Below are 230,686 nucleotides of genomic sequence, written 5' to 3'. Positions count from 1 at the left end.
CGCGTACAGCTACTGCGAGGCCGTCACCGGACAGCAGGCCGGCAACTTCAGCTATGGGATCAGGCTGCTGCCCACCGCCAAGCGGCGGGCCATGTCGGCGCTCTACGCCTTCTCCCGGCGGGTCGACGACATCGGGGACGGACCGCTGGACGACGAGTCCAAGCGGCTCCGGCTGGAGGAGACGCGCGCCGTGCTGGGCCGGATAAGGGGCGGCGACGTCGAGGAGGACGACACCGACCCGGTGGCCGTCGCCCTGGCGCACGCCGCGCGGCGCTTTCCCATTCCGCTCGGCGCGCTCGACGAACTGATCGACGGCGTTCAGATGGACGTTCGCGGCGAGACCTACGAGACCTGGGACGACCTGGCGGTGTACTGCCGCTGTGTCGCGGGGTCGATCGGACGGCTCTCGCTGGGCGTGTTCGGCACTGTGCCCGGCGCACGGGATACCGAGCGCGCCTCCGAGTACGCCAATACGCTGGGGCTGGCGCTCCAGCTCACCAACATCCTGCGTGACGTCCGGGAGGACGCGGCCAACGGCCGTACCTACCTCCCTTCCGACGACCTCGCCAAGTTCGGCTGTTCGGCCGGGTTCGGCTCCGCCGTGCCGCCGGAGGGCGCCGACTTCACCGGCCTGGTGGCCTTCGAGGTCCGGCGCGCCCGTGCGCTGTTCGCCGAGGGCATGCGGCTGCTGCCGATGCTCGACCGGCGCAGCGGCGCCTGCGTCGCCGCGATGTCCGGCATCTACCGCCGGCTGCTCGACCGCATCGCCGAGACCCCGCAGGCCGTGCTGCGCGGCCGGGTCTCGCTGCCCGGACGGGAGAAGGCCCTGGTGGCCGTCCGCGGGCTGTCCGGTTACGACGCGCGCAGCGTCCACCGGCAGACCGCCAGGGGGCGCGCTTGATGAGCCCCGCGACCCCGCCCGCGGGCGCAACCTCCGAGGGCGCGGACGCGTCCCTGACAGCAGCCAGAAGGGTGGGAGCATGACGGAGACCGACGCACCCGCCGTACCCGCCGGCCGGTCGGGACGCCCCGACGGGTCGGCCGCCGTGGTGGTCGGCGGCGGGCTCGCCGGCGTCACCGCGGCGCTCGAACTCGCGGACGCCGGACTCCGGGTCACGCTGCTGGAGGGCCGCCCCCGGCTGGGCGGCCTCGCCTTCTCGTTCCGGCGCGGGGAGCTGACCGTCGACAACGGGCAGCACGTCTTCCTGCGCTGCTGCACCGCCTACCGCTGGTTCCTCGACCGGATCGACGCCGGCCACCTCGCCACCGTGCAGGACCGCCTCGACGTCCCCGTCCTGGACGTCGGCCACCGCTCCGGGCGCCCGCGGCTGGGCCGGCTGCGCCGGTCCGCGCTGCCGGTCCCGCTGCACCTGGCCGCCAGCCTGGCCACGTACCCGCACCTGTCGCTCGCCGAGCGGATGAGCGTCGGGCGCGCCGCGCTGGCGCTGCGCGGGCTCGACCCCGCCGACCCGGCGCTGGACGACGTCGACTTCGCCACCTGGCTGCACCGCCACGGGCAGTCGGCCCGTACCGTCGAGGCGCTCTGGGACCTGGTGGGCGTCGCCACCCTGAACGCCACCGCCGACCAGGCGTCGATGGGGCTGGCCGCCAAGGTCTTCAAGACCGGGCTGCTCTCCGAGCCCGGCGCCGCCGACATCGGCTGGGCGGGCGTCCCGCTAGGCGAGCTGCACGACACCCGGGCCCGCGCCGCGCTGGACAAGGCCGGGGTGCGGGTCGCGCTGCGCACCCGCGTCACCGGTCTCACCCGGGCCGACGGCGGCGGCTGGCGGGTGGAGGCCGAGAGCGGTCCCGGCACCGGTGAGCGGCTGGACGCCGACGCGGTGGTGCTCGCCGTCCCGCAGCGCGAGACGCACGCGCTGCTGCCGGACGGCGCGCTGCCCGACGCCGGGCGGCTGCTGGAGATCGGCACCGCGCCGATCCTCAACCTGCATGTGATTTATGATCGCAAAGTCCTGCGGCAGCCGTTCTTCACGGCGCTCGGGTCTCCCGTGCAGTGGGTCTTCGACCGGACGCACTCCTCGGGGCTGGCCGCCCGCACCGCGACCGGGCAGTACCTGGCGGTCTCCCAGTCGGCCGCGCAGGACGACATCGACCGGCCGGTCGCCGAGCTGCGGGCGCGCTTCCTGCCCGAGCTGGAGCGGCTGCTGCCGGCCGCCCGCGGCGCCGGCGTGCGGGACTTCTTCGTGACCCGGGAGCGGACAGCGACGTTCGCCCCCACACCGGGCGTCGGCCGGCTGCGGCCGGGCGCCCGGACCGACGCGCCCGGCCTGTTCCTGGCCGGTGCGTGGACCGCAACCGGCTGGCCCGCGACCATGGAGGGCGCCGTGCGCAGTGGTCTCAGCGCCGCGGACGCGGCCCTCTCCGGGCTCGGCCGGACCTATCGCAGCCCCGTGCGGGAGGCGGTATGACCCAGCGAGTCCCCCAGGCGCCCGCCCCCCGAACGGGGCGCGCGTGAGCACGATCACCAGAGGAGAGACCGTGACTTCGGCGATCCCAGCCTGCGATACCGGCGACGTCAGCGCCCTGTTGGAGCGCGGACGGACGCTCGCCACGCCGGTGTTGCGTGCCGCCGTCAACCGGCTCGCGGCACCGATGGACACCGTGGCCGCCTACCACTTCGGCTGGATCGACGTCGACGGGCGGCCGACGGACGGCGACAGCGGCAAGGCCGTCCGCCCCGCCCTGGCCCTGCTCTCGGCCGAGGCCGCCGGCGCCGCCCCGGAGACGGGCGTGCCGGGGGCGGTGGCCGTGGAGCTCGTGCACAACTTCTCGCTGCTGCACGACGACCTGATGGACGGCGACGAGCAGCGCCGGCACCGCGACACCGTCTGGAAGGTGCACGGCCCGGCGCAGGCGATCCTCGTCGGCGACGCTCTTTTCGCGCTCGCGAACGAGGTGCTGCTGGAGCTGGGCACGGCCGAGGCCGGCCGGGCCACCCGCCGGCTGACCACCGCGACCCGCAAGCTCATCGACGGCCAGGCCCAGGACATCTCCTACGAGCACCGCGAGCGGGTCACCGTGGCGGAGTGCCTGGAGATGGAGGGCAACAAGACCGGCGCCCTGCTGGCCTGCGCCGCCTCCATCGGCGCGGTGCTCGGCGGCGCCGACGACCGTACGGCCGACGTCCTGGAGGCGTACGGCTACCACATGGGCCTCGCCTTCCAGGCGGTCGACGACCTGCTCGGCATCTGGGGCGACCCGGAGGCCACCGGCAAGCAGACCTGGAGCGATCTGCGGCAGCGCAAGAAGTCGCTGCCGGTCGTGGCCGCCCTGGCGGCGGGCGGGCCGGCCTCCGAGCGGCTCGCGACCATCCTGGCCGAGGACGCCAAGCTGACGGATGCCCAGCTCGCCGACTTCGACGAGGAAGAATTCGCCAGCCGCGCGGCGTTGATCGAGGAGGCGGGCGGCCGGGAGTGGACCTCGCAGGAGGCCCGCCGGCAGCACGCGACGGCGATCGAGGCGCTGGACGGAGTTGACATCCCGTCAGAGATCCGGGCCCGTCTCGTCGCGCTGTCGGACTTCGTTGTAGTACGAAAGAGATGATGAGTATTCACCCGAACTAGCCATCGCGGTCGCCGGCCGGTGCGCTGCTCGCGTCGGCCGACGGAAACCCCAGGTACGGCAGTACGGCAGAGAAGCAACTCACTGCATTAGGGGAAACCATGACAGCGACGACCGACGGCGCCGGGGCACTCCTGCCCCGTGCGGCCGAGGCCGGTCACAGTGTCACCGCTGTGACAGAAGTGAAGGAGGAGGCGGCCGGCGGAGCACCGGCCGCCGTCCGCGCCGCCGCCGAGCGGGCCACCGCGCGGGCGACCGAGTACCTCCTGTCCCACCAGAACGAGCAGGGATGGTGGAAGGGCGACCTGGAGACCAACGTCACCATGGACGCCGAGGACCTGCTGCTCCGCGAGTTCCTGGGGACCAGGGACGACCGCACCACCCGCGCCGCGGCCCGCTGGATCCGCTCCCAGCAGCGGCCGGACGGCACCTGGGCCACCTTCCACGGCGGGCCGGGGGAGCTGTCCGCCACCGTCGAGGCGTACGTCGCCCTCCGGCTCGCCGGGGACGCCCCGGACGAGCCGCACATGGCCGCCGCCTCCGCCTGGGTCCGCGAGCGCGGCGGCATCGCCGCCACCCGGGTCTTCACCCGGATCTGGCTGGCCCTCTTCGGCTGGTGGAAGTGGGAGGACCTCCCGGAGATGCCTCCGGAGATCATGTTCCTCCCCAAGTGGATGCCGCTGAACATCTACGACTTCGCCTGCTGGGCCCGGCAGACCATCGTTCCGCTCACCGTCGTCGGCGCCCACCGGCCCGTACGGCCCGCGCCGTTCGCCCTCGACGAGCTGCACACCGACCCCCGCCGCCCCAACCCGCCGCGCCCGCCCGCGCCGGCCGCCAGCTGGGACGGTTTCTTCCAGCGCCTGGACAAGGCGCTGCACGCCTACCGCAGGGTCGCCGTCCGCCCCCTGCGCCGCGCGGCGCTCAACGCCGCCGCCCGCTGGATCGTCGAACGCCAGGAGAACGACGGCTGCTGGGGCGGCATCCAGCCCCCGGCCGTCTACTCCGTCATCGCCCTGCACCTCCTCGGCTACGACCTGGACCACCCGGTGCTGCGCGCGGGCCTGGAGTCGCTGGACCGCTTCGCCGTCTGGCACGAGGACGCCGACGGCGAGCCGGTCCGGATGATCGAGGCGTGCCAGTCCCCGGTCTGGGACACCTGCCTGGCCACCATCGCGCTCGCCGACGCGGGGCTCGCCCCCGACCATCCGGCGCTGGTCAAGGCCGCCGACTGGATGCTCGACGAACAGGTCCTGCGGCCCGGGGACTGGTCCGTGCGGCGCCCCCGACTGGAGCCCGGCGCCTGGGCCTTCGAGTTCCACAACGACAACTACCCGGACGTCGACGACACCGCCGAGGTGGTGCTCGCGCTGCTGCGCGTCCGGCACCCGGACCCGGCGCGCGTCCAGGAGGCCGTCCGGCGGGCGATGCGGTGGACCGTGGGCATGCGGTCGAGGAACGGCGCGTGGGCCGCGTTCGACGTCGACAACACCAGCCCCTTCCCCAACCGGCTCCCGTTCTGCGACTTCGGCGAGGTCATCGACCCGCCCTCCGCGGACGTGACCGCCCACGTGGTGGAGGCGCTGGCCGTCCTCGGCAAACAGCACGACCCCCGGGCCCGCGGGGGCATCGAGTGGCTGCTCGCCGAACAGGAGGAGTGCGGCGCCTGGTTCGGCCGCTGGGGCGTCAACTACGTCTACGGGACGGGGGCGGTGGTCCCCGCCCTCGTCGCCGCCGGTCTCCCCGGCTCCCACCCCGCCCTCCGGCGGGCCGTCGCCTGGCTGGAGAGCGTCCAGAACGCCGACGGCGGCTGGGGCGAGGACCTCCGCTCCTACCGGGACGCCGACTGGATGGGCCGCGGGGAGTCCACCGCCTCCCAGACGGCCTGGGCCCTGCTGGCCCTGCTGGCGGCGGGGGAGCGGGACAGCCCCGCCGTCGAACGCGGGGTGGCCTGGCTGGCCGGCACCCAGCGCCCGGACGGCTCCTGGGACGAGCCCTACTTCACCGGCACCGGCTTCCCCTGGGACTTCTCCATCAACTACCACCTGTACCGGCAGGTGTTCCCGCTCACGGCCCTCGGCCGCTACCTGCACGGCGAACCCTTCGCTGCCCGGGAGGTCTGATGGATCCCGGCACGGAACCCCCCGCGGCGCCCCTGCTGGTCGCCTGCGCCCTGGGCATCGAGCGCCTCGCCCTGCGCGGCGGCCGGCACGGCGCGGCGGGCTCCGCCACCATCCTGCGCACGGGCATGGGCCCGCAGGCGGCGGACCGTGCCGTGACCGCGGCGCTCGGCGGCGACGGCAGGTACGCCGCGCTCGCCGACGCCGCCGTGATCGCCACCGGCTTCTGCGCCGGCCTCGCCCCCGGGATGCACCCCGGAGACCTGGTCGTCGCCGACGAGACCCGGGACGCCGAAGGGCGCACCGAGTGCGCCGGTGTGGAGCTCCTCGCCAAGGAGCTCGCCCGGGTGGTACCCAGGCGGACCATCCACACCGGCCCACTGGTAGGTTCCGACCATGTGGTGCGCGGGGCGGAACGATCCGCCCTGCACGCCTCGGGGGCGCTCGCGGTGGACATGGAGTCCGCCGCCACGCTCAGAAGCGCCGTCCGGGCCGGTCCGCGCCCGGTTGCGGCCGTCCGAGTGGTCGTGGACGCTCCCGAACACGAGCTTGTCCGCATCGGGACCCTGCGCGGTGGAATATCGGCATTCCGCGTGCTGCGCACCGTCCTTCCGGCCTTTTTTGCATGGCACCGTTCTTTGCTGCTCCCCAGGAGGTGAGCCAGATGGCAATGCCGCTTCGTCAGTCCATCCGCGTCGGTACCTATCTCGCTGAACAGAAGCTGCGCAGGCGGGAGAAGTTCCCGTTGATCGTGGAACTGGAACCGCTCTTCGCGTGCAATCTCAAGTGCGAGGGGTGCGGCAAGATCCAGCACCCGGCGGGGATCCTGAAGCAGCGCATGCCGGTGGCGCAGGCGGTCGGCGCGGTGCTGGAGTCCGGCGCGCCGATGGTCTCCATCGCCGGTGGCGAACCCCTGATGCACCCTCAGATCGACGAGATCGTCCGGCAGTTGGTGGCCAAGAGGAAATACGTCTTCCTCTGCACCAACGCGATGCTGCTGCGCAAGAAGCTCGACAAGTTCACGCCCTCGCCGTACTTCGCGTTCGCGGTGCACATCGACGGGCTGCGCGAGCGGCACGACGAGTCCGTGGCGAAGGAGGGCGTCTTCGACGAGGCGGTGGCGGCCATGAAGGAGGCCAAGCGGCGCGGCTTCCGGGTCACCACCAACTCGACCTTCTTCAACACCGACACCCCCCAGACCATCGTCGAGGTGCTCAACTACCTCAACGACGACCTGAAGGTGGACGAGATGATGATCTCGCCCGCCTACGCCTACGAGAAGGCCCCGGACCAGGACCACTTCCTGGGCGTCGAGCAGACCCGGGAGCTGTTCTCCAAGGCGTTCTCCGGCGGCAACCGGAAGCGGTGGCGGCTCAACCACAGCCCCCTCTTCCTCGACTTCCTGGAGGGTAAGGCCGACTTCCCCTGCACCGCCTGGGCCATCCCCAACTACTCGCTCTTCGGCTGGCAGCGCCCCTGCTACCTGATGAGCGACGGGTACGTGCCCACCTACCGGCAGCTGGTGGAGGAGACCGACTGGGACAAGTACGGCCGCGGCAAGGACCCGCGGTGCGCCAACTGCATGGCGCACTGCGGCTACGAGCCCACCGCCGTACTGGCGACCATGAGCTCGCTCAAGGAGTCGCTGCGCGCCGTCCGCGAGACCGTCTCGGGCAACCGGGACTGACGCCGTGACCACGGTGTCGCTGGGAACGCCGTCCGTCCCCGCCCGGATCGCCGTCCGCCGGCCCAGCCGGCGGATCCGGGTGGGGTCGGTGGCGGTGGGCGGGGACGCCCCGGTGTCGGTGCAGTCGATGACGACGACGCGGACGTCGGACATCGGTGCGACGCTCCAGCAGATCGCGGAGCTGACGGCGTCGGGCTGCCAGATCGTGCGGGTGGCGTGCCCGACGCAGGACGACGCGGACGCGTTGAAGGTGATCGCGGCGAAGTCGCAGATCCCGGTGATCGCGGACATCCACTTCCAGCCGAAGTACGTGTTCGCGGCGATCGACGCGGGCTGTGCGGCGGTGCGGGTGAACCCGGGCAACATCAAGCAGTTCGACGACAAGGTCAAGGAGATCGCGAAGGCGGCCTCCGAGGCCGGCACCCCGATCCGCATCGGGGTGAACGCGGGGTCGCTCGACCGCCGTCTGCTCCAGAAGTACGGCAAGGCCACGCCCGAGGCGCTGGTGGAGTCGGCGCTGTGGGAGGCGTCGCTGTTCGAGGAGCACGGCTTCCGGGACATCAAGATCTCCGTCAAGCACAACGACCCCGTCGTCATGGTCAACGCCTACCGGCAGCTCGCCGCCCAGTGCGACTACCCGCTGCACCTGGGTGTGACGGAGGCGGGTCCGGCGTTCCAGGGCACGATCAAGTCGGCGGTGGCGTTCGGTGCGCTGCTGGCGGAGGGCATCGGCGACACCATCCGTGTCTCGCTGTCGGCGCCGCCGGCGGAGGAGGTCAAGGTCGGCATCCAGATTCTGGAGTCGCTCAACCTGCGCCAGCGCCGGCTGGAGATCGTCTCGTGTCCGTCGTGCGGGCGGGCGCAGGTGGACGTCTACAAGCTGGCGGACGAGGTGACCGCGGGTCTGGAGGGCATGGAGGTGCCGCTGCGCGTGGCGGTGATGGGCTGTGTGGTCAACGGTCCGGGTGAGGCGCGCGAGGCGGACCTGGGTGTGGCGTCCGGCAACGGCAAGGGGCAGATCTTCGTGAAGGGCGAGGTCATCAAGACCGTCCCCGAGTCGAAGATCGTCGAGACCCTCATCGACGAAGCCACGAAGCTGGCCGGTGACATGGCGGCGGCGGGTACGCCCTCCGGGCCGCCCGCCGTCACCGTGGCCGGCTAGCGAGGACCGACACGGGACCCGGCGCGAGGGGCCGGGGACGACCCGGGGAGCCGGCGGGGCCGGAGGGCGTCCGGAGAGATCCGGACGGCACGGAAGGCCCGGTCGGGGACCCGGAACAGACGAGGCCGACTGAGCTAAGGAGGGGGCCGGCGTGTCGTTGCTGGAGAACATCCGCGGTCCGCGGGACCTGAAAGCACTGGGCACGGAGGACTTGGACGAACTGGCGGAAGAGATCCGCCACTTCCTGGTGCACGCCGTCGCCAGGACCGGCGGCCACCTCGGCCCCAACCTCGGCGTGGTGGAGCTCACCATCGCGCTGCACCGCTCCTTCGACTCGCCCTCCGACCGCGTCCTCTGGGACACCGGGCACCAGTCGTACGTTCACAAGCTGCTGACGGGCCGTCAGGACTTCTCCAAGCTCCGCAGCAAGGGCGGTCTCTCCGGCTACCCCTCCCGCGAGGAGTCCGAGCACGACGTCATCGAGAACAGCCACGCCTCCACCGTCCTGAGCTGGGCCGACGGCCTCGCCAAGGCCAACCAGGTGCTCGGCCGCTGGAACCGGCACGTCGTCGCCGTCATCGGCGACGGCGCCCTCACCGGCGGCATGGCCTGGGAGGCGCTCAACAACATCGCCGCCGCCGGGGACCGGCCGCTGATCATCGTCGTCAACGACAACGAGCGGTCCTACGCCCCCACCATCGGCGGCCTCGCCGACCACCTGGCCACCCTGCGCACCACCGACGCCTACGAGCGGTTCCTCGCCCGCGGCAAGGAGACGATCCAGGGCCTGCCGCTGATCGGCAAGCCCCTCTACGAGTCGCTGCACGGCGCCAAGAAGGGCTTCAAGGACGCCTTCGCCCCGCAGGGCATGTTCGAGGACCTCGGCCTGAAGTACCTCGGGCCGATAGACGGGCACGACATCGCCGCCGTCGAGTCCGCGCTGCGCCGCGCCAAGCGCTTCCACGGGCCCGTCCTGGTGCATGTGCGCACGGAGAAAGGTCGGGGCTACCGGCCCGCCCTGGAGGACGAGGCCGACCGCTTCCACACCGTCGGCGTGATGAACTCGCTCACCGGCGCGCCGCTCACCCCCGCCGCCGGCACCTCGTGGACCTCGGTCTTCGGCGACGAGATGGTCCGCATCGGCGCCGAACGGCCGGACGTGGTGGCCCTCACCGCCGCGATGCTCCATCCCGTCGGGCTGACGAAGTTCGCCGAGCGCTTCCCGGAGCGGGTCTGGGACGTGGGCATCGCCGAGCAGCACGCCGCGACGTCCGCGGCCGGGCTGGCGACGGGCGGCCTGCACCCGGTCTTCGCCGTCTACGCCACCTTCCTCAACCGGGCCTTCGACCAGGTGCTGATGGACGTCGCCCTGCACAAGTGCGGCGTCACCTTCGTCCTCGACCGGGCCGGCGTCACCGGCACCGACGGTCCGTCGCACAACGGCATGTGGGACATGTCCGTCCTCCAGGTCGTCCCCGGCCTGCGGATCGCCGCCCCGCGCGACGCCACCCGGCTGCGCGACGAGCTCCGCGAGGCCGTCGACGTCTCCGACGCGCCCACCGTCGTCCGGTTCCCCAAGGCCACCGTCGGGGCGGACATCCCGGCGGTGGACCGCGTCGGCGGCATGGACGTCCTGTACCGCTCGGACCTCTCAGCGGAGACGTCCGCGGGGATGTGTGCGGAGACGTCCGCGGAGACGTTCGTCGAGACGTCCGCCGACGTGCTGCTCGTCTCCGTCGGGACCATGGCCGAGGTCGCGCTGGAGGCCGCCGACCTGCTGGCCGCGCGCGGCACCGGCTGCACCGTCGTCGACCCCCGCTGGGTCAAGCCGGTCGACCCCGGACTGCCCGCCCTCGCCGCCGGACACCGGATGGTGGCCGTCGTCGAGGACAACAGCCGCACCGGCGGCGTCGGCTGGGCCGTCGCCCAGGCGCTGCGCGACGCGGACGTCGACCTGCCCGTCGAGACCATCGGCATCCCGGAGCAGTTCCTCGCCCACGCGAAACGCTCCGAGGTGCTGGCCGACCTGGGCCTCACCCCCGCCGAGATCGCCGGCCGGATCAGCGCGGTCCTGGCCCGCAAGGAGAACGCATGACCGTCGGACCCACCGAGGACACCACCACGACCAAGGGCTTCGACCTCGCCCGGCTGCTCGCCGAGCGCGGCGGGGAACGGTACGAGCTGCACGCCCGGCACCTCAACCACCAACTGCCCCGGATGCTGCACACCATCGGCTTCGACAAGGTCTACGAGCGGGCCGAGGGCGCCTACTTCTGGGACGCCGACGGCGACGACTACCTCGACATGCTCGCCGGCTTCGGCGTGATGGGCCTCGGCCGCCACCACCCCGTCGTCCGCAAGGCCCTGCACGACGTACTCGACGCGTCGCTCGCCGACCTCACCCGCTTCGACTGCCCGCCGCTGCCCGGCCTGCTCGCCGAGAAGCTGCTCGCGTACGCGCCGCACCTGGACCGGGTGTTCTTCGGCAACAGCGGTACGGAGGCGGTCGAGACGGCGTTGAAGTTCGCCCGGTACGCCACCGGCAAGCCGCGCGTCCTCTACTGCGCCCACGCCTTCCACGGGCTGACCACCGGGTCGCTGTCGGTCAACGGCGAGAGCGGCTTCCGCGACGGCTTCGCCCCGCTGCTCCCGGACACCGCGATCGAACTGGGCGACCTGGACGCGCTGGAACGGGAACTGCGGCGCGGCGACGTCGCCGCGTTCGTCGTCGAACCCATCCAGGGCAAGGGCGTCCACCTGCCTCCGTCCGGCTTCCTCCGCGCCGCGCAGGAACTGCTGCACCGGCACAAGGCCCTGCTCATCGCCGACGAGGTGCAGACGGGCCTGGGCCGCACCGGGAAGTTCTTCGCCTACCAGCACGAACAGGGCGTCGAGCCCGACCTGGTATGCGTGGCCAAGTCGCTGTCCGGCGGCTACGTCCCCGTCGGCGCCACCCTGGGCAAGGACTGGATCTTCAAGAAGGTCTACTCCTCCATGGACCGCGTCCTCGTCCACTCCGCCAGCTTCGGCTCCAACGCCCAGGCGATGGCGGCCGGACTCGCCGTGCTGTCGGTGATGGAGGACGAGCGCGTCGTCGAGAACGCCCGGGTCACCGGTGATCTGCTGCGGTCGCGGCTGTCCGCACTCGTCGACAAGTACGAGCTGCTGCACGACGTCCGCGGCCGGGGCCTGATGATCGGCATCGAGTTCGGGCGACCCAAGTCGCTGGCGCTGCGCGGACGGTGGACCATGCTGCAGGCCGCCCGGAAGGGGCTGTTCGCACAGATGGTGGTGGTGCCGCTGCTCCAGAAGCACCGGATCCTGACGCAGGTGTCGGGGGACCACCTGGAGGTCATCAAGCTGATCCCGCCGCTCGTCATCGGGGAGCGAGAGGTCGACCGCTTCGTCGCGGCGTTCACTGCCGTGATGGACGAGGCGCATGGGGGCGGGTCGTTGATGTGGGACTTCGGGCGGACGCTCGTGAAGCAGGCTGTGGTGAATCGGTGAGGGTGCCCCGGTCCCTCCCCTTCGCCGCTTCCTGGGGCTGCGCCCCAGACCCCCTTTTCGCGGCTTCGCCGCTCGTCCTCAAACTCCCCCCCTGGGGGAGTTTGAGGACAACCGCGCGGAGCGCGGTTTCGGGGGTGCGGGGGCTTGCCCCCGGCCGTCAGGCCGTCAGCAAGCGCTCCCGCAGCCGCTCCCGGTCCTCCGCCGAGAACCCGAGTCCCTCGCTCAAGTATCCCTCCACCGAGCCCCACTTCTCGTCGATCGTCGCGAACGCCTCCGCCAAGTACTCCGCCCGCGCCGCGAACAACGGCGAGAGCAGTTCCAGCACCTCCGCCGGCAGAGCGGTCTCCCGCCGCACCGGGAACCGCCGGTGCGGCGCGTCGGACAGCAGGTAGTCCGCCTCGATGGCGTCCCGCGGGACGCCGAGGGCGAGCAGGGTGACCGCGACGGCCAGCCCCGCGCGGTCCTTGCCGGCGGCGCAGTGCAGGAGGGCGGGCACGTCGCCGTCGGCGAGTGTGCGGAGGACGCGGGTGTGTTCGGGGGCGCGGTGGGTGATGATCGAGCGGTAGGAGGCGGTCATGCGGGCGGCGGCGCGGCCGTCGGAGAGGACGGTGCGCAGTTGCTCCGGGGTGCCCTGGTGGATCATCCGCCAGAACTCGTCGCCGTCCGCCTGGTCGCTCATGGGGATGTTGACGTACCGGACGCCGGGCAGCGGCACGTCCGGGCCCTGGCTCGCGATGTCGGCGGCGTTGCGGAAGTCGAAGACGGTGTGCAGGCCCAGCGAGCCGAGGAACGCCGTGTCCGCCTCGGTGGCCCGGGCGAGGTGGCCGCTGCGGAAGAGGACGCCGGGCCGTACGCGCCGTCCGTCGGCGGCCGGGAGGCCGCCCAGGTCGCGGAAGTTGCGGACCCCCGCGAGCAGGGGTTCGGTCGTGGGGACCTGCGGCGTCTGGGTCACGGGCGCTCCTCGGGTCGTCGGCGGCGCCGAGGGGCACACGGCGCCGCTCCGACCTTACGTCTGCCTTATTCCGGATGAGGTGACTCAATCGGGGTGGGATACATCACGGCACGTCAACCCCTGGTTACGGTGGCGTAGGTCACTCGCGAGCAGGAATGATGTGCTGACGTGGCAGACGATTCGAATTCAATGAGCAAGAGCGCGATCGGGTCGTACGCAGCCGTCGGGGACAGCTTCACCGAGGGCGTCGGCGATCCGGGGCCCGGCGACTCGTTCATCGGCTGGGCCGACCGACTGGCCGTACTCCTGGCCGACGAGCGGGAGGAGCACACCTTCCGGTACGCCAACCTGGCGGTGCGCGGCAGGCTGCTCGACCAGATCGTCGAGGAGCAGGTGCCGCGGGCGAAGGAGCTCGCGCCCGATCTGGTGACGTTCTGCGCGGGGGGCAATGACATCCTGCGGCCGGGTTCCGACCCGGACGACGTGGCGGAGCGGTACGAGGCGGCGGTGGCCGACCTCCGGGCCTCGGTCGGCACGGTGCTGGTCTGCACCGGCTTCGACACCCGGGACGTACCGCTGCTGAAGCACCTGCGGGGCAAGATCGCCACGTACACGGCGCACGTCCGCGCCATCGCCGACCGGCACGACTGCCCGGTGCTCGACCTCTGGTCGCTGCGCTCGGTGCAGGACCGGCGGGCCTGGAGCGAGGACCGGCTGCACCTCTCGCCGGACGGGCACACCCGGGTGGCGCTGCGCGCCGCGCAGGTGCTGGGTCTGGCGGTGCCCGCCGACCCGGACCAGCCGTGGCCGGCGGAGGACCAGCGGACGCCGGCCGAGGTGCGGCGGGACAACATCCACTGGGCGCGCGAGCACCTGGTGCCGTGGATCGGGCGGCGGCTGCGCGGCGAGTCGTCCGGTGACCATGTGGAGCCGAAGCGGCCGGATCTGCTGCCGCTGTAGCGGTGCGCCGGGCGTACGGCGCACGGATCGGGCCCCGGTCCTTTCCCCTGGGGGAAGGACCGGGGCCCGATCCGTCGGATGCGGTCCTCCGGCGGGTCTTCAAGGGTGGGCGGGTGTCCCGCCTACGGACAGAGCCGCCGGTGCGGCAGGTCGGCCCAGACGATCCGGCCCCGCCCCGCGTCGTCCGGCCGTACGCCCCACGCCTGGGACAGGGCGCCGACGAGCAGCAGTCCCCGCCCGCTCTCCTCGTCCGTCCCGCTGAAACGCGCCCGTGGTTCGGTGGGGGCGCAGCCGTGGTCCGCCACCTCTATGCGCACCAGCGCCTCGTTCACCCGCAGATGGCAGCTGACCTTGTCGCTGTCCGTGTGCCGCACCGCGTTGGTGAAGAGTTCCGACACCACCAACCGGGCGTCGTCGCAAGCGGTTTCGTCGATGCCCCATTCCCGCAGCCGGGTGAGGACTCGTCTTCGCGCCTCCGCCACCGAGGCGTTGAGGGCCGGGAAATTGAACCCGTAGGCGTAGGCGGCCTGCGGGCGCCCGCCGAAGCAGCCGCCGCGGCGCCCCAGCAAAGGTGCGTCTTGGGAGGGGACCACTCCGCAACTATGTGCGATGTGAGTCAGATGTGGCAAGCTTCAGTCTGTAAATTGCAGAATCGAAAGCACAGCCTGTCGGCTTTGCGAACTGCGTGGCACACTGCTGGGCATCAGGACGGCAGTTGGCGCGGCAGGAGGAGGGGACAGTGGGGGACGCGCGGCCGGCAGGGGCTCCGACCGTGCTGCGTGTCGTACTCGGCAAGCGGCTGCACGATCTGCGGGAACAGGCGGGGCTCTCCTTCCAGGAGGCGGGCCGGGCGCTCGACGTCACGCACGCCACCATCCGCCGGATGGAGAAGGCCGAGGTCGGCCTGAAGGTCCCGTACGTGGAGAAGCTGCTGCGGATCTACGGCGTCGAGGACCCCGCCGAGGTCGAGGGCTTCCTCGCCCTCACCCGGGAGGCCAACCGGCCCGGCTGGTGGCACCGCTTCCGGGACGTGCTCCCCGAGTGGTTCAGCGCGTTCGTCAGCCTGGAGGGGGAGGCCAACCTCATCCGCGCCTACGAACCGCACTACGTCCCCGGGCTGTTGCAGACGGAGGCGTACGCCCGCGCGGTGCTCCGCGCCGGGCAGCCGCACGCGCCGGACGCCGAGATCGAGCGGGCCGTCACCGTCCGCCGCGAACGGCAGAACCTGCTCGTCCGTGAGAAGGCGCCCCTGCTCTGGGTGGTGATGGACGAGACGGTGCTGCGCCGCCCCATCGGCGGCCCCGAGGTGATGCGGGCCCAGGTGGACCGGCTCATCGAGGCCACCGCCCTGCCGAACGTACGGCTCCAGGTCATCCCGTACGCCGCCGGGCCGCACCCGGCGATGTACGGGCCGTTCCACATCTTCCGGTTCCCCATCGAGGAGCTCCCGGACATCGCGTACGCCGAAAACCTCATCGGCGCCTCCTATTTCGACCAGCGCGAGGACGTCTCGGCCTTCCTGGAGGCACTGGACCGGATGTGCGCGCAGGCCGCGCCGGCACACACCACCAAGGCATTCCTGGGTGGCATTCGTAAGGAGATCTGAACCATGGATCGCATATACAACGGCATGCCCGCCACCGACCTCGGCACCGAGGGCTGGCGCAAGCCGTGGAGCGGCGGCAACGGGGGGAGCTGCGTCGAGGTCATGCGCCTGAGGGACGGCCGGGTCGCCCTGCGCCAGTCCACGGACCCGGAGGGGCCCGCGCTGATCTACACGCACAGCGAGATGGAGACGTTCATCAGGGGGGCCAAGGCCGGCGAGGCGGACTTCCTGCTCGCCGGCGCGGCGGAGGGGACGCGGACGTGAGCGGGGGAGCGGGGGACGTGAGCGGGAGAGCGGCGGCGGGCCGGCGGCCGGGCGGCGCGCGGCGCTCCGGCGTCCTGCGGCGCTTCGGCGCCTTCCGGAGCGCGCCGCGCCGCTGACGACGGCAGAGGCGTCCCGCTCCGCCGGTGCCGCGCACCGGACGAGACGAGGGGTCCGCACGGCGGGGCCCCGGCGTCGTCCCGGTGCCGTGGCGCCCGTACGGTGAACCGCGGGCCACGGGGGTGCCGGCGGTGGACCGGCGGGTACGGCGGAGTGGGGCTCGAACAGGGGAACAGGGGGAAGCGGTACGGCCGTCGGCCGGTCCGGGGGAGGGGAACCCGCCGGACGGGCCACGGGGGCCGGACCGTCGCACGACCGCAACGACCGGAATCGGCCGGGGGGGTTGCGATCCGCACAGTTCGGAAGGGGCAGGGAGTGACGGAGCAGGGCACGGGCGGCGGGGGATTCGCGGCCGAGGAGATCGACACCAGCCGGCCGCACCCGGCCCGGATGTACGACTACTACCTGGGCGGCTGGGACAACTACGAGGTCGACCGCGCCGCGGCGGAACGTTTCATCGAGGTCATACCCGACATACGCCCCGGCGCCCGGGCCAACCGCGACTTCCTGCTGCGCGCGGTGCGCAAGGTCGTCCGGAGCGGGGTGCGCCAGATCATCGACATCGGCACCGGCATCCCCACCTCCCCCAACACCCACGAGGTGGCGCAGGAGGCCGACCCCGACGTCCGCGTCGTCTACGTCGACAACGACCCGATCGTGGCGACGCACGCCGGCGCCAAGCTGACCAACAACGGCAACGCGAGCTTCCTGCTCGCCGACGTCCGGGAGCCGGAGCGGATCCTCGCCCACCCCGATCTGCGCCGCATGATCGACTTCGATCAGCCGGTGGCCCTGCTGCTCGTCGCCCTCCTGCACTTCATCCCGGACGAGGAGGACCCGGCCGGGATCGTCGCCGCCCTGGCCGAGGCGCTGCCCGAGGGCAGCTGTCTCGTCCTCAGCCACGGCACCACCGACTTCCACAGCGAGGCCGCCCGGGCCGCCGCGGACGCCTACAAGAACGCCACGGCCTCGGTGACGCTGCGGACGTACGCGGACGTCGTCCCGTTCTTCGACGGCTTCGAGCTGATGGACCCCGGCGTCGTCCAGGTGCCGCTCTGGCACCCGGACGGCGAGCCGCCGACCCCGGCGGAGCTGGCCAAGGTCGGGTTCTACGGCGGGGTGGGCATCAAGGGCGGCCGGTGACACGGTTCCCGGCGGGACGTCCCGGCGATCCTTCCGCCGGGATGTCACAGCTGTCCTTGAAGCCCTGACTGGCCAGTCCCAGCGCGGCGTTGGTGCGGGAGCGGAGGTTCTCGACCGAGATCGTCTGGGTCAGTTCGACGAGCTGTGCGTCGTCCAGGTGCGTCCGCAACCGCTCCACCAAGGCGTCGTCCACCGTGGGCGGAGTCGCCGTCATGGCCTCCGCGTACTCCATCACGTCGCGCTCCAGCGGCGTGTAGACGTCGCTGTCGCGCCAGCGCGGGACGTCGCGCAGCTTCTCGTGCGCCATGCCGTGCTGCCGGTTCTCCCAGTAGCCGAAGTCCATGCACCACGAGCAGCCGATGGACGCCGCCGAGGCCATCACGGCCAGCGCCTTGAGGCCGGGGTCGAGCCGCTTCCAGCGGCCCACGGCCAGCTCGAAGACGGAGGTGGCCAGCAGTACGCCGCGGTGGTGGCCCATGGCCAGCAGCGGGTCGAGCACCTTGCCGTAGGCGCGGCGGCAGTACCGGGCGGCGAGGCGGGTCAGCGGGGTGGCGGGCGGGTTCAGGGGGACGCGGGCCATGGCGGTGCGCTTCCTCTCGGGTCGCTCGGACCGGCGGCGGGGTGTCTGCTCCGGCTGCCGGTCAGTGTTTTCCGGGTTTTCCGGTCGCTTGCGGGAGGGGGACGGGCGAGGTGGCGCGGATGTGACAGGTTTCGGGAAGAGGTTTCCCGGGCCTCCGCGCACCAATCGCGCGGGGGCGCGAGCGCCGGGCCCCACGGGCTCGCGCGCTGGCTCCCCCCCGCACGCCGGCTCCCCGGCTCGTGCGCCCGGTCGCGCGGGGTCGCGGCGCACCGGCCGTGCGGGGTTGGCCGCGCACCGGCCCTGCGGGATCAAGCGCACCGGCGCCGCCGGTCCCGCGCACCGGCCCCGCGCCCGCCGTCCGACCGGGTGCGCCTAGCCTGGACCCATGCGCGACGAGCTGTTCCCCCGCCCGCCCGTCGAGGTGGCGCCGGAAGCCGTGCACGTCCCCGGCTGGCTGGACGAGGCCGCGCAGCAGCGGCTCCTCCGGGCCTGCCGGGAGTGGGCGAGGCCGCCTGCGGGCCTGCGGACCGTCCGGATGCCGAACGGCGGCGAGATGTCCGTCCGCACGGTGTGCCTGGGCTGGCACTGGTACCCGTACGGGTACGCCCGGACGGTCGTCGACGGCGACGGCGCGCCCGTCAAGTCGTTCCCCCACTGGCTCGGCGCGCTGGCCCGGGACGCCGTGGCGCGCGCGTACGGGACGCCCGCCGGCCCCGAGCCGTACGACATCGCGCTGGTCAACTTCTACGACGCCGGGGCGAGGATGGGCCTGCACCGCGACGGCGACGAGAAGTCCGCCGCCCCCGTCGTCTCGCTCAGCCTCGGTGACTCCTGCGTCTTCCGGTTCGGCAACACGGAGACCAGGACGCGCCCCTGGACGGACGTCGAGCTGCGCAGTGGCGACTTGTTCGTCTTCGGCGGCCCGTCCCGGTTCGCGTACCACGGGGTGCCCCGGACGTACCCGGGCACGGCTCCGGCGGGGCTCGGGCTGACCGGGCGGCTGAACATCACGCTGAGGGTCAGCGGGTTCTGAGGCGGGGACCGACGGGTTGCCAGGCGTTTGCATTAGTCCGCGTCTGCAACTATTGTCGGAGCAGCTAAGCGGCGCATGCAATGAGTGCGCGCCGTGACCCCGGCCCCGCCGCGCACTCCACCGCCACGGCCCCGACGCGTCTCCCCGCGCCGGGGCCGTCGCGAAACGCCGTCGCGAAACGCAGACACCGATCGAAAAGGCACCACCATGTCCCTCAAGGAAATCCTTCCCGGCCGGCTCGGCTTCGGCACCGCCCCCCTCGGCAACATGTTCCGCGCGATCCCCGAGGAGGACGCCCTCGCCACCGTGGAGGCCGCCTGGGACCAGGGCATCCGCTTCTACGACACCGCCCCCTTCTACGGCGCCGGACTGGCCGAGGAGCGCCTGGGCACGGTGCTGTCCGGCAAGCCCCGCGACTCCTACGTGCTGTCCACGAAGGTCGGCCGGGTCATCCTCGACGAGCACGAGACCGCCGCCCCCGACTTCGGCGAGAAGGGTGGCCTCTTCGAGCACGGCAACCCCAACAAGGTGCTCCACGAGTGGACCGCCGAGGCCACCGAGCGCTCGATCGAGGGCAGCCTCAAGCGTCTGGGCGTCGACCGCCTCGACATCGTCTGGGTGCACGACATCGCCCAGGACTTCCACGGCGACGCGTGGGTCGGGAAGTTCGAAGAGGCCCGCACCGGGGCCTTCCGCGTCCTGGACCGGCTCCGCGACGAGGGCGTCATCAAGGCGTGGGGCCTGGGCGTCAACCGCACCGAGCCCATCGAGCTGACCCTGGCCCTGGACGAGCCCCGGCCCGACGGCTTCCTGCTCGCCGGCCGCTACACCCTGCTCGACCACGCGCACGCGCTGGGCCGCCTCCTCCCCATGGCCCAGGAGCGGAACGTCGACATGGTCGTCGGCGGTCCGTACAGCTCCGGCGTCCTCGCCGGCGGCACCCACTTCGAGTACCAGCAGGCCCCGCCGGAGATCGTCGAGCGCGTCGGCAGGCTCAAGGCCCTCACCGAGCGGCACGGCGTGAGCATCAAGGCCGCCGCCCTGCAGTTCTCCCTCGCCCACCCGGCGGCCGCCGCCGTCATCCCCGGCGCCACCCGGCCCAGCCGCATCGCCGAGGACACGGCCGCGCTGAACGAGGACATCCCGGCCGCGTTCTGGGCGGAACTGCGCGAGAGCGGGCTGGTCGCCGCGGCCGCCCCGCTTCCGGCCTGAGGTCCGGGTCGGTTCGACCTCGGGACCGGGACCGGCTTCCGGGTCGGCCTGGCCTGCGGACCCGGACCGACCCCCGGGCCCGGCCCGGGTTCCGGGTCGGCCTGGCCTCCGGAGCCGGCCTGACTTCCGGGTCGGCCCGCCTCTCCGGACCCGGCCCGACCTCCGCTCCCGGCTCGAACCCCGGGCCCGGCCCGACCCCCGGCCCCGGCGCTTCCCCGGCGGGAAAACGATCAACGATGGCGCGGGCGGGCAGGACCGTCCGATAATGAGACGGACCGTTCCCCACGCCTGGAGGTGCCGTGACCGGCTTCCGCGTCCCCAGAAACCCCCTCGACGCGCTCCGCCCGGCCGCCTTCGGCGCCGACCCGTCGGGGGAGCGGATGGCCCGCATCCTGCGCTCGCCGCACTTCGCGGGCGGCGTCTTCGTCAACCCCCCGGGCCCCGAGCGGACCCCGAGCACCCGCTCGATGCTGGGCTATCTGCCCACCTACTTCCGCAAAGAGGAGCGGGTCCGCCGCGCGCCCGCCCACCCCATCCCCGTGCACCCGACCACCGTCGCCGACCTGGCGGAACCCGCCGAGTCGGGGCTGCGGCTCACCTGGATGGGCCACTCCGCCGTGCTGACCGAGATCGACGGCCACCGGGTGCTGATCGACCCCGTCTGGTCCGAACGCTGCTCGCCGTTCGCCTTCGCGGGCCCCCGCCGGCTGCACCCGGTGCCGATACCGCTCGCCGAGACCGGCCGGGTGGACGCCGTGGTCATCTCCCACGACCACTACGACCACCTGGACATGCCCACCGTCCGCGCGCTGGCCCGGACCGGCACGGAGTTCGTCGTACCGCTCGGGGTCGGCGCGCACCTGGAGCACTGGGGTATCCCGGCGGGGCAGATCACCGAACTCGACTGGCACGAGACGACGTTCGTCGGCGAGCTCACCCTCACCGCCACCCCCGCCCGCCACTTCTGCGGACGGGCGCTGCGCAACACCCAGCACACCCTCTGGGCCTCCTGGGTCATCGCCGGCCCCCGGCACCGCGTGTTCCACAGCGGTGACACCGGCTACTTCCCCGGCTTCGCCGGCATCGGCGAGCGCTACGGCCCGTTCGACGCCACCATGATCCAGATCGGCGCGTACAGCGAGTTCTGGCCGGACATCCACATGGAACCGGAGGAGGGCCTGCGCGCCCACCTCGACCTCCAGGGGTCCGCCCCCGCCGAGCGCGGCGTCCTCCTCCCCATCCACTGGGGCACCTTCAACCTCGCCCCGCACCCCTGGGACGAGCCCGCCGAACGTACGGTCACCGCCGCCCGCCGCGCCGGCGTCCGCTACGCCGTCCCCCGCCCCGGCCAGCCGTTCGAACCGGCGGCGGGACTGCGGCCGGACCCCTGGTGGCAGGCCGTCGCGGCGGAAGCCCCCCAGGTACGCGGCGCCGGCCGGGCCCCGGCCCCGGCGGCGCGCCTGGACCTCGCGGCCGAACGCTGAGGCGGGGCTCCCCGGTTGAGCAGTTTCAACCTGCACCTGCGGCGGGTCCACGACGAGCGCCTCCCGGCCCGGATCCGCCGCTCCGACCTGCGCTCCTGTCTGGTGCACTTCGCGCCGTACGGTTTCCACGCCACGTACCACCACCTCACCCTGAGCGCGCGGATCCCGGGGAACGTCGAACACGACCCCGCGGCCCTGATCCGCGCCGCCGAGGAACTGCACGCCGCCCGGCGCCTCTGGGTCGCCCACGTCCGGGCCCGCGCGGCGGACCGGCTGGCGGAGAAGGCGCGGGGACGACGCCACGACCCCACCGGCGCCGCCTGGCGCGCCGCGCACGGCTGGCGCACCTGGCGGCGGGGCTGGAACAACATCGCCTACTGCCCCGACCGGACCGTCCACCCGACCGAACCCCTGCCGGTCGTGATCGAGCGCGTCATCCACTGGACCCCGCCGGCGGACGGGACGAGCCCGCCCACGTGCCGGGCCTGCGGGGAGGCGGGCGACGGTTACGGGCCTTCGCCCGGCGGCGGTTCACCGCCCGCGGCGTGCGGGCGGTGTGGCGTAAGCGGCCTCTGAGGGACGGAACCGGCCGGGAAACCCGGGTACTACGGTGAATCCATGCCGAACGGACCCGCTCCCCGCCGAACCGTCCGCACCCACCTCACCACCCCCGACGGCCGGCGCCTCTCCTACCTCGACTTCGCGCCCGTGGGGGGTCGGCCCCTGCTCGCGCTGCACGGACACCTGGGTGAGGGCGCCGAGTTCGCGGAACTCGCCGCCGTGCTCGGTGCCGACGGATGGCGGGTGATCGCGCCCGACCAGCGGGGGCACGGCGACTCGGACCGGGCGCGCCGGTACGACCGCGACGGCTACCTCGACGACCTCCGCCTTCTGCTGGCCCACCTGGGCCTCGACCGTCATCCGCTGCCCGTCCTCGGGCACTCCCTGGGCGCCGTCAACGGCTATCACCTGGCCGCGAGCCGGCCCGGGGCGGTCAGCGCACTGGTGAACATCGACGGGCCCGCGGCCCTGCCCGTCGTCACGCCCGTCCCGCTGTCCTTCCTGCTGGAGCTGCCGTACCACGCCCCGACGCGTGAGGAACTCCTCGCTTCCTGCGGCACGTTGGCGCCGCTGCTGGAGAACGGACTGCGGCCGTACGGTGACGGCTGGCGGCTCGGATGCCATCCGGAGGACATGGTCGACTCGGACGCCCGGGTGCTGGGGGACCACTGGAGTCGGTGGTTGGGCTCCGACTGCCCCGCGCTGCTCCTGCACGGAACGGCGAGCGCGGTGCTGCCCACCGTCCAGGCCCGGGAGATGGCCGCCCGGCGCCCGCGCACCACCCTCGTCGAACTGGACGCGGACCACTGGGTACACCTGCGCAGACCGGAGGAGTCGGCGACCGCGGTCCGTCGGTTCCTCCGGGCGCTTCAGGGGGCCGGGTCCGGGTGAAGCGACGCTCGCCCCTCCCAGCCCCTGTCGAGGGCCGGAGGGCGTGCCGGGTGCGCGGTCGACGGAACCGGTCGTGCCGGCGGGGACGCGTTCCGCTCACGCCAGGCCGCCGAGGGTGTAGCGGTCGAAGGCGTCGTACAGGTCCTCCCCGTCCGTGACCGCGGCGTCGATCGAGGGCGCGGCGGCCGTGGCGAGGAGGGTGGTGAGGCGGGCGAGGGCGGGGAAGCGGGCTTCGGCGTCGGGGTGGACGGCGCGGGCGCCGGCGAGGAGGGGGGCCGACGCGGCGTCGTCGGTGGTGAGACCACCGGTGAGGCCACCAGTGAGGTAGACGGTGTACGGCTGCGCGGTGATCCCGGCGAGGGCGCCGCCGCCGGCGAGACTGCGCAGGCAGTCGGCCAGGGGAGAGGCGGAGCGGGCCGGGTCGCGGTCGTGCTCGGTGTGGTCGACCGCGTGGTGCGGCACCGCACGGACCCGGGCGACGACCTCGCGTCGTACGGACGGGGCCAGCCCGATCCAGTCCGCGCCCGGGGCGAGGCCGGTGAGCGCGTCGGCCGCGCGCCGCTCGGCTTCCTCCAGCCGTCCGGTGTCCACGGCGAGCGTGGTGAGGGCGAAGGCCGGGGCGGGGCGGCTGGTCCGGTCGGATCGGCCGGTCTGGTTGGATCGGTCGGTCCGGTCGGTCCGGTCGGTGACCGCGAGGAAGAGGGTGTGCCCGGTCATGTCGTTCGCCTCGCCGGTGGTCGGTGGAGGCCGGTAGGCACGGTGGCACGTACCGTACCGGCCGTGGTCGTGCCTACTTCTTGATGCAGATCTTGCCCTGGCTGTGGTTCTCCAGGGAGGCGCTGTGCGTCTTCCCTTCGGCCTTGATCGTGAAGGTGGCCTTTGCCGAGTAGGAGTGACATTCCCCCTTCGGCGGAGGCCAGTTGGCCACGACCCGTGCCTTGAACTTGTTCTTGCCCGAGCCGCTGTCGTGCGCGACCTGGGTGCCTTCCTTGTAGAGGGTGACGGATATCGAGTACTCCGGCATCTTCTGTTTGCAGCCCTTGAGGTCCGCGTGGACGTTGATGACGTCCGGGTTGGTGTGGGACTCGTGCGGTGAGTCGAGCGCGGCCTCGCACTTGTCCCACACGGTGGCCGCCGACTGCGCGGCCGGCGCGGCCGGAGCCGCGGCGTGGGCCTGGAAGGGGACGAGCAGGCAGGCGGCGGCGAGCGCGCCGGTGAGGATGTGCCGTCTCATGATGCACCTCCGGAAATCGGGAATACCCGGCGAACCTATGGCCCGTCCGTCCCCAACGACACCGCATATCAGGCCAATTGCCGCTACCTCGGCCGCTACCTCGGCCGTCGCCTCGGCCGTCGCCTCGGCCGTCGCCCCGGCCGTCGCGCCGGGCGTTCGAACCGCCGCGCGGCGTGGGCCGGCGCTCAGTGCCCCGGGTCGCAGCACGAGTCGCGCCGCAGCAGCCGTCCCACCTCCAGCCAGTCGCCGTGCGTCGAGCTGCCGTGCCGGGCCGCCGGGGCCGCGTCGCCGGCGTAGGCGTCGAGGAGCTTCCGCTGCTCGAAGGGGAGGCCGCCGCGGAGCACGGACTCCGTCCGTACCAGCGAGTCGAAGTCGGTGAACGGGTCGCCGTCGACGATCGTCATGTCGGCGAGCTTGCCGGACTCCAGGGTGCCGAGGTCGCGTTCCGCGCCGAACACCCGGGCCGGGATCGCCGTCGCCGTGCGCAGCGTCTCGGCGGGGGAGAGGCCGTGGCGGTGCAGGGCGCGCAGGCCCATGTGCAGGGAGAGGCCCACGGGGACCAGCGGGGCGTCGGTGCCGAGGGCGACGAGGCCGCCGCCGGCGAGGACGCGCCGGTAGACGTCCACCTCGGTGCGGAGCGTGGCCAGTTGGTCGCCGGTCGGCCGTTCGGCGGCGGTCTTGCGGACGAGGTCCACGTCCCACGGCGGCATCAGCCGCGTCACCCGCGGGTCCTCGGCGAGGCCCGGCTGGTCGCCGATGAGCGGGGTCGAGGTGAAAATGGTCGCGATCATGTGGAAGTCCGTCCGGGTGTAGATCTCCCGCACGTCCTCGTAGGCCCGGCCGCTCGCCGACGTGGCGTGCCCGAACTCCAGTCGCTGCGTGGCCTGCAGATGGGTCGTCAGGTCCTGGCCGAGCTGGACGCCCGGGGTGCAGAGGTGCGAACCGGTGCGCACCCCCAGCACGTCGTGGGCGTGCCGGGCCGCCTCCTCGATCACCCAGCCGGGCGCGCGGACGTACGTCTTCACGAAGTCCCAGTCGAGGGCCGCGGCCCGGGACAGTGACCGGCGCAGGCCCTCGCGGGTGCGGTGCGCCCGGCCCATGCTGTACGCGACCCGGCTGCCGTCCAGCAGCTCGCCGCAGGTCAGCAGGCGCGGCCCGGCGAGGTCGCCGGCGTTCACGGCCTCGCGGATCCGGGCCTGCTCGTACGAGGCGCCGCCGAGCGAGACGGCTGTGGTGATCCCGTACGCGAACTGGAGGGCGGTCTGCCGGCCGCCGTAGGTGATCTGCCAGGGGTGGGTGTGCGCGTCCCACAGGCCGGGGAGCACCGTGCGCCGGGACGCGTCCACCCGGCGCCGCGCGGCGCGTCCCGCCCGGTGCGGCTCGACGGAGTGCACCCGGCCGTCGCGGACGAGGACGTCGACGTCCTCCCGGACGGTGTTCCCGGTGCCGTCCCAGAACCGGCCGGCGTGGACGACCGTGTCGACGGGGGTCGGGCGGCGGTAGTCGAGCCGGATGGGGACGGTCCGCGCTTCTTTCGTGCCGACGTCGAGCAGCCGCAGCTTCCCGGCCGACAGGTAGAGGATCCGGCGGGAGTCCGCCGACCAGGACGGATGGTCGGCCGCCTCGTCGGTGAGCCGGCGGGGCGCGCCCGCCGGGGTGCCGTCGGGCTTCACCGGCAGCAGCCACAGCGCGGACTCGCTGATCACGGCCATGTGGCGGCCGTCCGGCGACCACACCGGGCCGGAGTCGTAGCGGTCGGCGATCGAGGCGTGCGGGGCCAGGGCGTGCAGCCGCGATGTGCCGTCGGACGTGTCGATGACGCGGATGAGGTTGTAGCCCTCGCGGAAGCGCTGGTTCAGCCGGTTGCGGTCGCAGTACGCGACGTACCGGCCGTCGGGCGACCAGCTCGGCCGGCCCGGCAGCCCGCCGCCGCCCATCGGCGCGGCCAGCACCCGGTCGGTGCCGGCGGCGAGGTCGCGGACCAGGAGGTTGCCGGAGAGGTCGAGGCAGGCCAGCCGCTTGCCGTCGGGGGAGAGCGCCGGGCTCACCCGGCCGCCGCCGGCCAGCTCGGCGTCCTCGCCGGAGTCGAGGTCGTGCCGGCGGACGGCGAGCAGCCCGGAGCGGTCGTCGGCGTAGACCAGCGACTTGCCGTCGGCCGTCCAGGACGGGCCGAGGAGGTAGCGGGTGGCGTCGGCGCGGACCACGCGCCGGGGCGCCGCGCCGCCGTCGACGTCGGCGACCCAGAGCGCGTTCAACGCGGCGAACGCGACCCGGCGGCCGTCCGGGGACAGCGCGGGCAGGTGCACCGCCCGTACCCGGCCCACGCCGCCGACCTCGACGTCGTACCGCTTGACGCGGTAGCGCGGCCGGTCGACCGGCAGCTTCGCGGCGAACGGGACGGTGGCGACGGTCGACGCTCCCGGCTCCTTCCCCCCGCCGGAGGGCGTGACGCGGACGACCCGGAACTGCCCCTCGACGGTCAGCAGCAGCTCGTCGCGCGAGATCCACCGCGGCGGCACCGGCTCCACGTCGCCGTCGACGGCCACGGCCGCGCCGTCGACGACCAGGGCGCAGGACGCGGTGGGGGCGGCGGTCGTCCGCAGATACGCCAGCCGCCCGCCCGGGCTCACGGCGGGCGTCATGACCTGCGCCTTCGCCGTCTCGGTGTGCTCGACGCGGACCGGGCCGCGGCCGTCGGCGGGCACCGACGCCACCGTCCGGGACACCAGCGCGTCCTTCGTCGCCTGGCCGCGGACGAACAGCAGCCGCTTGCCGTCCGGCGACCAGACCGGGTCGAAGTCCTCCCACGCGCCGTCCTGGAGCGGCCCGTCCTGGTCCTTGAGCCCGGTCACCCGGGTCAGCGCGCCGGTCCGGACGTCCACCGTCCAGATCCGGTACGGGCTGCCGGCCACCGGATCGCCCTGGCGCTCGGAGGCGAACGCGATCCGGGTGCCGTCGGGGGACCAGGACGGGCCCCGGTCGTCCCAGGGTCCGTCGGTGAGCTGCCGCAGCCCCGTCCCGTCGGGGCGGAGGGTCCAGATGTGGAAACCGCCGCCCCGGTACGCGCAGACGGCGAGCAGCCGGCCGTCCGGTGAGTGCACGGGCCGTGTCGGCTCCAGGTCGGGCGGCGTGATCGCCACCGCGTCCCCGCCCTTGCGGGGCAGCGACCACAGGACGTTCTGCACCTCGGCCACGACGCGGTCACCGAAGAGCGACGCCGAGCCGTTGGTGGTGGCGGTGAAGGACAGCACGGGCGCCCCGGAGCCCGCCGCTCCGGCTGTGGCGGCCGGTGCCGCCTCCGCCGGCGTCGGAACCACCCCGACCGCCCCGGCCATCCCGGCCACCGCCGCGGTGCCCGCGGTGGCCTGGAGGAATCTGCGCCGGGAGAGGGGAGAGAGGCGAGTGCCCGAGGGGCCCTGGACGTCCAACTGTCCTCCTGGGGTACGGGAGTTGCGCGGGGCGCGAGAGGAAGATCTCGATCGGATCATCGTTCACGGTGCGGGGGCCGGGGTCAACACCCCAGAGGTTGAGCACCGACCCTGCGGCTCACCGCGGGCCGATCACAGCCCCTCCACCTTGAACGCGTCCTGCTCGATGAGCAGCTTGTCGAGCCGCGCCTTGTCGACCCGGTTGGTGATCTCGTCCACCTCCTGCCGGTCCCGCACGCACTTGGCCAGCGTGAACGCCGACGACACCACGAAGACCAGCCCCAGCCCCAGGAACCCCCGCTCCCAGGCCCCGACCGGCAGCCGCACGATCCCGACCGCCAGCGCCACCAGTGACAGTCCGAACGAGAGGGCGGCCTGGACGTAGAACGCGGTGGTCGTCGGCCGCTGTATCGATGGAGTACTCATGCCCTGAAGCGTCGCGGACCCGGCCCGCGGCCCACATGAGTACCGCTACTCATCTCCCCCGCCCCGCCCGGGCCCCGCTACCCATGCCCGCCCTGCCCACCCCATGCCGCTGCCCCGGCCCCCGCCCGCCCATCCGTGCGCGACCACCCCACGGCGTGCGGTATTGTTCTCTTGCGCGGTCGGCAAGGGCACCAGCCCGAGCCGGACGAGCACCGGGACGTGGCGCAGCTTGGTAGCGCACTTGACTGGGGGTCAAGGGGTCGTGGGTTCAAATCCCGCCGTCCCGACGGTAGGAAAGAAGCCTCTGATCAGCGGGAAACCGCAGGTCAGAGGCTCTTTTCGTGTGGGTCAACGGACGAGTCGCAGGTGCCGCACAGGTGCGGGCTCTGGGACCAGTTTGGGACCAGGAGCCTCTTGGCGGCCTTCGGTGAGGTAGCGGCTGAGGGCGGCGCCGGCCAGGTGGATCGACCGGCGGTCGGGGTGCAGGTACCGCTGGGTGGTGGTGATCGAGCCGTGCCCGGCGATCACGGGGAGCACGTGCACGGGGATGCCGGCGTCCGCCATCCACGTCAGTCCGGTGTGCCGGAGGTCGTGGCGGCGTAGGTGCTCGTATCCGAGGCGGACGACCACTTCGTCCCAGTGGGTGGCGTCGCGCAGGATGGCGGTGGTGATCCGGCCGCCGCGGGGCCCGGTGAACAGCCGGGCCATGGGGTCGTGCCCCACTGCGTCCAGGCGTGCGCCGACCATTGGGCGGATCTCGGGGATGATAGGTACCGACCGGCGTCGTTTGCCCTTGGTGCCCTTGTCGATGAGGCCGCCGGGGCCCGGCGTGGTCTGGCGGCAGCATTCCCACGTCCACGTGCGCCGGTCGATGTCCTTGGCCCGGACGCCGGAGACCTCACCGATGCGTGCGGCGGTGCAGGCGGCGAAGCGGACGACGTCGCCCCAGCCGAGGTACTGGTCCGCTGAGCGTTCGACGAGGGCGTTGGCCAGATCGTCCAGGGCGTCCCAGTCGCGGAGGGCGAGGGAGCGGGGGTCGTCGAGTTCGTCCTCGACCTGCTGGTACGTCCTCTGCCAGCCGGTGATCTTGGCGGGATTGACGTCGATGATGCCGTCGCGGACGGCCTGCTCCATGACCCGGTTCAGCGGAGCGATGGAGTTCTTCACGGTGGAGCGGCCTTGACCGTCGGCGATCCAGCCGTACACGGTACGGTCGACAACTCCGTTGGTGATGACCGGACTTCGAGGTCGCTGCTTCGCCTTCAGTATTGGCCCGGAATGGCCCTGCAACTTCGCGGGCAAGGTCACGCAGGATACGCGCATCTTCGGCCACCGTAGCGAGGCTTGCGCGGATCAGCTCTGGGGGGCCGTGTGTGTAGAGATGTGCGACCTCGGCGCGCAGTGCGGCGGGGGTGGCGTCAATCATGCGTGCGGTCAGGGTGCCCGCTGCGCTTGTGGCGATAGCTGTGATTTCGGAGGTGATGCCTTCCCTGTGCTGCTCGATTTCTCCGAAATCGGGCATCTTGGGAATGGTTTGCGCTAGTTCTTTAAGTTCGGAGAGGGTGCTGAGTAGTTCAGCTGCCTGACGAATGGCTAGCACGGTGTCTGCAGACTGGTGTCGTACGTCGTCGCGGTCGTCTCCGGTGAGTTTGACTTGCCCGTCCGCTTCATCCTGGCCAAGCCCATACTCCAGACTTCCGGCGAGGTTTGGACTGTGCGCCGCGATGAGGTCGAGGTGAGCCCGGATATCAGGCCAAGAGGCGACCTTTGTATAGGGGCCGTATAGGGGCTCGTTGGCCACTTCTTCTGTGAGTCCTATCCCTGGTTGATGGTGAGGTCGCCTTCTACCTTGCCGATGACTGTTGCCCGGTCGTATCCGTTCTGCGTGATCGATGCGACTTCAGATGGATAGGTGGCAAGGCCCTGGATTTCTCCTCGTGCTTGCGGGTAGCGCTCGGCGTAACTGGTGAGGATCAGCCTTAGCACATTAGTCAGTTCAGCTTCGGCCAGAGGGATGTCTTGCTCTCCGGTCATACGAGACACCAGCTGAACTGTCGCAACGTCGTAGGCGTCCAGAGCTGCGGCTTGGTCCTCATCGGAGGCGCGGTTGAGGGCTCTGCGAAGTCGGTCGCGAGCGCTCTGTACACCGTCGCTGAAACGAGAGACGCCGTAGCTGATGCCAGTGGCAGCAAGGTTGGCAGCCGCTCCACTCACGACGGGATGGCTGTAGACGTCCACCGTCGCGCTCCACCGGCCGGGCAGGTGCGCGGCGATGCCCTCGGCGACATCACCCATGAAGGTCCGGCCGCTGGCCTTCACCACGCTCTGGTGGCGGTCGGCGGTCCGCACTAGCTCGGCCATCGGGGCCTGAGCAGCCTGCGGGTCCTCGATGGGCAGGGTGTACGTGTCATCCTGGCGCCGCTGGAAGCCGGTGGCCTCCAGCGCGGTCTGCGCCCAGGGGTATTTCTCGCCGACAGCGACGGCGACGATGCCGGCGGCGCTCCGGCTGAAAGAAAGGGTGATCTGCGCGGGGGCGTCCGTGGAAGTCATCGGGCTCTCGATCGTGCGGAGTGGGTGGCGAGCCCTACGCCGTGGTGACAGGCGTAGGTAGCGCGACTTCATGAGCAATGGCTCCTGCGGAAACACCGAATTCCGCGCCTGATGAGCAGCGGTGTGCTCGGTGATCACGAGCAGAATTGCCTGTCAGGCTCTGGGCTGTAGTCACTGCCGGTAGTGGGCCCTGGTGTCGGGGGCCGCGAGACGGGTGCGTTGCTCATGTTCTCCGCGGGAAGCTCGGGGGCGGGGTGAGGTCCTATGATCGTGCGCCGGCGGCGCGGCGCGGTGCGGCCGGAGCGGGACTCCGGCCTCTTTCAAGGAGTAGCGGACGATGCCGGGGCTGCATCCGGCGAGGTCGGTGATGTCCTTCTGCTGCATTCCCCCCCGTGTTCGTAGAGGTGGCGCAGGCGATCAGGTGCGAGATCACCCTTCTGAGGAGTGGGGTGCCCTGGCCCCCAGGGTTTGGGCGGTGCGAAGTGAGTGAGGTTCTATGGTCTGGCTGATCACCGGTTTCGCTAACCGGGGTTCACCGGCTAGGTAGGAACGCGACTGGCGTGCTCGCGGGACACGGATGAGGAGCAAGCGCGGAATCCGGCTCGCACGCCGTGTTCGCAAGCGGATTCCGGCCTTTCGGCCTGGTCCGGCTGTGCCGCGCGGTATCGTCTGATGCCTGGTGGTACGCGTTGTCCGCCGCCGACGAATGAATCCGGCCAGCGGCATACACGGGTTCGAATGCGCGATCTTGTCCGATGAGATGCCTGACCTGAAGGATGGCGAACCCCATCAGCCAGGGAAGGGCTTGTGACGCCTCATGCCCGAAGCCACTGTCGACCTGCCGCTCAGCTTCTCCGTTCCCGAGATGTTCCGGGACATCGACTTCACGGTGACGGCCGAAACCAACACCGACCGGCTCATCGCCGACCTCACCGGCCTGGACCCGCGGCCGACGGACGACGAGATCGCCCATGCGATCGTCTCCCAGCAGGCGATGTACGAGATGCTCGCCGCCGCGGGGGCCGTCTACGCGGGCATCCTGCTGTCCGGGCCGACCGAGGACGAGCCTGAGAAGCCCCTCAGCTCGATGCTGCTGTCGGTCACCGCCCGGCCCAGCGAACTGTCCAACGAGGACACCGTGCACCGCCTCGCCCGCTCCATGGGCGCGATCTACCCGGACGCCGAGGTGGGCGTGGTCGTGCTGCCGACCGGGCCCGCCGTGCTGCTCACCGAGGAGAGCGAGGTGCCCCGGCCGGTGAACCTGCTCAACGCGGGTGGCGGTCCGACCGTCGTGCGCCAGCTCCACGTCTTCGTCCCCATCCCGGGACGCCTGGCCATGGCGGACTTCGCCATCGCCACGGAGAACACCGCCGAGTGGGACGACTGCGTCGAGATCATCGGCCAGGTCTGCAAGACGATCGCCTTCGTCTGACCCCCAGCCCCTGGACACGAGAGGACCGTTGGCCATGAAAACGCTGTACACCGTCATCGAAGGCAACGGACGGTTTCCGATGCGCGAGCTGGGTTACGCCCCCGGCGAGCACGATCTGATCGTGGCGGCGGTGCACTCCGAACTCAACATGTACACCAAGGGTGAGGGAGACGCGCTGAGCATCTGGGGCTGGGATCCCAAGGCCCTGCGCGACGAGGACCGCTACCGCATCGAGCAGCTCATCCGGATGTACCTCTACCAGGAGAACCGGATCCTCGGAGCCCTGAGGCGGCTGGACGAACGGCTCTACGCGCTCAAGACCTCCTCCGCCGAGGCCGGGGAGCGCGTCCAGGAGTACACCGACTCGCTGGCCAAGGCGTCCCAGGAGCGGATCGAGCCGCTGGTGCAGCGAGCCAGCCCTCGACAACGCGGCCAGTACCGCCGCAGGATGGTGCCACCCGGCAGTGTGATCGACTTCTACGACCCCGAGGTCGCCCGGCCCTTGCGAAGCCACTCCCTGGGCAAGGCCGGCCAAAGCTTCACCTGCGAGATCTGGCGCTTCCTCGACAAGGGGTACGGACCCGACCGCATCCCCGACGACGAACTGCGCGAACTCGTCGACACCGTGCTCGCCGTCGAGGCCGAGTACCAGCTGCAAAGCCTCCTGCTCGACCGGGAGTTCACCCGCATCATCACGACGCGCGGCAGGGAGTTCGAGTACCTGAAGGCCGTCGCCGCGGAAAAGGCCGCCGCGGAGGCGGGTGGCGGCGACTTCTGGGGAATCCTGGGCGACGTCCTCGGCGTGGTCTCCGCCGTGACCGGCGTCCTCGCGCTGATTCCCGTGCTGACCCCGATCTGCGGGCCGATCGCCGTGGTCACCGCAGTCGGCGCGCTCAGCGCGCACACCGTGGGCGCGGTCATCGAGGGCGACTGGGACGCCGGGACCTTCGCCGAGCTGGTCACCGACGTGGTCGGGGCCGTTCCCGCGTTCGGCGCGGTCGCCAAGGGGCTGCGTACCGGTGCGGTCAGTATGCGGTCCGTCGGCAAGGTGGGGGTGGCCGTCCGGTCCGGCGGCCGGGCCTTTCTGGCGGCCACCGGTGGCGCCGCGGCCGCCGAGGCCGGGGCCATCTCCCGTTATCTGGGCGCCAAGGGGGCCCGCATCGTCGGTGCGACCGCGAAACAGGGAGTGGTGGCGGGCAAGGTGATCGAGGGATCGGTGGCGATGGCCACCCAGATCCCCACCGCCGTCGCCCTGTCGACCGGCGAGGAGACGGGGGTCGCCGACAAGGTCGCGACCGGCACCGATCTCACCGTCGGCACCCTCGACCAGGTCGGTGAGTGGAAAGTCGTCGGCGACATCTCCAAACGGGCCGGAAAAGTGTCGCTCGCCACTTTCAGCAAGGTCTTCGCCTGAGCCCGCGCACTCCCCCCCTGGCCCCCCTGCCCCCTGTGCTCCCCACCCGGTCAACGCCGCGTCAACCCAGCCCTGACCAGGCCGCCGCCCACCCCGTGGCCCCGTGGCACATCCGACCAAGGATGATTCCCCATGCCAGTGAAGGCGTCCACAGCCTCCCGGCAAGTGCAGTTCCCGATCGTCGAATCGTTCGCCCAGGGCACCGTGACCAACCCGCACTGGCAGCTCCAGGGCACCGCGCGGCTGACCGGCGGCAGCCTGGAACTCACTCCCAACGAAAGCTCCAAGGCCGGGACGGCCTTCCTCAATCAGCCGTTCTCCTCAGCGCTCGGCGTCACCATCGACTTCGACTACTCCTGCGAGGGCGGCCCCGAGCTCGGCGACGGCTTCAGCGTCTACCTGATCGACGGCGAGCACACGACCGGCCCCGGCGGCCGGGGCGGAGCGCTCGGCTACTCCTTCACCAAGTCCGGGCCGGACACGATCGTCACCCCGGGCGTCACGGCCGGATACGTGGGCATCGGTTTCGACAACTTCGGCAACTTCGCCACACCGTTCTCCGGGACGGGCGGCCCCGGAAATCTCCCCCGCACCGTCGGGGTACGCGGCTCCGGCAGCGAGAGGGAAGGGTTCCGCTGGCTCACCGGCGTCCAGGCACCCGGCGGGTTCCACGCGTCATGGGAAGCCGGCGCCCACATCCAGGTGTCCGTCATCGACGGCCGGCTGACCGTACGGCACGCCGACCGGGCCGACCCGAACGGTACCCTGTTGATCGACGACTTCGACCTCGCGCAGACCCCCGGGCAGACCCGGATGCCGGAGACGTTCAAGCTGGGCTTCGCGGCCGGCACGGGCAGCGCCACCGCGGCCCACCGGATCAGGAACCTCACGGTGGCCCTGCCCGTGAACATGCCGCTGGAGATGGGCGGCCCGCAGACGGCCAAGTCGGGAGAACGGGTCTCCTACAGCATCAGCGTGCAGAACCTCGGCCCCAACGACGCCCCCGACGCCGTCGTGGAGGGCGCCATCCCGGCAGAGCTGACCGATCCGGAGCTGACCTGCCAAGCCGAGAACGGAGCCGTCTGCGGTACCGGTTCGGTCCTGGACGGCCTGCGCCAGCCGGTCGACCTGCCCAAGGGCAGCAAGGCGATGATCAGCCTGACCGGCACCATCGACCCCCGGTTCGAGGGCCGCCTCACCCCCACCAGCCTGATCAAGTCGCCGTCACGCGCCAATACCGCCGAGCAGCAGTCCGACTCGGCCGCCACCGACGTCGAACTGCCACGGGTCAGCATCACCCCCGCGATCGTCGGGCAGTGGCACCAGGGATGGCCCGAGGACGCGACGGGATGGGTGATCAGCTACGACATCACCCTGACCGCCAACGAACAACGGGTGGTGAGGTGGGAGATCTCCTTCGACGCACCGGCGCGAACCCGTATCAATCCCCAACAGACCCAATGGTACGAGGTGATCAAGGACGGCACAGAGGGATCCGTCGTCATCGCCACGCCGGACGACACCCGCACCATCGAACCCGGCACATCTCTCACCGTGGCCATGCAGCTGCTCTATCCCTCCCAACAAGACGCCGGTGACGGCACGCTGCGCAACCTCCACGCCACCGAGGTGACCCGGCCATAGATCCCACCGACAAAACGACCTTGCCCCGCGAGCGGGAAGGGTGCCAAGCAGACTGCTGCCTCGTAAGAGCCTGCTTTCGATGCAAAGTTTGATAAGCCGTTGTTGCAGTGGCTGTTGGCGAGGCCGGGTGTCCTGGGAGGTCACCCGTTCGGCTGATCTTCGGCTTGTGCGGGATCTGGATGGTGTCGTCTGGGTAGGTCGGCAGCGGAGGCGCTCGTGCTTTATGGGGAGGGGGTCATGAGGAGGCAGGCCTGGCCCTGCTATTAGGGCCGCGCCCTCAGCGCTTCCCGGGTGCCGGGCCTGTCGCGCAGACCGGCGTGACGCTGTATTCCTGGTTCAACTAGCTTCCACCTGCGTGAACGGCGTATCCGTGCGGTCATTCCGCCGCCAGCGGACCAGGTCCGGAACGGCCTTCGTCGTGGCGCGTTAGACGGACGGCCGCCCGGCTCGACCCCGAGCGGCACAAGGAGCGGGACACTGTCGAACGATGTATCTGTCGCCTGGAGCAGTGGCGCGGCTGGCCAGGTGCACGGACAGACTCGCCACTGCTTACCAGGCCGCACTCCACCTTGCGGCCATCCTGATCTGGTTCCGCAACTGACCACTCGGGGCACTTACTCCTTGCCGAGCGTCTGCTCCCTGTGGTCTGCCACCTCATCTACAGTCGAGGCAGCGGTCTGAGGTGGGGCGTGCCTCAAGACGGCGAAGGCCGATCTCGGCCCCGCATTTGTCGCACCAGCCGTACGCGTGGTTCTCGATCTTGTGCAGAGCCTGGTCGATCTTCTCGATGACCTTTCGTTCCCGGTCGCGGCTGCGCAGCTCCAGGCCCAACTCTTCTTCGATGGTGGCTCGGTCGACCGGGCCGGGGAAGTCGGCCTTCACGCGATCGGCGGACCGGTCCGGGCTGGTCATCAGCTCCTGCTTCCAGGCTTCGAGCAGCTTCGTGAAGTGCTGGCGCATGGGCTCACCCATGTACTCCTCGCCCGCAGTCCCGGCGTAGGGCTCAACTCCATACATATTGACCGAAGTCGACATGTTCCTCCTAAATAAAAGGGTCACGAAGCGCGACCACCTGCTTGTTGCCGCCCCATCAGCAGTCGGGCATCCTGGTCAAGGGGACGCGCGCTAGCTGGGGGCCTACCCGGCCGTACTGTGAGGCGGCGCATCGGTCAGGCCCTGGCAGCCGCCGACGCGATGCATCCCGGCGTCTGGTTACGCCTCTGTGAACTCCACTTGGTACTCGGTCACCAACAGGCCCAAGTCGAGTTGCACCCGCAGCTTCACGGCAGACTCGATCAGCGTGCTGTCAGTGGTACGGAAATATTCGGCGTCCTCGGAGTCCGAGCGCACCGTGGTGAGCCCCGTACCGTGGGTGTCCCATAGCTCTTCGGTCCAGGACTCCACGACGACTCCCTGTGCCCCCTCGGGTATCACCACGGTTTTCGTTATTGCGAGCGCAGCCTTCAGTGCGACGCGCTGTCCCTCTTCCATGCAGGTCTCCTTCCCGCAGTGACCCCGGCGGGGTCTGCCTGGGGCAATTATTGATCATGAACGGCGTCGCGACAGCGTCTTTACGGCCACCGCCGCCCTGTGGTCGACGGCGGTCTTGGGCTCGGCTGCCCGAATCCTGCTCAGAGCTCGGGCCGTAGGGTGTTCGCGCCCGGGAGTCCGACACATGGCTCCGGCCCGCACCTGCGGTTCAGTGAAGGGACCGGCCACTGCCGGCTGAACGTTCGTCATCCGCCATCCGTGGGCTGTGCGCGTGGTGCGGCGTGGGGCAGTGGGCGCGGGCGTGGCCGGGAGAGGGTGCCGGATCGCTCCGGCGGCTGACGGGAGGGAGACGTGCCAAGGCGTCCTGGCCAGGTGTTCTGACCCTTACCTGGTCATCGCGTCTCCTAGGGGCCTTGGAGCGATGGGGGCCGGGATCGGGTGGCGTAGGGTGACCGGGTCTGTCGTTGTGTAGGGGTTCTTGGGGTGGGGAGTGGACGAGCGCAGTGGCGTGCCGTTGTGCGCGCCGACGATCGAGGATGATGAGATCGCCGCGGTGGCGGCCGTCTTGCGGTCGGGTTGGCTGGCCGCGGGGCCGAAGGCGGCGGAGTTCGAGGCGGCCTTCGGGCGGTGGGCGGGGGCGCCGCACGCTGTCGCCGTCGACTCGGCTACGGCCGGTCTGCACCTGGTGCTGGCCGCGCTGGGAACCGGCGCTGGTGACGAGGTCATCGTTCCGTCGCTGACCTGGCCCGCTACGGTCAATGTGGTCGAGCTGCTGGGCGCCCGTGCGGTGTTCGCCGACGTCCTGCCGGGCACGTTGTTGCTGGATCCCGCCGATGTGGCGCGCAAGATCACCAGCCGTACCAGAGCGGTCGTTCCTGTGCACTATGCCGGGGCTCCGGTCGACCTGGCCGCGTTACGTGGCGTGGTGGCCGGGCGTGGAATAACCCTCGTCCACGATGCGGCGCACGCGCTGGGCACGTGGTATGGCGACGAGCTCATCGGCGGCGGTCCTGAGCCCGTTGTCTTCAGCTTTCACCCTGCCAAGAACATCACCACCGCCGAAGGCGGAATGGTGACGGTGGCCGACGGCGAGTTGGCCGAGCGCATACGCCTGCTGCGGTTCCACGGGATCACCAGGGATTCCTGGTCGCGGCACCGTGGCGGTGGCCAGGTGTCGTACGAGGTGCTGGAGCCGGGCTGGAAGTACACCATGTCCGACCTTCATGCCGCGCTCGGCCTGGTGCAGCTGCCCAAACTCGCTCGGTTCAACGCCCGCAGGAGCGAGCTGGCCGGCCGGTACCGCGAGCTGCTGTCCGGCCTGGAGGAGATCCGGCTGCCGGACGTCCCGCCGTATCCCCACACCCATGCCTGGCACCTGTACGTGATACGGCTGGTCCCTGAGCTGCTGACCGTGGACCGGGACACCTTCGTCGCCGAACTCAAGGAGCTCGGGGTGGCGGCCGGAGTGCACTACACGCCGGTCCATCTGCACCACTACTACCGCAGCCGCCGCGAAAACGATCCGGCCGCCGGATGCCTCCCCGTCACCGAGGACGCGGCGGAGGCCATCGTCTCCCTGCCCTTGTTCGCGGGCATGAGCGACGAGCAGCAGGACCGGGTCGCCGCGGCCGTGCGGGCCGTGGCCGGCCGCCATCGCGCATCCGCCGTCACCGGTACGGTGCGATGAGCGTCGTGGTCTTCGCCTATCAGGAGGTGGGCTGCCGGACCCTGGAAGTGCTGGCGGAACTCGGCGTACCGGTCGGCTGCGTCTATACCCACCGCGACGACGGGCGGGAGAACGTCTGGTTCCGGTCGGTCGCCGACGTGGCGTCCTCCCTCGGCATCCCCGTCCGCACCGCCGATCCGCGCACCGAAACTGAACGGCGGCACATCCGGGGGCTGCGGCCGCGGATGCTGCTGAGTGCGTACTGGCGCCGCCTGCTGCCCGACCCGGTGCTTGCCCTGGCCCCGGTCGCGGTCAATGTGCACGGCAGCCTGCTGCCGCGCTACCGCGGCCGGGCACCGGTGAACTGGCAGATCCTGCACGGCGAACGCGAAGGCGGCGTCAGCCTCCATCACATGACGGGCGAGGCGGACGCCGGCGACCTCGTCGACCAGGAGCCCTTCCCCATCGGCCCGGACGACACCCCGCTGGACGTCTACCGCAAGCTCGTTCCCGCCTCGGCCACGCTCGTGCGCCGCAGTGTCCCGGCCCTGCTCGACGGCCGTGCGCCGCGCTGGCCCCAGCTCGCCTCGAAGGCCACCTCCTTCGGAGCCCGGCGTCCCGCCGACGGGCTCATCGACTTCCGGTACGCGGCCGAGGACATCCGCAACCTGATCCGCGCCGTCACCGACCCCTACCCGGGCGCCTACTGCTACGCGGGATCCCGCAAACTCACCATCTGGCGGGCCACCCTCGCCCCGGCCGCTCCGGCGGGCCGAGGAACATACCGGGCGGGGAAGATCGAGACCAGCACCGCAGGGGTCCTCGTGACGTGCGGCGACGGACGCCGCCTGCTCCTGACCGACGTCGAGAGCGACGGACGGCGGGGGAACCCCCGCGACTTCCCCGACCTCCTGCACCACGGCGCGATTCTCACCCAGTCCGAGGGACATTCGTGAACATACTCATCCTCGGTGCGGGCGGCTTCATCGGCCACCACCTGACCCGCGCCATCCTGACACGCACCGACTGGCACGTCCGCGCGCTGGACCTTCGCACCGAACGCCTCGCCGGCATCGCACACCACCCTCGTCTCACTCTCCGAACCGGAGACGTCTTCGCCCATACGGACTGGATCGAGCGGCAGCTGCACTGGGCGGACGTATGCCTGCCCCTGGTGGCCACCGCCACGCCCGCCTCGTACGTCAGGGATCCGCTGGGCACGTTCGACCTCGACTTCACCCACAACCTCGACGCCGTCCGCCGGTGCGCGGCCACGGGCACCCGTGTCGTCTTCCCCTCCAGCTCGGAGGTCTACGGGATGTGCGAGGACGAGGAGTTCGACGAGTACACCAGCCGACTGGTGTACGGGCCGGCGGACAAATCCCGCTGGATCTACGCGGCGTCCAAGCAACTCCTCGACCGGGTCATCCACGCCCTGGCCCAACAGCAGGGCCTGCAGTACACCCTGTTCCGCCCGTTCAACTGGACCGGCCCCGGCCTCGACGACCCGCACAGCACCACGCCGGGGTCCTCCCGCGTACTGCCCCAGATGCTGGGCCATCTCATCCGGCGCGAACCTGTCGTCCTTGTCGACGGAGGAGCCCAGCGGCGCTGCTTCACCCACATCGACGACGGCATCGACGCACTGATGCGCATATTGGAGAACCCCGGTGGTGTGGCCGACGGGCAGATCTTCAACCTGGGAAACCCCGCCAACGAACACACCATCCGCGAAGCGGCGCAGGGCCTGATCCGCCACATCGGCGAAGTCCCCGGCTACGAGGACATACCCACCACCGCCCGCATCGTGGAACAGGACGGCCGCGACTACTACGGGGCGGGCTACCAGGACGTCCACCGCCGCGTGCCCGCCATCCACCGCGCCACCGAGCTCCTGGGCTGGACCCCGCGCGTCGGATTCGACCAGCTGCTGAAGACGACGGTCCAGCACTACCTGAACGCCGAGCATGGCTCATCCACCCCACCGGAAACACCCCCGGCCGCCATCTGCGCCTAAGGGGGCTAGGTTCTGTCCTTTCGGGTCATCTGCGGGCCCAGATGAGGATGGCTGCGAGGTGGAGTGCGGCTTGGCAGGCGATGGCGAGGTTGTCGGCGCGCATGGCCAGGCCGCGCCAGTGTTTGCGGCGGTTGACGCACCGCTCAAGGAGCAAGCCGCACTGCACACGTAGATGAGTTTGGGGTGGGGAATGCTCCGGTTGTAGGGGTTGATGGCCTGTTGGCCGTGGCCGCTGCTGTCCGGCGGCCGCGTGAGCGGCAGGCCGGTCGTGTGGAGGGTGGTGAGCCGCAGTGGACGGACCGCGTGCCGCTGAGGTCCCCATATCCCGGGGTGGGGGACCGTTCCGGAGCTGAACCGTCAACAGGTGGTGCGGCTGCTGGCGTTGCTGGCGGCACGGATCGTGACCGCTCCCGGCCTGTCGGACGGGGGTGATCGCGGTGAGTGCGACGGCTGCTCCGTGGGACCGGGTTGAGGGCAAGGTCCAGTCCTGGCATCGCGAACGTCTCGCGGTCGTCTATGTCCGTCAGTCGACTCCGCAGCAGGTCATCGATCACACGGAGTCGACCCGGCTGCAATACGGGCTCACCCAGCGGGCTGTCGGTCTGGGCTGGGCCCCGTCGCGGGTCCTGGTGATCGACGAGGACCTCGGGCACTCGGCGTCCGGGCTCGTGGACCGGCCGGGTTTCCAGCGGCTGGTCTCCGAAGTCGGCCTGGACCACGTCGGGTTGGTCCTCGGGGTCGAGATGTCCCGTCTCGCCCGCAGCGGACGTGAATGGCACCAGCTGCTGGAGCTGTGCGCGCTGGCCGGGGCCCTGCTGGCCGACCCGGACGGGGTCTATGACCCGGCTGAGCACAACGACCGGCTGCTGCTCGGGCTGAAGGGGACGATCAGCGAGGCGGAACTGCACCTGATCAAGCAGCGGATGTGGAACGGGCGGATCGGCAAGGCCCGGCGCGGGGAGCTGGCCGTGCCTCTGCCGGTGGGGTATCTGCGGCTCGCGGACGGCCAGGTCGTCAAGGATCCGGACGAGCAGGTGCAGACCGTGGTCCGTCTGGTCTTCGACCTGTTCGACGAACTCGCCACGATCAACGCGGTGCTGCACTTCCTGGTCGGCCACGACATCCAGATCGGCATCCGGGCCCGCGAAGGACCGGAGAAAGGGCTGCTGGTCTGGCGCCGGCCCAGCCGGATCATGATCCAGAACTTGCTCCGCCACCCGGCCTATGCCGGGATCTACGTCTATGGCCGCACCCGCACCGACCCCCGCCGCCGCATCCCCGGACGTCCGTTCACCGGCCGCGTCCGCAAACCGCGCGAGGACTGGTTCGTCTACTTGCCCGGGATGCCGCCTGCCTATACCGGTATGGACCGGCACCGGCGCAACCTGGCCCGGATCGAGGCGAACCGGGCCCGTTCACTGGGCATGGGCGCCCTGCGGGACGGCCCCGCACTGCTGGTCGGGCTGATCCGCTGCGGCCGGTGCGGCATCCGGATGGCTGTGCACTACCAGCGCGGGAGGGACGGAAAACTGTGGCCGCGCTACGAGTGCGGCCGCATCAAGGCCGACTACGGTGGCGAGTTGTGCCAGGACCTGGCCGGGGCCTGCGTGGACCGCTATGTCACCGCTCTGCTGCTGGCGGCGATGGCGCCGGCCGCCCTGGAGGTCTCGCTCACGGCGGCCGGCCAGGCCGAACGCCAACGGGCCCAAGGGGACCGGGTCTGGCACCAGCGTCTGGAACGCGCGGACTACCCGGTCGACCGGGCCAGGCGCCAGTACCAGCTGGCCGAGCCCGAAAACCGCTTGGTCGTCCGCGAACTCGAACGCAACTGGGAACAGGCACTGGCCGAACGGCAGCGACTCGGCGAGGAATACGACCGGTTCACCGCCGAACGGCCCCGCATCCTCACAGCCGCCGAGCGGGAACAGATCCGGGCCCTGGCCGGTGACCTTTCCACCGTCTGGCAGGCCCCCACCACGACCGACGCGGACCGCAAACAGCTCATGCGGCAACTAATCGAGGAAGTCCGGGTGACCGTCATCGGCGACAGCGAACGCGTCACCGTCCAGATCACCTGGGCCGGCGGACATGGCACCCACGGCGAAGTCGCACGGCCGGTCGCCCGCCCCGGCCAGCTCAGCTACTTTCCCCGCCTGTCCGACCGGGCCCGCGCACTTGCCGAAGCCGGACATACAGCCCCCGTCATCGCGCAGATCCTCAACTCGGAAGGGCTCCGCCCGCCCAAACGCTGCGAGGTCTTCAGTGCCCAGGGCGTCCGTGAACTGCTGCGGCAAATCGGCTGCGGCGGCGGGCAACACCTTCGACGCCGACCATCACCACAACTCGGCCCGCATGAGTGGTGGTTGACTGACCTTGCCTGCCACACCCACATCCCCCGCATCACCCTCTACGGGTGGATCAAGCGCGGCTGGATGGCCGGCGCGGCCGGTTCGGCGCCATCGGCGGCGAGTACCTGCTGGAGGCGTTGACCCGCTGTCCCTTCGGGCCGGCGGGCGGGCTCAGGGGGAGATCGCGTATCCCGCTGCCGGCTGGCCGAACATCTGGGCGATGTGCCAAACGGCGTGGTCCGTCCCGTGGAAGAACACGTCCAGGCGTCCGTGTCCGTCTGCCTCGACGACGGGTTCGCCGCCGATGTTCTGCGCGATCTGCTCCCAGGCGCTCCAGTCGGTGCCGTTGACGATGGTCTGTTCGTTGCCCCACAGGTGGCCGCCGCCCCAGTGGAAGGTGGCCAGCCGGGCATCGGCGGCCCGGGCGACGGCCGGGTTCCCGGTCAGGATGCCGCCGAGGCTGCTCAGTGTGGCCCATCCGTTGTAGTCGTCTGTCTGCGGCAGATGCCACAGGGCGTTGTCGGTGCCCCGGAAGAACACCTCCAGGCGCCCGTCGGCGTTGGTGCCGACGACAGGGTCGCCGCCGACGTTCTGCACGATGTTCCGAGGGCTTTCCCAGGCGTTGTTGTTGGCGTCCCGCTGGCGGACGACCCACAGGTGACCGTCGGTGCCGCGGAAGAACACCTGCAGACGGCCGCGGGCGTCGGTCGCCACTGCCGGGTCGCCCGACAGGGTGCCGCCCAGGGCGGCAGGGCCGGTCCAGTTGCCGTAGCCGGACTTGGTGGTCTCCCACACATGCCACAGGGCGTTGTCGGTGCCCCGGAAGAATGCCGCCGGGCGGCCGTCGGCGTGCAGCCCGGGGACCGGGTTACCGCCGATATTGTTGGCCAGCACCTTCCCTGCGCCGTAGCCGCCGTTGATGACCGTTTGCCAGGGATGTGCGAGGTTGCCCTGCCCGTCTTTGAAGAACACTCCGATGCGCCGCGCGGCCGTGCGCAGGGCGGAGGGATCGCCGGCCAGGGTGGCGGCGCCCAGGTTTTCCCACTCGGACCAGCCGCCCCAGGTCTGCTGATGGCAGTGCGACAGCGCGTTGTCCGCGCGGCCGCGGGCGAACACCTCCAGCCGGCCGTCCGAAGAGGGCGCCACCGCCGGATCACCCGTCAGCTGCCCGCCGAGCGAGGACACCGGACCCCAGGACATACCCGGCGTCGAAGGAACCGTCATGTTCTTCCCCTCCTGTTTTCACCCCCGGAACTCTGACCAGGGGAGCCACACCTTGGGCTTGCTCGACTGCCTTTCGTGACCGCCGGGCAGGCGTGCCCCGCACCTTGATGACGGCACGTCAAAACGCGTCGACGGTCCCGGCGTCGGCCAACGGAACCCCTGCAGGGACCTTCTCACCGCCCCAGCGAGCCCCTGGTGACGGGCCGGCAGGAATCACAGGCCCGCAGGACGATTCGGGGCAATCGCCGGAGCGCTCGTCGGTCCCCCGGCCTCGCTCGGGCGCTGCGGTGCGGCAGGTACGACACCGAGGGGCCGCTTGGTCATCAGCCGTACTGTGGCCCTTCAGGCGGTAGGCGGTGCGGTCGCCGGCCAGCGAGCCGCAGGGCCGCGCGTCATGCACCGACAGGCTGGTTCGGCGCCGTCCGGGTGCGACGGTGGTGTTGCGTGCGCGGTCAGGGGTGTCGAGCCGGACGGCCTGGTAGCCCTCGCCGCCGATGGCCGCCCGCCGTGCTGCGGCGGTGGAGGGCCGTGGAGGATCATCGGGTCCTGAAGCGGCGGAAGAGGTTGCGGGCCACGTACACGCCCGGCCCGCCGAAGCCGACGATGTCGACGCGTCCGTCACCGGTGATGTCGGCGACGAAGCGGGGGTGGCGGCCGACCCGCCAGGCGCCTGCCTCGTCGTTGTGGCCGAAGCCGCGGCACACCAACTGCGCCTGCTTGAACCGGCCGTCGCCGCAGTTGTGCGACACCCAGACCCCTTCGTCGCCGAAGCCGACGATGTCCGGGTTGCCGTCGCCGGTGACGTCGGCGAGGAACCGGAGGTGCTTTTTGCTCGTCCACTCCTGGTCGAGCCCGAAGTCGTTCAGGACGAGCTCGGAGGGCTCGAACGTGCCGTCGCCGCGCCCACGTGCGACGACGACGCCCTGCGGGCCGAACCCGACGAGGTCCACAGCTCCGCCGTCGGCGGTCCGGACCAGGGACCGGGGGTGCTCCTCGACCGAGCTCCACCCCTGGTCGACCCCGAAGTCGTCGAGGACCCACAGGGGGTCGGCGAATTCTCCCTCCTCGTCCTGGAATGAGATCCAGACGCCGTCGTCGTGGAAGCCCACGATGTCGGCGCGGCCGTCACCGGTCGTGTCGGCAAGGAAGCGGGGATGCTTGTCGGCTACCCACCCACCCGCCTTCTCGTCGTGGCCGAATGCCCGGAGGGCCGGTTTGTCGGCGAGAGGTGCGAACTTCCCTTCCTCGTCCTGGAGTGAGATCCAGACGCCGTCGTCGTGGAAGCCCACGATGTCGGCGCGGCCGTCACCGGTGGTGTCGGTGACGAAGCGGGGATGCTTGTCGGCAACCCATCCGCCGGCCGGCTGCCCGTGGCCGAACGCCTTGACGACCGGCTCGCCGCTCGCGGGCGCGAATTTCTTGTTCTCGTCCTGCAGGAACACGCGGACACCGTCCGCGGCGAGCACGACGACGTCGGGCCTGCCGTCACCCGTCGTGTCCGCGAGGGTCCACAGGTCCTTGGGGCTCGGGGAGGGGACGGGTGGGTGCAGGACGCGCTCGTCGTCCTTGAAAGTGCCGTCACCTTCGCTGGCGGCCGTCACAGCTCCCTTCGCGGGTTTGAGCCCGACGAGGTCCGCCCGGCCTGTTCCGGTGGTGTCGGCGAGGAGCCGGTCACCGAGCCCGGCCCACCAGCACGGTTGTCCGCTGGGAGCCCGGGTGGCTCCGACGCTCTGCCATGCGCCGGCGTCCTGGTCGCTTCCGAACCGCTTGAGGATCAGGAGCATGTCACTGAAGGAGGGTGTCGCGTCGGGTGCCGGCCGCAGCGCGGCCGAGCGTGCCAGTCGCCAGGACTGGCGGCTGTTCCAGTGGCTCAGTGGTGCCCAGTGCAGGACGGGGTCGCTGGTGCGCTCGGGGGCGGCCGTCACGAACCGCCAGTGCTGGCTCGTCGCGCTGTCGTCGTGCTCGCGCAGGACGACCCGGGGGTCGTCCACTGTGGGGTCGGCGAGGTCGAGGACGGCGCCGTCGGTGGCGTCTTCGATGAAGTAGAGGCCGGCTTCGCCGTCGACGGGGACGAGGTGCCACTGCTGGGCCTTCTTGCCGGCGGTGGCGTCCCACTGGCGGACGCCGCGGTCCGCGGTGGCGGGATTGTCGAGGACCTTGCCGCTGACCGCGTTGCTGATCACATAAGCCTGCTCGTCTTGTGCCGGCCCGCCTTGCGTGGCCTGTACGGGGGTGAGCTGCCACTGTTCCGGGCTCGGGCCATCGTCGGGGAAGTCGCGCACGACCAGTGCCCCGTCCGTTCCCGGCGTGGCCCTGGCGCCGAGGATCTTCCCCGTGGCCGCGTTGACGATCTGGAGTTTCAGTCCTTGCGTGGGCACGGGCATCGTGGTGCCTCTTCCAGGCGGTAGGGGCGTGGGCTCGGGACAGGCGTGACGGGGAGACGGCCGCGGCTCATGTGAAGACGTGGTGGTAGGGGACGTTCCACTCGTTGGGCAGCCGCGGGTAGAAGGTGTTGATGACCGTCCCGGTGAAGTCCCCGCCCCAGTTGTAGGTCACGCGCACCTCGCTGTCGGCCGCCACCGCGTGGTCCTTGAAGCCGAGGATGGCGTCGGGGTGGGTGATCGGCACGAAGGTGATCCCGCCCCACGGCGTCAGCGTGACCACCCACAGCTGGGTGTCCTCGAGCGCGCCGTTCTTCCCGCGCCACAGGTCACCGACCTGGTCGGGCAGGCCCACCTGGACGGCGTCGGCCGTGCCCTCGGGGGCCTTCTGGTGGACGGTGATGCGCCGGCGCTGCGGCTTGGGCGCGCCGTCGTCGCCGCGCCCCGCGTCGGCCTGGCCGACGGCGGCGGGCTTGGGTGTCACCTGGCCCGCGGCGCTCTCGATGAAGTACAGCGGGCGCTGTCCGAAGAAGCCGGCGGGAGTGATGTACCACAGGTGGCCCTGCGCCTCCTTGACCGGGTCGAGCTTGGTGGACAGCTGGACCCCCTTGTTGTGGACGCTGTCCGTCAGATCGACGGGCCGCAGGAAGCCGCCGTTGAAGGCGTGGACGAGCATGACCGGCCGGTTCTCGACCAGCGCGGCCACGATCGCGTTGTCGTAGCTGTTCACCGCCACCGGGCCGCCGACCACGAGGTTCGACATCGTCGTGCGTTCTTGGGTGTACATCGCGGGACCTCACCTGTTCTTGAAGTGGAGAACAATAGGCCGGCCGCAGTGCGGCGATTTGCCGCCCACCATCAGCGACCGGTTTAACCGCCCCGGATTGAAATAATCCCGGTATTCATGACGGCCGAATCAAACATCCCCGCCGCCACATGAATCACGGCCGCAACAATCGCGGGAAAGATTTCCTGAAGGCGCCGATCGGGCGGCCGACAGCGCTTTAACTTACCGCGATTCTCAGCTGGTTGGTAATGGCCGGTGAACGTCTTTCACTCGATTGGGTGTGATGTGTGAGGGCTTCTTCCCGGTAAATGATGCAGCTGATAGCTTCGAATTTCGGAAAGCGCGCAGATGTGTGTTCGTTTCTATCGAGCGCGTTTCAGAGAGAATCAGCCGAGGACGGGTAATGCCTTCCACTGCGTACAACCTGGAACGGTTCAAGCGCCATCCGCTGACGAAAAAGAACCTGCGGGAACTCGGCATCGATCTGCCGTCCCTCCTGAAACACCCCAGCCTGGTCTACACCGACAACAACGGCGTGCAGCACAAGCCCATCGGCATCTCCATCAACAAGTCGAGCTCCGGCAGTTTCGCCGACTCCGCGTTCGATCTGGGCTGGCTCGCCTACATGAATCTCGGGGAACCGCTGATCGAGGAGCGGGGCGACATCACTCCGCCCCCGCCGGACACCTTCTCCTCGCGCGCCTACGTCAACCGCAGCGACACGCACGAGATGACCTTCACCGAATCGGTCGAATTCACCGTGTCGAACGGGGTGACGTGGTCGCTCCACGGGGACGCCAAACTCACCTTCGGCGGCACCATCGGCGCACAGCTGCAATTGCAGCTGCAGAACCAGCTCAAGATGGACCTCCAGGCCCAGTTCGGGACGCAGCTGCGGAACGACATGGCGAACAAGAACGCCAACACGGTGACCAACAAGAACAGCAAGGACAGCGTCGGGGTCGACAACGCCAACGCCACCGAAACGGCCACGACGAACTCAACGGGCAACTCCGCGTCCAACTCCGTGACGAACTCTGTGGCGTTCACGACCCAGGGCAGCGCCACTGGCAGTGCTTCGCTCAACGCGCAACTGGCACTTGGCCTCGCGGCCACCGTAGGCGGCTCCCTGACAACGAGCTGGACCTCGAAATCCCAGATTTCCGGCAAGGTCCCGAAGGACTCCCGTGTGGAGACCATCGCCACGCAGCGGCGTGCCCACAGGCATTACGAGTACGAGATCCCGGTGACCTTCGCCGGGTTCCTCGCGGTGAGATACGCCGTGCCGGTTCCGGTCCTTGCTCCCCCGCAGTCCGGGACCCTCCCCGGCCTCGCCCAGGTAGTCGCCCGGGACATCGCCGACATCGACCTGGCCGGCGGCGGATACCGCGTGAAGGGGCGGATGGAAGTCGTCTCCGCCCTGGACGTCCACCACACGATGTTCGAAGCCGAGAGCCTGACCTTCAGCCCACGAGCCCTGTACAAGGGGCCTTGACCGGGCGGCAGCACCGCCACGACGACAACCAGGGGTGATGACCATGGTGTTCGGCAACATTTTCGGTTTCGCGCAGAGCAGCGCGGGGCTCTTCTCCGTCAAGACCGGCGCAGCCGAGTCACAGCCGGGCGCGGACGTCGACTTCGAGGACGCCCAGGAGGACACATACGACGACAAGAACACGAGCCTGTTCGTGCAATCGATCCACGGTGCATCCTCCCGGGCGAAAGTCGTACGGGAGCAGTCACCCGAAGCGCGGGTCATCATGGGCATCCTCGGCTCGTTCATCCAGACCACCAAGGACTCGGCCCGTACGCAGTCCCAGCACGCCCACGCCGACTCGGTCTCCGGCACAGCGTCCGCCGGCATGTCCAAGGCGAGTGAGACGGTGAAGAGGGAAAAAGGCCTGCAAAAGAACGAGGACCTCCAGGACAAGCCGGACAAGGAGGCATACGCCAAGGCCCCCAAGGCTCCGGAGCCACCCACGGCCGCACCGCCCCCCAAGGCGCCCCCGGCGGCCGCCGAGCCTCCGCAAAAACTGGGGGAGACCCAGACGACCAAGACGACCGAGACCACCAAGACGATTGAGACGACCGAGACGACCGAGACGACCACCGAGGAACCGTCCGGCTCCCAGTAGCGTTCAAGCCACGAGGAGGCAGGGGTATGACCGCCCCTGCCTCCTCGTGCGTCATACCGGGAGCAGCTGCCACTGACGGTCCTGGGGAGCACCCGCCGCCTCGTACTGCTTGATCACCGTACGGGCGTTGGTGTCGACGCCCAGGAGCAGACCACTGTTGCGGTTCGCGATCTCGTACACCCGCGGAGTGCCGGTCGCCGGGCCCACCGGGATCAGCCGCCAGTGCTGGTGGTGCGCGTCAGCGCCCTCGTAGGAGCGCTGCGCCACCACCGCCCCCTTGGTCTCCTGCGCTCCCACGACCTCCAGGACCTTGCCGCTGCGCACGTTCTCGATCCGGTACAGGACCTCGCCGTCGTCCTGTCCCGCCGCGATGAGCCGCCACCGCTGGTGACCCCGCGGCACGGTGAGGGTCTGGTGGACCTCGGCCCCGTCGCTGGTGGACTCACGCACGACCGACATCCGCAGCCTGCTGCGGACGTTGGCCCAGGAGACCACCGTGCCCGAATCGGGCAGCCCGGCCAGCTTCGCCGACGTGACCTTTCGGACCCGGTTGTTGGCGTAGTCGGCGATGTAGAGGGTGTCCACGCAGTCCACGGCGAGCCCGTGCGGGGAGCTCAGCTTGGCCGAAGCGGCCGGCTCGCCGTCACCACCGAAGGTCGGGGCGCCCGTGCCGGCCACCGTGCTGATCGTTCCGTCGGCCGCGACCTTGCGAACCCGGTGGTTGTTGGTGTCGGCGATGTAGAGGGTGTCGGTGCTGTCCACCACCACTGCCATGGGCGAGAACAACGGTGCCGAGGCGGCCTGGACGCCGTCGCCGCCGAAGGTCCCGGCACCTGTGCCGGCGACCGTTTTGATCTTCCCGTCGGCCTTCGTGACCTTCCGGACCCGCTGGTTGCCCAACTCGGCGATGTAGAGGTTGCCCGCACTGTCCACCGCGACCGCGCTGGGGTTCTTCAGCTGGGCGGCGGTGGCGAGGGTGCCGTCAGGGGACAGGCCCGCGACCGTCCCGACAACCGTGTTGATCTTCCCGTCGGCCGTGACCTTCCTGATCCGGTGGTTGCCGTAGTCGGCGATGTAGACGTTGTCCGCGCCATCCACCGCCACACCGAACGGAGCGTTCAGATGGGCGGCGGTGGCCAAGACACCCTCACCGCCGTAGGTCGCGGTACCCGTCCCGGCGAACGTACGGATCTTCCCGTCGGCCATGGTGACTTTCCGGATCCGGCTGTTGCCGGACTCGGCGATGTAGAGATCACCCGCGCTGTCCACCGCAATCCCGCGCGGGGTATGCAGCGGGGCTGAGACGGCGGAGACACCCTCTGCCCCACGTCCCGGGCTTCCCGTCCCCGCGACCGTGCTGATCTTCCCGTCAGTCGTGACCTTCCTGATCCTGTGGCCGCCGTATTCGGCGACGTAGAGGGTCCCGTCGCGGTCCACCGCGACTCCGTACGGACCGTGCAACAGAGCCGAAACGGCCGGCTCCTTGTCCCCTTTGGGCCCTCCCGCCGTACCGGTTCCCGCGACCGTGGTGATCAGGCGAGCAGAGTGCTCGCCATTTCCGGCTCCCGTGCTTGCAGTGCTCATCATCGTCCCCTCACTGTTCACCCGACCGCCGACCTGATGGTGACGCCGAGAGGTGGGCAAGCAGAACGAAAAGCCGGGCGCCGGATCACACCGCTGTCTGGAAACGGAGCGTTTGCGCATCTACGGCTCTGGGGCGCCTCCTGCGCAAGGCCGACCACTCGTCGGCATACGACCGAAAGGTCAGCCACCCCCACGAGGGAATAGTAGGCGTGACGTTGACGAAGGGGACGGCGTTTGTCGCTGTCGCGTCGCGGCATGCGGCGGTGACAGCCGCCCCGCATCGTCGAAAGGCGATCATCCTGCCAAGGGCGCGACGACACGCCCGATCCGAGCGTCTCTCCCGCCACGGGATTGCCGGCTGCGTGGGTGTCGTCGCAGGCGGCTCAGAGGCGAGGTCGCGGTGCCAGCTACCGCCTTGCCGGCCGACCAGGGTGACCGCGCGGATGCCCCGATTCCGATCGCGGTCGAGACCTCTCGCGGGCTTCTCGTCGCCTGTCTGCGGGTTTCCGGCAGGCCGGTCCACGCGATCAACCCGCTGGCGGTCGCCCGCTACCGCGAAGCAGTGACAAGGGTCCGAAAGACCCGAGGTTGAGAAGTCTGCCTCACCCCAGGGAGCGCGGTACGGAGTGGAGCGGGTTGTTGTCGGTCTCGTAGGCACGGGCGAGCCTGGGGGGTGCGTCCATCAGGGGCTCACCTGGCCGTCCTGGTCCGGGTTGAGGCCGAGCCTGCCGTAGAGGAGCTGGGCGACGTCGGTGAGGGTGCTGTTGGCGTTGCGCAGCAGCTCCATGGGCGGGATTTCGATGCCGTAGCGGTTGTGCACCTTGACCAGCAGTTCGGCGCCCATGAGGGAGTCGAGGCCGTAGCTGTCGACGCGTGCGTGCGGGTCGATGTCGCCCGCGTCCATCTGCAGGACTTCGGCCAGAAGTCCCGCGAGATGGCCGGCCAGGTAGGCCAGGGCGTCCTTCCTGGACATCTGGCCGAGGGTACGCACCAGCTCCTCCCTGCTGAATCCGTCGCCGTCGGCGGACTCCGGCACCAAGTGGGAGAAGCGCGGGGTGCCTGCCGTGGGGAAGAGCGTGCGTGCCCGGTGCCAGTCGGCGCTGGTCACCGAGGCGACGACCGCGTCCGTGGTCAGGAGGGCCTCGGCGGCGGCGAACGCCTCGGCCGGAGGAACCGCTTCGAAGCCCATGCCCGCCATCATCGTCGCCAGCTGGTTCCGGGCTACGAATCCCACATCGGCGATCGGCCCCCAGGCGATGGCCAGAGCCGGTTCGCCGGCGCGGCGCCGCTGCCGGGCGAGGGCTTCGAGGTAGAGATTGCCGGCCACGTAAGGGGCTTGTTTGACATTGCCGAGCGTGGTGACGAACGAGGAGTACAGCAGGAACAGATCGCACTCGCGGTCGCGGGTCAGGCGGTCCAGCACCGTGGCTCCGGCGATCTTCGGCAGCAGTACGGCGCTCATCCGCTCGGTGCCGAGCTTGAGGAAGTCCTCGTCGTCCAGGTGCATGGCGCAGTGCACGACCCCGCGAAGGGGGTGCCCGCCGGCGTCGATGCGGGCGACGAGCTCCGTCATCCCCGCCAGGTCCGTGGCGTCGGCCGCGTAGGCGGTGGCCGTCACGCCGCGCTGCCGTAGCCCGGCGAGGACCTCGTCCGCCTCCGGGGCTTGCGGGCCGCGACGGCTGACCAGGGCCAGATGCCTGGCACCGCGGCCGGCCAGCCACGCGGCGGTCGCCGCCCCGAAGCCGCCCGTCCCGCCGACGACGAGATACGTGCCCTCCGGATCCAGCCGCGGGGCGCGGCGCAGCGGCTCCACCAACGGGGGCTCGTCCAAGGTGTCGAAGGCGACCACGATCTTTCCGATGTGCCGGGAATGCTGGAGGAGCTGGAAGGCGTCGGCGACGCGTGCCGCGGGAAAGACACTGTGCGGCAGTGGACGGAAGCCTCCCTTCGCGGCAGCCTCGGAGACCTCCGAGAGGAGGGCGACGGCGCTGCGGGAATCGGCGAGCACCTTGGTCAAGTCCATGCCGAAGAAGGCGATGTTGTTCAGGAACGGGCGCAGCAGCAGGGGCTTGTTCTCGAAGAGGTCGCGCTTGCCCAGTTCGACGAAGCGGCCGCCCGGGCGGACCAGTTCCAGGCTCCGGGCCATGCCCTCGCCGGCAAGGGAATTGAGGACGACGTCGACGCCTTGGCCGCCGGTGATCTCCTTCACCTTTTCGGCGAAGTCGAGGCCGCGTGAGTCCAGGGCGTGTTCGACGCCGAGGCCGCGCAGCAGACCGCGTTTGACACCGCTGCCCGCGGTGGCGATGACGTGTGCGCCGTGCGCCGCCGCGTACCGGGTCGCCGCCAGGCCCACGCCGCCCGCTCCACCGTGTACGAGGACCGTCTCCCCCGGTCGCAGGCGGGCCAGGGTGCCGAGGGCGTACTGCACCGTGGCGCAGGCGACGGGCAGGGTCGCCGCCTCCTGGTAGGTCATGGGGAAACCGCCCGGGATGCGCCAGATGGCCCGGGCTTCGGCCAGGGTGTGCGAGGAGAGGAAGCCGGACGCGAAGCCGGCGACGCGGTCGCCGGGCTTGAAGTCGGTGACTCCCGCGCCGCAGGAGACCACGACGCCGGCTCCTTCCACTCCGTAGCCGTGTGTGGAGCTCGTGCCCTCGAACACCTCCTCCGGCAGCAGCCCGACCACCTGCATCATGTCGCGGTAGTTCAAAGCGGCGGCCTTGACCTGGATCAGCACGTGCCCGGGGCCGGGCCGGGGAAGCCCGGTCTCCTGCCAGGAGAGCCGGTAGGACAGGCCGGGGTTGGTGACCTTCAAGGTGAAGGCGCGATCCTGCCCGGCTGTCGCGGTCAGGGGTGCGGCCACGGGACGGACCTGCTCACGGGGGACGAACCGGCCGCCGCGCGCCAGGACGATCTCGTCCTCCGCGCCGGGGTCGAGGAGCTCGCGGACGAGCCTGCGGGCGTCGTCGCCCGGATCGTCGTCGGCGGCGGTCAGGGCGATCCTCCGGCTGTGCAGCTCGGGATGCTCGTTCGCCAGGCAGCGGGCCGCGCCCCACCAGGCCGCGGCGACGGGCGGGGCCTCGTCCGGCTCCGTGCCCACGGGCAGAGCGGCGTTGGGGCCGCACACGAGCCAGATCTCCGGGCGGACGGTGTCCGGCAGTTCCCGGCAGGCGGCGGCCAGGGTGCGCAGGGTTTCCAGCTGACGAGCCGTGTGCCCCGCGATGCCGCCCGGTTCGCGCTCGTCCGCCGGCCCGAGGAGGAGAGTGACGGCGAGTGTGCCCGCCTGGGGAGCGGCACTGGCGAGCAGGCCGGTCCAGGCCTGTTCGGTGGCACCGGCCACCACCGGGCCGACGGCCGTACCCCCCGCCCGCGCTATGGCCTCGACCACGGCGCCCGCCAGTGGTGTGACCGCGTCGGCTGTGGCAGCGACCAGGTGGTGGGTGCCGGCCCGGGGGGCGGGCAGGGCTGCCGTGGGTGCGGTGCCCGGCTGTCCGGCGGGGGTGGCGGCGACGATGACGGAGCTGCCCTCGCGCGCCGGAGCCCGGTCGTCTCCGGTCTGGACGACCTCCGCGAATCCGCAGTCCGCGAGAAGGCCGGGCCACGCGTCCCGGGACAACAGCGGTGAGCCGGGCCGCACATCGGTGTCGACGCGTGTGTGATAGCTGTCCAGCGTGCCGAAGATCGGCAGAGGCAGGTCCTCGGTGTGCGGCTCGATGGCGAGGAGATGGCCACCGGGCGCCAGCAGTGCGGAGAGCCCGCGCAGGGCATCCGGCAGGTGCTTCGCGGCGTGCAGCGCGTGGGCCGCGACCACCAGGTCGAAGGAGTGCGCGCCGTAGCCCTGCTCTCCGGCGGCCACGTCCAGGTCGAACGTGCGGTACTCGACGAAGTCGTACGCGCCGAAGCGGGCTTGGGCCCGGGGCAGGAAGTACGCGGAGACGTCGGTGAAGTGGTAGCGGGTACGGTCCGCCGGAAGCAGGGGCAACAGGGCGGCGGCCGTGCCTCCGGTGCCCGCGCCGACCTCCAGGATCCGCAGGGGACGGTCCGCCGGCCAGCGCCGCACGATCTCCCGGACCAGCGTCTGGACGATGCGGTTGTGGAAGCGGCAGAACGGCGCGATGTCGTAGAACAGCTCCAGAACCTTGCTGGTGGAGTCCTCGACCAGCAGATCCAGCGGATCTTCGGCACCGCGCAGGATGCCCTCGAGGCGCTGGGCCTGGTGGGCGAAGAGCGCCAGCTCCACGCAGTGGCCGGGGCTGCTGTCGACGATCTCCCACCCGCCGGCCCCGGGCGTGGCGTGGGCACCGGTCAGGCGGAGCCGGCCGTCCGGACGCCGCTCGGCGAGCCCGGTCCTCACCAGTTCCGGTGCCACCCATCGTTCGAGGCGGCGGTACTTTTCCTCGTCGAAGCCCGCCGCGGCGAGGTCTTCCGGGGTGAAGGGGGCCGCGGGGTCGGGCAGCGCACGGGCGACCGTGGCGGCGAAGGCGCGCAGGAAGTGCTGGACGGCGAGCGGAAGGAACTGATCCCAGCGCAGCGCGCGTCCGTCGGCACGCAACCGTGCGATGTGCCCGGCGCAGGCGGTGACGAGCTCGTGCGGTGCGGGCAGCGGGGAAGGGCGGGCCGGTTCCTCCGGGTGCGGTGCGGCACGCAGGACGGTGTGGGTGACCTGCGGCGAGCGGCTGCGGTCGGAGGCGACACGGCGCAGGCGGCAGCCTTCGAGCTGAACCGTGACGGTGCCGTCGGGGTCGGTGACGAGGATGTCCCAGCACACCTCTTCGTGGGTGCGGGACCGTTCGTGGACCATGAAACAGCCCGTCGCCGACGGGGTGGCCCAGACGCGGACGGCCCGGATGCTGCGGGGCAGGTACGCCAGGCCCGCGTCGAGCCGGCCGAGGAGCAGCGCGACGCCGGTCTGCAACGCCCCGTCCAGAAGGGCCGGGTGAACGGTGTAAGGGGCTCCGGGAGCGTCGTGCGCGTAGCGTGCGAAGGCCACGCCCGGCCCTGTGCGCAGCTCGTCGAGGACCTGGAAGGCGGATCCGTAGCACAGGTCCACGCCGGCGCACGAGGCGTAGAAGGCATCCGGCTCGATGCGGTCGGAGCACCGGGCGCGCCAGGTGCCCGGGTCCGTGGCCGCCGGGCGCCGGGTCAGCAGGGTGCGGACCCGGGCACGGCAGTGCGTGCCGGCCGTGTGCGGTTCACCGCTGGAGACGAGGACCGTGCCGTCGTCGGGGGTGAGCACGGTCTGGAGACGCGTGCCGGAGGCGTCTTCCCAGGGCACGACCAGGCCCCGGGCGATGTCGAGGTATTCGACCTCGACATCGGTGCCCAGCACCAGCTTCCCGGCCGCCAGGCACATTTCGACGAACGCGGTGGCCGGCACCAGGACCGTTCCGCCCACGCGGTGGCCGGTCAGCCAGGGCATGACGGCCGGTTCGACGGCACCGGCCCAGGTCGGGACGGGGGCTTCGGCCCGTGCCCCGAGCAGCGGATGCTCCCGCTTGGCGCCTCTCGTCCACTGCTCCTTGCCTCCGCCCCAGTGGCGCTCGCGCTGCCAGGGGTAGGCGGGCAGCGCGACAGCGCGGCCGGGCCGCGGGAAGTACCGGTCCCAGTCGGTGCGCGCGCCCGCCGCGACCAGGGCGGCGCGGGCGGTGGCGAGGGCGCGCGGCCCGTCGGCCCCGCGGCGCAGTGTCGGCACCACCGCCACGGTGGTCCGGGGGCGTGCCTCGGCGATGCGGCGCAGATAGGCGCGCAGCACCGGGTGCGGGCCGGTCTCCAGGAAGACGTCGGCTCCGTCTTCGAGCATCTGCTCCACGGCGTCCTTGAAGCGCACCGGCCGGCGCACGTTGCTCCACCAGTACTCCGCGTCCAGATCCTGTCCGTTGGTCTGCGCGCCGGTCACCGTGGAGTAGAAGGGCACGGTCGCCGCGGCGGGTCCGAGCCCCGCGAGGCCCTCCTTCAAGGGCTCCCGCAACGGGTCCATGGCCCGGCTGTGGAAGGCGTAGTCGAGGCCCAGATCGCGGAAGAAGACCTCGCGCTCCCGCAGGGCGGCGCCGAAGTCGGCCAGCGCGTCGGCGGCGCCGACGACGGTGACGTCCTTGGGGCCGTTGACCCCGGCGATCTCCAGCCCCCGGCCGAAGGACCGCAGGTCGTCGGCCGCCCGCTCGGCGTCGAGGCCGACCGCGGCCATCCGCCCGCTGCCGGCGGCCCTCGCCTGCGTCCGGCCGCGTACGGCGGCCAGGCGGGCGGCCTGGCCGAGGGAGAGGGCCCCGGAGGCGTAGGCCGCGGCCACCTCGCCCGCGCTGTGACCCACCACCATGGCGGGGCGCACGCCTTGGGCGCGCAGCACGGCCATGATGCCGAGCTGCACGGCGAACAGCAGGGGCTGGGCCACCTCCGTCGCCTCCAGCCGCCACTGTCCGGCCGGAGCCGCCAGCCGCTCGGCGACGGACCATCCCAGGTGCGGGGCCAGTTCGGCGTCGGCTTCCGCGATCGTCTCGCGGAAGACCGGGTCGGTTGCGAGGAGATCGGCCGCCATGCCCGCCCACTGGGAGCCGTTTCCGGCGAAGACGAAGGCGGTCCGGCCGGCAGCGACCGCCGTGCCCGGCGGCCGGGAGTCGTCTTCGGCGAGGCCGGCGAGGAGCCGCGCCGCTTGCGCCGGCGTATGGGCGAAGACGGCGGCTCGGTACTCGTGCAGGGCGCGGCGGAGGCAGGAGGTGTACGCCAGGTCGTAGAAGTCCTCCGGGGCGGTCGTGGCCAGGTGGCCGGCCATCCGGGAGACGGCTTCCCCCAGTGCCTTCGGGGTGCGGGCGGAGACCATGACGGGCAGGCCCTCGGGAGGCACCGGGCTCGCGGGGAGGCCGGGGGCGGGTGGATCGGGCGGGGCGGCCGCCACGATGACGTGGGCGTTGGCACCGCCGAAGCCGAAGGAGTTGATGCCGACGACGGGCCGGTCGGTGGCGGGCAGCGGGCGGCTCTCGTCGGCGAGCCGGAGGCCGAGACCGGTGAAGTCGATGCCCGGGTGGGGATTGCCGGCGTACGGGGAGGCCGGCACCATGCCGTGCTTGAGCACCAGCAGGGCCTTGCACAGCCCGGCCATGCCGGAGGCGGGCTCGAGATGGCCCAGGTTGGCCTTCACCGAGCCGATCGGCAGTTCCCCGCTGATCCGGCGGATGCCCAGGGCACGCCCGATCGACTGGGCCTCGGCCGGGTCGCCCACGGGCGTGCCCGTGCCGTGGGCCTCGACGTAGACGAGCTCGTCGGGGCGGACTCCGAACTCCGCGTACACCCGCCGCAGCAGGGCCTCCTGGGCCTCGGGGTCGGGCAGGGAGAGTCCCATCGTCCTGCCGTCGCAGTTGCTGCCGCTGCCCAGGATCACACCGAGTACCCGGTCCCCGTCGGCCAGGGCGTCGTCGAGCGGTTTGAGGAGCACCATGCCGCCGCCCTCGGCCCGGACGAAGCCGTCGGCATCGGCGGAGAACGACGCGCATGCCCCGCGCCGCGACAGCATCGCCGCCTGCGAGAAGCCGACGTAGATGTACGGACTGATCAGGATGTTCGCCCCGCCGCACAGGGCGGTACGGCTCGTACCGTCCCACAGGGTGCGGCAGGCCCGGTCCAGGGCGACCAGCGAGGAGGAACACGCCGTGTCCACCGCCATGCTCGGGCCGCGTAGATCGAACGTGTGGGAGAGCCGGTTGGCGGCGATCGAGGAGGCGACCCCGGCGATCGTGTAGGGGCCGATCATCCGTGGTTCCAGCATCTGCAGGAACCCGTAGGAGCTGTCCGAGATGCCGATGTAGACCGCGGTGTCGCTGCCGGCCAGGGAAGCCGGAGGAATCGAGGCGTCGTCGAACGCCTCCGCCGCCAGCTCCAGCAGGAGGCGGTGCTGTGGGTCCATGTGCGCGGCTTCCTTGGGCGAGACGCCGAAGTAGCCCGCGTCGAAGTCCGTGATGTTGTCGAGGAACCCTCCGGCCGCGGTGTAGCTCTTTCCCGGCCGTGGCATGGCCGGGTCCACGAACAGGTCGACGTCGAAACGGTCTTCCGGAACCTTGCCGACCAGGTCGCGTCCCTGCCGCAGCGCCGTCCACAGATCATCGAGACCGTTGACGCCGCCGGGCAAGCGGCATGAAGCCCCCACGATGGCGATGGGCCGTGGAACCTCGGCCCCAGGCTTGGGCATGGGCACGGCCTTTCCGGTCGGAGTGATGACAACTCGGCATTCGCCTGGTCGTGTTCACGTTTGCCCGCTGTCGCCGAAGAGCATGTTTTGGGCGGCATGGTTCACCCGGAACGGTGGTGGTTCGCCCTCAAACCCCCCTCTTTGCCCTAGAGTTGACCGCCGATGCCGCCGTTTCAAGGAGGCCTGCCACGTGTCCGTACTGCTGACCGGTGCGACCGGGTTCCTCGGCTGCCGCCTCCTGCGCGAGCTCCTGGCCGACTCACCGGAAGAGACGTTCACCGTGCTGGGGCGCGGCACGGCGCGACAACTCCGCGAGCGCACCGAATCCGCGATGACATGGCTCGACGGCCCCCCACTGGCGCCCGGGGCGCTGGAGCGGGTGCGCTATCTCGGCGCCGACATCACCGACCCGGGTCTCGGTCTGTCCCCCGAGGACCGTGCCCGTGTCGTCGACGGCCTGACCACCGTGTGGCACGGCGCGGCCCGGCTGGCCATCGAAGGCGACCCCGCCCCGCTCTACAAAGCCAATGTTCTCGGCACCCGCCACATCCTTCGGCTCGCCGAAGAGGCGCCCGGGGCCCATATGGTCCACATCAGCACCGCTTTCGTGGCCGGCCGGCGAAGCCAGGGCCACATCATGGAAGAGGACTTGTCGGAGAGCGACGACTTCGTGACCCTCTACGAGGAGACCAAGCACACCGCCGAACGTCTCGTGCGCGCCTGGGCCCTGCCGGACCGGCGGCGCACGACAACCGTTCTGCGGCCGGGTCTGCTGGTCACCGACCGGCGCGTACCCGAAGGGCTGCCCGGTCAGCCGCTCGACATCCTGTCCCGGCTCTTCGACGACCTCCTGCGCCACGAGGCGGGACGCGTCAAGGCCGCCGACCGGCTCCTCGCCCGTGCCCACCGTCGCGGCGACGAGATCCACGTGCGCCTCACCGGTGACCCCGAGGCATCCCTCAACCTGCTCCAGGCGGACTACGCCGCCCGCGCCATGGTCCGGGCGGTCCGCTCCCGGACCGGCGAACCCGGCCTGCGCACCCTGCACGTGACCCACCCGGTCAACACGGAGTTCGGCGTGGCGTTCGCGGCCTTCGAGTCCCGGTATCCAGGCCTGGTCCTGTCCCTGGAGAAGTCGGTGCCCGACCCGACGCGCTACGAGGCGAGCCTCCACCAGCACGGCAGCCGGATGCTCAGGTTCGCCATGCACCGCCGCACGTACGACCGCACCCACCTGCTCCAGGCCGTAGGTGATCTGCCGGACCCCCAGCCCATCGACCAGGCGTACCTCTCGCGGGCCTTCGGCTACGCCGGGGAATCGCTTTCCGCATAGGAGGGCCTCGCCCACGGTCATGGCGAGTGGCGCTGTCGGGTGACCGGGGCGATCAGGAAGCGGTGCTCGGTCAGGAACGCGTCCATGCGGTCGTGGACCTCGGGGGCGCGCGACCGTGGCGCCAGCCGGCGTCGTTTGCCCTTGATGCCCTTGTCGACGAGGCCGCCGGGGCCCGGGGTGGTCTGACGGCAGCAGTTCCACATCCATGTGCGGCGGTCGATGTCCTGGGCGCGGACGCCGGAGGCCTCTCCGATGCGGGCGGCGGTGCAGGCGGTGAAGCGGACGACGTCGCCCCAGCCCAGGTGCTGGTCGTGGGAGCGTGCGACGAGGGCATGGGCCAGGTCGTCCAGGGCGTCCCCGTCGCGCAGGGCGAGGGAGCACGGGTCGTCGAGCTCGTCCTCGACCTGCTGGTACGTCCGCTGCCAGCCGGTGATCTTGGCTGGGTTGACGTCGATGATGCCGTCGCGGACTGCCCCACGATCCGGTTCAAGTGGGGCGATGGAGTTCTTGACCATGGAGCGGCCGTGGCCGTCGGCGATCCAGTTGTAGACGGTGCGGTCGACAACTCCGTTGATGACGACGGGTATTTCGAGGTGCCGATGGCGGGGACGACGCGCAGCCGCCAGCCCGCGCGGTACGGGTCCATGGTTGTGGGCTCCAGGCCGCGCATGGCCAGGCCCCATTCCAACTCCCCGTATTCCGACAGCGACATGGTCGCCACCGCGGGGCTGACGCCGCGCTGGGCGATGCGCTCCATCCGGTCGATCCACGCTTGCGCCTCGTCGGCGGTGGACAGCATCCGCGAGCGGGACCGGCGCTCGTTCGACTCGGGGTCGAACCAGCGGACTCGTGCCCGGTGCGGATTGGGGAAGCCCTCCCGGTATTCGATGGCACATCTCCTCGCCCGCGGCTGGAATCACGAGATCAAGACCGACGGCAGACAGTTCTTCTGCGCTACGCCCCCTGCCCAGGTCATGGCCCGCCGCGCGCGGACGACACTGACACTCGCGGGCCTCGAAGTGGAGGCCGGCCACCTGGTCGTGGCCGTGCTCGGGGCCGCGAACCGCGACTCCGGCCGCTTCACCGACCCGGACCGCTTCGACGTCACCCGGGACGAAGGCCCTCGCCTCTCCTTCGCTAGCGGCGCTCATTCCTGCCTCGGCTCCCACCTGGCACGCCTGCGGGCGGAGTCGTCTTCGGCCTGCTTCCGGCCGTCTGGGGACGGGTCGGACCCGCCGGGTCCGCGGTACTGCGACCGGAAGCACGATGCGCAGGCTGCGGAGCCTGCCGGTCCGGGTACGCGCGGCCTGAACCAGAGGCCCGCCTCGCTTCCGCCCTCGAATTGCCCGGCGGCGCACGTCCTCGCCGGTTCCGCCCGTCACCACCGTGCTCCCGCCCGGCCAACCGCACCCGGTACGGTGCCGACCGCTCCTAATATGGCTTCGAGTTGGGGGAGCGTGTCTTGGGGAGGGACCGCGGATGAAGGTGCTCAGGCCGACGCAACCGACGAGCGAACAGCTCACGGTGATCAATAACCACAAGCCGGGGGTGTTCGTCGTGCGGGGCGCCGCCGGCAGCGGAAAGACCACCACGGCCCTGTACCGTCTGAAGTTCACGGCCGGCTTCTGGCAACGCCGCCGCCGTGACGGCTTCATCAGCGGTCCCGTCCGCGTCCTGGTCCTCACCTACAACCGCACGCTGCGCGGCTACATCGAGGAACTCACCCAGGAGCAGCTCAAGGGCAACGACATCGAGCTGACGGTCTCCACCTTCGCGAAATGGGCCGCTGACCGCGTGACCTACGAGCGCATTCTCCAGGAGCGCGAGCGGAGCCGGAAGCTGGCGGCGCTGGCGGCTCCCCTGCCGCTGCCGACCGACTTCGTACGCTCCGAAGTGGACTATGTACTGGGCCGCTTCACGCCGGAACACCTCACCGAGTACATCGGGTGTGAACGGCAAGGGCGCGGCCGCTCTCCGCGGATGCCGGCCCCGTTGCGCCGCCGGCTTTCGGAGGAGGTGATAGATCCCTTCCAGAAATGGAAGAAGCAGCAGCAGGTGTGGGACTGGTCCGACCTGGCGAACGCCATGGCGGCCAAGCGTACCGACGATCCGTACCACGTGGTGGTGGTCGACGAGGCACAGGACTTCTCGGCCAACCAGGTCCGGGCGGTCCTCAACCACCTCACCGACGAGTACACGTTGACCTTCGTCCTCGACGCCGCGCAGCGCATCTACCCTCAGCGCTTCACCTGGAGCGAGGTCGGGCTGAGCGTGGGCCCGCACAACAGCAAGCTGCTGTCCAAGAACTTCCGCAACACCCGGCAGATCGCGGCCTTCGCCGCACCGCTGCTCCGGGACGTGGAGAAGACCGACGACTCCGCGGTTCCGGACCTCACCTCCTGCAAGGAGGAAGGCGCCAAGCCCGTTCTGGTTCAAGGTACGTTCACCCGGCAGATGGACCACGTGGTGCGGTTCCTCGACGGCCTCGGTCCCGACAACGACGAGTCCGTCGTCATCCTCCACGCCAAGGGATGGTTCGCCGAGGTCAAGAACCGCCTGGACGCGGCCGGACTGGCCTACGTCGAACTCACCCGGAACGCCGAGTGGCCGGCGGGGCCGGTGAACGTAGCGCTCTCGACGATGCACTCCGTCAAAGGGCTGGAGTTCGACCACGTGATCATCGTCGGCCTCAACAGCGAGGTCATGCCGCACGCCACCGAGCCGGGCGACAGCGAGCGGGACGCCCACCTGCGCCTTTTGGCCATGTCCGCCGGACGTGCGCGTAAGACGCTGACCATCACCTACAAGCCTTCCGAGGCCAGTGACCTCATCGCCTGCATGGACCCGGACACGTACGAGGTGAAATCCATATGACGGCCACCGAGCCCAGCCCGCCCATACCGGAGGGCGACAGACCCGTCCAAGGGATAGGCGCCCTCATCCAGGACCGGAACATCACCGAGGTAGTGCACTTCACCACCAATCGCGGTCTGCTCGGCATTCTCGTGCAGGGGTGGTGCAAGGCCCGGGCGCTCTTGGCACGAGACCAGTATCTGGAGAGCATCTATCACCAGAACACCAAGATCCGGAGAGAAGCTCCGCAGTACTGGTCCTACGTCAACCTGAGCATCAGTGAGCCCAACCACCGTTTCCTGCGCATCAGTAGCGAAGACTGGTGGGCAGGCGAAGACCTGTTCTGGGCGGTTCTGGGCTTCGACCCAGTGATCATGACGCATCCGAGGGTCCTGTTCGCCCCGGGCAACATGGGGTACGCCGGAATCACCCCCGTCGAGGGCCTGCGCGGAGCCGCGGCCCTCTTCGCCGACCGCGTCCCCGAAGGCTACGGCAAGACGCTGCGGCGCGGGGGCCGAGCGTGCCACCTCCCGACGAACCCCCAGGCCGAAGTGCTCTACCCGCAGGCCGTCTCCACTCGGTACCTGCGGCGCATCCACGTCCTCACCGACGAGGACGCGGCGAAGGCCGAGGCCATTGTCAGTGTGAGCGAACATGATGGAGTCGACATCATCGTCGACCCAGTCATGTTCGGCAGGTAAGGACTACGGTGAACGCCATGCAATGGGAGGCAGTACGCGCCTCGGCACAGTGGGCCGCGTACGGAGACGCGCTCGGCTTCATCACCGAACTGACCGACGCCGCCGGCGTACACCGGCGCGTCGGACAGGACGAAGTGACCACCACCGTGCCCTGGAAGAGACGCATCGGGGGACGTTACGGGCGCGACATACCTCTTCCCGCGGGCGCGTACTCCGATGACACTCAGCTGCGCCTGGCCACCTCGCGCGCCATCCGCGGAGACGGTGAGTTCGACGCCGAAGCCTTTGCGAAGGTCGAGGTCGTCGCCTGGCAGGCCTACGCCCTGGGAGCCGGCCGCGGGACCAAAGCCGCGGCCACAGGCCTGATGAGGGTCGAAGCCAAGTGGTCGCAGAACATGTTCGCCACCAAAACCGCCCGCTACATCGACCTCGGCGGCAATGGGGCCGCCATGCGCGTCCAGCCCCATGTCTGGTCCGCGCGCGACCTCACCGACCGGGACGGCATCACTCGCGACGTCGTACGCAACGCGGTGAGCACCCATGGTCACCCCCGGGGCATCCTGGGGGCGGTCCTGCACGCCGTTCTGCTGGCCCACGTCCTGGAGACCAACGAACTCCCCGGTCCCAAGCAGTGGCGCCACGCGATCGACTGGCTGGAGCAGGTGCCGGACGTCATCGCGAAGGACGAAGAACTCGCCTACCTCTGGCTCCCCGCATGGAGCGCCGCAGCAGGCGTCGAATTCCGCTCAGCCGCGATCAACGTCGCCGATGAATGCCGCACAGCGCTCGATGCCTTCCACCCCACTTCCCCACTGACCGCGGAGACCTATGCGGCCCTGGTGGAGCGGTGGGGCGGCTTCAGGGACGCCACGCGCGGATCGGGTACGGTCACCGCCCTGCTGGCCGCGGTCCTCGCACATGCCAGTGCCGACTCACCCGGAGCCGGCCTGCTCCTCGCCGCCAATACTCTTGGCTCCGATACCGACACCATCGCCACTATGGCCGGCGCGCTCCTGGGCGCCGTCACGGCGTGCCCGCCGCCCGGTCCTGTGCAAGACGCCGCGTTCATCGACTCCGAGGCGCGCCGCATGTGGGACATTTCCCAAGGCCGTGAAGCCGCCACCTTCGCCTATCCGGACCTACTGCGCTGGAGCCCTCCCAAGGCCACACTCGACCTCGTAGGCCACACGCCCATGGGGCCGGCGCTGGCCGGCCTGGGGCCCCTCGCCCCCACGGACGCGCCGGCATCGGTCAACCAGGCCACCACCTACGTGTGGGGCACCTTGTCGTTCGGCCAGAGCGTCCTGGTGCGGGCCAGGACGGATCTCAGGGCGCTGGACGAGAGCCTGCTCCCGAGAGACGCGAGAGCACCGCGGAGCCGGCCTGCCAGGGAAGTCCCGAAAGAACAGCAGCTCCTCTTCGAAACCCCACCCCAGCCTTCCGCACCGGCCCGACAACGGCCTGCACTCCCCCCAACCGCACCCGGTGCCGCGAGCGAGCGTGCCCACAGACACGCACTCCCACCCCTTGAGGAGATCGTCCAAGAGCTGGCAAGGAACGGATTCGCTCCGGAACAAGTGGGCCGGGCCATGCTCCAGCAGATCCGAGGCGGCCGGTACAGCGTGGAACGGGCCGCCGCGTTCGCCGGGCTCCTCGCCCACGCTTACCACCAGGGCGATCAGTAGCAGTCCGGCCCAGCGAGCCGGTCGTGTGTCGGCCGGGTCGTCATTCCAGGCCGAATCGCCGCGCCGCAGCCGGTGATTCATCCTGTTCCCGTACGTCGAGCGCACCTCAGCCGTCGCTGTGCTCCTGGTCGACGGCTTCGGCTACTCGCTCAGGGACCGCCCGCCTGACGACGTTCTGGCAGTCGGGAGCATTCCGACTAGGCAGGGCAAGGGAGCGCTTGCTCGGCTCGGCGGGCGTCCGAGGCGGTCCGGAACCACTACAGCCTCCTGCACCGGAACTCTGAGCGCGCGGGCATCCTCGACCCCTCCCGCGAGCACGGCATGCGGTTGCTCCGGCGGCGGGCCGGGCACGTCACGAGAGGGCGGAAGGCCGAACGTTTCCTCGCCGTCGCCGGCCGCCGCCGCTCACGGCCTGAGCCGGTTCAGCCGCACGTCGAAACAGACCAGCCCCATGGACTCCGCCACGGCCGCCGCGTAGGCCGACGCCTCCTCGGCCATGCTCCACCGCATCGCGAAGTAGACCAGCGGACCACCGGCCTCGTCGATCAACGGGCCGGCCTACCAGGGCGAGGTGTCCTCCTCGTCCTCGGTGATGTCGCACCACCGGTCGAGCAGCGCGGCGACGTAGGCCGCTATCCGGTCGGACGGCGGCGTCTCCGCCCCGCCGTCGAGGTAACGGTCGTACAGTTCGCCGAACACCCGGCCGGCGGTCTCGTCGTCCACCGGCCTCTCGCCTTCCCAGACGGCCAGGTCGTAGGTCATGCCCGGAGGCTCTCACACCGCGCCGGCACCCACCTCGCCGGCCGCCGGGCCGGTGCGCGCCGCCTGTGTCGCGCAGGGCAGTATGGGAGGCATGACCGAGATCCACACCCCCCGCCTGCTCCTGCGCCGCTGGAACGACGACGACCTGGCCCCCTTGGCGGACATCAACGCCGACCCGTACGTCATGCGCTGGATCGGTGACGGGTCGGTCCTCGACGCGGACGGTACGGCGGAGACCGTCGAGCGGTGGGAGGAGGAGTGGGACGAGGAGGGCTTCGGGGTCTTCGCCGTGGAGCTGCTCGGCTCGGGGGAGCTGGCCGGCGCCGTCGGTCTGTCCCTCCCGGACTTCCTGCCCGACGTGCTGCCCGCCGTACAGATCACCTGGCGGCTCGGCCGGTCCTTCTGGGGCCAGGGCTACGCCTCCGAAGCCGCCCAGGCCACCCTGGAGTTCGCGCTCCAGGACCGCGGTCTCGACCGGGTCGTCGGCATCGTGCGCCCGGGCGACGAGGCCTCGAAGAACGTGCTGCGCAAACTCGGCATGGAGCCCGAGCGCGCGACGACGCACCCCGAGTACGGCTTCCCCCTGCACATCCACTCCATCGACCTCACCGAGTATCAGGCCTGAGCGCGGAGGGGGACCGGCTGGTGGCCCGGACGGTCCGGTCGTGTCCGGCCCGGGTCCGGGTACACCGGGAAGCGGAGGTAGGTGGTGACGTCGCCGCGGCGGCGGCCCGTCCGGTGGCTGACCAGTTCCTGGAGTCCGGTGAACGACTCCAGAGCCCCTGGCGCCAGGGCGTCGACGAGGGCACGGTACGGGCCGCTGGGCACGCCCTCGTCGCGCAGGACCGCCTCGACCCGGCGGACCGCCTCCCGTTCGTCCTCGCGGAGGCCCGGCATCCGCAGGTAGGTGGTCGCCTCGGCCGCCCGCTCCGCGCCGCCCCGGAACGCCAGGCACGTCAGCGCCGCCTCACCCGCGTCCTTCCGGTCCGGACCGGCGAGCGCGCGGTACACCTTCGCCGCGTGGAGCGGATCGTGGGCCCGTGCCGTCGAGGCGAAGGCGTTGACCGTATCCAGGTCCGCCGCGTGATGGCGGTAGTAGACCTTGGCTCGGGCCGTGGGGCGCGCCGGACAGGTCGAGGGCGAAGAACTCCAGCTCCCTGCCGCCGGAGCCGGAAACGGAACCGGAGCCGTGCGTCCGTACCGTGTTCCGCCAGGCGGCGTCCATGCCCAGCCGCTCCATGACCTGCCCGGTCACGGCCTCGCGCCGCCGGTGGTCCCACCGGTAGAGCCCGAAGTACGCCTTGACGAGCCGGAAGAAGCCGCCGTAGGCCGCGTCCACGTGGAACCAGAGGTCTTCGCGGGCGGCCAGAGCGCCGGCGCCCGTCAGCGGGTCGATGGCGCCGGTGTCCGTCGTCCCCGCCGTCGCGACCAGCAGGAACGGCCGCAGTCCCGCGGCGCGGTCGGCACGTATCAGCTCCGCGGCCGCGTCGAGGTCCATCCGCAGGTCACCGTCGACGGGTATCACACGGACGTTGCGCCGCGGGATGCCGGCGACGCGGGCGGCCTTCGCGACGGAGTAGTGCGCCTGCTCGCCGACGTAGAGGGTGCCCCGCCCGATGCCCTCGCCCAGCCGGTCGTGACGGGCCGTCACCAGGGCGGAGAGGTTGGCCATCGACCCGCCGGTGGTGAGGACCCCCGAACCGCCGGGCGGAAGCCCGCACACGTCCCGCGCCATCCACCGCGGGACGCCCTCCTCCAGGGCGGTCAGCGCGGGGGAGGCGGCGCGCCTACGTCAGTGACTGACCCGCGGCTCCTCCCCGCCCGGCCGACCCTGGACTTACCAGGACGCCCGACTATATGGTCGGGCCAACAAGCCTGTGGTGCAGGGAAATCGGTGTGCGCCGGCACGATCCCGCCCCTGCGGCCGGGAGCGCGCCTTCGCCGGCGAGGGGCCGTCCGCGCGAGTGCGGCCGTCGAACAGGGGGAACGTCACTGACGGAACGGCGGCGCACGTCGGGAAGGCGGAAGGCGCGTGGCGATCCGGGAGTCAGGATGCCGGCCGCGCGGTCCGCTCGCCGCCGCCCTGGCCCGCCGGCCCGTCCACGACGCCCTCCCCGGCCGCGTCACGCCGCCCGCCCAGGGCGAGTTGGCGGCCCACCGGAAGCGGATCGACCCATGCTACGCGGCCGGCACGGTCGAGGAGATCCTCGACCGGCTCCGGGCGTGCGGGCACCCCGCCGCCGAGGACGCCGCCGAGGCGGTCCTCGCCACGTCACCCACCGCCGCCAAGGTCACCCTCGCCCCCCAGCCCCACGCCCCCGCGCTCGGCCCGCCGGAGCGCATGCCGGAACGGGAGTACCGCGTCCCCTGCGCCGCCCTCGCCACACCGGACCTGGTGGAGGGCGCCCGCGCCCAGGTTGCCGACAGGGGCCGGAACCCGCGCCGGCCGCCCGCCACGCTCGCCGACGTCTCCGCCGAGGACGTCGAGCGCTACTTCGCCCCGCTCGGTGACCGGGAGCCCACCCTGGCCCCCGGCGACGGTCCACTACAGGAGGTGCCCTGGTGACTGCGACCCCAGAGAACGAGAAGACGCCGATGACCGGCAAGGCCATCGGCTTCGTCGGCCTGGGCAACATGGGCGGCCCGATGGCCGCCAACCTCGTCACGGCCGGACACCGGGTCACCGGTTTCGACCTGCTGCCCGAGGCCGTCGAGGCCGCCGCCAAGACCGGTGTCCGGCCCGCCGCGTCGGCCGCGGAGGCCGTCGCCGACGCGGAGCTCGTCTTCACGATGCTGCCGACGGGCCGGCACGTCCTCGGCCTCTACACGGACGGGGGCCTGCTGGCCGCCGCCCGGCCCGGCACGCTGTTCGTCGACAGCTCGACGATCGACGTCGCCGACGCCCGGGCCGCCCACGACGCGGCGCGCGCGGCCGGCCACCGGGCGCTGGACGCCCCCGTCTCCGGCGGGGTGTTCGGCGCCGAGGCCGCCACCCTGACCTTCATGGCCGGCGGCGAGGCGGCGGAGTTCGCGGAGGCCGAGCCGGTGCTGGCCGCGATGGGCCGCAAGATCGTGCACTGCGGGCCCGCGGGCTCCGGGCAGGCCGCCAAGATCTGCAACAACATGATCCTCGGCATCTCGATGATCGCCATCAGCGAGGCGTTCGTCCTCGGCGAGAGCCTCGGCCTCTCTCAACAGGCCCTGTACGACGTGGCGTCCACGTCCTCCGGGCAGTGCTGGGCCCTGACCGTCAACTGTCCGGTGCCGGGGCCGGTCCCGGCCAGCCCGGCCAACCGCGACTACCGCCCCGGCTTCTCCGCCCCACTGATGGCCAAGGACCTCCGCCTCGCCGCCGACGCCATCCGGGCGGGCGGCGTGGACGCGGACCTCGGGCTGCGCGCGGCCGAGCTGTACACCGCGTTCGCCGAGGGCAGGGGGGCCGAGGAGGACTTCTCCGGGATCTTCCGCGTGATACGGGACAATTCGGGGCAGGCCCCGGACGGGGGGCAGGCATGACGGGGGCCGACGGCACGCCGCCCTGCGAGACCACCCTCGCCGAGGGCGGCGTCCGCTTCGAACGCCGCCTGTTCCACGTGGTGTTCGCGACCGAGGACCGGAAGGAGGGCATGACGGCGTCCGTGGAGAAGCGGCCGCCGTGCTTCGCGCATCGCTGACCCGCCGGTACGGGGCGTTGACCGCCGGCACGGGTCCGCCGGGCCGCATGAGGGTGCGGCCCGGCGGACCCGTCCCCACCCGGGCGGAAGGGTGCGCACGCCGTCGGACCCGTCGTACCCTGCGCGCCCGTCCGTCCACCCCAAGTCCCCGGCGCCCTCCGCCCGTTGCGGCCCCCGCCGCGTCAGGCCCCCGGCAGCTGCCCGCGGACGGTCCGGGCCGCCGTCACCAGGTTCTCCAGCGACGCCCGGGTCTCCGGCCAGCCGCGGGTCTTCAGCCCGCAGTCCGGGTTCACCCACAGCCGCTCCGCCGGGATCGCCTTCAGCCCGGCGCGCAGCAGCTCCGCCGCCTCCTCCGCGCTCGGCACGCGCGGCGAGTGGATGTCGTACACCCCCGGCCCGGCCTCGCGCGGGTAGCCGTGCGCGGCCAGTTCGCGCGCGACCTGCATATGCGAGCGGGCCGCCTCCAGGCTGATGACGTCGGCGTCGAGGTCGTCGATGGCCTGCACGACGTCCCCGAACTCGGCGTAGCACATGTGCGTGTGGATCTGGGTGTCCGGCCGGACCCCGCCGGTGGTGAGCTGGAACGCCTCGGTGGCCCACGCCAGGTACGCCGGGCGGTCCGCCGCCCGCAGCGGGAGCGTCTCGCGCAGCGCCGGCTCGTCGACCTGGACGACGGAAGTACCCGCCGCCTCCAGGTCGTTCACCTCGTCGCGCAGGGCGAGGGCGACCTGCCGGGCGGTGTCGGCGAGCGGCTGGTCGTCGCGGACGAACGACCAGGCGAGCATGGTGACCGGCCCGGTCAGCATGCCCTTGACGGGACGGCCGGTGAGCGACTGGGCGTACGTCGTCCAGCGCACCGTCATCGGCTCCGGCCGGGAGATGTCACCGGCGAGGACCGGCGGGCGGACGTAGCGGGTGCCGTACGACTGCACCCACCCGTGCTGCGTGGCGAGGTAGCCCGTGAGCTGCTCGGCGAAGTACTGGACCATGTCGTTGCGTTCGGGCTCGCCGTGCACCAGGACGTCCAGGCCGGTCTTCTCCTGGAAGGTGATCACCTCCTGGATCTCGGCCCTGATGCGCTCCTCGTAGCCGGCCGTGTCGATCCGGCCCGCGCGCAGGTCGGCGCGGGCGGCGCGGAGTTCGCCGGTCTGCGGGAAGGAGCCGATGGTCGTGGTCGGCAGCAGCGGCAGGCCGAGGCGGGCGCGCTGGGCGCCGGCACGTTCGGCGTACGGCAGGGAGCGGCGGGCGTCGGCGGCCGTGACGGCGGCGGCCCGGGCCCGGACAGCCGGGTCGTGGGTGATCGGGGAGGCGGCGCGGGAGGCGAGGTCGGCCCGGTTGGCCGCCAGTTCGGCGGCGATGGTGTCGGTGCCCTGGGCGAGGCCCTTGGCGAGCGTGACGATCTCGCGCGTCTTCTGCCGCGCGAAGGCCAGCCAGCGCAGGATCTGCGGCGCGATGTCGCGCTCCATGGCCGCGTCGAGGGGGACGTGCAGCAGGGACGAGGACGCGGCGACGTCGACCCGGTCCGCCAGGCCGAGTAGCGTGCCCAGGGTGGCGAGGGATTTCTCCAGGTCGTTCACCCAGATGTTGCGGCCGTTGACGACGCCGGCGACCAGGCGTTTGCCGGGCAGGCCGCCGACGGCGGCGAGGTCGTCGAGGTTGGCGGCGGCGGCCTCGGTGAAGTCCAGGGCGAGCCCGTCCACCGGCGCCTTGGCGAGGACGGGCAGGGCCTCGCCGAGCCGGTCGAAGTACGAGGCGACCAGCAGCTTCGGGCGGTCGGGCAGCGCGCCGAGATCGCGGTAGGCGCGCTCGGCGGCGTTCAGTTCGGCCGGGGTGCGGTCCTGCACCAGAGCGGGCTCGTCGAGCTGCACCCACTCGGCGCCGGCCGCCCGCAGGTCGGCCAGCACCTCCGCGTACACCGGCAGCAGGCGGTCCAGGAGGGTGAGCGGGACGAAGTCCGGGTCCACGCCCGGCGCGGGCTTGGCGAGCAGGAGGTATGTGACGGGCCCGACGAGGACCGGCCGGGCGGCGGCCAGCCCCAGGGCGAGGGCCTCCTTCAACTCCGCGACCTGCCGGGCGGAGTCGGCACGGAACACCGTGTCCGGACCCAGCTCCGGCACCAGGTAGTGGTAGTTGGTGTCGAACCACTTGGTCATCTCCAGCGGCGCCACGTCCTGCGTACCGCGCGCCATCGCGAAGTACCCGGCCAGGGCGTCCTCCTCGACGGCGGCCCGGTGCCGGGCGGGGATCGCGCCGACCATGACGGTGGTGTCGAGGACGTGGTCGTAGTACGAGAAGTCGCCGGTGGGCACCTCGTGGAGGCCGGCCGCGGCCAGCTGCTCCCAGGTGTCCCGGCGCAGGCCGGCGGCGGTGGCGCGCAGGGCGTCGGCCGTCACCCGGCCCTTCCAGTAGCCCTCGATCGCCTTCTTGAGTTCACGGTTCCGGCCCTGGCGGGGGTAGCCGTACACGGTGGCCCGTGCTGCCGCGGCTGCGGACTTGCTGGTCACGGAGATCTCCTTCGCGAGATGGATCCCTGAGATCCCGGAACGGGACGAGAGCGCGAAGGGTGACGGACCGGGCGGGCCGGGCGCGCGCGGCATGGCGCGGTCGTCCGCCTGGTATGTACGCCGACCCGCCCTCGAGGTCACCGGGATGTCCGCGCACGAGTGGTTCGCGCGCGGGCAGGTGGCAGGTCTTCGGACTCGCGGGCGCGCCTCGTGGCGTACGGAACCCGTCGGACTCCGTACGAGACACCTACTGGCCGTCGCTTCCCGGGCCCCGTGCGTCGGGCCCAGTGCGTATGACGGCGGTCGTTCCCGCTCACCGCTGCGGGGCAGTCCCGGATTCCCACCGGGTTCCCTCTTGCGACGCTCCCGTCTGGCGGGCGGGGCGAACCAGCTGCGCTCGTCAGCCTAGAGGGTGCGGGGCCCGGGACGGAAGGGAGTTCGTGATGCGGAAGGTGAGGTGGGACACGTGGGACGGGCGTGCGGCGGGAGAGACAGCGGACGCGTGGCGGGCGTGCGGTGGGAGGGGCGGTGGCCGTCCGACTCGTGCGGACCGGGTGCGGCCGGGACCATGGAAGGGTGGACGGCGACCTGGTCCTGGAGGCGGCGCCGACGGCCCGGACGGCCGTCGCGTGGCTGCCGCCGCGCGCCCACTGGCCGGCGATCCAGGAGATCCGCCGGAGGTACGACCCGCAGGTGCGGCGGTGGCCACCGCACGTCAACCTGCTGTTCGGCTTCGTACCCGAGGAGGACTTCCCGCGGGCCCTGCCGCTGCTCTCCGCCGCGGCGGCCGAATGCCCGGCCTTCCCGGTCCGGCCGGCGGGCGTGCGGTACTTCCGGCACCGGCGGTACGCGACGGTGTGGCTCGACCCGGCGGCGGGCGGCGCCCTGGCCCCCTGGGCGCGCCTGCACGACGAGCTGGCGTCCCGCTTCCCGCTGTGCCGCGGGCGCGGCGAGCGCTTCGTCCCGCACCTCTCCCTCGGGCGCACCACGGAGCCGCGTGCCCTGGCCGCCGAGCTGGCCGCCCGGCTGGGCCCGATGCCGGGGGAGGTCGAGGAGATCGTGGTGCTCTCGCGGCGCGGGGAGGAGCCCATGCGGACGCGGGCCGTGGTCACGCTGGGGGCGGGGGAGGTGCGGTGGGCGGGGGACCGAGGGGTTCGGCGCCGGTGAGGAAACGGAGTGGGGCGCGGCGCGTCGTGAGGCCGTCGTCGCCGCGTCGTGTGCCGGCGGACGGTTCGGCCGCCGTGGTGGCGGCCGTGCGACCGGTCCGGCAAGCCGTCCCCGGTGTCGGGGTGCCCGTCGGGCCGGCCGTCAGGGAAAGCAGCGTCGCGGGGGACAGGCTGGGCCTTCACCCGTCCTGGGAGCGGCAGTTACGAAAGATGGTTGCACATGGAACAACACTGTCGCGGCGCGCGAGGTTGCCCTAGATTTCTTACGTATGGCGTAACTGATGTGCGTCTTGGGAGAGTTGATGGGGAGGATTCCTTGAACGGAAAGTTACGGAGGACGGCCGGACTCACCGCGGTCGCGGCGACCCTGCTCGCCGGCGTGGCGCTGGCCGCCCCGGCGTCGGCCGCCACCGCCGCGCCGGCCCGGGGAGCGGTGACGGAGGGCTCGTCCACCTACTACGTCTACGTCACCGGGGTCGCCGGCTCGCTGGACGGCGCCCGCGCGAACGCGAACAGCAAGCTCCCGAAGAACTGCTACCCCTGGGGCATCGTGGCCAGTGGCACCACCCCCGACAGCAACATCTGGGTGACCGTCCAGGGCAACTGCTCCGGGGAGCAATGACGGAGACAGCACCCGCGCAAGCAAGGACCGAGGGGCGCCGACCCAACCGGCGCCCCTCGGGGCTCTTCGGGCTCTCCGGGGCTCTAAGGGAGGGACCTTAGCGCCCCGAAGGCCGTCCGTCCGGTGTTTCCGCCGTTCGCCCGTACCTCGCCGTTCGAGGGTGGCTCCCTCGGTGTGCTCCCGGCACCCGTCCCGGCCGGGCGCGCCAGTCGCGGCGCGCTCTGGAGGGCGCCCTCGCCTCGTTCACCGTCGGCCGGACCGTCGGTGCACCCCGCCGACCCGGTTCGGACCGGGGCCGAACTCCCGCTTCCCGCTCATGCGCGGACCGCCTGACAAAGGCCGGCCGGCCGGCTCCCGCACATCGCCTACCAGGCAGAGCTCCTTCTGTGGCTCCTTGAGCGGTTTCTCCAGCGTGGCACGGACTCAAGCACGCGCCGACTGCGCCGAGTTGGCTCGCGTCACCTGTTTGACCGGTGACGCACCCTGTGTCATAGTCGTCCGCACGCCCGCAGCGGGCGCAGGCACTTCGCGACGCACGGAGGGCTCGGCATGATCGATCGGCGTACGTTCGGCAAGGTGCTCGGCCTCGGGGCCGGCGGTGCGGTCACCGTCGCGCTGCCGGGGGTGTCGGGGGCATCGGAGGCGGCGCAGGCCGCCACGGAGCGGCGGGCCGGCCCTCGCCGGCAGGGCGCCTTTCCCACGCTCAAGAAGGTCAGAGCCGGTCTGCTGGAGGTCGGTTACGCGGAGCTGGGGCCGGCGCACGGGCCGCCGGTCGTCTGTCTGCACGGCTGGCCGTACGACATCCACAGCTTCGTCGACGTCGCGCCCCTCCTCGCGGCCGAGGGGTACCGGGTGGTCGTCCCCTACCTCCGCGGCCACGGCACGACGCGCTTCCTCTCCGGCCGGACCTTCCGCAACGGGCAGCAGTCCGCCCTCGCCCTCGACACCGTCGCCCTGCTGGACGCGCTCGGGCTGGAGAAGGCGGTGCTGGCCGGATTCGACTGGGGGGCCAGGACCGCCGGCATCGTCGCGGCGCTGTGGCCCGAGCGCTGCAAGGCCCTGGTCTCCGTGGGCGGTTACCTCGTCGTCAACCTGGAGGCGAACCAGCGGCCGCTGGCGCCCGCGACCGAGCGCGCCTGGTGGTACCAGTACTACTTCGCCACCGAGCGTGGCCGGGCCGCGATGGAGCAGCGGGACAAGCGCCACGATCTCACCCGGCTGGTCTGGGACACCGTCTCCCCGACCTGGGACTTCGACGACGCCACCTTCGAGCGCACGGCTGCCGCCTTCGAGAACCCGGACTACGCCGCCATCGTGATCCACAACTACCGCTGGCGGCTGAGCCTCGCCGAGGGGGAGCGGCGCTACGAGCCGTACGAGAAGCGGCTCGCGGGCCGGCCGTTCATCGCCGTGCCGACGGTGACGCTCGACGCCGAGCGCGACCCGTTCACGGCGCCCGGCGACGGCTCCTCGTACCGGGACCGGTTCACGGGCCCGTACGACCACCGGGCGTTGAAGGGCATCGGTCACAACCTGCCCCAGGAGGCGCCCGAAGCGTTCGCCCGGGCCGTCGTCGACGCCGACCGGCTCTGACCGTTCGTCAACTCCGTCAGGAGGAGGAATGAAGATGGCCATGCGGGACAGCTACTCCGCGGTGCGGCAGGCGCGTTTCGGCGCGCTGCCCGAGCGGATCGCCTACGAGGACATGACCGAGGAGAAGGCGGCCGCGCCGGCCGCGCCGCCGGAGTACGGCGGCGGTGACCCCGGGGTGCGGACCCATCTCGGCTGCCTGGCCTGGGATCTGGGGCTCTAGGGCGGCCTCCGCGCCGGGCCTGGTAGGGTACGCGGCGTCAGTGACCTTTCGCAGAGGAGACGGACATGGTGGGTGACGACGACATCTCCGGGTGATACCCGGATCTGATCGGCCACCGGCAGGCGCGCTTCGGGCGGTACCGCCGTCGTGGTCATCTCGTCGTCCCCTCTTTCCCTGTTCAGGTGCGGTGCGCTCTCCGCGCGGCGGCTTTTGCCGCGGCGGAGGGCCCTGCCCTCTGTTCCTCATGAGGTCACCTCCATGTCCGACATCACCGTCATCTGCTCCCGCCTCTCCTTCTCCTGGCCCGACGACACCCCTGTCTTCGACGACCTCTCCTTCACCGTCGGCGCGGGCCGCACCGGGCTGGTGGCGCCCAACGGCTCCGGCAAGAGCACCCTGCTGAAACTGATCGCCGGTGAACTCCGCCCGTCCGCCGGGTCGGTGACCATCCACGGCACGGTCGGCTACCTCCCGCAGACGCTGCCCCTGACCGGCGAACCCACGGTCGCCGAGGTGCTGGGCGTCGACGCGGTGATCCGCGCCATCGACGCCGTCGAGTCCGGCGACGTGAGCGAGGAGCACTTCACGACCATCGGCGACGACTGGGACGTCGAGGAGCGCACCCGTGCCCAGCTCGACCGGCTCGGGCTGGGCCGGCTCGCCCTCGACCGGACCCTGGGCACGCTCAGCGGGGGCCAGATCGTCAGCCTCGGCCTGGCGGCACAGCTCCTCAAGCGCCCGGACGTGCTGCTGCTGGACGAACCGACCAACAACCTGGACGCCGACGCCCGTCACAGGCTCTACGACGTCCTCTCGGAGTGGAATGGCAGCCTCCTGCTCGTCAGCCACGACCGGGCCCTGCTGGACCGCATGGAGCGGATCGCCGAGCTGGACCGGGGCGAACTGCGGCTGCACGGCGGGAACTTCACCGCGTATGAGCAGGCCGTCCGCGCCGAGCAGGAGGTCGCGGAGAAGAACATCCGCAACGCCGAGCAGGAGCTGAAGCGGGAGAAGCGCGAGATGCGGCAGGCCCGGGAGCGGGCCGAGCGGCGGGCGAGCAACGCCGCCCGCAACCTCAAGAACGCCGGTCTGCCGCGCATCTTCGCCGGGAACATGAAGCGCGGCGCCCAGGAGTCCGCAGGCCGGGCCGGCCAGACGCACGCCACCCGCGTCCACGAGGCGCAGGCCCGGCTCGACGAGGCGGGCCGCGCCCTGCGGGACGAGCAGCGGCTGGTCCTGGAGCTGCCCGACACCGACGTCCCCGCCGGCCGCACGCTCATCCTGGGCGAGCGGCTGCGGGTGCGCCACGGCGGGCGCGAGCTGTTCGCCGGAGACGGCGTCGACCTCACCGTCCGCGGCCCCGAGCGCATCGCGCTCACCGGGCCCAACGGCGCCGGAAAGACCACGCTGCTGCGGCTGCTCTCCGGCGAACTGGCCCCGGACGGCGGGACCGTCCGGCGCGCCGACGGGCGCATCGCCTCCCTCTCGCAGCGCCTGGACCTCCTCGACCCCGACCGCACCGTCGCGGAGAACTTCGCGGCGGCCGCCCCGCGCCGGCCCGAGGCGGAGCGGATGAACCTGCTCGCGCGGTTCCTGTTCCGCGGCCCCCGGGCCCAGCTGCCCGTACGCGTCCTCTCCGGCGGCGAGCGGCTGCGCGCCACGCTCGCCTGCGTCCTGTGCGCCGAACCCGCCCCGCAGCTCCTGCTGTTGGACGAGCCGACGAACAACCTCGACCTCGTCGGCGTCGGGCAGCTGGAGAGCGCCCTGGCCTGTTACCGCGGCGCGTTCGTGGTGGTCAGCCACGACGAGCGGTTCCTCCGACGGATCGGCGTCGACCGGTGGCTGCGGGTCGCCGACGGCGAGCTGACGGAGACGGGGGCGCCGGACGCCTGAGCCGGGCGCGCACACCGGTCCGGCCGTCCTTGCGGGGTACGGGTGTCACCCGCCAGGATGGTGACGTGAACCTGGACCACGTCTTCGTGTGCGGCAACCCGGCCCTGGACTTCGCGGCCACGCTCCGGGCGCGCCGCACGGCGCGGTTCGAGATGTTCGCGACGCCGGACCGCCTGGACGCGTGGTACGTGGAGTCCGGGCTCGTCGACGCCGTCTCGCCCGCCCGGCGGGCCGACGTCGAACGGGCGACGGCCGTCCGGGAGGCCGTCTACCGGCTGATCACCGACCGGCGCCTCGGCGCGGGCTGCGCGGACTTCGACGACGAGGCGCTGGCCGCCGTCAACGACGCGGCGGCGAAGGCGCCCGCCGCGCCCCGGCTGACCCACTCCGGCCGCTGGACGGCGGCGACGCAGCGCGAGGCGCTGGCGGCCGTCGCCCGGCACGCCGTGGAACTGCTGAGCGGCGAAGACGTGCCCCTGCTCAAGGAGTGCGGCAACCCCGAGTGCACCCGCGTCTACATCGACCGCTCGCGCGGCCGGCGCCGGCAGTGGTGCGGCATGGAGTCCTGCGGCAACAAGATCAAGGCCGCCGCCTACCGGGCGCGCAGGAAGACCGCGGCCGTTCCGGCGGGGTGACCGTTCCGGATGGCCGGGCCTCCTCGGCGGAGGCCCCGGGCGCGCCCGCCCGCAGGCCGTCCGTGACGAGGTCGAAGAGGCGCCGGACGCGTTCGCCGGCGTCGGCGCGGCCGCCGATGTGCCAGAGGCCGGCGATGGCGAGGAGGAAATCGTCGGGGGTCACGCCCGGGCGGATGGTGCCGGCCTTCTCGTTGGCCTCCAGGAGGAGTTCGACGGCCTCCATGACCGGGGCGTGGCCCCAGCGGGCCGGGGTGGCGGGGGCGCGGGTGGCCTCGCGCATCGCGTCGGCCAGGCCCGCCTTCGCCGTCGCGTACCGGGCCAGCCGGTCCAGCCACTCGCGCAGGGCCCGGTCGGGCGGCCGGGTCGCGAGCAGGTGGCGGGCGGCGTCGTGGACCTGCTGCACCTCGAAGCGGTAGACCTCCAGGATGAGCGCCTCCCGGTCGGGGAAGTTGCGGTAGAGCGTGCCCTGGCCGACGCCCGCCTTCCTCGCGATCGTGCTGAGCGCGACGGCGGGGGAGTGCGTCAACTCGGCCAGCGCCACGGCCAGGATGCGCTCGCGGTTGCGCCGGGCGTCCGAGCGGCGGGGCGGGGGCTCGCCGTCCTGCTGTGGCACCGTCGTCCGCACGCGCGTCCTCGCCCTCTCGTCCGTGCCCGGTCTTCCGCGGGCCCTTGCCCGTCCGACGGCCGTCGGCTAGGTTCGGATAACCGGACAGCTGTCCGCTACGCATCGGCCGGACAACTGTCCACGTACAGCACACTTTAGTGGCCGTGACGGCCGTCGGAACGGCCGACGGCCCCTCGGGACGGCCGCTCCCGCGATCCGCCGGCGCCGACCGCCGGGCCGGCACCGCCGTGTGGCGACCTTCGCCCGAGCCACCGCCCGAACCACCGCGCACCACCACCGTGTCCCATCCGCCGTGCCAACCGCCGTGTCGAAAAGGGCCCCCATGACCGCATCGACGTCCAGCGTCATCACCCTGCACGTCAACGGAGAACCCCACACCCTCACCGTCGACCACCGCACCACCCTGCTCGACGCCCTGCGCGAGCGCCTCGCCCTGACCGGCACCAAGAAGGGCTGCGACCAGGGCCAGTGCGGCGCCTGCACCGTGCTGCTCGACGGGCGCCGCGCCGTGGCCTGCCTCCAGCTCGCCGTCGCCGCCGAAGGCCGTGCGATCACCACGATCGAGGGCGTCGCCGACGGCGAGCGGCTGCACCCCGTCCAGCAGGCGTTCCTCGAACTCGACGGCTACCAGTGCGGATACTGCACCCCCGGGCAGATCTGCTCGGCCCTCGCCGTCCTCGACGAGCACGCGGCCGGCTGGCCCAGCGCCGCCACCGCCGACGTCCGCCCCGAGGCCGGCCCGCCCGCCCTCACCGACGCCGAGATCCGGGAGCGGATGAGCGGCAACCTGTGCCGCTGCGGCGCGTACCCGACGATCGTGCGCGCCGTCGCCCGGGCCGCGGAGGAACGCGACGAGCGAACCGGGGCGGTGGTCGCATGAGGGAGTTCCGCTACCACCGCGCCGCCGACACGGCCGACGCGCTCGCCCTCCTCGCCGCCGACCCCGAGGCCCGGCCGCTCGGCGGCGGCACCAACCTCGTCGATCTGATGAAGACCGGCGTCGAGCGGCCCGCGCTCCTCGTCGACCTGCGCGACCTCCCCCTCGACCGGATCGAGACCACCGCCGACGGGGGCCTGCGCGTGGGCGCGACGGTCACCAACAGCGACCTGGCCGCCCACCCCGAAGTACGCGGCCGCTACCCGGCGTTGACGCAGGCCGTCCTCGCCGGCGCCTCCGGGCAGCTGCGCAACATGGCGACCGTCGGCGGGAACCTGCTCCAGCGCACCCGCTGCGGCTACTTCACCGGTGGGGCCGCGGGCGCCGCGGCGTGCAACAAGCGTACGCCGGGCAGCGGTTGCGCCGCCCTCACCGGCGACCACCGCAACCACGCCGTCCTCGGCGCGTCCACGCACTGCGTCGCCGTCCACCCGTCCGACATGGCCGTCGCCCTCGCCGCCTTCGACGCGGTCGTCACCTACGAGACCGCGGACGGGCCCGGCGAGCTGCCCCTCGCGGCGTTCTACCGGCCGGTGGGCAGCACCCCGCACGAGGAGACCGCGCTGCCGCCCGGCGCGCTGGTCACCGGCGTCGTCCTGCCACCCGCGCCGCCCGGCCCCTCCCGCTACCGCAAGGTGCGCGACCGCGCGTCGTACGCCTTCGCGATCGGCTCGCTCGCCGCCGCCCTCGACGTCCGCGACGGCGTCGTCCACGAGGCGCGGCTCGCCTTCGGCGCGGTCGCCTCCCACCCCTGGCGCGCCCGCCGGGCGGAACAGGCTCTGACCGGGGCCCCGGCCAACGCCGCCACGTTCGCCGCGGCGGCCGACGCCGAACTCGCCACCGCCCGGTCCCTCCCACACAACGGCCACAAACTCCCGCTGCTGCGGCACCTGACCGTCCGCACCCTGACCGAACTCGCCGAGGAGGCGGCCACCCCATGACCACGGCAACGAACGCGGCCCGCACCTGCACGGCGACGGATGCCGCCGGGTCCCCCGCGGTGACGCACACCGGTGCGCTGTCTGCGGCACCGGGCACGGCCCGGACCGACACGGCGACGGACGCCGTCGCGCCCGGTACGGCGGCGGACGCCGCCGGGTCCCGCGCCGCGCCGCACGCGCCGCACGGCGGCACGGCGGTGAGCGCCGCCGTGCCCTCCCCGGCGACGGAGGCCGGGTCCCGTACGGTGCCGGCCGTCACCGCGACCCGTACGGCCACGGCCGCCACCGCGACCCGTACACCGGCGGCCGCCACCCCGTCCCGCACGGCGACCACCCCCGCCACCTCCCGTCCGGCCCCCGCCGTAGGCGCGTCACACCTCCGCGTCGAAGGGCGCGACAAGGTCACCGGCGCCGCGCGCTACGCCGCCGACCACCCCGCCGACGGGCTCGCCCACGGCTGGATCGTGCTCTCCACCGTGGCGCGCGGCCGGATCCGGTCCGTCGGCGATGCCGCCGCCCTCGCCCTGCCCGGCGTCCTCGCCGTCCTGCACCACGGCAACGCGCCGCGCCTCAAAGAGGACTTCGTCGGCACGTTCGGGCCCGACGCCACCACCCGGATCCTCCAGCACGACCGGGTGCCGCACATGGGCTGGCCCGTCGCCTGCGTCGTCGCCGAGACGCCCGAGCAGGCCAGGGAGGCCGCGGAGGCGCTCGTCGTCGCGTACGACACCGAGCCGCACGACGTGCGCCTCCGCCCCGACCACCCCGGCAGCTACCCGCCCGAGACCACGGCCATGGGACCGGGCAGCACCGACAAGGGCGACGTGGAGGCCGAACTGGCCGCCTCCGACACCGTGCTGGACACCTGGTACACCACCCCCGAGGAACACCACAACCCCATGGAGCCGCACGCGGCCATGGCGCGGTGGGACGACGGGCGGCTGGAGGTCGTCGACTCCACCCAGGGCGCGTACGCGACCGCACGGGACCTCGCGCAACTCCTCGGCCTCGAACCGGAGGTGGTGCGGCTGCGGTCCGAGCACGTGGGCGGCGGGTTCGGCAGCAAGGCGCAGGCCCGCCCGCACGTCGTCCTCGCGGCCATGGCGGCCACCGTCCTCGGCCGGCCGGTCCGGATCGCGCTCACCCGGCAGCAGATGTTCTCGCTGATCGGCCACCGCAGCGCCACCGTCCAGCGCGTCCGGCTGGGCGCCGGCCCGGACGGCCGGCTGCGCGCCCTGGAACACACGGCGTACAGCGCGACGTCCACGGTCCGCGAGTTCGTCGAGCCGAGCGCCGCCTACGGGCGGTCGATGTACGACGCGAGCGGCCACCGCACCGTCCACCGGGTGCTGCCCCTGGACATCCCCACGCCCACCTACATGCGGGCGCCCGGCGAGGCCCCCGGCTCGTTCGCGCTGGAGTGCGCGCTCGACGAACTGGCCGAGCGCTGCGGCCTGGACCCGATCGTGCTGCGCGCCCGCAACGAGCCCGCCGCCGGTCCCGTCTCCGGACTGCCCTTCGCCGGGCGCCGGCTGACCGACTGCTTCACCGAGGGCGCCCGCCGGTTCGGCTGGGCCGGGCGCGACCCGCGGCCGGGCGTCCGCCGCGACGGCCGCTGGCTCGTCGGCACCGGCACGGCCGCGTCGTCCTTCTTCACCGGCGCCTTCCCGGCGACCGCCACCGCGACCGCGCACCCCGACGGCACCTTTACCGTCCGCATCGCCGCCGCCGACATCGGCACCGGGGCCCGCACCGCCCTCACCCAACTCGCCGCCGACGCCCTGGAGGTCGGCCCGGACCGGGTGCGCGTCCTCATCGCCGACAGCGACTTCGGCGACGCGTGGGTCGCCGGCGGCTCCATGGGCACCCGCTCCTGGGGCTGGGCCGTCCGCCTCGCGGCGCACGACCTGCGCGAACGCCTCACGCCCGGCGCCGACATCCCGCCCGGCGGCCTCACCGTCCGGGCCAGCACGGAGGAGGCGGTACGGACCCTCGCCGCGTACGAACGGCACGCGTACGGCGCCCAGTTCGCCGAGGTCGCCGTCGACCCGGGCAGCGGCGAGATCCGCGTCCGCCGGATGCTCGGCGTCTTCGCCGCCGGCCGCATCGTCAACCCGCTGACCGCCCGCAACCAGCTCACCGGCGGCATGGTCTGGGGCCTGTCCATGGCCCTGCACGAGGAGGCCGTCCGCGACACCGCCACCGGCGGCCTCGTCAACGCCGACCTCGCCGGCTACCACGTCGCGGCCCACGCGGACGTCCCCGCCATCGAGGTGGACTGGCTGGACGACCCGGACCCCGACGACCCGGTCGGCATCAAGGGCATCGGCGAGATCGGCACGGTCGGCTCCGCGGCCGCCGTCGCCAACGCCGTCTGGCACGCGACCGGCGTCCGCCACCGCGACCTGCCGATCCGCCCCGACCGCGTCCTGACCGGCGCCGCCGCGCCCGTGGCCGCCGCGCCCGAGGAGGAGGACCGTGCTGGACATCGCTGACGACCTGGCCGCCTGGGCCGCCGAGGGCCGCGGCTTCGCCGTCGCCACCGTCGTCTCCGTCACCGGCAGCGCCCCGCGCGGCCCCGGCGCCGCCCTGGCCGTCGACGACGGCGGCCGGGCCGTCGGCTCCGTCTCCGGCGGGTGCGTCGAGGCGGCGGTGTACGAGCTGTGCGAGCGGGCGCTCCGGGACGGGACGGTGTGCCTGGAACGGTTCGGGTACAGCGACGACGACGCCTTCGCCGTCGGCCTGACCTGCGGCGGGACGCTGGAGGTCCTGGTCGTCCCCTACCCGGCGGCCGCCCCCGGGCGCGCCGTCCTCGCCCGCGCCCTGACGGCCGCCGCCCGCGGCGAGCCGGTGGCCCTGGCCCGCGTCGCCCGGGGCCCGGCCGGCCTCCGGTCCGGTGCCCTGCTCGTCCGCCCCGACGGCACGTACGAGGGCGGCCTCGGCGGCGCGCCGGAGCTCGACCGCGCGGCCGCGGCCCAGGCCCACGCCCTGCTCGGCGCGGGCCGCACCGGCACGGTCGAACTGTCCGCCGACGGCACGCTCTGCCCCGGCGGTGAGGTGACGCTCCTCGTCGAGTCCGGCCTCGAACCGCCGCGCATGATCGTCTTCGGCGCGGTCGACTTCACGGCCGCGCTGGTCCGCGTCGGCAAGTTCCTCGGCTACCACGTCACCGTCTGCGACGCCCGCCCGGTCTTCGCCACGGCGGCCCGCTTCCCCGAGGCGGACGAGGTCGTGGTCGACTGGCCGCACCGCTACCTCCGCCGCACGCCCACCGACGCCCGCACGGCCCTGTGCGTCCTCACCCACGACGCCAAGTTCGACGTCCCGCTCCTCCGGGTCGCCCTCCGGCTCCCGGCCGCCTTCGTCGGCGCGATGGGCTCGGTCCGCACCCACGCCGACCGGGTCCGCCGCCTCCGCGAAGCGGGCGTCTCGGACGCCGAGTTGTCCCGTCTCCGCGCCCCCATCGGCCTCGACCTGGGCGGCCGTACGCCCGAGGAGACGGCCCTGTCCATCGCCGCCGAGATCATCGCGGCCCGGCACGGCGCCACGGGCCTCCCGCTGACGGGGAGGTCCACGGCGATCCACGGGGCGGGGGCGATCCACGGGGCGGGGGTGATCCACGGGGCGGGGATGTGAGGGCCGGGCGGCGCGGCCGGCGGTAGCGTACGGCCGGGCCGAGACTTCGAGTGATGAGGAGGGCGCGTGCGATTCGCGCTGGAGGAACTGTTCGCCGAGGTACCCGCGGAACAGGTCGAGGAGGCCCGTGAGTTCTACCGGACGCGGGGGGCCGGGTGCGGCCCCGCCTCGTGGGAGGAGCTCCGGGAGGTCCGGGCGAAGCGGCCCGCCCCGCGCGCCGCCGAACCGCCCGCCGTCGAGGAGACGGCCGAGGCCGCCGGGGTGCGCGTCCCCGTCCGGATCCTCCTGCCGTCCGGCGGTCCGCCGCGCGGCGTCTACCTGGACATCCACGGCGGCGGCTTCTACATGGACTCGGCGGCGCACGGCGACGTGCGCAACCGCGAGCTCGCGGACGCCCTGGGCGTCGCCGTCGTCAGCGTCGACTACCGGCTGGCCCCCGAACACCCCTGGCCGGCGGCGCCCGACGACTGCGAGGCGGCGGCGCTCTGGCTCGTCGAGGAGGCCGGCGCCCGCTTCGGCACGTCCCGGCTGGCGATCGGCGGGAGCTCCTCCGGCGCGACCCTCGCCCTGGCCACCCTGCTCCGGCTGCGGGACCGGGGCGCCGCCGGCCGGTTCACCGGCGCCGCGCTCCGGTTCGGCACCTACGACTTGAGCGCGCGGACCCCGGCCGGCCGCCGCATCGCGGACGAGTACTTCCTCCGGGCGTACGCCGGACACGTCGCGGACCGCACCGTCCCCGACCTCTCGCCCCTGTACGGCGACCTCGGCGGGCTGCCCCCGACGCTGCTGGTCGTCGGCGCCGAGGACGTGCTGCTGGAGGACAACCTGGCACTGGCGGGCCGGCTGTCGGCGGCCGGCAACGACGTCGACCTCCGGGTCTACCCGGAGGCACCCCACGGATTCACGGGCCACCCCACGGCCCTGGCCGGGACGGCGCTCGACCACATCGCGTCCTGGCTGCGCGCCCGGATCACCCGGCCGTAGGGGCTCGCGGCCGGCGCCGGGCCCCTGTCCCTGCGCGTCGCGGTCGGCGTCCGGCCCTGCCCGTTGCGGCCGACGTCCGGCGTCTGGCCCCGCGCGTCGCGGCCGGCGTCCGTCTCTGCGCGTCGCGGTCGGCCCGGCCTCGCCCGGTCGACGTCCGTCTCCGCGCGTCACGCCCGGCGCCCGGCCCCGCGCACGCGCCCGGCGCCCGGCGTCCGTCCCCGCGCGTCGCGGTCGGCCCGGCACCGCCCGGTCGACGTCCGGCCCCGCGCGTCGCGGCCAGCGCCCGGCCCCGCGCGCCGCGCCTGGCGTCCGGCCCTGCCCGTCGCGGCCGGCGCCCGTCTGGCCCCGCGCGTCGCGTCCGGCGCCCGGCGTTCGTCCCCGCGCGTCGCGGTCGGCTTGGCCCCGCCCGGTCGGCGTCCGGCCCCGCGCGTCGCGACCGACGTCCGGCCCTTCCCGTCGCGCCCGGCGCCCGTCCCCGGGAGCCGCGGGCCCCGACGGCGTGCCCCGCCCCGGCGGCGGGCCCCGGCGCCCTCAGCGGTCCTGGCGCGGCTGCGTGAAGCGCAGCATGTTGCCCGCCGGGTCGCGGAAGGCGCAGTCGCGGACGCCGTAGGGCTGGTCGATGGGCTCCTGGAGGACCTCGGCGCCGGTGGCGCGGATGCGTTCGAAGGTGGCGTCGCAGTCGTCGGTGGAGAAGATCACGCCGCGCAGCATGCCCTTGGCCATGAGTTCCGCCATGGCCTGGCGGTCGGCGGGGGAGGCGTTGGGGTTGGCGGCCGGCGGTTCGAGGACGATCTCCACGTCCGGCTGCGCGGGCGACCCGACGGTCACCCAGCGCATCCCCTCGAAGGCGACGTCGTTGCGCACCTCCAGTCCGAGGGCGTCGCGGTAGAAGGCGAGGGCCTTGTCGTGGTCGTCGACGGCGATGAAGCACTGGGAAAGCTTGATGTCCATGCCCTCGACGCTACGAGGCCGCGGCCGATCGCGCTTCTCCGATCCTGACCGGTTCCCTGACCGGTTCCCTGACCGGTTCCCTGATCGGTTCCCTGACCGGTTCGCCGTGCCGGAGCGGCCGGGTGAGGATCTTGGCGACGCACGCCGGTATCGCGGCGCCCGCCTCGTGGGCCCGCGCCCGGTACGCGCTCGGGCTCTCGCCGACCAGCTCGGTGAAGCGGGAGCTGAACGACCCGAGCGAGGTGCAGCCGACCGCGAAGCAGACCTCCGTCACGCTCAGGTCGCCCCGCCGCAGCAGCGCCTTGGCCCGCTCGACGCGGCGGGTCATCAGGTAGCTGTACGGCGTCTCGCCGAAGGCGGCGCGGAAGCTGCGGGAGAAGTGGCCGGGCGACATGAGGGCGACGGCCGCCAGGGCCGGGACGTCCAGGGGCCGCGCGTAGTCGCGGTCGATCGTGTCGCGTGCGCGGCGCAGCCTCGCCAGGTCTTCCAGGGTCACGCCGTCCAGGATGGCACGAGGGTCGGACACCGCCCGCCCGCCCGCCGGCCGGACGCCCGCCCGCCGAACCCGCGTCTCATTACCCTTGTGGTGCCTGTGGCCGAAGTGATGTGAGAGGTGACCCCAAGCCGGGCGGCGGGGAGTATTGTCGGGCCCGCGGCCGGGAGCACCGGGATGCGCCGCGGGCCCCCGACGGCCCGGGTACGAGTCCGCTCCCGCCTTCGCCCCGCCCCGCCGGTGCCGCCCCGGCCGGAGGCCCCCGCCCGTACCGCACGTCCGTACACCCCTGTCCACCCAGCCGGCCACCGCGTCCCGCCCCGCCCGCGGGTACGGCCGCGAGCCCTGTGCTCCGCACGCCCCGGACCGGGGCGCGCCCGCCGGGCCCGCCGCCGTTCCGCCGGGCGGCCCCGGACGCGGACGGCCCCGCCCCACGGATGGAGAAACGATGAGCAAGGCCACGAGCACGACCCCGCCCCCGCCCGCGTCCTCCCCGCACGGCGCCGACGTCCACGATCTGATCCGGGTGCACGGCGCGCGCGAGAACAACCTCAAGGACGTCGCCGTCGAGCTCCCCAAGCGCCGGCTGACCGTGTTCACCGGCGTCTCCGGCTCGGGCAAGAGCTCGCTGGTGTTCGACACGATCGCCGCCGAGTCGCAGCGGCTGATCAACGAGACCTACAGCGCCTTCGTCCAGGGCTTCATGCCGGCCCTGGCCCGGCCCGAGGTGGACGTCCTGGAGGGGCTGACCACCGCGATCATCGTCGACCAGCAGCCGATGGGCGCCGACCCGCGCTCCACGGTGGGCACCGCCACCGACGTCCACGCGATGCTGCGGATCCTGTTCAGCCGGCTCGGGCGGCCGCACGTCGGCCCGCCCGGCGCGTTCTCCTTCAACACCCCGTCCGTCCGGGCGAGCGGCGCGATCACCGTCGACCGCGGCACGAAGAAGGCCGAGAAGGTCACCTTCTCCCGCTCCGGCGGCATGTGCGCGCGCTGCGAGGGCCGGGGGAACGTCACCGACCTGGACCTCGCCCAGCTCCTCGACGACACCAAGTCCCTCGCGGAGGGGGCGCTCACCGTCCCCGGCTACAAGGCGGGCGGCTGGAACCACCGCCTCTACACCGAGTCCGGGCTCTACGACCCGGACAAGCCGGTCCGCGAGTTCACCGAGAAGGAACGGTACGACCTCCTGCACCGCGAACCGACCAGGATGAAGATCGCGGGCATCAACATGACCTACGAGGGGCTCCTCCCGCGCATCCGGAAGTCGATGCTGGCCAAGGACCGGGAGGCCATGCAGCCGCACATCCGGGAGTTCGTGGACCGGGCCGTCACCTTCACCACCTGCCCTGACTGCGACGGCACCCGGCTCAACGAGGCGGCCCGGTCTTCGAAGATCCGGGGCATCGGCATCGCCGACGCTGGCGCCATGCAGGTCAGTGACCTCGCCGACTGGGTACGCGGCCTCGACGAGCCGTCGGTGGCGCCGCTGCTCGGCAAACTCGCCCACACCCTCGACTCGTTCGTGGAGATCGGCCTCGGCTACCTCTCGCTCGACCGGCCGGCCGGCACGCTGTCCGGCGGCGAGGCGCAGCGCGTCAAGATGGTCCGCCACCTCGGCTCGTCGCTCACCGACGTCACCTACGTCTTCGACGAGCCGACCATCGGGCTGCACCCGCACGACATCGCGCGGATGAACGGCCTGCTGCTGCGGCTGCGGGACAAGGGCAACACGGTGCTGGTGGTGGAGCACAAGCCGGAGGTGATCGCGATCGCCGACCACGTCGTCGACCTCGGCCCCGGCGCCGGCGCGGAGGGCGGCACGATCTGCTTCGAGGGGACGGTGGCGGGGCTGCGCGCCGCCGGCACCCTCACCGGCCGGCACCTCGACGACCGGGTCGGCCTCAAGAAGACCGTGCGCGAGCCCATCGGCAGCCTGCCGATCCGCGGGGCGACGGCGCACAACCTGCGCGGCGTCGACGTCGACATCCCGCTCGGGGTGCTCGTCGCCGTCACCGGTGTCGCGGGGTCGGGCAAGAGCTCGCTGGTGCACGGCTCGATCCCGGCGGGCGCGGGCGTCGTCTCCGTCGACCAGGCTCCGATCCGCGGCTCCCGGCGGAGCAACCCGGCGACGTACACCGGGCTGCTCGACCCGGTCCGCAAGGCGTTCGCCAAGGCCAACGGCGTCAAACCGGCGCTGTTCAGCGCCAATTCGGAGGGCGCCTGCCCGGCCTGCGGCGGCGCCGGCGTCGTCTTCACCGACCTGGCGATGATGGCCGGTACCGCCGCCACCTGCGAGGACTGCGAGGGCAAGCGGTTCGACGCGTCGGTGCTCGAATACCGCCTCGGCGGCCGGGACATCAGCGAGGTGCTGGCCATGCCGGTGTCCGAGGCCGAGGAGTTCTTCGCCGCGGGCGAGGCCCGCACGCCGGCCGCCCACCGGATACTGCGCCGCCTCGCCGACGTCGGCCTCGGCTACCTCACCCTCGGCCAGCCGCTCACCACCCTCTCCGGCGGCGAGCGGCAGCGGCTGAAACTCGCCACGCACCTGGCGGAGAAGGGCGGCGGCCCGTCCGTGTACGTCCTCGACGAGCCGACCGCCGGCCTCCACCTCGCCGACGTCGAGCAACTGCTCGCCCTGCTGGACCGGCTCGTCGACTCCGGCGCGTCCGTCATCGTCGTCGAACACCACCAGGCCGTCATGGCCCACGCCGACTGGATCATCGACCTGGGCCCCGGCGCGGGCCACGACGGCGGCCGGATCGTCTTCGAGGGCACTCCGGCCGACCTCGTCGCCGCCCGTTCGACGGTGACGGGGGAGCACTTGGCGGAGTACGTGGGGTCCTGAGGGGCGTCCCTCAGGACAGGGGCCGTCCCTCAGGACAGCGCGACCAGCTCCCGGTACTCCTCGCTCCACAGGTCCTCGTCCGCGTCCGGCAGCAGCAGGACGCGGTCGGGGCGGAGGGCGTCGATGGCGCCCTCGTCGTGGGTCACCATGACGACCGCGCCGGGGTAGGAGCCGACGGCGGACAGGACCTCGGCGCGGGAGGCGGGGTCGAGGTTGTTGGTGGGCTCGTCCAGCAGCAGCACGTTGGCGCCGGAGTGGACCAGCCCGGCCAGCGCCAGGCGCGTCTTCTCGCCGCCGGACAGCACGCCGACGGGCTTGTCCGCATCGTCCCCGGTGAACAGGAACGCCCCGAGCACGCCCCGCCGTTCGCCGTCCGTCAGGTGCGGCGCGGCGGTCGCGAGGTGCCGGACGACCGTGTGGGCGGGGTCGAGGGTGTCGTGCTCCTGGGCGAAGTAGCCCAGCCGCAGCCCGTGCCCGTGCACGACCCGGCCCGCGTCCGGGGCCACCTCGCCGGCCAGGACGCGCAACAGCGTCGTTTTGCCCGCGCCGTTGAGCCCGAGGACCACCAGGCGGCTGCCCCGGTCCACGGCGAGGTCCACCCCGTCGAGGACGGGACGGCCGCCGTAGGACTTGGTCAGGCTGATCGCGCCGAGCGGCACCCGGCCGCACGGCTCCGGTTCGGGCAGCCGGATCCGGGCGGTCTTCTCCGTCCGCCGGGCCGGCTCCAGCTCGGCGAGCATGCGGTCGGCCCGCCGGCTCATGCTCCGGGCCATGACGGCGGTGGCCGACCGGGCCTTCATCCGGTCCGCCTGCGCGTGCAGGGCGGCGGCCTTCCGCTCGGCGTTCGCCCGCTCCCGGGCGCGGCGCCGCTCGTCGGCCTCCCGCTGGGCCAGGTACGTCGTCCAGCCGGTGTTGTGGACGTCGATCGTCGCCCGGCCGGGGTCCAGGTGGAACACGCGGTTGACGACGGCGGTCAGCAGACCGGTGTCGTGGCTGATCACCACGAGGCCGCCCCGGTGGCTCCGGAGGAACTCGCGCAGCCAAACGACCGAGTCGGCGTCGAGGTGGTTGGTCGGCTCGTCGAGCAGCAGGGTGCCGTCGTGGCCGGCGAACAGGATGCGGGCCAGCTCGACGCGGCGCCGCTGCCCGCCCGACAGGGTGCCGACCGGCCGGTGCAGCACCTCGTCGGGCAGGCCGAGCCCGGCCGCCACCCGGGCGGCCTCCGCCTCGGCCGCGTACCCGCCGCCGGCCTGGAAGGCCGCCTCGGCACGGGCGTACGCCCGCATCGCCCGCTCCAGCGCGGCGGGCCCGGGGGCCGCGGTCATGGCGGCCTCGGCCTCCCGCAGCGCGCGCAGGGCACGGTCGAGGCCGCGCGCGGACAGGATCCGGTCGGTCACGGTCAAGTCGGGATCGGCGGCCCGGGAGTCCTGGGCGAGGAACCCGACCGGGCCGGTGGTGGTCACGCTCCCGGCGGCGGGGCGTGCCCGGCCCGCCAGGGCGGTCAGCAGGGTGGTCTTCCCCGCGCCGTTGCGGCCGACCAGGCCGACGCGGTCGCCGGGGGAGACGGTGAAGGAGATGCCGGACAGCAACAGCCGCGCACCCGCGCGCAGCTCGACACCGCGGACGGTCATCATGAGGTAACGCTCCGAATAAGCTCAAGGACACACTTCTGGCGTGGAAGCGGGTCCTCGGCTAGGAAATTCGGGGCGTAGACATACGGTCACGGTAACGGACGGTCCGTGGGGGGCGCATCTCCTTTTCCCGGCGCCTCCGTTTCAGGGGACGGGCGTACGCCGATGGGGCCGGGTGACGTACGCAGTGCCCCCCTCACCTGCCACTTCCTGTCCGTTACCGCCCCGCCGGGCCCGGGCCGGCAGGAGCCGGGCGGCGGTGCGGCAGGGCGCGGACGGCGAGGCCGGAGGCGGTCCCGGCGGCCACGGCGGCGGCCGCCCACAACGCGGGCCACGCCGGCAGCCGCAGGGCGTGGTCGACGGACCAGCGGCCCGGGCCGGCCACGGCGACGGCCAGGGCGAGGACGACGAGGACGAGGGGGTACTCGTAACCGTCGTCCTGCACCCACAGGCTCGGCGAAGTTCTCGAAGTCGGCGGCGGACCAGGTGAGGTTCTCACCGGCGCCGTTGAGGCGGAGCCACTCGTCGCCGTCGCCCGGCCGCACCGTCTCCACCCAGCGGCGGAGGTCGGCGAGCTCCTGCCCGGCGGTCTGCGGGAAGAGGTGGTAGGCGATGCGGAGGGAGAGTTCGCCGGAGCGGGCCAGGTCGGTGACGGTGGCGTAGTCGTCCGGGAAGTTCTGGAAGCCGCCCGCCGCGTCGATGGCGGACGTCAGCCCGAACCGGTTCAGCTCCCGGAGGAAGTGCCGGGTGGAGACGCGCCGTCCGGCCTCGTCGAGGGTGGGCGCGGCGGCCAGCGTCGAGTAGAGGATCAGGGCGCTGGGCGCGTCGAGCATGACGAAGTCGTGGATCGTGCCCAGGAAACGTACGGCGGTCACCGGAACCCCCGCGGCCCGCAGCTTCTCCGCGTACGCCTCGCCCTCGTCCCGCAGCACGTCCGCCTCGGCGGTGACGACGAGCGCCGGCGGCAGACCGGCGAGCTGCCCGGTGGTGGCGCGCAGCGGCGAGGCGGTGATCCGCGCCCGCTGCTCCGGGTCGGTGGTGTACTGGTCCCAGAACCATCGCATGCCGTCGCGGCGCAGGAAGCAGCCCTCGGCGAACCGGTGGTACGAGCCGGTGTCGAACGAGGCGTCGGTGACGGGATAGAAGAGCACCTGGTAGCGGAGCGGCACCCCGCCGCGTTCCTTGGCCATCAGGGTCAGGGCGGCGCTCATGTTGCCGCCGACGGAGTCCCCCGCGACCGCGAGCCGTTCCGCGTCGAGCCCCCTGCCCGCACCCTCCTCGACGATCCAGCGGGCCACCGTCCAGTTCTGCTCGACGGCGACGGGATAGCGGTGCTCGGGCGACAGCGCGTACTCGGGGAAGACGACGGCGGCGCCCGCGCCGACGGCCAGCTCCCGCACGAGCCGGTCATGGGTCCGGGCGTTCCCGAACACCCAGCCCGCGCCGTGCAGATAGAGCACCACCGGCAGCGTCCCGGAGACACCGGCGGGCCGGACGATCCGCACCCTGACCTCGCCCGTCGGCCCACCGGGGACCGTGACCCACTCCTCGTCCACGGCGGGCGGCTCGACGGGCGGGGGCCCGGACTGCGCCTCGTCGACGGCACGACGGCCTTCGGCGGGCGGCAGTTGGTAGAGGAACGGCGGGCGCGCGGTGGCGGCGGCGAACGCGGCGGCGGCGGGTTCGAGCGTGGGCGGGTGCGGGGGACGGGCGGTCATGGGCGGGTCCTTCGGGGCGCTGGGGACGGACGGACCCGTGGGACGGTAGGCGGGGGACGCGTCGCAGAGGCGACGTCGCGTGCACGTTCACTTGCCCGTCGGCGCACGGGAGCTCACCCGGCCCGTCCGGCGGTGACAGGGCGGGACGGGGGTGACAGGGCGGGACGGGGGTGACCTCCTGGTATCGCTACCGGCGGTGGCCCGCCTCGGAGTCACGGACGAAGAGCCACCAGCACGTCGACGACGTACGTCTCCTCGACCACCTCGTCGGGAAAGTCCGCGCGCAGCACGGCCCGTTCGTCCGCGAAGAACGCCCGCCGGCGGCCCTCGTCCAGGACGAGGAACGCCGACCGGCTGCCGATGTTGGCCAGGTGGACGTCGAGAGGCACCGTGCGACTCCAGCGCAGGAGACGCCGTGCGACCCGCAACCCGGTCAACCCGGCCAACCGGACGGCGTCCGCGTCACCGGGCCGGACAGGATGAGCCGGCTGCTCCGTCCCGCGCGTGGCACGCGCGATGCGCTCCCGCTGCGCACGGATCCACGGCACGTCGAAGGCCGTGGTGTTCCACCAGACCGCCAGCGCACCGCCCGGACGCAGGACGCGCAGCGCCTCGGGGACGGACCGGCCCGGATCGGTCCACTGCCAGGACTGCGCGTACGTGACGAGGTCGAGGGAGGAGCCGGCCAGCGGCAGCGCGTTGCCGTCACCCCGCACGACCGGCACCCGGGGCAGCGCCTCCCGGCACCGGCGGGCCATGGCCGCCCCGGGCTCGACGGCCACCACCTCGGCGCCCCGCGCGCACAGCAGCGCGGTGGCGATGCCCGTACCCGCGCCGACGTCGGCGACGCGGGCGCCGGCGAGGCGGCGTCCGGAGAGTACCTCGACGGCGTCCAGGAGCGGGGGCGGATACGCAGGCCGGGAGGACGCGTACTGGGCGGCGGCCGTGTCGAACGACCGGGCGCGGGGATCGGCGGTCATTCCCTCATCATCCGCTCTGGCGCCGCCCTCCGCTCAATGCGCTCAATGCGTTCCTTTTTTTTTGGGGGGGGGGCGAGTCGTGCGCGATGACACTCCTGCCCCGACGCGGAAGCCTTCTGGCGCGCTCGCCGGGCGGAGAACGGCAGTTGATGCGTCGGGTGTGACCGAACGGAAGTCCGCCAGTGGGCGGGTTTTCCCTCCCCGGCGGCCCAGGGTCCTGGTGATCGGCGGCGTTGCCGTCACACTCGCCCGAGGTGACAACGGTGGCCTTCTTGGTCCGTCGATGTCACCGGAAAGCTCGGCGACAAGTGGGCTGGGGGGACAGGAGCGGTCCGTGGTCTTGGGCCGCGACCGCGCGGGGCCGGGTTCCGGCGCCGCACTCGGGTGGTGAGAGCCAGGCCGGTGGAGAGTGCGGAGGCCGGGGCGGCCGATTGGTCACCGCCACCGGTAACTGCTGGGACCGAAGGTCCGTGGCGTACCCAACCAGTCCGTGAGAGGTGCGCCGGGTGCGTCGATCCGCATTCCGCTCGCCCTGCGTGGGTCACCCGCCGTGATCTCCCGCGCCAGGCGCTCGGCCTGGAGCGCCGGGTCCTCGTCGGTGACCGGCCGCACGGCCCCGAAGCGGCCCGCGGAGCGCCATGCGCCGTCGGGCTGCGGGACGTAATTCCGGAAGGCCAGGCGTATTTCGTCGAGGACTCCAGGGGTCGCCCAGACTTCGTCGACCTCGCACGTCCATTCGTCGAGCCAATCCGGGCGGGCGCGGAGAAGGCCCTCGAGTTCCCGGGCGACGGCCGCGGAGGGCCACTCCCAGCTCCGTTCCCCCGTGGCCCGCGCCACTTCGGCGTCGTACTGCCCGGCGTCGAAACGGAACGCGTACGATCTCGGGGCATCGCCGTCAGGCTCCACGCACGCCCAGACCACCGTGCCGCCCTCGCGCCGTATCTCGACATCGAGGGCCGAGCGGCAGCAGCACCACGCCGCCATCTCCACTGTGTGCGGGGTTACCCCCACGGAAAAGGGCCCGCCGGGGAGCAGCCACCTGAGCGCGTCACCGCAGACCGCACCGTAGTACTCGTGCTCGATAAAGTCGGCACCGTCGACCAGGGGACGGACTTCGGGACTGCTGTGCCGGTCCCGCGGGTCCGATGGAATCACGCGAATACCGAAGACCTGCAGGTCTGTTCTCATTCGTCCAGCTTGGGCCTCGGCCTGACCGGCTGTCACGCTGTTTTCAGCGGAGCGGTCACGCACGGGTGGGCTCTCTGCCCGACGGCCCCGCGAACAGGACGGTGTGCGTGCGTGTGGGGTGAGGCGGGCAGGCCGAGGCCCCCCGAACCGCTCGGGACCGTAGCGGGCTTGCCGGTGCCACTCGTTCCGGCCGGGCCGGGTCGGGCCGACCGGGAAGCCGGCGCTGTCGTCATGGTCCCGGTCGCCGCGCGTTCGGGTTCAGGCGGGTGAAGGCCCGCCCGCGGGCTGCTTCGGTCTTCCTTACGGACCCGGGTGCCGGCGATGCCGGACGCGTTCCGGAGCGCGTTGGGGACGGTTAGCCTGACCACGTGAGCGAGACTGAACCGCCGCTACTGGCGGACGTCTACCCCGGGCTGGTGTCGTTCCTCGATGCGGCGCTGGCCTCTGAGGGAGAGCCCGACCTGGCCGAGGCCGCGCTGGGGTTGCGTTTCCACGGGTGGTGCCGGTGCGGCCCGGCCTGCACCTACCTTCGAACGGCTCCGGCTGACCGTGCCGACAGCACCTGGCTTCACTTCGACGACGAAGCGCCCCGCGTGTGGCTGCAATTCGACCGGGACCGCACCTCGTTCGCCGGGATGGAGATCTGCGGGTTCGACCTGGGACCGGCCTCGGCGCTCGACCCCGACCGGCCCTCAGGCGTGGACTGATCCGCGCGACGTCCCGTTCCGGCCGGGAAATCAAGTTGCCTGCAAGCGGTGGAGGTGATGCCAAGGTGTCAGGGACCGCACTTGAGGTGACCGACCTTGAGGAGAAGAGGGCCTGCGTGAAGGGAACGGCGCCTTCGGACGACTTCCATGCCTTCCGCCTCGATCTCCGTGAGGCCGTGCTCACTGCCGTCGTGGGCACCGAACTCGTCGTCCGGCTCTGGCGTCCCGGTCTGCCGGTGAAGACCTTCCGCCGCACGTGACCGTGTTCCGGTCGACCGTCACGATCGCCCGGACGAGTTTCAGGAGCTGTCCGACAGCTCGTCCGCCGCTACGGCGCCCCGGGGCCGAACCACATGCTGTTGGGTCGGTCGCTTCCCCAGGTGATTCCCGTGTACTTCGGTACGACTTCCTTGGCGCCCGTGCAGCGGGCGAGTCGGCCCTTGCCGGTGTACAGCGTGACCTGAGTGCCCGTCTGGTTGTCGACGCCGACCGCTGTTTTGGCGAGGTCGATGCATACACCGTTCGGCGGGTTGGCGATCACGTTGTGCGTCCCGTCCATGGCGTCGTAGTCGAACCTGCCGCCGGCGGCTTGGACGTCGCCAGGTGCGGCGGCTGCCAGCGCGAAGGCGGCACAGACGGTGAGGAGGATCCGGGGCGCCTTCCGGCATGACTTCATGAAACGAGCACCCGTCACAGAGCGGATTGTTGGGGGAACGGCATCCGCAAACCCTCCGATCCGGTTCATGCCGGCGCCGCGGCTCCAGGCCTCAGCGCCCGGAAGCAGTCCGGCCGGCCCTGGCCTTCACGGAACCCACTGGATACGTCCTAGTCGTCGAATTCGAAGCCCGAAGTCCGCGCACGGGCAATGATGTCGCGGACCGCCTCGGGCCTCGTGATGACGGATTCGACGGCCGTCTTGAGCCGCGCGAGGTCGCTCGGGCTCCCGATCGCGCAGAACATGCCGGCCTCGCTGTCGAATTCGAGGCGCTCGGCGATGTCCGGGCAGGCGAACCGCACGAGACCTTCCCAGAAGTACCCGTTCGGCTCGTGCCCGGCGGCAGCTACTGCGGCGTCGGCGACCAGGCCGCCGGCGTCCAGCGTCAGCGAGTGCTCGCCGTCGAGGTCGTGCAGGGTGATGGTCACGGCACGATCCTTTCACGCCCGGTGCGCGGGCCGTTCGATGCCTGGAACCGCCCTATCCGGCTCTCCCGCCGCCGCTGGTCTCGGTGAGCCCTTCCGGCCACGGCACCGGATGTCCGCCGGCCGCCGGGAACCGGTGGAGCGTGCGCGGCAGGCCGGGCGGCCGGTGCTTGTTCGGCACAGGAGTTCGCCGTCCGGGCGGCCCTGTGTCGGTCCCTCCGGAAGGAGGCTCCGGTCCACGTCGAGCAACCGCCGACCGCCTCCTTCGTCTTCGACGAGTTGGGCCGGTCGGATTCCGGGCCACTGTGGCCCAGGGGCGGGCCGGCCCGGGCGCCGGGCGGGCCTTCAACGCCGGGCGTGGCGGATCCTCAGCCGTCCGAAGCCCATGGTCCCGGAGACGCGTATCGTCGGTCCGCCGGGACGGACATGTCGCGGGGCCCGGTAGCGCAGGTCCTTCCAGCCGGTGTGGAGGCCCTCGACGTCGACCACCGCGTCACGAGGCACGGTGATGTGGGCTCCGCCGGTTCTGATCTGCAGCTCGATGTCGACGACCGGGTGCTCGACGATCGCCCGCGACAGGTCCAGGCGCACCCGTCCGTAGCCGGACGCGACCTTGAGGACCCGAGACACCCGCCATGCGCCTCGCCGCCGGATCCACCCGCCGGCGGCGGCGATCGTCGACGTGGTGCCCACAGGCTCCTCCGGGAGCGAGGCGAGAGCCGACGTGAGCTGGCTGCGCGTCGTGGCGGTGAGCGCCTGTTGGAGGCGTGCGTCCAACTGCGCGTCCGATAGAGCCCCTTGAGCGTACGAGTCCTGCAAGCGCCGCACGTCCGTATCGCGGTATCCGCCGCCGATCGGCGACGGCGAGTCTTCCGGTGAGGAGGTCACCGGTCGTGCCCTACTGCCGTGCAGGCGACGCGAACGCGTCCGTCACGACTCCCTGCGACACCGTCCGAAGAGGACAGTCAACTGACCTAATACCTCGTCGCCTGCGCTGCCGACACTGGCCGTGACCGCCCGGTGTCCCCGCGAACGAGGAGTCCTTTGTGCACACCGACGCCGACGAGAGAACCGCCCCGGCCGGTGCCGACCGGCTCGCCGCGTGGCGGGATGCGACCGCGCATGCCCTGGCCGCCGCCGTACAGGTACGGGCGCGCCACGAGAACGACTTCGCCGGCACCCTCGACGTACGGCACCTCGGCTATGTGCGGGTGCTGTCGCCGGCGGCGGAGCCCGTCCGGCTGAGCCGCACGCCCCGGCTCGTCGCCCGTGACCGCGCCGACGGGATCCTCGTCGCCCTCCAGGAGGACGGAACCGCCGCCCTGACACAGGACGGCCGCAGCGCTTCCCTGCTCCCGGGCGACCTGGCCGTGATCGACCTGCGGCGCCCGTTCTCCCTGGAGCAGCGGCACCGCTTCCGGCAGCGGCTGTTCCGGCTGCCCGGACACGTCCTGAACGTACCGTCGGCGAGGCTCGCGTCGGTGACCGGACGGGCCCTGCCGACGGACGGGGGAGCGGCGGCACCGTCGGCCGCCTTCCTGGCCCGCCTCGCCGACCGCGCGGCACGCATCGCCCCGCCCGTCGGCGACGTCCTGGCCGGGGTGGTCGCGGACTTGGTGGTGGGGCTGGTGGACGCGTACGCCGAGGAGCCCGCCGACCGCCCGGGCACGGCCCGGGACCACCTGCTGCCCGCCGTGTACCGCTACATCGACCGGCACTTGCCCGACCCCGACCTCACCCCCGAAACCGTCGCCCGCGCCCACCGCATCTCCGTCCGCTACCTCCACCGCCTCTTCGAGGACGAGGAATCCACCGTCGGCGGCCACATCCGCCGCCGCCGCGTCGAGGAATCCGGCAAGGACCTCACCCGGCCCGCACCGGGACGGGACCGCCCGACGATCGCCACCGTCGCCCTCCGCTGGGGCTTCCCCAGCCCGGCCCACTTCAGCCGCGCTTTCCGGGCGGCGTATGGAGTGTCGCCGCGTGAGTGGCGGGGGGTGGGGTCGGGCTTCGCCATGCTGCGCCCGTGAAGGGCGACTCGAAGACTTCGGTGGGCTGGTGCGTTCACAACCGACCAGGCCGCGTGTGCGGGACGCCTCTCTGGCGCGCGACCGGGTGTAGCCGCTGGGAGGAATGCCCCGCATGTGCGGGGACGACCCCACCTTCGGCCAGTGGGCCGCCGACACCCGTGGACCACCCCCGCGCGTGCGGGGACGACGATCCGGACGCGTCGCGGTACACGAAGATCAGGGGACCACCCCCGCGCGTGCGGGGACGACACTTCGTGACCTGCGGCTTTTCTCGGGTTGGGGCCCGTTTTCCTCCACTTGCGGATCTGCGATCGGGAGCCTCCGGGTGAGCAGAGTGCACAGCGCAATGTACAGACCAAGTCCTCCGGACTGTGCTGGTGTTCGGCTCGGGGCCGAGCCTGTAGGTCAGCTTATGCGTAGGCAGGCAGCCTGGGTTGAGTAACTGGGTCGGATCGCCGATTGGTTCGGCAAAGGACGCCGCTCGGGAGGCGTGCGGTTGGGCGCCGCCTCGGACGGTGGGTGGCGCGGTTGCCGTGCGTTGGCGGCGCTGGGCAGCAGACCGCTTCACCGCCGCCACGCTGCGCCATGCCAGTGCGCGTCCCCGACGGCGTAGCCCCCTCACGCTCCAGGCGGCTCGACAGTCGGCGGGACGTGCAAGTCCCGCCATGCCGTCGGGGAGACGTCGTAAGCCGAGCGGAACGTGCGGCTGAAGTGGGCGGCGTTGGGGAAGCCCCAGCGTTTGGCTATTGAGGCGACGGCGGGGTGGGGGCGGCCGGAATGGGGGGGCGGCCAGTTCTCGGCGGGATTCGTGCAGTCGGCGTTGCCGGATCCAGCGGCTGACCGTGATGCCGTCGGTGGCGAACAGCTTGTGCAGGAGGCGGGTGGAGATGTGGTGGTGAGCCGCTATGCCGCCGGGGGACAGGTCATCGTCGCTGAGTCGTTCGTTCACGTAGGTGCGGAGCTGTGAGGTGAGTGCCTGGTGGTCCGTTGGGGTGTCGGGCAGGTCGCCCGGCGTTTCCGTTTCTGTTTCCGTTTCCGTCGCCAGGGCGCCCAGCAGGCCGGTGACCGTGCCGGCCAAGTGCCCCCTGGCGCGGGGTGGGAGGTCCCGTGCGGTGGCGGTCACGTCCGCCAGTAACGGGCCGAGCAGGGACGCGATCGCGCCGCGCCCGTGAGGGTGGACGCCGCAGAGGCGGTTGACGGTGGCCGGGGCCGCGCCCAGCAGGCGGCGGGGTACGCCGACGAGGTGCAGGACGAAGTCGTCCGCCTCCTGGAAGGCGAACGGCGTCGCGGCGTCCAGGACGACGACGTCCTGCGGGCCGCACGCGAGTAACTCGCCGTTCCGGACGAACGACGCGACGCCGCGCCCGTGGACGGCTACGACGAGGTGGTCTGCGGCGTCGGGGGATGAGGCGACCATCGGCGCCGGTTCCACGGTGGTCGCCGGGCCGGTGACCGTGGCCACGCGCAGCAGGTTTAGGGGGTGGGCTGCGACCTGGAGGGCCGCCCGGGGCAGGGCCTCGCGCCGCGACGGATGTCCCGGGTCGGCAGCCGGGCGAACTGACGCGGGCGTGCTGGGCGCGCCGGGCGCATTGGGCGCGCCCAGCGCACTGGGTGCGCCAGGCGCGTCGAAGCCGCCGGAAGCGGCAGGCGCACCCGCAAGCTGCGGGCCGGTGTTCGCGGAACCGGCCAGGACGGCGTGCCGCTTCCTGCGTGCGGAACCGGCCGCCGCAGTACGCGGGGTCACGGAGGCCATGGTGGCGGGGCTCATCGTTCTCCTGGAGAGGTGCGGATTCGTAAGGCGGGGTACCCGGACCACCCTCCAACCCCCGCGCCCACCCCACGTAGGTCGTTTGACTGCCCGCCGACGCCTACATGATCTTGACCGCACCCCAGGCGGTATCCTGAGCCGCACGCCGGACCACGGCGTGTCACGACACGTCGAAGTGGTGGTGAGGTCCCGGGGCGCCCACTCTCCGAGGGTGCGCGGCGCTGGTGCGGCGGCATCCGCGAGCGACGCCCGGGGAACAGGAGGCGGCCGTGACGTCCACAGCCGGTACCGGGGCCCTCGTGGGGCGGCACCGGGAGAAGGCGCTGCTGGGCCGTGCGCTGGACGACGCGCGGACCGGCACCGGCGGTTCGGCGGTCCTGTTGCGCGGCGAGCCCGGGATCGGCAAGACGGCCCTGCTGGAGTGGACGGAGGCGCGGGCCCGCGCCGTCGGGTTCACCGTGCTGCGCGCGGTGGGTGCCGAGGCCGAGGCGGAACTCGCCTTCGGCGCCCTGCACCAGGCGCTCTGGCCCCTGCTGGAGCGCTCCCGGGCGCTGCCGGCCCGCCAGCGCGAGGCGCTGGAGTGTGCGCTGGGACTCCGCGACGGAATGCCGCCGAACGGTTTCACCGTCGGCGCCTCCGCGCTGTCCCTGCTCGCCGAGGCAGCCCGCGAACGCCCCCAACTGCTGCTGATCGACGACCTGCACTGGGCCGACTCGTCCAGCGCCACGGTCTTCGCCTTTCTGCACCGCCGGCTCACGGAGCTGCCGCTCGTCATCGTCAGCGCCAGCCGTCCCGACCGGGCCGCCACCGAGGGCTGGCCGGCGCACCCGGTGGACATCGGGGCGCTGCCGCCCGCCGACGCGGGCGCCCTGCTGCGGCAGCGGCACCCCGAACTCGCCGGCACCACCGCCGACCGCGTGCTGGAGGAGGCCGCCGGCAACCCGCTGGCCCTCGTCGAACTCCCCCGCCACCTGCACGAGGACCAGCTCAAGGGCATCGTCCCACTGCCTGACGGGCTGCCCCTCGGGCAGCGGCTGGAGCGGCTGTTCGCCGGCCGGCTCCGCGCCCTGAGCGCCCCGGCGGCCCGCACCCTCCTGCTGGCCGCCCTCAGCGGCACCGCGGCCGGTGACACCGGCGCCGCCTGGGCACACGCGGCGGCCGCGGCCACAGCCACTGACGTCACCACAGCCACTGACGTCACCACACCCACCGACCTCACCGCAGCTACCGGCATCATCACTGCGGCCGCCGACGACATCGCGTCCGCCGCGACAACCGCGTCCGCCGCAACCACCACACCCCCAGGCCCCGCCGAAACGACCGCCCCCGCCGCCGAAGCCGTGCTCGACGAGATCGAAGCCGGCGGGCTCGCCCGGCTGGACGCCTCCGGGCGGCTCCTGTTCCGGCACCCGCTTGTCCGCGCCGCCGTGCTCTCCACCGCCCGCCGCTCCGAACTCCGCGCCGCACATCGGCAGTTGGCGGCCGGTCTGGACGCCGACGACCCCCGTCGGCTCGTCCACGAGGCGTCCGCCGCCATCGTCCCCGACGCGGACCTCGCCGCCCGACTCCAGGAAGCGGGCGGCCGGATCGCCCGCCGCGGCGGCGCCGCCGAAGGCGCCCTGCTGCTCGACCGCGCCGCGGCCCTCAGCACCGACCCCGCCGCCCGCGCCCGTCGGCTGACCTGGGCGGCGGTCATGGCCGCCCACGGCGGGCGGCTCCGCTACACGGCGCGGCTGGTGGAGGAGCTGCGCCGGGGCCCCGTACCGCCGGACGCGGCACCGCTGTTCGCGTACGCGACGGTGTACGTCGACCAGGGGCACCGCGTCGACTTCGCGTCCTCGTTCACCCTCCTCCCCGAGGCCCTGGACGCGCTCACCGCGCCCGGCGCCGAGTCCTTCGGCGGCCTCGCCGAGCAGGTCTGCTTCAAACTCCTCCTCGCCGCCACCTACACCGACGACGACCGCGCGTGGCGGGCCCTGGAGCGCCACCTCGACGACATGTCCCCGCTGGCCCGGCTGTGCCACCGCGCCTGGTCCGACCCGCCGCGCACCGCGCAGGGCGTCTCCGAGGAACTCAAGGCCCTCGTCGCGGGGATGAACGAGGAGCAGGAGGCGGGCGGCGCCTGGCTGCTGCTGTGGACGGCGTCGGCGGTGGACCTCGCCGACGACGACCTGTGGCGGCGCTTCACGGGCCAGCACGCCTACGCCACCCAGGGTTCCATCGCCAAGGCCCGCTCGTACCAGGACTTCCTGCGCGGGCGCTGGGACGCGGCCGGCGACTGCCTCCGGGAGGCCGAGGTCGCCGACGAACTCGGTTACCACTGCAACGCGCTGCTCTTCCGCCTCGCCTACGCCCACTTCGCCGCCGGCCGCGGCGACGAGGACGAACTGCGCATGGTGGACGGCCTGATCAGACCGGTGGCCGTCCGCGCCCGCATGCGGTACGCCACCGACCGGCTGACCCACCTGACCGCCCTCGCCGCCCTGGCGCACGGCCGGCACGAGGACGCCTACTGCGCACTGGTCTCGCTGACCCCGCCGGGCGTCCTGCCGCGCGGCCTGCCCTGGTTCCACCTGCCGTTCCTCGACTTCGTCGACGCCGCCGTGCACACCGGGCGGCGCGCGGAGGCCCGGGCGCACGTGGCCGCGGGACGGGCGGCGCGGATGGCGGAGATCTCCGCCCACCACGCCTTCCTCCTCGCCGCCGCCACCGCCCTCGCCGCGCCCGACGACGAGGCCGACGCCGCCTACCGGTCCGCCTACGAGGTGCCCGGCGCCGGCCAGTGGGTCTTCGAACTCGCCCGGCTGCGGCTGGCCCACGGCTCCTGGCTGCGCCGCCACCGCCGCGCCGAGGCGCACGACGTCCTGCGTGAGGCCCACCGGGCGTTCCAGGGGCTGCGCGCCCGGCCCTGGGAGGAGCGGTGCGCGCGCGAACTCCGCGCGGCCGGCCACGCCGTCGTCGGCCCGGCCGCCGACGGGCACACCCTGCTCACCGGGCAGGAACTGCGCATCGCCGAACTCGCCGCGACGGGCCTGACCAACAAGGAGATAGGCCAGCGGCTCCGGCTCTCCCCGCGCACGGTGGCGGCCCACCTGTACAAGATCTTCCCGAAGCTCGGCATCACCACCCGCGCGGCTCTCGCGCAGGCGTTGCGGCGCGACTGACGGTTTAGGGTGCGGGCGCCCGCGGCGGCGCGACTGAGGTGTCGCGGCGGGGGCGTCGCGGCCGGGGCGGGCGTCACGGCCGCTCAGGACCGCCTGCCCGCTCGTCCGCCTGCCCGCCGGTTCACCCACCCGCTCACTCACCCGCTCCTCGGCAGGCCCCTCGCCCCCGCCCTGTCGCGCGGACGGCCAGGGTGATTCGTCAAGACGAACGTGAGGGCGATCGTGGGCGGACCGTCAGGGCCGGCCGCCAAGACAAGACTAGAGCCCGCCGACCGGCCCGACTTGCCCGGCAGTGCACCCGCCCTTGCCTCGAAGCGCACGGAGCGACCGCGCACGACGGAGCGACCGCGCACGGCAGGGCGCGCGCCTTGCGCACGCGCCCTGCGCTGCGGCCGCGCTGCGCACCTCGCAAAGAGCGCCCGGCAACGAACGCCCGGCAACGAGCGACTCGCGCGAACGCGGCGCGACGAACACGGCCCGGCGAACGCCGCGCAACGCGCTCTTCGTCTTCGCAGCGCGCGCCCCCGCAATGTGCGGTGCCGCGACATCGGGAGGCCGTTTCCCCGCCGAACGGGGTAAGCGCCAGCCGACGGACGGCGCGCCGGCCCGGTCGAAGACGCTCGAGCCTCGGGCGGTGCCAGGCGCGGCAAGTACGGCAACACGGAGGACGGGTGATCGTCGATGAGTTTCCTGGACCGGATTCCCCGGCAGGGCCGGGCCCGCGCTGACGAGCGGGAACACGCCGACGAGCGAGGACGCGGCCTGGCACCCGGCCCGGTGCCGCACCGGGCGGAGGAACCGGTGAGCGCCCTCGTCTCCCGGGCGTCCGACCAACTCGCCGAGCTGGTACGGGCGGAGATGCGGCTGGCGCGGGCGGAGATGCTCGAGAAAGCACGGGGTTTCGGACGAGGGGGCGGACTCCTCGGCGGTGCCGGGCTGGTGGCGTACGTGGCGTTCATGGGGCTGGCGGCGGCCGCCGTCGCCGCCCTGTCCCTCGTCCTGCCGGTATGGGCGGCGGCGCTGATCGTCACGGGCGTACTGGCCGTGTGCGCGGGCGTGTTGGCCGCCGCGGGGCGCAAGCGGATCCGCGAGGCTGCGCCGCCGGTTCCCGGGCAGGCGATCGATGGCGTCAGGAAGGACACCGCGATGATCAAGGAGAGGAGCACTCGATGAGCGCGAGTTCCGAGGACGGACGGACCGCCCCCTCGACCGACGACCTGCGGGCCCGGGCCGAGGACGCCCGCGAGGAATTGGGCGGCACGGTGGACGCCCTCGCACGGAAGGCCGACGTGAAGGCGCAGGCGAAGCGGAAGGCGACCGCCGTCAAGGACGCGGCCGGGCAGGCCACGGAACAGGTGCACCAGGTGCTGGGCAAGGGCTCGGACGCCGTCCGGCAGGTACGGGACCGGGTACCGGAACCCGTCCGCGCCCAGGCGGCCACCGCCCGCGCCCAACTGGCGCACCGGACCACGACGGCCGTCGCGGCGGTACGCGAGCGGACGCCGGCCCCCGTCCTGATGACGGTCCGGCAGGTGACCGGGCTGCTCCGCCGGGGACGGGGACCCCTGCTGGCGGCGGGGGCCGTCGTCCTCGTGGCGGGGGCGGCGCGACGCGCGAGGAGGACCCGTTGAAGGCGGTGAGGATCGCCTACAAGCCGGTCGGGCTCGTACTCGGCCTGGCCGGCGGCATGCTCGCCGGAGCGGCGTTCCGCCGGACCTGGAAGCTGCTCGGGCACGACGACGACGCACCCGACGCGACCGACGAGGACCGCACCTGGCGCGAGATCCTGCTCGCCGCCGCCGTGCAGGGCGCGGTCTTCGCCGTCGTCAAGGCGGCCGTCGACCGCGGCGGCGCCACCGCGACGCGCCGACTGACGGGGACGTGGCCGGGCTGACCGGCGTGTCTCGGGATCTGCGTCGTGCGTCGCGGCCCGGGGTCCGTGACCTGTGATCCGGGATCTGCGTCCGGGCCTGCGTTCCGCGTCGCGACCCGGGGTCCATGTCGCGCGTCCCGATCCGGGCTCCGCGACCCGTGACCCGGGACCCGCGCCCCGCGCCCCGCGCCCCGCGAGACCGGAGGCCGTCGCCTCTACCGCTTCCGCTGTCTTACGGGTCCGCACAGCAGGGGCCTCCCCGGCCCCGCGCCGACGGCCGGGCGCGGGGCCGGTCCGCGCGCGGGCCGGTTTCCCGCGCAGGGCGTCCGCGTGAGGCCGCGGCGAGCAGGGCCACCCCGTACTTCGGCCCGCCAGCGACCCGCTCCATCGGGCAGCCGGGCATCGGACGGCCGGGCGGCCGGCCCGCTGGGCACTCCGGCTCGCTTCCCCCCTCCGCCTCAGGAGAGCTTGCCGCCGTAATCCGGCAGCTTGACGGCCTTCTCATAGAAGCCGCCCTCGAAGTCGGTGGAGCGGTTGCCGATGTTGGCGGTGATGCGGTAGCCGTCCTCCGTGAGCTCCTCGCGGCAGCGCTCCTTGCCCTCGGCCTTGCTCTCGCCGTGCTCGCGGGTGCAGACCGCGTCCACCGGGTAGCCGGCGGCCCTGAGCTCCTTGCGGGCGGACGAGGACGAGGTGCGGGCGGTGACGAAGAGGACGGCGATCTTGTGCTCGTGCGCCCACTCGGCCACGCGGAGGACGGGCTCGTTGGCGTGGCCCGGGTGGTAGTAGGTCTCCAGCGCGGTGTTGTCGATGTCCAGCACGACGGCCGGTTTCCCGCCGTGGCCGGCGACCCGGTCCCGGAGCCAGGGGATCACCGGGTCGACGGCCTTGCGCACGTCGGCCTGCCAGGTCCGGTAGTCGGGTACGTCCGCGTCGGAGCCGGTCGGCGCGGCGGTGGCGGCGCCCGGCGCCGCGAACGGCAGCGCGAGCGCGGCCAGCGTGGCGAGGGCGGCGGTACGGAACCTCAGGGCGGGCTTGGCGGACGTGGTGGGGGGCATCGATCCTGTTCCTTCCGGTGACCAGTGTGACCATCGGACAGATCAGCAGCATCGTGGGGCGCTCAGGCGAAGGAACGGTGTCGTCGAGGTGAAGACTCCTGACGCACCCAAGGAAGCGCTCACTCAAGCGCCTACGGAAACACCCTTGCCAAAGAGCCCACCCGCGCCACGGCCCCCACGCGCGCCCACCAAGGCCGCCGCCCCGACGTGAACAGGCGCACCACCGGGTATCAGCCGGATATGACCGGTACGAAGAGTTCCGCCGCAGCCGTGGTCCCCGCCCGGGACGGCCGCCGGGCCCGTACCCTCCCACGGCAGGCGTCGGCACCGGCCGGCCCCGCCCACCCCGGCGTACGCGACTGGACGCGCCGGGCCCCGTCCCGCCTGCACCACAGCCGCCCCACGGAACCCGGCTACGTCCGCGTCCGGCACGGCCGCGGCTTCCGCTACCGCGACGCGGAGGGCGCGCCGCTGCGCGACCCCGACACGCTCGCCCGGATCAGGGCGCTCGTCATCCCGCCCGCCTGGCGCGACGTGTGGATCTGCGCCCGGCCGGACGGTCACCTCCAGGCCGTCGGCACCGACGCCGCGGGCCGCCGCCAGTACCTGTACCACCCGGCGTTCCGCGCCGAGCAGGAGCGGGCCAAGCACGACCACGTCCTGGACGTCGCCGAAGTCCTGCCCGCGCTGCGGGAGGCCGTCGAGGCGCACCTCACCGACCGCGGTCTCACCCGGCGCCGCGTCCTGGCCACCGCCGTCCGCCTGCTCGACCTCGGGTTCTTCCGCGTCGGCAGCGACCGCTACACCGAACTGCACAACAGCTACGGCCTCACCACCCTGCTGCGCGAACACGCCCGCCGCAGGCGCGGCGCGGTCGTCTTCACCTACACCGGCAAACACGGCAGGGAGACCGTCCTGCCCGTCAGCGACCCCGCCGCCTGCCGCACCCTGACCGCGCTGCTCCGCCGCAGCGGCGGGGGCGACCGGCTGCTCGCCTACTGGGAACGGCGCGCCTGGCACGACGTGAGCGGCGACGACGTCAACGCCTACCTCAAGGAACAGGCCGGACTCGACATCACCGCCAAGGACTTCCGCACCTGGCACGCCACCGTGATGGCCGCCGTCGCGCTGGCCGTCTCCCAGGGTGCCGCCGCCCGCAGCGAGACCGCCCGGCGCCGCGCCGTCGCCCGCGCGGCCGCAGAGGTCGCCGGCTACCTCGGCAACACCCCGGCCGTGTGCCGCGCCTCGTACATCAACCCGCGGGTGATCGAACTGTACGAGGAGGGCGTCACCATCGCCCCCGCCCTGCCGCGCCTCGGGGACGGCGTGGACCCGGGCGTCCCGGCCACCCACGGGCCCGCCGAACGCGCCGTCCTGCGCATGCTCCGCACGGGCCGGCCGTCTGAGGGCGGGTGAGCGCCACCGGAGCGGGCGTTCGCGGGCGGTGCGGGTGGTGTGAGCGGTGGGGAGACGCCGCTGGAGTCTCTTACCGCGCCTCCTGGGCTGCCCGGGTGGCGTCGGGCCGTCCGTGGCGTCGACGTGCGTACCGGGCGGCACATGGGTTACTCGGGCTACTTGGGTTACTCGGGCCACTGCGACCACTCGGGTTACTCGCCAGGCGAACAAGGTCGCTCGGGAGGCGTCGGAGCCGGTGCAGCGGGCAGGCGCGTGATCGTCACCGGGCCGCCGCCGGCGTCCGCTCACGGCGACGACGCCCGACGGCCCGGTCACGGCCCCGAGAACACCCGGAACGGAGGACGTCATGCAGGCAGACCACGGTCCCCGCGAGCAGGGTCCGCACGGTGAGGGGAAGGGAAGCCGGGAACGGCGGGACGACGGCGCCGCGCCCCGCGCGCGGCCGGCGCCGATCGGCAAGGGCGACACACCGAACGTGGCCGGCAGCGACGTGCAGCAGCCCGAGATCGCCGAGGGGCCCGTCGAGGGACTGCAGCCCGGCGAGGAGGTGCGGCGCGGTCCCTGGCACCCGCCCGTCGAGGTCGATCCGCCGCCCGGCTACGGCCGCCCGCGCGGGGAGCGGTCCCGCGACCGGTCCGGGCCGGGGCCTGGGACCGGGCGGCGCGAGCGGCAGGAGCGAGAGAACACCACCGAAGGCGAGGAGAACCCGTGACCAGCCCCCATGACCCCGGTGCCGCCCCCGAGGACGAGGGCATCCCCGACCTCCAGGACGGCACGCCGGAACAGCAGCGGTCCAGCGACCCCCAGCGGATGCCGGTCCCGGGGGACACGCCCACCGCCGTCACCCGGGACCGGCCCACCGCCGAGGAACTGCGGGAAGGCCGGCCCCTGGACGAGCGGCTGGACGAGGAGGAGCCCGAGGCGGACCCCGCCCGGCTCGCCGAACCCGGCCGGCCCGCCCGGGACGACCCCGAGCCCGACGAACCCGCCCCCGGCGCGGAGGCCGGCGACGAGGAGCCCGCCGGGCTGCTCTACGACGAGCCCGACCCCGACCGTCCGCGGAACCAGGACGTGTACGCGCAGGAAGGCACGACGGACGGGCTCTCCGCGGAGGAGGAGGCCGTGCGGATCCGGGACGACGAAGCTCTGTGACGGCCCCTGTCCCAGGGGCCCGGTGACGGAGGGTTCGTGGGTGGCGGCCGAGGCTTGCGTCGCCCCTGTGCCTCTGCGCTTCCGTGTCCCCGTGCCCCTGTGGCTCTGTGCCCCTGACCCACGGGGGCCGGGCAGCCGTCCGGCCCCCGGGTGAACCCCCGTACGTCCCGCTTGCCGGGCCGCGCGTCGGGTACCCGGACCCGGTACTCCAGCAGTGGAGCCGTGCCCGCTGGATCCGCCCCGACCCGGTGAAGGCGAAGGTGTGAGGCCGTGGACACGTCGGATACCCCGGGAAACCCGGACTCGGGCACTCCGGGAAACCCGGACTCGGGCACCCCGGATACCTCGGACCCGGGCCCCTCGGCCCCACCGGCCAACCCGAGCGGCCCCCGCGCACCGACCGCATCGCCGACCCCTGGGGCGCCCGTACCCCCTACTGGCCGAGCGGTCCCTGGCCCGCCCGGCGGGACACCTACCTGCGGGCCGGAGTGGCGCCGCCCCGCCTGGTCTGCGTCGACCCGCGGACGACGCCCGTCGCCCGCCGGGCCGCCGTCCACCTCGCGCCGCGCCCCGGGGCGAACCTCGCCCTCCTCAACGCCCTGCTGCACGAGATCATCCGCACGGACCGGGTCGACCACGCGTACGTCCGCGCCCACACCGTCGGGTACGAGGAACTGACGGCGCGCGTCAGTGAGTGCACGCCGGCGTGGGCGGCGCGCGTCTGCGACGTGCCGGCCGCCGCCGTCGAGGAGGCGGCCGAGACCATCGGCGGCGCCGAGCGGTTGCTGTCCACCGTCCTCCAGGGCGTGTACCAGTCCCACCAGGCCACCGCCGCCGTCGGCAACTCGCTGCACTGGGAGATGCTCGCCCAGGCGGCCCAGGCGGCCCAGGCGGCCCAGGCGGCCCAGGCGGCCCGGGCCGGCCGCGACGACCGGCTCCTCGACGCCGCGTCGGCCTGCCATCCGGAGACGCTCCGGCAGGTCCGCTGGACCAACACCATGGTCAAGATCCTCTCCCCGCAGATCCTCACCAGCTTCTGAGGTCGGTCCCCGTCCTCGCGTCCCCGGGGCCGGATCCGGCGGAACGCCTCCGCTGCCATGTGACCGGCGTCTCAGCGATCAGCGCCGTACGTGATGACGTGGGGTCATTCGGATGTCGCATGTGAGATGCGGTTGTTCCGCTTGCGGGAGCGGGGCCCACTGTATGTAAATGCCATTCATCGGCGCATCGCTCCACCGGATTCGCCCCCCCCGACGGAAAAGCCGCCTGGCGGACGGCAGTTCGTCGCGCTGTCCGCCGGTGCGGGGGAGCGCGTACGGCGGCGGCGTCTCTCTCCCCCCGGACCGGCCGGCCACCCACGCAAAGGACTTGGAACGCCTCGCATGAGCGTCACACGCACAACGCAACCCGCCACCCCCCGAACCCGCGACGGCCGCGGCGCGTTCATCCCGCTGCTGGCCCTGGGCACGTTCGCGCTCGGCGTGGACGCGTACGTGATGGCCGGGCTGCTGCCCCTGGTGTCGGACGGCCTGGACATCTCCGCGTCCTCGGCCGGACAGATGGTCACGGTGTTCACGCTCTGCTACGCGCTGGGCGGCCCGGTCTTCGCCACCCTCCTCGCCGCGCGGCCGGCGAAGACCGTACTCGGCGTGGCACTGGTGGTCTTCACCGTCGGCAACGCGCTGACAGCCGTCGCCCCGACCCTGGCCGTCCTGCTGGTCGCCCGGGCGGTGGCCGGCGTCGGCGCGGGCGTGTACTCGCCCATCGCCGCCGCCACGGCGGCGGGCCTCACCGCTCCCGAACGGCGTGGCCGCGCACTGGCCACCGTGATGGGCGGACTGAGCATCGGCACCGTCGTCGGCGTCCCCGCCGGGATGCTTCTCGCGTCGCACCTGGGCTGGCGCGGCACCCTCTGGCTGATCACCGGGCTGGGCGCGGTCGCCCTGGTCGGCATCATCCGGCTACCGGACGTCGAGGTGAGCGCTCCGCCGCCGCTGGGTGAGCGGGTGCGCGCCCTCGCCGGCGGCCGGGTCGTCGGTATCGTCACCGTCTCGCTGCTCGGCGGCATCTCCAGCCTCGGCCTGTACACCTACCTCGCCGAGTTCCTGGAGGACGCCGCCCACACCGACCGGACGGTCTGGGCCATGTGGGCCTGGGGCGCGGGCGGCATCATCGGCAGTCTCCTGATCGGACCCGTCGTCGACCGGACCCGCCGGCCCTTCGCCGCGGTCACCTGCGTCCTGGCCCTCATCGTGGCCGCCCAGTTCGCCCTGCCCGCCGCCGCCCACACGGCCGCGGCCCTGACGGTCGTCCCGCTCGTGATCTGGGGTGCGGCCGGGTGGGCCGTCCAGGTGCCCCAGCAGCACCAGCTCATCGCGGCCCAGCCCCGGCAGGCCACGGTCGCCGTCTCGCTCAACAGCTCCGCCGTCTACCTCGGCAGCGGCATCGGCTCCGCGCTCGGCGGCCTCGCCCTGGGGCTCGGCACCTCCCCGGGCACTCTGCCGTACGGCACGGGAGCCGTCACCCTGCTCGCCCTCGTCCTGCACCTGACCGTGGTGCGTGGCGCCGTCCGACGCGGAGGTCCGTCATCGACACCGTCCTGAGCAGGGAAAACATCGAGAACCCGGCGCGACGGCCGGCGGCCGGGCCACCTAGCATGACCCCCATGGACATCGGCCTCCGGCAGCTGCGGTACTTCCTCATCCTGGCCGAGGAACAGCACTTCACCTGGGCCGCCGACCGTCTCGGCATCTCCCAGCCCACCCTCAGCCGGCACATCCGGCGCCTGGAGGACGAGCTCGGCCGGACGCTGCTGGACCGCAGCACCCGCCATCCCCGCCTCACCGCCGAGGGGCACCGCCTGCGGGACGATCTCCAACTCCTCCTGCCCCAGCTCGAAACGGCGCTCCGGCCCGCCGAGCCGCAACCGACACTGCGCCTCGGCTACGCCTGGGGCTTCCCCCTCGAACGGGGGCGCCGGGCACAGGCCACGCTGGAGGAGCGGCACCTCGTCCTCGTTCGGACCGTACGCCGGGACGACCGCACCGCCGGACTGCGCGACGGCTCCGTCGACGCGGCGCTGCTCTGGGGGACCGTCCGCGATCCGCGGCTGGTCACCACCGAGATCCTGCGCGAACCGCACGTCGCGGTGATCTCCCGGAACTCCACCCTGGCCGTGCGCGATCGGGTCACCTGGCGGGACCTCGGGCGGCGCTGTCTCGTCGTCAACACCGTCAGCGGCACCCACACCCCACGGGACTGGCCGGCCGACGCCACCCCCGAGATCGGCGCCGAGACCTCCAACATCGAGGAGTACCTGCACGCCGTCGCCGCCCGGCGCGGGGTCGGCGTGCTCCCGGCGTCGGTGGCCGCCCAGCACCAGGATCCGGACGTCCTGTACCTGCCGCTCACGGGTGCCCCGGAGGCCGTCCTCACCTACGCCTACCCCCGCGCCGACCCGCACCCCTACGCCGAGACCTTCGGCCGCGTCCTGCGGCAGGGCCGGGCCGACGAACGGGCCCCCTTCACCAAGAACACGCGAGCCGCCTCCGGCAAGGACACGCGAGCCGCCGTTACCAAGGGCCCGCGAGCCGCCTTCACCGAGAACGCGCGAGCCGCCGTCACCAGGAACACGCAGGCCGGTGGCCGCGGCACGAAGGCGGGAAGCCGCCGGGGGTGAGCCCCGGCCGCGGCCCCCGGGGGACGGTCACTGCCGCCCCCGACCCGGGGTGGGGACGGCAGCCGTCGGGCCCCCGGCCCGAAGCGGGCGACGGCCACTGCCGGGCCCCCAACCCGGGCCGGGCGACGGCCACCACCAGCCGCCCGGCCCGAAGCGAGCGACGGTCACCGCCGCCCCCCGGCCCGGGCTGCTGGTGGCGGCCGTCCCCGTCGGCCAAGCTGGAGACCCGGCCGGAACCACGGAAAGGTCTGCCTTGTACCTCGCCAACCCCGACCGCTACGCCACCATGCCCTACCGCCGCGCGGGCCGCAGCGGACTGAAGCTCCCCGCCGTCTCCCTCGGCCTGTGGCACAACTTCGGCACCGACCGCGACCTCGACACCCAGCGCGCCCTCGTCACCCACGCCTTCGACCACGGCGTCACCCACTTCGACCTGGCCGACAACTACGGCCCGCCGCCCGGCGCGGCCGAGACCGCGTTCGGGCGGGTGCTCGACGGCGGGCTGCGCGCACACCGCGACGAAATGATCGTCTCCACCAAGGCCGGCTACTTGATGTGGCCCGGCCCGTACGGCGAGTGGGGATCCCGCAAGCACCTCCTGGCCTCCCTCGACCGGAGCCTGCGCCGCATGGGCCTGGAGTACGTGGACGTCTTCTACTCCCACCGCCCCGACCCCGGCACCCCGCTGGAGGAGACGATGGGCGCCCTGGACACGGCCGTCCGGCAGGGCAAGGCGCTCTACGCCGGCGTCTCCAACTACCCGCCGGAGCAGACCCGCGAGGCCGCCCGCATCCTCCGCGACCTCGGCACGCCCCTCCTCCTCCACCAGCCCCGCTACTCCCTCCTCGACCGCGCCCCCGAGGACGAACTGCTGGACACGCTGGACGAGCTCGGGGTCGGCCCGATCGTCTACTCGCCCCTCGCCCAGGGGCTGCTGACCGACCGCTACCTCGACGGCATCCCGCCCGGTTCCCGGGCGGCCGGCGCCAGCCCGTTCCTCACCTCAGCCGACGTCACGCCCGAACTCGTCGTCCGGCTACGGGCGTTGAACGACGTCGCGGTCAAGCGCGGCCAGACGCTGGCCCAGCTGGCGCTGGCGTGGGTGCTGCGGTCCACGGTGACCTCCGTGATCGTCGGCGCCAGCAGCACGGCGCAGCTCGACGACAGCCTGGCCGCGACCCGGAACTCCACCTTCACGGACGAGGAACTGGCTCTGATCGACGCCGCGTTGGAACCCGTCTCCTAGTGGGGGCCGGACGTCTAGTGGCGGCGGCACCGGCGCCGGGGGCGCTCGACCACGAGCCCCCGGCGCCGCACCCCGCCCGCTCACCGCATCGCGCCGCTGCCCTCCTCCGCGTCGTCGGGCATCCGCCGCCCCGGCACCCGTACGTCCTGGTACTGGGCGCGCTGCAGCTCGTACAGCTCACGGAAGACCCCGGCGGCCGACGGGCGCAGCAGGTCCTCGAAGGTGCCGGACTCGACCAGCTCGCCCTTGTCGAGGACGTGGATGAGGTCGGCGTGCCGGACGGAGGCGAGGCGGTGGGTGATCAGGACGACCGTCTGCCCGCCGTCCGCCAGTTTGCGGATCCGCTCGAAGACCTCCAGCTCGGCGCGGGCGTCGAGGGCGGAGGTCGGCTCGTCGACGATCAGGATGTCCGCGTCACGGTAGCGGGCGCGGGCGATGCCGAGCCGCTGCCACTGGCCGCCGGAGATCTGGTGGCCGCCCCGGTATCCCTTCGACAGCAGGGTGTCCCAGCCGTGTGGCAGCTCCGCCACCACCGTGTCGGCGCCCGTGTACGCGGCGGCCTCCTCCACCGCCGCCTGGTCCACCGGCCGGTCCGGGCGGCCGACGGCGACGTTCATGCGGCAGGTGAACGGCCAGCGGTGGAAGTCCTGTCCGACCATGCCGATCCGCGACCAGAGCCGGTCGCGGTCGAGGGTGCGGGCGTCGACGCCGTCCCACCGGACGGTGCCCGCGTCCGGGTGGTACAGGCCGGCCAGCAGCTTCGAGACGGTCGTCTTGCCCGAGCCGTTCTCCCCGACCAGGGCGACGATCCGGCCGGCCGGGATGTCGAGGGTGACGTCCTTGAGGGCCGGCCGTTTCCGCTCGGCCGATTTCTCCCGATCTCCTTGCCCGTCCTCGTCCTCCGGGTAGTGGAAGGTGACGTTCTCGAAGCGGATCAGCGACACCTTGTCCGGCACGGGCTCGCCGCCGGCCGGGATCGTGTACTTCCGCGCCTCCGTGAAGAGCCGCTCCAGGTCCCCGACGTAGGCCGACTCCTCGTACAGGTTGTTGACCTGGAGGACGAGGGCGGTCAGGCTCTGCCCGCCGCCGCGGATGGCCAGGACGGCCGTGCCCGCGATGGACAGCGACATCACCCCCGTCGCCAGCAGCCCGCCGAGCGACGCGTACGTCAGCGCGGCGGCCAGCCCGGTCAGGGCGGAGGCGAACAGCCGGACCCGGGCCCGGTCCGTCGCCAGCCGGGACTGCTCGGCCTCGGACGTCTCCGCCATCGCGCGGAAGTGGTGCAGCAGGAACGGGCCGACGTCGTGGACGCGGATCTCCGCGGCCGGACCCGTGCGCATCAGCGTCTGCGTCAGCAGCCGGCCCGCCCGGGCGTGCTGCATCCAGCGCAGGTAACTGGCGTACCGGGCGCGGGCGCTGCGCAGCGACGCCCAGGAGCGGGGGACGGTCATCAGGATCAGCAGCGGCAGCAGCACCGGGTGGAGGACGGTGAGGACGCCGGCGGCGGCCGCGAAGCTCACCAGCGAACCGATCACTCCCGTGCACACCTTGACCATGCGGCGGGCGGAACCCGCCCCGTACTGGGCGGAATCCATCAGCCGGTTGAAGCGGGCGTCCTCGATCGCCGCCAGCTCCACCCGCGCGACCCGCGCCAGGTACATCTCGGTGGCGACCCGCTCCACCTTGGGCTCCAGCCGGCCGGTCCCGGCCGTGGACGCGGCGTCGGCCAGCGCGCCGACGACACCGGTGACCGCCACGCCGATCATGGCGGGGACCGCGGACTGCACCCGGTGGCTGATCGTCCCCTCGGCCAGGACGGTGGCCAGGACGCTGTTGACGGCGATCAGCCCCACGGCCTGCCCGATGCCCCGGACCAGCTCGCCCAGGCCCACCGTCCACAGCGCGCGGCGGTCGGCGCGCAGCGCCAGGCGCGCGGTGAACGCCACCATGCGGGGCAGTTGCAGCGCCATCGCCCACAGCGACATCTCGAAGTAGGCGTTGTGGTGGTCGGCCCAGCGGGCGTCGTACAGCAGCGGCCCGCCGAAGAGCAGCCGCTCGGACGTGGACCCGTCGCCGGCCTCCGTCCCCTTTCGCGTGCTCTTCATGCCTCGTCTCCCGTCGTCATGCTCCAGCCATAGAGGGACAGCAACGCCCCGGCGTTGAACTCGGCGAGCAGCGCCGCCGTATGGGGCGCGTGGTCCGCGGGCGGCCGGGCCGGATCGGCCCACACTGACGCCGGCCGCAGCCGCCCGGCCCACCGCTGGGCGGTGAACACCACGGCGAGCCGGCCCTGGCCGTCGCTGGAGCGGCGGTGCACCAGGTGGCAGAACTCCAGGTCACCCGGTTCGACGCCGACGCCGGTCTGCCGCCGGACCGCGCACAGGGCGCGCGCGGTCACCGGTTCGCCGTGCCGCAGCACGCCGGTGGGCGGTGCGAGCGGGCCGTCCTGACGGACCAGGAGCACGCGCCCGTCCTCCCGCTGCAGCAGTACGGTCACGTCGACCGGACAGCTGTCCGTCCCGCTGATGCCGGCTTCCTCACGCCGCCGGCAGGCCGGCGGACTCTTCACAGGTCGGGATTCGAACGGCAAGGGCGCCTCCGTGGTGAGCGAGTGACGTTCGTTGCGGTGATGCACCGCGCCTCCTCATTGACGAGCCGGATCGGACGGGTGCTCGGAAAAACGACCCCCGATCGTGGACGTCACGGGCTCCCAAGTGCCGCTGGTCGAGCGGGAATTCGACCCGACGTCAACGGGCCAGCAATGACGGGCCGCGCGGCCCGCCGCCCGGTGTGCGATTCACCCGAGCGTGTCCCGTCACCCGATCCGGGCCTTGCGTTGCGGACGAAAACGCCGCCGCCGACGCGCTCGGGAACGTTCCCCCGCCGCCGCGCCCCGCCCGCCGCGGGGTGCGGCGCGGACACGGCTTTGCAACCGGCGGGGTGAACGCCTCCACTGAAGGGCGGCCGCACGGAGGGCCCCGCGCGGAGGGAGGCTGCACGGCGCGGGCCGGCCCGGCGGGGATTCCCGAGAAGCGCCCGCCCTTTTCGGGGCTGTTGCTTCGGTGGTGAGGCGGTGCTCGCGGGAAGTGACGCTCCGACTGCCCGCCCGGTGGCTTGATGCGGACGATGTCGTCGGCGCTCAGGGAGCCGCAAGCGGAGGGATGGACCGTGGACCGTGAACCCACCGGGCGGGTACGGCCCGTACGTCGCCGGTGCCGCCTCAGGCGACACGTGGCCTGTCAAGGACGCGCGTGAGCGTACGGCATGTGGGTGCCCGCTGCCTGATGCGGGGCTACGTCGCCACCGCCGCCGGCAGCCGGACCGGCGGGGGCAGGGGCGGGCCGGCCGGGTCGGCGCGCATGCCCTGGATCAGCAGGGCGGCGAAGCGCCGTGAGGCGGTCACCGCGGCGGCCGGTGAGGTGGTCCGGATGCCGCCGTTGGCCATGAGCACCATGATCAGGTCGTCCAGGACGAAGTCCGGGCGCAGCTCGCCCACCGCCTTGGCCCGGCGGGCGAGTCCGGCGACCTTGACCAGCGCCTGCTCCCGGTCCGCGGCGAAGTCGATCGCGCGGGGGAAGACGGAGACGAACGCCGCGGTGAAGCCCCGGTCCCGGGCCCGCATCTCACACACCGCCTCGATCACCCGGCAGAAGCCGCGCCAGGGGTCGGGATCGGCCAGTCCCTCGTCGACGACGGCTGTGCAGGCCGTCATCTGCTCGCGGAACGCCTCGGTGACCAGCGCCTCCTTGGCCGGAAAGTGCCGGTAGAGGGTCGCGGGTCCGACCTCGGCGCGCCGCGCGATCTCGCGCATCGCCACCCCCAGCCCCTCCTCGGCGAAGACCGTGCGCGCCACGGCGAGGATGCGCTCCCGGTTGTCCCGGGCGTCGGAGCGCAGGGAGTGAGGCAAAGGGCTCGTCACCGCTCTCACTTTAGCCAAACGGACGGGGTGTTCCGTTAGCGTCCGGCGCCATGAGAGCACTGACCTTCTCCGAGTACGGCCCCGCAAGCGTCCTGGAAGTCGCCGACGTACCGGAACCCCACGCGGGACCGGGCCACATCCGGATACGTGTACGGGCGTCGGGCGTCACGCCCTCCGACTGCCGGCTCCGTTCGGGCCGGTTCCGTGACATCGCGCCGCTGCGCCTGCCCCACGTGCTCGGCATGGACGCCGCGGGTGTGGTCGACGAGGCCGGCGCAGGGGTGACCGGGATCCGGCCGGGCGACGAGGTCTTCGGCATCGTCGATATCGCGCAACTCGGCGGTGCGCACGCCGAGTACGCCGTCCTGGCGGCCTGGGCGCCGAAGCCGGACGCGCTGAGCTGGGAGCAGGCCGGCGGCGCGGCCGGGAACGTCGAGACCGCCACGCGGGCTCTCGACCGGCTGAAGGCCGGCACCGGTACGACCTTGCTGGTCGAGGGCGCGGCCGGCGGGGTCGGCACGGTCGCCGTCCAGCTCGCGGCGGCCCGCGGGGCGGCCGTCATCGGTACGGCCGGCGCGCACAACCACGCGTTCGTCGCGGGGCTGGGGGCGACGCCGACCACCTACGGCCCCGGGCTGGGCGAGCGGGTCACCGCCCTGGCGCCGGACGGAGTCGACGCCGTCCTGGACTGCGCCGGATCCGGCTCGCTGCCCGACCTGGTGGACCTCGCCGGAAGCCCGGACCGGGTGGTGACCATCGCCGACATGAACGCCGCCGCGTACGGGGTCCACCACACCCGCTCGGCGGGCCCGGGAGCGGACCCGCAGGCGGTCGAAGGACTGGCCGTGGCCGCCGCTCTCGCCGGTCAGGGCCGCTTCACCGTGCCGGTCGCGGCCGCCTTCCCCCTCGAGAACGCGGCCGAGGCCCACCGGTTGAGCGAGACCGGCCACGTCCGGGGAAAGATCGTGCTCACCCTCTAGCGCCGCGGCACCCGAGGTCCGTGAGCCGTGCGCACCGTGCCCGACGCCCGTCGGTGCTCCATCGGCCACGGCCCGGCAGCCGGCCGGGCGAGCGCCTGCGGCGAAGGGGAGGAGGGAGCCGGGGGAGGGGCCGGCGCGCCGGGGATGTCCGTCGGGAAGAATCGCTTCCGCAGGCATCAGACATCAGGCATCAGGCATCGGGCCGACCCAGCGGCGGCCGGTCCGACGAGGACGACATAAGGAGCGCATATGTCCGCCCCCTCTTCCCCCTCCTTCCACGACGTGAAGATCGACGCCCTCGCCGGCGGCCCCGCCGACCTCGCCCAGTACCGGGGCAAGGCCGTCCTCGTCGTCAACGTCGCTTCCCGGTGCGGGCTGACCCCGCAGTACGCCGCGCTGGAGAAGCTCCAGCAGCGGTACGCCGACCGCGGTTTCACCGTGCTGGGCGTCCCCTGCAACCAGTTCATGGGCCAGGAGCCCGGCAGCGCGGACGAGATCGCCACCTTCTGCTCGGCCACCTACGGTGTGACGTTCCCGCTGACGGAGAAGACCGACGTCAACGGCGAGCACCGGCACCCGCTGTACGCCGGACTCGTGGACACGCCCGACGCCGAGGGGCACACGGGCGATATCCGCTGGAACTTCGAGAAGTTCGTCATCGCTCCCGACGGCACGGTCGCGGCCCGGTTCAGCCCGCGCACCGAGCCCGACGCCCCCGAGGTGACGGCCGCCATCGAGGCGGTGCTGCCGGCCTGACGAGGGTCTCCGTAGTGCCGGGTGGCGGCGCCGAGGCGAGGCCGCGTGATCGCGGCGGCGCGGCGCGCGGCGCGTGCCCTCGCTCGGGGTCGGTCGGTGAAGCCCTCCGGATCCTCCGCGTCCAGGGCGGATCCGGCGGGCCCGGGATGCTCACGGGCGCGCCGTAGGGCAGGGAGACCGGGCAGCGGTGGTCGTCTCCTCGCCGTACGCGGCCGGGTGCCGCCGGGAGGACGTGCCCGGACCGCGGCCCGGCTTCGGGGCCGGCTCGGACGTCAACGGCCGGGCGGGCGACGGCGATTCCTCCGACAAGGCGCCGAGACGCAGGCCGGAGTTCTCGTTGCGGATGTCCGGGCTCGCCGCATGGGCGGAAGAGGAGAACGCCACCCAGAGGACGGCGAGCATGATTCCGCAAATGATTGCGGTGGTGCGCCTTGGGCCCATGATCCCTATCTGAATCCGTGTGCAGCGACAGAAAGCGGTCGATGCGTGATGCGTCGCGTCGTATGCGTCACCGTCACTGCGACCGCCACCGTCACCGCCACCGCCTTCGAGGCGCCATGGTGATGTCGGCGGAAAACACCGCATCCACACCCCGATCGCCCTCGTGAGGTGCCCCCGGGTGCGCCGGGCCTCAACGTAGCGCGGCCGTTCGCCGCGACCGGTGCCTCGCTGCACAGTGACGACGGTGCTCCGGTGTCGCGGTGCACAGCGGACCGCGTCACCGCTGCTGTGGCGGCCGTCCCGGGGCACGGATTCTTCGAGGCCGGAATCGGTCGCGACCCGCCGCCCAGCGCCCGGGCGCCGCGCACGTTCGTCGCGAATCCGTCACCGAGCGTCACTCCGGAGTGTGAGGAACCAGCCACCGCCACCCCTTGAGTCCCCGAACACGCGTGGGGTTAGCATATGAGCGCCGCCTAGCTCGAAAGATACGCCTGTGACTGTCAATGACGACACGTTCGCCAACTGGAAGTACCGCGAGGAGATCGCGGAGTCGATGATCCCGATCATCGGGAAGCTGCACCGGGAGCGGGACGTCACCGTCCTGGTCCACAGCCGCTCCCTGGTGAACAAGTCGGTGGTCAGCATCCTCAAGACCCACCGCTTCGCCCGGCAGATCGCGGGGGAGGAGCTCGCGGTCACCGAGACGATGCCGTTCCTGCGGGCGCTCACCACGCTCGACCTCGGGCCGTCGCAGATCGACATCGGCATGCTCGCCGCGACCTACCAGGCCGACGACCGCGGGCTGTCGGTGGAGGAGTTCACCGCCGAGGCCGTCGCCGGGGCGCTGGGCGAGAACAAGATCGAGCGCCGTGAGCCGCGCGACGTCGTGCTCTACGGCTTCGGCCGCATCGGCCGCCTCCTCGCCCGGCTGCTGATCGAGAAGGCCGGCTCGGGCAACGGCCTGCGGCTGCGCGCCATCGTGGTCCGCAAGGGCGCGGGCCAGGACATCGTGAAGCGCGCCTCGCTGCTGCGCCGCGACTCCATCCACGGGCAGTTCCAGGGCACGATCACGGTCGACGAGGCGAACAGCCGGATCATCGCCAACGGCACCGAGATCCAGGTGATCTACTCCGACGACCCGACGACCGTGGACTACACGGCGTACGGGATCAAGGACGCCATCCTCATCGACAACACCGGCAAGTGGCGCGACCGCGAGGGGCTGTCGAAGCACCTCCAGCCGGGCATCGCCAAGGTCGTGCTGACCGCGCCGGGCAAGGGCGACGTCCCCAACGTCGTCCACGGCGTCAACCACGACATGATCAAGCCGGACGAGCAGATCATCTCCTGCGCGTCCTGCACCACCAACGCGATCGTCCCGCCGCTGAAGGCGATGGCGGACGAGTACGGCGTCCTGAACGGTCACGTGGAGACCGTCCACTCGTTCACCAACGACCAGAACCTGCTGGACAACTACCACAACTCCGACCGCCGTGGCCGCTCCGCGCCGCTGAACATGGTCATCACCGAGACCGGCGCCGCCTCCGCCGTCGCCAAGGCGCTGCCCGACCTCAAGGCGCGGATCACCGGCAGCTCCATCCGCGTCCCGGTGCCGGACGTCTCGATCGCCATCCTCAACCTGCGGCTGGCCCGTGAGACGACCCGCGAGGACGTCCTCGACTACCTCCGCAACGTCTCGCTGACCTCGCCGCTCAAGCGGCAGATCGACTTCATCAGCGCGCCCGACGCCGTCTCCAGCGACTTCATCGGCTCGCGCCACGCGTCGATCGTCGACGCCGGCGCCACCAAGGTCGAGGGCGACAACGCGATCCTCTACCTCTGGTACGACAACGAGTTCGGCTACTCCTGCCAGGTCGTCCGCGTCGTCCAGTACGTGTCCGGGGTGGAGTACCCGACGTACCCGGCGCCGCTGGCCTGACGCCCCAGGCTCCAGCTACGCCCCCGGAGGCCGCTCCCGCAACGCCGCTCACCACGGCGGGGGAGCGGCCTTTCCGCATCTCACCCATGACATGTGACCTGTAACACCGTAATGTGAAATGGTACACGGCTCGATTCCCAGCCGCTCGACATCCCAGGAGGAAAGACCGTGTCCGGATCCGCCGACGTCCCCATCCGCACGATGAGCCACGACCTGCCGGTGTCCGACGAACTGGCGGCCTTCATGGGGGCGGGCTGGACGCCGGCGCCGCCGCCCGCCGGCCCCCGGTCGCCCCTCGCGGACGCCACCGCCGCGCGCCGGGCGCGGCTCTCCGCCCGCTTCCCCGGCGATCGGCTGATCGTGCCCGCCGGCACGTCGAAGGTCCGCTCCAACGACTGCGACTTCCGCTTCCGCCCGCACAGCGCCTACGCCTGGCTGACCGGCCTGACGGGCGAGGACCAGGCCGGGCACGTCCTCGTCCTGGAGCCCGACGGTCCGCACCGGCACCAGGCGGTGCTGTACGTCCGGCCGCGCCCGCCCCGCTCCGCCGGCTCGTCGGCGTTCTACCGCGACCGCCGCCACGGCGAGTTCTGGGTCGGCCGGTCGCCGGACCCCGCGGAGACCGAGCGCGCTACGGGCATACGCTGCGCACCCCTGGAGCCCGACGCCCCCCTCCCGCCCGGCCGCGACGCCACCACCGATGGCGAACTCGCGTCCGCCCTGAGCGAGTTGCGGCTCGTCAAGGACGCCTGGGAGGTCGGGCAGCTGCAACAGGCCGTCGACCACACCACCGCCGGCTTCGAGGACGTCGTCCGCGCCCTCCCGCGCGCCCTGGCGCACCAGCGCGGCGAACGCTGGATCGAGGGCGTCTTCGGGCTGCGCGCCCGCGCCGAGGGCAACGGCACCGGCTACGAGACCATCGCCGCGTCCGGCGCGCACGCCTGCGTCCTGCACTGGACCCGCAACGACGGCCGGCTGGACCCGCGCGACCTGCTCCTCCTCGACGCCGGCGTGGAGACGGACACCCTCTACACCGCCGACATCACCCGCACCCTCCCCCTCTCCGGCCGCTTCTCGCCCGTCCAGCGGCAGGTCTACGAACTCGTCCTCGCCGCCCAGGAAGCGGGCATGGCCGCCCTCAAACCCGGCGCGAGCTTCCGTGACTTCCACCGCGCCGGCATGCGCGTCATCGCCGAGGGCCTCACCGAGTGGGGCGTCCTCCGCACCCCCGACGGCGACCTCCACCGCCGCTACACCCTCTGCAGCAGCGGCCACATGCTGGGCCTGGACGTCCACGACTGCGCCCAGGCGCGCGCCGACGCCTACCTCGACGGCGTCCTGGAGGAGGGCCAGGTCCTCACCGTCGAACCCGGCCTCTACCTCCAGCCCGACGACGAGACCCTGCCGCCCGCCCTGCGCGGCATCGGCGTGCGCATCGAGGACGACCTCGTCATCACCGCGGACGGCGCCCGGCTGATGTCGGGGGCACTGCCGCGGACGTCGGACGCGATCGAGGCGTGGATGGGTGAACTGGCCGCCGAGGCCGGGTAGTCACGGGAGAGACCGGCCCCCGCCTCCCGCCGGACCCGCGGCGCGGGAGCCGGAAGGGGCGGGGTCGAGCCGGCGCGTCGTGCGGGTCTCGGCTTGTCTTCTGACTCCATCGCCTTCCGTGGCCGGTATCTGGCCGAGGGCAGCATGGGCCAGTGCTGAGTCGAGGTTTTCCGCAACGCGGAGCCGGCTCCCGCTGATTTTTTCCTTCGGTTGCAACGTGTGGCGCCGTAGTAAATGCTTGATGTGAACACGGCCGAGATTGACCGACCACCGTAAGCTGCCTGCCCGGCATGCTTGGGTCGACGCACACCGTCACCATCGCTCGTCTCGCTATAGGCGTTGGCAGGTGATTCCCATGTCTGAAGAGTACCCGGAACCTTGGACCGGGCCTTGCCGCAGTATCGTGGAAACCGGCGCCTTTGACACATCTCCCGCCATGGAGCCCGGGCATTTCGGATTTGGTGTCCTCTACCATAACTACGCACTCATGTGCCGAATCAACGCAGAGCGCGCAACGGCCGGGGTGCCGGTGATCGCAGACTACAACCCGGCTCTACAGAGCGCTGCGGCCGACCATGTCCGTGCAGCCCGGGACCTGAAGTGGTGGGCGGCAGGGAGTGATCCCCACACGAACCCTGTCACGCATTCGACTCCAGCGAGTAGAGCCCAGAGTGCGGGATACGGTGCCGGCGCGGTGAATTGGCAGGTTCGCGAGGTGACCTATAACGGCTGGGGAGGGGATGGCACTCCAAGGGCGGCCGTCCACTGGTGGGTTCATGTGAGTACGGCAGGGCATCGGGAGATAGTTCTGGGTCCTCAGTTCACTGAGTTCGGATGCTGCTCCCTGGGAGGCAACGCCGATCCGGCCGGAAATGGGCAGCCGAATGCCGGAACCTTTGTGTGCCTCTTCGGCTTCCGCCAGTAGTAGGGCCGCCTCGCCATATGGCTGCGGCGCCCGAAGGGCGGTCCTTGGACTCGGCAGACATTCCGCATGTTCAGTCCACAGGGCCCCGGCCCGGATAGACCCGTTCCAGCGCCTCCCAGCCGCTGTCCCGTTCCCGGACGGCCTCCTCCGCGCGGCCGCCGCCGCGGAGGCCGAAGAGGCGCTTGGCGAACAGGAGGTAGGCCACCACGGCGAGGTTGATGACCAGGGTGCAGACCTTCAACGGGCTGACGCGCTCGTGGAGTTCGTAGACCTCGGGGACGAGGAGCACGCTCGTCGCGATGAAGGTCAGGTACTCGGCCCACCGTTTGGCGCGCCAGAGGCCGATCGCCTCCACGCCCTCCAGGACCGCGTACGCGGCGATGACCAGGCCGATCACCCACAGGGTGCGGTCGTGCGCGGCGAACGCCTTGTCGAGGTCGCCGATCAGGCCGTGGCCGCGGACGCCGCTGGGGCCGCCGACGCCGTTCTGGAGGTCGTCGACGACGCGGTAGAAGGGGCCGCGGAGGCGGGTGCGCTCGTGTGCGAAGACGAACACGGCGACGGCCATGACGGCGAGGACCACGAAGTGCACCAGGCGGTCGACCGCGATCAGCCGGAGAACGTAGCGGTCACGCAACGGGCGTCCGCGCAGCGGAAGTTCGATGGCTTCGCGGTGCACGGGGGTCTCGCGTCCGGGGCGGTCCGGCGGCGGGAGCGGGAGCCACGCGTCGCAGCGCAGGCAGCGGTGCCAGCGGTGGCCGTCGGGCGTCTCGCGCACCAGGAGCGCGTCCTCCGGGCGGACGCGCGCCGCGTCCGTGCCGACGAGGCGGTGGCCGTGCAGCGCGCACTCCAGCAGCTCGTAGCCGATCCGGCGGCGGCGCGGCCGTACGCCCGGGGCGGGCTGGAGGGGCGGGGTCGGGGTCGGGGTGTCCGTCACTACTGTCCCCCTTCGGTTCGGTCCGCGCAGATTATGCCGCTCCGGAGCGCGCGGCATGCCTCGTCGCGGCCGTTCTTGAACGACCCTTGGCAGGCGGTGTGCAATGTGAAATATTACTGCGTATGCCTCCCCGTCCCCGTTCCCGTCCCGGGTCCCGAGACTCCTCGGACGTCGTCGTGGTCGGCGCGGGCGCGGTCGGTGCCGCCTGCGCCTTCTACGCCGCCCGCGCCGGCCTGTCCGTCACCGTGATCGACAGCGGACCCGTCGCGGGCGGCACGACCGGCGCCGGCGAGGGCAACCTCCTCGTCTCCGACAAGGAACCGGGCCCCGAGCTCGAACTGGCCCTGCTGTCCACGTCGTTGTGGCGGGAGCTCGCCGACGAGCTCCCCACGGGCGTCGAGTACGAGGTCAAGGGCGGTCTGGTCGTCGCCTCCCGGCCCGCCGGGGCCGCCGCGCTGCGGGCGTTCGCCGCCCGGCAGGCCGCGGCGGGCGTGACCGCCGTCGACGTACCGGCGGACGCACTGCGCGGACTCGAACCCCACCTCGCCCCGGGCCTCGCCGGCGGCGTCCACTACCCGCAGGACGCGCAGGTCCAGCCCGCCCTCGCCGCCGCCCACCTGCTGCGCGCCTCGGGCGCCCGGGTGCGGACCGGCGAACCGGTCACCGCCGTCCTCACCGGCCCGGGCGGCGAAGTGCGCGGCGTCCGGACGCCCGCCGGTACGGTCCACGCGCCGTACGTGGTCAACGCCGCCGGCACCTGGGGCGGGGAGGTGGCCCGGCTGGCCGGGGCGCACCTGCCCGTCCTGCCGCGCCGCGGCTTCGTCCTCGTCACCGAACCGCTGCCGCGCGTCGTCCGGCACAAGGTGTACGCGGCGGACTACGTCACCGACGTCGCCAGCGGCTCGGCCGCGCTCCAGACCTCGGCGGTGGTCGAAGGCACCCCGGCGGGCCCGGTGCTCATCGGCGCCAGCCGGGAGCGGGTCGGCTTCGACCGCACCCTGTCCACGGAGGCGCTGCGCCGCCTCGCGGCCGGGGCCACCACCCTGTTCCCGGTCCTCCGCACGGTGCGCGCGACGCGCACGTACGCCGGCTTCCGCCCGTACCTCCCCGACCACCTCCCCGCCATCGGCCCGGACCCGCACGTGCCCGGCCTGCTGCACGCCTGCGGCCACGAGGGCGCGGGCATCGGACTCGCCCCGGCCACGGGCGCGTTGACCGCCGCCCTGATGGTGGGTGAGCGGCCCCCGGTCGACCCGGGGCCGTTCGCGCCGGGCCGGTTCGCGGGGGTGGTGGCGTGAGGGCGATGGAGGGGGCGGTTGCGGTACGTGTGCCTCGGTTGGTCGGCTGTGCCGCGCCGCTCGCTCCGCCGGTGGGCGCGTTCGCGGTCGGCGGCTTCGCGGGGTGCGGTGCGTGCCGGCGCGGGGGCGCCGGGTGGTGGTTCCGTGGCCGCTCCGTGCGTTGGGCGCGTCGACCCAGCCTCCCCCCGCCGCAGGTACCTGCCCTGCCGGATCGCGGCGTCGCCGGGTGCGCGGCCGTGCGCGAACGCGGCGGCTTCGCGGTCGGCCCCGGCGCGTCGACGGGCCCGGCCCGCCGGCACCGCGTCAGCGCCGGGTTGCTCGCGCCGTCTCGGCGTCGGGCCGGGCGTCCCGCCTTGGCGCCGGGCCGCCCGTATCGCCTCAGTGCCTGGCCGGGTGCGCCCGAGCGGTTCGCGGCGGCGAGAGCGTCGTCGCCCGAATCGCCGTCGGGTGGACGAGCCGAGAAGGCGCCCGCGTCACCGCACCCAAGCCGCCGCGCCCCAAGTCACCGCACCGTAAACCACCGCACCGCAAACCACCTCACCGCCAGCCGTCCCACCGTCGGCCGTCCCACCGAAAGGAGCCCCGCCATGCCGCGCCGCCGCGCCCCCGGCCTTCCGTCCGGCACCGCCGCGTTCGAGATCAGCTTCGACGGGCGTCCCGTCCGCGCCCTGCCCGGGCAGACGATCGCCGCCGCGCTGTGGGGCGCCGGCGTGCTCGCCTGGCGGACGACGCGTGAGGGCGGCCGGCCGCGCGGCGCGTTCTGCGGCATCGGGCAGTGCTACGACTGCCTCGCCACCGTCAACGGGGAGCCCAACCGGCGGGCCTGCCTGGTGCCCGCCCGGCCCGGGGACGCCGTCACCACGCAGGAAGGACACGGCCGTGCCGGACTCGCCGTCTGAGCCCCGGGCTCCGCGCGGTGGCTACGACCTCGCGGTGATCGGCGCGGGACCCGCCGGGACGGCCGGTGCCGTCGCCGCGTCCCGGCTGGGGCTGTCCGTCGCGCTCCTCGACGCCGCCGACCGGCCCGGCGGGCAGTACTTCCGGTACGCCGCACCGGAGTTGGCGGCACGGAGACAGCGGCAGGGGGCACTCCAGGGGCGGTCCGCCTTCGCCGCCCTGTGCGCCCGGCTGGCGGCGAGCCGCGTCGACCACCTCGCCGCGCACCACGTCTGGGCCGTGACGAGGGACGACGAGGCCGCGTGGAGCGTCCATGCGCTCACCGGGCCGGACGGCGACGGCGGCGAGCCGGTCCGCGTCCGGGCCCGCGCTGTGCTGCTGGCCACCGGCTCCCAGGAGCGCCAACTCCCGTTCCCCGGCTGGACCCTGCCCGGAGTCGTGGGCGCGGGCGGCGCGCAGGCGATGCTGAAGTCCGGGCTCGTCCTGCCCGGGAGGCGGGTCGTCGTCGCGGGCAGCGGGCCGCTGCTGCTCGCCGTCGCCTCCTCGCTGGCCGCCGCCGGGGCGCGGGTCCCGGCCGTCGTCGAGGCGTCCGGCTACCTCGGTTACGCCCGCCACCCGCGCGCCCTCGCCGTCAACCCGCACAAGGCGCTCGAAGCGGCGCTCCACGGCTCGGCGCTGCTCCGCCACCGGGTGCCGGTCCGCACCCGGAGCGCGGTCACCCAAGTGCACGGCGCCGACCGGGTGGAGGCCGTCACCGTCACCCGCCTCGACCGCGACTGGCGGCCCGTCCCCGGCACCGGCCGCCGGATCGCCTGCGACGCGCTCGCCGTCGGCCACGGCCTGGAGCCGCGCGTCGAACTGGCCACCGGCCTCGGCTGCGCCACCCGGACCACCCCGGACGGCACCCACGCCCTCGTCGTGGACGGCCTCCAGGAGACCACCGTCCCCGGGCTCTGGGCCGCGGGGGAGACCGTGGGCGTCGGCGGCTGGCAACTCGCCTGGCTGGAAGGCGAACTGGCGGGCACCGCGGCGGCCCTCCGGCTCTCCGGCCGGGCCGGTCCCGTCGCGGGCGGGCGCCTGCGCGGCCTGCGCCGCCGCCGTGACCGGCTGCGGTCCTTCGCCGACGCGATGGCCGCCGCCCACGCGCCGGGGGAGGGCTGGACGGGATGGCTCACCGACGACACGGACGTGTGCCGCTGCGAGGAGGTGACCGCGGGCCACGTCCGCGAGGCGGTCACCGACCTCGGCGCCCACGACGCGCGGACCGTCAAACTGCTCACCCGCGCGGGCATGGGCTGGTGCCAGGGCCGCGTCTGCGGCACCGCCGTGACCTGCCTCGCCACCGCTGCCGGCGGCGGTACGGCGGAGGGGACCGCACCGCCGCCGGCCCCCGCCCGCCGGCCGTTCTCCGTCCCCGTACCGCTGGGGGCGCTGGCGGCGCTCGACGAACCGGAGCGCGTACGGCTGGGCGCGCCGGCGGCGCTCGACGAACCGGAGCGCCGCGCCCCCGCCGCGCCCGGCGGGCAGGGCCTGCCGCACGGTGCCGGCGGCCGTGACGGGCGGGAGCCCACCCGGGCGGGCGCGTCCGGCGGTACGGAGTCCTCCGTGCCGTGCGGGCCCGCCGGGGGCCGGGAGGTCCCGGAGACCCCTGATGCGACCGGTGGGCCTGCCGGGTCCGGCGGCGGGGACCCCTGCGTGCCAGGGGAGTTCGAGCGGCGGGTCCCTGGCACTCCGGAAGCGCGCGAAGAACGGGAGCCGTCCGCGCCCGCCGAACGGGACATCCCCGCCCCGCGCCCACCCGCCCCGCGCCCACCCGCCGAGGGCTGATCCGCCGAGGGCTGGTCCGCCAACCGGCGCCGGGGCACCGCCCTCTTGTGGGCGCCCCCAACCCCCCAGTAAAATGTCACACACCACAGAAGGGCATCGGCATGACCGCCACCTCCTGGAACACCACCCACCCCTGGCGCGGCATCATGGTCGCCACCGCGCTCCCGTTCCGCGACGACCTGACGGGCGGCCTGACGATCGATCACGACACGTACGCCGCCCACGTCCGCCGTCTGCTCGACGGCGGCTGCGACGGCGTCGTCCCCAACGGCTCGCTCGGCGAGTACCAGACGCTCACCGACGACGAGCGGGCGCGCGTCGTGCGGACCGCCGTCGAGGCGGCGGGGGACGGGGCCCGGGTGATGCCCGGGGTGTCGGCGTACGGCGCGGGCGAGGCGCGGCGGTGGGCGGAGCAGGCCGCCGAGGCCGGCTGCGGGTCCGTGCTGCTGCTGCCGCCGAACGGCTACCGCGCCGACGAGCGCGCCGTCCGCGCCCACTACGCGGAGGTCGCCCGGGCCGGGCTGCCGGTCGTCGCGTACAACAACCCCGTCGACACCAAGGTCGACCTGACCCCCGAGCTGCTCGCCGCCCTGCACCGCGACGGGTCGATCGTCGCCGTCAAGGAGTTCTCCGGCGACGTCCGGCGGGCCTACGAGATCGCCGAACTCGCGCCCGGGCTCGACCTGCTGGTCGGTGCCGACGACGTCCTGCTGGAGCTGGCCACCGCCGGGGCCGTCGGCTGGGTCGCCGGGTACCCCAACGCGTTCCCCGCCTCCTGCGCCGCCCTGTACCGGGCCGCCGCCGACGGCGACCTCGGCACCGCCCTGCCGCTCTACCGCTCCCTCCACCCGCTGCTGCGCTGGGACTCCCGGACGGAGTTCGTGCAGGCCATCAAGGTGTCCATGGACGTCGTCGGGTTCCACGGCGGTCGCAGCCGGCCGCCGCGGCTGCCGCTCGCCCCGGAGGCCGACGCCCTGGTGCGCGCCGCCACCGAGAAGGCCGTCGCCGACGGCCACCACTGACCCCCACCCGCGCGAAAGGACGTCCGTGCGCACCCGCCACGTCTTCCACGCCGTCGACTCGCACACCGAGGGCATGCCCACCCGCGTCGTCACCGGCGGCGTCGGGGCGATCCCCGGCGCCACCATGGCCGAGCGGCGGAGGCACTTCATGGAGCACCTGGACCACCTCCGCACCCTCCTGATGTACGAGCCGCGCGGCCACGCCTCGATGAGCGGCGCGATCCTCCAGCCCCCGACCCGCCCCGACGCCGACTACGGCGTCCTCTACATCGAGGTCTCCGGGGTGCTGCCGATGTGCGGCCACGGCACCATCGGCGTCGCCACCGTCCTCGTCGAGACGGGCATGGTCCCGGTCGCCGAACCCGTCACCACCGTCCGCCTCGACACCCCGGCCGGCCTCGTCACCGTCGACGTACGGGTGGAGGACGGCGCGGCGAAGGCGGTCACGCTCACCAACGTGCCGTCGTTCTGCGTCGCCCTGGACCGGAAGGCGGACGTCCCCGGGTACGGCACGGTGACGTACGACCTGGCCTTCGGCGGCAACTTCTACGCGTTCGTCGAACTCGACGCTCTCGGGCTGCCGTTCGACCGGGCCCGCAAGGACGAGCTGCTGGCCGCCGGGCTCGCCGTCATGGACGCGGTGAACGCCTCGCCGGACCGGCCCGTCCACCCCGAACACCCGGAGATCGGCGGGCTCAAGCACGTCTACCTGGCCGCGCCCGGCTCCGACGCGCACCACTCGCGGCACGCGATGGCCATCCACCCCGGCTGGTTCGACCGGTCGCCCTGCGGCACCGGCACCTCCGCCCGCATGGCCCAGCTGCACGCCCGCGGCGCCCTCCCGCTCGGCCGCGACTTCGTCAACGAGTCCTTCATCGGCACCCGGTTCACCGGCCGGCTGGTCGGGGAGACCGAGGTCGGCGGGGTGCCGGCCGTGGTCCCCGCCATCACCGGACGCGCCTGGATCACCGGCACCGCCCAGTACTTCCTCGACCCGGACGACCCCTTCCCCGGAGGCTTCCTCCTGTGACCCCCGCCCCGGCCTCTTCCCACACCTCCGTTACTTATAGCTCCGCCAACCCGGCCGATCCGGCCGACATCCTCACCGAGTTCACCGCCCCCGGCCCGCGCGCCGCCGCCGACGCCGTCGCACGGGCCCGCGCCGCGCAGCCGGCCTGGCGGACGGCCGGAGCCGCCGCCCGCTCGGCGGCCCTCTCGGCGGTCGCGTCGGCGATCGAGGACGCCGCCGCCGAACTGGCCCTCCTCGCCGTACGGGAGGTGGGCAAGCCCGTCACCGAGGCCCGCGCGGAGGTGGCCCGTACCGTCGCGATCTGGCGGTACTACGCCCAGGCCCCCTACGAGCCGACCGGCGCCGTCCACGAACCGGCCGCCGGGCCGGGCCTGTTGCTGACCCGCCGCCGCCCGCACGGCGTCGCGGGCCTCGTCACGCCGTGGAACTTCCCCTTCGCCATCCCGAGCTGGAAGGCCGCGCCCGCCCTCGCGGCCGGCAACACCGTCGTCCTCAAACCCGCGCCCGAGGCCACCGTCTGCGCCCTGCGCCTCGCCGGGATCGTCCGACAGGCCGTCCCGGACGGGGTGTTCACGGTCGTCCCGGGCGGCGCGGAGGAGGGTGCCGCCGTGCTCGACGCCGCCGACGCGGTCTCCTTCACCGGCTCGACGGCCGTCGGCGCGCACGTCGTCGCCGCGGCGACCGCCCGCGGCGTGCCCGTCCAGGCCGAGACGGGCGGGCTGAACGCCGCGATCGTCCTCCCCGACGCCGACATCGGACGGGCCGCCGCGCACATCGCCGCCGCCGTCGCCGGCTACGCGGGCCAGAAGTGCACCGCCACCAGCCGGATCATCGCCGTGGGCGCCGCCCTCGACCCCCTCCGCGAGGCCCTGGCCGAGGCGGTCCGCGCCCTGCCGGCCGGCGATCCGGCCGATCCCGCGACGGTCTGCGGGCCCGTCATCTCCGCGCGGGCCCGCGACCGGGCGGCCGAGGCGGCGGACGGCGTGTCCGTCCTCGCCGCGGGGCCCGCGCCCGAGGGGCCCGGGTGGTACGCGGCCCCGACGCTCGTCGAGAAGGTGCCGGCGGGGCACCGGCTGCTCACCGAGGAGGTGTTCGGCCCGATCGCGGCCCTGCTGCCCGCGGCCGGCCTCGCAGAGGCCGTACGGATCACCGACTCCGTCCCGTACGGACTGGTCACCTCGGTGCACACGGCGGACCTGGACGCCGCCCTGTACGGACTCGACGCGCTCCGCACCGGTATGGTCCGCGTCAACGCCCCCACCACCGGCGTCGACTTCCACCTCCCCTTCGGCGGCACCGGCGCCTCCGGCCACGGACCGCGTGAACAGGGCCGCGCCGCCCTGGAGTTCTACACGGCCGAGCGCACGTACACGCTGCTGCCGCACCACGCGGGGTGACCCAAAACGCAATGTGACATTGTACGCTGGTGGTCCAGTCCATCGGGGCGCGAAAGGGACACCATGGGCCATCTCAAGCAGCGCAATCTCATCACCGCCCGGGAGCGCCTGCGCGACCAGGTCGCCCACGCCCTGCGCGCCGCGCTGATCTCCGGTGAGCTGCGCCCCGGCGAGGTCTACTCCGCGCCCGGCCTCGCCGAGGACTTCGGCGTCTCCGCGACGCCCGTCCGCGAGGCCATGCTCGACCTGGCCCGGGAGGGACTGGTCGAGCCCGTCCGCAACAAGGGCTTCCGGGTCACCGAGGTCGACGAGCGCGACCTCGACCAGTACACCGAGATCCGCACGCTGATCGAGGTGCCCATGGTCGGCCGGATCACCCGGACCGCCTCCCGCGCGGACCTGGAGGCGCTCCGCCCGGTCGCCGAGGAGATCGTGCGCGCCGCCCGCGAGCACGACCTCATCGGCTACCTGGAGGCCGACCGGCAGTTCCACCTCACGCTCCTCGGCCTCTCCGGCAACGAGCGCCTGGTCGAGACCGTCGGCGAGCTCCGCAAGCGCTCCCGCCTCTACGGCCTCACCGCCCTCGACGAGCGCGACGAGCTCATCCCGTCGGCCGAGGAGCACGTCGAACTCCTCGACCTGATGCTCGCGGGCGACGCGGAGGCCGCCGAGGCGTGCATGGCCCGGCACCTCGGCCACGTCCGCTCCCTCTGGGCCGCGAACGCGGCGGCCGCGGAGCGGTCCGTCGGGCCCGTCGTCCGGAAGGCGGCCGCCGCGCGCCGCTGAGGCGGTGGCGCCGTGCCGGGCTCGCGCGGGGGTCCGCCGCCGCGCGGGTGACGCACGTCCGTGAACGGCCGCGCCGCCTGGATCGGGCCGGCGCCGCTGACACCGTGAGAGGCCGGTGCCGGGGACGGGAGGTACGGCGAGGTGGGTGGTCTGGTACCCGCGCTGGTCGCGCTGCTCGCGGCCGGAGGGAACGCCCTGGGGACGGTGCTCCAGCGGATCGCCGCGCGGACCGTACCCGAGGGGGACGCGTTCAGCGTGCGGCTGGTGCGGCACCTGGTGGGCAGCCCGGCGTGGCTGGGCGGCATCGCCGTGATCGTCGGCGCCGCGGCCTGCCAGGCGCTGGCGCTGACCCTCGGCTCGCTGTCGCTGGTCCAGCCCATCCTGGTCACCGAGCTCCCCTTCACCCTGCTCATCGCCTGCGCCTTCGCCCGGCGGCGGCTGCCGGCCGCCGGCTGGGCGGCGTCGCTGATGGTCGCGGCCGGGCTCGGCCTGGGGCTGGCGGCCGCGGCCCCGGGCGGAGGCGCCGACACCGCCTCCGGCGCCCGGTGGACCGTCACCCTCGCCGGCGCCGGGGCGGCCGTGGCGCTCTGCGCGGCGGGTGCCCTGACCCGGCCGCGCGGCCGGGCGCGCGCCGCGCTGTTCGCCGCCGCCTCGGCGATCGCGTACGCCCTGACCGCCACCCTGATGAAGGCGGCCACCGGCGCCTTCGACGACCACGGCGCCGGGGCCTTCTTCACCGCCTGGCAGACGTACGCCTTCGTGGCCGCCGGCGCCTGCGCCCTCTTCCTGCTGGCCAACGCCATGGAGTCCGGGCCGCTGGTGGCCTCCCAGCCCGCGCTCACCCTGGGCGAGGCGCTGGTCAGCCTGGTGCTGGGGAGCGTCGTCTACGGGGAACGGGTGCGGACGGGGTGGTGGCTCGTCCCGGAGGGCGTCGGCGCGGCGCTCGTCACCTGGGGGATCCTGCTGCTGCCCGGGGCCGATCCGGAGGGCGGGGAGCCGGCGGGGGAGCGGGCTCCGGAGTGACCGACGGCCGTGACCCGCCCTCCTCGTCATACCGGCCGGGGGCGGGCGGGACGATCACCTCCGAACCGGGCCGGCGTGCTCGTCCTGACGGCCGGAGCGCCTCACCACGCGCGCGGCACGACCTCCACGCCCATCGGCTGGAGGGCCAGCGCCGGACGCGGCCTGATGCGCTCGGGCGCGAGGAGTTCCAGCCGGAAGCGGCGCCAGATGTCGGCGACGATGTGGACCGTTTCCGTCGTGGCGACCGCGGCGCCGATGCACACGCGCGGGCCGAGGCCGAAGGGGAAATAGGAGCCGCGCGGGGCGCTGGGGGCGCCGGGGAGCCAGCGTTCGGGGCGGAACTCCTCGGCGGACTCCCAGTGGCGCGGATCGCGGTGGTTGACCCACTGGCTGACGGTGACCGTCGTGCCGGCGGGGACGACATGGCCGCTGAACTCCATGTCCTCCATGGCGTCCCGGCTGGTGATCCAGACGGGCGAGTAGAGGCGCAGGGCCTCGCGGACCACGGCGTGGGTGTAGGGGAGGGCCTCCATCCGGGCCAGACCGGCCGGGGTGGAGGCGAAGGCGGCCTGCGCCTCCGCGCGCACCCGCTCGGCGGCCCCGGGGTGGCGGGCGAGGAGGACGCTGGTCCACACGACGGCGTCGTTGGTCGTCTCGAACCCGGCCATGATCAAGGTCGCGAGCTCGTCGCGCAGCTCGTCCGGCGTGGGTTTCGGGTCCCCGTGGACGAGGGCGTGCAGGACGGGAGCCCGGTCGGGGTCCGCGGCCGCGGGCGAGGCGGCCAGGGCGCGCAGCGTACGGTCGACCCGGGCCATCGAGCGCCGGATGCGCAGCTTGCGCGGGGTCGGCACCCATTCGGGCAGCAGCACGGGCGAGGTCGAGAGGTCCATGATGGGCGCGACCAGCCGGGCGACCTCCGCGGTGTCCTCGTCACCGAACTCGTCGCCGAACATGAGGGACGTCACCAGCCGCAGGGTGATGACCGAGACGTCGTCCTGGAGGGTGCGCGGGGTGCCGGTCCGCCAGCCGGCGAGCATGCGCTCGCCCTGGGCGTCGACGATCTCGGCGGCCCGGGTGGTCAGTCCCCGGCCGAAGGCGGGCTGCATCCGGTGCCGCTTGGCCTGCCAGTCGGCTCCGTCGCTGTTCATCATCGAGCGGGGAAAACCCTGCCGCCGTGAACCGCGTCGGGTGTCCGCGCTCGCCTTGGAGAATTTGGAATTCCGGTCGACCAGCATTCGCTCGACATCGCCCGGGGATGTCAGCAGCACATTGTTCGCGCCGAGCCGTACGACGTCTCCGTACGTCCGGGAGCACGAGGTGAGAAAACCCAGTGGATCGCTGCTGAACGCGTGGAGATTTCCGAGGTATTTATCCCCGCCGGGTCCGGGTATTCCGACGGGTGAGGAGGCGGCGGTCGTCACGGGGACCTCGCAGGAATCGCGCGGGCGGGAACGCGGGCGGACGCGCAGGTGGGGACACGGCCGGGAAGGGAGCCAGGACACGGCCGGGAAGGAGACGGGGAAGGCGCAGGCGGCCGCGGTCGCCGCCGCGGCCGCCTGCCTTCTTCACCGTACGGCCTAGTAGTAGGAGTACGGCAGGGTGAGACGGTCCTTGCGAGTAATCCGGGCGAAAAGCGCTCCGGTCAGGATCATCTTGCGCATGGCAGATACCTCCCTCCACCCATCTCGGGATTCTTCGTGTCTCGTCACGGTGTGGCCATCACCGCTTCGCGACGTTGTCGACGTTAGGTATTAGCGGGGGTAACAGCAAGAGTTGACGGTGGCGTGAACGATGTGGTTGGGAATCCATGCCTCCCCTTGGCGGAGTCCTATTTCGGTACGCGATTCCCTTTCGCGTGGCGCGGCAGACGGCCGATGGCAACCGAGGAGTGCCGCCCTATGTACGCACGGTGGCGAACCCGGTCGTGCGGGAACGGCCGGCCGCGTTCCCGCGGCACCGGCTGTGTCAGGTCTCCCGCCCGGGCCGGTAACAGCGTTTCTGCTGGTTGTCGTACTATGTCCGACGTCGCTCTGTACGTCCTCGGCCGTCTCGCCGCCACATCCGTGTGTCCGCTCCCGGGGGCCGTCGCGGCTTCGAAGACCCCGCGAAAAGCCTGAGAAGCGGGGAAAAGCGCGGAAAGTCCCGGCCGTCCCAGGCCACCCCTGGCGGCACCGGCAGAACGGAAGAACATCACGTGGATGTGAGCGCGGCCAATCGGAAGGGCCTCAGCCTCTTCGCCCTGATCATGATCGGCCTGGGGTCCATCTTCGGCTCCGGCTGGCTCTTCGGGGCCGGCCAGGCGGCCCAGGTCGCCGGACCCGCCGCGCTGGTCGCCTGGGTCATCGGCGCGATCTTCATCGGCATGATCGCCATGTCGTACGCCGAGGTCGGCGCGGCCTACCCGCTGCCCGGCGCCATGGCCCGGTTCGGTTCCATCTCGCACGGCCCGGTGCTCGGCTTCGTCACCGGCTGGGCGGTGTGGATCGCCACGGCCTCGCTGATCCCGATCGAGTCCATCGCCGGCACCCAGTACATGGCGTCCTGGAACTTCGGCTGGGCCCGCGGCCTGGTCGCGGACGGCCACCTGACGGCCACCGGCATCGGCATGGCCCTGCTCCTGACCGTCGCCCTGTGGCTGGCCTGCTACTGGTCCGTCGCCCTGCTGGCCCGCGCGAACAACCTGCTGACGCTGGTGAAGTTCGCCATCCCGGTCATCGCCATCGCCGCGCTCATCGCCTCCGGCTTCCACACCGGCAACTTCACCGCCCACGGCGGCTTCGCCCCCAACGGCTGGTCCGCGGTGCTCACCGCCGTCTCCGCCTCCGGCGTCGTCTTCGCCTTCAACGGCTTCCAGGCCGTCGTCAACCTCGGCGGCAACGCCAAGAACCCGGGCCGGGCCATCCCGCTCGCCCTCGTCGGCGCGCTCTCCCTCGGCCTGGTCATCTACCTGGCCCTCCAGGTCGCCTTCCTCGGCTCGGTCCCGCCGGAGCGGCTCGCGGAGGCGGGCGGCTGGCACGGCGTGAACTTCGCCTCGCCCTTCGCCGACCTCGCCAAGCTGCTGATGCTGCACTGGGTCGTCACCTTGCTCCAGTTCGGCGCGTTCATCTCGCCGTCCGGCGCCAACATCGGCAACGTCGCCTCGTCCGCGTACCTGGCGCAGAACCTCGCCGAGACCGGCTTCTTCCCCAAGAAGATCGCCGAGGTGCACCCGCGGTACGGCGTCGCCCGCCCCGCCATGTGGCTCAACCTGGCCTTCTCCGTCCTCCTGCTGCTCACCATCGGGCACAGCTGGGAGGCCCTGGCCAGCGTCGTCTCCGCCGCGATGGTCGTCTCGTACCTCATGGGCCCGATCGCCGTCGGCGTCTTCCGGAAGACCAAGCCCGGGCTGCCGCGCCCGTTCCGGCTGCCCGCCGCCGCCGTGCTGTGCCCGCTGACCTTCGCGTTCGCCGCCTGCGCCCTGTACTGGTCCAAGTGGCCCAACACCGGCAAGGTCGCCCTGCTCACTCTCGTCTCGCTGCCCATCGCCGCGATCGTGCTGCGCCGCAAGGGCGAGCGGAACCTGGCCAAGCAGTTCGCCCCCGCCTGGTGGATGGCCGCCTTCCTGCTGTGGACCGGCCTGATCTCCGCCCTCGGCAGCCCCGAGTTCGGCGGCCACGGGGTGATCCCCGGCGGCCTCGACACCGCGCTGGTCGGCGTCTCCGCCCTCGGCTTCTACTTCTGGGCCGTCCGCGCCGGCGTCCGCGCCCACCAGGACGGGCTGCCCGGCCCCGACCCCGTCCTCGACGGACGCGACGCTCCCGACGTCACGCCCGTCCCCGGGCCGCGCGCGGCCGAGCCGTCGGCGGCGGCCGTCTCCTGACGCCCGCCCCCTCCGTTTACGTCACAGGGCCCCGCCACTCCTTGCCCGGAGCGGCGGGGCCCTGTGACGTAAACGGAGGGGCAGGGCCCTGTGAGCGAGGCGGCCCGTTCGGGATATCTTGATGTCGAGCAATGTTGCAAACGTGGAGCGGAGCACCCGGTGACTGACTCGACCATCATCTATACGCACACCGACGAGGCGCCGGCGCTGGCGACGCACTCGTTCCTGCCCGTGGTCAAGGCGTACGCCTCGACGGCCGGCGTCACCGTGGAGAGCCGCGACATCTCCCTGGCCGGCCGCATCATCGCCAGCTTCCCCGAGTACCTGGACGAGAGCCGGCGCATCCCCGACGCCCTCGCCGAGCTCGGCGCGCTGGCCAAGACCCCCGGCGCCAATATCATCAAGCTGCCGAACATCTCGGCCTCCATCCCGCAGCTCAAGGCCGCCGTCGCCGAGCTCCAGGAGCAGGGCTACACCCTGCCGGACTACCCGGACGACCCGAAGACCGACGAGGAGCGCGAGATCCGCGCCCGCTACGACAAGGTCAAGGGCAGCGCCGTCAACCCGGTCCTGCGCGAGGGCAACTCCGACCGCCGCGCCCCCGCGTCGGTCAAGAACTACGCCAAGGCCCACCCGCACCGCATGGGCGCCTGGAGCTCCGACTCCAAGACGAACGTCGCCACCATGGGCGTCGACGACTTCCGGTCCACCGAGAAGTCCGCCGTCATCGCCGAGGACGGCACCCTCCGCATCGAGCTCTCCGGCGACGACGGCACCACCACCGTCCTCCGCGAGTCCGTGCCGGTGCTCGCCGGCGAGGTCGTCGACGCCTCCGTGATGCGCGTGGCCGCGCTCCGCGAGTTCCTCACCGCGCAGGTCGCCCGCGCCAAGGCCGAGGGCGTGCTGTTCTCCGTGCACCTCAAGGCCACCATGATGAAGGTCTCCGACCCCATCGTCTTCGGCCACGTCGTCCGCGCCTTCTTCCCGAAGACCTTCGCCGAGCACGGCGAGGCGCTGGCCGCCGCCGGCCTGTCCCCCAACGACGGCCTCGGCGGCATCTTCAAGGGCCTGGAGGCGCTGCCCGAGGGCGCCAAGATCAAGGAGTCCTTCGACGCCGAGCTCGCCGAGGGCCCGGCCCTGGCGATGGTCGACTCCGACCGCGGCATCACCAACCTGCACGTCCCCAGCGACGTCATCGTCGACGCCTCCATGCCGGCCATGATCCGCACCTCCGGCCACATGTGGGGCCCGGACGGCCAGGAGGCCGACACCCTCGCCGTCCTCCCGGACAGCAGCTACGCCGGCGTCTACCAGGCCGTCATCGAGGACTGCCGCGCCCACGGCGCCTTCGACCCGTCGACCATGGGCTCCGTCCCCAACGTCGGCCTGATGGCGCAGAAGGCCGAGGAGTACGGCAGCCACGACAAGACCTTCGAGGTCCCCGTCACCGGCACCGTGCGCGTCCTCGACGCCGCCGGGAACGTCATCCTGGAGCAGGCCGTCGGCGCCGGCGACATCTTCCGCATGTGCCAGACCAAGGACGCCCCCATCAAGGACTGGGTCAAGCTGGCCGTCACCCGCGCCCGCGCGACCGGCGACCCGGCCGTCTTCTGGCTCGACGAGAACCGCGCCCACGACGCGCAGCTCATCGAGAAGGTCAAGGCGTACCTGCCCGAGCACGACACCGAGGGCCTGGACATCCGCATCCTCGCCCCCGTCGAGGCCACCAAGCTCTCCCTGGAGCGCATCCGCCGCGGCGAGAACACCATCTCCGTCACCGGCAACGTGCTGCGCGACTACCTGACCGACCTGTTCCCGATCCTGGAGCTGGGCACCAGCGCCAAGATGCTGTCGGTCGTCCCGCTGATGAACGGCGGCGGCCTCTTCGAGACCGGCGCCGGCGGCTCCGCGCCCAAGCACGTGCAGCAGCTCGTCAAGGAGAACTACCTGCGCTGGGACTCGCTCGGCGAGTTCTTCGCCCTCGTGCCCTCCTTCGAGCACTACGCGAAGACCACCGGCAACGCCCGCGCGCAGATCCTCGCCGACACGCTCGACCGCGCCACCGCGACCTTCCTCGAAGAGGACAAGTCGCCGAGCCGTCGCCTCGGCGGCATCGACAACCGCGGCAGCCACTTCTACCTCGCCATGTACTGGGCGCGTGAGCTGGCCGCCCAGACGGAGGACGCGGAGCTGGCCGGCGCGTTCGCCGCGCTCGCCAAGACGCTCACCGAGGCGGAGTCGACGATCGTCGAGGAGCTCGTCGCCGTGCAGGGCAAGCCCGTCGACATCGGCGGCTACTACCAGCCCGACGTCGAGAAGGCCGCTGCCGTGATGCGCCCGTCCGCGACGTTCAACCAGGCGCTGGCGCTGCTTGGCTGATCGCTGTCATCGGTTGTACCCCGGCCCGGTGGGCGGCTTCATGCCGCTTGCCGGGCCGGCGCGTGGTGGTCGGCCCCCGTCAATGCTCCGGGGCGCGCCGCCGGCCGGCCGAGCGCCCGAGCTCGGACCGACCGGATCACTCCGTCACGGGCAGGCACTCGGCGAGCAGGTCGACGACATCGCGCCAGGCACGCTGTGCGTGCCGCGGGTGGTAGCCGACGCCGGGGCGCACGGGATGGTCGACCGGCGGGTGGTGGAAGGCGTGCAAGGCGCCGCCGTAGACCACGAGGCGCCAGTCGACGTCCGCGGCCTGCATCTCGGCGGTGAAGGCGTTCCGTTGCGCGGGCGGCATGATCGGGTCTTCCGACCCGACCCCGGCCCACACCGGGCAGCGGATGCGCGCGGCCTCCCCCGGCCTGCCGGTGGTCAGTGCGTTGACTGCCCCGATCGCGCGCAGGTTGACGCCGTGGCGCCCGAGTTCCAGCGCGATCGCGCCCCCGGTGCCGTAGCCGACAGCGGCGATCCGGTCGGGGTCGGCTCGCGGTTCGGCGCGCAACACGTCGAGCGCCGCACGGCCGATGTCCCGCATCCGGTCGGGGTCGGCGAGCAGCGGCAGGCAACGGGCCAGCATCTCCTCGATGTCGCTCAGATAGCGCCCGCCGTGGAGGTCGAAGGCCAGTGCCACGTATCCCAGCTCGGCCAGGGCGTCGGCTCGGCGGCGCTCGACGTCGCTGAGCCCCGTCCCCTCGGGCCCGATCAAGACCGCGGGCCGGCGGTCGGCACCGGCCGGGAGCGCGAGATGCCCGATCATCGTCAGACCGTCGGCCGGGTACCGGACCGTGCGCGTGGTAATCGTCGTCATGAGACTGGACCGTAGTCATGGTCGAGTCCGACCGGGCCGGGGGTTCGCCGCCGGCAGAACAGCGCGGGTGTCCCCTCCGAAATGCGGCGATGGCTCACAAGAGCCGACACAACCCCCGTTCCCACGGCAGCACCTGCCCCGCACCACGCCCGACACAGGTTCCGGGGTCGGCCCCCGAAGGATTTACAGAGCCGACGACTCAGGCGTTGAAGACTCCACCCTTGACAGCGGATATCAGGTCGGCGAAGGCTGCCGCGGGAATGTTCAGCACGGGGCCTGTGGGGCGCTTGCTGTCACGGAGGGGGACGATGCCGGACGCTGTGACCGCGGGGGCACATTCGACGCAAGCGCCACCGTTGTTGCTGTGGGAGGACTTGATCCAGCGGGGGGATTCGGTCGTCACTGTGTGCCCTTTCGTACCTGCTCGATCATGGCCACAGATGCCCTCTGTGACAGCGCTTCGGCCTGTAGCTGATGGTAGGCCGTCAGCATGGGCAGTACGGACGCGCTCTCTCGGTCCAGGTTTCCTTGCGCCTGGGACTCGGCGTAGCAGACCACCGACCGGTCCGCCAGTGTCAAGAGATAGACAGGCAGGTCAAACGTGCGACGCTCGCCTATGTCGTACGGCGCCACCTGTAGCAGGGTGTTCGGCAACTGAGCGAACTCGACCAGACGCGCCAACTGGGCGTTCATGACGGCTGTCCCACCGACCGTACGACGGATGCAGCTCTCATCCATGGTCACGAACATCATGGGCGGACGAGGTCCCGCCAAGTCCGCCTGTCGCTTCGCGAGGAACGCGACGCGCTGGTCGGCCTGTTCGGGGGTGATGGCGCCACGTCGTACGGCGCTGTCGGCCAACACCCGTGCGTACTCCGGGGTCTGCAACAAGCCGGGGATGATCCCGATCTCGTACAGCCGGATCTCCACGGCTCGACTCTCGTACTTCACGTACTCCGGGAACCCCTCCAGCAGCGCGCCGTGCTTGATCTCGCGGTACTCCCGCTCGAACGCGTCCGCTGTGCCGCCGGTCCCGAACGCCTGGTCGGCGCTACGCGAGAACCGGAGAGTCGGAGGCTTCCGACCGGTTTCGATCGCTGAAATATGCACGCTGGAATATCCCGTGCGGGCGGCCAGATCCTCCTGTCGCCACCCGCGCGACTCCCGCAAGCTGCGCAGGCGCGCTCCGAAGGCGGCTTGGGGTGACGCGTCGGGGTTCAACTCCCGTCGGTTCAAGAATCCTTCACCAATCTTCCGTTCGCGACTTACAGGTTGAAGGCTGCCCAGATGTGCGGCCACTCTGAACCTCCCCGGTAGCGGAAAGGCTACGGAGAGGAGTGATCGCCTGTGTCCGATGCGCAGAAGACGTACCAGCCGTATCGCACGGGTGCCCAGGTGGGGGACCCCGGCCGACGGCAGGTGGGTGAGGCCGTGGGCCGCGAGGAGACGTTCGTTCAACTACACCTGTTCGAGGGGGATGTGGGCGGACGAGTTGACCCGGACGCCTGGATCCCCCAACCGCTCGAACTGGTCGTGGACACCGAACGTGATCAGGTCGGCGTCGTGGTCGGCCGGGACGCCGGCACCGGCCGGATCACCCTGCGGCCTCCGGAGGGCGGGCGCGTCTGGCACCCGGCGACTTACCGCCGGGCCGACGCGATGGACCGTTTGCGCGCCCGGGTGATCCAGCGGAACCGGGAGGGGCGTCGGTGGTGAGAGAGCGGAGCAGGCTCCGCCGCCGGCGGGACGGTCGGCCAGGGGAGGCACACGGATGGAAGAGGTGAAGGCCATCGGCGAACAGCGCGCCGGGTGCGCGGAGTGCCGCCGACTGCGCGACGAGTTCGCCCGGGCCGTCCGCTCGGGTGACCGGGCCGGGGCGGAAGGTGCGATGGCCGCCCGAGGACTGCACGAGTACGCGGCGCACGGGGGGCGCAAGTAACCAACAGGGAGCGGGAAGTGCGTCCGTTGCTCATCTTGCCGCACTGGGCCGGGCCCCGGTCGGCTCGGCTGGTGCGGGTGCCGGCGGAGCCCCCCCCCCGGCGAACCTCCGACTTCCGCCACCCGCCCCGCCCCGTACATCCGCGCCGCGCACTCCCGGCATCCTGGGACGGGCGCCGGCATCGGGGCGGACGGGGCGACCGGCGTCCGCGGCGGTTCCGGGGCGGCCGCTTCGGCCGGTGGGACGCGGCATAGACTGCCTGGGTGAGGGGACCTTCCCCTTCGCCCGCGCCGTGTCGGGGCCGGGGGACGGCAGGCGGCCGGCGGACGTCGTAAGGAGACCGAGGGTGGAGACCCCACACGCGGTGGGCGGGCCCGGCGGCCCGGCGGGGCCCGGGCGGGCCGCGTTGGAGGTGGGCCCGTTGCCCGGCCGCCCCGGTATTCGCGCCAGGGGCGAGATCAGCGTGGTCACCCGCCCGTCCTGGGAGGCGGCCCTGACCGAGCTGGCCCGGCGGCACGGGGACGTGTCGTATGTGGAGCTGTCGGCGGCGGAGTTCCTCGACGTGGGCGGGGTGACGGCGCTCGCGGTCACGGCCCTGCGCCTGCCCGCCGGAAGGATCGTGGTGGAGCACCCGCCACCCCATGTGCCGCGGGTGCTGGAGATGTTCTGGCCGGGACTGCGGCGGATCGAGGTGGTACCGCGATGAGCACGGCGGCCGTCGATGAGACGTTCGAGCACCCGGCGCTGTTCTACCGCACGGAGGAGGAGTACACCGAGCGGACGCTCTCCTTCGTGCGGGAGGGACTGGCCGCGGGTGAACCGGTGGCGGTCGCCGTTCCCGGCCCCAACCTGGAACTGATCAGGACGGGACTGGGGGCGGACGGCGAGGGCCTGCTGTTCCTGGACATGACCGAGGCCGGGCGCAACCCCGGCCGGATCATCCCGCGCGTGCTGCGGGGATTCGCCGACGCCCACCCCACCGGACGGGTGCGGATCATCGGTGAGCCGATCTGGGCGGGACGCAGCGCGGTGGAGTACCCGGCGTGCGCGCAGCACGAGGCGCTGATCAACGCCGCGTTCGCGGGCCGGGCGGTGACGATCCTGTGCCCCTACGACGAGGCGCGGCTGGACGAGGACGTCCTGGCCGACGCGCGGGTCACCCACCCCACCGTCATCACCGGCGGCCGTACCCGGGTGAGCGACGCCTACGACTGGGAGGCGGTCGTCGCCCGGTACAACGAGGAACTGCCGGCCGTGCCGCACGCCGCGGTCTTCTCCTTCGGCGCCGGGGAGCTGTCCGCCGTCCGGACGTTCGCCGTCGCCGAGGCGGCGCGGTGGGGGCTGGCGGGCCAGCGGCTGATCGACGCGGAGCTGGCCGTCGCCGAGCTGACGACCAACAGCGTGATCCACGGCGGCGGCCGGGGAACTCTGGCGGTCTGGTCCGAGGCGGGACAGGTCGTGTGCGAGGTCCGCGACGCCGGACGGCTGACCGATCCCCTCGCCGGCCGCAGGCCGCCGGAGCCCGGACAGCTCGGCGGGCGGGGGCTGATGCTGGTCCACTACGTGTCGGACCTCGTACGGATGTACACCGGCGACGACGGCACCACCGTGCGGTTCTACCTCGGTCTGTGAGGCACCGGCGAGAGCCGGGGGCGGCCGCTTCCCGCGGGCGGCCCGGCCCTCGCCGGGCAGCACCGCGAGGCCGCAGCGGCCGGTGACCACCGTGACCAAGCGGCCGCACCACTACCCCACCTCGCTCCCGGCGGACGTCGCGGACGGGCACGTGCCGGTGCTGGAGCCCATGATCGCCACCGGTGGTACGGTGCCGGCGGTGATCCGGCTGCTGCTGGAGAAGGGCGTGCCCGAGGAGAACATCGTCTTCGTCGACTTCATCACCGTCCCCGAGGGCATCGACGCGGTCTGCCGACGTCACCCGAAGGTGAGGATCGTGACCTCCTCCGTCGAGGAGCGGCTCAACGAGGACGCCTACATGATCCCGGGCACCGGCGACTTCGGTGACCGGTTCTTCGGCACCGACAGAGGAGTGGCGTGAGCGACGCGGTGAAGATCGTCGAGAAGGTGGCGTGGATCCTGCGGGACGGTGAGGGGCGGGTCCTCGTCGCGCGTTCGCACGGCAAGGACGCGTACTACCTGCCCGGCGGCAAGCCCGAGCCCGGGGAGACCGGGCGCGACGCGCTGGTCCGGGAGATCCGCGAGGAGCTGGGCGTCGACCTCGTCCGGGAGACCGTCGCCCCGGCGTTCACCGTACGGGCCGCGGCACATGGCAAGGGCGCCGGTACCGAGGTCCGGATGGCCTGTTACACGGCCGGCCACCGCGGCACCTCGGAACCCCTCGCGGAGATCGCCGAACTGGCCTGGCTGGACCCGGCCGCGGCCGCGCCCGTCAGTGGCGCGACCCGGGCGGCGCTGGACCGGCTGGCCGGCTGATCCCGGCGATGGTGAATCCGTTCACCGGCCGCGCGGCGCGTACATGATGACGGCCATGCCGACGAGGCACACCAGCGCGCCGACGACGTCGTAGCGGTCGGGCCGGTAGCCGTCCGCCACCGCGCCCCAGACGAGCGAGCCGGCCACGAAGACTCCGCCGTACGCGGCGAGGATCCGGCCGAAGTGCGCGTCGGGCTGGAGCGTGGCCACGAAGCCGTAGACGCCCAGGGCGACGGCCCCCGCGCCCGCCCAGAGCCAGCCGCGGTGCTCGCGCACCCCCTGCCACACCAGCCAGGCGCCCCCGATCTCGAACAGGGCGGCGACGACGAACAGGGCGGCGGAGCGGGCGACGAGCATGGGTGGGCTTTCCTCGGACTGGACGGCTGAACGGCCGGGCGGCGGGACGGGCGGGGGCGCGCGGACCCGCGCGCTTCCCCCGACGACCGTAACCGCTCAGGCGTCCGCCCCCGGCCGCCGCCCGGCGGCGAGCGTCGCCGGCGCGTAGCCGAACTCGGCGGGGACGTCCACGCCCAGCGCCCGGGCCAGCGGCACCATCACGGCCAGGTGGTGGACGGCGTGATGGGCGACGAACACCAGCTCCCGGCCGACCGTGGACGGGGTCCGGGCCACCGAGCCGTCCGGCGCCACCACGCTCACCACCTCGACCGGACGCTTCAGGTCACCCGGCGCGACGGTCCCGACCAGCCCCCGGACGTGCGCCAGCCGGGCCAGCGCCGCGTCCCGGTCCGTCTCGACCGGCCCGCCGCGCGTGCGCCGGTCGTAGTCGACGGTGCCGCTGCCGGCGCCCGCGAGGATGGCCGTGTAGTGGTCCACGCAGTGCCGGACGTGTCCGGCGATGGGGCTCGCGCCGCGCGGGCGGTGCAGGTACTGGTCGGCGGTGAGTATGCTCACCAACTCGCCCACCTGGCCGAGCTGTTCGGCGGCGCACGTGGTGACGGAGGTCGTGGCGGCGGTCACCCGGCCGGCGGTGCTGGGGTCGTCCAATGGTCGTCTTCGCCTTCCTCGCGGTGCCCTCGGCTCGCTCCCCCGTGCCGTCCACGGTAGCGCTCCGCGACCGCCGGAAGGACGGGTTCCGGCGGGCCGCCGGCCGGGTCAGCCGAACCGCACGCTGCCGGGCCGGAACACGCCCCAGCTCTTGCCCGTGCCCGCGGGCAGCGGCTCCGGGGTCCCGCCGCACGCCTGCCCCTCGTAGAGGTTGGCGTCGGCGTCCGTGTCGTTGCCTGCGCTGGCCGCCGGCTTGGCGAGGGTGATGCACGGGCCGGTCGGCGGGTTGACGATGACGTTGTTCACCCCGTCCGTGCCGGCGTAGTCGAATCTGCCGGTCGCCGCACTCGCCTCCGTGGGCACCGCTCCCACCAGGGCGAGCGCGGCGCAGACGGCCAACGCCGCCCGGGCCGCGTTCCCCAGGGTCCCGATCGCGGTCATGAAGGGCCTCCCTCCCTCGCGGTCCCCGCCGGGCGCGCGGCAGGGCTTCGATCGCCAGGGTCACCCCTCGTTCGGGGGAGGGTAAGGGCCGTGACGCGCTATCACCCCATCGGGGGATGTCCGTCCGGAAAAGCCGGCGCGTCCGGTCCGAACAGGGGCCGGTCCGCGCCGAACGCGGCGTCCGGGGCGAAGAACCGGGCCACGTCCTCCTCCGTCACGTCGGTGAGCCGCGCGGGGTTCCAGCGCGGGTTCCGGTCCTTGTCGACGACCTGGGCGCGGATGCCCTCGACGAGGTCGGGCGAGGACAGCGCGGCGCAGGAGACCCGGAACTCCTGTTCAAGGACCGCCTCCAGCGAGCCGAGGCCGCGGGCCGACCGCAGGGCGGCCAGAGTGACCTTGAGGGAGGTGGGGGAGCGGCCGAGGAGAACGTCGGCGGCCTCCTTGGCGGCTGGGGCGCCGTGGTGCAGCAGCCGTTCGACGATCTCCTCGACGGTCGGCGCGGCGTAGCAGGCGTCGATCCACTCCCGGTCCGCGGCGAGCCGGCCGGGCGGCGCCGGGCGGGCGTGGCGGGCCAGCGCCTCGTCGACGGGACGCGTCGCCAGGTCCGCCACCAAGGCGGGCAGCGACTCCGCCGGGACGAAGTGATCGGCCAGCCCGCACAGGAGGGCATCGGCGGCGCCGATCGCGGTACCGGTGAGCCCGAGGTGGGTGCCGAGCTCCCCGGGCGCGCGCGACAGCAGGAACGTGCCGCCGACGTCCGGGACGAAGCCGATGCCGGTCTCCGGCATGGCCACCCGGGAGCGTTCGGTGACGATCCGTACGCTCCCGTGCGCCGACACCCCGACGCCGCCGCCCATGACGATGCCGTCCATGAGGGCGACGTACGGCTTGGGACAGCGCGCGATGCGGGCGTTGAGCCGGTACTCGTCCCGCCAGAACGCCGCCGACGCGGCGCCGCCGCCCGCGCGCACGTCGTCGTGGATGGCGCGGATGTCGCCGCCGGCGCAGAGGCCGCGGTCGCCGGCGCCGTCGAGGACGACCGTCGTCACGGCCGGGTCCCGCTCCCAGGCGGCCAGGGCGGTGTCGATCCGGCGGACCATCGGGTGGGTGAGGGCGTTGAGGGCCCGGGGCCGGTCGAGGGTGATCCGGCCGGCGTGGCCCTCGGTCCGCAGGAGGACGTGGTCGTCGGCGGTCATCGGGCGGCTCCGGGCAGCCCGTGGGCCGGCGGCGGGGCTGGGGTCGGGGTCGGCTGCATGCTCTCGCTCGTTCCTTCCGGGCTCCGGGGGTCCGGGCGGGACGGCGAACGTCGGTCTGGTGGCTCTCCGGCTCCCCCGTGCGCCCGCGCGGCCCCCCTTCGGCGCGTACCTTCCGGCACATCCTGCCCCGCCGGTCACCGAAGAACCATCCGTAACGGAGAAAAGGCGGGAGGGAAAGCGAACGGGGCGCCGCCCGCGTGGTGGCGGCCACGCGGACGGCGCCCCGCGATCAGGAGGCGGTGAGCGGACGGGACCGGACGGACCCCGGGACCAGCAGCCGCTCGGCGAGCCGCCCGAAGAGCAGCCCGAACCCGGCCCAGAGCGTGCCCTGGACGGCGAGGGCCGCCAGCCGGAACCGCCACAGCACATCGGCCGGGAAGTCGTCCGGCACCTCGTCGACCGGCGGCAGGAACGCGTACGCCAGCCCGACGGCGACGAGCAGCGCGGCACCAGCGGCCACCGAGGCGTTCCAGCCGCCCAGCCGCGGCAGCAGCGCCCGGCCGAGGACGACCGCGCCGACGCTCAGCAGCACACTGAGCACGATCATCAGGAAGTACAGCGCCGTCCGCCGGTCGATGGTGTCCGGATCGCCCACCGAGGGCGGATTGGCGGGGTACTTGAGGAACGGGACGACGTAGAGGGCCAGCAGGGCGCCGCCGGAGACCAGCGCGGCCGTGGCGCGCGGGCCGAACCGGCCGACCCGGCCCAGCGCCACGCAGAACGCCAGCGCGGCGATCCCGCCCAGCGCCACGCCGTAGACCAGGACCGCGGTGGTCAGACCGGCCGTCGACTGCAGGGTACGGCCGACGGGCTGACCGCCGCCGTGCCCGTGCTCGTGGGCCTCTTCGAAGGCGATGGCCGCGTCCACGTGCGGCTCGCCCAGGAGATAGGCCACGGCCAGGGCGAGCAGCCCCGCGCCGAGCCCGGCGAGCAGCCCGCGGACGAGCAGCGCCCGGACGGGGACGGGAGTCACGGTGCGCGTCCTCTCGCCGGTCAGTGGCACGGGAAGCCGAGCAGGTGACGTCCGTCGTGGAGCCACTCGTGCACGTTCTCGCCGGATATCAGCGAGGTGGCGCCCTGTTCCGCGCCGACGAAGTAGAGGAGGGCCAGCAGGAGCAGGCCGGCGAGGACCGCCCAAGGGGCGATCTCTTTGAGGGATATGGGGGTGACGGCGGGGGTCGCGGCGGACGGGGTGAGAGCGGACGATGCCATGGCAGAACCTCCTGGGGAGTGTCGCGTCCCGTTCCTCGGGTGCCGGACGACGAGGGGCGGGTCTGACTCCCCGGGCGCCGAGCGGAACGCCCCGGAACACAGTGGCGCGACCGTGCCGGATTCCCACCGGCTTCCGTCACCCGTCGTCGTGTCGTGGCGACCGTATCGTTTGAGCCATCCCCGCGCCATGGACGAGGGGAGGCGCACCCGCGCACCGCCGGGCGCGAAATGCCTGGCCGTGCCGGGTGCGTGGGGACGGAGGAACGGGAAGGGCGGATGGGGTGACGGTTCGGGTGACGCTGGTCGCGCCGGTGGGGACGGCGGCTCTGCGGGAGGCGCGATTCGACGACGACGCGCCGGAGGAGACCGAGTTGCGGGAGGTTCGTACCCGGGCGGGCGATCTCGCCGGTCTGTCCGGAACGAGCGGCTTCCGGCGGGTGTACACCGCCCCGGAGCGGCGCTGCCGGGCGACGGCCGACGCCCTGGGCGTGCACTCCGTGCCAGCACCCGAGTTGGGCGATCCGGACCCGGGGGAGTGGCGGGGGCGGACGCTGGCGGAGGTGGCGGCCGCCGACCCCGCCGGGGTCGCCGCCTGGCTGACGGACCCGGACGCGGCCCCGCCCGGCGGAGAACCGCTGCGCTCCCTGCTCACCCGCACCGGAGACTGGCTGGCGTCACAGGCGGAGGAGGGCGGCCGCGTACTCGTCGTCGCAGGACCGGCCGTGGTCCGCGCCGCCGTGGTCGGTGCGCTGGACCTCCCGCCGGCCGCCTTCTGGCGACTGGACGTACCGCCGCTGTCGCGCACGGATCTCACCGGGCGCGGCGGGCGGTGGAACTGGCGCTGTGCCACCCCGCTTTGACGCCGGACGGGCGGCCGCCGCCGGGCCCGTCCCGTCGGCGGGAGGTTCCGAAGGGTTCATCGGAAATTGGCAGAAAGCCGTGGTTGATGGCACTCAGTGCCACTGCCACAGTCATGGTGCGGCCCGACGCTCCGGCGGCCCGGCGAGCGCGCCCCTCCGGCGTGCCCGTCGGCATGCGGTGAGCGGGACACGGGCCGCGCACGATCGCTCTGCAGCACGGCGGCGGGCCGGGACCGGGACAACAGCCCGTAGCCCGCCGGTGGTTCGGACGCACCTTCGAGGCGACACCGGGAGACGGTCATGGTTGAGGCAGGGACGGCGGCGGTCGAGGCGGCCCGGGAGCTGGCGCGGCGGTGGGCCGAGGAGCCGCGCTGGAAGGGGGTGGAGCGGACGTACACGGCGGAGGACGTCGTCCGGTTGTCGGGCAGTGTCCGTGAGGAGCACACCTTGGCCCGGCGCGGCGCCGAGCGGCTGTGGCGGGAGCTGCACGAGCGGGATTACGTGCACGCGCTGGGTGCGCTGACCGGTGGTCAGGCGGTGCAGCAGGTGCGGGCGGGGCTGCGGGCGATCTACCTCTCCGGCTGGCAGGTGGCGGCCGACGCCAACCTGGCCGGGCAGACGTACCCGGACCAGAGTCTGTATCCGGCGAACTCGGTGCCGCAGGTGGTGCGGCGGATCAACAACGCGCTGCTTCGCGCCGACCAGATCGCCACCGCCGAGGGGGATGCCTCGGTGGACTGGCTGGCGCCGATCGTGGCGGACGCGGAGGCCGGTTTCGGCGGGCCGCTGAACGCGTTCGAGCTGACCAAGGCGATGATCGCGGCCGGCGCGGCGGGCATCCACTACGAGGACCAGCTGGCGTCGGAGAAGAAGTGCGGCCACCTGGGCGGCAAGGTCCTCGTCCCCACCGCGCAGCACATCCGCACCCTCAACGCCGCCCGCCTGGCCGCCGACATCGCCGACGTGCCCACTCTGATCGTCGCCCGCACCGACGCCCTCGCCGCGAACCTGCTCACCAGCGACGTCGACGAGCGCGACGCCCGCTTCTGCACCGGCGAGCGCACCGCCGAGGGCTTCTACCGCGTCGAGCCGGGCATGGCCCCCGTCATCGCCCGCGGCCTCGCCTACGCCCCCTACGCCGACCTGCTGTGGGTCGAGACCGGCACCCCCGACCTGGCGCAGGCCAAGGAGTTCGCGGAGGCGGTGCACGCCGAGTACCCGGACAAGATGCTGGCCTACAACTGCTCGCCGTCCTTCAACTGGAAGGCCGCGCTCGACGACGCCGAGATCGCGGAGTTCCAGCGTGAACTGGGGGCGATGGGCTACCGGTTCCAGTTCATCACCCTGGCGGGGTTCCACTCCCTCAACCACGCGATGTTCGACCTCGCCCGCGGCTACGCGGAGCACGGCATGACGGCGTACGTGGAGTTGCAGGAGCGGGAGTTCGCCGCGCAGGCCGACGGCTTCACCGCCGTCCGTCACCAGCGCGAGGTCGGTACCGGCTACTTCGACCTGGTCTCCACGGCCGTCAACCCGGCTTCCTCCACGACCGCCCTGACCGGCTCCACCGAGGAGGAGCAGTTCCACTAGCCGGCGGCCGGACAGCCGCTCCGGCGGGACCCGTTCCGAACGGAACGGCTCCCGCCGGAGCGGTTTCCCCGTAGCACCTTCAGGGCAGTTCCCCGAGAACCCCCGGCTCCTTCCCCCGCTCACCCCGGCCGGACGATCCCGGCGGCACGCGCGGCGGACGGGAACGGACGCGGGTCATCCGGCAAAGCCTCCGCGCCCTCCCCGTTCCGCCACCCCCACCCGTCCCGCGCCGCCCCCGGCAGCACCGGGCCGCTCACACCACCCCAGGAGACCGCCATGGCAACTCCCGCCCTCTCCAGTCGCGTTGGCGCCCCTCGCACCCTGAGCGTCCTGGGCGGCCGGACCGCCCCGTACGACGACGTCCTGACCCCCGCCGCCCTCGCCTTCGTCGCCCGCCTCGACGCGGCCTTCGCCGGCCGCCGCTCCGCGCTCCTCGCCGAACGCCGCCACCGGGCCGCGCTCCTGGCCCGCGGCGGCGCCCTCGACTTCGTCCCCGCCACCTCGGCCGTCCGCGCCGACCCCTCCTGGCGCGTCGCCCCGCCCGCCCCCGGACTCACCGACCGCCGCACCGAGCTCACCGGCCCCCCGGACCGCGCCACCGCGGCCGCGGCCGCCGCCTCCGGCGCCCGGGTGTGGACCGCGGACTTCACCGACGCCACCGCGCCCACCTGGCACAACATCATGGAGGGCCACCGGACGCTGCGCGCGGTGAGCGAGGGCCGGACCGGGCCGGGACCGGCCACCGGGCCCACCCTCGTCGTCCGCCCCCGGGGCTGGCACCTCACCGAGCGGCACCTGGTGGTCGACGGCCGCCCGGTCCCCGCCGCCCTCGTCGACCTCGGCCTCTACCTCTTCCACTGCGCCCGGCTCCAGACCGCGGCCGGCCGCGGCCCGTACTTCTCGCTGCCGCGGGTGGAGAACCACCTGGAGGCGCGGCTCTGGAACGACGTCTTCGTCCTCGCCCAGGACCTGCTCGGCCTGGAGCGCGGCACGATCCGCGCCACCGTCACCGTCGAAACGGTCACCGCCGCCTTCGAGATGGAGGAGATCCTCCACGAACTCCGCGAGCACGCGGCCGGGCTGGCCGCCGACCACGCCGGCTATCTGAGCAGCGTCGTCCGGACCTTCCCGCACCGGCGCGACCACCTCCTCCCCGACCGCGCCAAGATCACCGCCACGGCACCCTTCCTCCGCGCCCGCACCGAACTCCTCGTCCGCACCTGCCACCGCAGGGGCGCCCACGCCCTCGGCGCCGCGGCCGTCCGCGCCGTCCCCGTGCTCGGACACGACCGGCAGGCGGACGAGGCGGCCCTCGCCCGCATCCGGCTCGACGCGGAACGGGAGGCCGAGGCCGGCTTCGACGGCACCCGGGTCGCCCACCCCGGCCTGCTCCCCGTCTGCCGCACGGCCTTCGACGCGGTCCTCGGCGACCGCCCGCACCAGCTCGAACGCACCCGCGAGGACGTCCACGTCACCGCCGCCGACCTGCTCGCCGTCCACCGCACCAGCGGCCGCCCCACCGAACAGGGCGTCCGCGCCGCCCTCGGCACCGCCCTCCGCTGCCTGGACGCCTGGCTGCGCGGCGACGGCCGCGTCGTGCACCAGGGCCGGCTGGAGGACGCGGGCTCCGCCGAACTCGCCCGCTGCCAGCTCTGGCAGTGGCTCCACCACGGAACCGTCCCGCGCGCCCGCGTGCTCCGGCTGCTCGACGAGGAGAGCTCCGCCCTCGCCGCCGGCGACCCCGGCTCCCGCTGGGCCGACGCCCGCGACGTCCTCGTCCGCTCGGCCCTCCAGGACGAACTGCCCGCCTCCTTCACGACGGACGCGTACGCGCGGTACCTGGTGGGACGCGACTGACGCGCGCCCGGATCCTCAGTGCCCCCGGCGGCTCAGCCGGGGGCACACGCAGGCCACCTCGCCGCACACGTGGTGCCGCAGCGGGTCGCGGCGCGGGGCCACACCGTTGCGCAGCTCGGCCGCGTACGCGCCGGGCGGCTCCCGGTACGGGGAGCTGGTCTTGCAGTCCGGGCACGCCCACCGGCCGAAGATGCCTTTCACGGCCTTGCCGCAGCCGGTGCACTCGTGCTCGGTGATCTCAGGCAGCATGCTTCGCCTCTGTTCGGAAGGGGCGGATCTGTTCGGACGGGCCGGTGGCGGCAACGGTACCCGCACGGCCGCCCGGCGGCCCCTCCCGGGCCGCCTCCCGCCGCCCCGGCCGGGAATACGCCGCGGCCGGGAATACGCCCCCGCCTCTCCGCCGTTGCGGCCCGTGACGGTTTTCCGATCATGAGCGCGGAGGGGGCCCACATGACCATCCTGGTCACCACGCCGAACGGCTCGGTGGGGCGGTATGTGACAGAGGCGCTGCGCGACCGCGACGACGTGCGGTTCCTGGTGCGCTCGGCGGCCGGCGCGGAGGCGCTGGGCACGGTCCGGGGCGAGGTCGTGCGCGGGGACGCCGCCGACCCCGACACCGTGCGGCGCGCGGTCGCCGGCGTCCGGCGGCTCTACCTCGCCCACCCCTTCGCCGCCGACCAGGCCGCCGTCGAGACCGGCCTAGCGCTCGCCGCCCTGGACGCGGGCGCGCACCGCGTCGTCAAGCTCGGCGCCCGCCCCTTCACCGGGCCCGGGATGGTCCCCGACCCCGTCACCGGCGTGCACGACACCATCACCGCGCGGCTGCGGGACGCCGGCGTGCCCGAGCTGACCGTCCTCCGGCCCGACCGCTTCCTGCAGAACTTCCTCCCGTCCGCCGCCGCCCTCGCCGCCGGCACCCTGGCGGACCCCGGCGGCGCCGACGCCGCCCGCGGCTACGTGGACACACGGGACATCGCGGAGGTCGCGGTCGCCGAACTGCTGGCCGACCACCCGGTCGGGGGCGACCTCGACGTCAGCGGGCCGGAGGCGCTGACGCCCGGGGAACTCGCGGAGTGCTTCGCCGCCGCTCTCGGGCGGCCGGTGCGGTTCGTGGACGTGCCGCTCGACGCGGCGGTGCATGGCGAGGGCCTGTACGGCCTGTACGCCAACTATCGGCGGGAGGGTGTGGCGGGGCTCGGGGACGGCGTTCAGCGCGTCCTCGGCCGCGTGCCGCGCTCGGCGGCGGAGTTCGCGGCGGAGCTTCTCGCTCCCGCGGTTGGTGTGCCCCGGACGCCCTGAAACCGCGCTTCGCGCGGTTGCCCTCAAACTCCCCCAGAGGGGGGGTCTGGGGGCTTGCCCCCAGGAATCGGTGAAGGGGCGGGACCGGGGCACCAGCCCGCCGCAGGCGCCCCCCGGCTCACCCCCTCACTCCGGCAGCCGTACCGCGATCAGACAGATGTCGTCCTGCCCCGTCACCGAAGGCTCCGCCAGCAACGTGTCGCAGAACGCGTTCAGATCAGCCCCGGCCAGCCCGGACGCCGTCCGGGCCAGCCGGGCCAGGCCCTCGTCGATGTCCTCGTCCGGCCGTTCCACCAGCCCGTCCGTGTAGAGCAGCAACGTGCCGCCGGGCGGCAGGGGTTCGAAGCCGCTGATCCGCCACTCGTCGGGGACGGGCATCCCCAGCAGGGGCGAGGTGGCGCCTTCCAGGAAGCGGGTGCCGCCGTCGCGGTCCACGACCAGGGGCGGCGGGTGCCCCGCCACGCAGTAGTGCGCCTGCCGGCCGCCGTCCGGCGTGTGCTCGATGCGGACCAGGGCGCAGGTGGCGGTGCCCTCCTCCGGGTCGAGGACCTGGGTGGCCCGGTCGAGCCGCCGGATGATGTCGCCCGGCGGCTCCTCCCGGTCGGCGGCGAGGCTGCGCAGCATGTTCCGCATCCTGCTCATCGTCACGGCGGCCTCGATGTCGTGCCCCGCCACGTCCCCGATGACGAGCACCGGTGCGCCGTCCCCGAGCACGAACGAGTCGTACCAGTCGCCGCCGACGTCCGCCGCCGCCGGGCTCGGCAGGTACCGGGCCGTGATCACCAGGTCGTCGTAGCGCGGCGGCTCGGTCAGCAGGCTGTGCTGGAGGGCCAGGGCCACCCGCTGGGTGCGCTGGAACTCGATGACGTTGCGCAGCGGATCGTGGGCCTGTTCCAGGAGTTCGCGGAGCAGCGCCTCGTCGGTCGCGTCGATGGGGTCGCGCTCGCCGCAGGCGAAGGCGTCGACGATCGCGGCGAGCGTGCCGTCGATGACGACGGGGACGACCACCATGCTGTGCGCGCGCACGTCCCGCAGCCACGCCATGCTGTCGGGCGGGGCGGTGCCGGGCGGGATGCGGTCGGGGTCGAACGACTCGTGCACCACCCGCCGTTCGCGGACCGCGCGGGCGAACGCGCTGTCGGGCGCGATGTGTTCCTCGCCCAGCCGGGCGGGGTGCGGGGGGAGGCCCTCCCGGGAGCGGGCCGCGATCCGCTCCACGACCAGCGGGGTGTCGCCCGTCAACTGGTAGGTGGGTTCCCGCATGAGGTAGATGCCGCACTTGTCGGCGAGGGACGGCACGATGACGTCGCCGAGCGCGGCGAAGGCCGACCGCGGCTTGGTGGACTCCGCCAGCACGGCGGCGCCGCGCGCCAGCACGTCCTTGCGGCGCTCCTCCCGCCACCGGTCCTCGATGTCCGTACAGGTGCCCACCCACTCCACGACCCGGTCGCCCTCGCGGACCGGCACCGCCCGCACGTCGAAGTGGCGGTACGTACCGTCGACCGTCCGCAGCCGGTACACGTACCGGAACTCGTCCGGCACCTCCTCCAGGGCGCGCTGCCAGGCGGCGTCCATCGGCTCCCGGTCCTCCGGGTGCAGGGCGTCGAGCCAGCCGTCCCCGCGGAACTGCTCCCACGTCTGGCCGGTCACCCGCTCCCAGCCCGGGCTGGGCTCGATCGTGCCGCCCTTGGCGGCGGTCACCCACATCATCTGGGTGTTGGCGGTCACCAGGTTCTCGAACCGCCGCAGCGCGCGCAGCCGTTCCTCCGACACCCGGCGGATCCGCTCGGTCGCCCGGATCTGCTCGGTGACGTCCATCGCCACGACCAGGACACCGCGCTCCTCCTCCGACGCGCCGACGGCCGACAGGCTGAACGTGTAGTAGCGCGTCCCGCCGTCCTCCGGCGAGGCGCCCTCGGTCGGCGCGGCGGCCAGCGACACCGGCGCCCCGGTGTTCCGCACGTCGTCGAAGAGGGCGAGGTAGCCGCGCTGCCGCAGGTCGGCGAAGACCTCGGTGATAGGGACGCCGAGCGGCCGGTCGCCGAACAGCTCGCGGTAGACGGCGTTCATGTACACCAGGCGGTGCCGCGGCCCCCGGGTGACGGCCATGGCGACCGGGGCGGGGTCGAACATCCGCCAGTCGGGGGCCGGGGGCGGCGGCGCTGTGCTCTCCGGGCTCTCCGGCATGGTCCTCGGTCCTTCCGTCGTGCGATGACCGTCGTGCGACGATCGCCGGGCGGCGGCCGTCGTCCGATGGGCCGCCTCCCGGCGGGCCGGTACGGGCACGGGCCCCCACGCCTCACCCGAGCGGCTGCTCCGCCCAGATGACCTTGCCGTCCGGCGTGTACCGGGTGCCCCAGCGGTCGGCGAGCTGGGCGACCAGGAACAGGCCCCGGCCGCCCTCGTCCTCGGCCGCCGCGTACCGCAGGTGCGGCGAGGTGCTGCTGGTGTCGGAGACCTCGCAGATCAGCGTGCGGTCGCGGAGCAGCCGCACCCGGATCGGCCCGGAGGCGTGCCGGATCGCGTTGGTGATCAGCTCGCTGAGGATCAGCTCGGTGGTGAAGACCGCCTCCTCCAGCCCCCACAGCGCCAGCTGCCGGGTCACGTCGGCGCGGGCGCGGCCCACCACCGCCGGGTCGGACGGCAGCTCCCACTCGGCGATCCGCTCCCGTTCCAGGATCCGGGTGCGGGCCACCAGCAGGGCGATGTCGTCGCTCTGCCGGGCCGGCAGCAGCGCCTCCAGCAGCGCCTCGCAGGTCTCCTGCGGGGTCCTGCCGGGCTGCTCCGCCAGGGTGTCGCGGAGGACGGCGAGGCCGGCGTCGATGTCCCGCTTGCGGTCCTCGACCAGGCCGTCCGTGTACAGCACCAGGCTGCTGCCCTCCGGCAGCCGCAGCTCCGCCGCCTCGAACGGCAGCCCGCCCAGCCCCAGCGGCGGGCCGGCCGGCAGCTCCGGGAACTCCACCGTGCCGTCCGGGGCGACCAGGGCGGGCAGCGGGTGCCCGGCGCGGGCCAGCGAGCAGACGCCCGTCACCGGGTCGTAGACCGCGTACAGGCAGGTGGCGCCCGCGATGGCCGGTTCGTCGGCGTCGCCGGCCGCCTCCTGGTCGATCCGGGCGACGAGTTCGTCGAGGTGGCCCAGCAGTTCGTCCGGGGGCGGGTCGAGGGCGGAGAAGTTGAGGACGGCGGTGCGCAGCCGGCCCATGGTGGCGGCCGCGTGCAGCCCGTGCCCGACCACGTCCCCGACGACCAGCGCCACCCGGGCGCCGGGCAGCGGGATGACGTCGAACCAGTCGCCGCCCACCCCCGCCTGCGCCGGCAGGTAGCGGAAGGAGACGTCCAGCGCCGTCTGCTCGGGCAGCCCGCGCGGCAGCAGGCTGTGCTGGAGGGCGACGGCCATGTCGTGCTCGCGCGTGTAGCGGCGGGCGTTGTCCACGCACACGGCCGCGCGCGCCGCCAGCTCCTCGGCCAGCGACAGGTCCTCGTCCTCGAAGGGCTCGCTGTCGCTGGTGCGCCAGAAGTTGGCGATGCCCAGCAGCACGCCGCGCGCCTTCAGCGGCACGGTGATCAGCGACCGGAAGCCGTACTCCAGGACGGCCTGGGTGCGCTCGTAGTCCTGCGTCCGCCAGCCGTCCGAGGCCGCCAGGTCGGGGACGAGCACCGGGCGCCCGCTGACGAAGCCCGTGGCCTGCGGGGTGGGCCCGGCGAAGGTGACCAGGTCGCCCGCCGGGTACAGCGGATGGTCGTCCCGGGGCCCGGTGAGCGCCACCCGGCGCAGCTCGGCGGCGTCGCCGCCCATCGCCATCCGGGGCTCCTCGCCGTGCAGCACGGCCTCGGCGAGGTCGACGGTCGCGTAGTCGGTGAACCGGGGCGACGCCACCTGGGTCAGCTCCTCGGCCGTCCGCCGGACGTCCAGGGTGGTGCCGATGGCGACGCTCGCGTCGTACAGCAGCCGCAGCCGGCCGCGGGCCGTCTCGGCGCGGCCGGCCAGCGCCCGGAGCTCGGTGGAGTCCCGGAGGGTGGCGACGCTGCCGGGCGGGCCGCCGCCGCGGTCGGTCGGCCGGTTGTTGACCGCGAGCAGCCGGTCCCCGACGGGCAGCACCTCGTCCGAGACGACCTCGCGCGAGGCCAGCAGCTCGGCCGTCCGCGGGTCCAGGCCCAGGTCGTGGACGTGCCGGCCCTCGACGTCCGGGGGCAGCCCGAGCAGCCGCCGCGCCTCGTCGTTGACCAGCAGCAGCCGGCCGTCCCCGCCGACGATGACCACGCCCTCGCGGACCGCGTGCAGCACGGCGTCGTGGTGCTCGTACATCCGGGCCATCTCGGCCGGGCCCAGGCCGTGCGTCTGGCGCCGCAGCCGGCGGCTCACCAGGGCCGTCCCGGCGGTCGCCAGGGCCAGCGCCACCGCTCCCGCGCCCAGCACCCACGGCAGCTGCCGGTCGAAGGCGCTGCTCACCGCGGCGACCTTGATGCCCGAGGCCACCGCGCCGACGATCCGGTCCCGGTCGTCGCGGACCGGCACCACGGCCTGCACCTCCTCGCCGAGCGGGCCGTGCACGCTCTCGACGGTGACCTTGCCGTCCTTGAGCGACGGGTCGACGGTGCCGACGAAGTGCTTGCCGATGCGGGAGGGGTCCGGGTGGGTGTAGCGGATGCCGTTGCGGTCGGTGACCACGATGAAGTCGACGCCGCCGCGGTGCCGGGCGTCCTCGGTCAGCGGCTGGAGGACGGACGACGGGTCGGGGCCCGCCATGACGGCCGGCAGCCCGGGGGAGTGCGAGAACGCCTCGGCGGCGGCCAGCGATCGGTCGCGGGCCGCCTGGAACCTGTCGGTCCGCGCCTGGAAGAGCAGGGTGCCGACCGCGGCCACGACGAGCAGCAGCACGATGAGCACCTGCAGCACGAACATCTGGCCGGCGACGCTACGGGTGCTTGCCACCCGCCAGCGCCCCGCCGACGCCCCGCGCGGCCGCCGCCGCTCACGCCGTTCACCCACGTGCGAGCCGGCGGGCCGGCGGCCCGACGGCCTCCAGGAGCGGCCCCGGATTCGGGCCATGTTCCATGTCTACCCCGCCGCACCGCGCGGCGCGAGCGATGGCCGCCGGGCGGGCGCGGGTGACGGCCGCCGCGCGAGGTGCGTCCGGCCGCGCGGGGGCCGGCGCCGGGGCCGGGGTCACCACTCCTCGTCCGCCAGACCGGCGTCCCGGTCCTCGTCGCTGACCACCTGCTGCAGGGCGTCCTCCTTCATCTGCTCGATCTCGTCCGCCACGTCGCGTTCGGAGAGGGTCATCTGCCGGCTCCTCTGTCGGGCTCGGGGGAGGCTGGGGGAGGCGGTGGCGACGGCGCGCCGCACGTGGCACCCATCCCACACGCGGACGGGGCACGGCGCAGCCCGCCGCCCCTCGAACGGGTGATATCGCGGGGAACGCGCCCGTGGGAAGGGGTGGCGGGCCATGTCGTGCTCAACTCAGCACTGGGGCCGGCGGCCGTGGTTCGCGGCGTGGTTGCGGCGGGCGCGCTTCTTGCGGCGTCGCTTCGAGGACATGGGACCTCCTCGGGTCGGTACGGTGCGGTCGTGTGGTTTCCGGTGGGGCTCCTTACCGGTTTCCACGGTTCCACACCGGCTTCCCCGCTGCCACGGGAGTCCTCCGTCGTCGACGCCGTCATCCGGCAGCCCGGAACACCAGCACGGTGTTGTGCCCGCCGGACCCGAACGCGTCGCTGACCGCGCCCCCGACCCCGACCGACCGGGCGGTCCTCGCCGCACCAGAACGCCTGCGCCGTGGCCCTGGGCGGGCAGGCGCGGCGGCGGCCCTTCCCGCCGGCCGAGGAATCGGCGCGGGTGGTCCGCCGGGCGGTCTGCGACCGGCGGCCCGCCGCGCGCTGCCTCGTCGGGTGGGGGCACCGCTCGTCCGGGCGGCCCGCTGGGCACCCCCTGTGGTGAGCGACGGGTTCCAGCGCCGGGTGGCCGGACCGTGCGGGCCCGTCCCGCCCGGCCTCCGGGAATGACCCGTCCCCGGCGGGGAACTCGCGCCACCTCAGCCGTCCCCCGGCGTGAGCACCATGCAGGAAGCCGCCACCCCCTGCCCGCCGTTGACGACGAGCAGGTGCTCGCCCGGTGCCACGACGGCGCGGCGTCGGGCGTACTCCAGGTTGGCGAGGGCGTCGCCCGACCCCAGGTGACCGGTGTGCGGGTCGGCGACGTACGCCTTCTTCCGCAGCGGCGCCGGGAGCGCGGGGCGGACGAAGGACTCGGTGAACGGCCCGGCCAGCCGGGGCAGCAGGACGGCCGTGATGCTCTCGTCCGCGGCGTCCAGGTCCGCGTCGTCGAGGGCGTCGCGCACCACCGACGCCAGACAGGCGCCGAACCGCTCCACGCTGTGCGCCGCCTCCGCCAGCCGGCGGTTGTCCCGGGCCCCGCCGTCCGGCAGCCGGTGGCGGAGGTCCTGCCCCGCCTCCATGATGTCGGCGCAGGTGTGGCCCCGCGACACCAGCGAGCGCAGCGCCAGCCGCCCCGGGCCCCGGCACAGCACGACGGCCGCGGCCCCGTCCCCGCCGACCATCATCATGGGATCGGTCCAGCGGCGACTGCCGAACTCCTCGAAGCTGTCCGACGACACGGCCGCCGCGAGACCGATCCGTTCGTCGGTCAGCATCCGTGTCACCGCCGTCTCCACCGCGGCCGCTCCGCCGTTGCACGCCTGGACGACGCCGAGGGCCGCGCAGTCGCCCACGGACAGCTCCTTGGCCAGCCGGAACGGGGGCGAGTGCAGCGCGGACCGTCCGGTGCGGAGCACCCAGGAGTAGGCCAGGACGTCGAGCGCCGCCGCCGGCCGGCCCGCGGCGGCCAGCGCCCGGCGCACCGCCTCGGCGGCCATGGACTCCGGTGTCTCGCCCCGGGTCATGGGGACCTCCGGGACGTCCGGCGGGGCGTCCAGGACGTCGTCGAGCACCCCGTCGACGACCGCGTCCTCCACGGTGCTCCGTCCGGCGGGCAGCCACAGGGCGCCGGCCAGGATTCCTACGGCGGACGCGATGCGCATGGGTTCTCCCTCACGGATGCGTGCGGTCAGGGGCGTTCCGGCCCGGCGGCCACCAGTTCCAGCGGCCCGCCAGGGTCATGAGGCCGGGGACGAGGACGCCCCGGACGAGCGTCGCGTCGACCAGGACGCCCACGGACAGGCCCGTGCCGACGGTCTTGAGCGTGCTGACGCCCGAACTCGTCAGCGCCACCATGGCGCACACCACGATCAGGGAGGCGGCCGTCACCAGCCGGCCGGTGCGCTCCACGCCGTGGACGACGGACGCGGTGTTGTCGCCGGCCGCCCGGTACGCCTCGCGGATCCGGGCGAGGAGGAACACCTCGTAGTCCACCGAGAGCGCGTAGGCCACGACCAGCACCAGCAGGACCAGGGTGCCGTCGAGGAAACCGGCGACCGGGAAGTCGCCGAGGAGGAACCGCAGATGACCGTCCTGGAAGACGTACACCAGGCAGCCGAGGCAGGCGCCCAGGCTCACGGCCGCCACGGCCACGGCCTTGACCGGGATCAGCACGCTGCGGGTGAACAGGCCGAGCAGCAGGGCGGTCACGGCCGCCGCCGCCCCGCACGCGAGGGGCAGGGCGCCGGTGAGGGCGTCCCGGGTGTCCGCCGCCCGCACGGGCTCGCCGGTGACGAGGCTCCGGCCGCCCGGTGCGGGCAGCGCGCGGACGTCCCGGGCGAGCCGCCGGGCCTCCGGCGTGCTGGGGCCGGTGCGGGAGACGACGGTCAGCAGCGGCCCGGCCGGGGTGGTGAAGTGTGCCGACGCCCGCTCGGGCAGCGGCACTTGGCCGGCTTGTGCGTAGCGGCCGGTCGCCGTACGGACCTCGGCCGCGCCCGGGAGGGCCGCCAGCCGCCGGGCGTACGCGTCGAGGGCGGCGCGGCCGGTCCCGGACGGGAGCCCGACGGTCAGCACGCGGTCCGGTATCGGTGAGAAGTCCCGTTCCAGCCGGAGCGCGGCGCGGTACGGCGCGCTGTCCGCCGACAGGGACCGGGCGTCGCTCGGGGCGAAGCGGGCGTGCCCCGACGGCACGGCGAGCAGGGCGAGGAGGGCCAGGGCGCCGGCGGAGCACGGCACGGGCCGCCGGCAGACGGCCGTCGCGATCCGCCGCCACACGGCCGCCCGTTCCGGCCGGTCCGCGGCGTGCCGGCGCAGCCGGGCGAAGACGTCCCAGCGCTCCAGGTGGCCGTCCCAGAGCCGCAGCAGGACCGGTACCAGCAGGACGGCCGCCGCGGCCGACAGGAGGGCGACCAGGACGACGGCCGCGGTGACGGACCGCACGAAGGCGAAGGGGACGGTGAACAGGGCGCATGAGGCCAGGGCGACGATCCCGGCGGACACCACCACCGTCCGTCCCGCCGTGCGCCGGGCGCGCGCCACGGCCTCCGGGAGCGGGACGCCCGCCGCGCGCTCCTCGCGGAAGCGGGTGACGAGGAACAGGCCGTAGTCCACGGCCAGTCCGAGGCCCAGGGCGCAGGAGATGTTGGCCGCGTAGACGGATATCTCGGCGACGGCGGCCAGCGCGCCCAGGCAGGCCAGCGACGCCGTCACCGCGAGGACCCCGGTGACCAGCGGGACGAGGGCGGCCACGGCGGAGCGGAAGACGAACAGCAGGACCAGGGCGGTCAGCGGGAGGGCGATCAGTTCCCCGGCCAGGAGATCGCGGCGGCTCTCCCGCATCCCCTCCTCGCTCACCCAGGCGGGACCGGTGGCGGTAACGGTCACCGGGCCCTGTGGGTGGGTCAGTTGGGGGACGAGCGTGCGGGCCGTGCGGGTCGCCGTCCCCTCGTCCTCGGCGAGGTCGATGGTGATCAGCGCCGTGCGGCCGTCCCGGGCGCGGAGGGCGGGGTCGCCGGTGGACCAGTAGGAGGCCGCCGAGACGACGCCCGGGGTGCCCGCCGCCCGTCGTTCGAGGGCGCGGCCCGCCTCCGCCACGGCGCCGGAGTCCACGTCCCCGGTGCGGGACGCCGGGGCGACGAGCAGGATCAGGTCCGGATCCGCGGCCCGGTAGCGCGCGCCGAGAACGGCGTTGTCCTTCCGCAGGGCCGTACCGTCCGGCAGGAAACCGCTGTTGGTCAGCCGGCCGAGGCCCGCGACACCAGCCCAGGTCAGCGATATCGCGGCGAGGGACACGGAAACGAGCACGAGGCGGGCGGTGCGTGTCATACGGATTCCCCCCCGGGTGCGCCGGACGCCGACCGTTTTCCTCGCTTTTCCCCAGCCCCTTCCATGCCGCCCGCCCAGATTAGCGACCGGAATTCCGGATCCCCGACGGCCCCTAAAAGAAGGATAGTCGGACAAGCGAGCTGTGGAATTCCGGCGCTCTTCCCGGGGTATGTTCCGCGCATGCGACGCATCGCTGTCATAGGGGCCGGCGCGGCGGGAGCATGCCTCGTCGAAAGCCTCGGGGAACTCGTGTCCGAGCCCTGTGACCTGACGGTGGTGGACGGCGCCCCTTTCCTCTGGCGCGGCCGCGCCTACCAGCCCGACGCCCGCGACGTCATCACCAACATCCCCGCGTCCCACATGTCCGTCCGCGCCTCCGACCCCGCGCACGCCCTGCGCCGGCTCACCGCCCGCACTCCCGGGTGCGTCGACGCCCAGGGCCTCACCGCCCGTTCCCTGTATGGCGGTTACCTGGCCGAGACGCTCACCCGGACGTTGCGCCGGCTCTTCGGGCGGGGATGGCGGCTGCGCACCGTGCGCACCCACGCCCGCCGCCTGGTGCCCGAGGACGACGGCGTACGGGTGGTGACCGAGAGCGGCGCGGAGGCGCGCTTCGACCACGTCGTCCTCTGCGCCGGCCCGGCGAGCCCGCCCGACCCCTACCGGCTCGCCGCCACGCCCCGCTGGATCGCCGTACCGTTCCCGCTCGCCCGCATGCTGCGCGGCATCGGGCCCGACGACCGTGTGGGCGTGCTCGGTTCGGGGCTGACGGCCGTGGACGTGGTGGCCGCGCTGGCGGCCCGGGGCCACCGCGGGCCCGTCGTCCTGGCCTCGCGCAGCGGGCTGCTGCCGGCCGTCGCCCCGCTCGACGCGCCACCCCCGCTCCGGCACCTGACCCTGACGCGGCTGGAGGGCCTGACCGCGTCCGGCCGGCGCCCGTCCTCCGGGGACCTCCGGGCCCTGCTCGCCGCGGAACTCCACGGCCTCGGCTGCCCGGTCGGCGCGCTCCGCCACGAACTGGCAGCCGACAGACCGCCGTTCGAGCTGCTGCGCCGCCGGCTGGCCGGCCCCGACGGCCACGACGCCGCCCTCGCCGTCCTCCGCCAGGCTCTGCCGCGGTTCGCCGGACAGGCGTGGAGCCTGCTGCCGGAGGACGAGCAGACCGCCCTCTGGGAACGCCACGGCCGCGCCGTCACCAGCCTGTGCTGCCCCATGCCCCGGCACCGGGCGGAGCTGCTGCTGCGGCTGCACGACGCGGGCCGGCTGCGGGCGGTGAGCGGCCTGTCCCGGGTCGACCGGGCGCCCGGCGGCGGCTTCGACCTGGTGACCGACGGCACGGAACACCGCGTGGACGTCCTGGTCAACGCCCTCAACCCCGGCGCGCCCGGCGGCGCCGCGCCCAGCACGGCGGAGGCTTCCGTGGCCGCCCTCCCCGGCGCCGCCCACCCGCTCGGCGGGCTGCGCACCGACCGGCGCACCCACCGCGTCGCCGGCACCGGCGACGGTCCGGCGCGCCTGTACGCGCTCGGACACGCCACCCGCGGCGCGGTCCTCTTCCACTTCGGCATGCCCAGCCTGGTCTACCAGAGCGGCCTCGTCGCCTGCGCCCTGGCCGCCGAGGGCGGCCCGTCCCGCGGCGGCCGGGCGGTCAGCGCAGCGGCACACTGACCCAGGACGGCGCGGCGGGGGACGAGGACACGGACAGCCGGGCCAACGGCCGGTTGCGGGGGAGGGTCTGGGAGTCCGCCGTGCCGATCACCAGGCCCAGGCGGTGCCCCGGCGGGAGGTCGTAGGCCGTCGGCCGCAGCGCGAAGCCGGCGGTGAACTCCCGGCCCGGCTCACGGCCCCGGAAGCTGTACGGCGCCCAGGTCATGAACGCTCCGGTGCCCAGCGCGTTCACGTCGAAGAGGTAGGCCACCAACGTTCCCCGGGACGCGGAGGGCGTGACACCGAGGCGCAGTTGGGGAGTGCCGCGCACGGACCACACCGCGTCCGCCGGCGGCGAGGTCCACACCGCGCCCGTGCCGCCCGGCACCAGCGCCAGCGGCCGGGGCACCTGGACGCCCACGGCGGCTTCCAGCGAGCGTTGCAGGAAGATCAGTCCGCTGTCCGCCACGGTGCCGAAACCGGCGGTGAGCGTCGTCCGGGAGCCGCCGTCCGGCGCTTCCCGCAGCCCCCGGCCCGCCCCCAGGTACAGCCTGCGGGTCGTCCGCGTCATCGCGGCCCAGCTCGGGTACCCCTCGAAGGGGCGGCCCGCGCCGAATAACGGGCCGCTGTTCACCGGTTTCACCTGCACGGGCGGCTCGGTGTCCACCCCGTTGGCGACGCCCTTGAGGAAGCGGTCGAACCAGCGGAAGGCGGAGTCCGCCACTTCGTTGGGCAGCAACGAGGCCGTGAACTCCGGACCGCCGTGGTCTCCCGGCCGCATCTCCAGGCGCTTCGGGACCCGCAGGCGGTCGAAGAACTCGCCCTTCCTCCCGAAGGCGGTCATGCTGTCGCCCCAGGCGTCGGCGAAGAAGAGCGCCGTGCCCCGCCGGTTGTACCGGTCGAGATAGGTGGCCGGCGAGCGGGGCGCGGCCCAGGCGGTCAGGCGGCGGGTGTCGTCCGCCTGGATGCCGTGCAGCGGGGCGGTCCGCGGGCCGGCCCCGTGCAGGGCGCCGTTCAGCACGTACCCGAAGCCGTTCGGAGTGGGGGTGCCGTTGGACCACAGCACGTCGGTCAGGTCCGTCCAGCCGCTCAGCGCGGCGACGGCCTTGACCCGCGGGTCCGCCGCGGCTCCCAGCAGGCTCAGCGCGGCCCCGTAGGAGACCCCGAGCATGCCGATGTGCCCGGCGTCGCCCGAGGTATGGGCCAGCGACCAGTCGAGGACCCGGGAGACGTCGGCCGTGTCCTCGGGGCCGGCCAGGCCCGACCCGCCGCCCGATCCGCCGTGGCCCCGGGGGGCGTACACGACGACGGCGTAGCCCCGGCCGGCCGCGGTGAGCTGGATCCGCCGGTAGAAGGACTCGGTGACCAGCCAGGACCGCGCGAGGACGATCAGCGGGTGCCGGCCGGTCCCGCCGGGCTCGGCGACGCTGCCCCGGAGCGGGGTGCCGCCCTCTCCCGGGATCATCACCGGCCGGACGGCCACATGGTCCGCCCCGGCCGCCCGCACGGCCGGGGCGGGGCAGGCGAGGGCGACGGCCGCGGCCACCACGCACAGCGCGGCGGCCGGCCCGCGAAGTCCCCGGCCGGCACGGCACCGGGCCGGGGGCGTGGAGCGGATGACACGGAACGGGGTCATGGATTCCCTTCGGTCGGGGGCACGGGCGTGGGACACGCGGCGCGGGGTCACCCGGTCCCGGCCCGGCCGGCCGCGTCGGCGGCACCATGGCCGAGGCGGGCCAGGACCCGCTCCGCGAGGCTGTCGATGCCGCCCGCGTCGATGAGTTCCACCGCCGGGATCTCGCAGCCGACGCGGCGCGCGAGGACGTTCACGAGCTCGGCCGCCATCAGCGAGTCCAGGCCCAGCTGGTCCAGGGGGCGCCGCCGGTCGAGGCGGCCGGGATCCGTCTGCAGGACGCCGGCGACCGCGTCGCGCACCGCCACGGCCGCCAGCTCCCGTGCCTGCTCCGGGTCCGCCTCGGCGAGCCGGCGGCGCAACCGTCCGGCGGAGTCCGCCTGTTCCGGGTGCGAGGCGGTGAGCAGCCCCGCGAACCGGGGGGAGGAGCCGATCGCCAGGTACGCGGCCAGCCGCGGCCAGTCGAACCTGCCCACCGGCGCGACCGTGGTGCCGTCCGCCAGCAGTCCGTCGAGCACGGCACACGCCTCGGCCGACGTCAGCGCCCCGATCCCGGACCGCAGGAGGACCTCGTCGAGCCCGGCGCGGGCCACGTACCCGGTGTCACCGATCGCGCCCCAGGCGACGGACAGCGCGTGGCGCCCGGCCGCCCGGCGCGTGCGGGCGAGGGCGTCCAGGAACAGGTTCCCGGCCACGTAGTTGGCCTGGTGGCGGTTGCCGACGACGGCCGTCACGGAGGAGCAGCAGACGAAGAAGTCCAGCGGATCGTCGGCGGTGGCGGCGTCCAGCAGCAGCGCGCCCAGCATCTTGGGGGCCAGCGCGGTCCGGACGCGGTCCTCCGTGAGCTCGGTCAGGGGGGCGTCGTCCAGGACGGTCGCGGCGTGGACGACGCCCTTCAACGGCCTGCCCGTCGCCCGGATGTCCCGCACCGTCGCGGCCACCGCGTCCGCGTCGCACACGTCCGCCGCCCGGACCGTCGCCCGCGCGCCCCGCGCGGCCAGGTCGTCGACGAGCTCCCGCGCGCCCGGCGTGGCGGCGCCCCGCCGCCCGGTCAGCACGAGGTGGCGCGCGCCGCCGTCCGCGAGGTGCCGGGACAGGGCCGCGCCCAGGCCGCTCAGCCCGCCGACGACCAGGTACGACGCGTCGGGATCCGGCGGGGCGGGCACCCGCGAGGCCCCCACCGGCGGGGGCTCGTCGAAGGTGACCACCACCTTGCCCAGGTGGCGGGAGTGGCGCAGGGCCCGGAACGCCTCGTCGACCCGGGCGGCCGGGTGGTCCTGCCGGGGCAGGGGGAGGTAGGTGCCGTCCCGGACGCGGTCGAACACCTCGGCGGCGGTGTCCGGCGGCAGGCCGTCCTCGTGGAGGAGCTGGTTCAGGTCCACCGCGAAGAGCGAGACGTTGCGGTGGAACAGCGCCATCGGCAGCCGGCTGTCGGCCGCGATGTCGCGCTTGCCCAGTTCCACGAACCGGCCGCCGGTGCGCAGCAGTTCGGCGCCGCGCGTCAGCGCCTCCCCGCTGAGGGAGTTGAGCACCACGTCCACGCCCCGGCCGTCCGTCAGCTCCCGCACCTGTCGTGCGAAGGCGAGGGTGCGGGAGTCCAGGACGTGGTCGGCGCCCAGCAGCCGGAGCAGGTCGCGTTTGGCCGGGGTGCCGGCGGTGGCGATCACGCGGGCGCCGCGGGCCCGGGCGAACCGCAGCGCGGCGAGCCCGACCCCGCCGGCCGCTCCGTGCAGGAGGAGGGTCTCGCCGGGAGCGAGGCCCGCGAGCCGGCCGAGCGCGTGGTGGACGGTGAGGTGGACGACCGGCAGGGTGGCGGCCGCGGCGAAGTCCATGCCGTCGGGGATCCGGCCGGTCAGCCGCCGGTCGGCGACGGCGTGCGAGGCGAGGGACCGGGGGGCCATGGCGTACACCCGGTCGCCCGGGCGCAGGTCGGTGACGGCCGGGCCGACGGCCGTGACGACGCCCGCGCACTCCAGCCCCAGGCACTGCCCGGTCTCCGTCACCGACGCGGCTCCCGGGCGCAGCAGTCCCGTGCTCTCCATGACGTCCCGGTAGTTCAGCCCCGCGGCCCGCACCTCGATGCGCACCCCGTGCGGGCCGGTGGCGGGCGGTGCGGCCGGGGCCCAGACGAGACGGTGGGAGAGGCCGGGCTCGCGCACCTCCAGGCGGAAGGGCGCGGGCCGGGCGGCGCGGCGCGGGGCCGTCGCCGGCCGGATCCGGGGCGCGAACCGCCCGCCGGGCGTCAGCAGGACCTCGTCCTCCTCGTCGGGGTCGAGCAGTTCCGCGGCCAGCCGCTCGGTGCTCGTCCCGTCGGCGACGGCGATCCGGCGGACCGTCAGGCCGGGGTGTTCGGAGGCCAGGCAGCGGGTGGCCGCCCAGGGCGCGGCGTCGTCGGGGCGGACGGCCTCCGCCGGGGCGGGCAGCGCGGAACCGGCCGGGGTGACCAGCCACAGGCCGGAGACCGGCGGGGTCCCGGGGGCGGCGTAGGCGCGGGCGAAGTCCGCCAGGGCGGCGGTCCGGCGCACCGCCGCCTCGGTGCGGGCGACGGGGTCCCGCGGCGGGGGCGCCCCGTCCGGCAGCAGGACCACGCGGCACGGCCCCTCGCCCGCCGCCCGCTCCCAGCAACGGGACCACCCGCCGGCGTCGAGGGGGCCCTCCGCCCGGTGCACGGTGGCGCCCGCCCCGGTGAGCAGCTCGGCGAGCCGACGGGCGGGTTCCCCACCGGGCCGTTCCGCGGCGACGACCCAGTGACCGTCGGCGCGCGGCAGGGGGACGGGCCGGGCGGCGGCGCCGGCCGGGGGACGCCGTCCGATCAGCACGGTGGCGGCCGGGTCGCGGTCCGCCGGGTCGGTTCCCAGGGTCCGGACGCCGGCGAGGCCGCAGCCTTCCAGGACCTCCACCCACCGCGCGGGCGACAGCAGGGGCGAGACGGGCCGCAGGTCCGTGTCGGTGAAGGACCAGAACTCGTCCAGCGGGCCGAAGTGGGCCGCGGTCAGGGCGACATCGTGCATCTCCACGGCCGCCAGCAGCCCGCCGGGGGCGAGCAGGCCGGCGAGCCGTCCGGCGGCCCGCCGTACGTCCCGGGCGACGTGCAGCGCGTGGTGGGCGACGACCACGTCGAACGTCCCGTCCGCGAACCCCTGTTCACCGGGCGGGTGGTTGACGTCGAACAGCCGGTAGTCGACGAAGTCGTGTGCCGCGAAGAGGCTCCGGGCGCGAGGGAGGAACGCGGGCGAGACGTCGGTGAAGACGTACTCCGTCCGCTCCGCCGGCAGGACGTCCAGCAGCCGGCCGGTCAGCGCGCCCGTCCCCCCGCCGATCTCCAGGACCCGCAGCGGCCGGTCGGCCGGCCACGCCGCGACGACCGTCCGCAGGGCTTCCCGGACGGTGCCGAGGCGGCTCTCCATGAACGGGGCCCGGCCGTAGAACTGGTCGATGAGGTGCCGGTCCGGGTCGGCGAAGAGCAGCTCCCGGTGGTCCCGCGTGCCGCGCAGGACGTCGGCGAGGTGGGCCCCGCACCGGGCGTACAGCGTGAACGACAGACTCCGTTGGGGGAAGTCGAGGAGGGCGGCCTCCAGGACGGGGCCGGGGCGCGGCGCGGCGGCGGCCCGCAGGCGCGCGGGGTGGCCGGGCTCTTCCGCCGGCACCGGGACCAGCAGCCCGTGGGCGTCCGCCAAGGGCAGCAGGGACGCGACGAACCGGCGGTGACCGGCCTCCATCCCCTCCGCGACCAGGTCGTCGAGGGAGAACGGCGTCGTGGGGCCGGCCCCCGCGTCCGCCCGCAGCCGCAGGACCGCCGCGGTGGTGAAGTGGGCGATCACCTCCCGGAGCCGGCGGGCGCAGGCCCGGTCCCGGTGCTCCCGGGCGGGCACGCCGGCCGCCGCGCGCCATCGCTCGACCGCCTCGGCGAGCACGTGCCCCGGCGGGACGGGGGCGTCGGTGACCGGGTGCGGGACGCGCGGGTGGGGCCGGGCCCGCAGCGCCTCGGTGTAGCGGAGCACCGGTGCGCCGCCGCCGGCCGTGAAGCGGCGCATGGCGATCCCGGTGAACTCCATCACCGTCCGGCCGTGCGCGTCCGTCAGCCGGGCGTCGGCCGTGACCTCGGCCGGCCCGCGTTCGCGCAGCCGGACGTGGATCCGGCCGCGGGCGGACGGGCTCCGCCACATCCGTACCCGCTCGATCGACGCGGGCAGGAACGGCGTGTCGGTGCCGCCGACCGGCAGCAGCAGCGGGTTCGTGGCCTGGAGGACGGCGTCCAGGATGACCGGGTGGGCCCGGAACCCGTCGAGGGACACCGCGGCCGTGTACGCGGCGTGGACCTCGCGGTCGTCGAAGCGGAGCCGGTCCACGACCTGGAACGCCGGCCCGTAGGGCAGACCGGACCGCACGGCCCGGGCGTAGTGCTCCGTCCTGTCCCAGACCCGCGCGTCCCGCCCCTCGGGCCCGGGGGAGCCGGCGGCCTCCGGCTCCGGGTCCAGCAGCGGCCGGACCCGGGCGCGGGCGTGCAACCGCCAGTCGTCGCGCGCGTCCCGCCGGGCGGTGAACCGGAAGAGGTGGTCCTCGTCGGAGAGCGAGACCTGGCACCGCGGTTCGGCCATGGCGTCCTCCCAGGGGAGGGTCAGGGCCCGGACGAAGGTCAGCCCGAGCACCTCGGCGGGCCCGTCGAAGACCTCGCCGCCCGCCGCGAGGGCCGCCTCCAGACAGGCGGCGCCGGGCAGGACGACGCTGTCGCCCACCCGGTGGTCGCCCAGCCACGGCAGCAGGGCGGCGTCCAGCGGGCCGGACCAGGACGGCTCCAGGCCGGGCAGCCGGGTGCCCAGCAGGGGGTGCGCCGGGGGCGCGTCCCCGTCCGTGCGGGCGGTCCACCACTCGGGGGCGCCGTTCCAGTGCCGTTCGCGCTGCCAGGGGAGGGCGGGCAGGCCGACGACCCGCCCCGGCCGGGGGAAGTACGTCTCCCAGTCGATCCGCCCGCCGGAGGCGAGGACCTGGGCGACGGTCCGGCGGGTCTCCTCGACCCCGTCGCCGTCACGGGTGCACGTCCTGACGACCGCCGGCCTGCCGCCGTCGGGCCGGGTGAGCCGGGTGAGGTACCCGGCGGTCACCGGGTGGGGGCCGATCTCCACGAAGAGGTCGCAGCCGTCGTCCAGCAGGGCCCGCGCGGCGGCCCCGAACAGCACCGGGTGGCGGACGTTGTGCCACCAGTACGTGGTGTCGAGCGCGGTCCCGGGCAGCGGGCCGCCGGTCACGGACGAGGCGAACGGAACCGTCCCGGCGGCCCCGCGGACCTCGCCGAGCAGCTCGCGCAGCGGTCCCTCGGCCGGGTCCATGGCGGACGTGTGGAAGGCGTAGTCGAGGTCCAGGGCGCGGAAGAACACCTTGCGGGCGACGAGCCGTTCCCCCAGGTCCGCCAGGTCGGCGGCGTCCCCGGCGAGCGTCACGTCCCGCGGGCTGTTGACGGCCGCCACCACCAGCCGCCCGCCGTACGGCTCGACGGCCGCCCGCGCCTCGTCCTCCGGCAGTCCGGCGGCGGCCATCCGGCCCCGCCCGGCGGTGGGGGCCTGCGCCAGGCTGCGCGCGGCGACGACCCGGGCGGCCGTCTCCGCGTCCAGGATCCCGGCGGTCCGGGCGGCGGCGATCTCCCCGACGCTGTGCCCCAGGACGCCGGACGGCCGTACGCCCAGCCCGTCGAGCACGGCCACCAGCCCCGACTGCACGGCGTACAGCAGGGGTTGGGCGATCTCCGTGCGGCGCAGGTCGTCCGGCCCGGCGGGGGCGGCGAGCGCGTCGAGGACCGACCAGCCCAGATGCGGGCGGAGCGCGGCGTCGACGCGTTCGGCCTCCATGCGGAACACCGGGTCGTGCTTGAGGAGACCGGCGCCCATGCCCGGCCACTGCGAGCCGTTGCCGGAGAACGCGAAGGCGATCCGGCCGTCCCCCCGGGCCTGCCCCGAGGCGGCCGCCCCCACCCGGCGGCCGTCCGCGACGGCCTCCAGCCCCTCGGCGGCCTCCGCCCGCCCGCCGGCCAGCACCGCCGCCCGGTGGGCGTGGTGCGTCCGGCGGCGGCACGCCGTGTACGCCACGTCGGGGAACTCGGCGTCCGGGGCCGCGCGCAGCCGCTCCGCCATCCGGCGGGCGGCGGCGGCCAGGGCCGGGCCGGTGTGCGCGGTGACCAGGACGGGCAGGAGGCCGGGGCTCTCCCGCTCCCGGCCGCCCTCGCGGGGGAGCGGCAGGGCCACGGCCGAGGGGCGCGCGTCCGGCGCGGGGGCCAGCACCACATGGGCGTTGGCGCCCCCGAAGCCGAAGCTGTTGACACCGGCGACCGGCCGGGCGCGCTCGGCCAGGGGTTCCGCGCGCAGCGCGGGCCGCAGACCGAGCCCGTCGAAGTCGATGGCCGGGTTCAGCGGTTCGGCGTGCAGGGTGGGCGGGACGGTGCCGTGCCGGAGCACCAGCAGGGCCTTGAGCATCCCGGCCATGCCCGAGGCCGCCTCCAGGTGGCCGATGTTGGACTTCACCGAGCCGACGGGCAGGGCACCGGACGAGCGCCGCGCGCCGAGGGCGCGGCCGATGGCCTCGCACTCCACCGGGTCGCCGGCCGGCGTGCCGGTGCCGTGGGCCTCCAGGTAGACGAGGTCGTCCGGCGGGATGCCCGCCCCGCCGTACACCCTCTCCAGCAGCTCCTGTTGGGCCGCGCGGCTGGGCAGGGCCAGGCCGCGGGTCCGGCCGTCGCAGTTGGCGCCCGTGGCCAGGATCAGCCCGTGGACGCGGTCGCCGGCCGTGAGCGCGTCGGCGAGCCGTTTGAGGACGATGACCGCCGCACCCTCACCGCGGACGTAACCGTCGGCGGCGGCGGCGAACGGCCGGCACCGGCCGGTGGGCGAGAGCATCGAGGCGGCGGAGAACCCGATGAAACCGAAGGGGTTGAGGAGGACTTGCACACCACCGGCCAGCGCCGCCGGGCCCGTTCCCGCCCGCAGGTACGCGCAGGCCCGGTGGACGGCGGTCAGCGCCGACGAGCAGGCCGTGTCCACGGCGGTGCTCTCGCCGCGCCAGTCGAAGTGGTGGGAGATCCGGTTCGCGGCGATGGCGGAGGCGGAGCCGAGCATGGTGTGGGCGTCGACGGTCCGTGGGACGACGGCCTGGAGCTCGCCGAAGTCCCGGGAGGCGATGCCGACGAACACCCCCGTGGCCGTGCCGGCCCACTCCGCGTGGCACATCCCCGCGTCGTCCAGCGCCTCCACGGCGGTCTCCAGCAGCAGCCGCTGCTGGGGGTCGATCCGGGTGGCGTCGCGGGGGGCGATACCGAAGTATCCGGGGTCGAACTCCGCGATCCCGTCGAGGAACGCGCCGGCGGACGTGTAACTCTTGCCCGGCCGCCCGCGCCGGTGATCGGTGACGAGGCGGGCGTCGAAGCGGTCGGGGGGCACCTCGCCCACCAGATCGCGCCCGGCCGTGAGGGCGTTCCACAGCTCGCCGGGGGAGTGGATGCCTCCGGGCAGTCTGCAGGCCATGCCCACGACGGCCACGGCGTCGCCGAGGGGGTCGGTCCGATGGTCCTGGACGGGCTGGAGCACGGCATCTCCCCTGTGCTGAACGGCGGTTGCCCGCCCGCTGTGGTTCCGGGCAAGGGAGGCTTTCCGAGGGGGCGGAGTGAAAAACCGGGCGTGCCTCCGTGCGTCGGCCGGCCGGAGGGGACCCCCGAAGAGTGTGATGGTGGGGTTGTAGGACCGTGGTTCGGCCGGGGTGCCCCGGCGGGCGGTGCCCGGACGCGTCCGGTCTCCGGTGGAACGGCGACCGTGGCGGATCGTCGTCGACGGTGTGGGGGGGGCGTGGCGCCGGGCCCCGGTCCGGGGCGGTACCGCGCCGCTCGCGGCAGCGCGCGCCCGTGGCCGGGCGGCCCCGGCGAGGGGAGGGGTACGGCCGGGCGGCGGGAGGCGCCCCGGCGACCGTGTCGGCGCCGGCGTCGGTATCGGCGTCGGCATCGGACCGTGGGTACGGGCGCGGTGAAGGGGCGTGCCGGCCCCTCCGCCGGGCGCACAGGCCGCCGTGCGGCGCCCGGCGCATGCGAGCCCGCCGGGCGTGCCCCTGTCCGCCTCTCCCGGGTGTGGCGCGGGGGCGCCCGTCCCCGCGCCCGCGCCACACACCGCTCCGGATGCCGGACGCGCACCCGGCCCGCGCGCTGCCCTGTGGACGGCCCCGCCCCGACCACGCGCCCCTGCACCCGCGCTGCTCGGCCTCCCGTGCCGACTACGCCGCCCTGCTCCGCCCCCCGCGCCCACCCTGCTCGGCCTCCCGTGCCGACCGCGCCGCTTCGCTCGGCCTCCCCTGCCGACCACGCCGCCCCGCTCAGCCTCCCGCGCCGACCACGCCGCCCGGCAGCAGCCGCCGTGCCCGTTCCGCCTGCCACGCGTCCCCCAACGCCTCGAATTCACCCGTCAGTTCCTCCACCAGCGCGTTATCGCGCGGACCCGCGTCGTCCAGCAGGCGTATCAGGGCGACGCGGGCGAGCTCGGTGTGCCCCTGGAGGCGGGCGAGGAGGGCCCAGGTGAGTGGGGGCTCGTCCTCCGGGGTGGTGGTGTCCGTGTGGGGTGTGGCCCGCGCCCAGGCTGCCAACTCCCCTTCCCCGCCCGGGAATCCGGGCAGCGCGTCGCGCAGCGGCAGCAGCAGGGCGTGGTCCGTGGCGTCGCCGTACCGGCCCAGCAGGACGGCCGCACCGCGCAGCCGGTCCGCGGGGTCCCCCGCGCGGAGGCCGTGCCGGAGCAGGGTGCGCAGCGGGGGCGCGTCCTCCGGCCGGTGGTCGTGGCGGACGGCCGTCAGGGCACCGGCCCGGCGGCCGGGGTCGGCGGCCACGGCCTCGTGGCCGGGCGCGCCCGCGCGCAGCAGGGCCAGGTCGGCCCGGGCGGCGGCGAGGACCGTCTCCCGCACGGGCGCGCGGAGGTTCTCGTCCAGCTGGTACGCGCAGCCCTCCTCGGCGTTGAGGAGCACGAAGTCCGGTTCCGTGCGCCGCTCGGCGCGCTCCATGCGGGCGAGCAGCTCGCGCGGCGGGCGCAGCCGCAGGCCGAGGCCGGACAGCAGCGTCTCGCGGTCCGCGTCGAACCCGGGGCCGTAGTTCTCCCGCGTCTCCTCCTCGGCCTCGGCCACCCCGGCGGTCAGTGTGGCCTCGTCGTCCTCGGAGGACAGGCAACAGGCTTCCCCCGGAAGCCCGATGAGGATCTCCAGAGCGTCGTCCAGGCTCTCGGCGAGCAGCCCGGCCCAGCCCTCCGAGTCGGCGTGCAGGACCGCGCCGCCCGCGCAGAGGAAGTAGGTGCCGCCCGAGTCCTCGCCCGCTATCGGCCGCAGCGGCCCGCCCGAGGCGAGCCGCACCTCCTCGACGTGCTCGGCCGCGCCGATGTCGAAGGAGAACGGCCACGCCGCCAGGGCGGCCAGGTCCGGGCGCTCGTGGAGGATGCGCAAGGCGCGGTCACTGTGCGTCATGAAAGCGACCGTAGCAGCGGGGTACGACAACGCCCCACGTCGCTGAGGCCCTCAGCCCGCGAGCGCCCGGTCGTACCGTTCGGCCTTCGCCTCCGCCCGCCTCCGCCCGCGCCGCTTCACGCCCCGGCGGACGCACCGGACGAGCTCCTCGCCGTAGGGCAGGGCCACGAACGTGCCCACCGCCAGCGCGATCCCGGCCAGGTACTTGCCCGGCAGCGGCCGACGGCGCGGGACGAACTTCCAGGCCGTGGGGTCGCCCGCGCCGCCGCGCAGCAAGGACCGCACCTGGTCGGGGTGGAGGCACATCAGGGACGCCAGGGCGGCGAAGGGCAGCGACTCCAGGAAGCTGTGGATGTGCTGCTCCACGGGCTTGACGTCCCGTTCGCTGTCCACGGCCGTGCGGACGTCCCACAGCGCCGTCGCCTCATGGCAGGCCGTCGCGCCGAGCTGCACCGAGAGCAGCAGCGGGTTGACCTCGAAGAGGAGCGTGAGGGCGATCGGGATGCCGACCTCGGTCATCATCAGCGAGTGGATCAGTGATTCCTTGGTGCCGGAGGTGTCCTCGATGCGGGTGCGCCGGTGCATCACCCAGTCGGCCACGCCCGGGATGAACCAGGAGGGCAGCAGCCCGTACATCAGATAGCGGGTCGTGGCGTTCTCCACCGCGACCTCGGACGCCAGGTCCGAGGCGAGGGACGTCCTGGCGGCCAGGGAGGACGCGGTGACCGGGGAACGCCGGGGAACCAGCGGTGACTTGGCCACCAGGGACGTCTTCGAGCTCAGGGAAGCGGCGACGCCGCGCTGACGGAACATGCGCAAGGGTCCTTCCTCATGAAAGGGGAGCGACAAAGACATACATAGAAGAGGGGGCGCCCCTCACAGGACGCGGTACGGGCTCGCCTCCGCCCGGCGGAAGGCCATCCCGTGCCCGGGGGCGCCGTCGGCCCCGGGCCGAATCGTTCCGCCGGTCGGGTCCAGGGCCCCCGAGAACAGCGTCGACTCGATCCGCACGTGGTCGTGGAACCACTCCAGGTGCCGCAGGTTGGGCACGCACGCCGCCACATGGGCGTGCGCGTGGGGCGCGCAGTGCCCCGAGATCTCCAGGCCGTGCGCCTGGGCGACCGCCGCCGCCCGCAGCCAGCCGGTCAGCCCTCCGCAGCGGGTGGCGTCCGCCTGGAGGCAGTCGACGACCCGGGCCAGCCGGCCGAAGTAGGCCGGGTCGTACCCGTACTCGCCCGCCGCGACGTCGCAGCGGCACTGGTCGCGGACGACCGCCAGCCCCTCCAGGTCGTCGGAGGACACCGGCTCCTCGAACCAGGCCACGCCCAGCTCGGCCAGCGCCCCGCCGACGCGTACCGCCTGCTTGCGGCTGTAGGCGCCGTTGGCGTCCACGTACAGGGCGGTCTCCGGGCCGATGGTCTCCCGCGCGTGCCGCACCCGTTCGAGGTCGCGGTGGACCTCCCGGCCCCACGACTCACCGATCTTGATCTTGACGCGGCCGATCCCGTGCCCCCGCACCCAGGTGTCGAGCTGCATCGCCATATGCGTGTCGTGGTACGTGGTGAAGCCGCCCGAGCCGTACACCGGCACGTCCTCCACGACCGCGCCGACCAGCCGGACCAGGGGCAGCCCCAGCAGCCGGGCCTTGAGGTCCCACAGCGCGATGTCCACCGCCGACACCGCGCACCCCAGCAGCCCCTGCCGTCCCGCGTTGCGCACGGCCCGGACCATCGCCTCGTTGGCCCCGGCGACGTCCATGGCCGCGCGCCCCACGACGAGGTCGGCCAGCAGCCCGTTGACGGCCGCGCCCGCCTCCGCGGGGGCGTACGTCCAGCCGGTGCCGGTCACCCCGTCGCAGTGCGCCTCCACGACCACGACCGTGGTGGCGTCCCAGGCGAGCGTGCCGTCGGCCTCGGGGGCGTCGGCCGGGACGGTGAACGCCGCCACGTCCAGCCCCTCGATCCGCCCGCCGGGCTTGCCGTCACCGCCCATCGCCCGTCAGGACTCCTTCTTGTGCCGGTGCGGCAGGAACTCCTGGACCTTCGCCTTGATGCCCTGCCGCACCATCCCGGCCCGGTCCGTGTCGCCCTTGATGATCGACTTGGCCGTCGCCTCGATCTGGTCCCAGTCCGCGTGCGGCGGGATCGGCGGCACCGCCGGGTCCGTCACGAACTCCACCACCGCGGGCCCCGGCGCGGCCAGCGCCTCGCGCCACGCCGGCTCGACGTCCTCCGGCTTCTCGACCTTGACGCCCGTCAGCCCGATCGACCGGGCGAAGTCGGCGTACGGCACGTCCGGCAGCTGCTGCGACGGCAGGAACTGCGGCGATCCGCTCATCGCCCGCATCTCCCAGGTCACCTGGTTGAGGTCGTGGTTGTTCCACACCCCCACCACCAGCCGCGGATCCTCCCATTCCGTACGGTACTTGGCGATCGTGATCAGCTCGGCCAGCCCGTTCATCTGCATCGCGCCGTCGCCCACCAGCGCCACCACCGGCCGGTCCGGATGGGCGAACTTGGCGCCGATCGCGTACGGCACACCGCTGCCCATGGTGGCCAGGGTGCCGGAGAGCGAACCGCGCATCGGCGGGCGCATGCTCACGTGCCGCGCGTACCAGTTGGCCACCGACCCCGAGTCACAGGTGACGATCGCGTCGGACGGCAGCAGCGGCGACAGCGCCCGCGCCACGTACTCCGGGTTGACGGGATCGGCGCTCACCGCCGCCCGGCTCTCCATCACCTTCTTCCAGCGCGCCACGTCCCCCTCCACCTTCCGCTGCCAGTCGCGGTCGGTGGACCGCCGCAGCAGGGGGATCAGGCGCTGGAGGGTGGCGCGCGCGTCGCCGATGAGGTTGACCTCGTACGGGTAGCGCAGCCCGGCCATGTGCGGGTCCAGCTCGATCTGCACGGCCCGCGCGGAGCCGAACTCCGGGAGGAACTGCGAGTAGGGGAAGTTGGAGCCGATGGTCAGCAGCGTGTCGCAGTCGCGCATCAGCTCGTACGACGGGCGGGTGCCCAGCAGGCCGATCGAGCCCGTCACGTACGGCAGGTCGTCACTGAGCACGTCCAGGCCCAGCAGCGCCTTGGCGACGCCGGCCCCCAGCAGGTCAGCGACCTGCTCAACCTCGGCCCGGGCCCCGGCCGCGCCCTGCCCGACCAGCATCGCCGTCCGGTGCCCGGAGTTGAGCACCTCCGCGGCCCGCTCCAGGGCCTCGTCCGACGGCGCCGCCTGCCAGTCGCTGTGGTCGAGGCTGGACGGCACCATCTTGAACGCGTGCCCCGGCGCGCTGTACGGCAGCTCCTGGACGTCGGCGTGCACGATCACCGCCGTCGGCGCCCGCCGGCCCAGCGCCGTGCGCGCCGCCCGGTCCAGGACGTTCGGCAGCTGCTCGGGGACGGTGACGGTCTCCACGAAGTCCGAGGCCACGTCCTTGAGCAGGGTGTGCAGGTCCACCTCCTGCTGGTACGCGCCGCCCATCGCCGTCCGCGCCGTCTGGCCCACGATCGCCAGCACCGGGACGTGGTCGAGCTTCGCGTCGTAGAGGCCGTTGAGCAGATGGATGGCGCCCGGGCCGGACGTGGCGACGCAGACTCCCAGCCGGCCGCTGAACTTGGCGTATCCGACGGCCTCGAACGCCGCCATCTCCTCGTGCCGCGCCTGGATGAAGCGCGGCTGGTCGCCCGCCCGCTCCCAGGCCGCCAGCAGCCCGTTGATCCCGTCGCCGGGATAGCCGAAGACCCGCTCCACGCCCCACTCGCGCAGCCGGGCCAGGATGTGGTCGGAGACCTTCTCAGCCACTGTGTTCCTCTCCGCTCAGTGTCCGCTCAGCCCGCCCGGCCCGCCGCGTCGGCGAGCCGGGGCAGTACCTCGGTCCGGTAGAAGTCGAAGAAGCCCCGCTGGTCGGGGCCGATCTGGTTGACGTGGACCCGGTCGAAGCCGGCGTCCGCGTACGCCCGCAGCGCCGCCACGTGCTCCTCGGGGTCGTTCCCGCAGGTCACCGCCGCGGCCACCCGGTCGGGGGTGACGAGCTCCGCCGCCTGCTCGAAGTGGACCGGCGTCGGCAGCACCTGGTTCAGCTCGCCCGGCAACTGCTCCGCCGCCCACAGCCGGTGCGCGGTGCGCAGCGCCTCGTCCCGGTCGGGACCCCAGCACACCTTGACGCCGCCGGACACCGGCTTGCCCGCGCCGCCGGCCCGCCGGAAGCGGTCGACCGCCGCCGCGTCCGGGCTCATGGTGATCAGCCCGTCGCCGCACCGGCCCGCCACCTCCGTGGCCGCCGGGCCGAACGCCGAGACGTCGATGGGCACCGGCTCGTCCGGAAGCGTGTACAGCCGGGCGTTCTCCACGGTGTAGTGCCGTCCGGCGTGGCTGACCTGACCGCCCTCGAACAGCAGCCGCATCACCCGGACGGCCTCCTCCAGCATCTCCAGCCGGACCGCCGCGCGCGGCCACGGGCCGCCCAGAACGTGCTCGTTGAGCGCCTCGCCGCTGCCCACCCCGAGCCGGAACCGGCCGGGCCCCAGCAGGACGGCGCTGGTCGCCGCCGCGTGCGCGGTGACGACCGGGTGCATCCGTACGGTCGGGCAGGTGACGGCGGTCTCGACGGGCAGGGAGACCGCCTTCGCCAGCGCCCCGATCACCGACCAGACGAACGGGCTGTGCCCCTGCTCGCCGGTCCACGGATGGAAGTGGTCGGAGATCCACAACGACGTGAACCCGGCGTCCTCGGCCATCCGGGCCTGTTCGACGAGGTCCGCGGGGGAGTGCTCCTCACAGGACAGGAAGTAGCCGTAGGTGGGGGCCATGGGGGCGGACACTCCCTCCTCGTCCGGGACCGTCGTGCTCAGACCGGACGGGTAACCCGGCGGTGCCGTGCCGAAACCTCGCCCCGGTGGCAGGTGTCGTCGTCCGGTGGCGGAGACTCGCCCCCATGACCCATCACGACGAGCAGCCGCTGGCCGGCGGGAACGTCAGCGGGGGCGTCGTCCGCGTCGGCGATACCGTCCGCCGCCCCGCCGGCCCCTGGACCCCCGCCGTCCACGCCCTCCTCACCCATCTGCACGCGGCCGGCTTCACCGCCGCCCCGCGTCCCCTCGGCATCGACGACCGGGGCCGCGAGGTCCTGACGTATGTGCCGGGCGACGTCGTCTGGCCGGACCGGTTCGCCCTCCTCGACCCCGAGGCGCGGCTGGCCCGGGTGGGGCGGACCGTCCGCGCGTTCCACGACGCCGTCCGGGACTTCGCCCCGCCGCCGGACGCCCGCTGGCGGACCCTCGTCCCCGCCGACGGCACCGAGATCATCGCCCACCACGACCTGGCCCCCTGGAACCTGGTGACCGACGGCGACGCCGGCTGGGCCTTCATCGACTGGGACACCGCCGCGCCCGGCACCCGCCTCGGGGACCTCGCCTACGCCGCGCACGGCTTCGTCCCGCTCTCGGACCGGCCCGGGATCCGGCGCGCCGACGCCGACGCGGCCCGCCGGCTGCGCGTCCTCGTCGACGCCTACGGCCTCGACGAGCCGGAACGCCGCCGCCTGGTCCCCCTCCTGGCCCAGCGCGCCCGCGCGATGCACGACTTCCTGCGCGACCGCGCCGCCCTCGGCGAACAGCCCTGGGCCCGGATGTGGGCCGAGGGGCACGGCGACGTCTGGCGCACCGACGCGGAGTACACGGAGCGGCGCGCGGCGGAGTGGGAGCGGGCGCTGCTGGACGGGTGAGGAGTGGCGGGACGGGAGAGAAGTGGCGGGACAGGTGAGGAGCGCCGGGACGCATGAGAAGTGGCAGGACGGGTGGAGTGGCGGGACGCGGCATTCCCCCGGCCCGCGTGCCTCGCTAGCATCCCGGACACCCCGCCCACGCCCGGGCCGCCGCGGCCTCGGCCCGCACCCACGGGAGTCCCGCGATGACGTCCCCGCTCCGGCCGCTGCCCGCCGCCGGCCTCCTCGCCCCCGTCCTGCTCGCCCTCCTGGCCCCACCGGCGGTGGCACGGGCGGAGGATCCCGTTCCGCCGGTGACCGGCGGGGAGGAGCGCCACCACGCCGGATCGAGCCTGCCGGAGCCGCAGCTCAGACCGGCGCCCCCGGCGCGGACCGCGGTACGGGGGCTCGACGTGAGCGCGTACCAGGGGGACGTGGACTGGCCCGCCGCCGTCGCGGCGGGAGCCTCCTTCGCCTATGTGAAGGCGACCGAGGGACTGACCTACCGCAACGCGTTCTTCACCCGGCAGTACGACGGCGCCGCCGACGCCGGACTGGTGCGCGGCGCCTACCACTTCGCCCGGCCCGACTCCTCGGACGGTGCCGCCCAGGCCGACGCCTTCCTCGCCGCCGGCGGGGGCTGGCGGGCCGACGGGCGGACGCTGCCCGGGGCCCTCGACATCGAGGGCTACCCCGACGCCGGCGTCCCCGCCTGCTACGGGCTGGACCCGGCCGCCATGACCGCCTGGATCCACGCCTTCGCCGACCGGTACCGGGAGCGGACCGGCCGCTACCCGGCCCTCTACACCAACGTCTCCTGGTGGGCCCGGTGCACCGGCGGCTCCCGGGACTTCGGCGCCACGCTCCCGCTGTGGGTCGCCAACCACAACGGCACCGCCCACCCGCTGCCCGCCGGCTGGTCCACGTACGCGATCTGGCAGACCGCGGACCGCGGCCCGTTCCCCGGCGACCAGGACGTCTTCAACGGATCGCTCCAGGACCTCCGTTCCTTCGCCGACGGCACCTACACCCCGCCCCCGACGGCCGGCTGGCCGCTGCTCGCCCAGGGACAGCGCGGCCCGCAGGTCACCGCGGCCCAGTACCTGCTGAACGCCCGGGGCGCCTCCCTGGACCCGGACGGCGCGTTCGGCCCCGCCACCCGGGACGCCGTCACCGCCTTCCAGCGCTCGGCCGGCCTCGCCGCCGACGGCATCATCGGCCCGAACACCTGGCAGGCCCTCATCCAGACCGTCCGCACCGGCTCCACCGGCCCCGCCGTCCAGGCGGCCCAGCACCTCCTCGTCGCACACGGCTCGGCCCTCGACGTCGACGGCGTCTTCGGAACGGGCACCCGCGACGCGGTCGCCGCCTACCAGACGGCATGGCACCTGGACGCGGACGGCGTGGTGGGCCCGGCGACGTGGCAGGCACTGCTGTCGTGAGACGGGGGCGCCGGGGGAAGGGGGAGCGGGCGGTGGGCAAGGGTGTGCCATCCGGCCCGGCCCGCGTTCGGCTGCATGGCGGGCAGCCGGCGCCGGGGCGAGGCGGCCATGGGCGGCGGCCCGTCAGATGTGCCTGCGCCGGGAGCGGGCCGTGCCGTGGGCCGGCTCGGCGGCTCAGTGGGCGCCGCGGTCTTCCGCGGTACAGATGGGGCGTCAGGCGGGTGAGGTTGGCAGCGGCACGTCCGGTATGGGCGTGACATCGTGGAACTCTCCCGCCCCCATCCGGCTGACCCGGGTCGCGCCCCCGGCCGCCGTGGTCCGTGAGGACTACATCCAAGGCCGCAGCCCGCCCGGGCGCCGGGCCTCATCCGCGGACGCGGGACGGCGGCATAGCGTGCTGCCCGGGGCCGGACCGTCCGCGTAGGAAGAGCAGGGAGAGAACATGAACACCGCCGCACCGGTATCGCTGGTCACGGGCGCCAACCGGGGAATCGGCCGGGAGACCGCGCGTCAGCTCGCCGCGCTCGGGCATACCGTCCTGCTGTGCGCCCGCCGCCGGGAGGACGCCGAGCGGGCCGTCGCCGACCTGGCCCCCGGAGTACCCGGCACGCCGCTGCCCCGCCGGCTGGACGTGACCGACGCCGACGGCGTCCGCGGCCTCGCCCGCAGCGTGGAGGAGGAGTTCGGGCGCCTCGACGTCCTCGTCAACAACGCCGCCGTCAACTACGACACCGCCCGGCGCGCCGCCTCCGTCGACCTCGACGAGGTCCGGCGCACCCTGGAAACCAACCTCTTCGGCGCCTGGCACACCGCGCAGGCGTTCCTGCCGCTGCTGCGCCGCTCGGCCCACCCCCGCCTGGTGAACGTCTCCAGCGAGTCCGGATCCCTGGAGCACATGTCCGGGGGAACCCCGGCCTACGGAGTCTCGAAGGCGGCTCTCAACGCCCTCACCCGCAAGCTCGCCGACGAACTGCGGGCCGAGCGGGTCCTGGTCAACGCCGTCTGTCCGGGCTGGATCGCCACCGACATGGGCGGCCCGGGCGGCGCGCCCGTCGAGCGGGGCGCCGCCAGTGTCGTCTGGGCCGCCACCCTGCCGGATTCCGGCCCCACCGGCGGCTTCTTCCGGCACGGCGAACCCCTGCCCTGGTAGGCGGCCTTGTCCCGGCCGGCGCTCGCGCCCGGCGGTGTGCCGTCAGGTCCGCCCGGACGGGCGCAGTGGCACCTGGACGTGACGGGGGCGAGGGTCGGCGGGTAAGCCCTCCGGGCTCGCCGGACCCCGCCCCGCGCCGCGGTCAGCCCTCCGCTGGCGTGTGCCGGAACCACCGCGCGGCCAGCACCGCCCCCACCGCCGCCAGGACCGCACCGCCGGTGAGAGCCGTGCGCAGATGCGAGGTGGTGACGCCGTCGTGGAAGGCCAGGCCCGCCAGGGCCGTGCCGCAGGCCGCGCCGGCCAGGCGGCCGAAGGAGAGCAGGGAGGAGGCGCGGCCGTGCAGGCTCCGGGGGACGGAGTTGAGGGCCGCGCGGGACGTCGAGGGGAACAGCAGGCCGAGGCCCGCGCCGAGGAGGACGCCGCCGGGCAGCAGCCAGAGGCCGTGCGGCGCGGTGCCGGGCACGGCGTACGCGGCGCAGGCCGCCGCGCAGGCGACGAAGCCGGCGGCGGCCGGGAGCCGTTCGCCGTACCGGTCGGTGAGCCGGCCGGCCACCGGTCCCGCCGCGCCGATGCAGACGGCGACCACCATCGGGGCGAGCGCCGCCCGCAGGACGCCGTAGCCCGCCGCGTGCTGGAGGTACTGCTCGACGAGGTAGAACGAGCCGATCATCACCGCGAAGGTGAGGGCGGCTACGGCGGACGCGCCGCGCACGGCACCCATCGACGGCCGCCCACCCGGGAGCGCCGGCCCTGGCTCCGGCGGCCCGGAGCCCGGTTCCCCCGTGCTCGGCACCGCGGGATCCGGCGTCCCCGCCGGCCCCGGCACCGACGGCTGCCCCGACTCCGCCGCCCCCGGCGCCATTCGGCGGGCCTCCGCCGGGGACCGCGCCCAGCGCAGGACGCACACCGCGGGCGCGAGGCCCAGCGGAAGCAGCGCCCACCAGTTGGCGCGCCACCCCCACACCTCCGTCAGCACCCCGCCCAGCAGCGGACCCACCAGGTTCGACAGCCCCGAGGCCGCCCCCCAGATGCCCAGCGCGGTGCCCCGCCGCTCCGCCGGGAAGCCCGACACCGCCCCGGCCAGCGCCGCCGGGCTGGCCAGCCCCGCGCCCGCGCCCTGGAGCACCCGCGAGCCGACGAGCACCCCGAAAGATCCCGCGAGCGCGCCGGTCAGGGTGCCCGCGCAGAACACCGCCAGCCCGGCCAGGGCCACCGCCCCGGGACCGAACCGGTCCACCAGCCGCCCGCCCGGGAACAACCCCACGGCGTACACCGCGAAGTAGGTGGTCATCAGCCACGCGGCGGTCCCCGCGGAGACGTCGAACGCCGCGCCGACCGACGGCAGCGCGACGGCGACGATCGTCCCGTCGGCCTGGAGCAGCGCGGCGATGGCGGTGTAGACGGCGAGCCGGGTCCAGGCGGTGCGCGGCACGGCGGGGCGCCGCACACCGGCGCTCGCCGCGCCCGCGGTATCGGTCATGCCGGGTCAACTCCCTTGTCAGTCGGCCGGATCCGGAACCACCGTCGTCGCCGTGCGCCGCGCGGGCCACCACGCCTTCTCGCCCAGCAGCCAGGTGACCGCCGGCACCAGCACCACCCGCACCAGGACGGTGTCGAGCAGCACGCCCAGCGCCACCGTGAAGCCGAGCTGGAAGAGCATCACCAGCGGCAGGATCATCAGGATCGAGAAGGTGCCCGCCAGCACCAGGCCCGCGCTGGTGATCACCGACCCGGTGCTGAGCAGGGCGGTGCGCACGGCGGTACGGGTGTCATGGGCGCGGGCGTCCTCCCGGACCCGCGCCATGAGGAAGATGTTGTAGTCGACGCCCAGCGCGACCAGGAAGAGGAACGCGAACGTCGGCATCACCGGGTTGACGCCGTGCTGGCCGAGCAGGTCCCGGAAGACGTACATCGAGATGCCGAGCGCCCCGAAGAACGACACGACGACCGTGGCGATCAGGTAGAGCGGCGCGATCACCGCCCGCAGCAGCGCCACCAGCACCAGCATGATGATGGCGAGGATCAGCGGCACCAGGATCCGCAGGTCGCGGTCGGCGGCGCGCTTGGTGTCGAGCTGCACGGCCGGGTCGCCGCCCACCACCGCCCGTACCCCGGACGGGAGTCCGGAGGACAGCGCGTGCCGGACGTCGGCGACGCGGTCGAGCCCCTTCGCGTCGTACGGGTCGGTGTCGAGGACGACCTGGAGCCGGCCCGCCCGGCCGTCCTCCGACCGGACGGGCTGGGGCGCGACGGAGGCGATGTCCGGCACCGAGCGCACCCGGGCGGCGGCCCCGGCGAGGTCGGCGCCGGACAGCGGGCCGTCGGCGCGCTCCACGACGACCGTCAGGGGCGCGGCGGTTCCGGCGGGGAAGGCGTCGGAGAGGGTCCGGTAGCCGTCGGCGGACGAGGTCGGTTCGCGGAAGGCGTGCAGCAGGCTCATGTCGTCGACGGACCGGGTCAGTCCGGTCGCGCCGGCGGCGAAGAACAGCAGCGTCGCGGCCGTCGCCCACCACGGCCGGCGGAACACCGCCCGCGCGGTGCGCTCCCAGGCCCGGCCCACCGCCCCGGCGTTCCGCGGGCGTTCAGCGGCGGTCCGGGCGGCGCGGCGCAGCAGGGCGCGCGGGCCGATCAGCGCCAGCAGCGCGGGCATCAGCGTGAACGTGGAGAGCAGCACGCTCGCGGTGCCGATGATGCCGACCGGGCCGAGCACCCGGGTGGAGCCGAGGTCGGCGGCGAAGAGGGCGGACAGCGACGCCATCACCGTCAGCCCGCTGAAGAAGACCGTGGGCCACACCCGTCGCACGGCGCGGCGCAGGGCGGGCCAGGGGGCGGACGGGTCCGCCGTCAGCTCCTCCTGGTAGCGGGCGGTCATCAGCAGGCAGTAGTCCGTGCCGGCGCCGAACATCAGGATCAGCATCAGCGACGTGGCCTGGCTGTTGATGAGCAGCCCGGCGTGCGCGGCCAGCGCGTAGACGACGCCGGCGGCCAGGACGTAGGCGAAGCTCACCACCACGAGCGGGACGAACGCCAGCAGCGGGGAGCGGTAGACGATCAGGAGGAGGACGAGGACCAGGACCGCCGTCGCCGCCAGCAGCCGGAAGTCGACGTCGCTGAAGATGGCGATGGCGTCCGCGCTGATCCCGGCCGGTCCGGTGACGTCCGTCGTCACGCCCGACGGCGGGTGGAGTGCGTCGCGCAGCGCGTCGACGGTCTCGCGGACCTTCTTGCCGCCGGTCGCGGTGACCGGGACGACCGTCACGGCCACCGAGCCGTCCGCCGAGACCAGCCCGGGAACCGGCCGGCCGTCGGCGGTGAAGGGGGCGACCGGCGGCTGGGTGCCGGGGACGGTACGCAGCCGCGCGGCCTCGGCGACCACCGCGCCGCGGTCGGCGGCGGTCAGCCCGCCGGGGCGGCGCTGGACGACCAGGGCCGGGCGGGTGTCGCCGTCGGGAAAGCGGTCCTTGAGGAACCGCGAGACCTCGGCGGACGGCGCCGAGCCGGGCAGGAAGGCGGCGGCGTTGTTGCTCGTGACGCTCTGCAGCTTGCCCTGGAACGGGCTGAGCAGGCCGGCCAGCAGCAGCCAGCCGGCCACCACCAGCCAGAGGAGCAGGCGCGGCCGGGCGCGGGAGGAGGGTGGAGCCGGTGGCGCGGTGTTCCGGTGGGGCCTGCTGCTCCGACGCCCGGCCTTCGCTTCGCTACGCACCACATCACCGCATTCGGGGTCTAATCTGGGCCTCGGCTCCGGGGCCTCAACAGTCCCGCCAGATAGTAGACCAAGCGCCAAGGCTTAGACACCTTGTCCAAGGAGTGTGAGTGGACACCGAACGCCCCGATGCGGCGGCCGGCCGTTCCGGTTCCGGATGGAACCGGATGGTCGCCCTGCACAAAGAACAACTGCGCGCCGCCATCGGGGAGGCCGCGGTGCAGATCGCGGCCGAGCAGGGCCTGGCCGGCACCACCATGTCGAAGATCGCGGAACGGGCCGGCGTCTCCCGGGCCACCGCCTACAACTACTTCAAGGACGTCGAGCACGTCCTGCTGTCGGTGGTGAGCGACGAGGTCGACCGGTTCTACGGGCAGTTGCGCGAGCGCCTGGACGGCGTCCACGGCCCCCGGGCCCGGCTGGAGGCGTTCCTGACCGCGCACCTGGAGTACTTCGCGCGGCCCGAACGCCGGTCCGGCGCCCTGCAGTTGCAGGCGCTCGGCATCAGCCCCTCCATACGGGAGCGGATGGCCGCCCACACCGACCGGCTGCGCGCCCTCCTCTCCGAAGTGCTGGAGAACGGCCGGGCCGAGGGCGTCTTCGACGAGCGCGTCAGCCCCGGCCGGCACGCCGAACTCCTGATGCACCTGCTGTCGGCCGCCCGCGGCCAGGTGCTCAAGGGCGACGTGCCGGTCGCGACGCTCGCCGCCGACCTGCTGCTGCTCGTCGAGTCCGGGCTGTGTCAGGACGGCTCCTCCGGGGCGGCCGGGCGGGGGCGCGCGTAACGGAAGACGCAGACGTGGTGCCCGTCCGTCTGCCGGCGCAGGCTCCCGGCGGACATCTCCGGGAAGGCCCGCCGGGTCGCCTCGAAGTCCAGCTCGCAGAGGACGGGCCGCGGCTCGCTCAGCCCGATGTCCTCGGCCGCGGTCAGGCACATGCAGGTGCGGCACACCTCCATGACCACGTCCTCGTCGTCCGTCGAGACGTCGATCGCCTCCTCCAGGAAGCCCATGGCCGCGAACCGGGGAAGGGCCTTGCCGAACCCCTCGGCCAGCGAACACCCCGAGATCAGCGGCCCCATCCGGGCCGCCTGGCGTTCGGGATACCCGTCGAGCAGCACCTCCCGCGCCTCCTCCGGCCCGCGCTCCGCCTCCAGTTCGAGGTACCGGCGCAGCCGGTCGCCGAGCATCCGGCGCGTCTGTGCCCGCTTGTCGGTACCGTCACCGCCCCCGGGGGCCGGGCCGGCCGGTGCCGAGGGGGCCTGGGTCGTGTCGGTCACGCTGCTTCTCCTCGTGTCGGGGGAGGGGGTGGTGGGGGTCGTGGTGCGGGTGCGGGCCGTCGTCCCGCGGGTCTCCGGCCAGGGACGGCGGTCCGGCCGGCCGGTCGTCGTGCGGATACGACGGCCCGGACGGCCGGTCGTCCCGTGCGGGAACGGGCTCGTCCCGCAGAGCGTGGCGTGAGGCCGGGGGTGCGTCCGGTGGGGTCGGGGCGGCGGGGCGTTCGGCGGCCGGCGGCCGTTCCGGGTCCGTGGCCGGTGCCGTCGCCGTCGCGCGGAACGCGCCCTGCCCCCGCGGGCCGGCCGGAGGACACGCGGATCCGTCCCGCGAGCCGGGGGGCGCGGACCGTCCGACGGCACCGTCCGGCCGCCCGGGGGGGCCGGGACGGCTCTCCGGCGGGGGCCGCCGACGGCGCCCCGCGCAGCGCGGTCAGTACCTCCGACGCCGCCCGCCGCGCGTCGCGCACGCACTCGTTGACCGCCACGCCGTGGTACGCGCTGCCCGCCAGATGCAGACCGGGCACACCGGCGACCGCGTCCAGCAGCGCGCGCACCCGTGCGCCGTGGCCCGGCGCGTACTGCGGGATCGCCTCGGGCCAGACGTGGTCGTGCCGGAACTCCGGTTCCGCCGCCGGGCCGAACAGCGTGGTGACGTCGCGGTGCACCGCGGCCACCGCCTCGTCCGGATCCAGTTCCGCGAAGCCGGGGTCCTCGGCGCCGCCCGCGAAGGCGCGCAGCAGGACGCCGTCCGGCGGTGCGCAGTCGGGGAAGACGACGGACGCGTGGACGACGCCGAGGATCCGCGTGGGCTCCGGCGGCACCGTCAGGTAGCCGAAGCCGCGCGGCAGGACGGCCAGGTCGCGCCGCTGGTAGCCGACGGACACCACACGCACCGGCGCGTACCGCACACCCGCCAACGTCGCGGCGGCGCGCGGCAGATGGGGTGTCAGCAGCCGCGCGGCGGCGGGCGCGGGCACGGTGACGACGACGTGGCCGGCGCGGACCGGCTCGTGGCCCGCCGTCTCCACCAGCCAGCCGCCCCCCGGCCCGGGGGCGCGCCGCAGGGCGGTCACCGCCCGGCCCGTCCGCAGCCGCTCGCCGAGCCGCCGCGTCAGGGCGTCCACCAGCACCCGCATGCCGCCGTCGGCGAAGCCGGTCAGCCGCGGGGGCGGCCCCGCGCGGCCCGCGGCGCGGAGCAGCCGGCCGCGCAGGGCGGCCAGCAGCAGGCTGCCGCGGTCGCGTTCGAGCGCCCTGATCCGCGGGAAGGCCGCGTCCAGGCTGGTCGTCCAGGGGTCACCGGAGGTGACGCCGTGCACCAGCGGCGCCGCCAGCAGGGCGGCCGCCCGGGGCCCGAACCGCCGGGTGAGGAAGGCGTGCACGGTCTCCTCGCCGGCCGCCCGGCGGACCAGCGGCTCGGCCAGGACGCGGGCCTTCGCCGCGGGACTGAGCAGCGGGCTGGCGGCGAAGGAGGCGGAACCGAGCGGCAGCGGCAGCAGCCGGCCGCCGCGCAGCAGGAACCGCTCCCGGGCGGCGTCCGCGGCCGGCCGCAGCCGGGGGCCGAGCCCGAGGGCGTCGGCCAGGGTACGGGTGTCGGCGCCGTTGTCGAGGAAGCCGTTGGGGCCCAGTTCGACGGTGTAGCCGTCCGCGCGGTGGCGGGCGATCTTCCCGCCGGCGACGGGCGCCGCCTCCAGGACCGTCACCTCCGCGCCGGGGAGCGCGGAGAGCAGCTCGAAGGCGACGGTCAGCCCGGTGACCCCGGCGCCGACGACGGCGACGCGCGGGCGCTCCCCGGTCACGGCGCCGCGCCGGGCGGAGAAGTCGGCCCGTTCCCGGCCGTGTTGAGCCCGGCCGTGTTGAGCCCGGCCGTGTTGAGCCCGGCCGTGTTGAGCCCGGCCGTGTCGCGCCCGACCGGGTTGAGGATCTCCCGGCACGCCGGATCCGCGCACCCCGCGCAGCGCAGTCCGAACTGCGGCCCGCAGGGCGCCCCGGCGGCCAGGTGGTCGGCGACCACCTGCGCCATGGCGTCCAGGAACAGCGGGTCGTCATTGGGTGCCGGCGCCCGCCGGAACCGTGTGACACCGGCCTCCGCCGCGGCCTCCGCGAACTCGACGTCTATTTCCGACAGCGTATCCAGATGGTCGGTGGTGAAAATGATTCCCACTATCAGGATATTGCGCCGCCCCTGTTTTCCGAGGGACCGAATGACGGATTCCGTGTTGGGTCCCTGCCATGTCACCGGGCCGACATCGGCCTGAAAACACAGCACGTGCTCCTGGCGGTCGCCGAGCTCGCGCATCACCTCGCGAACGGTTCCCGCCACTTCCTGAAGATAAGGGTCCCCTTTGTTGATCACGCGTTGCGGAAGCGAGTGCGCGCTGAACAGCACCACGACGTCGTCCCGCTCCGATTCCGGGAATTGGGCCAGCCCTTCGCGCACCTTCGCCGCCATGGCCTGCACATACGCCGGATGCGTCGACCAGCGGTCGACGACGCTCCACCGGAAGGCGGCGTCCAGTCGCAGCCGCCGGGCGGACGCCCACAGCTCGTGCAGGCTGGAACCGGTGGTCGAGCACGAGTACTGCGGGTACTGCGGGAACGCCACGACGCGCCGCACCCCGTCCGCCGCCATCCGGCGCAGCGCCTGCGCGCTGCTCGGCTCGGTGTAGCGGAAGGCCAGGTAGAAGCGGTGCGGCGCGGTCTGCGGGCTGAGTACGTCGAGCCGCTTGACCAGCCCCTCACCCTGACGGACCGTCCAGTCGTACAGCGGGGAGCCGCCGCCGATGCCGGCGTAGACCTTCTCCAGCCGAGGGGTGCGCAACCGGGCGATCAGCGGGCCCAGAGTGGACTGCGCGGGGAGTTGGATGATCTCCCGGTCGCTGAACAGGGAGTGCAGAAAAGGGCCGACCTCGCGCAGCGTACGAGGTCCGCCCAGGTTCATCAGGACGACGCCGGTAGGGCTCGGATTCTCATGTTCCATATATCGTCCACCCCCAATCAAGGGGCGATCCTAGACTCGCCCTTGACACTCAAACAAGGCCCCTAACAGACTGGCCGAGGCATGAATTGGGAACTCTGAATAACGGGGGCTGAGCTTCCGGGATGAGTATTTTCCTCGACGCCGCCTCGGGTAAGGACACCCGGCGGGCGCCCATATGGATCATGCGGCAAGCAGGCCGATACCTGCCCGAATACAACGCACTCAAAGAGCGCTACGGCTTCTGGGAGATGTGCCGTAATCCCGAGGTCGCGGCCGAGATCACCATGCTGCCCCTGCGGCGGTTTTCCCTCGACGCGGCGATCCTTTTCAGCGACATCATGACGCCGCTCGCCGACATGGGAGTGGAGATCGAATTCGCCCCCGGCCCGGTGATCACCCGGCCGGTGCGCACCCTCGCCGACGTCCGCCGGCTGCGGGTGCCGGAGCCCGGGGAGACGGCGCCCTTCGTCGCCGACGCCGTCCGCGCCGTGCGCGAGCGCTGCCACGTGCCGCTGATCGGCTTCGCCGGGGCGCCGCTCACCCTGGCCACCTATCTGGTGGACGCGGGCGGGGCCGGCGACGGCCACGCCGGCTTCCGGGTCTGGCTGCACGCCGAACCCGAGGCCGCCCGGCTGCTGCTGGACCGGCTCACCGACGTCACCATCCGCTACCTGCGTCTGCAGATCGCCGCCGGCGCCCAGGCCGTACAGCTCTTCGACAGCTGGGCCGGCTCCCACGCACCCGCCGTCTACGCGGAGTTCGGGCTGCCGCGCACCCGGCGGGTGCTGGCCGCCCTGGACGACCTCGCGGTCCCGCGCATCCACTTCGCGGTCGGCGCCCACCACCTGCTGGACCGGTTCGCGGAGCTGCCCGCCGAGGTCGTCGGCGTCGACTGGCGGACCCCGCTGTCCGCCGCCCGCCGGGCGCTGCCCGGCCGGACCCTCCAGGGCAACCTCGACCCGGCCGTCCTCGTCCACCGCCCCGCGGCCCTGGCCGGCCGGGCACGGGCCGTGCTCCGGGAGGGCCTGGGCGGCCCGCACATCTTCAACCTCGGCCACGGCATCCGCCCGGACACGCCCGTCGGGCACGTCCAGCGCCTCATCGACGTCGTGCACGGGTTCGACCGGCACACGGAGTCCGGCGAAGGCGCGGAGGCGGGCGCGCACGCGGAGGCCGCCGAGGACGGAACAGCCGGCGACGGAACGGCCGGCGACGACGGAAAGGGGGCGCCCGCATGACGACCCGACGGGACCAGGCGCTGGCGCTGATGCTCGACGCGCAGGCCGCGCTGATACGGGCCCTGGAGGAGTGCGACGGCGAGGGCGAGGGCGACGGCCGCTCCCGGTTCACCGCCCACGACTGGGAGCGGCCCGGCGGCGGGGGCGGCTGGGCCCGCGTCCTGGAGGGCGGCGCCGTGTTCGAACGGGCCGGCGTCAACGTGTCGGCCGTCCACGGCGACCGGGTCCCCGACGCCATCACCGACCGCCACGACATCGACCCCGGCGCCGGCTTCTTCGCCACCGGCCTGTCCACCGTCCTCCACCCGCGCAACCCGTGGGTGCCCGCCTTCCACGCCAACTTCCGCTACTTCGAGGTGACGTCGGCCGGAGCCGGACAGGACGTCTGGTGGTTCGGCGGCGGCGCCGACATGACGCCCTCCTACGGCTTCGAGGAGGACGCCCGGCACCTGCACCGCACCCTGAAGGACTGCTGCGACGCCTACGACCCGGACTTCTACCCCCGGGCCAAGGCGAACTGCGACGCCTACTTCTACCTGCCCCACCGGCAGGAGACGCGCGGCGTCGGCGGCATCTTCTTCGACCACCTGCGGCCCGGCGGGCCGGACGGCTGGGACCGCGCCTTCCGCTTCGTCGCCACCGGACTGGACGTCCTGGCCCCCGCCTACTTACCGATAGTCCGCCGGCGCGCCCACACCCCGTACGGCGAACGCGAGCGCCGCTGGCAGCTCCTGCGCCGGGGCCGGTACGTGGAGTTCAACCTCCTCCACGACCGCGGCACCCGGTTCGGCCTGGAGAGCCGCGGCAACACCGAGGCCATCCTCATGTCCCTGCCGCCCACGGCCTCCTGGGGCTTCGACCTCACGCCGGAACCCGGCAGCGAGGAGGAGCGGCTCGCCGAGTTCCTGCGGCCCCGCGACTGGCTGGCCGCCGGCACGGTCGGGGCGGCGCGATGACCGTCCTCGTCACCGGCCTCAGCCACCACACCGCCGCCCACCCGGTGCTGGAACGTTTCGCGCTGACGCGCTCCCAGACTGCGGCGCTGCTGGGCCTGCTGGCCCGCTCGCCGTCCCCCGCCGAGACCGTCGTCCTCGCCACCTGCAACCGCGTCGAGATCTACCTCGAATCCGACCGGCCCGACCGCGCCGCCGACGAGGCCGCCCGCGCCCTCGCCGAGACCACCGGCGCCCCCGCCGCCGACGTCCGCCCCCTGCTCTACACCCACCGGGGCCCCGACGCCGTCGCGCACCTCTTCCGCGTCGTCAGCGGCCTGGACTCGATGGCACTCGGCGAACCCCAGATCCGCGGCCAGGTCCGCGCCGCCTACCGCCTCGCTACCGACCACGGTACGGCGGGCCCGGTCCTCCACGACCTCTTCCAGCACGCCCTGCGCACCGGCAAACGCGTCGAGACCACCACGGGCGTCGCCCACGCGGCCGCCGACCTGGTCGGCGTGGCCCTCGACGCGGCGACGGACCTCCTCGGCCCGCTCCCCGCCCACCCGACGGTGGTCGTCGGCGCCGGAGCCCTCGGCTCCCTGACGGTGGCCGCGCTGCGGCGGGGCGAGTCCGGAACGGCGGGGGAGCTCCCGGGCACGGCGTCCGCCGGGCCGTCAGAGGGTGCCGGAAGCGCCCTGTCCGGCACGGCACTCGGGGCGGCCGAGGACGCGAAGGTGTCCGGAGCCACTGCCGTCGCCGACGGCTCCGGCGCGGCCGGAACGCGCGGCATGCCCGCCGGAGCCGCCGAAGCGGTGACGTCCGGGAGCGCCGGAGGCGCTGGGAGAACCGAGCCGGTCACGGCCGACGTGTTCGTCGGGAGGACCGACGCGGCCGGGATCGCCGGAAACGCCCCGCTTGCAAGGCCACTTGGAGCGGCCGAAGGGCAGGGGGTGTCCTGTGCCGCTGCCGTCACCGACGGGTCCGCCGCGGCTGCGGTCGAAACAGGCGGCGTGCCCGCCGGGTCTGCCCAGGCCGCCGGGCCTGCCCGGGGCGTCAGGCCGGCCGGGGCCGACGAGGCCGCGGGCGGCGCCCGTTCCGCCGGGAGTACCCGCGCGGCCGCCGCCACCGGCGGGATCACCGTCGTCAACCGCGGCCGCGAGGCCGCCGAGCGGCTCGCCGGGCGGTACGGGGTCCGGGCCGCCGGGCTGGACGAGCTGCCCGCGCTGCTCGGGCGCGCCGCGCTCGTCGTCGCCGCGACCGGCGCCGGCACGCCGGTGATCACCGCGGAGCTCGTCGCCGCGGCCCGCGCCGGCGGGCCCGGGCACCCGCTCGTCCTCGTGGACCTCTCGCTGCCGCGCAACGTGGACCCGGCCGCCGCCCGGCAGCCCGGCGTCCGGCTGGTCGACCTGGCCGGCCTGGAGGCCCGGCTGAAGGAGGCGTCGGCGCGGGTGCCGGTGGACGAGGCGCGGCGCATCGTCGCCGAGGAGACGGCCGCGTTCCTGGCCGGCCGCCACCTGGCCACCGTGGCCCCGCTCATCGTCGCCATGCGCAACAACGTGCTGTCCATCGCCGAGGCCGAGGTCGACCGGCTGCTCGGGCGCACCCCGGCCCTCGCCGACCACGTACGCGGCGAGGTCGCGCGCACCGCCCGCCGCATCGCCGAGAAGATCGTCCACCGGCCGACCGTCCGCGTCCGGGAGATGGCCGCGCAGCCGGACGGACACGCCTACGTGGCCGTCGTGCACGACCTGTTCGGCGGGCCGGACCAGCCCGCGCCGCCCGGCCCCGCGGCCGGAGCGGCCGGAAGGGAGACGCCATGACACCGGGGACCCCGGCCACGTACCACCCCGCGGCGGCGGGCCGCGGCGGCGCCGTCGGACGCACCACGCTCCGCATGGGCACCCGGCGCAGCGCCCTCGCCCTGGCCCAGTCGTCCGCCTTCGCCCGCGACCTCGAACGGGCCACCGGCGTCCGGGTGGAGACCGTCGGCATCACCACCGAGGGCGACACCAACAGCGCGCCCCTGACCGCCATGGGCGGCACCGGCGTCTTCGTCCAGGCGGTACGCGCCGCCCTGCGCGCCGGTGACATCGACTTCGCCGTCCACTCCTACAAGGACCTGCCCACGGCCGGGCCGTCGGACGTCGTGGTCGCCGCCGTCCCCGTCCGCGAGGACCCGCGCGACGCCCTCGTCACCGCCGACGGACGCCCGCTGTCCCGGCTGCCGGCCGGTGCCCGCGTCGGCACCGGCTCGCCCCGCCGGGCCGGGCAGCTCGCCGCACTGCGCCCGGGGCTCGTGGTCGTACCGCTGCGCGGCAACGTGGACACCCGGTTGGGGCGGGTGCGGGACGGCCGGCTGGACGCGGTCGTCCTCGCCGCGGCGGGGCTGGCGCGGCTCGGAAGACTCGGAGAGGCGGCCGAGCTGTTCGCTCCCGACCGGATCGTGCCCGCCCCCGCGCAGGGGGCTCTCGCCGTCGAGTGCCGGGCCGACGACGCGGCGGTCGCCCTGTTGCTCGGCTCACTGGACGACGCGGTGACCCGGGCGGCGGTCGATGCCGAACGGGCCGTCCTGGCCGAACTGGAGGCGGGGTGCAGTGCTCCGGTGGGGGCGCATGCTCGGCCGGTGGGCCGGGCTCTCGATCTCTGTGCCGTCATCACCGCGACGGATGGTGGCCGGCGCACCTTCCGCCGGGCCGAGGTTCCGCTCGATCCGGTCGCCGCCGCGGCGGCGGGGCGGGAGCTGGCGCGTGCGTTGCGGAAGGAGTATGAGCGCGGGGCGCGGTAGGGGAGCCCCGGCCCCTCCCCTTCGCCGTTGTCTGGGGCTGCGCCCCAGCCCCCCTGATCGCGGCTTCGCCGCTCGTCCTCAAACTCCCCCAGAGGGGGGACCCCCAACGGGCTGGGTATCGCGGCCGGGCGCACGATTCAGCCCGTCCGGCGCTTGAGGACAACCGCGCGGAGCGCGGTTTGGGGGGGGCGGGGGCGCAGCCCCCGCAAGAAACGGCGAAAGGGCGGGACCGGGGCACACCCCCCGACCCACGACCCACACGCGAACGCGCCAAAGCAGCGACCACCAGGAGGACCCATGCCCGGCCACCCCACCCCCCTCCACCGCCCCCACCGCCTCCGCCGCACCCCCGCCCTGCGCAACCTCGTCGCCGGCACCGGCTGGCACCCCGCCCACCTCGTCCTCCCCCTCTTCGTCAAGGAGGGGATAGCCGAGCCCGCCCCGATCGCCGCCATGCCCGGCGTCGTGCAGCACACCCTGCCGTCGCTCCGCAAGGCGGCGCGGGAGGCGGTGGCCGCCGGGGTGGGCGGGCTGATGGTGTTCGCCGTGCCCGAGCGCAAGGACGCCGTCGGGTCGGCGGCGCTCGATCCGGACGGGATCCTGCAGCGGGCGCTGCGCGAGGTGGCCGGCGAGGTCGGGGACGCGGCCGTGGTGATGAGCGACGTCTGCCTCGACGAGTTCACCGACCACGGCCACTGCGGCGTCCTCACGCCCGACGGCCGGATCGACAACGACGCCACCGTGGAGCGCTACGCCGCCATGGCCGTCCTGCACGCCGAGGCGGGCGCCCACTGTGTCGGGCTGAGCGGCATGATGGACGGCCAAGTCGCCGCCGTCCGTGCCGCGTTGGACGGGACAGGGCAACAGGAGACGGCGATCCTCGCCTACACCGCCAAGTACACGTCCGCCTTCTACGGCCCCTTCCGCGACGCCGTCGAGTGCGACCTGCGCGGCGACCGCGCCACCTACCAGATGGACCCGCGCAACCGCACCGAGGCGCTCCGCGAGCTCGCGCTGGACGAGGCGGAGGGCGCCGACCTGGTCATGGTGAAGCCCGCCCTGTGCTACCTGGACATCCTGCGGACCGTCGCCGACCACGCGCGCGTCCCGGTGGCCGCGTACCAGGTGTCCGGCGAGTACGCGATGGTGGAGGCCGCGGCGGCCCGCGGCTGGATCGACCGGGAGCGGGCCGTCGCCGAGACCCTTACCGCCGTCCGCCGGGCCGGGGCCGACGTCGTCCTCACCTACTGGGCGGTGGAAGCGGCCCGCCGGATGGGCTGACGCACCGCCCATCGGGCGATTCCCGGCGGCATCCGGACGCGGGGCGCCGCCGGGAGAGCGGTCGCCGGTAAGGATGGGCGGGCCCCTGTCGCCGCTCCGCCGCCCGGGCGAGGAGACCGCGTGCACCACCCGCCCCCGGCCGTGAGCGACGTCCCGGCCTCCGCCCCCGTGCTGCGCGTCCGCGGCGTGCGCAAGGCGTACGGCCGCCACCCCGTCCTGCGCGGGATCGACCTCGACCTGCCGGCCGGATGCATGGCCGGGGTCGTCGGCGAGAACGGCTCGGGGAAGACCACGCTGCTCCGCGTCCTCGCCGGGCAGGCCCGGCCGGACCGGGGGACGGTCGAGTGCCCCGGGCCCGTCGGCTACTGCCCGCAGGAGACGGTCCTGAACCCGGCGTTCACGGTGGACCAGCACCTGGAGCTGTTCCACGTCGCGTACCGCCTGCCCGACCCGCGCCGGGCGGACGAACTGCTGGACGCGCTGCGGTTCACGGCCTACCGCCACCACCGCGTCGGCGCCCTCAGCGGTGGCACCCGGCAGAAGCTCAACCTCGTCCTCGCCCTGATGCACGACCCGCCGCTGCTCCTCCTCGACGAGCCGTACCAGGGCTTCGACTGGGAGTCGTACCAGCGCTTCTGGGAGCTGGCCGGTGAACTCCGGGCCGCCGGGCGGTCGTTCCTCGTCGTCTCGCACATCGCCTACGACACCGCCCGCTTCGACCGGCTCTGGCGGCTGGAGGACGGCCGGCTGGCCGACGGCGGACGGCCCGGGCCCGGCGCCGGCCCGGCGGCGGAGGGGTGACGATGCGGCCCACCGCCTGGACGTACTTCTCCACCGCCGCCCGGTTCGCCCTGCTCGAACACGTCCGCAACCGGCTCGCCCTGGTCCTCGTCGTCGTGTTCGTGCCGCTGTGGATCTCCCTCGGGCACGCGGTCGTCGACAGCCACGAGGTCCGCTTCACCCTCCGCGCCACGCACGGGACAGTCACCGCGCACGGCAACGACCTCGGCAACATCACGGGCGCCCTCAACGCGGTCACGCTCATCGTCGGCTTCATGATGTTCTCGGTGACGTTCAGGGCGGCCGGCTTCGACCGGCGGCTGGCGATGGCCGGTTACCCGCGCCGCCACCTCATCGCCGCCAAGTTCGCCGCGCTCGTCGTCGTCGCGGCCGTGACCTGCGCGTACGCGACGTTCTCGGTCTGCCTGTACTGGTCGCCCCGGCGGCCCTGGCTGCTCGCGCTGGCCCTGGTCTGCGGGGCGCTGACCTACGGCGGGCTGGGCGTGATGCTCGGCGCCCTGCTCCGCAGCGAGCTGGCCGGCATGCTCCTGATCATCATGACCAGCATCATCGACGCCGGCCTGCAGAGCCCGCTCGCCAACCCGGTCGCCGACGACGACGCCATCCGCTACCTCCCGTCGTTCGGCGCCATGCAGGTCGCCACGACCGCCGGCTTCCGCGCCGCGCTCCCGCTGCCCTACCTCCTCCTCGGCCCCCTGTGGTTCGCGGGCGCGCTCCTCGTGGCGGCCCTCGCCTTCCACTTCCACACCCGCGACCGCCGGAACACGTTCCCGGACCGGTGAGGGGCGACGGGCGAGGCCCAGGGCGAGGAGACGCGATGGGCGAACCGAGCACCGAGGAGTCCTGGACGCTGACCGTGGGCGTGCTGGACGCGCGCACCAGCGGGCCGGCGCGGCCGGGCGATCCGCCGGGCGTCGGGTTCTAAGCCGACGCCCCCGTACGAGCAGCGAACTCCCTCAGGCCCTGGAGCCGGGCAGGTCCGTACATCAGGTCGGAGGTAAGGGCCCGTAGCGCTGGGCGTCGTACTTCCTGCGGCGCTTCCTGTTCGACGCGTCGCAAGGCGGCGAAGGTCTGCCGGCCATCACCGAGGGCGTGCCACATGCGGGCGGTGTCGGTCCAGGCCCGCGCCCGTCGCTCGGCCGTCGGCAGGCCGGCGAAGTTCAGCCCGGTGACGGCCTTGACGCCCTCGTCGGGCGTTCCCAGCGCGTTGAACACGCCGATCCGGTAGACGTCCACCTGCGCCTGGCTCGCCTCCACGGTGAACAGACCCGGCACCCCTGGCAGCCGCCTGGCGTGCTCCTCCGCCTCTTCCAGCAGCGCGAGCGCCGTGCTGCGGTCCCCGCCTGTGGCAGCCGAGTACGCGGCGGTCAGGAGCAGCGTCGTGCGGACGGCACCCGTGCGGTCCTGTTCGGCGTCCAGCTCCGCGGCCTCCTGGGACAGCAGCCGCACCGCGGACGACCATCGGCCGGACCGGCGCATCGTGATGGCAAGGACCCGCGTCGCCTCACCGATCGGCACCGGGGAACCGCTTGCGCGGGCCGCGGACAGTGCTCGGTCGGCGGCCACCCAGCCCGCGTCGGAGTGCTGTTTCGCGGCCAGCTCGGCGGCGACGACGTACGAGCGGGCCAGAACCCCGCACACCTGCTCCCGCGCCCGGCCGCTCGCCGCGTCACGGCTGGTTTCCGCTGCGGCGAGCAGCCCCGGCAACGCGCGTTCCAGATCGCCGTACCGGGCCGCTCGAAAAGCCGCCAGCGCCCTGGCTGCCCCCTCCGCGAGCCGTGGTAGCGGCATCGGCTCGGCGGGCGGCAATCGAAAGAGCGCGTCGTCCAGGCCGCCGCCCGGTGAGGCGGTTGCCGGTGCCGTCTCGGCGCCGACGACGGCCGTCGCCCCCGCGGCGAGCGCCCCGGGCAGTAGTTTCCTGCGGCGCACCGCATCCTCCTCGTCCGACGGCCGACTCACCGCCACCGTAGCGATCTGCAGCACGTCCGGCACAGCACCACCGCGTAGTCGTTCTTGGGGGATGCCAAGCCTGTCGGCCATGAGCCGCAGCGCGCCCGGGTTCGGGCACATCTTGTTCCGCTCGATCCGGGAGATGGCCGACGCCGAGTATCCGCACGCCTGTCCCAGCTGGGTCTGCGAGAGCCTGAGGTAGCACCGGACGCTACGGATCAACGCACCGAGGTTTTCGCCCATGGGTACCTCCTGTGTGCACCGACGGGACGCCCGACGGTAGCGCCGCCACCGGAAGGACCGGCGAGCTCCCCGGGCAGCGGGGTGTCGGCAGCCAGGTCCGTGTGCAGCCGGGACGTCAACTCGGCCGCCTGGGCAGGCACATGACGGGCCGCCCACCGCTCGACGAGGCCGAGGAAGCCCCGCAGAGCGTCTCGCGCCGACCGCAGGATGCCGGGCAGGTCCGCGACCGGTATCTCGACGGGCCGGGTGGCAGGCGGCTCGGCCGCGAAGCCGCCGTCCGGCCAGAGCCGCACGGCCGCTCCGGCGAGTTCCACGCGCGGCGTCGGATCGTGGCCCAGCCAGGGCGCCTCGCCGTCCGTCAGCCGGGACTCACGGTGACACCGAGGCCGGTGTGGCGGAAGCTCAGGCCGCCGTCGACCGAGATCTCCTCCTCCGCGAGCATCCGGCGGACGAGGGCGGCGGCGTCCGGCGCGGGCGCGTCGTCGTCGGACGCCCCGACGGTGTGCCGGGCCAGGGCCGCCACCGCGCTGCCGACCTCGTCCGGCGTCATCCGGCCGGACAGGGCGAGCGGCCGGTACGGAGGGAGGGCGGCCACCGGCCAGAGGGTGAAACCGGTGGTGTCCGCGGTCTCCAGGACGACGTCGACGATCAGCATGAGGGCAGTCTCCCGTCCCTGTGGCGAACACGCCCGCCCTTTATGCGGCGGCCGTCGCCGGCGGGCAGGCCGGTCGTCGCCGCGGGGATGCCGGCGTCGCCGCCGCACGCGCCCCGGTCGCACCGGCCGCGCGGACCGGCCTCGCCGTGCGTACCGCCCGTCGCCGCCGGACACGCGGGCGCCCGGGTCCGCGCCCCCGTCCCCGCCGTCTGGTATTCGTGCCCTCACCACCGCTTCCCCGCGCCGCCCGCATGGCCGGCCGGGTCCCGGGTATCCGGGGGCGACCGGGGGGACGAGCAGGGAGGAGCAGGCATGCGCATGCCGGACAAGGGCCGTGCCGCCGCCGTCGCCGTCGCCGCCGCCGAGACGCTGGGGTGGTGGGCCGGGCTCACCCTGTTGTGGGTGGTGCTGATCTCCTCCGTGGACGTCCTGGAGGCCGGGGTCGGGGCGGGGGCCGCGGCGGCCGGGGCGTGGGCGGCCAGGGCGGCGCGCCGGGCGGCGGCGGAGCGGTGAACTGGTGGCTGGCGGGCGCCGCCCTCCTCGTCGCCGGCGGGCTCGGCCCCTGCCTGTGGGGTGCCGCGACCGGCGGTACCGGCCGCCGGATGACCGCCCAGAACACCGCCACGCTGCTGCTGTGCCTGGTGTTCCTGCTGCTGGCCCAGGGGTACGAGCGGCCCGCCTACATCGATCTCGCCCTCGTCGTCTCCGTGCTCGGCCCGGCGGGCACCCTCGTCTTCGTCCGGCTCTTCGAGACCTCGTCCAAGGCCCCCGCCGCCGCGCGCTTCCTCAGCCCCCTCGTCACCGCGGCCACCGTCGCCACCGTCGTCCCGCTCTGCGTCGCCACCGGCCCCGGCCGGGCCATGGCCAAGCTGATCGTGATCGGTGTGCTGCTGCTCGCCGGGGGAGCGGTCACCACCCGGGCGGTGCGCGGTGGTTGACGTCCTCAACGGCCTCGCGCTGCTCCTCGTCGCGGCGGCCGCGACCGCCGCCGTCCTCAACCGGGACCCGGCCCGGCAGGCCGTCGTCCTGTCGCTCCTGGGCCTGGCGCTCGCCGTCCTGTTCACCGTGGACCAGGCGCCGGACGTCGGCCTCTCGCAGCTCGCCGTCGGATCGGCGATCACCCCGCTGATGATCCTGCTGACGGTCCGCAAGGTGCGGCGGATCGGCCGGAGCCGGCAGGCAGAGGACAACGAGAAGGGGCGGTCCCGGTGAGCCGCCGCGTCCGGCTGTGGGTCCTGGCCCTGGGGCTGCTCGCCGTCGCCGCCCTGTTCGCCGCCGCCTGCGCCGAACTGCCGCCGTTCGGCGGCGACCGGCACCCCTACGGCGACCGCGCCGTGCACGCGGCACTGCTCCGGCACACCGCCAACACCGTCTCCTCCGTCAACTTCGACCAGCGCGCCCTCGACACCCTCGGCGAGGAGAGCATTCTGTTCGGCTCCGTCCTCGGCACCGTCGTCCTCCTGCGGCAGACGAGCGACGAGCGCCGGACCGCCCCCCGGCCCGCGCCCGTACCGGACCGGACCCGCCGCTACGGGCTGCTCGCGCTGCCCGTCACCCTCCTCATCGGCCTGTACGTCGTCGCCCACGGCCAGCTCAGCCCCGGCGGCGGCTTCCAGGGCGGCGTCGTCGTGGCGACCGCCGTGCACCTGCTGTACATCGCCGTCGACTACCGCGCCCTGGAACGCGTCCGGCCGCTCGGCCCGTACGAGATCGCCGACGCCGCCGGGGAGGCCGCGTACGCCCTCACCGGCGCGGGCGGGCTGCTCGCCGGCGCCGCCTACCTGACCAACGTCCTGCCGTACGGCACCTTCAACACCCTCTCCTCCGGCGGCACCGTCCCGCTGCTGAACGCCGCCGTCGGCGTGGAGGTCGCCGCCGCCGTGGTCGTCCTGCTGGCCCGGTTCCTCGGCCAGGCCCTGGAGATCGAGGGCGACGAGGAGCGGGGGGAGGGGACCGGATGAGCGTCCTGCCCTACCTCGCCGCCGGCTGGATCTTCCTGGTCGGCGTCTACGGCATGGCCACCAGCCGCGACCTCGTGCACGCCGTCGGCTGCCTGTCCGTCACCCAGTCCTCCACCTATGTGCTGCTCCTGGCCATCGGCTACCGCAAGGGCGGCACCGCGCCGGTCTTCTCCGACATCACGCCCGGCTCCCGGCCCGTCGTCGACCCCGTCGTGCAGGCGCTCGCCCTCACCGACGTCGTCGTCGGCGCGACGGTCACCGCGCTGCTGCTGGCCCTCGTCGTGCAGATCGCCAAACGGCACGGCACCACCGACCCCGACGCCCTGTCCGAACTGAAGGGCTGACCCGGTGGACCGGCTGCTCCCGCTGATCGTCGTGGTACCGCTGCTCGGCGCGGCCCTGCTGGTCGGCGCGGGCCGGCGGATGCCCCGGCCGGTCGCGGAGACCGTCGGCTGCCTCTGCTCCGCCGCCTCCGCCGGCCTCGCCGTGGCCGCCCTCGCCGGCGGCCCCCACATCGTCTGGGCCGGCGACTGGCGGCCCGTGCACGGGCACGGGGTGGGCATCGTCCTCACCGGCGACCGCACCGGCACCGGCCTCGCCGCCCTCACCTCGCTCCTCGTCGTCACCGTCCTCGCCTACGCCTGGCGCTACTTCGACGAACCGCCGCGCGGCCACACCGGCTCCTTCCCCGCCCTCATCCTCCTCTTCCAAGCGGGCATGTGCGGCTTCGCCCTCACCGGCGACCTCTTCAACGCCTTCGTCTTCTTCGAACTCATGGGCGTCGTCGGCTACGCCCTCACCGGCTACCGCGTCGAGGAGGCCCGGCCCGTCCAGGGCGCGCTCGCCTTCGGCTTCGTCAACTCCCTCGGCGGCTACGCCAGCCTCCTCGGCATCGCCCTGCTCTACGCCCGCACCGGCGAACTCGGCATGGCCCAGGCCGGGCGGGAACTCGACGCACTCGGCCGGCACGACGCCCTGGTCCTCGCCTCGCTCGTCCTCATCCTCACCGGACTGCTGGTCAAGGCCGCCGCCGTCCCCTTCCACTTCTGGCTACCGGACGCGCACGCCGTGGCCCCGACGCCCGTCTGCATGCTGCTCTCCGGCGTCATGGTGGAGATGGGCGTCTACGGCGCCGCCCGCGTGTACGTCACGGTCTTCGCCGGGCCCGGCGGCGTCCCCGCCGAGGACTTCCGGCGCGCCCTGACCGTCCTCGGGCTGCTGACCGCCCTCACCGGCGCCACCCTGTGCTGGCAGCAGCGGCACCTCAAACGGCTGCTCGCCTTCTCCACCGTCGCCCACACCGGCCTGTTCCTCGCCGGGCTCGCCGCGCTCGAACCCGACGGCGTCACCGGCGTGTTCCTGTACGTCCTCGGGCACGCGGGCGTCAAGGCCGCCCTCTTCGCCTGCACCGGCGCCCTCCTCGACCGCTACGGCGGCGTCGACGAGCACCGGCTGCACGGACGGGCGCGCGAGATGCGCGGCGTCGGCGTCCTCTACGCCGTCGGCGGACTCGCCCTCGCCGGACTGCCGCCCTTCGGGACCGCGCTCGGCAAGGCGCTGGCCGAGGAGCGGGCCGTGTGGCTGACCGTCCTGTACGTCGTGGTCTCGGCCGTGACCGGCGGCGCGGTGCTGCGCGCCGCCGCCCGGGTGTTCCTCGGCGCCGGGCCCCGCGAGGAGGACGAGTGCGGCGCCCCCGAGACCACCGGCGACCAGGAGGAGCCCGAGACCGACCGCCGGGTGCGCCGGCTGCCGTCGCTGATGGCCACGGTCGCCGCGCTCCTGCTCGCCGGCGCCCTCGCCGTCGGCACCGTGCCCGCCCTCGCCCGCGGGGCGGCCGGCGCGGCGCGCGCCTTCACCGACCACGCCGGGTACGCGGCCTCCGTGCTGGACGGCACGCATGCCGCGCCCGGCGCGGGGCACCCGTACGCCTGGTGGAGTCCGGCCGGTGCGGTCCTCGGCCTGCTCTCGGCCCTGCTCGCCACCGGGCTGGCGGCGCTCGGCGTACGCGGCGCCGTCCCGGCCCGGCGGTGGGCGGCCCCACTGCGCCGGCTGCACTCCGGGCACGTCGGCGACTACGTGGCGTGGACGGCGGCCGGCATCGGGCTGCTGTCGGCGCTGATCCTGTGGCCGGGCGGCTGACCGGGCCCGCCGGGCGCCGCCCCCGATCGGGCGCCCACGCCCTGCGGTGCCCCGCCCCGGGTGCCACGGTGGTCGTGGACGACCGGTGGCGCGCCCGGCCCGCCGAACGGAGGGAGACCCGATGACGGACGGACGGGCGACCGGGGAGACGGAGGAGCGGGCACTCGAAGCGGCGCGCAAGGCGCTGTCCCGGCGCGTCGACGGCGAGGTGCGCTTCGACGCCGGCAGCCGCGGCGCGTACTCCACCGACGGGTCCAACTACCGGCAGCCGCCCCTCGGCGTCGTCCTGCCGCGCACGGTGGACGCCGGCGCGGAGGCGGTCGCCGTGTGCGCCGAGTACGGGCTCCCCGTCCTCTCCCGCGGCGGCGGCACCAGCCTCGCCGGGCAGACCACCAACCGGGCCGTCGTCATCGACTGGTCCAAGTACTGCCACCGGCTCGTCTCGGTCGACCCCGAGGCCCGCACCTGCGTCGTCGAACCCGGCATCGTCCTCGACGACCTCAACCGGCAACTCGCCCCGCACAAGCTGAAGTTCGGGCCGAAACCGTCCACGCACGGCCAGTGCACCATCGGCGGCATGATCGGCAACAACTCGTGCGGCGCCACCGCCCAGGCGTACGGCAAGACCGTCGACAACCTCCGCCGCCTGGAGATCCTCACCTACGACGGACTCCGCTGCTGGACCGGCCCCACCGACGACGACGCGTACGAGCGGATCCAGGCCGCCGGCGGCCGCCGCGCCCACCTCTACCGCGGGCTGCGCGGCCTGGCCGACCGCCACCTCGCCGAGATCCGCCGCGGCTACCCCCGGATCCCCCGCCGCGTCTCCGGCTACAACCTCGACTCCCTCCTCCCCGAGAACGGCTTCCACGTCGCCCGCGCCCTGGCCGGCAGCGAGGGCACCCTCGTCACCGTGCTGCACGCCGAGATCGACCTCGTCCCCGTACCGGCCGCCGCCACCGTCCTCGTCCTCGGCTACGACGACATCTGCGCCGCCGCCGACGACGTCCCCCGCCTCCTCGACAACTGCCACCCCGACCAGCTGGAGGCCATCGACCACCGCATGGCCCAGCTGATGCGCGAGGAGGGCGCCTACCTCGACTCCCTCGAACGCCTCCCCGCCGGAAACAGCTGGCTGCTCCTCCAGTTCACCGGCGACAGCACCGAGGAGACCGACGACAAGGCCCGCGCCCTGCTGCGGGCCATCGGCCGCGCCGAGGGCGCCCCGGACGTCGCCCTCTCCGACGACCCCGAACGCGAACAGGAGATGCTCAAGGCCCGCGAGGCCGGCCTCGGCGTCACCGCCAGGCCGCCCGACGACCGCGAGACCTGGGAGGGCTGGGAGGACTCCGCCGTCCCGCCGGACCGCCTGGGCGACTACCTGCGCGACCTCAAGAAGCTGTTCGCCGAGTTCGGGTACGAGAGCGCGTCCCTCTACGGGCACTTCGGGCAGGGCTGCGTCCACACCCGCGTCCCCTTCGGCCTGCGCACCGCCGAGGGCGTCGCCGACTTCCGCCGCTTCCTGCACCGGGCCGCCGACCTCGTCCAGGACTACGGCGGTTCCCTCTCCGGCGAGCACGGCGACGGGCAGGCCCGCGGCGAACTGCTCGTCCGCATGTTCGGCGAGCGGCTGGTGGGCGCGTTCGCCGAGCTCAAGCAGCTCTGCGACCCCGACGGCCGGATGAACCCCGGCAAGGTCGTCCACCCGCACCGCGTCGACGAGAACCTGCGCCTCGGCCCGCTCTGGCGGCCCTCCGTCGAGGACACCCACTTCCGCTACCCGGAGGACGACCACGAGTTCGGCCGGGCCGTGCTCCGCTGCGTCGGCGTCGGCAAGTGCCGCACCAGCACCGGCGGCGTCATGTGCCCCTCCTACCGCGCCACCCGCGAGGAGGAGCACTCCACCCGCGGCCGCTCCCGGCTCCTCTTCGAGATGCTGAACGGTCACGAGGACTCGACCGTCACCGACGGCTGGCGCTCCACCGCCGTCCGCGACGCCCTCGACCTCTGCCTGGCCTGCAAGGGCTGCAAGTCCGACTGCCCGGTCGGCGTGGACATGGCCACCTACAAGGCCGAGTTCCTCGCCCACCACTACGCCGGGCGGCTCCGGCCCGCCGCCCACTACAGCCTGGGGTGGCTTCCGGTGTGGGCCCGGCTCGCCCGGGTCGCGCCCCGCGCCGTCAACGCGCTGCTCCAGGCGCCCGGCCTGGGCGCCGTCGGCAAGCGGCTCGCCGGAGTGGCGGGGGAGCGGGAACTGCCGCTGTTCGCCGAGGAGTCGTTCCTCGACTGGTGGCGCGCGCGGGGCACGCCCGCGCCCGACCCCGCCGACCCGCGCACGGTCCTGCTCTGGCCCGACACGTTCAGCACCCACTTCCACCCCAACGTCGCCCGGTCCGCCGTCCGGGTGCTGGAGGACGCCGGATTCCGGGTCGCCGTCCCCGAACGGCCCGTCTGCTGCGGCCTCACCTGGATCTCCACCGGCCAACTGACCACGGCCCAGCGCGTGCTGCGGCGCACCCTCGACACGCTCGGCCCGTGGATCGCGGCCGGGACGCCCGTCGTCGGCCTGGAACCCTCCTGCACGGCCGTGTTCCGCGCCGACGCGCCGGAGCTGATGCCGGAGGACCAGGACGTCCAGCGGCTCTCGGAGCAGTTCCTCACCTTCTCGGAACTCCTCGTCAACCGGGCGCCGCACGGCTGGCGGCCACCGCGCGCGGCACGCACCGCGCTGGTGCAGACGCACTGCCACCAGCACGCCGTCATGAAGTTCGACGCCGACAACGAGCTGATGAAACGCGCCGGGCTGCACGCCGACGTCCTCGACGAGGGCTGCTGCGGCCTCGCCGGCAACTTCGGCTTCGAGCGCGGCCATCACGAGCTGTCCATGGACGTCGGCGAACAGGGCGTCCTCCCGGCCGTGCGCGCCGCCGGACCCGCGACGTACGTCCTGGCCGACGGCTTCAGCTGCCGCACCCAGATCGAGCAGGGCGGCACCGGCCGCCGGGCCATGCACCTGGCCGAGGCGCTCGCCCTCGGCCTCGACGGCCCGGCCCCGGCCGAACACCCCGAGAAGCTGGGCGCCCTGCGGCCGGACCGGCGGCGGGCGGACGCGTGGGCGGTGGCGGCGGTGGCCGGCGCGGGCGTGGCGGGGGCGGTAGGGGCGGTGGCGGCCGCGGCCCGGGGGAAGGCCCGGGGCCGCGGCGACTGAGGGGGTGCCCCAAGGGCCTCGGAAAGGGTCTCAGATGGAGAACACGCCGTGGTCGTACCAGCCGTTCCCGGCCTGCTGGTCCCACCAGGCGCTCCACACCCGCCCGTTGGACCCCGCCCAGAAGACGTCCAGGTGCCCGGAGGTGCGGGCGACGGCGGTGACCCCGCTGCCCGGGACGGCCGGGACGGGCCACTGGGCGGCGATGGGGAAGACCCCGTGGTCGTACCAGCCCATGCCGGCGATCTGGTCCCACCAGGCACTCCAGACCTTGCCGTCGGTGCCGACCCAGAAGACGTCGAGATGTCCGCTGGTGCGGGCGACGGCGGCCACGCCGGTGCCGGGGGCCGCGGGGACCGGGAAGGACGCGGCGATCGGGAACGCGCCGTGGTCGTACCAGCCGTTCCCGGTGGCCTGGTCCCACCAGTTGCTCCAGATCTTCCCGTCGGTGCCGGCCCAGAAGACGTCCAGGTGGCCGCTGGTGCGGGCGACGGCCGCGACGCCCGAACCGGGGGCCACGGGGACCGGGAACCGGGCGGCGATGGGGAACGCCCCGTGGTCGTACCAGCCGTTCCCGGTGGCCTGGTCCCACCAGTTGCTCCAGATCTTCCCGTCCGTGCCCGCCCAGAAGACGTCCAGGTGCCCGGAGGTGCGGGCGACGGAGGTCACCGCGGTGCCGGGGGCGGCCTGGACCGGGAAGTCACGGGCGATGGGGAACGCGCCGTGGTCGTACCAGCCCGCGCCGGCGTTCTGGTCCCACCAGTTGCTCCAGATCTTCCCGTCGGTGCCCGCCCAGAAGACGTCGAGGTGTCCGGAGGTCCGGGCGACGGAAGCGATGCCCGTCCCGGGGGCGGCGGGGACGGGGAACTCGCGGGCGATGGGGAACGCGCCGTGGTCGTACCAGCCCGCGCCCGCGTTCTGGTCCCACCAGTTGCTCCAGACCTTGCCGTCCGTGCCCGCCCAGAAGACGTCCAGGTGGCCGGAGGTCCGGGCGACGGACGTGACCCCGGTGTCGTGGGCCGCGGGCACCGGCCAGTCGCGGGCGATGGGGAACGCGCCGTGGTCACCCCAGCTGTTCCCGGCCTGCTGGTCCCACCAGTTGCTCCACACCTTGCCGTCGCTGTTCACCCAGAAGACGTCCAGGTGGCCCGAGGTGCGCGCCACCGAGGTGACCCGGTTCGCGGGCAGCCGGGGCAGCAGCGTCTGCCGGATCCGGCGCTGGCACACCGCGCAGAACGGCTGCCCCAGCACGCGCATCCGGCAGTTGTACTGCGGCCGGAAGGCGGCGCAGTGGTAGTAGTCGGCCCCCTCGAACGCGCCCACCGTGGCCGCGCCGACGGGGTTGGGCTGGGTGTCGCACAGCGCGCAGTTGGGGTTCCGCGTCGTCGGCATCGCCGTGGCGGGGGCGACGAGGTCGCGCCACTTGTTCGTCGCCCGGTTGGGGTCGATGGTGACGTTGGGCTGCGCCGGCTCGACGGCCGGGTGGGTGTTGCGGTTGGTGTCGACGCCGCAGCCCAGGTAGTACTCATACTCGTCCGCGAGGCCGAACGCCGTGTGGCCCATTTCATGGAGGCCGATCTCGTTGGCGTTGGGCGCCAGGGAGAACACCGCGACCGATCCGCCGGAGCCGCCGTACACGGTGGAGTTGACGATCACCATCACCATGTTCCACTGCGGCACCTGCTGACCCGCCACCGCCAGGGCGGTGCCCGTGTTGACCGTCAGCAGCCGGCGGGTGCCGTTGTGGCAGAACGCCGCGTCGAAGTACGTGGCCGGTGCCGCGCCCGTACCGCCGCAGGCCGTGGGGTCGTCGGCGCCGCTGTCGGACGAGCGGACGTCCATCCGGTAGACGTTGATCGCGGGCCGCAGCCCGGTGAACGGCGCGGTGGCGAAGAGGGTGGTGACGAAGCTCTGCGCGTTCGCGGCGAACTGGCCCAGCTCGGTGGCGCGGTAGCCGTCGCCCATGATGACCAGGTTCCAGCGGGCGTTCGCCGGACCGTTGTCGACGATTTTGGTGGTGCCGATGACGGCACCGTCCCCCGTCCCCATCTCAACGGCCCCCCTCGGGTCCTTCGTCCGTCTCGTCCGTCTCATCCGTTTCCGGAGTGAGAGAGAAGCGCGCCACCTCGGACGCGGGGGCCACGGTCGGCCCCGGGGCGAGCGGGCTGCTCACCAGCGCGACGTGGTCGGCTCCCTCGATCTCGGGGACCAGTACCGCGAACGTCCCCTTCGGCTCGTCCACCGGCACCCGGGCGAGCGAGCGCTCCGCGTCGTCGGAGAACACCTCGGCGTCGTGGCGCACCGGGGGGTGCATGACGCGCCGGTAGAGCGGGCGTTGCCGGCCGTCGCGGACCTCCACCCAGAAGCCCTTGACGTCGGGCTGTGCGGCGATGGAGGCCGGGCCGGCCAGGTCGTCGGTGGGCGGCGGGACGGCGTCCACCCGCTGCCGGGAGACGAGCCGGATGTCCGGCCCCTCGTACGCGAAGATCAGCCGGACGGCGGCCGGGCCGGCCGGTCCCGCACCGGTGTGCTGTTCGGATGTCACGGTCGTCCATCCCCATTTCCAGGATTCTCAGGGTTGCCGGGGCGGTGTCCGGGCGCGTGCCGGGGCGTTCTCCGGGGCGCTTCCCGGGACACCGGACGGCCGGGATCCGGGGGCGCCGACGATGGGGGTGCCCTCGGGAAGGGACGGGGACCCGGGACGGCGACCGGAACGGAAACCGTCGGGACGGAGACTCGTCGGCCCTTCGGGAAGGCACGGGCCTTCGGGAGGGGCGGGCCTTCGGGAAGGCGCGGGCCCGGCCGCGCGCGGACGGGCGGAAGGCGGGGCGGAGAGCGGGGCGGACAGAACAGGCGGTCCACGAGCGGGAGAACGGAGGGCGGGGCCGGCCGCGTCGCACGGCCCGCACCCGGCCCGCGCACCGCTCACGCCCCGGCGGTGCCGTCGGACGGTTGCCCGGCGCCGCCACTGGTCATGGTGAGGGCGCACGGACACCCGCGCAATACCCCCGAACGGGTGAAGCGGGGAGGGGCGGGAGGGGCGTGGCGGGGCGCCGGGTGCGGCCCCGCCACGCGTCGCGCCCCCAGGCGGCCGGCGCGGGGCGGTCGGGGCCGGGCGGGCGGCCGGCACCCGGCGCGCTCAGCGCCGGGCGCGCCGCAGTCCACCGGCCGCGCCCACCCCGGCCGCCAGCGCGGCCAGCGCCAGGGCGCCACGGTGGCGGGACGCCCACGGCTGGGCGGCCCGGACGACCGTCTGGTCGTCGAAGAGGCCGTGGGCCCCGAAGTCGTGGCCGCCCTCGTCGTCCTCCGGGTGCCAGAGGTTGACGGGCAGGCCCTCCTCCGCCGGCATGGACGTCTGCTGGGCGGAGAAGCCGGTCCGGGCGAGATAGCGGTCCAGCAGCCCAGGCGCCACCGCGTTGGCGATCAGGGTGCCGACGGTGCTGCCGCCGATCCAGTACTCGCGCCGGCGCGGGTGGTCGGCCGCGTACACGATGGCCCGGGCGGCCACCTCCGGCTGGTAGATCGGCGGTACGGGCTGCGGGCGGCGCGGCATCCGGGTCAGCGCCCAGCGGAACTGCGGGGTGTTGACGGCCGGCAGCTGCACCATCGTCGTCCGCACCCTGCTGCCCTCGTGCAGCAGCTCGCAGCGCAGCGACTCGTTCATGCCCTGGATGGCGTGCTTGGCCCCGCAGTAGGCGGACTGGAGGGGGATGCCACGGTAGGCGAGGGCCGAGCCGACCTGCACGATCGTGCCGTGGTCGCGGGGCAGCATGCGGGACAGGGCGGCCTGGGTCCCGTACACGTAGCCCAGATAGGTGACTTCCGTCGTGCGCCGGAACTCGTCCGGTTCGATCTCGACGAAGGGCGCGAAGACGGTGGCGAAGGCGTTGTTGACCCAGACGTCGACCGGGCCGAACTCCTCCTCCACCCGGTTCGCCGCCTCCCGCACGGCGTGCGCGTCGGCCATGTCCACGGGGATGGCGAGGGCCCGGCCCCCGGCCTTCTCGACTTCCTGGACGGCGGCGTCAAGCCCCTTCCGCCCGCGTGCCAGCAGGGCGACGCTGTCTCCGCGAGCGGCGAACGCCCGGGCGGTCGCCCGCCCGACCCCGCCGCTCGCTCCGGTCACCACGACGACTTTCGGCCTCCTGCGGATGTTCACCGCCGCCGGGTACCCGGCGGGGCGGACGGCAAACGGGGGGACGGCGGAAGGGGGGCGGTGAACGGGAGGACGGTGATCGGGCGGACGGGGGCGAACAGGGCCGGGCGCGGCCGGCTCGGTCCGGCATGCTCGGCGTATGCGAAACCACCGCGCACCGACGCTCGCCGCGCTGCTCGTCCTCGTCGCCCTGATCCCCGCCCTGGCCCCGAACTCGCCCGCCGCGCATGCGGCCGGCCCCGCGAGCGTCGCGGACGCCGGAGGGCCCGCGAGAGCCGGGGACGTCGGCGGGTCCGCGACGGCGGCGAGTCCCGGCTCGGTGGAGCGGCTCTACGGCTCCGCGAACCGCACCTTCCCGACGACGCGCCGCGAGGTGGCCCTCACCTTCAACGCGGCCTGGGACGAGGCCGGCCTGGCGGACGTCCTGCGCACGCTCGACCGGAACGACGCGCCCGCCACCTTCTTCCCCACCGGCCGGTTCGCCGAGCGCCACCCCGACGCCGTCCGGGCGATGGCCCGCCGGCACGGTGTCGGCAGCCACTCGCACACCCACCCGCACTTCTCCCGCCTCACCCGCGCGGAGGCGGAGGAGGAGGTGACGTCCGCCGACCGCGCCCTCCGCGCCACGGGAACCGTCCCCCTGCCCTTCTTCCGCTTCCCCTACGGTGAGACCACCCCGCAGACGATCGCCCACGTCAACTCCCTGGGCCTCGCCGACATCGAGTGGACCACCGACACCAAGGGCTACCTCGGCACCCCCGGCGGAATGACCGTCCAGCAGGCGGTGAAGCGCGTCGCCGACGTCCTCCGCCCCGGCGCCATCATCCAGATGCACATCGGTTCCGCCGACGGCTCGGGCGAGGTCCTGGACGCGGAGGCGCTGCCGCAGATCATCGACCTGGTGCGGGCGCGGGGGTACGAGGTGGCCGATCTGCGGGGGCTGACGGGGGACGCCCCGACGCCGGATCAGGCCCGCCCGGTCACACGGACCACTTCTCCATGATCGTCGCCACCTGCCCCTTGCCGTTGAGCGTGATCTCGTAGACGTTGCCGTAGCAGCCGAAGGGCGGCTTCACCCGGATGTGGTCCTCCGCCAGGCAGCGGTCGATGTGCGGGGCCGACTGGTCCTTGCCGACCGGTCCGCCCACGCCGAGATGTGCGCGGCACCCCGCCGCACGGCGGCTTCCGGGTCCCGGGCGAGCCGCGCGCAGACCGCCATGACGCCGGCCGCGTCGTCCGTCCCCGCGAGTGCGTCGTCCACCCCGGTCTGCAGCCAGTCGGCCTGGCTGTCACCGGCCTCTTCGAGAGCGAGGGCGACGAGCCGTACGGCGGCCGCCGTTCCGGCCCGGGTCAGGGCCTCGGCCACCCGCCGGGTCACTGCCGTGTCCTCCGCGTCCAGCAGCAGCCTCAGCAGTGCCTCCGCGGCCTGGGGAACATCGGCGACCGGGGCGAGCGCGCACCCGGCGCGGGCCCGTTCGGCCCATGTACGAGCCGAGGCGCCGGCCAACGCCGCCTCCAGCCCTTCTGTCGTCTCCGGCATGAACCGACCGTCTCATGCCCGGCGGCGGGATCCGAACCGGAGCCCGAAATCCTCGTTGCCGCACCGGGGGAGAACGGCGATGCTGACCCGATGCCGGGACAGCGCAAGAGGAAACGTCAGCAGCAGCGTGAGAGGGAGCGGGCCACGGTCCGGTTCGGGCCCGAGGAGGGGTGGTGGCAGCCGCTGTTCGAGACCCGGGACGAGGAGCAGTGGCACGCGCACCTGCGGGGGCTGCGGGAGGCCGACCCCGGGATCGACTGGTCGGCGATGCGGATGGACATGTTCTGCGGGCGCCTGACGCAGCCGACCGTCTTCCGGCTGAGCCGGTTCATGCCGCATGCCGCGACCGCGTCCGCGACCGCGACCGCGACCGCGTCCGATTCCGGCCCGGGGCAGGGGAGCGCCCCGTGACCGGAGTGGCGAACTGACCGTTCCCTACTGCTCGTCGCGTGCGGCAGGCCGTTCGGCGATCCTGGCCTCGACCGCCTCGTGCAGCTCGTCCGGCGTGAACCCGAGGCCGCGCAGGATCCGCGCGGCCGGGCTCTCCTCGACGCGGATCAGGCCCAGCAGCATGTGTTCCGTGCCGATCCAGTCGTGGCCGAGCTCCGCCGCCGCGTGGCGCGCCTGGTCGATGGCCTCCTTGCTCTCCGTCCTGAACGCGATGTGACCTCGCGGCGCTTTCTCCCCGGCCGGCGGCAGCGCTTCGTCGATCGCGTCGCGGACGCGCCGCTCCGACCCGCCCTTCGCCACCAGCAGTTCGTACGCGAGGCCACGGGGCTCGCCGAGCAGCCCCAGCAGCAGGTGTTCCGTACCGATGAAGTCGTGCTTGTGCGTGCGGGCGGCTTCCTGCGCCAGCACGATGCCGTGCCGGTTCAGCTTGGTGAACCGCTCGAAGGGGGCGGGCGTGTGGCGTTGCTGGGCGGCTTGCTTGGACACGCCGATGGCGTCGCCGATCTCGGTCCAGGAGGCGCCGTTCCGCTTGGCCTTGCTGACGTAGTGGTCGATGAGCTGGTCACCGAGGTCGGTCAGCGTCTGGGCGCGCAGCCGCGCCTCGCTGATGCGGGCCAGCAGGTCGGCGTCGGGGAGTTCCTCGTCGAGCCGGGCGATCAGGTCGGCGAGGCTGATGTCGAGTGGGCTCATGCGTCAAGCTTGGGTTGACGCGTGCCCGCCGTCAAGTACTAGTTGACGCGAATCCGCAGGGCGTGGCCGGGCGGTTGGGCCGAAACGTGTGCGAGTCCGGTCAAGGCGCCGGACTCACGCTCACGCCACGCAGAACTCGTTGCCCTCGGGGTCCCGCATGATCCACCAGTGCCCGGCCGGCCCCTTGTCCACCTCTTGGACGCGGGTCGCCCCCAGGTCTTCCAGCCTGGCCAACAGCTGGTCCATGCCGCCGGGTTCGCTGTGGACGTCGAGGTGCAGGCGGTTCTTGCCCGTCTTGGCCTCGGGGACGTCCTGGAAGAGCAGCCGCCGGCCGCGGCCGACGCCGCTCGTCCCGTCGAACGGGTCCTCGGGGTGGCGGATCGCGGCATAGCCGCGGAAGGTCTTGCGGCCGCGGTGCTCGGTGACGGCCTCCTCGCCGATGCGGCCGGCGGCCAGCAGCTGCTCGATGAGCGCGCTGGGGTCCTCCACCTCGTACTCCAAGGCCGCGGCCCAGAAGTCCGCGAGGGCGGGCGCGTTCGTGCTGTCGACGACCAGCTTCCAGCTCAATGTCATGTAACCAGTTATAGTGGTTACATGGACTCCTCCGCAACCAAGGGGCTGACGCTGCACTCCCGCACCGGCGTCGCCTACCGGTTCGACCCCGGCGCGCTGTGTCTGGAACTGCTGACCACCGGCGGCCCCGGCCCCTACCGCCGCTACGAGGTCCTGCACGCGCCCGCCGACCTGGCCGCCTGGGCGGACCGGTCACGACTGACTCCGACGCCCGCGCTCGACATCTCCGCGGCGGAAGTGGCCGCCATGCGAGGGCTGCGCGACGCGCTGTTCCGGGTGATCGCCGCCCACACGAGCGGCGAGCCTCACCCGCCCCGCGACCTGGCGATGGTCAACGAGGCGGCCGCCCGTCCGGCCATGGCCCCCGCCATCACGCCGACCGGGAAGCGGCAGTGGGCCGGAACCCCCACCGGCACGCACCTGGCGGCCACCGTCGCCCGGGACGCCGTCGAGCTGCTGACCGGCCCCTTCGCGCACCGCATCCGCACCTGCGCCGCCGAGGACTGCCACCTCGTCTACGTTGACACCTCACGCCCCGGCCGCCGCCGCTGGTGCTCCATGGAGCACTGCGGCAACCGCCACAAGGTCAGGGCGCTGCGCGCCCGCCACACCGAGGAAGGATGACCGCCATGCCCACAGGGCTCACCAAGGACGCCGGCTGGCAGATCGGCGTCTCCCGCACGCTGCCCCACCCCGCGGCTGTTGTCTGGGACTTCGTCGCCGGTTCCGAGGGCATCGCGCTCTGGCTCGGTCCGGGTGCGGTCCTCACCCCGGAACGCGGCACCCCCTACCGGACGACCGCGGGAGTGACGGGCGAGGTGCGCGGGTACCGTCCCGCGGACCGCATCCGCGTCACCCACGGCACCACCACGGTCCAGGTCGCCCTCGCCCCCGCCGCCGACGGAGCCCGGACGACGCTCCGCTTCCACCAGGAGCACCTGGCGAGCGCCGAGGAGCGCGAACGGCGACGGGCGCACTGGCGGCGCGTCATGGACCAGGTCGCCACCGCCCTCGACCGGCGGTGACGCGGGCGTTCGCGAGGGCGGGACGAGCCCTTGGCCGGACCCCGTGTCGCGCCGCTGCCACCCGCCCGTCGGCCCGTGCCGCACTGCCGGTCACGGCGCGGGGAACCCCTCCGGGGCCCGCCACTCGTGTTCCAGGACCGCGTGGACGACGGAGTCGCGCCACCCGCCGTCCACGAAGAACTGCTCCCGTATCCGGCCCTCTTCGACCAGCCCCGCCTTCGACAGCGTCCTGCCCGACGCGGTGTTGGACGGGGAGCGGGTGGCCCAGATCCGGTGCAGCCCCAGGTGCCGGAAGCCGAGCGCGCAGAGCAGGTGAACCGTTTCAGTGCCGAAACCGGCGCCCCACGTGTCGGGATGGAGCATGAAGCCGATGGTGCCGGCCTTCTCGGAGAACGGGTCCAGGTCGAGGTCGGCCCGCCCGATCAGCCGGCCGTCGGCCGAGCGGACCACGCCGAGCATATAGACGGTACGCGGCACCGCACCCGCGTGGACCGCCGCGCGCGCGATCGCGTCCGCGGCCTCGTCCCGGGTCTGCGCCCGGCCCTTCATGTGGTGCGCGACGTCGGCGTGTCCCTGGACGGCGTGGAGCGCGTCGAGGTCGGTACCGCGGATCTCGCGGAGGTGGAGCCGGGAGCCGGTGACGGTGATCGGGTTCATGGGGGCACGTTAGCGGCGGGCGCCCGCGGATTCCGTCTCATTTCCGGTGTGGGGGGCCGGCCCCGGCCGAGGCTGGCCCCCCACACACACCGCGTCAGCCGCGCGTGCCGGCGCCGCCCAAGGAGCTCAGGTCGTGGGCGTAGATGCCGACCGCGTGGGCGATGACGTCGACGTTGGTGTCGAACGCCTTGAGGTCCAAGTTCGACAGATTGTCGCCCTTGGCATGGTAGTTGGGGTCGTACGGGGCGCCGGCCTTGCCGCCGAACTTCGCCGCCTGCTCCTTCGTCTTGATGCCCTCGGCGCCGGTGAAGGTGCCGCCGGCGGGGATGCCGGTGGCGATGAACGGGCCGTAGTCGGAACGGCCGTCGAAGTCGGTGCCCTCGTGGGCCTTGCCCTTGCGGTCGAGGTAGCCGTTGATCAGCTTCTCGATCTCCGCCGAGCCCTTGGGGCCGGGGCCGGAGCCCTTGTGGTCGGAGTCGTCGCCGTCGTAGACGAGCTGGGCCGGGTTGGGCGAGGCGATCATGTCGAAGTTGAGGTAGAGCGCGATCTTCTCGCGCTCGGCCTTGGAGAGCTGCGCCACGTAGTGCTCGGAGCCGAGCAGGCCCAGCTCCTCACCCGACCACCAGGCGAAACGGACCCTGTTGGTGGGCTGCTGGCCGCTGCGGCGGGTGCGGTCGGCGAGCTTGAGGGCGACCTCCAGCAGGCCGGCGGAGCCGGAGCCGTTGTCGTTGATGCCCGGGCCCTCGGGGACGGAGTCGAGGTGGCTGCCGAGGGCGACGACGTGGCGCGGGTCGCCGCCCCGCGTCTCGGCGATCACGTTGGGGGTGCGCTTCTTGGTGTGCTTCTGCTGGATGTTCAGGGCGACCTGGACCTCGCCCTTGGCCACCGCCGCGGCCAGCGCCTCGCCGTCGGCCAGCGAGATCCCGGCGGTGGGCACCTTGCCGTCGGCCGGGCTCCCGAACGACGGCTTCACCACGCCGCCCGCGACGTTGTTGTAGATGATCGTGCCGACCGCGCCCGCCTGCGCGGCGGCCTTCTGCTTCTCGGCGAACGTGCAGCCGCCGCGCTTCACGAGGGCGATCCGGCCGGTGAAGGCCGTCCCGGCGTAGTCGTCGGCCGAGCAGCCGGGGTCCTTGTCCACCCGGGCGAGCGCCAGCGGCGCCCGCAGCCCCGACCGCGGCGTCGAGGGCGAGAACTCCGCCGCCGCGACCTTGAGATCGCGGGCGTCGGGGGAGACGACCGACAGCTTCTCGGTCAGCGTCTTCGCCTGCCAGACGTCGAACCACTGGTACGAGACCCGGTAACCGGCCTGCTTCAGCAGCCGGTGGACGTACGCGGCCGACGCCTCGTGGCCGGGCGTCCCCGCGGCCCGGTTGCCGCCGTTGGCGTCCGCGATCCGCTGCAGCGCCTTGAGATGCCGGTACGCGCCCTTCGCCGAAGCGTCCCGCTCCAGCTGTCTCGCGAGCCGTTCGGCCTTCTGGTGCTGCCGCGCCGGACCGTCGGCGGTCCGGGCGTCGGCCGGGGCGGCGGAGAGGAGCACGGGGGCCGCGACGGCGGTGGATATGAGGGCGGCCAGTGCTTTACGGCCACGCAGGCCACGGGGGCGACGGGGGAGACGCACGGGGTCTGGTCCTTTCTCGGGGACGGGTGCGGGGTACTGGTACGGACCCTAAGGAGCACCGGTCGGCGCGCGGGAGCCCTCGCCGGCTTCCGACACAAGATCGCCACACGCAGGTCACGCGGGGGCGGCGGTCACCGTCGGCGCCGTCCCTCATCGTCGGCATGCCGGGACCTTCGCGCACGCATCCGGCAGGTCCTTTCTCTGAACTGTCGAGATTCAGAATTGCCAGTAGCCTCATGCTGGTGAATCTCAACCTCTTCAACGATGTGCCTGATGGTCTGACTCAACGAGCCCGATCGTTCGTCCGCGAGCACGGCGTCAAGGTCGACGTCCGACCCGTTGAGGAACACAGACAGTGGTGGCTTGAGCGGGACATCCCTGCGACGGTCATCGACCGGATGGCGGCGTTTCAAGAGCGATGGGGTGGTCTGGTCCTGCCGCCCGCATCTACGTACGACGGCGGCCCGAGATACTTCGAAGCGGACTCTCCTGAAGGCTCTGCGTCCGAAGGGTGGTGGTTCGAAGCCGGTGTGCAGCGGACAGCGGTTCCCTACTCCTTCATGATCGGGCCATCTGGTGAGTTCGGTATTCACGCAGGTCAGTGGTCGCCCCTCCATGCCACCGTCGAGGGCTGGGTGGAGTCGCTCGCGCTGGCCCACCACGCGTCCATGTGGGCAGAGAAGATCGTCAAGGTCACTGGCGATGAGGTCGACGGCATCGTGCTGGATGAGTACGAGCCAGTGCACGAAGTGCTGGGCTTGGCCGACACCTGGTGGCGAGGGGCCGACTCACTGGTGGCGATCTATTCAGGGGAGGCGGAAGTCATGACTTTCCCGCGGGGCCGTACTGCGTTGATCTACTCCGGCCTGGATGAGTGGGGCCTGCGAGGAGGCGTCAAGGACGGTGGCAGCTGAGCCCGTGACAAGCCTTTGGCTTCGGCAATGACATGACGCCCCGCGACATAGGTCCGCCCGACCGGCCGCTTCCCAGTGATCGAATTGGCACCTCGGGCGGATGGCGCGCCAATACCGGTGCCGACGCCGTGAGCGGCCCTGAACTACCCTGCTTTCGTGGGGGTTTGGCTGTGATCTGGATCCACCGGGAGAAGTCGCGTGCCTCGATCCGGGTCGCCTCGTTCCACGGCACGTCGACCGCCCAGAGGAAGCGGAACCAGCGGAGCAGATCCATGCCGTAGGAACGCTGGGTGGTCGCGGGCCGTCCGGCTGCCTGCAGATCTGTCAGATATGCGGCCGCCGACCTGACTGGCGTACCGCAGGGATCCACCAGCCGATACGGCTCCCGCGGATCACCCGTCTCCACCAGCGACCCCACTCGCGGCGCCGCCGGCGAACTCAAGTCCCCTGGGGCATCCTCACGCTCGATCACGAGAGGGGACGGTAGCCAGTTCGCTTTCCCCCCGTCTGAAGAACAAGGACGAAACCATCCGTAGTTCAGTCAACACGCCTGGCCGGGAGATGTGCCGCGGACCGATCGCGTCGGTCAAACCGGTGGCGGATTACGGCCAGTACCAGTCGTCTCCGCCGGCGCGCAGCGAACGGCCGAGGTAGTCCCGCAGGTCGCCGGCCACCCACATGCGGCTGTCGTTCTCGTGGTCCCAGACGAAGACATCGGGTCGTTCGGGTTTCCGCACGAAGGCGAACCGGTCACCACCTCCGTTGTCTCCGAAGAACAGGAGGGCGTCGAAGGGCATGTACAGCCGAGCGAGGGAGTCGTCGGACCAGAAGGACAGGTTCTGCTCGACGACCTGCTCCAAGGGCCAGACGGTGTCGACGCGGGAGTGCCCGAGCACCCCGTCGCTCTCGAGGAACAGCTGCCTGAGTTCCGCGGGTATCGCTCGCTGGAGGCGTTTTTCGGCCGCGGCGATCTCGGCTTCGTGAACAGGCTCCCGGAATCCCGCCTCGGGAAAGTCGTCCAGTACCGCTTGTCTCCACATGATCGAGAGCTTAGCCGGGTGCGGGATGACGTCCCGGGACGGGGATGCGGCCCGGAAGGAGCGGGGGGCCCGTTGGTTGGGGCGGCGGCGCGTCGCGCGGCGGTTCGCCTGCCGCCGGGCGAACGTGCCGCCGTCTTACCGGCCGCGCCGCCGCCCTTCCGGGCCGGCCGTCTCAGCTCGTCTGCGCCTGGTCGTACAGCGTCTTCGCGACGTCGCCGAAGTACGGTCCGAACATCGTGTTGGGCAGGAAGGTGTAGCCGAAGCTGTTCACCGACGCCTGCAGCCCGGTGCCGGTGGACTCGTCGAACGAGGTGAACCAGGGGCCGCCGCTCGAACCGCCGGTCATGTTGCAGGAGAGGCCGTGGTCCTTGGTGAGGAGGAAGTCCTTGGTGGTGTTCCCGCTGCAGTGGATGAGCTTCGTGCCGTCGTACGGCGAGGCGGCCGGGAAGCCGAAGGAGTACATGGGCTTGTTGTAGCCGCCGTTGAAGTCCAGGCCCTGGCCGCCGACGACGTCCGTCAGCCGCTTGCCGTCGAGCGGGCCGACGACGGCGGCGCCGATGTCGTTGTTCATGTCCTCGCTCGCCGTCCACTGCGGGGTGGAGAGCGTCTTCGTCGCCGCCCAGGTGCCGTAGGGGGCCTGGCCGTCGTGGTAGCCGGGGACGAACGTCCAGTTGGTGTGCCAGTTGCCCTGGTACTTCACGCAGTGCCCCGCGGTGAGGACCGTGCTGCCGTTGCCGCTGGTGACCGCGTCGCCGGAGCAGGACGCCGTGCGGCCCTGCATGGTGAAGAACACCCGGCCCGACGTCTTGACCACCGCGCCGCCGCCCGTCCAGGGGCCGCCGGCCTGCGGGAAGGAGCGGACGGCGGCCGGGGAGTGGGCGGTTGTGGGGGCGACGGTGGTGTGGCGGGCGCCGGCCGGGACCGGGGCGGGCGGGCTCGCGGGGCGGTCGGTGGTGATGTCGAGCGGGGTGGCCGAGCGCATCCGCTCGGGCGTCCAGAAGGCGGCGGCCCGCTGCCGCGCCTCCGCCGTGGCGGCGGCCGTGTGCTCGGTGGCCGGGTGCCCGGTGACGGGCGGGGGCGCGGCACCGGCGGCGCCGGTCCCGAGGCCGGGTACGGCCAGGGAACAGGCGGCCAGCAGGGCGCCCGTGGCGATGGCGGTCGTGCGGGGGTGTCGTCTCACGCGTACTCCCTCTGCCGTGGCCGGCGCGCGGTGCGCGGGGCGGCCGTGTGGGGGCCGGACCGTGCCAAGTACGGTCCGGGCAGACGAGCGGTGCGACGTGCTGTGCGGAGTGCTGTGCGTGCGAGGTGCTGTGCGGAGGTGCTGCGCCGACGAGCTGTTCCGACGTGTCGGTCGGCACGTGTCGGGCGATACGTGTCAGTCGGTACGTGTCGGACTCGACGTCTCGTTTGCGTTTTCTCGTTGCGTCGTCTCGATCGAGTCGTCTCGCGTTTCGCCGTGCGTCCGGAGAGTTCCGGAGGAGACGTGTGTCGGCAGCGTGCCACGACCCGGCCGAGATTGACAGGGTCGCGTCAAGCCAAGCCCGGCGCCAGCCGCCCTCACCCCAGATCGAACGCGTTCGGCAGCCCCAACCGCAGCCGCACCTCGTCCCGCCGCTTGACCGCCTCCAGCTCCGGCGCCCGGTACAGCGGCGTGATCACGCAGCGCTCCGCCGCCGAACCGTCCTCCTCCAGCAGCGCGTTGACCGCCGCCCGCGCCGACGCGTTGGCGCCCTCCATCGTCGCCAGGTCGATGTCCGTGGCCACGTAGTCGCCCGCGAGGAAGAGGTTCGGGATCGCCGTCCGGGCCTCCGGGCGGTTGCCCCAGGTGCCCACGGGGTGGATGAGGAGCTGCTCGTCGTTCGTGGCCTCCGCGTTCGGCCCGCCGAGGCGGACCGCCGGGTCCAGGAACCAGGAGTGCAGCGCCGAGTCCCTGAGCACCGTCCGCCCGGTGTCGTTCAGGCTCGCCTTCAACTGCGCCCACACCTCGCGCGCGACCTCCTCCCGGGTGCACCGCTTGGCCGGACGTCCGTAGAGGATGCCGGGCTTGTCCCACTCCGAGACGTCGCAGGACAGACAGTCGGCGACCGTGCCGTCCCCGTAGTCCCGGCGGACGTCCCGCCCGGCCCAGAACTGCGCCTGCGCCACGGAGGTGATCGACCAGGGGGAGTCGATGTGGTTGACGTGGCCCTGGATCACCGGCGTCGGCTCGGTGAGGTAGAACTGGATGCCCGTCATCCAGTCCGTCCGCAGCGCGTCGCACCGCGCGAGCCGGGGGTCGGCCGCCCGGACCGCCGCGTTCCAGGTGGTACGGGCGTGCTCGACGGGGAGCGCGGAGACGAAGTGGTCGGCCGTGACGGACCGGTGCTCGCTTCCGGCGTGCGGGATCACCGCGTCCGCGATCACCGCCTCCGCGATCCGTCCCCCGGCGAGCCGCAGGTCCCGTACCTCCCACCCCGTGTGGAACTCCACGCCCAGGGACCTCAAGTGCGTCACCCACGGGTCGATCCACGCCTCGTTGGTCGGGGCGTTGAGCAGCCGGTCGGGCGGGCCGTCCGCGCCCCGGCCGAGCACGTTGAAGACGAACGCCTCGGCGCAGGTCGCCACCGTCTTGGCGCTCGCCACCTCGGCCTTGGTCGCGACGATGTTCCGGGTCAGGCCGATGCAGAGCAGCCGCTGGTAGTCCGGCGACATGCGCGCCGCGCGCGTGAACTCCCACCACGGCGTGCGCTCCCACTCCGTGTGCCGCCGACGCTCGCAGCTCGTGAACCACACCAGCAACCGCCCCGCGAAATAGGCGATCTCGCGGGGCGGGACGCCGGTGAAGGTCTCCAGCAGGGCCGTCAGCGCGCGCCGGAGCTCGTCCGGGGTGAGGACGGGCGGCGGGGTGCCGGGGTGGGCGAACGGGAGCCGGATGTCCTCCTTCCCCGTCCGGGCGATCAGCATCTCCCCGGGCGAGACGAGGTTGTCGTGGCAACCATTGCGGTTGCCGGGGAACGGGATGCGGCGCAGCGTGTCGGGCAGGTTGTGGTAGATCCCGGGGATGAAGCGGAAGCCGTGCTCCCCAGGCAGGGGTCTCCGTCCGCCGCGCGCGCTGCCCGGCACGTCCATGCTGCGCGCCTTGCCGCCGAGCGCGTCCTTGCGCTCGTACACCGTCACGCGGTAGCCGCGTTCGGCGAGTTCGTGCGCGGCGGTGAGGCCGGCGACGCCGCCGCCGAGCACGGCGACCGTCCGGCCGGCGGCCCCTCGGCGTCCGCCGCTTCGCCCGGCGGGGCCGGTCCGGGGTGACGGGGACGACGCGTTCGCCGCCCCCGCCGTCCCGCCGAGCGCGGCGGCCGCGGCGGCGGCCGTGAGCCCTCCCACGAACGTCCTGCGAGCGGCACCCGGGCGCTCCACGCCCGCTTCCACACTCTTCGTACTCCGCGTGCCCTGCTCGACCATGGGAATCGCAACCCCCTACCGTCGGTAACACATCGTGTGGCGCAGGAGCATAAGGGCGCCTCCCCCTCCCCGACCCCGGTCGGACGCCAACCGCCGTCGGCCCGCGGCAGGATGGCCGGAACCCGGCGCCGGGGCGGGGGAACGGGCCGCCCGCCGCCCCGGCGAGGGAGGATGCCGGGGCGGGTGCGGGTGCCGGGGGACCCGTCGGTGGAGGTGAGATCTTCCGCAGCGGCGTGAGCCCGCGCCGCCGTCGCCGGTGGCGCGGCACGCGGTCCGGTCCCGACGGCCGGGATGCCGCCCGCCCGGACACGGCGAGGGGCCGGCGACGGCGAGTCACCGGCCCCCGCGCGGTCGTCCGGGGCTTCCGGAGGCGGGTGTCGTCCGGAGGCGGCCGTCACACGAAGGCGCTGTGCCCGGTGACGGCCTTGCCGACGATGAGGGTGTTCATCTCGCGGGTCCCCTCGAACGAGTACAGGGCCTCGGCGTCGGCGAAGAACTTCGCGATCTCGTACTCGAGGACGATGCCGTTGCCGCCGAAGAGCTCGCGGGCCCAGGCGACGCACTCGCGCATCCGGGATGTGGTGAACGCCTTGGCGAGGGCGGCCTGTTCGGCGGTGCCCCGGCCGGCCTCGGTCAGCTGGGCGAGGCGGACGGTCATGCCGAACATGGCGGTCACGTTGCCGAGCATCTTCACCAGCAGATCCTGGACCAGCTGGAAGGCGCCGATGGGCCGGCCGAACTGCGTACGGTCCACGGCGTAGGCGCGGGCGAGTTCGTAGGCGCGCACCGCGACCGCCAGCGCCTGCCAGGCCACCCCGCCCCGGGTGCGGGCCAGGATGGCGGCGGTGTCGCGGAAGCCGTCGACCCGCTGGAGGCGGTCGGCCTCCGGGACCCGCACCCCGTCGAGGGTGATGTCGGCGTTCTGCACGGTGCGGAGCGCGATCTTCCCCTCGATCTTGGTGGCGGTGAAGCCGGGGGTGTCCTTCGGCACCACGAACCCCTTCACGTTGCCGTCGGCCGTGTCGCGTGCCCAGACCACCACGAGGTCGGCGAACGTGCCGTTGCCGATCCACCGTTTGGCGCCGTCGAGGACCCAGGTGTCGCCCTCGCGCCGGGCCGTGGTGCGCATGCCGCCCGCCACGTCCGAGCCGCCCTCGGGCTCGGTCAGGGCGAAGGCGCCGATCGTCCGCATCGCGGCCATGTCCGGCAGCCAGCGCTCGCGCTGCTCGTCGCTGCCGCCGCCGTGGATGCTGCCCATCGCCAGTCCGGTGTGGACGCCGCAGAACACGCCGAGCGACGGGTCGATCCGGTTGAGCTCCAGGGTGAGGAAGCCGGAGAACAGCGCGCCGCGGTCACGGCCGTCGCCGAACTCCGGGTAGGTGTAACCGGCCGGGTTGATCGCGGCGATCTTCTCGACCGCCTCGAAGGGGAACTCCGCCCGTGCCCAGGCGGCGTCGGCCAGCGGTTTGATCTCCTTTTCCAGATGGTCGCGGATGGCGGCCAGTTCGGCCCGGTCGGCGGCGCCGAGCAGGTCGGCGTAGCCGAAGAAGTCCGGGGTGGGGTCGGCGGGCTTGGGCATGGTGGTGACTCCTTCTCCTTGAGAGGGGGACGGCTCCTTGAGAGCGGGACGGTGGGGTGCGGCCCCGCCGTCCTCGCGGGTGTCGAGCGGTATCGGACGGGCGTTTCGGCACCGACGGGCGGGGATTGCGGCACCTTCGGAGGGGCGCTTCAGCACCCTCGGACGGGCGCTTCAGCACCGTCGGAAAGGGGCGCGTCAGCCCTGTTCGGCCCGGCGCAGCGCCTCGTTCAGCGCGAGCTGCTTGCGGTCGCGCAGCGCGGCGCGCCGCCGGTACGCCTCGGGACCGCTCCCGTACGCGGCCTCCGTCTGGCCGACGAGCGTGGCGACGGCGTCGTCGTCCAGCTCCGGGTGGCCGAGCCGCCGCCAGCCCTCGGCCAGGCCCGGGCCCAGGTGCCGCATCATGTGCCGGATGCCGCCGGGGCCGCCCCCGAGGTGGAAGCTCTCGAACGGGCCGACGGCGGCGTACCGGCCGCCCAGCGAGGTCTTCATGACGGTGTCGAGCTCGGCGGCGTCGAGGACCCCGCTCAGGACGAGGTGGAACGCCTCCTGGAGCACGGCGCTCTGCAGCCGGTTGGCCGCGAACCCGGGAAGTTCCGCGCGCAGCCGCACCGGTGTCCTGCCCAGCGACCGGTAGAGGGCGACGGCCTCCGCCACGGTCTCCTCAGCGGTGCGCTCGCCTGGCACGATCTCCACGAGCGGGACGACGTGCGGCGGGTTGAAGGGGTGGGCGACGAGCAGCCGCGCCGCGACGGCGTCCGGCAGCCGCTCGGCGATATCGGTGGCGACGATGCCGGAGCTGGAGGTGGCCAGCAGCGCGTCGGCCGGGGCGTGGGGGGCGACGTCGGCGAACAGCCGCCGCTTGAACTCCAGGTCCTCCGGCCCGTTCTCCTGCACCAGCCGCGCGCCGGCCACGGCCTCGGCCGGCTCGTGCGTGGTACGGATGCGGCCGCGCAGGCCGGCCGCGTCGCCGCCGGGGAGCCCGGCGGCGAGCATCGGCAGCGCCTCGTCCACGGCCGCGTCCAGGTCCTCGCGCGGGTCGGTGACGGTCACCTCCCAGCCGTACGCGGCGAACAGCGCCGCCCAGGCGAGGCCGATGGTGCCGGCGCCGACGACGGCGGCGGTGCCCGGCGGGCGGGTGTCATGAGGGGGTGTCATGAGGGGGCCTCCTCGGTGAGGTAGTCGTGGACGGGGACGGCCGGGGCCAGGGTGAGATCCGTGACGACGTGACTGGCCGAGACGATCCCGAGCACGGGCAGATCCGCCAGCGGCGCCAGGA

General features: G+C 73.5%; 191 protein-coding genes, 1 tRNA gene, 8 pseudogenes and 1 riboswitch (2 of these 201 cut by a window edge). Of the genes and pseudogenes, 115 read left to right on the top strand and 85 right to left on the bottom strand.

What is annotated here, in order from left to right; all coding sequences use genetic code 11:
- The 9 genes from hpnD to K7I03_RS04905 all read left to right on the top strand — a co-directional run.
- Positions 1-901, top strand: the 3' portion of a protein-coding gene (gene hpnD, locus K7I03_RS04945) for a presqualene diphosphate synthase HpnD (RefSeq protein ID WP_185943389.1). 50 nt of this gene lie to the left of the window's left edge; only the last 901 of its 951 coding nucleotides appear in the window; its start codon lies off the left edge, out of view; it ends in the stop codon at positions 899-901.
- 79 nt (positions 902-980) lie between these two features.
- Positions 981-2,429, top strand: coding sequence for a hydroxysqualene dehydroxylase HpnE (hpnE, locus tag K7I03_RS04940; RefSeq protein WP_185943388.1), 1,449 nt, complete (start codon positions 981-983; stop codon positions 2,427-2,429).
- 70 nt (positions 2,430-2,499) lie between these two features.
- A complete protein-coding gene (locus K7I03_RS04935) occupies positions 2,500-3,564 on the top strand; it encodes a polyprenyl synthetase family protein (protein WP_224346888.1) in 1,065 nt (354 codons plus the stop codon).
- 119 nt (positions 3,565-3,683) lie between these two features.
- Positions 3,684-5,705 (top strand): squalene--hopene cyclase, encoded by a 2,022-nt coding sequence (gene shc, locus K7I03_RS04930; protein WP_185943386.1) that lies wholly within the window; start codon positions 3,684-3,686, stop codon positions 5,703-5,705.
- Positions 5,705-6,361: a phosphorylase family protein gene (locus tag K7I03_RS04925; RefSeq protein WP_185943385.1), complete on the top strand. Its 657-nt coding sequence runs from the start codon at positions 5,705-5,707 to the stop codon at positions 6,359-6,361. Before shc ends, K7I03_RS04925 begins: the two co-directional genes overlap by 1 nt.
- Before the next feature lie 5 nt (positions 6,362-6,366).
- A complete protein-coding gene (hpnH, locus tag K7I03_RS04920) occupies positions 6,367-7,389 on the top strand; it encodes an adenosyl-hopene transferase HpnH (RefSeq protein ID WP_185943384.1) in 1,023 nt (340 codons plus the stop codon).
- Positions 7,390-7,393: 4 nt separating this feature from the next.
- Positions 7,394-8,551, top strand: coding sequence for a flavodoxin-dependent (E)-4-hydroxy-3-methylbut-2-enyl-diphosphate synthase (gene ispG / locus K7I03_RS04915; RefSeq protein ID WP_224346887.1), 1,158 nt, complete (start codon positions 7,394-7,396; stop codon positions 8,549-8,551).
- 151 nt (positions 8,552-8,702) lie between these two features.
- Positions 8,703-10,646, top strand: a complete 1,944-nt coding sequence (gene dxs, locus K7I03_RS04910) for a 1-deoxy-D-xylulose-5-phosphate synthase (RefSeq protein WP_185942194.1) — start codon at positions 8,703-8,705, stop codon at positions 10,644-10,646.
- Positions 10,643-12,058 carry an aspartate aminotransferase family protein gene (locus K7I03_RS04905; protein WP_185942193.1) on the top strand — a complete coding sequence of 472 codons (1,416 nt, stop codon included), beginning with the start codon at positions 10,643-10,645 and terminating at the stop codon, positions 12,056-12,058. The genes dxs and K7I03_RS04905 overlap by 4 nt, the downstream gene beginning before the upstream one ends.
- A 157-nt stretch (positions 12,059-12,215) precedes the next feature.
- Here K7I03_RS04905 and K7I03_RS04900 read toward each other — a convergent pair whose 3' ends face one another.
- A complete protein-coding gene (locus K7I03_RS04900; protein WP_185942192.1) occupies positions 12,216-13,010 on the bottom strand; it encodes a tyrosine-protein phosphatase in 795 nt (264 codons plus the stop codon).
- A gap of 168 nt (positions 13,011-13,178) precedes the next feature.
- On the opposite strand from K7I03_RS04900, the gene K7I03_RS04895 reads away from it, so the two are divergent.
- Positions 13,179-13,970, top strand: coding sequence for an SGNH/GDSL hydrolase family protein (locus K7I03_RS04895; RefSeq protein WP_185942191.1), 792 nt, complete (start codon positions 13,179-13,181; stop codon positions 13,968-13,970).
- Positions 13,971-14,092: 122 nt separating this feature from the next.
- Here the strand turns inward: K7I03_RS04895 and K7I03_RS04890 are convergent, their stop codons facing one another.
- On the bottom strand, positions 14,093-14,563 hold the full coding sequence (locus tag K7I03_RS04890; RefSeq protein WP_224346886.1) for an ATP-binding protein: 471 nt from the start codon (positions 14,561-14,563) through the stop codon (positions 14,093-14,095).
- Positions 14,564-14,709: 146 nt separating this feature from the next.
- Here K7I03_RS04890 and K7I03_RS04885 point away from each other — a divergent pair, with 146 nt between their 5' ends.
- The 3 genes from K7I03_RS04885 to K7I03_RS04875 all read left to right on the top strand — a co-directional run bounded on the left by K7I03_RS04885 (position 14,710) and on the right by K7I03_RS04875 (position 17,100).
- Positions 14,710-15,576, top strand: coding sequence for a helix-turn-helix domain-containing protein (locus tag K7I03_RS04885; protein ID WP_004941346.1), 867 nt, complete (start codon positions 14,710-14,712; stop codon positions 15,574-15,576).
- Positions 15,577-15,579: 3 nt separating this feature from the next.
- A complete protein-coding gene (locus K7I03_RS04880) occupies positions 15,580-15,840 on the top strand; it encodes a DUF397 domain-containing protein (RefSeq protein WP_185942190.1) in 261 nt (86 codons plus the stop codon).
- Positions 15,841-16,272: 432 nt separating this feature from the next.
- On the top strand, positions 16,273-17,100 hold the full coding sequence (locus tag K7I03_RS04875; RefSeq protein ID WP_185942189.1) for an SAM-dependent methyltransferase: 828 nt from the start codon (positions 16,273-16,275) through the stop codon (positions 17,098-17,100).
- On the opposite strand, the gene K7I03_RS04870 is transcribed toward K7I03_RS04875, so the two are convergent.
- Entirely contained in the window at positions 17,084-17,680 is a 597-nt protein-coding gene (locus tag K7I03_RS04870) for a carboxymuconolactone decarboxylase family protein (protein WP_185942188.1), read from the bottom strand. The two genes, K7I03_RS04875 and K7I03_RS04870, sit on opposite strands and share 17 nt — an antisense overlap.
- A 385-nt stretch (positions 17,681-18,065) precedes the next feature.
- Between K7I03_RS04870 and K7I03_RS04865 the strand changes: the two genes are divergently transcribed.
- The 5 genes from K7I03_RS04865 to K7I03_RS04845 all read left to right on the top strand — a co-directional run bounded on the left by K7I03_RS04865 (position 18,066) and on the right by K7I03_RS04845 (position 22,861).
- The gene (locus tag K7I03_RS04865; protein WP_185942187.1) at positions 18,066-18,713 is read left to right on the top strand and encodes an alpha-ketoglutarate-dependent dioxygenase AlkB family protein; all 648 of its coding nucleotides are present in this window, start codon (positions 18,066-18,068) and stop codon (positions 18,711-18,713) included.
- Positions 18,714-18,920: 207 nt separating this feature from the next.
- Positions 18,921-19,925, top strand: coding sequence for an aldo/keto reductase (locus K7I03_RS04860; RefSeq protein WP_185942186.1), 1,005 nt, complete (start codon positions 18,921-18,923; stop codon positions 19,923-19,925).
- A 299-nt stretch (positions 19,926-20,224) separates the two neighbouring features.
- Complete coding sequence (locus K7I03_RS04855; protein WP_185942185.1) at positions 20,225-21,409, top strand: MBL fold metallo-hydrolase; 1,185 nt, start codon at positions 20,225-20,227, stop codon at positions 21,407-21,409.
- 15 nt (positions 21,410-21,424) lie between these two features.
- Positions 21,425-21,985 carry a hypothetical protein gene (locus K7I03_RS04850; RefSeq protein WP_224346885.1) on the top strand — a complete coding sequence of 187 codons (561 nt, stop codon included), beginning with the start codon at positions 21,425-21,427 and terminating at the stop codon, positions 21,983-21,985.
- A 42-nt stretch (positions 21,986-22,027) separates the two neighbouring features.
- A complete protein-coding gene (locus K7I03_RS04845; RefSeq protein WP_185942184.1) occupies positions 22,028-22,861 on the top strand; it encodes an alpha/beta fold hydrolase in 834 nt (277 codons plus the stop codon).
- Between the two features lie 96 nt (positions 22,862-22,957).
- On the opposite strand, the gene K7I03_RS04840 is transcribed toward K7I03_RS04845, so the two are convergent.
- The 4 genes from K7I03_RS04840 to K7I03_RS04825 all read right to left on the bottom strand — a co-directional run bounded on the left by K7I03_RS04840 (position 22,958) and on the right by K7I03_RS04825 (position 27,949).
- Complete coding sequence (locus tag K7I03_RS04840; RefSeq protein ID WP_185942183.1) at positions 22,958-23,578, bottom strand: hypothetical protein; 621 nt, start codon at positions 23,576-23,578, stop codon at positions 22,958-22,960.
- A gap of 73 nt (positions 23,579-23,651) precedes the next feature.
- The gene (locus K7I03_RS04835) at positions 23,652-24,095 is read right to left on the bottom strand and encodes a hypothetical protein (RefSeq protein ID WP_185942182.1); all 444 of its coding nucleotides are present in this window, start codon (positions 24,093-24,095) and stop codon (positions 23,652-23,654) included.
- Positions 24,096-24,280: 185 nt separating this feature from the next.
- Positions 24,281-27,523: an amidohydrolase family protein gene (locus K7I03_RS04830; RefSeq protein WP_185942181.1), complete on the bottom strand. Its 3,243-nt coding sequence runs from the start codon at positions 27,521-27,523 to the stop codon at positions 24,281-24,283.
- Between the two features lie 132 nt (positions 27,524-27,655).
- A complete protein-coding gene (locus tag K7I03_RS04825) occupies positions 27,656-27,949 on the bottom strand; it encodes a YiaA/YiaB family inner membrane protein (RefSeq protein ID WP_185942180.1) in 294 nt (97 codons plus the stop codon).
- Between the two features lie 213 nt (positions 27,950-28,162).
- Here K7I03_RS04825 and K7I03_RS04820 point away from each other — a divergent pair.
- Positions 28,163-28,236: transfer RNA gene (locus K7I03_RS04820), tRNA-Pro, on the top strand.
- Between the two features lie 61 nt (positions 28,237-28,297).
- On the opposite strand, the gene K7I03_RS04815 is transcribed toward K7I03_RS04820, so the two are convergent.
- Positions 28,298-29,155 (bottom strand): tyrosine-type recombinase/integrase, encoded by an 858-nt coding sequence (locus K7I03_RS04815; protein ID WP_224346884.1) that lies wholly within the window; start codon positions 29,153-29,155, stop codon positions 28,298-28,300.
- A gap of 609 nt (positions 29,156-29,764) precedes the next feature.
- Complete coding sequence (locus K7I03_RS04810) at positions 29,765-30,637, bottom strand: hypothetical protein (RefSeq protein ID WP_224346883.1); 873 nt, start codon at positions 30,635-30,637, stop codon at positions 29,765-29,767.
- Positions 30,638-31,316: 679 nt separating this feature from the next.
- On the opposite strand from K7I03_RS04810, the gene K7I03_RS04805 reads away from it, so the two are divergent.
- From K7I03_RS04805 to K7I03_RS04790, 4 genes and pseudogenes are all read left to right on the top strand, one after another.
- Positions 31,317-31,931: a hypothetical protein gene (locus K7I03_RS04805; RefSeq protein WP_185942177.1), complete on the top strand. Its 615-nt coding sequence runs from the start codon at positions 31,317-31,319 to the stop codon at positions 31,929-31,931.
- A gap of 34 nt (positions 31,932-31,965) precedes the next feature.
- The gene (locus K7I03_RS04800; RefSeq protein ID WP_185942176.1) at positions 31,966-33,345 is read left to right on the top strand and encodes a hypothetical protein; all 1,380 of its coding nucleotides are present in this window, start codon (positions 31,966-31,968) and stop codon (positions 33,343-33,345) included.
- A 132-nt stretch (positions 33,346-33,477) separates the two neighbouring features.
- A complete protein-coding gene (locus K7I03_RS04795; RefSeq protein ID WP_185942175.1) occupies positions 33,478-34,989 on the top strand; it encodes a lectin-like domain-containing protein in 1,512 nt (503 codons plus the stop codon).
- 348 nt (positions 34,990-35,337) lie between these two features.
- Positions 35,338-35,590: pseudogene (locus K7I03_RS04790) on the top strand (IS5/IS1182 family transposase); the annotation flags it as partial.
- 53 nt (positions 35,591-35,643) lie between these two features.
- Here the strand turns inward: K7I03_RS04790 and dksA are convergent.
- Both dksA and K7I03_RS04780 read right to left on the bottom strand, forming a co-directional pair.
- Positions 35,644-36,024: an RNA polymerase-binding protein DksA gene (gene dksA / locus K7I03_RS04785; RefSeq protein WP_221902796.1), complete on the bottom strand. Its 381-nt coding sequence runs from the start codon at positions 36,022-36,024 to the stop codon at positions 35,644-35,646.
- 177 nt (positions 36,025-36,201) lie between these two features.
- Complete coding sequence (locus K7I03_RS04780; protein ID WP_185942174.1) at positions 36,202-36,480, bottom strand: hypothetical protein; 279 nt, start codon at positions 36,478-36,480, stop codon at positions 36,202-36,204.
- A 490-nt stretch (positions 36,481-36,970) separates the two neighbouring features.
- Between K7I03_RS04780 and K7I03_RS04775 the strand changes: the two genes are divergently transcribed.
- Genes K7I03_RS04775 through K7I03_RS04765 form a run of 3 tightly spaced genes read left to right on the top strand, consistent with a single transcriptional unit; the run spans position 36,971 to position 40,163 of the window.
- The gene (locus K7I03_RS04775) at positions 36,971-38,167 is read left to right on the top strand and encodes a DegT/DnrJ/EryC1/StrS family aminotransferase (RefSeq protein ID WP_185942173.1); all 1,197 of its coding nucleotides are present in this window, start codon (positions 36,971-36,973) and stop codon (positions 38,165-38,167) included.
- Positions 38,164-39,102 (top strand): formyltransferase family protein, encoded by a 939-nt coding sequence (locus K7I03_RS04770; protein ID WP_185942172.1) that lies wholly within the window; start codon positions 38,164-38,166, stop codon positions 39,100-39,102. Before K7I03_RS04775 ends, K7I03_RS04770 begins: the two co-directional genes overlap by 4 nt.
- Entirely contained in the window at positions 39,099-40,163 is a 1,065-nt protein-coding gene (locus K7I03_RS04765; RefSeq protein ID WP_185942171.1) for a bifunctional UDP-4-keto-pentose/UDP-xylose synthase, read from the top strand. The genes K7I03_RS04770 and K7I03_RS04765 overlap by 4 nt, the downstream gene beginning before the upstream one ends.
- A 25-nt stretch (positions 40,164-40,188) precedes the next feature.
- Here the strand turns inward: K7I03_RS04765 and K7I03_RS04760 are convergent.
- Positions 40,189-40,311, bottom strand: a pseudogene (locus K7I03_RS04760) (IS5/IS1182 family transposase); the annotation flags it as partial.
- Positions 40,312-40,600: 289 nt separating this feature from the next.
- Here K7I03_RS04760 and K7I03_RS04755 point away from each other — a divergent pair.
- Positions 40,601-42,652, top strand: a complete 2,052-nt coding sequence (locus tag K7I03_RS04755; RefSeq protein WP_185942170.1) for a recombinase family protein — start codon at positions 40,601-40,603, stop codon at positions 42,650-42,652.
- A 30-nt stretch (positions 42,653-42,682) separates the two neighbouring features.
- Here the strand turns inward: K7I03_RS04755 and K7I03_RS04750 are convergent, their stop codons facing one another.
- The 3 genes from K7I03_RS04750 to K7I03_RS04740 all read right to left on the bottom strand — a co-directional run bounded on the left by K7I03_RS04750 (position 42,683) and on the right by K7I03_RS04740 (position 46,903).
- A complete protein-coding gene (locus K7I03_RS04750) occupies positions 42,683-43,735 on the bottom strand; it encodes a hypothetical protein (protein WP_185942169.1) in 1,053 nt (350 codons plus the stop codon).
- A 536-nt stretch (positions 43,736-44,271) separates the two neighbouring features.
- Positions 44,272-46,119 (bottom strand): FG-GAP-like repeat-containing protein, encoded by a 1,848-nt coding sequence (locus K7I03_RS04745; RefSeq protein WP_185942168.1) that lies wholly within the window; start codon positions 46,117-46,119, stop codon positions 44,272-44,274.
- A gap of 67 nt (positions 46,120-46,186) precedes the next feature.
- The gene (locus tag K7I03_RS04740) at positions 46,187-46,903 is read right to left on the bottom strand and encodes a hypothetical protein (RefSeq protein WP_185942167.1); all 717 of its coding nucleotides are present in this window, start codon (positions 46,901-46,903) and stop codon (positions 46,187-46,189) included.
- A gap of 403 nt (positions 46,904-47,306) precedes the next feature.
- Between K7I03_RS04740 and K7I03_RS04735 the strand changes: the two genes are divergently transcribed.
- Together K7I03_RS04735 and K7I03_RS04730 are read left to right on the top strand one after the other, a co-directional pair.
- Positions 47,307-48,398 (top strand): hypothetical protein, encoded by a 1,092-nt coding sequence (locus K7I03_RS04735; RefSeq protein WP_185942166.1) that lies wholly within the window; start codon positions 47,307-47,309, stop codon positions 48,396-48,398.
- 37 nt (positions 48,399-48,435) lie between these two features.
- Positions 48,436-49,038, top strand: coding sequence for a hypothetical protein (locus K7I03_RS04730; protein WP_398856568.1), 603 nt, complete (start codon positions 48,436-48,438; stop codon positions 49,036-49,038).
- Between the two features lie 51 nt (positions 49,039-49,089).
- On the opposite strand, the gene K7I03_RS04725 is transcribed toward K7I03_RS04730, so the two are convergent.
- Positions 49,090-50,622: an NHL domain-containing protein gene (locus K7I03_RS04725; RefSeq protein WP_185942165.1), complete on the bottom strand. Its 1,533-nt coding sequence runs from the start codon at positions 50,620-50,622 to the stop codon at positions 49,090-49,092.
- Positions 50,623-51,037: 415 nt separating this feature from the next.
- Between K7I03_RS04725 and K7I03_RS04720 the strand changes: the two are divergent.
- Positions 51,038-51,181, top strand: a pseudogene (locus K7I03_RS04720) (IS110 family transposase); the annotation flags it as partial.
- Between the two features lie 123 nt (positions 51,182-51,304).
- Here K7I03_RS04720 and K7I03_RS04715 read toward each other — a convergent pair.
- The gene (locus K7I03_RS04715) at positions 51,305-58,795 is read right to left on the bottom strand and encodes a type I polyketide synthase (protein WP_185942164.1); all 7,491 of its coding nucleotides are present in this window, start codon (positions 58,793-58,795) and stop codon (positions 51,305-51,307) included.
- A gap of 190 nt (positions 58,796-58,985) precedes the next feature.
- On the opposite strand from K7I03_RS04715, the gene K7I03_RS04710 reads away from it, so the two are divergent.
- Positions 58,986-60,128 (top strand): SDR family oxidoreductase, encoded by a 1,143-nt coding sequence (locus tag K7I03_RS04710; protein WP_185942163.1) that lies wholly within the window; start codon positions 58,986-58,988, stop codon positions 60,126-60,128.
- A gap of 17 nt (positions 60,129-60,145) precedes the next feature.
- Here the strand turns inward: K7I03_RS04710 and K7I03_RS04705 are convergent, their stop codons facing one another.
- Positions 60,146-60,811: a hypothetical protein gene (locus K7I03_RS04705; protein ID WP_185942229.1), complete on the bottom strand. Its 666-nt coding sequence runs from the start codon at positions 60,809-60,811 to the stop codon at positions 60,146-60,148.
- Here K7I03_RS04705 and K7I03_RS34230 point away from each other — a divergent pair.
- From K7I03_RS34230 to K7I03_RS04685, 4 genes are read left to right on the top strand one after another with little or no spacing between them, the layout of a single operon-like run.
- Positions 60,728-61,663 (top strand): cytochrome P450, encoded by a 936-nt coding sequence (locus tag K7I03_RS34230; RefSeq protein WP_398858471.1) that lies wholly within the window; start codon positions 60,728-60,730, stop codon positions 61,661-61,663. The two genes, K7I03_RS04705 and K7I03_RS34230, sit on opposite strands and share 84 nt — an antisense overlap.
- Complete coding sequence (locus K7I03_RS04695) at positions 61,608-63,002, top strand: 3'-5' exonuclease (protein WP_185942162.1); 1,395 nt, start codon at positions 61,608-61,610, stop codon at positions 63,000-63,002. Before K7I03_RS34230 ends, K7I03_RS04695 begins: the two co-directional genes overlap by 56 nt.
- Positions 62,999-63,682 carry a DarT ssDNA thymidine ADP-ribosyltransferase family protein gene (locus K7I03_RS04690; RefSeq protein WP_185942161.1) on the top strand — a complete coding sequence of 228 codons (684 nt, stop codon included), beginning with the start codon at positions 62,999-63,001 and terminating at the stop codon, positions 63,680-63,682. Before K7I03_RS04695 ends, K7I03_RS04690 begins: the two co-directional genes overlap by 4 nt.
- 17 nt (positions 63,683-63,699) lie before the next feature.
- Positions 63,700-65,367 (top strand): ADP-ribosylglycohydrolase family protein, encoded by a 1,668-nt coding sequence (locus K7I03_RS04685; protein WP_221902835.1) that lies wholly within the window; start codon positions 63,700-63,702, stop codon positions 65,365-65,367.
- 405 nt (positions 65,368-65,772) lie between these two features.
- Here K7I03_RS04685 and K7I03_RS34225 read toward each other — a convergent pair whose 3' ends face one another.
- Together K7I03_RS34225 and K7I03_RS34220 are read right to left on the bottom strand one after the other, a co-directional pair.
- Positions 65,773-65,916: a hypothetical protein gene (locus tag K7I03_RS34225; protein ID WP_398856564.1), complete on the bottom strand. Its 144-nt coding sequence runs from the start codon at positions 65,914-65,916 to the stop codon at positions 65,773-65,775.
- A 9-nt stretch (positions 65,917-65,925) separates the two neighbouring features.
- Positions 65,926-66,129, bottom strand: coding sequence for a hypothetical protein (locus K7I03_RS34220; RefSeq protein ID WP_398856562.1), 204 nt, complete (start codon positions 66,127-66,129; stop codon positions 65,926-65,928).
- A gap of 91 nt (positions 66,130-66,220) precedes the next feature.
- On the opposite strand from K7I03_RS34220, the gene K7I03_RS04675 reads away from it, so the two are divergent.
- A complete protein-coding gene (locus K7I03_RS04675; RefSeq protein WP_185942159.1) occupies positions 66,221-66,754 on the top strand; it encodes a GNAT family N-acetyltransferase in 534 nt (177 codons plus the stop codon).
- Here the strand turns inward: K7I03_RS04675 and K7I03_RS04670 are convergent.
- Entirely contained in the window at positions 66,745-67,140 is a 396-nt protein-coding gene (locus tag K7I03_RS04670; protein WP_185942158.1) for a hypothetical protein, read from the bottom strand. The two genes, K7I03_RS04675 and K7I03_RS04670, sit on opposite strands and share 10 nt — an antisense overlap.
- Positions 67,097-67,900, bottom strand: a pseudogene (locus tag K7I03_RS04665) (pyridoxal phosphate-dependent decarboxylase family protein); the annotation flags it as partial. The gene K7I03_RS04670 and the pseudogene K7I03_RS04665, both read right to left, overlap by 44 nt.
- 261 nt (positions 67,901-68,161) lie before the next feature.
- Between K7I03_RS04665 and K7I03_RS04660 the strand changes: the two are divergent.
- The 3 genes and pseudogenes from K7I03_RS04660 to K7I03_RS04650 all read left to right on the top strand — a co-directional run.
- The gene (locus K7I03_RS04660; protein WP_185942157.1) at positions 68,162-68,695 is read left to right on the top strand and encodes an enoyl-CoA hydratase/isomerase family protein; all 534 of its coding nucleotides are present in this window, start codon (positions 68,162-68,164) and stop codon (positions 68,693-68,695) included.
- Positions 68,692-69,645, top strand: coding sequence for a 3-hydroxyisobutyrate dehydrogenase (gene mmsB, locus K7I03_RS04655; protein WP_224346882.1), 954 nt, complete (start codon positions 68,692-68,694; stop codon positions 69,643-69,645). Before K7I03_RS04660 ends, mmsB begins: the two co-directional genes overlap by 4 nt.
- A gap of 26 nt (positions 69,646-69,671) precedes the next feature.
- Positions 69,672-69,803: pseudogene (locus tag K7I03_RS04650) on the top strand (enoyl-CoA hydratase); the annotation flags it as partial.
- 182 nt (positions 69,804-69,985) lie between these two features.
- Here the strand turns inward: K7I03_RS04650 and metE are convergent.
- Entirely contained in the window at positions 69,986-72,307 is a 2,322-nt protein-coding gene (gene metE / locus K7I03_RS04645) for a 5-methyltetrahydropteroyltriglutamate--homocysteine S-methyltransferase (protein WP_185942155.1), read from the bottom strand.
- A 163-nt stretch (positions 72,308-72,470) separates the two neighbouring features.
- A riboswitch (cobalamin riboswitch) is annotated at positions 72,471-72,714 on the bottom strand.
- 169 nt (positions 72,715-72,883) lie between these two features.
- On the opposite strand from metE, the gene K7I03_RS04640 reads away from it, so the two are divergent.
- The 6 genes from K7I03_RS04640 to K7I03_RS04615 all read left to right on the top strand — a co-directional run bounded on the left by K7I03_RS04640 (position 72,884) and on the right by K7I03_RS04615 (position 78,436).
- Positions 72,884-73,474 carry a 2'-5' RNA ligase family protein gene (locus tag K7I03_RS04640; protein WP_224346881.1) on the top strand — a complete coding sequence of 197 codons (591 nt, stop codon included), beginning with the start codon at positions 72,884-72,886 and terminating at the stop codon, positions 73,472-73,474.
- Between the two features lie 315 nt (positions 73,475-73,789).
- A complete protein-coding gene (locus tag K7I03_RS04635) occupies positions 73,790-74,095 on the top strand; it encodes a hypothetical protein (RefSeq protein ID WP_185942154.1) in 306 nt (101 codons plus the stop codon).
- 549 nt (positions 74,096-74,644) lie between these two features.
- The gene (locus tag K7I03_RS04630; RefSeq protein WP_185942153.1) at positions 74,645-75,688 is read left to right on the top strand and encodes an alpha/beta fold hydrolase; all 1,044 of its coding nucleotides are present in this window, start codon (positions 74,645-74,647) and stop codon (positions 75,686-75,688) included.
- A gap of 28 nt (positions 75,689-75,716) precedes the next feature.
- Positions 75,717-75,908: a hypothetical protein gene (locus tag K7I03_RS04625; RefSeq protein WP_224346880.1), complete on the top strand. Its 192-nt coding sequence runs from the start codon at positions 75,717-75,719 to the stop codon at positions 75,906-75,908.
- A 258-nt stretch (positions 75,909-76,166) separates the two neighbouring features.
- Positions 76,167-77,801: a ribosomal protection-like ABC-F family protein gene (gene abc-f, locus K7I03_RS04620; RefSeq protein WP_185942152.1), complete on the top strand. Its 1,635-nt coding sequence runs from the start codon at positions 76,167-76,169 to the stop codon at positions 77,799-77,801.
- Between the two features lie 65 nt (positions 77,802-77,866).
- Positions 77,867-78,436 carry a CGNR zinc finger domain-containing protein gene (locus K7I03_RS04615; protein WP_185942151.1) on the top strand — a complete coding sequence of 190 codons (570 nt, stop codon included), beginning with the start codon at positions 77,867-77,869 and terminating at the stop codon, positions 78,434-78,436.
- Here K7I03_RS04615 and K7I03_RS04610 read toward each other — a convergent pair.
- Positions 78,381-79,061, bottom strand: coding sequence for a TetR/AcrR family transcriptional regulator (locus tag K7I03_RS04610; protein ID WP_185942150.1), 681 nt, complete (start codon positions 79,059-79,061; stop codon positions 78,381-78,383). The genes K7I03_RS04615 and K7I03_RS04610 overlap by 56 nt on opposite strands.
- Positions 79,062-79,383: 322 nt before the next feature.
- Here K7I03_RS04610 and K7I03_RS04605 point away from each other — a divergent pair, with 322 nt between their 5' ends.
- The 5 genes from K7I03_RS04605 (at position 79,384) to K7I03_RS04585 (ending at position 85,559) form a co-directional block, all read left to right on the top strand.
- Complete coding sequence (locus K7I03_RS04605) at positions 79,384-79,941, top strand: (2Fe-2S)-binding protein (protein ID WP_185942149.1); 558 nt, start codon at positions 79,384-79,386, stop codon at positions 79,939-79,941.
- On the top strand, positions 79,938-80,939 hold the full coding sequence (locus K7I03_RS04600) for an FAD binding domain-containing protein (RefSeq protein ID WP_185942148.1): 1,002 nt from the start codon (positions 79,938-79,940) through the stop codon (positions 80,937-80,939). The genes K7I03_RS04605 and K7I03_RS04600 overlap by 4 nt, the downstream gene beginning before the upstream one ends.
- A complete protein-coding gene (locus K7I03_RS04595) occupies positions 80,936-83,434 on the top strand; it encodes a xanthine dehydrogenase family protein molybdopterin-binding subunit (protein ID WP_224346879.1) in 2,499 nt (832 codons plus the stop codon). The genes K7I03_RS04600 and K7I03_RS04595 overlap by 4 nt, the downstream gene beginning before the upstream one ends.
- On the top strand, positions 83,418-84,575 hold the full coding sequence (locus K7I03_RS04590; protein ID WP_185942147.1) for an XdhC family protein: 1,158 nt from the start codon (positions 83,418-83,420) through the stop codon (positions 84,573-84,575). Before K7I03_RS04595 ends, K7I03_RS04590 begins: the two co-directional genes overlap by 17 nt.
- A 66-nt stretch (positions 84,576-84,641) precedes the next feature.
- Positions 84,642-85,559 carry an alpha/beta hydrolase gene (locus K7I03_RS04585; protein WP_185942146.1) on the top strand — a complete coding sequence of 306 codons (918 nt, stop codon included), beginning with the start codon at positions 84,642-84,644 and terminating at the stop codon, positions 85,557-85,559.
- A 531-nt stretch (positions 85,560-86,090) separates the two neighbouring features.
- Here K7I03_RS04585 and K7I03_RS04580 read toward each other — a convergent pair.
- Entirely contained in the window at positions 86,091-86,510 is a 420-nt protein-coding gene (locus K7I03_RS04580) for a VOC family protein (RefSeq protein ID WP_185942145.1), read from the bottom strand.
- Positions 86,511-86,520: 10 nt separating this feature from the next.
- Positions 86,521-87,006 (bottom strand): helix-turn-helix transcriptional regulator, encoded by a 486-nt coding sequence (locus K7I03_RS04575; RefSeq protein WP_224346878.1) that lies wholly within the window; start codon positions 87,004-87,006, stop codon positions 86,521-86,523.
- Between the two features lie 445 nt (positions 87,007-87,451).
- On the opposite strand from K7I03_RS04575, the gene K7I03_RS04570 reads away from it, so the two are divergent.
- Complete coding sequence (locus K7I03_RS04570; RefSeq protein ID WP_185942143.1) at positions 87,452-89,854, top strand: ATP-binding cassette domain-containing protein; 2,403 nt, start codon at positions 87,452-87,454, stop codon at positions 89,852-89,854.
- A gap of 29 nt (positions 89,855-89,883) precedes the next feature.
- On the opposite strand, the gene K7I03_RS04565 is transcribed toward K7I03_RS04570, so the two are convergent.
- From K7I03_RS04565 to K7I03_RS04545, 4 genes are all read right to left on the bottom strand, one after another.
- Positions 89,884-91,488 carry an ABC-F family ATP-binding cassette domain-containing protein gene (locus tag K7I03_RS04565; RefSeq protein WP_185942142.1) on the bottom strand — a complete coding sequence of 535 codons (1,605 nt, stop codon included), beginning with the start codon at positions 91,486-91,488 and terminating at the stop codon, positions 89,884-89,886.
- Between the two features lie 86 nt (positions 91,489-91,574).
- Entirely contained in the window at positions 91,575-93,203 is a 1,629-nt protein-coding gene (locus tag K7I03_RS34215; protein WP_185942141.1) for an alpha/beta hydrolase fold domain-containing protein, read from the bottom strand.
- Between the two features lie 212 nt (positions 93,204-93,415).
- Entirely contained in the window at positions 93,416-94,183 is a 768-nt protein-coding gene (locus K7I03_RS04550; RefSeq protein WP_185942140.1) for a class I SAM-dependent methyltransferase, read from the bottom strand.
- 435 nt (positions 94,184-94,618) lie between these two features.
- Positions 94,619-95,434: a hypothetical protein gene (locus tag K7I03_RS04545; protein ID WP_224346877.1), complete on the bottom strand. Its 816-nt coding sequence runs from the start codon at positions 95,432-95,434 to the stop codon at positions 94,619-94,621.
- A gap of 305 nt (positions 95,435-95,739) precedes the next feature.
- Here K7I03_RS04545 and K7I03_RS04540 point away from each other — a divergent pair, with 305 nt between their 5' ends.
- Positions 95,740-96,078 carry a hypothetical protein gene (locus tag K7I03_RS04540; RefSeq protein ID WP_221902794.1) on the top strand — a complete coding sequence of 113 codons (339 nt, stop codon included), beginning with the start codon at positions 95,740-95,742 and terminating at the stop codon, positions 96,076-96,078.
- 65 nt (positions 96,079-96,143) lie between these two features.
- A complete protein-coding gene (locus K7I03_RS04535; RefSeq protein WP_221902793.1) occupies positions 96,144-96,338 on the top strand; it encodes a hypothetical protein in 195 nt (64 codons plus the stop codon).
- Positions 96,339-96,406: 68 nt separating this feature from the next.
- On the opposite strand, the gene K7I03_RS04530 is transcribed toward K7I03_RS04535, so the two are convergent.
- The 3 genes from K7I03_RS04530 to K7I03_RS04520 all read right to left on the bottom strand — a co-directional run bounded on the left by K7I03_RS04530 (position 96,407) and on the right by K7I03_RS04520 (position 98,106).
- Positions 96,407-96,754, bottom strand: a complete 348-nt coding sequence (locus K7I03_RS04530) for a hypothetical protein (RefSeq protein ID WP_185942138.1) — start codon at positions 96,752-96,754, stop codon at positions 96,407-96,409.
- 149 nt (positions 96,755-96,903) lie between these two features.
- Positions 96,904-97,221 (bottom strand): Imm51 family immunity protein, encoded by a 318-nt coding sequence (locus tag K7I03_RS04525; protein ID WP_185942137.1) that lies wholly within the window; start codon positions 97,219-97,221, stop codon positions 96,904-96,906.
- Between the two features lie 342 nt (positions 97,222-97,563).
- The gene (locus K7I03_RS04520) at positions 97,564-98,106 is read right to left on the bottom strand and encodes a DUF1707 SHOCT-like domain-containing protein (RefSeq protein WP_185942136.1); all 543 of its coding nucleotides are present in this window, start codon (positions 98,104-98,106) and stop codon (positions 97,564-97,566) included.
- Positions 98,107-98,264: 158 nt separating this feature from the next.
- Between K7I03_RS04520 and K7I03_RS34015 the strand changes: the two genes are divergently transcribed.
- The gene (locus tag K7I03_RS34015) at positions 98,265-99,248 is read left to right on the top strand and encodes a helix-turn-helix domain-containing protein (protein WP_185942135.1); all 984 of its coding nucleotides are present in this window, start codon (positions 98,265-98,267) and stop codon (positions 99,246-99,248) included.
- Between the two features lie 618 nt (positions 99,249-99,866).
- Here K7I03_RS34015 and K7I03_RS34210 read toward each other — a convergent pair.
- Entirely contained in the window at positions 99,867-99,995 is a 129-nt protein-coding gene (locus K7I03_RS34210) for an AraC family transcriptional regulator (RefSeq protein WP_224347388.1), read from the bottom strand.
- 361 nt (positions 99,996-100,356) lie between these two features.
- Positions 100,357-101,001 (bottom strand): annotated as a pseudogene (locus K7I03_RS34205) (AraC-like ligand-binding domain-containing protein); the annotation flags it as partial.
- 284 nt (positions 101,002-101,285) lie between these two features.
- Between K7I03_RS34205 and K7I03_RS04500 the strand changes: the two are divergent.
- The 4 genes from K7I03_RS04500 (at position 101,286) to K7I03_RS04485 (ending at position 106,074) form a co-directional block, all read left to right on the top strand.
- Complete coding sequence (locus K7I03_RS04500; RefSeq protein WP_185942133.1) at positions 101,286-104,180, top strand: AAA family ATPase; 2,895 nt, start codon at positions 101,286-101,288, stop codon at positions 104,178-104,180.
- Between the two features lie 681 nt (positions 104,181-104,861).
- Entirely contained in the window at positions 104,862-105,353 is a 492-nt protein-coding gene (locus K7I03_RS04495; protein ID WP_224346876.1) for a phage holin family protein, read from the top strand.
- On the top strand, positions 105,350-105,811 hold the full coding sequence (locus tag K7I03_RS04490; protein WP_185942132.1) for a DUF3618 domain-containing protein: 462 nt from the start codon (positions 105,350-105,352) through the stop codon (positions 105,809-105,811). The genes K7I03_RS04495 and K7I03_RS04490 overlap by 4 nt, the downstream gene beginning before the upstream one ends.
- Positions 105,808-106,074 (top strand): DUF4235 domain-containing protein, encoded by a 267-nt coding sequence (locus K7I03_RS04485; protein ID WP_185942131.1) that lies wholly within the window; start codon positions 105,808-105,810, stop codon positions 106,072-106,074. Before K7I03_RS04490 ends, K7I03_RS04485 begins: the two co-directional genes overlap by 4 nt.
- A gap of 437 nt (positions 106,075-106,511) precedes the next feature.
- Here K7I03_RS04485 and K7I03_RS04480 read toward each other — a convergent pair whose 3' ends face one another.
- On the bottom strand, positions 106,512-107,108 hold the full coding sequence (locus K7I03_RS04480) for an HAD family acid phosphatase (RefSeq protein ID WP_185942130.1): 597 nt from the start codon (positions 107,106-107,108) through the stop codon (positions 106,512-106,514).
- A 240-nt stretch (positions 107,109-107,348) separates the two neighbouring features.
- Here K7I03_RS04480 and K7I03_RS04475 point away from each other — a divergent pair, with 240 nt between their 5' ends.
- The 7 genes and pseudogenes from K7I03_RS04475 (at position 107,349) to K7I03_RS04440 (ending at position 114,601) form a co-directional block, all read left to right on the top strand.
- Entirely contained in the window at positions 107,349-108,524 is a 1,176-nt protein-coding gene (locus K7I03_RS04475) for a DNA topoisomerase IB (protein ID WP_224346875.1), read from the top strand.
- A 346-nt stretch (positions 108,525-108,870) separates the two neighbouring features.
- A complete protein-coding gene (locus K7I03_RS04470) occupies positions 108,871-109,236 on the top strand; it encodes a hypothetical protein (protein ID WP_185942129.1) in 366 nt (121 codons plus the stop codon).
- Positions 109,233-109,676 (top strand): DUF5709 domain-containing protein, encoded by a 444-nt coding sequence (locus tag K7I03_RS04465; RefSeq protein ID WP_185942128.1) that lies wholly within the window; start codon positions 109,233-109,235, stop codon positions 109,674-109,676. Before K7I03_RS04470 ends, K7I03_RS04465 begins: the two co-directional genes overlap by 4 nt.
- Before the next feature lie 485 nt (positions 109,677-110,161).
- Positions 110,162-110,530, top strand: a pseudogene (locus tag K7I03_RS04460) (nitrate reductase); the annotation flags it as partial.
- Positions 110,531-111,058: 528 nt separating this feature from the next.
- Positions 111,059-112,279: an MFS transporter gene (locus tag K7I03_RS04455; protein WP_185942127.1), complete on the top strand. Its 1,221-nt coding sequence runs from the start codon at positions 111,059-111,061 to the stop codon at positions 112,277-112,279.
- Between the two features lie 62 nt (positions 112,280-112,341).
- A complete protein-coding gene (locus K7I03_RS04445; protein ID WP_260630151.1) occupies positions 112,342-113,355 on the top strand; it encodes a LysR family transcriptional regulator in 1,014 nt (337 codons plus the stop codon).
- 253 nt (positions 113,356-113,608) lie between these two features.
- Entirely contained in the window at positions 113,609-114,601 is a 993-nt protein-coding gene (locus K7I03_RS04440; protein ID WP_274390168.1) for an aldo/keto reductase, read from the top strand.
- 80 nt (positions 114,602-114,681) lie between these two features.
- On the opposite strand, the gene K7I03_RS04435 is transcribed toward K7I03_RS04440, so the two are convergent.
- The 3 genes from K7I03_RS04435 to K7I03_RS04425 form a co-directional block, all read right to left on the bottom strand.
- A complete protein-coding gene (locus K7I03_RS04435) occupies positions 114,682-116,706 on the bottom strand; it encodes an ABC transporter ATP-binding protein (RefSeq protein ID WP_185942125.1) in 2,025 nt (674 codons plus the stop codon).
- Positions 116,703-117,098, bottom strand: a complete 396-nt coding sequence (locus K7I03_RS04430; protein WP_185942124.1) for an NUDIX hydrolase — start codon at positions 117,096-117,098, stop codon at positions 116,703-116,705. Before K7I03_RS04430 ends, K7I03_RS04435 begins: the two co-directional genes overlap by 4 nt.
- Positions 117,099-117,893: 795 nt before the next feature.
- Positions 117,894-118,520, bottom strand: a complete 627-nt coding sequence (locus tag K7I03_RS04425; RefSeq protein WP_185942123.1) for a TetR/AcrR family transcriptional regulator — start codon at positions 118,518-118,520, stop codon at positions 117,894-117,896.
- A gap of 50 nt (positions 118,521-118,570) precedes the next feature.
- On the opposite strand from K7I03_RS04425, the gene K7I03_RS04420 reads away from it, so the two are divergent.
- The 6 genes from K7I03_RS04420 (at position 118,571) to K7I03_RS34200 (ending at position 125,112) form a co-directional block, all read left to right on the top strand.
- Positions 118,571-119,500 carry an NADP-dependent oxidoreductase gene (locus tag K7I03_RS04420; protein WP_185942122.1) on the top strand — a complete coding sequence of 310 codons (930 nt, stop codon included), beginning with the start codon at positions 118,571-118,573 and terminating at the stop codon, positions 119,498-119,500.
- Between the two features lie 249 nt (positions 119,501-119,749).
- On the top strand, positions 119,750-120,256 hold the full coding sequence (locus tag K7I03_RS04415; protein ID WP_221902792.1) for a glutathione peroxidase: 507 nt from the start codon (positions 119,750-119,752) through the stop codon (positions 120,254-120,256).
- 187 nt (positions 120,257-120,443) lie between these two features.
- Positions 120,444-120,710: a hypothetical protein gene (locus tag K7I03_RS04410; protein ID WP_185942121.1), complete on the top strand. Its 267-nt coding sequence runs from the start codon at positions 120,444-120,446 to the stop codon at positions 120,708-120,710.
- 480 nt (positions 120,711-121,190) lie between these two features.
- The gene (locus K7I03_RS04405) at positions 121,191-122,636 is read left to right on the top strand and encodes a glyceraldehyde-3-phosphate dehydrogenase (protein WP_004938986.1); all 1,446 of its coding nucleotides are present in this window, start codon (positions 121,191-121,193) and stop codon (positions 122,634-122,636) included.
- A 201-nt stretch (positions 122,637-122,837) separates the two neighbouring features.
- Positions 122,838-124,187: an aminopeptidase P family protein gene (locus K7I03_RS04400; RefSeq protein WP_185942217.1), complete on the top strand. Its 1,350-nt coding sequence runs from the start codon at positions 122,838-122,840 to the stop codon at positions 124,185-124,187.
- 355 nt (positions 124,188-124,542) lie between these two features.
- On the top strand, positions 124,543-125,112 hold the full coding sequence (locus K7I03_RS34200) for a CAP domain-containing protein (RefSeq protein ID WP_185942120.1): 570 nt from the start codon (positions 124,543-124,545) through the stop codon (positions 125,110-125,112).
- Positions 125,113-125,182: 70 nt separating this feature from the next.
- Here the strand turns inward: K7I03_RS34200 and K7I03_RS04390 are convergent, their stop codons facing one another.
- On the bottom strand, positions 125,183-126,049 hold the full coding sequence (locus tag K7I03_RS04390) for a DUF2127 domain-containing protein (RefSeq protein WP_185942119.1): 867 nt from the start codon (positions 126,047-126,049) through the stop codon (positions 125,183-125,185).
- Between the two features lie 122 nt (positions 126,050-126,171).
- Here K7I03_RS04390 and K7I03_RS04385 point away from each other — a divergent pair, with 122 nt between their 5' ends.
- The 8 genes from K7I03_RS04385 to K7I03_RS04350 all read left to right on the top strand — a co-directional run bounded on the left by K7I03_RS04385 (position 126,172) and on the right by K7I03_RS04350 (position 135,329).
- Complete coding sequence (locus K7I03_RS04385) at positions 126,172-127,347, top strand: NAD(P)/FAD-dependent oxidoreductase (protein WP_185942118.1); 1,176 nt, start codon at positions 126,172-126,174, stop codon at positions 127,345-127,347.
- 587 nt (positions 127,348-127,934) lie between these two features.
- A complete protein-coding gene (locus K7I03_RS04380; protein WP_185942117.1) occupies positions 127,935-128,246 on the top strand; it encodes a (2Fe-2S)-binding protein in 312 nt (103 codons plus the stop codon).
- Positions 128,227-130,071 (top strand): NAD(P)/FAD-dependent oxidoreductase, encoded by a 1,845-nt coding sequence (locus K7I03_RS04375; protein WP_224346873.1) that lies wholly within the window; start codon positions 128,227-128,229, stop codon positions 130,069-130,071. The genes K7I03_RS04380 and K7I03_RS04375 overlap by 20 nt, the downstream gene beginning before the upstream one ends.
- A 101-nt stretch (positions 130,072-130,172) precedes the next feature.
- A complete protein-coding gene (locus tag K7I03_RS04370; RefSeq protein WP_185942116.1) occupies positions 130,173-131,093 on the top strand; it encodes a dihydrodipicolinate synthase family protein in 921 nt (306 codons plus the stop codon).
- A gap of 25 nt (positions 131,094-131,118) precedes the next feature.
- Entirely contained in the window at positions 131,119-132,123 is a 1,005-nt protein-coding gene (locus tag K7I03_RS04365; protein WP_185942115.1) for a proline racemase family protein, read from the top strand.
- Complete coding sequence (locus K7I03_RS04360; protein WP_185942114.1) at positions 132,120-133,520, top strand: aldehyde dehydrogenase family protein; 1,401 nt, start codon at positions 132,120-132,122, stop codon at positions 133,518-133,520. The genes K7I03_RS04365 and K7I03_RS04360 overlap by 4 nt, the downstream gene beginning before the upstream one ends.
- Before the next feature lie 63 nt (positions 133,521-133,583).
- Positions 133,584-134,306, top strand: coding sequence for a GntR family transcriptional regulator (locus tag K7I03_RS04355; protein ID WP_185942113.1), 723 nt, complete (start codon positions 133,584-133,586; stop codon positions 134,304-134,306).
- A 141-nt stretch (positions 134,307-134,447) separates the two neighbouring features.
- On the top strand, positions 134,448-135,329 hold the full coding sequence (locus K7I03_RS04350) for a DMT family transporter (RefSeq protein WP_185942112.1): 882 nt from the start codon (positions 134,448-134,450) through the stop codon (positions 135,327-135,329).
- A 101-nt stretch (positions 135,330-135,430) separates the two neighbouring features.
- On the opposite strand, the gene K7I03_RS04345 is transcribed toward K7I03_RS04350, so the two are convergent.
- Together K7I03_RS04345 and K7I03_RS34195 are read right to left on the bottom strand one after the other, a co-directional pair.
- Positions 135,431-136,750 (bottom strand): cytochrome P450, encoded by a 1,320-nt coding sequence (locus K7I03_RS04345; protein ID WP_185942111.1) that lies wholly within the window; start codon positions 136,748-136,750, stop codon positions 135,431-135,433.
- A 156-nt stretch (positions 136,751-136,906) separates the two neighbouring features.
- Positions 136,907-136,981, bottom strand: a complete 75-nt coding sequence (locus tag K7I03_RS34195) for a cittilin family RiPP precursor (protein ID WP_224347385.1) — start codon at positions 136,979-136,981, stop codon at positions 136,907-136,909.
- A 542-nt stretch (positions 136,982-137,523) separates the two neighbouring features.
- Between K7I03_RS34195 and K7I03_RS04335 the strand changes: the two genes are divergently transcribed.
- Both K7I03_RS04335 and K7I03_RS04330 read left to right on the top strand, forming a co-directional pair.
- Positions 137,524-139,188 carry an APC family permease gene (locus K7I03_RS04335; protein WP_224346872.1) on the top strand — a complete coding sequence of 555 codons (1,665 nt, stop codon included), beginning with the start codon at positions 137,524-137,526 and terminating at the stop codon, positions 139,186-139,188.
- 159 nt (positions 139,189-139,347) lie between these two features.
- A complete protein-coding gene (locus tag K7I03_RS04330; protein ID WP_185942109.1) occupies positions 139,348-141,567 on the top strand; it encodes an NADP-dependent isocitrate dehydrogenase in 2,220 nt (739 codons plus the stop codon).
- Positions 141,568-141,703: 136 nt separating this feature from the next.
- On the opposite strand, the gene K7I03_RS04325 is transcribed toward K7I03_RS04330, so the two are convergent.
- The 3 genes from K7I03_RS04325 to K7I03_RS04315 all read right to left on the bottom strand — a co-directional run bounded on the left by K7I03_RS04325 (position 141,704) and on the right by K7I03_RS04315 (position 143,665).
- Positions 141,704-142,429, bottom strand: coding sequence for a dienelactone hydrolase family protein (locus K7I03_RS04325; RefSeq protein ID WP_185942108.1), 726 nt, complete (start codon positions 142,427-142,429; stop codon positions 141,704-141,706).
- 199 nt (positions 142,430-142,628) lie between these two features.
- The gene (locus tag K7I03_RS04320) at positions 142,629-142,832 is read right to left on the bottom strand and encodes a DUF397 domain-containing protein (protein ID WP_185942107.1); all 204 of its coding nucleotides are present in this window, start codon (positions 142,830-142,832) and stop codon (positions 142,629-142,631) included.
- Positions 142,829-143,665, bottom strand: coding sequence for a helix-turn-helix domain-containing protein (locus K7I03_RS04315; protein WP_185942106.1), 837 nt, complete (start codon positions 143,663-143,665; stop codon positions 142,829-142,831). Before K7I03_RS04315 ends, K7I03_RS04320 begins: the two co-directional genes overlap by 4 nt.
- 111 nt (positions 143,666-143,776) lie before the next feature.
- On the opposite strand from K7I03_RS04315, the gene K7I03_RS04310 reads away from it, so the two are divergent.
- The 6 genes from K7I03_RS04310 (at position 143,777) to K7I03_RS04285 (ending at position 146,816) form a co-directional block, all read left to right on the top strand.
- Positions 143,777-144,145, top strand: coding sequence for a hypothetical protein (locus K7I03_RS04310; protein ID WP_224346871.1), 369 nt, complete (start codon positions 143,777-143,779; stop codon positions 144,143-144,145).
- A gap of 55 nt (positions 144,146-144,200) precedes the next feature.
- The gene (locus K7I03_RS04305) at positions 144,201-144,368 is read left to right on the top strand and encodes a hypothetical protein (protein ID WP_185942105.1); all 168 of its coding nucleotides are present in this window, start codon (positions 144,201-144,203) and stop codon (positions 144,366-144,368) included.
- Between the two features lie 346 nt (positions 144,369-144,714).
- On the top strand, positions 144,715-145,074 hold the full coding sequence (locus K7I03_RS04300; RefSeq protein WP_224346870.1) for an STAS domain-containing protein: 360 nt from the start codon (positions 144,715-144,717) through the stop codon (positions 145,072-145,074).
- A complete protein-coding gene (locus K7I03_RS04295) occupies positions 145,071-146,000 on the top strand; it encodes an anti-sigma factor RsbA family regulatory protein (RefSeq protein WP_185942104.1) in 930 nt (309 codons plus the stop codon). Before K7I03_RS04300 ends, K7I03_RS04295 begins: the two co-directional genes overlap by 4 nt.
- A 91-nt stretch (positions 146,001-146,091) precedes the next feature.
- Positions 146,092-146,421, top strand: a complete 330-nt coding sequence (locus K7I03_RS04290; RefSeq protein WP_224346869.1) for a uracil phosphoribosyltransferase — start codon at positions 146,092-146,094, stop codon at positions 146,419-146,421.
- Positions 146,418-146,816 (top strand): NUDIX hydrolase, encoded by a 399-nt coding sequence (locus K7I03_RS04285; RefSeq protein ID WP_185942102.1) that lies wholly within the window; start codon positions 146,418-146,420, stop codon positions 146,814-146,816. Before K7I03_RS04290 ends, K7I03_RS04285 begins: the two co-directional genes overlap by 4 nt.
- A 21-nt stretch (positions 146,817-146,837) precedes the next feature.
- On the opposite strand, the gene K7I03_RS04280 is transcribed toward K7I03_RS04285, so the two are convergent.
- From K7I03_RS04280 to K7I03_RS04255, 6 genes are all read right to left on the bottom strand, one after another.
- A complete protein-coding gene (locus tag K7I03_RS04280; RefSeq protein ID WP_185942101.1) occupies positions 146,838-147,173 on the bottom strand; it encodes a YnfA family protein in 336 nt (111 codons plus the stop codon).
- A 96-nt stretch (positions 147,174-147,269) separates the two neighbouring features.
- A complete protein-coding gene (locus tag K7I03_RS04275) occupies positions 147,270-147,821 on the bottom strand; it encodes a DinB family protein (RefSeq protein ID WP_185942100.1) in 552 nt (183 codons plus the stop codon).
- 108 nt (positions 147,822-147,929) lie between these two features.
- On the bottom strand, positions 147,930-148,262 hold the full coding sequence (locus tag K7I03_RS04270) for a hypothetical protein (protein ID WP_185942099.1): 333 nt from the start codon (positions 148,260-148,262) through the stop codon (positions 147,930-147,932).
- Between the two features lie 101 nt (positions 148,263-148,363).
- Positions 148,364-149,458: an enoyl-CoA hydratase/isomerase family protein gene (locus tag K7I03_RS04265; protein WP_185942098.1), complete on the bottom strand. Its 1,095-nt coding sequence runs from the start codon at positions 149,456-149,458 to the stop codon at positions 148,364-148,366.
- A gap of 289 nt (positions 149,459-149,747) precedes the next feature.
- Entirely contained in the window at positions 149,748-150,491 is a 744-nt protein-coding gene (locus tag K7I03_RS04260; protein ID WP_185942097.1) for a CbtA family protein, read from the bottom strand.
- A 20-nt stretch (positions 150,492-150,511) separates the two neighbouring features.
- Positions 150,512-150,730: a CbtB domain-containing protein gene (locus tag K7I03_RS04255; RefSeq protein WP_185942096.1), complete on the bottom strand. Its 219-nt coding sequence runs from the start codon at positions 150,728-150,730 to the stop codon at positions 150,512-150,514.
- 281 nt (positions 150,731-151,011) lie between these two features.
- Here K7I03_RS04255 and K7I03_RS04250 point away from each other — a divergent pair, with 281 nt between their 5' ends.
- The 3 genes from K7I03_RS04250 (at position 151,012) to K7I03_RS04240 (ending at position 155,037) form a co-directional block, all read left to right on the top strand.
- The gene (locus K7I03_RS04250) at positions 151,012-151,590 is read left to right on the top strand and encodes a histidine phosphatase family protein (protein WP_224346868.1); all 579 of its coding nucleotides are present in this window, start codon (positions 151,012-151,014) and stop codon (positions 151,588-151,590) included.
- 300 nt (positions 151,591-151,890) lie between these two features.
- The gene (gene aceA, locus K7I03_RS04245) at positions 151,891-153,180 is read left to right on the top strand and encodes an isocitrate lyase (RefSeq protein ID WP_185942095.1); all 1,290 of its coding nucleotides are present in this window, start codon (positions 151,891-151,893) and stop codon (positions 153,178-153,180) included.
- 276 nt (positions 153,181-153,456) lie between these two features.
- Positions 153,457-155,037: a malate synthase gene (locus tag K7I03_RS04240; RefSeq protein ID WP_185942094.1), complete on the top strand. Its 1,581-nt coding sequence runs from the start codon at positions 153,457-153,459 to the stop codon at positions 155,035-155,037.
- Positions 155,038-155,052: 15 nt separating this feature from the next.
- On the opposite strand, the gene K7I03_RS04235 is transcribed toward K7I03_RS04240, so the two are convergent.
- Positions 155,053-155,286: a hypothetical protein gene (locus K7I03_RS04235; protein ID WP_185942093.1), complete on the bottom strand. Its 234-nt coding sequence runs from the start codon at positions 155,284-155,286 to the stop codon at positions 155,053-155,055.
- A gap of 201 nt (positions 155,287-155,487) precedes the next feature.
- Between K7I03_RS04235 and K7I03_RS04230 the strand changes: the two genes are divergently transcribed.
- Positions 155,488-156,336, top strand: coding sequence for an NmrA family NAD(P)-binding protein (locus K7I03_RS04230; RefSeq protein ID WP_185942092.1), 849 nt, complete (start codon positions 155,488-155,490; stop codon positions 156,334-156,336).
- A 126-nt stretch (positions 156,337-156,462) separates the two neighbouring features.
- Here the strand turns inward: K7I03_RS04230 and K7I03_RS04225 are convergent, their stop codons facing one another.
- The 4 genes from K7I03_RS04225 to K7I03_RS04210 all read right to left on the bottom strand — a co-directional run bounded on the left by K7I03_RS04225 (position 156,463) and on the right by K7I03_RS04210 (position 165,534).
- Positions 156,463-158,523: a SpoIIE family protein phosphatase gene (locus K7I03_RS04225; protein WP_224346867.1), complete on the bottom strand. Its 2,061-nt coding sequence runs from the start codon at positions 158,521-158,523 to the stop codon at positions 156,463-156,465.
- Positions 158,524-158,635: 112 nt separating this feature from the next.
- Positions 158,636-161,386, bottom strand: coding sequence for a SpoIIE family protein phosphatase (locus K7I03_RS04220; protein WP_398856537.1), 2,751 nt, complete (start codon positions 161,384-161,386; stop codon positions 158,636-158,638).
- Positions 161,387-162,368: 982 nt separating this feature from the next.
- Complete coding sequence (locus tag K7I03_RS04215) at positions 162,369-163,373, bottom strand: beta-ketoacyl-[acyl-carrier-protein] synthase family protein (RefSeq protein ID WP_185942091.1); 1,005 nt, start codon at positions 163,371-163,373, stop codon at positions 162,369-162,371.
- Between the two features lie 10 nt (positions 163,374-163,383).
- Positions 163,384-165,534: an MMPL family transporter gene (locus K7I03_RS04210; RefSeq protein WP_185942090.1), complete on the bottom strand. Its 2,151-nt coding sequence runs from the start codon at positions 165,532-165,534 to the stop codon at positions 163,384-163,386.
- A gap of 180 nt (positions 165,535-165,714) precedes the next feature.
- Here K7I03_RS04210 and K7I03_RS04205 point away from each other — a divergent pair, with 180 nt between their 5' ends.
- Positions 165,715-167,202, top strand: a complete 1,488-nt coding sequence (locus tag K7I03_RS04205; RefSeq protein ID WP_185942089.1) for an FAD/NAD(P)-binding protein — start codon at positions 165,715-165,717, stop codon at positions 167,200-167,202.
- Here K7I03_RS04205 and K7I03_RS04200 read toward each other — a convergent pair.
- The 7 genes from K7I03_RS04200 to K7I03_RS04170 form a co-directional block, all read right to left on the bottom strand.
- On the bottom strand, positions 167,183-168,817 hold the full coding sequence (locus K7I03_RS04200) for an alpha/beta fold hydrolase (protein ID WP_185942088.1): 1,635 nt from the start codon (positions 168,815-168,817) through the stop codon (positions 167,183-167,185). The two genes, K7I03_RS04205 and K7I03_RS04200, sit on opposite strands and share 20 nt — an antisense overlap.
- 47 nt (positions 168,818-168,864) lie before the next feature.
- Positions 168,865-176,385, bottom strand: coding sequence for a type I polyketide synthase (locus tag K7I03_RS04195; protein WP_224346866.1), 7,521 nt, complete (start codon positions 176,383-176,385; stop codon positions 168,865-168,867).
- A gap of 772 nt (positions 176,386-177,157) precedes the next feature.
- Positions 177,158-178,285 carry a hypothetical protein gene (locus K7I03_RS04190; protein WP_185942086.1) on the bottom strand — a complete coding sequence of 376 codons (1,128 nt, stop codon included), beginning with the start codon at positions 178,283-178,285 and terminating at the stop codon, positions 177,158-177,160.
- Between the two features lie 51 nt (positions 178,286-178,336).
- Positions 178,337-178,921, bottom strand: a complete 585-nt coding sequence (locus K7I03_RS04185) for a diguanylate cyclase (protein ID WP_224347384.1) — start codon at positions 178,919-178,921, stop codon at positions 178,337-178,339.
- A 240-nt stretch (positions 178,922-179,161) separates the two neighbouring features.
- Positions 179,162-180,277 (bottom strand): enolase C-terminal domain-like protein, encoded by a 1,116-nt coding sequence (locus K7I03_RS04180; RefSeq protein WP_185942085.1) that lies wholly within the window; start codon positions 180,275-180,277, stop codon positions 179,162-179,164.
- Positions 180,278-180,283: 6 nt separating this feature from the next.
- The gene (locus K7I03_RS04175; protein ID WP_185942084.1) at positions 180,284-182,083 is read right to left on the bottom strand and encodes a thiamine pyrophosphate-requiring protein; all 1,800 of its coding nucleotides are present in this window, start codon (positions 182,081-182,083) and stop codon (positions 180,284-180,286) included.
- Between the two features lie 26 nt (positions 182,084-182,109).
- Entirely contained in the window at positions 182,110-183,090 is a 981-nt protein-coding gene (locus tag K7I03_RS04170; RefSeq protein WP_185942083.1) for an LLM class F420-dependent oxidoreductase, read from the bottom strand.
- A gap of 125 nt (positions 183,091-183,215) precedes the next feature.
- Here K7I03_RS04170 and K7I03_RS04165 point away from each other — a divergent pair, with 125 nt between their 5' ends.
- The 3 genes from K7I03_RS04165 (at position 183,216) to K7I03_RS04155 (ending at position 186,575) form a co-directional block, all read left to right on the top strand.
- Positions 183,216-184,004 (top strand): phosphotransferase enzyme family protein, encoded by a 789-nt coding sequence (locus K7I03_RS04165; RefSeq protein ID WP_185942082.1) that lies wholly within the window; start codon positions 183,216-183,218, stop codon positions 184,002-184,004.
- Between the two features lie 185 nt (positions 184,005-184,189).
- Entirely contained in the window at positions 184,190-185,425 is a 1,236-nt protein-coding gene (locus K7I03_RS04160) for a GH25 family lysozyme (RefSeq protein ID WP_185942081.1), read from the top strand.
- A 442-nt stretch (positions 185,426-185,867) separates the two neighbouring features.
- Positions 185,868-186,575 (top strand): SDR family oxidoreductase, encoded by a 708-nt coding sequence (locus K7I03_RS04155; protein ID WP_185942080.1) that lies wholly within the window; start codon positions 185,868-185,870, stop codon positions 186,573-186,575.
- A 142-nt stretch (positions 186,576-186,717) separates the two neighbouring features.
- On the opposite strand, the gene K7I03_RS04150 is transcribed toward K7I03_RS04155, so the two are convergent.
- Both K7I03_RS04150 and K7I03_RS04145 read right to left on the bottom strand, forming a co-directional pair.
- Positions 186,718-188,055, bottom strand: coding sequence for an MFS transporter (locus K7I03_RS04150; RefSeq protein ID WP_185942079.1), 1,338 nt, complete (start codon positions 188,053-188,055; stop codon positions 186,718-186,720).
- Between the two features lie 18 nt (positions 188,056-188,073).
- Positions 188,074-190,278: an MMPL family transporter gene (locus tag K7I03_RS04145; protein ID WP_185942078.1), complete on the bottom strand. Its 2,205-nt coding sequence runs from the start codon at positions 190,276-190,278 to the stop codon at positions 188,074-188,076.
- Positions 190,279-190,388: 110 nt separating this feature from the next.
- On the opposite strand from K7I03_RS04145, the gene K7I03_RS04140 reads away from it, so the two are divergent.
- Positions 190,389-191,063, top strand: a complete 675-nt coding sequence (locus K7I03_RS04140; RefSeq protein ID WP_185942077.1) for a TetR/AcrR family transcriptional regulator — start codon at positions 190,389-190,391, stop codon at positions 191,061-191,063.
- Here the strand turns inward: K7I03_RS04140 and K7I03_RS04135 are convergent.
- The 3 genes from K7I03_RS04135 to hemH are packed head-to-tail and all read right to left on the bottom strand — an operon-like array spanning position 191,021 to position 194,531.
- The gene (locus K7I03_RS04135; RefSeq protein WP_185942076.1) at positions 191,021-191,557 is read right to left on the bottom strand and encodes an L-2-amino-thiazoline-4-carboxylic acid hydrolase; all 537 of its coding nucleotides are present in this window, start codon (positions 191,555-191,557) and stop codon (positions 191,021-191,023) included. The two genes, K7I03_RS04140 and K7I03_RS04135, sit on opposite strands and share 43 nt — an antisense overlap.
- Positions 191,554-193,350 carry a protoporphyrinogen oxidase gene (gene hemG / locus K7I03_RS04130; protein ID WP_224346865.1) on the bottom strand — a complete coding sequence of 599 codons (1,797 nt, stop codon included), beginning with the start codon at positions 193,348-193,350 and terminating at the stop codon, positions 191,554-191,556. The genes K7I03_RS04135 and hemG overlap by 4 nt, the downstream gene beginning before the upstream one ends.
- Positions 193,347-194,531 (bottom strand): ferrochelatase, encoded by a 1,185-nt coding sequence (gene hemH, locus K7I03_RS04125; protein WP_185942074.1) that lies wholly within the window; start codon positions 194,529-194,531, stop codon positions 193,347-193,349. Before hemH ends, hemG begins: the two co-directional genes overlap by 4 nt.
- A gap of 122 nt (positions 194,532-194,653) precedes the next feature.
- On the opposite strand from hemH, the gene hemE reads away from it, so the two are divergent.
- The 7 genes and pseudogenes from hemE (at position 194,654) to K7I03_RS04090 (ending at position 202,356) form a co-directional block, all read left to right on the top strand.
- Entirely contained in the window at positions 194,654-195,769 is a 1,116-nt protein-coding gene (hemE, locus tag K7I03_RS04120; protein ID WP_185942073.1) for a uroporphyrinogen decarboxylase, read from the top strand.
- On the top strand, positions 195,766-196,725 hold the full coding sequence (gene hemF, locus K7I03_RS04115; protein ID WP_185942072.1) for an oxygen-dependent coproporphyrinogen oxidase: 960 nt from the start codon (positions 195,766-195,768) through the stop codon (positions 196,723-196,725). The genes hemE and hemF overlap by 4 nt, the downstream gene beginning before the upstream one ends.
- Positions 196,722-198,527 (top strand): hypothetical protein, encoded by a 1,806-nt coding sequence (locus K7I03_RS04110; protein ID WP_185942071.1) that lies wholly within the window; start codon positions 196,722-196,724, stop codon positions 198,525-198,527. Before hemF ends, K7I03_RS04110 begins: the two co-directional genes overlap by 4 nt.
- A 74-nt stretch (positions 198,528-198,601) precedes the next feature.
- The gene (gene hemC, locus K7I03_RS04105) at positions 198,602-199,492 is read left to right on the top strand and encodes a hydroxymethylbilane synthase (protein ID WP_224347383.1); all 891 of its coding nucleotides are present in this window, start codon (positions 198,602-198,604) and stop codon (positions 199,490-199,492) included.
- A 297-nt stretch (positions 199,493-199,789) separates the two neighbouring features.
- Positions 199,790-200,773: a porphobilinogen synthase gene (gene hemB / locus K7I03_RS04100; RefSeq protein ID WP_185942069.1), complete on the top strand. Its 984-nt coding sequence runs from the start codon at positions 199,790-199,792 to the stop codon at positions 200,771-200,773.
- A 252-nt stretch (positions 200,774-201,025) separates the two neighbouring features.
- A pseudogene (locus K7I03_RS04095) lies at positions 201,026-201,574 on the top strand (ATP-binding cassette domain-containing protein); the annotation flags it as partial.
- Positions 201,575-201,576: 2 nt separating this feature from the next.
- Entirely contained in the window at positions 201,577-202,356 is a 780-nt protein-coding gene (locus K7I03_RS04090) for an ABC transporter permease (protein ID WP_185942068.1), read from the top strand.
- Between the two features lie 139 nt (positions 202,357-202,495).
- On the opposite strand, the gene K7I03_RS04085 is transcribed toward K7I03_RS04090, so the two are convergent.
- The 3 genes from K7I03_RS04085 to K7I03_RS04075 are packed head-to-tail and all read right to left on the bottom strand — an operon-like array spanning position 202,496 to position 204,422.
- On the bottom strand, positions 202,496-203,767 hold the full coding sequence (locus K7I03_RS04085; protein WP_185942067.1) for a helix-turn-helix domain-containing protein: 1,272 nt from the start codon (positions 203,765-203,767) through the stop codon (positions 202,496-202,498).
- The gene (locus K7I03_RS04080; protein ID WP_185942066.1) at positions 203,743-204,081 is read right to left on the bottom strand and encodes a hypothetical protein; all 339 of its coding nucleotides are present in this window, start codon (positions 204,079-204,081) and stop codon (positions 203,743-203,745) included. Before K7I03_RS04080 ends, K7I03_RS04085 begins: the two co-directional genes overlap by 25 nt.
- A gap of 44 nt (positions 204,082-204,125) precedes the next feature.
- Positions 204,126-204,422: a hypothetical protein gene (locus K7I03_RS04075; protein WP_185942065.1), complete on the bottom strand. Its 297-nt coding sequence runs from the start codon at positions 204,420-204,422 to the stop codon at positions 204,126-204,128.
- A 312-nt stretch (positions 204,423-204,734) separates the two neighbouring features.
- On the opposite strand from K7I03_RS04075, the gene K7I03_RS04070 reads away from it, so the two are divergent.
- From K7I03_RS04070 to K7I03_RS04040, 7 genes are all read left to right on the top strand, one after another.
- Positions 204,735-204,935, top strand: coding sequence for a hypothetical protein (locus tag K7I03_RS04070; RefSeq protein ID WP_224346863.1), 201 nt, complete (start codon positions 204,735-204,737; stop codon positions 204,933-204,935).
- Entirely contained in the window at positions 204,932-205,360 is a 429-nt protein-coding gene (locus K7I03_RS04065; RefSeq protein ID WP_224346862.1) for a monovalent cation/H+ antiporter complex subunit F, read from the top strand. Before K7I03_RS04070 ends, K7I03_RS04065 begins: the two co-directional genes overlap by 4 nt.
- Complete coding sequence (locus tag K7I03_RS04060) at positions 205,353-205,634, top strand: Na(+)/H(+) antiporter subunit B (protein ID WP_185942063.1); 282 nt, start codon at positions 205,353-205,355, stop codon at positions 205,632-205,634. Before K7I03_RS04065 ends, K7I03_RS04060 begins: the two co-directional genes overlap by 8 nt.
- Positions 205,631-206,383, top strand: a complete 753-nt coding sequence (locus K7I03_RS04055) for an MnhB domain-containing protein (RefSeq protein WP_185942062.1) — start codon at positions 205,631-205,633, stop codon at positions 206,381-206,383. Before K7I03_RS04060 ends, K7I03_RS04055 begins: the two co-directional genes overlap by 4 nt.
- Positions 206,380-206,727 carry a sodium:proton antiporter gene (locus K7I03_RS04050; protein ID WP_185942061.1) on the top strand — a complete coding sequence of 116 codons (348 nt, stop codon included), beginning with the start codon at positions 206,380-206,382 and terminating at the stop codon, positions 206,725-206,727. The genes K7I03_RS04055 and K7I03_RS04050 overlap by 4 nt, the downstream gene beginning before the upstream one ends.
- A 4-nt stretch (positions 206,728-206,731) precedes the next feature.
- Positions 206,732-208,522, top strand: a complete 1,791-nt coding sequence (locus tag K7I03_RS04045; RefSeq protein WP_185942060.1) for a complex I subunit 5 family protein — start codon at positions 206,732-206,734, stop codon at positions 208,520-208,522.
- A 121-nt stretch (positions 208,523-208,643) separates the two neighbouring features.
- Positions 208,644-211,730 (top strand): FAD-binding and (Fe-S)-binding domain-containing protein, encoded by a 3,087-nt coding sequence (locus K7I03_RS04040; RefSeq protein ID WP_185942059.1) that lies wholly within the window; start codon positions 208,644-208,646, stop codon positions 211,728-211,730.
- Positions 211,731-211,760: 30 nt separating this feature from the next.
- On the opposite strand, the gene K7I03_RS04035 is transcribed toward K7I03_RS04040, so the two are convergent.
- The 3 genes from K7I03_RS04035 to K7I03_RS04025 form a co-directional block, all read right to left on the bottom strand.
- The gene (locus tag K7I03_RS04035; RefSeq protein WP_185942058.1) at positions 211,761-213,776 is read right to left on the bottom strand and encodes a M64 family metallopeptidase; all 2,016 of its coding nucleotides are present in this window, start codon (positions 213,774-213,776) and stop codon (positions 211,761-211,763) included.
- Between the two features lies 1 nt (position 213,777).
- Positions 213,778-214,272, bottom strand: coding sequence for a hypothetical protein (locus K7I03_RS04030; RefSeq protein WP_185942057.1), 495 nt, complete (start codon positions 214,270-214,272; stop codon positions 213,778-213,780).
- 594 nt (positions 214,273-214,866) lie between these two features.
- The gene (locus K7I03_RS04025; RefSeq protein WP_185942056.1) at positions 214,867-215,886 is read right to left on the bottom strand and encodes an SDR family oxidoreductase; all 1,020 of its coding nucleotides are present in this window, start codon (positions 215,884-215,886) and stop codon (positions 214,867-214,869) included.
- A gap of 136 nt (positions 215,887-216,022) precedes the next feature.
- On the opposite strand from K7I03_RS04025, the gene K7I03_RS04020 reads away from it, so the two are divergent.
- On the top strand, positions 216,023-216,886 hold the full coding sequence (locus K7I03_RS04020; RefSeq protein ID WP_185942055.1) for a polysaccharide deacetylase family protein: 864 nt from the start codon (positions 216,023-216,025) through the stop codon (positions 216,884-216,886).
- A 69-nt stretch (positions 216,887-216,955) separates the two neighbouring features.
- Here the strand turns inward: K7I03_RS04020 and K7I03_RS04015 are convergent, their stop codons facing one another.
- Positions 216,956-217,423 (bottom strand): hypothetical protein, encoded by a 468-nt coding sequence (locus K7I03_RS04015; RefSeq protein ID WP_224346861.1) that lies wholly within the window; start codon positions 217,421-217,423, stop codon positions 216,956-216,958.
- A gap of 90 nt (positions 217,424-217,513) precedes the next feature.
- Here K7I03_RS04015 and K7I03_RS04010 point away from each other — a divergent pair, with 90 nt between their 5' ends.
- Positions 217,514-217,834 carry a hypothetical protein gene (locus K7I03_RS04010; protein ID WP_224346860.1) on the top strand — a complete coding sequence of 107 codons (321 nt, stop codon included), beginning with the start codon at positions 217,514-217,516 and terminating at the stop codon, positions 217,832-217,834.
- 24 nt (positions 217,835-217,858) lie between these two features.
- Here K7I03_RS04010 and K7I03_RS04005 read toward each other — a convergent pair whose 3' ends face one another.
- Both K7I03_RS04005 and K7I03_RS04000 read right to left on the bottom strand, forming a co-directional pair.
- Entirely contained in the window at positions 217,859-218,563 is a 705-nt protein-coding gene (locus K7I03_RS04005) for a Clp protease N-terminal domain-containing protein (protein ID WP_185942054.1), read from the bottom strand.
- Between the two features lie 120 nt (positions 218,564-218,683).
- Positions 218,684-219,136, bottom strand: coding sequence for a VOC family protein (locus K7I03_RS04000; RefSeq protein ID WP_185942053.1), 453 nt, complete (start codon positions 219,134-219,136; stop codon positions 218,684-218,686).
- A gap of 21 nt (positions 219,137-219,157) precedes the next feature.
- Between K7I03_RS04000 and K7I03_RS03995 the strand changes: the two genes are divergently transcribed.
- A complete protein-coding gene (locus tag K7I03_RS03995) occupies positions 219,158-219,760 on the top strand; it encodes a CGNR zinc finger domain-containing protein (RefSeq protein WP_185942052.1) in 603 nt (200 codons plus the stop codon).
- A gap of 5 nt (positions 219,761-219,765) precedes the next feature.
- Complete coding sequence (locus tag K7I03_RS03990) at positions 219,766-220,161, top strand: SRPBCC family protein (protein ID WP_185942051.1); 396 nt, start codon at positions 219,766-219,768, stop codon at positions 220,159-220,161.
- Between the two features lie 90 nt (positions 220,162-220,251).
- On the opposite strand, the gene K7I03_RS03985 is transcribed toward K7I03_RS03990, so the two are convergent.
- A complete protein-coding gene (locus K7I03_RS03985) occupies positions 220,252-220,818 on the bottom strand; it encodes a GNAT family N-acetyltransferase (RefSeq protein ID WP_185942050.1) in 567 nt (188 codons plus the stop codon).
- Positions 220,819-220,912: 94 nt separating this feature from the next.
- A complete protein-coding gene (locus K7I03_RS03980) occupies positions 220,913-222,439 on the bottom strand; it encodes a M28 family metallopeptidase (RefSeq protein ID WP_185942049.1) in 1,527 nt (508 codons plus the stop codon).
- 242 nt (positions 222,440-222,681) lie between these two features.
- On the opposite strand from K7I03_RS03980, the gene K7I03_RS03975 reads away from it, so the two are divergent.
- Positions 222,682-223,353 carry a hypothetical protein gene (locus K7I03_RS03975; RefSeq protein WP_185942048.1) on the top strand — a complete coding sequence of 224 codons (672 nt, stop codon included), beginning with the start codon at positions 222,682-222,684 and terminating at the stop codon, positions 223,351-223,353.
- 602 nt (positions 223,354-223,955) lie between these two features.
- Here K7I03_RS03975 and K7I03_RS03970 read toward each other — a convergent pair.
- From K7I03_RS03970 to K7I03_RS03945, 6 genes are all read right to left on the bottom strand, one after another.
- Positions 223,956-224,393 carry an SMI1/KNR4 family protein gene (locus K7I03_RS03970; protein WP_185942047.1) on the bottom strand — a complete coding sequence of 146 codons (438 nt, stop codon included), beginning with the start codon at positions 224,391-224,393 and terminating at the stop codon, positions 223,956-223,958.
- Between the two features lie 172 nt (positions 224,394-224,565).
- Complete coding sequence (locus tag K7I03_RS03965) at positions 224,566-225,573, bottom strand: trypsin-like serine peptidase (RefSeq protein ID WP_185942046.1); 1,008 nt, start codon at positions 225,571-225,573, stop codon at positions 224,566-224,568.
- A gap of 377 nt (positions 225,574-225,950) precedes the next feature.
- Positions 225,951-227,831 (bottom strand): hydroxysqualene dehydroxylase, encoded by a 1,881-nt coding sequence (locus K7I03_RS03960; protein ID WP_221902789.1) that lies wholly within the window; start codon positions 227,829-227,831, stop codon positions 225,951-225,953.
- Between the two features lie 394 nt (positions 227,832-228,225).
- Positions 228,226-229,410: an acyl-CoA dehydrogenase family protein gene (locus tag K7I03_RS03955; RefSeq protein WP_185942044.1), complete on the bottom strand. Its 1,185-nt coding sequence runs from the start codon at positions 229,408-229,410 to the stop codon at positions 228,226-228,228.
- A 195-nt stretch (positions 229,411-229,605) separates the two neighbouring features.
- Entirely contained in the window at positions 229,606-230,565 is a 960-nt protein-coding gene (locus K7I03_RS03950; RefSeq protein WP_185942043.1) for a 3-hydroxyacyl-CoA dehydrogenase NAD-binding domain-containing protein, read from the bottom strand.
- Positions 230,562-230,686 carry the final stretch of an acetoacetate decarboxylase gene (locus tag K7I03_RS03945; protein WP_185942042.1) on the bottom strand. The gene runs 631 nt beyond the window's last position, so 125 of the gene's 756 nt are visible here — the last part of the coding sequence; the start codon falls outside the window, past its right edge; it ends in the stop codon at positions 230,562-230,564. Before K7I03_RS03945 ends, K7I03_RS03950 begins: the two co-directional genes overlap by 4 nt.

The sequence above is a fragment of the Streptomyces mobaraensis genome (assembly GCF_020099395.1).
In the GTDB taxonomy this organism is placed as follows: Bacteria; Actinomycetota; Actinomycetes; order Streptomycetales; family Streptomycetaceae; genus Streptomyces.
Note: the sequence above shows the minus strand (reverse complement) of the source record. Positions and strands in the feature narration are given on the sequence as shown.

Bases quoted from the DNA above. Each gene is read 5' to 3' on its own strand.
- K7I03_RS04160 (WP_185942081.1), top strand. From the start codon at position 184,190: ATGACGTCCCCGCTCCGGCCGCTGCCCGCCGCCGGCCTCCTCGCCCCC.
- K7I03_RS04905 (WP_185942193.1), top strand. From the start codon at position 10,643: ATGACCGTCGGACCCACCGAGGACACCACCACGACCAAGGGCTTCGAC.
- K7I03_RS04865 (WP_185942187.1), top strand. From the start codon at position 18,066: ATGCGCGACGAGCTGTTCCCCCGCCCGCCCGTCGAGGTGGCGCCGGAA.
- hpnE (WP_185943388.1), top strand. From the start codon at position 981: ATGACGGAGACCGACGCACCCGCCGTACCCGCCGGCCGGTCGGGACGC.
- K7I03_RS04420 (WP_185942122.1), top strand. From the start codon at position 118,571: ATGAGAGCACTGACCTTCTCCGAGTACGGCCCCGCAAGCGTCCTGGAA.
- K7I03_RS04595 (WP_224346879.1), top strand. From the start codon at position 80,936: ATGACCACGGCAACGAACGCGGCCCGCACCTGCACGGCGACGGATGCC.
- K7I03_RS04280 (WP_185942101.1), bottom strand. From the start codon at position 147,173: ATGCTCGTCGCCCGCTCCGCCGCCCTGTTCGTCGTCGCCGCCCTGTTC.
- K7I03_RS04730 (WP_398856568.1), top strand. From the start codon at position 48,436: ATGACCATGGTGTTCGGCAACATTTTCGGTTTCGCGCAGAGCAGCGCG.
- K7I03_RS04075 (WP_185942065.1), bottom strand. From the start codon at position 204,422: ATGCTGATCGTCGACGTCGTCCTGGAGACCGCGGACACCACCGGTTTC.
- K7I03_RS04690 (WP_185942161.1), top strand. From the start codon at position 62,999: ATGACGGCCACCGAGCCCAGCCCGCCCATACCGGAGGGCGACAGACCC.
- K7I03_RS04745 (WP_185942168.1), bottom strand. From the start codon at position 46,119: ATGCCCGTGCCCACGCAAGGACTGAAACTCCAGATCGTCAACGCGGCC.
- K7I03_RS04600 (WP_185942148.1), top strand. From the start codon at position 79,938: ATGAGGGAGTTCCGCTACCACCGCGCCGCCGACACGGCCGACGCGCTC.
- K7I03_RS34220 (WP_398856562.1), bottom strand. From the start codon at position 66,129: ATGACCTACGACCTGGCCGTCTGGGAAGGCGAGAGGCCGGTGGACGAC.
- K7I03_RS34230 (WP_398858471.1), top strand. From the start codon at position 60,728: ATGGCGGGGACGACGCGCAGCCGCCAGCCCGCGCGGTACGGGTCCATG.
- abc-f (WP_185942152.1), top strand. From the start codon at position 76,167: ATGTCCGACATCACCGTCATCTGCTCCCGCCTCTCCTTCTCCTGGCCC.
- K7I03_RS04780 (WP_185942174.1), bottom strand. From the start codon at position 36,480: ATGGAAGAGGGACAGCGCGTCGCACTGAAGGCTGCGCTCGCAATAACG.
- K7I03_RS04490 (WP_185942132.1), top strand. From the start codon at position 105,350: ATGAGCGCGAGTTCCGAGGACGGACGGACCGCCCCCTCGACCGACGAC.
- hemH (WP_185942074.1), bottom strand. From the start codon at position 194,531: ATGGAACATGAGAATCCGAGCCCTACCGGCGTCGTCCTGATGAACCTG.
- K7I03_RS04840 (WP_185942183.1), bottom strand. From the start codon at position 23,578: ATGACCGGGCACACCCTCTTCCTCGCGGTCACCGACCGGACCGACCGG.
- K7I03_RS04210 (WP_185942090.1), bottom strand. From the start codon at position 165,534: ATGACACGCACCGCCCGCCTCGTGCTCGTTTCCGTGTCCCTCGCCGCG.
- K7I03_RS04795 (WP_185942175.1), top strand. From the start codon at position 33,478: ATGCCAGTGAAGGCGTCCACAGCCTCCCGGCAAGTGCAGTTCCCGATC.
- K7I03_RS04445 (WP_260630151.1), top strand. From the start codon at position 112,342: ATGGACATCGGCCTCCGGCAGCTGCGGTACTTCCTCATCCTGGCCGAG.
- K7I03_RS04050 (WP_185942061.1), top strand. From the start codon at position 206,380: ATGAGCGTCCTGCCCTACCTCGCCGCCGGCTGGATCTTCCTGGTCGGC.
- K7I03_RS04305 (WP_185942105.1), top strand. From the start codon at position 144,201: ATGGAAGAGGTGAAGGCCATCGGCGAACAGCGCGCCGGGTGCGCGGAG.
- K7I03_RS04825 (WP_185942180.1), bottom strand. From the start codon at position 27,949: ATGAGTACTCCATCGATACAGCGGCCGACGACCACCGCGTTCTACGTC.
- K7I03_RS04085 (WP_185942067.1), bottom strand. From the start codon at position 203,767: ATGGGCGAAAACCTCGGTGCGTTGATCCGTAGCGTCCGGTGCTACCTC.
- hemE (WP_185942073.1), top strand. From the start codon at position 194,654: ATGAGTATTTTCCTCGACGCCGCCTCGGGTAAGGACACCCGGCGGGCG.
- K7I03_RS04150 (WP_185942079.1), bottom strand. From the start codon at position 188,055: ATGACCGATACCGCGGGCGCGGCGAGCGCCGGTGTGCGGCGCCCCGCC.
- K7I03_RS04625 (WP_224346880.1), top strand. From the start codon at position 75,717: ATGAAGATGGCCATGCGGGACAGCTACTCCGCGGTGCGGCAGGCGCGT.
- K7I03_RS04735 (WP_185942166.1), top strand. From the start codon at position 47,307: ATGCCTTCCACTGCGTACAACCTGGAACGGTTCAAGCGCCATCCGCTG.
- K7I03_RS04265 (WP_185942098.1), bottom strand. From the start codon at position 149,458: ATGACCGCCGACGACCACGTCCTCCTGCGGACCGAGGGCCACGCCGGC.
- hemC (WP_224347383.1), top strand. From the start codon at position 198,602: ATGGGCACCCGGCGCAGCGCCCTCGCCCTGGCCCAGTCGTCCGCCTTC.
- K7I03_RS04565 (WP_185942142.1), bottom strand. From the start codon at position 91,488: ATGATGACCGTCCGCGGTGTCGAGCTGCGCGCGGGTGCGCGGCTGTTG.
- hpnH (WP_185943384.1), top strand. From the start codon at position 6,367: ATGGCAATGCCGCTTCGTCAGTCCATCCGCGTCGGTACCTATCTCGCT.
- K7I03_RS04415 (WP_221902792.1), top strand. From the start codon at position 119,750: ATGTCCGCCCCCTCTTCCCCCTCCTTCCACGACGTGAAGATCGACGCC.
- K7I03_RS04015 (WP_224346861.1), bottom strand. From the start codon at position 217,423: ATGCCGGAGACGACAGAAGGGCTGGAGGCGGCGTTGGCCGGCGCCTCG.
- K7I03_RS04685 (WP_221902835.1), top strand. From the start codon at position 63,700: ATGCAATGGGAGGCAGTACGCGCCTCGGCACAGTGGGCCGCGTACGGA.
- K7I03_RS04385 (WP_185942118.1), top strand. From the start codon at position 126,172: ATGCCTCCCCGTCCCCGTTCCCGTCCCGGGTCCCGAGACTCCTCGGAC.
- K7I03_RS04530 (WP_185942138.1), bottom strand. From the start codon at position 96,754: ATGAAGTCATGCCGGAAGGCGCCCCGGATCCTCCTCACCGTCTGTGCC.
- K7I03_RS04020 (WP_185942055.1), top strand. From the start codon at position 216,023: ATGCGAAACCACCGCGCACCGACGCTCGCCGCGCTGCTCGTCCTCGTC.
- K7I03_RS04325 (WP_185942108.1), bottom strand. From the start codon at position 142,429: ATGACGACGATTACCACGCGCACGGTCCGGTACCCGGCCGACGGTCTG.
- K7I03_RS04740 (WP_185942167.1), bottom strand. From the start codon at position 46,903: ATGTACACCCAAGAACGCACGACGATGTCGAACCTCGTGGTCGGCGGC.
- K7I03_RS04230 (WP_185942092.1), top strand. From the start codon at position 155,488: ATGACCATCCTGGTCACCACGCCGAACGGCTCGGTGGGGCGGTATGTG.
- K7I03_RS04475 (WP_224346875.1), top strand. From the start codon at position 107,349: ATGACCGGTACGAAGAGTTCCGCCGCAGCCGTGGTCCCCGCCCGGGAC.
- K7I03_RS03970 (WP_185942047.1), bottom strand. From the start codon at position 224,393: ATGTGGAGACAAGCGGTACTGGACGACTTTCCCGAGGCGGGATTCCGG.
- K7I03_RS04800 (WP_185942176.1), top strand. From the start codon at position 31,966: ATGAAAACGCTGTACACCGTCATCGAAGGCAACGGACGGTTTCCGATG.
- K7I03_RS04435 (WP_185942125.1), bottom strand. From the start codon at position 116,706: ATGAAGAGCACGCGAAAGGGGACGGAGGCCGGCGACGGGTCCACGTCC.
- K7I03_RS04750 (WP_185942169.1), bottom strand. From the start codon at position 43,735: ATGACGGTTCCTTCGACGCCGGGTATGTCCTGGGGTCCGGTGTCCTCG.
- K7I03_RS04270 (WP_185942099.1), bottom strand. From the start codon at position 148,262: ATGACCGCGATCGGGACCCTGGGGAACGCGGCCCGGGCGGCGTTGGCC.
- K7I03_RS04180 (WP_185942085.1), bottom strand. From the start codon at position 180,277: ATGGGCGGTGACGGCAAGCCCGGCGGGCGGATCGAGGGGCTGGACGTG.
- K7I03_RS04370 (WP_185942116.1), top strand. From the start codon at position 130,173: ATGACCGCCACCTCCTGGAACACCACCCACCCCTGGCGCGGCATCATG.
- K7I03_RS04190 (WP_185942086.1), bottom strand. From the start codon at position 178,285: ATGACGCACAGTGACCGCGCCTTGCGCATCCTCCACGAGCGCCCGGAC.
- K7I03_RS04090 (WP_185942068.1), top strand. From the start codon at position 201,577: ATGCGGCCCACCGCCTGGACGTACTTCTCCACCGCCGCCCGGTTCGCC.
- K7I03_RS04630 (WP_185942153.1), top strand. From the start codon at position 74,645: ATGATCGATCGGCGTACGTTCGGCAAGGTGCTCGGCCTCGGGGCCGGC.
- K7I03_RS04185 (WP_224347384.1), bottom strand. From the start codon at position 178,921: ATGTACGGGCTGCTGCCCTCCTGGTTCATCCCGGGCGTGGCCGACTGG.
- K7I03_RS04835 (WP_185942182.1), bottom strand. From the start codon at position 24,095: ATGAGACGGCACATCCTCACCGGCGCGCTCGCCGCCGCCTGCCTGCTC.
- K7I03_RS04845 (WP_185942184.1), top strand. From the start codon at position 22,028: ATGCCGAACGGACCCGCTCCCCGCCGAACCGTCCGCACCCACCTCACC.
- K7I03_RS04170 (WP_185942083.1), bottom strand. From the start codon at position 183,090: ATGGCCCCCACCTACGGCTACTTCCTGTCCTGTGAGGAGCACTCCCCC.
- K7I03_RS03950 (WP_185942043.1), bottom strand. From the start codon at position 230,565: ATGACACCCCCTCATGACACCCGCCCGCCGGGCACCGCCGCCGTCGTC.
- K7I03_RS04495 (WP_224346876.1), top strand. From the start codon at position 104,862: ATGAGTTTCCTGGACCGGATTCCCCGGCAGGGCCGGGCCCGCGCTGAC.
- K7I03_RS04470 (WP_185942129.1), top strand. From the start codon at position 108,871: ATGCAGGCAGACCACGGTCCCCGCGAGCAGGGTCCGCACGGTGAGGGG.
- K7I03_RS04155 (WP_185942080.1), top strand. From the start codon at position 185,868: ATGAACACCGCCGCACCGGTATCGCTGGTCACGGGCGCCAACCGGGGA.
- K7I03_RS04220 (WP_398856537.1), bottom strand. From the start codon at position 161,386: ATGGCCCGAATCCGGGGCCGCTCCTGGAGGCCGTCGGGCCGCCGGCCC.
- K7I03_RS04110 (WP_185942071.1), top strand. From the start codon at position 196,722: ATGACCGTCCTCGTCACCGGCCTCAGCCACCACACCGCCGCCCACCCG.
- K7I03_RS03995 (WP_185942052.1), top strand. From the start codon at position 219,158: ATGGACTCCTCCGCAACCAAGGGGCTGACGCTGCACTCCCGCACCGGC.
- K7I03_RS04480 (WP_185942130.1), bottom strand. From the start codon at position 107,108: ATGCCCCCCACCACGTCCGCCAAGCCCGCCCTGAGGTTCCGTACCGCC.
- K7I03_RS04870 (WP_185942188.1), bottom strand. From the start codon at position 17,680: ATGGCCCGCGTCCCCCTGAACCCGCCCGCCACCCCGCTGACCCGCCTC.
- K7I03_RS04165 (WP_185942082.1), top strand. From the start codon at position 183,216: ATGACCCATCACGACGAGCAGCCGCTGGCCGGCGGGAACGTCAGCGGG.
- K7I03_RS04200 (WP_185942088.1), bottom strand. From the start codon at position 168,817: ATGACCCCGTTCCGTGTCATCCGCTCCACGCCCCCGGCCCGGTGCCGT.
- K7I03_RS04400 (WP_185942217.1), top strand. From the start codon at position 122,838: ATGAGCCACGACCTGCCGGTGTCCGACGAACTGGCGGCCTTCATGGGG.
- K7I03_RS04925 (WP_185943385.1), top strand. From the start codon at position 5,705: ATGGATCCCGGCACGGAACCCCCCGCGGCGCCCCTGCTGGTCGCCTGC.
- K7I03_RS04040 (WP_185942059.1), top strand. From the start codon at position 208,644: ATGACGGACGGACGGGCGACCGGGGAGACGGAGGAGCGGGCACTCGAA.
- K7I03_RS04035 (WP_185942058.1), bottom strand. From the start codon at position 213,776: ATGGGGACGGGGGACGGTGCCGTCATCGGCACCACCAAAATCGTCGAC.
- shc (WP_185943386.1), top strand. From the start codon at position 3,684: ATGACAGCGACGACCGACGGCGCCGGGGCACTCCTGCCCCGTGCGGCC.
- K7I03_RS04005 (WP_185942054.1), bottom strand. From the start codon at position 218,563: ATGAGCCCACTCGACATCAGCCTCGCCGACCTGATCGCCCGGCTCGAC.
- aceA (WP_185942095.1), top strand. From the start codon at position 151,891: ATGGTTGAGGCAGGGACGGCGGCGGTCGAGGCGGCCCGGGAGCTGGCG.
- K7I03_RS04255 (WP_185942096.1), bottom strand. From the start codon at position 150,730: ATGGCATCGTCCGCTCTCACCCCGTCCGCCGCGACCCCCGCCGTCACC.
- K7I03_RS04805 (WP_185942177.1), top strand. From the start codon at position 31,317: ATGCCCGAAGCCACTGTCGACCTGCCGCTCAGCTTCTCCGTTCCCGAG.
- K7I03_RS04215 (WP_185942091.1), bottom strand. From the start codon at position 163,373: ATGCGCATCGCGTCCGCCGTAGGAATCCTGGCCGGCGCCCTGTGGCTG.
- K7I03_RS04225 (WP_224346867.1), bottom strand. From the start codon at position 158,523: ATGCCGGAGAGCCCGGAGAGCACAGCGCCGCCGCCCCCGGCCCCCGAC.
- K7I03_RS04010 (WP_224346860.1), top strand. From the start codon at position 217,514: ATGCCGGGACAGCGCAAGAGGAAACGTCAGCAGCAGCGTGAGAGGGAG.
- dksA (WP_221902796.1), bottom strand. From the start codon at position 36,024: ATGTCGACTTCGGTCAATATGTATGGAGTTGAGCCCTACGCCGGGACT.
- K7I03_RS04295 (WP_185942104.1), top strand. From the start codon at position 145,071: ATGAGCACGGCGGCCGTCGATGAGACGTTCGAGCACCCGGCGCTGTTC.
- K7I03_RS04455 (WP_185942127.1), top strand. From the start codon at position 111,059: ATGAGCGTCACACGCACAACGCAACCCGCCACCCCCCGAACCCGCGAC.
- K7I03_RS04725 (WP_185942165.1), bottom strand. From the start codon at position 50,622: ATGAGCACTGCAAGCACGGGAGCCGGAAATGGCGAGCACTCTGCTCGC.
- K7I03_RS04205 (WP_185942089.1), top strand. From the start codon at position 165,715: ATGCGACGCATCGCTGTCATAGGGGCCGGCGCGGCGGGAGCATGCCTC.
- K7I03_RS04240 (WP_185942094.1), top strand. From the start codon at position 153,457: ATGGCAACTCCCGCCCTCTCCAGTCGCGTTGGCGCCCCTCGCACCCTG.
- K7I03_RS04355 (WP_185942113.1), top strand. From the start codon at position 133,584: ATGGGCCATCTCAAGCAGCGCAATCTCATCACCGCCCGGGAGCGCCTG.
- K7I03_RS04580 (WP_185942145.1), bottom strand. From the start codon at position 86,510: ATGGACATCAAGCTTTCCCAGTGCTTCATCGCCGTCGACGACCACGAC.
- K7I03_RS03990 (WP_185942051.1), top strand. From the start codon at position 219,766: ATGCCCACAGGGCTCACCAAGGACGCCGGCTGGCAGATCGGCGTCTCC.
- hemB (WP_185942069.1), top strand. From the start codon at position 199,790: ATGCCCGGCCACCCCACCCCCCTCCACCGCCCCCACCGCCTCCGCCGC.
- K7I03_RS04860 (WP_185942186.1), top strand. From the start codon at position 18,921: ATGTCCCTCAAGGAAATCCTTCCCGGCCGGCTCGGCTTCGGCACCGCC.
- K7I03_RS04570 (WP_185942143.1), top strand. From the start codon at position 87,452: ATGAGCAAGGCCACGAGCACGACCCCGCCCCCGCCCGCGTCCTCCCCG.
- K7I03_RS03985 (WP_185942050.1), bottom strand. From the start codon at position 220,818: ATGAACCCGATCACCGTCACCGGCTCCCGGCTCCACCTCCGCGAGATC.
- K7I03_RS04675 (WP_185942159.1), top strand. From the start codon at position 66,221: ATGACCGAGATCCACACCCCCCGCCTGCTCCTGCGCCGCTGGAACGAC.
- K7I03_RS04070 (WP_224346863.1), top strand. From the start codon at position 204,735: ATGCGCATGCCGGACAAGGGCCGTGCCGCCGCCGTCGCCGTCGCCGCC.
- K7I03_RS04605 (WP_185942149.1), top strand. From the start codon at position 79,384: ATGACCGCATCGACGTCCAGCGTCATCACCCTGCACGTCAACGGAGAA.
- K7I03_RS34215 (WP_185942141.1), bottom strand. From the start codon at position 93,203: ATGACCGCCCGTCCCCCGCACCCGCCCACGCTCGAACCCGCCGCCGCC.
- hemF (WP_185942072.1), top strand. From the start codon at position 195,766: ATGACGACCCGACGGGACCAGGCGCTGGCGCTGATGCTCGACGCGCAG.
- K7I03_RS04770 (WP_185942172.1), top strand. From the start codon at position 38,164: ATGAGCGTCGTGGTCTTCGCCTATCAGGAGGTGGGCTGCCGGACCCTG.
- K7I03_RS04235 (WP_185942093.1), bottom strand. From the start codon at position 155,286: ATGCTGCCTGAGATCACCGAGCACGAGTGCACCGGCTGCGGCAAGGCC.
- K7I03_RS04380 (WP_185942117.1), top strand. From the start codon at position 127,935: ATGCCGCGCCGCCGCGCCCCCGGCCTTCCGTCCGGCACCGCCGCGTTC.
- K7I03_RS03955 (WP_185942044.1), bottom strand. From the start codon at position 229,410: ATGCCCAAGCCCGCCGACCCCACCCCGGACTTCTTCGGCTACGCCGAC.
- K7I03_RS04695 (WP_185942162.1), top strand. From the start codon at position 61,608: ATGAAGGTGCTCAGGCCGACGCAACCGACGAGCGAACAGCTCACGGTG.
- K7I03_RS34200 (WP_185942120.1), top strand. From the start codon at position 124,543: ATGTCTGAAGAGTACCCGGAACCTTGGACCGGGCCTTGCCGCAGTATC.
- K7I03_RS04550 (WP_185942140.1), bottom strand. From the start codon at position 94,183: ATGACCGCCGATCCCCGCGCCCGGTCGTTCGACACGGCCGCCGCCCAG.
- K7I03_RS04000 (WP_185942053.1), bottom strand. From the start codon at position 219,136: ATGACATTGAGCTGGAAGCTGGTCGTCGACAGCACGAACGCGCCCGCC.
- K7I03_RS04715 (WP_185942164.1), bottom strand. From the start codon at position 58,795: ATGCCCAAGCCTGGGGCCGAGGTTCCACGGCCCATCGCCATCGTGGGG.
- K7I03_RS04880 (WP_185942190.1), top strand. From the start codon at position 15,580: ATGGATCGCATATACAACGGCATGCCCGCCACCGACCTCGGCACCGAG.
- K7I03_RS04705 (WP_185942229.1), bottom strand. From the start codon at position 60,811: ATGGGGCCTGGCCATGCGCGGCCTGGAGCCCACAACCATGGACCCGTA.
- K7I03_RS03960 (WP_221902789.1), bottom strand. From the start codon at position 227,831: ATGGTCGAGCAGGGCACGCGGAGTACGAAGAGTGTGGAAGCGGGCGTG.